The organism is Brachybacterium huguangmaarense, from assembly GCF_025725725.1.
In the GTDB taxonomy this organism is placed as follows: Bacteria; Actinomycetota; Actinomycetes; order Actinomycetales; family Dermabacteraceae; genus Brachybacterium; species Brachybacterium huguangmaarense.
Genome location: NZ_CP107020.1, coordinates 113,559 through 338,923 on the forward strand (window position 1 = coordinate 113,559; position 225,365 = coordinate 338,923).

The 225,365-nt window shown below is 72.6% G+C and carries 211 protein-coding genes, 2 tRNA genes and 1 riboswitch (2 of these 214 cut by a window edge); of the genes, 60 read left to right on the forward strand and 153 right to left on the reverse strand.

What is annotated here, in order from left to right:
- Positions 1–672 carry the final stretch of a phosphoribosylformylglycinamidine synthase subunit PurL gene (gene purL, locus BRM3_RS00555; RefSeq protein WP_263594178.1) on the forward strand. 1,680 nt of this gene lie to the left of the window's left edge, so 672 of the gene's 2,352 nt are visible here — the last part of the coding sequence; its start codon lies beyond the left edge, outside the window; it ends in the stop codon at positions 670–672.
- 317 nt (positions 673–989) lie between these two features.
- On the opposite strand, the gene BRM3_RS00560 is transcribed toward purL, so the two are convergent.
- The 38 genes from BRM3_RS00560 to ngcE all read right to left on the reverse strand — a co-directional run bounded on the left by BRM3_RS00560 (position 990) and on the right by ngcE (position 29,964).
- Positions 990–2,084: an S-layer homology domain-containing protein gene (locus BRM3_RS00560; RefSeq protein WP_263594179.1), complete on the reverse strand. Its 1,095-nt coding sequence runs from the start codon at positions 2,082–2,084 to the stop codon at positions 990–992.
- 123 nt (positions 2,085–2,207) lie between these two features.
- The gene (locus tag BRM3_RS00565) at positions 2,208–3,200 is read right to left on the reverse strand and encodes an S-layer homology domain-containing protein (protein ID WP_396126997.1); all 993 of its coding nucleotides are present in this window, start codon (positions 3,198–3,200) and stop codon (positions 2,208–2,210) included.
- Between the two features lie 3 nt (positions 3,201–3,203).
- Positions 3,204–5,582 (reverse strand): glycosyltransferase, encoded by a 2,379-nt coding sequence (locus tag BRM3_RS00570; protein ID WP_263594180.1) that lies wholly within the window; start codon positions 5,580–5,582, stop codon positions 3,204–3,206.
- 4 nt (positions 5,583–5,586) lie between these two features.
- A complete protein-coding gene (locus tag BRM3_RS00575; RefSeq protein ID WP_263594181.1) occupies positions 5,587–7,563 on the reverse strand; it encodes an S-layer homology domain-containing protein in 1,977 nt (658 codons plus the stop codon).
- A 171-nt stretch (positions 7,564–7,734) separates the two neighbouring features.
- Positions 7,735–8,211 carry a 50S ribosomal protein L17 gene (gene rplQ / locus BRM3_RS00580; RefSeq protein ID WP_263594182.1) on the reverse strand — a complete coding sequence of 159 codons (477 nt, stop codon included), beginning with the start codon at positions 8,209–8,211 and terminating at the stop codon, positions 7,735–7,737.
- A 25-nt stretch (positions 8,212–8,236) separates the two neighbouring features.
- Entirely contained in the window at positions 8,237–9,238 is a 1,002-nt protein-coding gene (locus BRM3_RS00585) for a DNA-directed RNA polymerase subunit alpha (protein ID WP_263594183.1), read from the reverse strand.
- Positions 9,239–9,363: 125 nt separating this feature from the next.
- Entirely contained in the window at positions 9,364–9,771 is a 408-nt protein-coding gene (gene rpsK / locus BRM3_RS00590) for a 30S ribosomal protein S11 (protein ID WP_263594184.1), read from the reverse strand.
- A gap of 100 nt (positions 9,772–9,871) precedes the next feature.
- A complete protein-coding gene (gene rpsM / locus BRM3_RS00595) occupies positions 9,872–10,246 on the reverse strand; it encodes a 30S ribosomal protein S13 (protein ID WP_263594185.1) in 375 nt (124 codons plus the stop codon).
- A gap of 208 nt (positions 10,247–10,454) precedes the next feature.
- On the reverse strand, positions 10,455–10,568 hold the full coding sequence (rpmJ, locus tag BRM3_RS00600) for a 50S ribosomal protein L36 (RefSeq protein WP_263594186.1): 114 nt from the start codon (positions 10,566–10,568) through the stop codon (positions 10,455–10,457).
- A 69-nt stretch (positions 10,569–10,637) separates the two neighbouring features.
- Positions 10,638–10,859, reverse strand: a complete 222-nt coding sequence (gene infA / locus BRM3_RS00605) for a translation initiation factor IF-1 (RefSeq protein ID WP_038371360.1) — start codon at positions 10,857–10,859, stop codon at positions 10,638–10,640.
- Between the two features lie 290 nt (positions 10,860–11,149).
- On the reverse strand, positions 11,150–11,947 hold the full coding sequence (map, locus tag BRM3_RS00610; RefSeq protein WP_263595481.1) for a type I methionyl aminopeptidase: 798 nt from the start codon (positions 11,945–11,947) through the stop codon (positions 11,150–11,152).
- Between the two features lie 56 nt (positions 11,948–12,003).
- Positions 12,004–12,594 carry an adenylate kinase gene (locus tag BRM3_RS00615; RefSeq protein ID WP_263594187.1) on the reverse strand — a complete coding sequence of 197 codons (591 nt, stop codon included), beginning with the start codon at positions 12,592–12,594 and terminating at the stop codon, positions 12,004–12,006.
- A complete protein-coding gene (gene secY / locus BRM3_RS00620; protein WP_263594188.1) occupies positions 12,591–13,898 on the reverse strand; it encodes a preprotein translocase subunit SecY in 1,308 nt (435 codons plus the stop codon). Before secY ends, BRM3_RS00615 begins: the two co-directional genes overlap by 4 nt.
- A 179-nt stretch (positions 13,899–14,077) precedes the next feature.
- Positions 14,078–14,545, reverse strand: a complete 468-nt coding sequence (rplO, locus tag BRM3_RS00625) for a 50S ribosomal protein L15 (protein ID WP_263594189.1) — start codon at positions 14,543–14,545, stop codon at positions 14,078–14,080.
- Between the two features lie 3 nt (positions 14,546–14,548).
- Positions 14,549–14,731 carry a 50S ribosomal protein L30 gene (rpmD, locus tag BRM3_RS00630; RefSeq protein WP_318152421.1) on the reverse strand — a complete coding sequence of 61 codons (183 nt, stop codon included), beginning with the start codon at positions 14,729–14,731 and terminating at the stop codon, positions 14,549–14,551.
- Entirely contained in the window at positions 14,728–15,411 is a 684-nt protein-coding gene (gene rpsE / locus BRM3_RS00635; protein ID WP_263594190.1) for a 30S ribosomal protein S5, read from the reverse strand. The genes rpmD and rpsE overlap by 4 nt, the downstream gene beginning before the upstream one ends.
- A 33-nt stretch (positions 15,412–15,444) precedes the next feature.
- The gene (rplR, locus tag BRM3_RS00640) at positions 15,445–15,831 is read right to left on the reverse strand and encodes a 50S ribosomal protein L18 (RefSeq protein ID WP_263594191.1); all 387 of its coding nucleotides are present in this window, start codon (positions 15,829–15,831) and stop codon (positions 15,445–15,447) included.
- 2 nt (positions 15,832–15,833) lie between these two features.
- Positions 15,834–16,376, reverse strand: coding sequence for a 50S ribosomal protein L6 (rplF, locus tag BRM3_RS00645; RefSeq protein ID WP_263594192.1), 543 nt, complete (start codon positions 16,374–16,376; stop codon positions 15,834–15,836).
- A gap of 19 nt (positions 16,377–16,395) precedes the next feature.
- Positions 16,396–16,794, reverse strand: a complete 399-nt coding sequence (rpsH, locus tag BRM3_RS00650) for a 30S ribosomal protein S8 (protein ID WP_263594193.1) — start codon at positions 16,792–16,794, stop codon at positions 16,396–16,398.
- Between the two features lie 63 nt (positions 16,795–16,857).
- Positions 16,858–17,043, reverse strand: coding sequence for a type Z 30S ribosomal protein S14 (locus BRM3_RS00655; protein WP_263594194.1), 186 nt, complete (start codon positions 17,041–17,043; stop codon positions 16,858–16,860).
- A 1-nt stretch (position 17,044) separates the two neighbouring features.
- Positions 17,045–17,614: a 50S ribosomal protein L5 gene (gene rplE / locus BRM3_RS00660; protein WP_318152422.1), complete on the reverse strand. Its 570-nt coding sequence runs from the start codon at positions 17,612–17,614 to the stop codon at positions 17,045–17,047.
- The gene (gene rplX, locus BRM3_RS00665) at positions 17,614–18,000 is read right to left on the reverse strand and encodes a 50S ribosomal protein L24 (protein WP_263594195.1); all 387 of its coding nucleotides are present in this window, start codon (positions 17,998–18,000) and stop codon (positions 17,614–17,616) included. Before rplX ends, rplE begins: the two co-directional genes overlap by 1 nt.
- A 1-nt stretch (position 18,001) precedes the next feature.
- Positions 18,002–18,370: a 50S ribosomal protein L14 gene (gene rplN / locus BRM3_RS00670; RefSeq protein ID WP_263594196.1), complete on the reverse strand. Its 369-nt coding sequence runs from the start codon at positions 18,368–18,370 to the stop codon at positions 18,002–18,004.
- Positions 18,371–18,757: 387 nt separating this feature from the next.
- Positions 18,758–20,386 carry an MFS transporter gene (locus BRM3_RS00675; RefSeq protein ID WP_263594197.1) on the reverse strand — a complete coding sequence of 543 codons (1,629 nt, stop codon included), beginning with the start codon at positions 20,384–20,386 and terminating at the stop codon, positions 18,758–18,760.
- Between the two features lie 403 nt (positions 20,387–20,789).
- Positions 20,790–21,104 (reverse strand): 30S ribosomal protein S17, encoded by a 315-nt coding sequence (rpsQ, locus tag BRM3_RS00680; protein ID WP_263594198.1) that lies wholly within the window; start codon positions 21,102–21,104, stop codon positions 20,790–20,792.
- A 25-nt stretch (positions 21,105–21,129) separates the two neighbouring features.
- Positions 21,130–21,363: a 50S ribosomal protein L29 gene (rpmC, locus tag BRM3_RS00685; RefSeq protein ID WP_263594199.1), complete on the reverse strand. Its 234-nt coding sequence runs from the start codon at positions 21,361–21,363 to the stop codon at positions 21,130–21,132.
- Positions 21,363–21,782, reverse strand: a complete 420-nt coding sequence (gene rplP, locus BRM3_RS00690) for a 50S ribosomal protein L16 (RefSeq protein ID WP_263594200.1) — start codon at positions 21,780–21,782, stop codon at positions 21,363–21,365. Before rplP ends, rpmC begins: the two co-directional genes overlap by 1 nt.
- A 2-nt stretch (positions 21,783–21,784) precedes the next feature.
- Positions 21,785–22,609: a 30S ribosomal protein S3 gene (gene rpsC / locus BRM3_RS00695; protein ID WP_263594201.1), complete on the reverse strand. Its 825-nt coding sequence runs from the start codon at positions 22,607–22,609 to the stop codon at positions 21,785–21,787.
- 11 nt (positions 22,610–22,620) lie between these two features.
- On the reverse strand, positions 22,621–22,974 hold the full coding sequence (gene rplV / locus BRM3_RS00700) for a 50S ribosomal protein L22 (RefSeq protein WP_263594202.1): 354 nt from the start codon (positions 22,972–22,974) through the stop codon (positions 22,621–22,623).
- A 52-nt stretch (positions 22,975–23,026) separates the two neighbouring features.
- Positions 23,027–23,308 carry a 30S ribosomal protein S19 gene (gene rpsS / locus BRM3_RS00705; protein ID WP_263594203.1) on the reverse strand — a complete coding sequence of 94 codons (282 nt, stop codon included), beginning with the start codon at positions 23,306–23,308 and terminating at the stop codon, positions 23,027–23,029.
- Between the two features lie 24 nt (positions 23,309–23,332).
- Complete coding sequence (rplB, locus tag BRM3_RS00710; RefSeq protein WP_263594204.1) at positions 23,333–24,169, reverse strand: 50S ribosomal protein L2; 837 nt, start codon at positions 24,167–24,169, stop codon at positions 23,333–23,335.
- Positions 24,170–24,217: 48 nt separating this feature from the next.
- Positions 24,218–24,520, reverse strand: coding sequence for a 50S ribosomal protein L23 (gene rplW / locus BRM3_RS00715; RefSeq protein ID WP_263594205.1), 303 nt, complete (start codon positions 24,518–24,520; stop codon positions 24,218–24,220).
- Positions 24,517–25,218 carry a 50S ribosomal protein L4 gene (gene rplD, locus BRM3_RS00720; protein WP_263594206.1) on the reverse strand — a complete coding sequence of 234 codons (702 nt, stop codon included), beginning with the start codon at positions 25,216–25,218 and terminating at the stop codon, positions 24,517–24,519. Before rplD ends, rplW begins: the two co-directional genes overlap by 4 nt.
- Before the next feature lie 5 nt (positions 25,219–25,223).
- The gene (rplC, locus tag BRM3_RS00725; RefSeq protein WP_263594207.1) at positions 25,224–25,904 is read right to left on the reverse strand and encodes a 50S ribosomal protein L3; all 681 of its coding nucleotides are present in this window, start codon (positions 25,902–25,904) and stop codon (positions 25,224–25,226) included.
- Between the two features lie 11 nt (positions 25,905–25,915).
- Complete coding sequence (rpsJ, locus tag BRM3_RS00730; RefSeq protein ID WP_006946210.1) at positions 25,916–26,224, reverse strand: 30S ribosomal protein S10; 309 nt, start codon at positions 26,222–26,224, stop codon at positions 25,916–25,918.
- Between the two features lie 424 nt (positions 26,225–26,648).
- Positions 26,649–27,539 (reverse strand): carbohydrate ABC transporter permease, encoded by an 891-nt coding sequence (locus BRM3_RS00735; protein ID WP_263594208.1) that lies wholly within the window; start codon positions 27,537–27,539, stop codon positions 26,649–26,651.
- On the reverse strand, positions 27,536–28,501 hold the full coding sequence (locus BRM3_RS00740; RefSeq protein WP_263594209.1) for a carbohydrate ABC transporter permease: 966 nt from the start codon (positions 28,499–28,501) through the stop codon (positions 27,536–27,538). The genes BRM3_RS00735 and BRM3_RS00740 overlap by 4 nt, the downstream gene beginning before the upstream one ends.
- The gene (gene ngcE, locus BRM3_RS00745) at positions 28,501–29,964 is read right to left on the reverse strand and encodes an N-acetylglucosamine/diacetylchitobiose ABC transporter substrate-binding protein (RefSeq protein ID WP_263594210.1); all 1,464 of its coding nucleotides are present in this window, start codon (positions 29,962–29,964) and stop codon (positions 28,501–28,503) included. The genes BRM3_RS00740 and ngcE overlap by 1 nt, the downstream gene beginning before the upstream one ends.
- 238 nt (positions 29,965–30,202) lie before the next feature.
- Here ngcE and BRM3_RS00750 point away from each other — a divergent pair, with 238 nt between their 5' ends.
- Positions 30,203–30,967, forward strand: coding sequence for a general stress protein (locus BRM3_RS00750; RefSeq protein ID WP_263594211.1), 765 nt, complete (start codon positions 30,203–30,205; stop codon positions 30,965–30,967).
- Positions 30,968–31,112: 145 nt separating this feature from the next.
- Here BRM3_RS00750 and tuf read toward each other — a convergent pair whose 3' ends face one another.
- From tuf to rplJ, 9 genes are all read right to left on the reverse strand, one after another.
- On the reverse strand, positions 31,113–32,300 hold the full coding sequence (gene tuf, locus BRM3_RS00755) for an elongation factor Tu (protein ID WP_263594212.1): 1,188 nt from the start codon (positions 32,298–32,300) through the stop codon (positions 31,113–31,115).
- A 130-nt stretch (positions 32,301–32,430) separates the two neighbouring features.
- On the reverse strand, positions 32,431–34,578 hold the full coding sequence (gene fusA / locus BRM3_RS00760; protein ID WP_263594213.1) for an elongation factor G: 2,148 nt from the start codon (positions 34,576–34,578) through the stop codon (positions 32,431–32,433).
- Positions 34,579–34,662: 84 nt separating this feature from the next.
- On the reverse strand, positions 34,663–35,133 hold the full coding sequence (rpsG, locus tag BRM3_RS00765; protein ID WP_263594214.1) for a 30S ribosomal protein S7: 471 nt from the start codon (positions 35,131–35,133) through the stop codon (positions 34,663–34,665).
- Positions 35,133–35,507, reverse strand: a complete 375-nt coding sequence (gene rpsL / locus BRM3_RS00770; protein WP_263594215.1) for a 30S ribosomal protein S12 — start codon at positions 35,505–35,507, stop codon at positions 35,133–35,135. The genes rpsG and rpsL overlap by 1 nt, the downstream gene beginning before the upstream one ends.
- 639 nt (positions 35,508–36,146) lie before the next feature.
- Positions 36,147–37,478 (reverse strand): septal ring lytic transglycosylase RlpA family protein, encoded by a 1,332-nt coding sequence (locus BRM3_RS15015; RefSeq protein WP_318152423.1) that lies wholly within the window; start codon positions 37,476–37,478, stop codon positions 36,147–36,149.
- A 385-nt stretch (positions 37,479–37,863) separates the two neighbouring features.
- Entirely contained in the window at positions 37,864–41,751 is a 3,888-nt protein-coding gene (locus tag BRM3_RS00785) for a DNA-directed RNA polymerase subunit beta' (protein ID WP_263594216.1), read from the reverse strand.
- A gap of 114 nt (positions 41,752–41,865) precedes the next feature.
- Positions 41,866–45,351, reverse strand: coding sequence for a DNA-directed RNA polymerase subunit beta (gene rpoB / locus BRM3_RS00790; RefSeq protein WP_263594217.1), 3,486 nt, complete (start codon positions 45,349–45,351; stop codon positions 41,866–41,868).
- A gap of 531 nt (positions 45,352–45,882) precedes the next feature.
- Positions 45,883–46,266: a 50S ribosomal protein L7/L12 gene (gene rplL, locus BRM3_RS00795; protein ID WP_263594218.1), complete on the reverse strand. Its 384-nt coding sequence runs from the start codon at positions 46,264–46,266 to the stop codon at positions 45,883–45,885.
- A gap of 159 nt (positions 46,267–46,425) precedes the next feature.
- Complete coding sequence (gene rplJ, locus BRM3_RS00800; protein ID WP_263594219.1) at positions 46,426–46,941, reverse strand: 50S ribosomal protein L10; 516 nt, start codon at positions 46,939–46,941, stop codon at positions 46,426–46,428.
- A 698-nt stretch (positions 46,942–47,639) separates the two neighbouring features.
- On the opposite strand from rplJ, the gene adhE reads away from it, so the two are divergent.
- The gene (gene adhE, locus BRM3_RS00805; RefSeq protein WP_263594220.1) at positions 47,640–50,468 is read left to right on the forward strand and encodes a bifunctional acetaldehyde-CoA/alcohol dehydrogenase; all 2,829 of its coding nucleotides are present in this window, start codon (positions 47,640–47,642) and stop codon (positions 50,466–50,468) included.
- A gap of 261 nt (positions 50,469–50,729) precedes the next feature.
- Here adhE and rplA read toward each other — a convergent pair whose 3' ends face one another.
- The 5 genes from rplA to BRM3_RS00830 all read right to left on the reverse strand — a co-directional run bounded on the left by rplA (position 50,730) and on the right by BRM3_RS00830 (position 53,497).
- The gene (rplA, locus tag BRM3_RS00810) at positions 50,730–51,449 is read right to left on the reverse strand and encodes a 50S ribosomal protein L1 (RefSeq protein ID WP_263594221.1); all 720 of its coding nucleotides are present in this window, start codon (positions 51,447–51,449) and stop codon (positions 50,730–50,732) included.
- Between the two features lie 5 nt (positions 51,450–51,454).
- Positions 51,455–51,886, reverse strand: coding sequence for a 50S ribosomal protein L11 (rplK, locus tag BRM3_RS00815; RefSeq protein ID WP_263594222.1), 432 nt, complete (start codon positions 51,884–51,886; stop codon positions 51,455–51,457).
- 171 nt (positions 51,887–52,057) lie between these two features.
- The gene (gene nusG, locus BRM3_RS00820; RefSeq protein WP_263594223.1) at positions 52,058–53,008 is read right to left on the reverse strand and encodes a transcription termination/antitermination protein NusG; all 951 of its coding nucleotides are present in this window, start codon (positions 53,006–53,008) and stop codon (positions 52,058–52,060) included.
- Positions 53,009–53,085: 77 nt separating this feature from the next.
- Positions 53,086–53,361 (reverse strand): preprotein translocase subunit SecE, encoded by a 276-nt coding sequence (gene secE, locus BRM3_RS00825; RefSeq protein WP_263594224.1) that lies wholly within the window; start codon positions 53,359–53,361, stop codon positions 53,086–53,088.
- 63 nt (positions 53,362–53,424) lie between these two features.
- Positions 53,425–53,497, reverse strand: a tRNA-Trp gene (locus BRM3_RS00830).
- Between the two features lie 175 nt (positions 53,498–53,672).
- Here BRM3_RS00830 and BRM3_RS00835 point away from each other — a divergent pair.
- Entirely contained in the window at positions 53,673–54,914 is a 1,242-nt protein-coding gene (locus tag BRM3_RS00835) for a pyridoxal phosphate-dependent aminotransferase (protein WP_263594225.1), read from the forward strand.
- 113 nt (positions 54,915–55,027) lie between these two features.
- Positions 55,028–55,999, forward strand: a complete 972-nt coding sequence (locus BRM3_RS00840) for an adenosine deaminase (RefSeq protein ID WP_263595484.1) — start codon at positions 55,028–55,030, stop codon at positions 55,997–55,999.
- A gap of 68 nt (positions 56,000–56,067) precedes the next feature.
- On the opposite strand, the gene galK is transcribed toward BRM3_RS00840, so the two are convergent.
- The 3 genes from galK to BRM3_RS00855 all read right to left on the reverse strand — a co-directional run bounded on the left by galK (position 56,068) and on the right by BRM3_RS00855 (position 59,861).
- Positions 56,068–57,303 carry a galactokinase gene (galK, locus tag BRM3_RS00845; protein WP_263594226.1) on the reverse strand — a complete coding sequence of 412 codons (1,236 nt, stop codon included), beginning with the start codon at positions 57,301–57,303 and terminating at the stop codon, positions 56,068–56,070.
- Between the two features lie 93 nt (positions 57,304–57,396).
- Positions 57,397–58,425 (reverse strand): lactonase family protein, encoded by a 1,029-nt coding sequence (locus BRM3_RS00850; RefSeq protein ID WP_263594227.1) that lies wholly within the window; start codon positions 58,423–58,425, stop codon positions 57,397–57,399.
- Positions 58,422–59,861, reverse strand: coding sequence for a threonine/serine exporter family protein (locus BRM3_RS00855; protein ID WP_263594228.1), 1,440 nt, complete (start codon positions 59,859–59,861; stop codon positions 58,422–58,424). Before BRM3_RS00855 ends, BRM3_RS00850 begins: the two co-directional genes overlap by 4 nt.
- Positions 59,862–59,915: 54 nt before the next feature.
- Here BRM3_RS00855 and BRM3_RS00860 point away from each other — a divergent pair, with 54 nt between their 5' ends.
- The gene (locus tag BRM3_RS00860; RefSeq protein ID WP_263594229.1) at positions 59,916–60,557 is read left to right on the forward strand and encodes a carbonic anhydrase; all 642 of its coding nucleotides are present in this window, start codon (positions 59,916–59,918) and stop codon (positions 60,555–60,557) included.
- A 54-nt stretch (positions 60,558–60,611) separates the two neighbouring features.
- On the opposite strand, the gene BRM3_RS00865 is transcribed toward BRM3_RS00860, so the two are convergent.
- Positions 60,612–60,902: a DUF3017 domain-containing protein gene (locus tag BRM3_RS00865; RefSeq protein ID WP_263594230.1), complete on the reverse strand. Its 291-nt coding sequence runs from the start codon at positions 60,900–60,902 to the stop codon at positions 60,612–60,614.
- 103 nt (positions 60,903–61,005) lie between these two features.
- Between BRM3_RS00865 and BRM3_RS00870 the strand changes: the two genes are divergently transcribed.
- Together BRM3_RS00870 and BRM3_RS00875 are read left to right on the forward strand one after the other, a co-directional pair.
- The gene (locus BRM3_RS00870; RefSeq protein WP_263594231.1) at positions 61,006–62,496 is read left to right on the forward strand and encodes an aspartate ammonia-lyase; all 1,491 of its coding nucleotides are present in this window, start codon (positions 61,006–61,008) and stop codon (positions 62,494–62,496) included.
- A gap of 165 nt (positions 62,497–62,661) precedes the next feature.
- Positions 62,662–64,416, forward strand: a complete 1,755-nt coding sequence (locus BRM3_RS00875) for a polysaccharide deacetylase family protein (protein ID WP_263594232.1) — start codon at positions 62,662–62,664, stop codon at positions 64,414–64,416.
- A gap of 105 nt (positions 64,417–64,521) precedes the next feature.
- Here BRM3_RS00875 and ppk2 read toward each other — a convergent pair whose 3' ends face one another.
- From ppk2 to purN, 3 genes are all read right to left on the reverse strand, one after another.
- A complete protein-coding gene (gene ppk2 / locus BRM3_RS00880) occupies positions 64,522–65,445 on the reverse strand; it encodes a polyphosphate kinase 2 (protein WP_263594233.1) in 924 nt (307 codons plus the stop codon).
- Between the two features lie 35 nt (positions 65,446–65,480).
- Complete coding sequence (gene purH, locus BRM3_RS00885) at positions 65,481–67,139, reverse strand: bifunctional phosphoribosylaminoimidazolecarboxamide formyltransferase/IMP cyclohydrolase (protein ID WP_263594234.1); 1,659 nt, start codon at positions 67,137–67,139, stop codon at positions 65,481–65,483.
- Positions 67,140–67,204: 65 nt separating this feature from the next.
- Positions 67,205–67,786: a phosphoribosylglycinamide formyltransferase gene (gene purN, locus BRM3_RS00890; RefSeq protein WP_263594235.1), complete on the reverse strand. Its 582-nt coding sequence runs from the start codon at positions 67,784–67,786 to the stop codon at positions 67,205–67,207.
- Positions 67,787–67,883: 97 nt separating this feature from the next.
- Here purN and BRM3_RS00895 point away from each other — a divergent pair, with 97 nt between their 5' ends.
- Positions 67,884–68,294 carry a hypothetical protein gene (locus BRM3_RS00895; RefSeq protein WP_263594236.1) on the forward strand — a complete coding sequence of 137 codons (411 nt, stop codon included), beginning with the start codon at positions 67,884–67,886 and terminating at the stop codon, positions 68,292–68,294.
- Here BRM3_RS00895 and BRM3_RS00900 read toward each other — a convergent pair.
- On the reverse strand, positions 68,260–69,828 hold the full coding sequence (locus tag BRM3_RS00900) for a cell division protein PerM (RefSeq protein ID WP_263594237.1): 1,569 nt from the start codon (positions 69,826–69,828) through the stop codon (positions 68,260–68,262). The genes BRM3_RS00895 and BRM3_RS00900 overlap by 35 nt on opposite strands.
- 137 nt (positions 69,829–69,965) lie before the next feature.
- Here BRM3_RS00900 and BRM3_RS00905 point away from each other — a divergent pair, with 137 nt between their 5' ends.
- Positions 69,966–71,291, forward strand: coding sequence for an isochorismate synthase (locus tag BRM3_RS00905; RefSeq protein ID WP_263594238.1), 1,326 nt, complete (start codon positions 69,966–69,968; stop codon positions 71,289–71,291).
- On the opposite strand, the gene BRM3_RS00910 is transcribed toward BRM3_RS00905, so the two are convergent.
- The 3 genes from BRM3_RS00910 to BRM3_RS00920 form a co-directional block, all read right to left on the reverse strand.
- Positions 71,275–72,462, reverse strand: a complete 1,188-nt coding sequence (locus BRM3_RS00910) for a S1C family serine protease (RefSeq protein ID WP_263594239.1) — start codon at positions 72,460–72,462, stop codon at positions 71,275–71,277. The two genes, BRM3_RS00905 and BRM3_RS00910, sit on opposite strands and share 17 nt — an antisense overlap.
- Before the next feature lie 526 nt (positions 72,463–72,988).
- Complete coding sequence (gene menD / locus BRM3_RS00915) at positions 72,989–74,671, reverse strand: 2-succinyl-5-enolpyruvyl-6-hydroxy-3-cyclohexene-1-carboxylic-acid synthase (protein WP_263594240.1); 1,683 nt, start codon at positions 74,669–74,671, stop codon at positions 72,989–72,991.
- A gap of 4 nt (positions 74,672–74,675) precedes the next feature.
- A complete protein-coding gene (locus tag BRM3_RS00920) occupies positions 74,676–75,674 on the reverse strand; it encodes an o-succinylbenzoate synthase (protein WP_263594241.1) in 999 nt (332 codons plus the stop codon).
- A gap of 150 nt (positions 75,675–75,824) precedes the next feature.
- Between BRM3_RS00920 and BRM3_RS00925 the strand changes: the two genes are divergently transcribed.
- The 4 genes from BRM3_RS00925 (at position 75,825) to BRM3_RS00940 (ending at position 79,731) form a co-directional block, all read left to right on the forward strand.
- Positions 75,825–76,397 carry a GNAT family N-acetyltransferase gene (locus BRM3_RS00925; protein ID WP_263594242.1) on the forward strand — a complete coding sequence of 191 codons (573 nt, stop codon included), beginning with the start codon at positions 75,825–75,827 and terminating at the stop codon, positions 76,395–76,397.
- A gap of 60 nt (positions 76,398–76,457) precedes the next feature.
- Positions 76,458–77,441, forward strand: coding sequence for a 1,4-dihydroxy-2-naphthoyl-CoA synthase (locus tag BRM3_RS00930; RefSeq protein ID WP_263594243.1), 984 nt, complete (start codon positions 76,458–76,460; stop codon positions 77,439–77,441).
- Entirely contained in the window at positions 77,438–78,760 is a 1,323-nt protein-coding gene (locus BRM3_RS00935) for an AMP-binding protein (protein ID WP_263594244.1), read from the forward strand. The genes BRM3_RS00930 and BRM3_RS00935 overlap by 4 nt, the downstream gene beginning before the upstream one ends.
- Before the next feature lie 74 nt (positions 78,761–78,834).
- Complete coding sequence (locus BRM3_RS00940) at positions 78,835–79,731, forward strand: 1,4-dihydroxy-2-naphthoate polyprenyltransferase (RefSeq protein WP_263594245.1); 897 nt, start codon at positions 78,835–78,837, stop codon at positions 79,729–79,731.
- Between the two features lie 70 nt (positions 79,732–79,801).
- Here BRM3_RS00940 and BRM3_RS00945 read toward each other — a convergent pair whose 3' ends face one another.
- Positions 79,802–80,167: a DUF4229 domain-containing protein gene (locus BRM3_RS00945; protein WP_263594246.1), complete on the reverse strand. Its 366-nt coding sequence runs from the start codon at positions 80,165–80,167 to the stop codon at positions 79,802–79,804.
- Between the two features lie 169 nt (positions 80,168–80,336).
- On the opposite strand from BRM3_RS00945, the gene BRM3_RS00950 reads away from it, so the two are divergent.
- The gene (locus tag BRM3_RS00950) at positions 80,337–80,705 is read left to right on the forward strand and encodes a PLD nuclease N-terminal domain-containing protein (RefSeq protein WP_263594247.1); all 369 of its coding nucleotides are present in this window, start codon (positions 80,337–80,339) and stop codon (positions 80,703–80,705) included.
- Between the two features lie 423 nt (positions 80,706–81,128).
- Here BRM3_RS00950 and ccsB read toward each other — a convergent pair whose 3' ends face one another.
- From ccsB to BRM3_RS00980, 6 genes are all read right to left on the reverse strand, one after another.
- On the reverse strand, positions 81,129–82,271 hold the full coding sequence (gene ccsB, locus BRM3_RS00955; RefSeq protein ID WP_263594248.1) for a c-type cytochrome biogenesis protein CcsB: 1,143 nt from the start codon (positions 82,269–82,271) through the stop codon (positions 81,129–81,131).
- A complete protein-coding gene (resB, locus tag BRM3_RS00960; protein ID WP_263594249.1) occupies positions 82,264–83,952 on the reverse strand; it encodes a cytochrome c biogenesis protein ResB in 1,689 nt (562 codons plus the stop codon). Before resB ends, ccsB begins: the two co-directional genes overlap by 8 nt.
- Positions 83,952–84,716: a cytochrome c biogenesis CcdA family protein gene (locus BRM3_RS00965; protein WP_263594250.1), complete on the reverse strand. Its 765-nt coding sequence runs from the start codon at positions 84,714–84,716 to the stop codon at positions 83,952–83,954. Before BRM3_RS00965 ends, resB begins: the two co-directional genes overlap by 1 nt.
- Entirely contained in the window at positions 84,713–85,291 is a 579-nt protein-coding gene (locus BRM3_RS00970; RefSeq protein ID WP_263594251.1) for a TlpA family protein disulfide reductase, read from the reverse strand. Before BRM3_RS00970 ends, BRM3_RS00965 begins: the two co-directional genes overlap by 4 nt.
- Positions 85,288–85,935, reverse strand: a complete 648-nt coding sequence (locus tag BRM3_RS00975) for a histidine phosphatase family protein (RefSeq protein WP_263594252.1) — start codon at positions 85,933–85,935, stop codon at positions 85,288–85,290. The genes BRM3_RS00970 and BRM3_RS00975 overlap by 4 nt, the downstream gene beginning before the upstream one ends.
- 61 nt (positions 85,936–85,996) lie before the next feature.
- The gene (locus BRM3_RS00980) at positions 85,997–86,536 is read right to left on the reverse strand and encodes a MarR family winged helix-turn-helix transcriptional regulator (RefSeq protein ID WP_263594253.1); all 540 of its coding nucleotides are present in this window, start codon (positions 86,534–86,536) and stop codon (positions 85,997–85,999) included.
- A 166-nt stretch (positions 86,537–86,702) separates the two neighbouring features.
- Between BRM3_RS00980 and BRM3_RS00985 the strand changes: the two genes are divergently transcribed.
- Together BRM3_RS00985 and BRM3_RS00990 are read left to right on the forward strand one after the other, a co-directional pair.
- Positions 86,703–87,245: a YceI family protein gene (locus BRM3_RS00985; RefSeq protein ID WP_263594254.1), complete on the forward strand. Its 543-nt coding sequence runs from the start codon at positions 86,703–86,705 to the stop codon at positions 87,243–87,245.
- Between the two features lie 197 nt (positions 87,246–87,442).
- A complete protein-coding gene (locus BRM3_RS00990) occupies positions 87,443–87,763 on the forward strand; it encodes a glutaredoxin family protein (protein WP_263594255.1) in 321 nt (106 codons plus the stop codon).
- Positions 87,764–87,897: 134 nt separating this feature from the next.
- On the opposite strand, the gene BRM3_RS00995 is transcribed toward BRM3_RS00990, so the two are convergent.
- The 4 genes from BRM3_RS00995 to BRM3_RS01010 all read right to left on the reverse strand — a co-directional run bounded on the left by BRM3_RS00995 (position 87,898) and on the right by BRM3_RS01010 (position 93,002).
- Positions 87,898–87,996, reverse strand: coding sequence for a 30S ribosomal protein bS22 (locus tag BRM3_RS00995; RefSeq protein WP_003792170.1), 99 nt, complete (start codon positions 87,994–87,996; stop codon positions 87,898–87,900).
- A gap of 141 nt (positions 87,997–88,137) precedes the next feature.
- Positions 88,138–89,835, reverse strand: coding sequence for a dynamin family protein (locus BRM3_RS01000; RefSeq protein WP_263594256.1), 1,698 nt, complete (start codon positions 89,833–89,835; stop codon positions 88,138–88,140).
- Positions 89,832–91,697, reverse strand: a complete 1,866-nt coding sequence (locus BRM3_RS01005; protein WP_263594257.1) for a dynamin family protein — start codon at positions 91,695–91,697, stop codon at positions 89,832–89,834. The genes BRM3_RS01000 and BRM3_RS01005 overlap by 4 nt, the downstream gene beginning before the upstream one ends.
- Positions 91,698–91,733: 36 nt before the next feature.
- Positions 91,734–93,002, reverse strand: coding sequence for an acetoin utilization protein AcuC (locus tag BRM3_RS01010; RefSeq protein ID WP_263594258.1), 1,269 nt, complete (start codon positions 93,000–93,002; stop codon positions 91,734–91,736).
- Between the two features lie 238 nt (positions 93,003–93,240).
- Here BRM3_RS01010 and BRM3_RS01015 point away from each other — a divergent pair, with 238 nt between their 5' ends.
- From BRM3_RS01015 to BRM3_RS01025, 3 genes are all read left to right on the forward strand, one after another.
- Positions 93,241–94,620 carry a TrkH family potassium uptake protein gene (locus BRM3_RS01015; protein WP_263595485.1) on the forward strand — a complete coding sequence of 460 codons (1,380 nt, stop codon included), beginning with the start codon at positions 93,241–93,243 and terminating at the stop codon, positions 94,618–94,620.
- A 95-nt stretch (positions 94,621–94,715) separates the two neighbouring features.
- A complete protein-coding gene (locus BRM3_RS01020) occupies positions 94,716–95,387 on the forward strand; it encodes a potassium channel family protein (protein WP_263594259.1) in 672 nt (223 codons plus the stop codon).
- The gene (locus tag BRM3_RS01025; RefSeq protein ID WP_263594260.1) at positions 95,384–96,658 is read left to right on the forward strand and encodes a hypothetical protein; all 1,275 of its coding nucleotides are present in this window, start codon (positions 95,384–95,386) and stop codon (positions 96,656–96,658) included. Before BRM3_RS01020 ends, BRM3_RS01025 begins: the two co-directional genes overlap by 4 nt.
- Here the strand turns inward: BRM3_RS01025 and BRM3_RS01030 are convergent.
- Positions 96,624–98,387 carry an HNH endonuclease signature motif containing protein gene (locus BRM3_RS01030; protein ID WP_263594261.1) on the reverse strand — a complete coding sequence of 588 codons (1,764 nt, stop codon included), beginning with the start codon at positions 98,385–98,387 and terminating at the stop codon, positions 96,624–96,626. The genes BRM3_RS01025 and BRM3_RS01030 overlap by 35 nt on opposite strands.
- Positions 98,388–98,673: 286 nt before the next feature.
- Between BRM3_RS01030 and BRM3_RS01035 the strand changes: the two genes are divergently transcribed.
- Positions 98,674–98,955: a hypothetical protein gene (locus BRM3_RS01035; protein WP_263594262.1), complete on the forward strand. Its 282-nt coding sequence runs from the start codon at positions 98,674–98,676 to the stop codon at positions 98,953–98,955.
- 3 nt (positions 98,956–98,958) lie between these two features.
- Here the strand turns inward: BRM3_RS01035 and proC are convergent, their stop codons facing one another.
- Positions 98,959–99,813 (reverse strand): pyrroline-5-carboxylate reductase, encoded by an 855-nt coding sequence (proC, locus tag BRM3_RS01040; RefSeq protein ID WP_263594263.1) that lies wholly within the window; start codon positions 99,811–99,813, stop codon positions 98,959–98,961.
- A 61-nt stretch (positions 99,814–99,874) separates the two neighbouring features.
- On the opposite strand from proC, the gene BRM3_RS01045 reads away from it, so the two are divergent.
- Positions 99,875–100,327, forward strand: a complete 453-nt coding sequence (locus BRM3_RS01045) for an NUDIX hydrolase (RefSeq protein WP_263594264.1) — start codon at positions 99,875–99,877, stop codon at positions 100,325–100,327.
- A 6-nt stretch (positions 100,328–100,333) separates the two neighbouring features.
- Here the strand turns inward: BRM3_RS01045 and BRM3_RS01050 are convergent, their stop codons facing one another.
- The 6 genes from BRM3_RS01050 to mobA all read right to left on the reverse strand — a co-directional run bounded on the left by BRM3_RS01050 (position 100,334) and on the right by mobA (position 108,339).
- The gene (locus BRM3_RS01050) at positions 100,334–100,609 is read right to left on the reverse strand and encodes a hypothetical protein (RefSeq protein ID WP_263594265.1); all 276 of its coding nucleotides are present in this window, start codon (positions 100,607–100,609) and stop codon (positions 100,334–100,336) included.
- A complete protein-coding gene (locus tag BRM3_RS01055; protein WP_263595486.1) occupies positions 100,606–105,291 on the reverse strand; it encodes a hypothetical protein in 4,686 nt (1,561 codons plus the stop codon). The genes BRM3_RS01050 and BRM3_RS01055 overlap by 4 nt, the downstream gene beginning before the upstream one ends.
- 95 nt (positions 105,292–105,386) lie before the next feature.
- Positions 105,387–106,190, reverse strand: a complete 804-nt coding sequence (locus BRM3_RS01060; RefSeq protein ID WP_263595487.1) for a DeoR/GlpR family DNA-binding transcription regulator — start codon at positions 106,188–106,190, stop codon at positions 105,387–105,389.
- 39 nt (positions 106,191–106,229) lie between these two features.
- A complete protein-coding gene (locus BRM3_RS01065) occupies positions 106,230–106,859 on the reverse strand; it encodes a copper resistance CopC family protein (protein WP_263594266.1) in 630 nt (209 codons plus the stop codon).
- Positions 106,860–106,897: 38 nt separating this feature from the next.
- Positions 106,898–107,683, reverse strand: a complete 786-nt coding sequence (locus BRM3_RS01070; protein ID WP_263594267.1) for a nitrilase-related carbon-nitrogen hydrolase — start codon at positions 107,681–107,683, stop codon at positions 106,898–106,900.
- The gene (gene mobA, locus BRM3_RS01075; RefSeq protein ID WP_263594268.1) at positions 107,680–108,339 is read right to left on the reverse strand and encodes a molybdenum cofactor guanylyltransferase; all 660 of its coding nucleotides are present in this window, start codon (positions 108,337–108,339) and stop codon (positions 107,680–107,682) included. Before mobA ends, BRM3_RS01070 begins: the two co-directional genes overlap by 4 nt.
- Before the next feature lie 103 nt (positions 108,340–108,442).
- On the opposite strand from mobA, the gene BRM3_RS01080 reads away from it, so the two are divergent.
- Positions 108,443–108,515: transfer RNA gene (locus BRM3_RS01080), tRNA-Arg, on the forward strand.
- A gap of 139 nt (positions 108,516–108,654) precedes the next feature.
- Here BRM3_RS01080 and BRM3_RS01085 read toward each other — a convergent pair.
- The 8 genes from BRM3_RS01085 to sucC form a co-directional block, all read right to left on the reverse strand.
- Positions 108,655–109,314, reverse strand: a complete 660-nt coding sequence (locus tag BRM3_RS01085) for an ATP-binding cassette domain-containing protein (RefSeq protein ID WP_263594269.1) — start codon at positions 109,312–109,314, stop codon at positions 108,655–108,657.
- Positions 109,311–110,081 carry an ATP-binding cassette domain-containing protein gene (locus BRM3_RS01090; RefSeq protein WP_263594270.1) on the reverse strand — a complete coding sequence of 257 codons (771 nt, stop codon included), beginning with the start codon at positions 110,079–110,081 and terminating at the stop codon, positions 109,311–109,313. The genes BRM3_RS01085 and BRM3_RS01090 overlap by 4 nt, the downstream gene beginning before the upstream one ends.
- Before the next feature lie 139 nt (positions 110,082–110,220).
- Positions 110,221–111,069, reverse strand: coding sequence for a hypothetical protein (locus tag BRM3_RS01095; RefSeq protein WP_263594271.1), 849 nt, complete (start codon positions 111,067–111,069; stop codon positions 110,221–110,223).
- A gap of 76 nt (positions 111,070–111,145) precedes the next feature.
- The gene (locus BRM3_RS01100) at positions 111,146–112,078 is read right to left on the reverse strand and encodes a C40 family peptidase (protein WP_263594272.1); all 933 of its coding nucleotides are present in this window, start codon (positions 112,076–112,078) and stop codon (positions 111,146–111,148) included.
- Between the two features lie 195 nt (positions 112,079–112,273).
- Positions 112,274–112,999 carry a metal-dependent transcriptional regulator gene (locus tag BRM3_RS01105; protein WP_318152424.1) on the reverse strand — a complete coding sequence of 242 codons (726 nt, stop codon included), beginning with the start codon at positions 112,997–112,999 and terminating at the stop codon, positions 112,274–112,276.
- Between the two features lie 119 nt (positions 113,000–113,118).
- Complete coding sequence (locus BRM3_RS01110) at positions 113,119–114,000, reverse strand: CPBP family intramembrane glutamic endopeptidase (protein WP_263594273.1); 882 nt, start codon at positions 113,998–114,000, stop codon at positions 113,119–113,121.
- Positions 114,001–114,117: 117 nt separating this feature from the next.
- The gene (gene sucD, locus BRM3_RS01115) at positions 114,118–115,008 is read right to left on the reverse strand and encodes a succinate--CoA ligase subunit alpha (RefSeq protein WP_263594274.1); all 891 of its coding nucleotides are present in this window, start codon (positions 115,006–115,008) and stop codon (positions 114,118–114,120) included.
- A gap of 12 nt (positions 115,009–115,020) precedes the next feature.
- Complete coding sequence (gene sucC, locus BRM3_RS01120; protein WP_263594275.1) at positions 115,021–116,190, reverse strand: ADP-forming succinate--CoA ligase subunit beta; 1,170 nt, start codon at positions 116,188–116,190, stop codon at positions 115,021–115,023.
- Positions 116,191–116,344: 154 nt separating this feature from the next.
- Between sucC and BRM3_RS01125 the strand changes: the two genes are divergently transcribed.
- The 3 genes from BRM3_RS01125 (at position 116,345) to BRM3_RS01135 (ending at position 120,170) form a co-directional block, all read left to right on the forward strand.
- Complete coding sequence (locus tag BRM3_RS01125; RefSeq protein ID WP_263594276.1) at positions 116,345–116,632, forward strand: hypothetical protein; 288 nt, start codon at positions 116,345–116,347, stop codon at positions 116,630–116,632.
- A 27-nt stretch (positions 116,633–116,659) separates the two neighbouring features.
- The gene (locus BRM3_RS01130; protein ID WP_263594277.1) at positions 116,660–117,256 is read left to right on the forward strand and encodes a hypothetical protein; all 597 of its coding nucleotides are present in this window, start codon (positions 116,660–116,662) and stop codon (positions 117,254–117,256) included.
- Between the two features lie 115 nt (positions 117,257–117,371).
- Positions 117,372–120,170: a multicopper oxidase domain-containing protein gene (locus BRM3_RS01135; RefSeq protein ID WP_263594278.1), complete on the forward strand. Its 2,799-nt coding sequence runs from the start codon at positions 117,372–117,374 to the stop codon at positions 120,168–120,170.
- A 93-nt stretch (positions 120,171–120,263) separates the two neighbouring features.
- On the opposite strand, the gene BRM3_RS01140 is transcribed toward BRM3_RS01135, so the two are convergent.
- The 4 genes from BRM3_RS01140 to BRM3_RS01155 all read right to left on the reverse strand — a co-directional run bounded on the left by BRM3_RS01140 (position 120,264) and on the right by BRM3_RS01155 (position 127,618).
- Positions 120,264–122,300 (reverse strand): HNH endonuclease, encoded by a 2,037-nt coding sequence (locus BRM3_RS01140; RefSeq protein ID WP_263594279.1) that lies wholly within the window; start codon positions 122,298–122,300, stop codon positions 120,264–120,266.
- Between the two features lie 385 nt (positions 122,301–122,685).
- On the reverse strand, positions 122,686–123,993 hold the full coding sequence (locus BRM3_RS01145) for an ISL3 family transposase (RefSeq protein WP_263594280.1): 1,308 nt from the start codon (positions 123,991–123,993) through the stop codon (positions 122,686–122,688).
- A gap of 490 nt (positions 123,994–124,483) precedes the next feature.
- Positions 124,484–127,186 carry a UvrD-helicase domain-containing protein gene (locus BRM3_RS01150; RefSeq protein ID WP_263594281.1) on the reverse strand — a complete coding sequence of 901 codons (2,703 nt, stop codon included), beginning with the start codon at positions 127,184–127,186 and terminating at the stop codon, positions 124,484–124,486.
- Positions 127,187–127,273: 87 nt separating this feature from the next.
- Positions 127,274–127,618 carry a hypothetical protein gene (locus tag BRM3_RS01155; protein ID WP_263594282.1) on the reverse strand — a complete coding sequence of 115 codons (345 nt, stop codon included), beginning with the start codon at positions 127,616–127,618 and terminating at the stop codon, positions 127,274–127,276.
- Between the two features lie 121 nt (positions 127,619–127,739).
- Here BRM3_RS01155 and BRM3_RS01160 point away from each other — a divergent pair, with 121 nt between their 5' ends.
- Positions 127,740–128,765: a flippase-like domain-containing protein gene (locus BRM3_RS01160; protein ID WP_263594283.1), complete on the forward strand. Its 1,026-nt coding sequence runs from the start codon at positions 127,740–127,742 to the stop codon at positions 128,763–128,765.
- Between the two features lie 6 nt (positions 128,766–128,771).
- On the opposite strand, the gene BRM3_RS01165 is transcribed toward BRM3_RS01160, so the two are convergent.
- The 3 genes from BRM3_RS01165 to BRM3_RS01175 are packed head-to-tail and all read right to left on the reverse strand — an operon-like array spanning position 128,772 to position 130,422.
- Positions 128,772–129,236 carry a hypothetical protein gene (locus BRM3_RS01165; RefSeq protein ID WP_263594284.1) on the reverse strand — a complete coding sequence of 155 codons (465 nt, stop codon included), beginning with the start codon at positions 129,234–129,236 and terminating at the stop codon, positions 128,772–128,774.
- Positions 129,233–130,192, reverse strand: a complete 960-nt coding sequence (locus BRM3_RS01170) for an alpha/beta hydrolase (protein WP_263594285.1) — start codon at positions 130,190–130,192, stop codon at positions 129,233–129,235. The genes BRM3_RS01165 and BRM3_RS01170 overlap by 4 nt, the downstream gene beginning before the upstream one ends.
- An 8-nt stretch (positions 130,193–130,200) precedes the next feature.
- The gene (locus BRM3_RS01175; protein ID WP_263595489.1) at positions 130,201–130,422 is read right to left on the reverse strand and encodes a BldC family transcriptional regulator; all 222 of its coding nucleotides are present in this window, start codon (positions 130,420–130,422) and stop codon (positions 130,201–130,203) included.
- A gap of 394 nt (positions 130,423–130,816) precedes the next feature.
- Here BRM3_RS01175 and BRM3_RS01180 point away from each other — a divergent pair, with 394 nt between their 5' ends.
- Positions 130,817–131,032: a DUF3073 domain-containing protein gene (locus tag BRM3_RS01180; RefSeq protein WP_263594286.1), complete on the forward strand. Its 216-nt coding sequence runs from the start codon at positions 130,817–130,819 to the stop codon at positions 131,030–131,032.
- A 132-nt stretch (positions 131,033–131,164) separates the two neighbouring features.
- On the opposite strand, the gene BRM3_RS01185 is transcribed toward BRM3_RS01180, so the two are convergent.
- The 8 genes from BRM3_RS01185 to BRM3_RS01220 all read right to left on the reverse strand — a co-directional run bounded on the left by BRM3_RS01185 (position 131,165) and on the right by BRM3_RS01220 (position 137,770).
- Positions 131,165–131,482 (reverse strand): hypothetical protein, encoded by a 318-nt coding sequence (locus BRM3_RS01185; RefSeq protein ID WP_263594287.1) that lies wholly within the window; start codon positions 131,480–131,482, stop codon positions 131,165–131,167.
- An 80-nt stretch (positions 131,483–131,562) separates the two neighbouring features.
- Positions 131,563–132,702, reverse strand: coding sequence for a phosphoribosylformylglycinamidine cyclo-ligase (purM, locus tag BRM3_RS01190; protein WP_263594288.1), 1,140 nt, complete (start codon positions 132,700–132,702; stop codon positions 131,563–131,565).
- Positions 132,699–134,276, reverse strand: a complete 1,578-nt coding sequence (gene purF / locus BRM3_RS01195) for an amidophosphoribosyltransferase (protein WP_263594289.1) — start codon at positions 134,274–134,276, stop codon at positions 132,699–132,701. Before purF ends, purM begins: the two co-directional genes overlap by 4 nt.
- A gap of 7 nt (positions 134,277–134,283) precedes the next feature.
- The gene (locus BRM3_RS01200; RefSeq protein WP_263594290.1) at positions 134,284–134,664 is read right to left on the reverse strand and encodes a hypothetical protein; all 381 of its coding nucleotides are present in this window, start codon (positions 134,662–134,664) and stop codon (positions 134,284–134,286) included.
- Positions 134,661–135,464, reverse strand: coding sequence for a copper homeostasis protein CutC (locus BRM3_RS01205; protein WP_263594291.1), 804 nt, complete (start codon positions 135,462–135,464; stop codon positions 134,661–134,663). Before BRM3_RS01205 ends, BRM3_RS01200 begins: the two co-directional genes overlap by 4 nt.
- Positions 135,461–135,865, reverse strand: a complete 405-nt coding sequence (locus tag BRM3_RS01210) for a sterol carrier family protein (RefSeq protein ID WP_263594292.1) — start codon at positions 135,863–135,865, stop codon at positions 135,461–135,463. The genes BRM3_RS01205 and BRM3_RS01210 overlap by 4 nt, the downstream gene beginning before the upstream one ends.
- 4 nt (positions 135,866–135,869) lie before the next feature.
- Positions 135,870–137,177, reverse strand: a complete 1,308-nt coding sequence (locus BRM3_RS01215) for an adenylosuccinate synthase (protein WP_263594293.1) — start codon at positions 137,175–137,177, stop codon at positions 135,870–135,872.
- A 137-nt stretch (positions 137,178–137,314) separates the two neighbouring features.
- Positions 137,315–137,770, reverse strand: coding sequence for a DUF3151 domain-containing protein (locus BRM3_RS01220; protein ID WP_263594294.1), 456 nt, complete (start codon positions 137,768–137,770; stop codon positions 137,315–137,317).
- A 97-nt stretch (positions 137,771–137,867) separates the two neighbouring features.
- Here BRM3_RS01220 and BRM3_RS01225 point away from each other — a divergent pair, with 97 nt between their 5' ends.
- Genes BRM3_RS01225 through BRM3_RS01235 form a run of 3 tightly spaced genes read left to right on the forward strand, consistent with a single transcriptional unit; the run spans position 137,868 to position 140,655 of the window.
- Positions 137,868–139,340 carry a phosphotransferase gene (locus BRM3_RS01225; protein WP_263594295.1) on the forward strand — a complete coding sequence of 491 codons (1,473 nt, stop codon included), beginning with the start codon at positions 137,868–137,870 and terminating at the stop codon, positions 139,338–139,340.
- The gene (gene dtd, locus BRM3_RS01230; protein WP_263594296.1) at positions 139,337–139,762 is read left to right on the forward strand and encodes a D-aminoacyl-tRNA deacylase; all 426 of its coding nucleotides are present in this window, start codon (positions 139,337–139,339) and stop codon (positions 139,760–139,762) included. Before BRM3_RS01225 ends, dtd begins: the two co-directional genes overlap by 4 nt.
- 47 nt (positions 139,763–139,809) lie before the next feature.
- Positions 139,810–140,655 (forward strand): DNA-formamidopyrimidine glycosylase family protein, encoded by an 846-nt coding sequence (locus tag BRM3_RS01235; RefSeq protein ID WP_263594297.1) that lies wholly within the window; start codon positions 139,810–139,812, stop codon positions 140,653–140,655.
- 29 nt (positions 140,656–140,684) lie between these two features.
- Here the strand turns inward: BRM3_RS01235 and BRM3_RS01240 are convergent, their stop codons facing one another.
- Positions 140,685–141,329, reverse strand: coding sequence for a TetR/AcrR family transcriptional regulator (locus BRM3_RS01240; RefSeq protein ID WP_263594298.1), 645 nt, complete (start codon positions 141,327–141,329; stop codon positions 140,685–140,687).
- A 248-nt stretch (positions 141,330–141,577) separates the two neighbouring features.
- Here BRM3_RS01240 and BRM3_RS01245 point away from each other — a divergent pair, with 248 nt between their 5' ends.
- The 5 genes from BRM3_RS01245 (at position 141,578) to BRM3_RS01265 (ending at position 146,518) form a co-directional block, all read left to right on the forward strand.
- On the forward strand, positions 141,578–143,854 hold the full coding sequence (locus BRM3_RS01245; RefSeq protein WP_263594299.1) for a catalase: 2,277 nt from the start codon (positions 141,578–141,580) through the stop codon (positions 143,852–143,854).
- A gap of 86 nt (positions 143,855–143,940) precedes the next feature.
- Positions 143,941–144,516 carry a hypothetical protein gene (locus BRM3_RS01250; protein WP_263594300.1) on the forward strand — a complete coding sequence of 192 codons (576 nt, stop codon included), beginning with the start codon at positions 143,941–143,943 and terminating at the stop codon, positions 144,514–144,516.
- Positions 144,471–144,647, forward strand: coding sequence for a response regulator transcription factor (locus BRM3_RS01255; RefSeq protein ID WP_263594301.1), 177 nt, complete (start codon positions 144,471–144,473; stop codon positions 144,645–144,647). The genes BRM3_RS01250 and BRM3_RS01255 overlap by 46 nt, the downstream gene beginning before the upstream one ends.
- 310 nt (positions 144,648–144,957) lie before the next feature.
- Complete coding sequence (locus BRM3_RS01260; RefSeq protein WP_263594302.1) at positions 144,958–145,740, forward strand: GAF and ANTAR domain-containing protein; 783 nt, start codon at positions 144,958–144,960, stop codon at positions 145,738–145,740.
- A gap of 31 nt (positions 145,741–145,771) precedes the next feature.
- A complete protein-coding gene (locus tag BRM3_RS01265) occupies positions 145,772–146,518 on the forward strand; it encodes a phosphoglyceromutase (RefSeq protein WP_263594303.1) in 747 nt (248 codons plus the stop codon).
- 74 nt (positions 146,519–146,592) lie between these two features.
- Here BRM3_RS01265 and BRM3_RS01270 read toward each other — a convergent pair whose 3' ends face one another.
- A complete protein-coding gene (locus BRM3_RS01270; RefSeq protein WP_263594304.1) occupies positions 146,593–147,507 on the reverse strand; it encodes an ATP-binding cassette domain-containing protein in 915 nt (304 codons plus the stop codon).
- A 212-nt stretch (positions 147,508–147,719) separates the two neighbouring features.
- Positions 147,720–149,363, reverse strand: a complete 1,644-nt coding sequence (locus BRM3_RS01275) for a DUF853 domain-containing protein (RefSeq protein ID WP_263594305.1) — start codon at positions 149,361–149,363, stop codon at positions 147,720–147,722.
- A 57-nt stretch (positions 149,364–149,420) separates the two neighbouring features.
- Here BRM3_RS01275 and BRM3_RS01280 point away from each other — a divergent pair, with 57 nt between their 5' ends.
- Positions 149,421–150,437: an acyltransferase domain-containing protein gene (locus BRM3_RS01280; protein ID WP_263594306.1), complete on the forward strand. Its 1,017-nt coding sequence runs from the start codon at positions 149,421–149,423 to the stop codon at positions 150,435–150,437.
- 12 nt (positions 150,438–150,449) lie between these two features.
- On the opposite strand, the gene BRM3_RS01285 is transcribed toward BRM3_RS01280, so the two are convergent.
- Entirely contained in the window at positions 150,450–151,103 is a 654-nt protein-coding gene (locus tag BRM3_RS01285) for a TetR/AcrR family transcriptional regulator (RefSeq protein WP_263594307.1), read from the reverse strand.
- A 277-nt stretch (positions 151,104–151,380) separates the two neighbouring features.
- Between BRM3_RS01285 and BRM3_RS01290 the strand changes: the two genes are divergently transcribed.
- Positions 151,381–153,162 carry an MDR family MFS transporter gene (locus BRM3_RS01290; RefSeq protein WP_263595490.1) on the forward strand — a complete coding sequence of 594 codons (1,782 nt, stop codon included), beginning with the start codon at positions 151,381–151,383 and terminating at the stop codon, positions 153,160–153,162.
- A 98-nt stretch (positions 153,163–153,260) separates the two neighbouring features.
- Entirely contained in the window at positions 153,261–154,331 is a 1,071-nt protein-coding gene (locus tag BRM3_RS01295) for a GNAT family N-acetyltransferase (RefSeq protein ID WP_263594308.1), read from the forward strand.
- Between the two features lie 13 nt (positions 154,332–154,344).
- Here BRM3_RS01295 and BRM3_RS01300 read toward each other — a convergent pair whose 3' ends face one another.
- Positions 154,345–154,983 (reverse strand): response regulator, encoded by a 639-nt coding sequence (locus tag BRM3_RS01300; protein WP_263594309.1) that lies wholly within the window; start codon positions 154,981–154,983, stop codon positions 154,345–154,347.
- Positions 154,980–156,236: a sensor histidine kinase gene (locus tag BRM3_RS01305; RefSeq protein ID WP_263594310.1), complete on the reverse strand. Its 1,257-nt coding sequence runs from the start codon at positions 156,234–156,236 to the stop codon at positions 154,980–154,982. Before BRM3_RS01305 ends, BRM3_RS01300 begins: the two co-directional genes overlap by 4 nt.
- 104 nt (positions 156,237–156,340) lie before the next feature.
- Here BRM3_RS01305 and BRM3_RS01310 point away from each other — a divergent pair, with 104 nt between their 5' ends.
- Together BRM3_RS01310 and BRM3_RS01315 are read left to right on the forward strand one after the other, a co-directional pair.
- A complete protein-coding gene (locus BRM3_RS01310; RefSeq protein WP_263594311.1) occupies positions 156,341–157,081 on the forward strand; it encodes a GAP family protein in 741 nt (246 codons plus the stop codon).
- Positions 157,082–157,167: 86 nt separating this feature from the next.
- Entirely contained in the window at positions 157,168–157,896 is a 729-nt protein-coding gene (locus BRM3_RS01315) for an OBAP family protein (RefSeq protein WP_263594312.1), read from the forward strand.
- A gap of 21 nt (positions 157,897–157,917) precedes the next feature.
- Here BRM3_RS01315 and guaA read toward each other — a convergent pair whose 3' ends face one another.
- From guaA to BRM3_RS01330, 3 genes are read right to left on the reverse strand one after another with little or no spacing between them, the layout of a single operon-like run.
- Complete coding sequence (gene guaA, locus BRM3_RS01320) at positions 157,918–159,531, reverse strand: glutamine-hydrolyzing GMP synthase (RefSeq protein ID WP_263594313.1); 1,614 nt, start codon at positions 159,529–159,531, stop codon at positions 157,918–157,920.
- 58 nt (positions 159,532–159,589) lie between these two features.
- Entirely contained in the window at positions 159,590–159,988 is a 399-nt protein-coding gene (locus tag BRM3_RS01325) for a DUF3817 domain-containing protein (protein ID WP_263594314.1), read from the reverse strand.
- Entirely contained in the window at positions 159,963–160,865 is a 903-nt protein-coding gene (locus tag BRM3_RS01330) for an SURF1 family protein (protein ID WP_263594315.1), read from the reverse strand. Before BRM3_RS01330 ends, BRM3_RS01325 begins: the two co-directional genes overlap by 26 nt.
- 132 nt (positions 160,866–160,997) lie before the next feature.
- On the opposite strand from BRM3_RS01330, the gene pta reads away from it, so the two are divergent.
- The 3 genes from pta to BRM3_RS01345 are packed head-to-tail and all read left to right on the forward strand — an operon-like array spanning position 160,998 to position 165,101.
- Positions 160,998–163,094, forward strand: a complete 2,097-nt coding sequence (gene pta, locus BRM3_RS01335; RefSeq protein ID WP_263594316.1) for a phosphate acetyltransferase — start codon at positions 160,998–161,000, stop codon at positions 163,092–163,094.
- Positions 163,091–164,368 (forward strand): acetate kinase, encoded by a 1,278-nt coding sequence (locus BRM3_RS01340; protein WP_263594317.1) that lies wholly within the window; start codon positions 163,091–163,093, stop codon positions 164,366–164,368. The genes pta and BRM3_RS01340 overlap by 4 nt, the downstream gene beginning before the upstream one ends.
- Positions 164,369–164,372: 4 nt before the next feature.
- Entirely contained in the window at positions 164,373–165,101 is a 729-nt protein-coding gene (locus BRM3_RS01345; RefSeq protein ID WP_263594318.1) for a hypothetical protein, read from the forward strand.
- Here BRM3_RS01345 and BRM3_RS01350 read toward each other — a convergent pair.
- The gene (locus BRM3_RS01350) at positions 165,083–166,126 is read right to left on the reverse strand and encodes a LacI family DNA-binding transcriptional regulator (RefSeq protein ID WP_263594319.1); all 1,044 of its coding nucleotides are present in this window, start codon (positions 166,124–166,126) and stop codon (positions 165,083–165,085) included. The genes BRM3_RS01345 and BRM3_RS01350 overlap by 19 nt on opposite strands.
- 224 nt (positions 166,127–166,350) lie before the next feature.
- Between BRM3_RS01350 and BRM3_RS01355 the strand changes: the two genes are divergently transcribed.
- Positions 166,351–167,826 carry a glycoside hydrolase family 32 protein gene (locus tag BRM3_RS01355; protein WP_263594320.1) on the forward strand — a complete coding sequence of 492 codons (1,476 nt, stop codon included), beginning with the start codon at positions 166,351–166,353 and terminating at the stop codon, positions 167,824–167,826.
- A 29-nt stretch (positions 167,827–167,855) separates the two neighbouring features.
- Here the strand turns inward: BRM3_RS01355 and BRM3_RS01360 are convergent, their stop codons facing one another.
- From BRM3_RS01360 to BRM3_RS01370, 3 genes are read right to left on the reverse strand one after another with little or no spacing between them, the layout of a single operon-like run.
- A complete protein-coding gene (locus BRM3_RS01360) occupies positions 167,856–168,428 on the reverse strand; it encodes a GNAT family N-acetyltransferase (protein ID WP_263594321.1) in 573 nt (190 codons plus the stop codon).
- A 36-nt stretch (positions 168,429–168,464) separates the two neighbouring features.
- On the reverse strand, positions 168,465–169,574 hold the full coding sequence (locus tag BRM3_RS01365; RefSeq protein WP_263594322.1) for a GuaB3 family IMP dehydrogenase-related protein: 1,110 nt from the start codon (positions 169,572–169,574) through the stop codon (positions 168,465–168,467).
- Positions 169,575–169,632: 58 nt separating this feature from the next.
- Complete coding sequence (locus BRM3_RS01370; RefSeq protein ID WP_263594323.1) at positions 169,633–170,409, reverse strand: exonuclease domain-containing protein; 777 nt, start codon at positions 170,407–170,409, stop codon at positions 169,633–169,635.
- A 137-nt stretch (positions 170,410–170,546) separates the two neighbouring features.
- Between BRM3_RS01370 and BRM3_RS01375 the strand changes: the two genes are divergently transcribed.
- Positions 170,547–171,314, forward strand: a complete 768-nt coding sequence (locus BRM3_RS01375; RefSeq protein WP_263594324.1) for a hypothetical protein — start codon at positions 170,547–170,549, stop codon at positions 171,312–171,314.
- Positions 171,315–171,405: 91 nt separating this feature from the next.
- On the opposite strand, the gene BRM3_RS01380 is transcribed toward BRM3_RS01375, so the two are convergent.
- The 7 genes from BRM3_RS01380 to BRM3_RS01410 all read right to left on the reverse strand — a co-directional run bounded on the left by BRM3_RS01380 (position 171,406) and on the right by BRM3_RS01410 (position 180,445).
- Entirely contained in the window at positions 171,406–172,005 is a 600-nt protein-coding gene (locus BRM3_RS01380) for a TetR/AcrR family transcriptional regulator (RefSeq protein WP_263594325.1), read from the reverse strand.
- Between the two features lie 56 nt (positions 172,006–172,061).
- Positions 172,062–174,398 (reverse strand): excinuclease ABC subunit UvrA, encoded by a 2,337-nt coding sequence (locus tag BRM3_RS01385; protein ID WP_263594326.1) that lies wholly within the window; start codon positions 174,396–174,398, stop codon positions 172,062–172,064.
- Entirely contained in the window at positions 174,398–175,897 is a 1,500-nt protein-coding gene (guaB, locus tag BRM3_RS01390; RefSeq protein ID WP_263594327.1) for an IMP dehydrogenase, read from the reverse strand. The genes BRM3_RS01385 and guaB overlap by 1 nt, the downstream gene beginning before the upstream one ends.
- Before the next feature lie 90 nt (positions 175,898–175,987).
- Entirely contained in the window at positions 175,988–177,082 is a 1,095-nt protein-coding gene (locus BRM3_RS01395; RefSeq protein ID WP_263594328.1) for a glycoside hydrolase family 172 protein, read from the reverse strand.
- An 89-nt stretch (positions 177,083–177,171) separates the two neighbouring features.
- Positions 177,172–178,062 (reverse strand): carbohydrate ABC transporter permease, encoded by an 891-nt coding sequence (locus BRM3_RS01400; protein ID WP_263594329.1) that lies wholly within the window; start codon positions 178,060–178,062, stop codon positions 177,172–177,174.
- Positions 178,059–178,919, reverse strand: coding sequence for a carbohydrate ABC transporter permease (locus BRM3_RS01405; protein WP_263594330.1), 861 nt, complete (start codon positions 178,917–178,919; stop codon positions 178,059–178,061). The genes BRM3_RS01400 and BRM3_RS01405 overlap by 4 nt, the downstream gene beginning before the upstream one ends.
- Positions 178,920–179,116: 197 nt before the next feature.
- Positions 179,117–180,445 (reverse strand): ABC transporter substrate-binding protein, encoded by a 1,329-nt coding sequence (locus tag BRM3_RS01410; protein WP_263594331.1) that lies wholly within the window; start codon positions 180,443–180,445, stop codon positions 179,117–179,119.
- A 542-nt stretch (positions 180,446–180,987) separates the two neighbouring features.
- On the opposite strand from BRM3_RS01410, the gene BRM3_RS01415 reads away from it, so the two are divergent.
- Positions 180,988–181,977, forward strand: coding sequence for a LacI family DNA-binding transcriptional regulator (locus tag BRM3_RS01415; protein ID WP_263594332.1), 990 nt, complete (start codon positions 180,988–180,990; stop codon positions 181,975–181,977).
- A gap of 93 nt (positions 181,978–182,070) precedes the next feature.
- On the opposite strand, the gene BRM3_RS01420 is transcribed toward BRM3_RS01415, so the two are convergent.
- The 6 genes from BRM3_RS01420 to groES all read right to left on the reverse strand — a co-directional run bounded on the left by BRM3_RS01420 (position 182,071) and on the right by groES (position 188,026).
- Positions 182,071–183,378, reverse strand: a complete 1,308-nt coding sequence (locus BRM3_RS01420; protein ID WP_263594333.1) for a threonine/serine exporter family protein — start codon at positions 183,376–183,378, stop codon at positions 182,071–182,073.
- Between the two features lie 9 nt (positions 183,379–183,387).
- Positions 183,388–184,176: a hypothetical protein gene (locus tag BRM3_RS01425; protein WP_263594334.1), complete on the reverse strand. Its 789-nt coding sequence runs from the start codon at positions 184,174–184,176 to the stop codon at positions 183,388–183,390.
- On the reverse strand, positions 184,173–185,201 hold the full coding sequence (locus BRM3_RS01430; protein WP_263594335.1) for a pseudouridine synthase: 1,029 nt from the start codon (positions 185,199–185,201) through the stop codon (positions 184,173–184,175). The genes BRM3_RS01425 and BRM3_RS01430 overlap by 4 nt, the downstream gene beginning before the upstream one ends.
- Positions 185,189–185,890 (reverse strand): hypothetical protein, encoded by a 702-nt coding sequence (locus BRM3_RS01435; RefSeq protein ID WP_263594336.1) that lies wholly within the window; start codon positions 185,888–185,890, stop codon positions 185,189–185,191. Before BRM3_RS01435 ends, BRM3_RS01430 begins: the two co-directional genes overlap by 13 nt.
- 240 nt (positions 185,891–186,130) lie before the next feature.
- Positions 186,131–187,717, reverse strand: a complete 1,587-nt coding sequence (gene groL, locus BRM3_RS01440; RefSeq protein WP_263594337.1) for a chaperonin GroEL — start codon at positions 187,715–187,717, stop codon at positions 186,131–186,133.
- A 12-nt stretch (positions 187,718–187,729) separates the two neighbouring features.
- Positions 187,730–188,026: a co-chaperone GroES gene (groES, locus tag BRM3_RS01445; RefSeq protein WP_263594338.1), complete on the reverse strand. Its 297-nt coding sequence runs from the start codon at positions 188,024–188,026 to the stop codon at positions 187,730–187,732.
- Between the two features lie 514 nt (positions 188,027–188,540).
- Between groES and BRM3_RS01450 the strand changes: the two genes are divergently transcribed.
- On the forward strand, positions 188,541–188,738 hold the full coding sequence (locus BRM3_RS01450) for a hypothetical protein (RefSeq protein WP_263594339.1): 198 nt from the start codon (positions 188,541–188,543) through the stop codon (positions 188,736–188,738).
- A gap of 82 nt (positions 188,739–188,820) precedes the next feature.
- Here BRM3_RS01450 and BRM3_RS01455 read toward each other — a convergent pair whose 3' ends face one another.
- From BRM3_RS01455 to BRM3_RS01475, 5 genes are all read right to left on the reverse strand, one after another.
- Positions 188,821–189,696, reverse strand: coding sequence for a metallophosphoesterase family protein (locus BRM3_RS01455; RefSeq protein WP_263594340.1), 876 nt, complete (start codon positions 189,694–189,696; stop codon positions 188,821–188,823).
- Positions 189,697–189,772: 76 nt separating this feature from the next.
- Positions 189,773–190,252: a molybdenum cofactor biosynthesis protein MoaE gene (locus tag BRM3_RS01460; RefSeq protein WP_396127010.1), complete on the reverse strand. Its 480-nt coding sequence runs from the start codon at positions 190,250–190,252 to the stop codon at positions 189,773–189,775.
- Positions 190,253–190,295: 43 nt separating this feature from the next.
- A complete protein-coding gene (locus tag BRM3_RS01465; protein ID WP_263594341.1) occupies positions 190,296–190,769 on the reverse strand; it encodes a MogA/MoaB family molybdenum cofactor biosynthesis protein in 474 nt (157 codons plus the stop codon).
- The gene (gene moaC, locus BRM3_RS01470; protein ID WP_263594342.1) at positions 190,766–191,329 is read right to left on the reverse strand and encodes a cyclic pyranopterin monophosphate synthase MoaC; all 564 of its coding nucleotides are present in this window, start codon (positions 191,327–191,329) and stop codon (positions 190,766–190,768) included. The genes BRM3_RS01465 and moaC overlap by 4 nt, the downstream gene beginning before the upstream one ends.
- Before the next feature lie 8 nt (positions 191,330–191,337).
- Positions 191,338–192,567: a molybdopterin molybdotransferase MoeA gene (locus BRM3_RS01475; protein WP_263594343.1), complete on the reverse strand. Its 1,230-nt coding sequence runs from the start codon at positions 192,565–192,567 to the stop codon at positions 191,338–191,340.
- A gap of 184 nt (positions 192,568–192,751) precedes the next feature.
- Between BRM3_RS01475 and moaA the strand changes: the two genes are divergently transcribed.
- Together moaA and BRM3_RS01485 are read left to right on the forward strand one after the other, a co-directional pair.
- Positions 192,752–193,864 (forward strand): GTP 3',8-cyclase MoaA, encoded by a 1,113-nt coding sequence (gene moaA / locus BRM3_RS01480; RefSeq protein ID WP_263594344.1) that lies wholly within the window; start codon positions 192,752–192,754, stop codon positions 193,862–193,864.
- Positions 193,865–193,868: 4 nt separating this feature from the next.
- A complete protein-coding gene (locus BRM3_RS01485) occupies positions 193,869–194,255 on the forward strand; it encodes a MoaD/ThiS family protein (RefSeq protein WP_263594345.1) in 387 nt (128 codons plus the stop codon).
- A 286-nt stretch (positions 194,256–194,541) separates the two neighbouring features.
- Here the strand turns inward: BRM3_RS01485 and BRM3_RS01490 are convergent, their stop codons facing one another.
- From BRM3_RS01490 to BRM3_RS01510, 5 genes are all read right to left on the reverse strand, one after another.
- Positions 194,542–195,786, reverse strand: coding sequence for a HesA/MoeB/ThiF family protein (locus BRM3_RS01490; RefSeq protein ID WP_263594346.1), 1,245 nt, complete (start codon positions 195,784–195,786; stop codon positions 194,542–194,544).
- A gap of 158 nt (positions 195,787–195,944) precedes the next feature.
- Positions 195,945–197,681: an ABC transporter family substrate-binding protein gene (locus BRM3_RS01495; protein ID WP_263594347.1), complete on the reverse strand. Its 1,737-nt coding sequence runs from the start codon at positions 197,679–197,681 to the stop codon at positions 195,945–195,947.
- Between the two features lie 104 nt (positions 197,682–197,785).
- On the reverse strand, positions 197,786–199,570 hold the full coding sequence (locus BRM3_RS01500) for an ABC transporter ATP-binding protein (protein ID WP_396127047.1): 1,785 nt from the start codon (positions 199,568–199,570) through the stop codon (positions 197,786–197,788).
- A gap of 40 nt (positions 199,571–199,610) precedes the next feature.
- On the reverse strand, positions 199,611–200,618 hold the full coding sequence (locus BRM3_RS01505) for an ABC transporter permease (RefSeq protein WP_263594349.1): 1,008 nt from the start codon (positions 200,616–200,618) through the stop codon (positions 199,611–199,613).
- 4 nt (positions 200,619–200,622) lie between these two features.
- Positions 200,623–201,615, reverse strand: a complete 993-nt coding sequence (locus BRM3_RS01510; protein ID WP_263594350.1) for an ABC transporter permease — start codon at positions 201,613–201,615, stop codon at positions 200,623–200,625.
- 220 nt (positions 201,616–201,835) lie between these two features.
- Here BRM3_RS01510 and BRM3_RS01515 point away from each other — a divergent pair, with 220 nt between their 5' ends.
- Entirely contained in the window at positions 201,836–202,156 is a 321-nt protein-coding gene (locus BRM3_RS01515; RefSeq protein WP_263594351.1) for a hypothetical protein, read from the forward strand.
- Positions 202,157–202,172: 16 nt separating this feature from the next.
- Here the strand turns inward: BRM3_RS01515 and BRM3_RS01520 are convergent, their stop codons facing one another.
- Together BRM3_RS01520 and BRM3_RS01525 are read right to left on the reverse strand one after the other, a co-directional pair.
- Entirely contained in the window at positions 202,173–202,454 is a 282-nt protein-coding gene (locus BRM3_RS01520; protein WP_263594352.1) for a DUF6457 domain-containing protein, read from the reverse strand.
- A 294-nt stretch (positions 202,455–202,748) separates the two neighbouring features.
- Positions 202,749–204,050 (reverse strand): molybdopterin molybdotransferase MoeA, encoded by a 1,302-nt coding sequence (locus tag BRM3_RS01525; protein ID WP_263594353.1) that lies wholly within the window; start codon positions 204,048–204,050, stop codon positions 202,749–202,751.
- A gap of 204 nt (positions 204,051–204,254) precedes the next feature.
- On the opposite strand from BRM3_RS01525, the gene BRM3_RS01530 reads away from it, so the two are divergent.
- The 7 genes from BRM3_RS01530 (at position 204,255) to BRM3_RS01560 (ending at position 212,020) form a co-directional block, all read left to right on the forward strand.
- Positions 204,255–205,508 carry a Dyp-type peroxidase gene (locus BRM3_RS01530; RefSeq protein ID WP_318152427.1) on the forward strand — a complete coding sequence of 418 codons (1,254 nt, stop codon included), beginning with the start codon at positions 204,255–204,257 and terminating at the stop codon, positions 205,506–205,508.
- Positions 205,505–206,311, forward strand: a complete 807-nt coding sequence (locus tag BRM3_RS01535) for a family 1 encapsulin nanocompartment shell protein (RefSeq protein ID WP_263594354.1) — start codon at positions 205,505–205,507, stop codon at positions 206,309–206,311. Before BRM3_RS01530 ends, BRM3_RS01535 begins: the two co-directional genes overlap by 4 nt.
- 3 nt (positions 206,312–206,314) lie before the next feature.
- The gene (locus BRM3_RS01540; RefSeq protein ID WP_263594355.1) at positions 206,315–207,337 is read left to right on the forward strand and encodes a quinone oxidoreductase family protein; all 1,023 of its coding nucleotides are present in this window, start codon (positions 206,315–206,317) and stop codon (positions 207,335–207,337) included.
- Positions 207,334–208,641: a class I SAM-dependent methyltransferase gene (locus BRM3_RS01545; protein WP_263594356.1), complete on the forward strand. Its 1,308-nt coding sequence runs from the start codon at positions 207,334–207,336 to the stop codon at positions 208,639–208,641. The genes BRM3_RS01540 and BRM3_RS01545 overlap by 4 nt, the downstream gene beginning before the upstream one ends.
- Positions 208,642–208,721: 80 nt before the next feature.
- On the forward strand, positions 208,722–209,417 hold the full coding sequence (gene msrA / locus BRM3_RS01550; protein ID WP_263594357.1) for a peptide-methionine (S)-S-oxide reductase MsrA: 696 nt from the start codon (positions 208,722–208,724) through the stop codon (positions 209,415–209,417).
- A gap of 398 nt (positions 209,418–209,815) precedes the next feature.
- Positions 209,816–210,511, forward strand: coding sequence for a DUF3349 domain-containing protein (locus BRM3_RS01555; RefSeq protein ID WP_263594358.1), 696 nt, complete (start codon positions 209,816–209,818; stop codon positions 210,509–210,511).
- Positions 210,512–210,589: 78 nt separating this feature from the next.
- Positions 210,590–212,020: a DUF2079 domain-containing protein gene (locus BRM3_RS01560; RefSeq protein WP_263594359.1), complete on the forward strand. Its 1,431-nt coding sequence runs from the start codon at positions 210,590–210,592 to the stop codon at positions 212,018–212,020.
- Positions 212,021–212,035: 15 nt separating this feature from the next.
- On the opposite strand, the gene BRM3_RS01565 is transcribed toward BRM3_RS01560, so the two are convergent.
- Entirely contained in the window at positions 212,036–213,427 is a 1,392-nt protein-coding gene (locus BRM3_RS01565; protein WP_263594360.1) for an alpha/beta fold hydrolase, read from the reverse strand.
- Complete coding sequence (locus BRM3_RS01570; RefSeq protein WP_263594361.1) at positions 213,424–215,592, reverse strand: prolyl oligopeptidase family serine peptidase; 2,169 nt, start codon at positions 215,590–215,592, stop codon at positions 213,424–213,426. Before BRM3_RS01570 ends, BRM3_RS01565 begins: the two co-directional genes overlap by 4 nt.
- Positions 215,593–215,773: 181 nt before the next feature.
- Here BRM3_RS01570 and BRM3_RS01575 point away from each other — a divergent pair, with 181 nt between their 5' ends.
- Positions 215,774–216,970 carry a glycoside hydrolase family 3 N-terminal domain-containing protein gene (locus tag BRM3_RS01575; RefSeq protein WP_263594362.1) on the forward strand — a complete coding sequence of 399 codons (1,197 nt, stop codon included), beginning with the start codon at positions 215,774–215,776 and terminating at the stop codon, positions 216,968–216,970.
- 210 nt (positions 216,971–217,180) lie between these two features.
- Here the strand turns inward: BRM3_RS01575 and BRM3_RS01580 are convergent, their stop codons facing one another.
- The 4 genes from BRM3_RS01580 to thiM form a co-directional block, all read right to left on the reverse strand.
- A complete protein-coding gene (locus BRM3_RS01580; protein WP_263594363.1) occupies positions 217,181–217,882 on the reverse strand; it encodes a thiaminase II/PqqC family protein in 702 nt (233 codons plus the stop codon).
- 11 nt (positions 217,883–217,893) lie between these two features.
- On the reverse strand, positions 217,894–218,772 hold the full coding sequence (gene thiD, locus BRM3_RS01585; protein ID WP_263594364.1) for a bifunctional hydroxymethylpyrimidine kinase/phosphomethylpyrimidine kinase: 879 nt from the start codon (positions 218,770–218,772) through the stop codon (positions 217,894–217,896).
- Between the two features lie 31 nt (positions 218,773–218,803).
- Positions 218,804–219,553 (reverse strand): thiamine phosphate synthase, encoded by a 750-nt coding sequence (locus tag BRM3_RS01590; RefSeq protein ID WP_263594365.1) that lies wholly within the window; start codon positions 219,551–219,553, stop codon positions 218,804–218,806.
- 1 nt (position 219,554) lies between these two features.
- The gene (gene thiM / locus BRM3_RS01595) at positions 219,555–220,406 is read right to left on the reverse strand and encodes a hydroxyethylthiazole kinase (RefSeq protein WP_263594366.1); all 852 of its coding nucleotides are present in this window, start codon (positions 220,404–220,406) and stop codon (positions 219,555–219,557) included.
- Positions 220,397–220,495, reverse strand: a riboswitch (TPP riboswitch). Its footprint overlaps the gene before it by 10 nt.
- Positions 220,496–220,571: 76 nt before the next feature.
- On the opposite strand from thiM, the gene BRM3_RS01600 reads away from it, so the two are divergent.
- Positions 220,572–221,456 (forward strand): hypothetical protein, encoded by an 885-nt coding sequence (locus tag BRM3_RS01600; RefSeq protein ID WP_263594367.1) that lies wholly within the window; start codon positions 220,572–220,574, stop codon positions 221,454–221,456.
- Between the two features lie 12 nt (positions 221,457–221,468).
- Here the strand turns inward: BRM3_RS01600 and cls are convergent, their stop codons facing one another.
- The 4 genes from cls to BRM3_RS01620 all read right to left on the reverse strand — a co-directional run.
- Positions 221,469–222,956 (reverse strand): cardiolipin synthase, encoded by a 1,488-nt coding sequence (cls, locus tag BRM3_RS01605; protein WP_263594368.1) that lies wholly within the window; start codon positions 222,954–222,956, stop codon positions 221,469–221,471.
- A 70-nt stretch (positions 222,957–223,026) separates the two neighbouring features.
- Positions 223,027–223,983 (reverse strand): Bax inhibitor-1/YccA family protein, encoded by a 957-nt coding sequence (locus BRM3_RS01610; RefSeq protein WP_263594369.1) that lies wholly within the window; start codon positions 223,981–223,983, stop codon positions 223,027–223,029.
- Between the two features lie 120 nt (positions 223,984–224,103).
- A complete protein-coding gene (locus tag BRM3_RS01615; protein ID WP_263594370.1) occupies positions 224,104–224,886 on the reverse strand; it encodes an amino acid ABC transporter ATP-binding protein in 783 nt (260 codons plus the stop codon).
- On the reverse strand, positions 224,870–225,365 hold the 3' portion of the coding sequence (locus tag BRM3_RS01620; protein WP_263594371.1) for an amino acid ABC transporter permease. It continues 173 nt past the right edge of the window; 496 of the gene's 669 nt are visible here — the last part of the coding sequence; its start codon lies beyond the right edge, outside the window; it ends in the stop codon at positions 224,870–224,872. The genes BRM3_RS01615 and BRM3_RS01620 overlap by 17 nt, the downstream gene beginning before the upstream one ends.

A 225,365-nucleotide genomic window follows, 5' to 3' on the forward strand; every position in this document is an offset into this window, starting at 1 on the left:
TGCCGGGAGCTCGGGGTGCCCGTGACCGGCGGCAACGTCTCGCTGTACAACTCGACGGGCGAGCCGGGGCGCATCGACTCCGCGATCCATCCCACCCCCGTCGTGGGGGTCCTGGGCGTGTTCGACGACGTCGCCCGGCGCACCCCCTCGGGCTGGCAGGGCGAGGGCCTCGCGATCTTCTGCCTCGGCACCACGCGCGAGGAGCTCTCGGGCAGCGCCTGGGCCGATGTCGTGCACGGGCACCTCGGCGGCCTGCCCCCGCGCGACGATCTCGAGGCCGAGCGCGTGCTCGGCGAGATCCTCGTGGCCGCGAGCCGCGACGGCATGGCCGACGCCGCCCACGACCTCTCCGAGGGCGGCCTCGTCCAGGCCCTCGTCGAGTCGTGCGTGCGCTTCGGGGTCGGGGCGCGCATCGTGCTCGACGACCTGTGCGACCGCGACGGCCTGGACCCGTTCACCGCGCTCTTCTCCGAGTCCTCCGCGCGCGCGATCGTGGCCGTGCCGCGCAGCGAGGAGGTGCGCTTCACGGACATGTGCACCGCGCGCGCCTTCCCGGCCCTGCGCATCGGGGTCACGACGGGGCGGTCCCTCGACATCCAGGGCGTCGGCTCCTTCGACGTCGAGGAGCTGCGCGCCCTGCGCGCGGCGACCCTGCCCTCCTACTTCGGCTGAGGCCCGGGCTCGGGCTCGGACCGGGCACACGTGGGCGCGGGCACGGACGGGGCTCGAGTACGGACGGGGCGCTCACTCCCCTCCCCGGTCGCCGAATGTCACCCCACGGCACCTATCAGGGCGGATAGGTGCCGTGGAGTGACACTCGCGGCGCCCGGGGCGGTCCGGGGTGCTGCGGCGGCCCCGGCGCGCGGGGCAGCCCGGAGCGCCGGGGCGGCCCGGAGCGCCGGGGTCGAGCAGCCAGACCGCAGCGAACCGCGGGCACGCCTCGGCTCAGCACACGGCACGCCTCGGTTCAGCGCACGGGACGCTTCGGCTCAGCGCACGACCTTGGTGGCCCCGCCGGGAGCCGAGTCGGGCCGTCCGGTGCCGCGCCGCGACCCGTCGCTCGGGGCGGCGCGCAGCGCCTGGACACCGCGGTCGGAGCGGGTCGTCGCGAAGCGGAGCACGTCCCAGGCCCGCGTGAAGGAGTAGTCGGCGGGCCCGGTGACCCACCGCTCGCTGTTCGAGCACGCCTCGAGCTCGTACTCCCCCTCGACGTACCGGCTGCCGGACGGCAGGGTCAGAGACGGCACCGTGAACTCGAGCTCGACCGTGAGCGTGCCCGCGAAGCCGCGCGTCGCCGTGATGTCGACCTTGCTGCCCAGGAGCGTCGCCGTGACGCCGGGGACGGGGCGCCCGCGGAAGTCGAAGGCCCTCGCGAGGCGCATCCGCTGGAAGTAGTCCTCGGCGCGGAGCTCGGCTCCTCTCGACGACGTCGCGTACAGGCCCAAGCGGACCGTGGTGGTGCCCTGGATCGCCCGGGCGACGGCATGCCCGTCGCTGTCGTCCGGACCGAGCGTGAGGGTGATCGAGTAGGTCTCCCCCGGCAGCACCGTGGTCGCCTCCGACTCCGGATCGCCGTTGGTCAGGGTCCACGCGTCCAGGGCGACGGTGGAGACCCGGGCCACCGTGTTCCCGTCGGCCGGGTAGGCGAGGAACGGGTTCACGCGCCGCATGAACGCGGCCATCGCGTCACGGTTGACCGAGGACAGCGGACGGAAGGTCCCGTCGGCGTATCCGCCCGCGACCCCGGCGTCGGAGAGCCAGCAGATCTCCTTGTAGAACTGCGTCGACGGGGTCACGTCGCGGAACGGCGACGTGCGGGGCGGGGTGTAGGGCTGCTGCCCGGCGAGCCGGTACAGGAAGGCGGCCATCGCGTCACGCGCGACGGGCAGCAGCGGCCGGTAGTAGCGGGCGCCGCCCTGGGTCCAGCCGGTCGACACGCCCTGCGCGGCGAGCCACTCGATCTCCTTCGAGAACTGCAGGGACGCCGGGACGTCGGCGAAGGTCGGAGGCGCTGCGAGGGCGGGCGCCGCGAGGGCTCCGCGCGCGCCGAGAATGCCAAGGGTCAGCGCACTGCGCCGCGTCATGCCGTGCTTGGGGGTCCTCGACGAAGGGGCGACCGACGGCCGCAGGTGAGGTGAACTGTATCCCGTCCCGGCCCGCCGCGAGGCCGTTGCGCCGAGATGGCCTCGATGCGGCGTCACCCCAGGTCAGCGTCGGAAGAGCGGGCGTCCCCAGGCGGCCCAGCGGGCGGTCGACGCCCCCGTGTCGGCGGCCGTCGCACGCAGGCGCGCGGTCGTGACGGCGGAGACGTCGGCGGCGATCTCGGCGGTCGTGCCGGGGGCGACGCGCGCGCTCGCAACGACGGCCCCGCTCGCGGCGTCGACGACCTCGAAGCGCACCGAGGCCGACGACGTCGCGGAGGCGTGCGCGACCGTCGCCGTGAGCCGCCGCGCTCCGATCGGCACCGGATGATCGCTGCTGCCCCGCGCATCGGCGCCGAAGAGCGTCACGGAGATCGCCGTCTCGAAGGTCGAGCCCGCGATCGTGTGGTGGTCCTCGCCGCGGATCGCGGCATAGGGGTGACCGAAGCCCACCGTGAGGTTCGCATCGGTCGCGTCGTCGAACAGGACGGCGGCGGTGCTCTCCCCCGACGGCATCGAGCGCAGGCGGTACATGAACGCCGCCATCGCGTCGCGGGCGACGGCCAGACCGGGACGGTACGTGCGGTCGGGCCATCCCGTCGAGATGCCGCGCGCGGACAGCCAGCAGATCTCGGTGTAGAAGAGCGAGGAGGTGGCGACGTCCGTGAAGGGAGAGCTCGTGGGGGCCGCGTACCAGGGGCTCCGGGCGAAGCGGTACATGAACGCGGCCATCGCCTCACGGGAGACGGGGGCGAGGGGACGGTAGGTCGCATCGGCGTAGCCCGTCGAGATGCCCTGGTCCGCGAGCCAGCAGATCTCGGCGTAGAACTGGGAGCCGCGCGGCACGTCCGTGAACGGCGAGACGAGCGGCGCCGGGTACGGCGGCGTGCCTGCGAGACGGTAGAGGAACGCCGCCATCGCGTCACGGTTGACGGGGTCGAGGGGGCGGTAGACCTTCTTCCCGCCCTGGTCGTAGCCGGTGCTGATGCCCGTCGAGGCCATCCACTCGATCTCACGGGCGAACTGGGCATCGGGGCCGACGTCGGCGAAGGTGCTCATGGGTCACGTCCTGCGCAGGGCGCCGGCGGCGCGGTAGAGGGCGCTGCGGGCGCTGCGGGCGCCGCGGCGGGCGAGCTGGACGGCGCTGCGCTCCTCGAGCCGGGCGCCGTGGTGGCGCGACTCGTCCTCGAGAGCGGCGAGGCGCGCACCGACCTCGGCGAGCTGGCCGGAGACGGCGTCGAGCCGTGCGAGCAGCTCGTCGTGGGTGCGTGCGAGGCCCTCGGTCGCGCGGTCGACCTGCTCGCCGACCGTGCGGGAGATGAACATCGGCAGCCCGATGCCGTGCTCTCCCACCCACTCCCGGAAGTACGCGTCGGCCAGGGTGAGGTCGACGTCGTGATGGGCGTCGTCCATCGCGAACATCGAGTTGGAGTCCGCGCCCGCGGCGCTCGGCCGCAGGTGCCACCGGGCCAGCGGCAGGTCGAGGAAGCCGACGGCGCCGTGCTGGAGCAGGCGCAGATGGAACTCGTAGTCGCCGACCGCGGGCAGGTCCTCGCGGAACAGCCCCAGCTCGTCGTGCACGCGGCGCCGGTGCACGACGGCGATGGGCGTCGTGCGGTTGACCGTCATGAAGTCGGCCAGCCGCATCGCGTGCAGGCGCGGCCACGAGAGGAAGCGCTCGTCCTCGACGAGCGTGGTCCCCTCCTGGTGCTCGTGCACGATCTCCGTGCGCACGACGACGGCGGACTCCTCGGGGTGCCTCCGCAGATGCTCGACGGTGCGCTGGAGGAAGGTGGGGTGCCACGTGTCGTCGTCGTCATGGATGCACAGCAGCTCGGACGCGGTGGCCGTGATGCCGGCATTGCTCGCCGCCTCCATGCCGGTGGACTCGGCACGGTGCAGCACGCCGATGCGGCCGAAGGACTCGTGGGCGTAGCGGGCGACCACGGCGTCGACGGCCTCGGCGTCGCCCGCGTCGTCGACGATGACGAGCTGCCAGTCCGCGCGGGTCTGGGAGAGCACGTCGCGCACGGCGCGATCGAGCATGACCGGGCGGTCCTTCGTGCGCATCACGACGGCGACGGTCGGCTCGTCGTGGCGGCCGGCCTGCTCCTGCGGGCTGAACGGGGCGAGCAGGGCCCGCAGAGGGGCGTCGAAGCGGGCGTCGGCCCCGAGGGCGGCGGCCCCGGGGTCCGGATCGGGCGCCTCCTCGCCCGTCACGGCGGCGGCGACCGCGTCCCACCAGCGCTCGGAGCATGCCAGGAGCTCGTCGCGCCGGGCCGTCAGACGGGCGTGCTCGGCGGGGCGGGCGGCGACGAGGGCGTCGAGGGCGGCGTCGAGCACGGCCGTGGCGCCGCCCGTGGCGGGGTCCCAGAGCGCGGCGAAGGGCACGCTGGCGTGGGTCATGCCGGCGTGGCGGAGGGCCCCGTCGAGACGGCTCGCGCCGTACCGGTCGAGCGGCACCGCGAGCACGGACGAGGCCGCGAGGGTCCCGAACACGACGGGGTGGAAGCGGGTCGAGACGATCCATCGGGACCGTGCCTGGCGGGCTGCGGCGCGATCGGCCCGCTCGAGGGGCGCCAGCGTGCTCGGGGTGCCCATGGCCGCCGCGACCCGCTCGTGCAGGCTCACGTCCGAGCCGCCGGTGTCGGGGTCGGCCATGTGGGGGACGAACTCGACCTCGGCCCCGGTCCGGTCGGCGAGGCCGTCGAGGGCCGCGGCCATGACCTGCACGTAGTCCTCGACCGGGAAGGGCCAGGGGTCCGAGCCCAGGGTCACCGAGACCCGGTCCTCGAGAGGCTCCGCCCAGGAGAGGGGGAGCCCCACGGCGTCGTCGACGGTCTCCACGAGCGCGGGATGGTCCGGCCTGATCGCCCGGGCGCGCGCGAGGCTGCCGGCGTCGCGGAGCCCGACGAGGCTGCAGAGGTCCAGGAGCTCGCCGAGCGCCTCGGCGTCGGTCACCGAGAGGTCCGGGCCGATGCTCTGGCCGCTCAGCACGACGCGCGCCCCCTGGGAGGCGGCGACCATCGCGGTCGCGGCCCGCTCGGCGAGCAGCCAGCCGTAGCGGGAGTTCAGGGCTCCTCCGCCGCCGATCACGAGCGCGTCGACGTCCCGGTACCGCTCGATGATCCCGAAGAGCTTGTCCTCGGGCGGCAGCGCGCCGGACTCGCCCGCGAGCACGCGGCAGATCTCGTCGAGATAGCGCTCGCGGTCGCGCTCGGGCCACGGGAACGTGAGCGCGGGGATGCAGCGCGCGGGCGGGGCGCCGTCGGGCCCGTACTTCTCCTGGCGCGAGACCATGACGACGTCGAGCCCGCGCCGACGCAGCCGGTCCGCTCCCGCGAGGCCGATCGCCTCGTCGCCGACGTGATAGACGGTCTGGTCGACGTCGCACAGCAGCGCCACGCGGACGGTCCGGGACGATCCCCTGGCACGTGTCATGGGGTCAGCGTCCCACGATCGCCAGCCAGCGCACCATGAAGGCGGCCATCGCGTCGCGCGCCGTCGGGTCCAGCGGGCGGAAGGTGCCGTCGGGCCACCCGGTGCTGATGCCCCGCGAGGCCATCCAGGCGATCTCGCGGTGGAACTCGCTCGTCGCGGGCACGTCGCGGAAGCCGGCGCTCCCGGACACCGAGGGCGAGCCCGCCGCGCGGTACAGGAAGGCGGCGACGGCCTGGCGCTGCACCGGGGCGATGGGGCGGAACGTCGAGTCGTCGAAGCCCTTGACGATGCCCTCGGCGCGCGCCCAGCAGATCTCCTTGTAGTACATCGTCGACGGGCTGATGTCGGTGAACGGCGACCGCGACGGGGCGGTGAAGGCGGGTGACCCCAGGGCGCGATAGACGAAGACGACCATGGCGTCCCGCGCGACGGCGTCGAGCGGACGATAGGTCCCGTCGGGCCAGCCCGTGACGATCCCGCTCGCCGCGAGCTCCTCGATCTCGTCGTGGAACTGCAGGGTGGGCGGCACGTCGACGAACCGCGAGGTCGAGAACGACACGCTGCCGCCGCGGCGCACCGCCGTCCCCTTCTCGAAGGTCTGCGACTCCGCGCCGCCGCCGCTCGTGACCTTCCCGGTCGGGCGCCCCCACGACGGCCGCCACGAGGAGCCGAAGGTCGTCGCGTACGCGACCGCGTCGCGATCGCCGTCGCTCAGGACGAGGCCCGCGGTCAGGACGGTGACGGTGTAGTCGCCGTCGTCGTGCGCGACCTGGGTGACGGTGCCCAGGGCCGCCTCTCCCCCGGCGGCCGTGAAGGCGTCCAGATGCAGGCGCCAGGCGCCGTCGAGCCGGGCCTGGATCGCGGAGCGGATGGCGTCGAGCTGGTTGAACAGCGCGGTGCCGGGGCAGTCGGTGACGTTGACGTCGCGGTGGCTGAACAGGCGCGGGAGGGACATGGTCGAGCCCACGGGGTAGCGCAGGCCGCTCACGGTGACGGGGAAGCCGCTCTTCTCGGACACCGTCGGGTGGAAGGCGGAGATGAGGCGCCAGGCCGCGACCTGGGCGATCGCCTCGCGGGCGGCGGCGGGGGCCTGGGTGCTCGTGTAGCTGCCCAGCAGCGAGATCCCGAAGGTGCGCGAGTTGACGCCGCGGGCATGGGCGCCCGTGACGTTGAGCAGGAGGCCGCCCTTGCGCCCCTCGAAGATCTGTCCGTACTTGTCGACGAAGGCGTTGTACCCGACGTCGGCCCAGCCGTTGGACTGGGTGTGGTACGTCAGGATCCCGCGGATGATCTGGGCGGACTGGGCGGCGGTGTAGCTGTTGGAACCCTCCGTGTGGTGCACGACGACGGCCTGGGTCCGGTCGTGCGTGCTGACGCCGCGGGTGAGGGACTCGTCGGCTCCCCAGCCCTCGCGGGTCACGAAGGCGGGGGCGTTGGGGCCGGGCACGGTGGTGCCCGCCGCCGCGGACGCCGCGAACGTGCGCGCGGAGCCGCCGTCCGCGGAGGCCGCCGAGGTGGTCACGACGTGCGCGGTGAGCTCGGTCGTGACGTCCTGGCCATCGCGCGTCGCCCTCACCTGCAGCCGGGTGACGGGTCCGAGCCAGGCGGGCTCGGTGCCGTCGATCGTCTCGCCCGTCATGGGGTCGAGCGCCTCGTGCAGCTCGTACCACGTGCCCCACGTGCCGTCGCCCGCGAGGCCGCGGACGGCGGTGCGGTCGGGGGCGGCGCCGGTCCAGGTGACGCCGAGCATCGTGCCGGGGCGGTCGATCGTGCGGACGCCGCCCGTGCCGGCGATCTCCTCGAGGTCGACGTCCCCGAGCGGGACGTCGACGACGCGGGTCGCGCCGCCGGTGACGTCCGGGTCGACGGGGTCCTCGGCGCGGGCCGCCGTCGGCACGAGCACGGCGGCGGGCACGGCAGCGGCGCCCGCGGCGAGCAGGAGGCGCCGGGACACGGAGAGGCGGGGGGACGGATCGGTCATGACGGGGCTCCCGGGGGGGGGGGGGAGGGTGCGGGGTTCAGGGGGGTCCTTCCATTGTGGGCCACCCCTCCCCCGGGGTTCGTCGACGGAAGGTCAACGCCGGGTCACGACATGGCAAGGGCCCCGATCCTCGCGGATCGGGGCCCTGGCGCCGGCGATGAGCGGGAGTGCTCAGGCCTCGTCGGTCGCGGCGTCCTCGACGGCGGGAGTCTCCTCCGGCGCCGCTTCGGTCTTCGCGGCGTTCTTGGTCGCGCCCTCGGCCTCCTTGACGACCGCCTGCTTGGGCGAGTACGCCTCGGTGACGAGCTCGATCACGGCCATGGGGGCGTTGTCGCCCTTGCGCGGCGCGATCTTCACGATGCGGGTGTAGCCGCCCGGACGCTCGGAGAAGGTCGGGGCGATCTCCTCGAAGAGCGAGTAGACGACGCCCTTGTCGCGGACCGTGCGCATGACGCGACGGCGCGAGGCGAGGTCGCCCTTCTTCGCCTGCGTCACGAGACGCTCGGCGAGGGGGCGCAGCCGCTTGGCGCGCGACTCGGTGGTGGTGATCGCCTTGTGGCGGAAGAGCTCGGTGGCGAGGTTCGCCAGGATCATCCGCTCGTGCGCGGGGGATCCGCCGAGACGAGCGCCCTTGGTGGGTGCAGGCATGATCGTTCTCCTAGATCAGATGAGGTCAGTACTGGTCGCCGAAGTCGTCGTCGCCGTAGGACTCGAGGGCGGCCGACGGATCGAACCCGGCCGGGGAGTCCTTGAGCGACAGGCCGAGCTCTGCGAGCTTCGCCTTGACCTCGTCGATGGACTTCTGCCCGAAGTTGCGGATGTCCAGAAGGTCGGCCTCGCTGCGGGCGACGAGCTCACCGACGGTGTGCACGCCCTCGCGCATGAGGCAGTTGTACGAGCGGACCGTGAGGTTCAGGTCGTTGATCGGCAGCGCCAGATCCGCGGCGAGGGCCTGGTCGGTCGGCGACGGGCCGATCTCGATGCCCTCGGCCTCCTCGTTCAGCTCGTGGGCCAGGCCGAAGAGCTCGACGAGCGTCTTGCCCGCCGACGCGACGGCGTCACGGGGCGAGATGGCCGGCTTGGTCTCGACGTCCACGATGAGACGGTCGAAGTCGGTGCGCTGCTCGACGCGGGTCGCCTCGACCTTGTAGGTCACCTTGAGCACGGGCGAGTAGATCGAGTCGACCGGGACCCGGCCGATCTCGCCGTCGAAGCCCTTGTTCTGGGCCGCGGAGACGTAGCCGCGGCCGCGCTCGACGATCAGCTCGATCTCCAGGCGTCCCGCGTCGTTCAGGGTCGCGATGTGCAGATCCGGGTTGTGGATCTCCACGCCGGCCGGCGGGGTGATCTCGGCGGCGGTCACCGCGCCCTCGCCCTCCTTGCGGAGGTACATCACGACGGGCTCGTCGTTCTCCGAGGAGACGACGAGGTTCTTGATGTTGAGGATGATCTCGGTGACGTCCTCCTTGACCCCGGGGATCGTGCTGAACTCGTGCAGCACGCCGTCGACGCGGATCGACGTGACCGCGGCACCGGGGATGGAGGACAGGAGGGTACGACGCAGCGAGTTGCCGAGGGTGTAGCCGAAGCCCGGCTCGAGCGGCTCGATGACGAACCGGGAGCGGTGCTCCGACACGACCTCTTCGGTCAGCGTGGGGCGCTGTGCAATGAGCACGTTGGGTCCTTTCTGCGAGCGTCCGCCATATGACGCTCTTTAAGGGGTGATGGCCTCAGAAGGGGTGGAGGGAATCTCGATGCGCCGAGCCCCTGCCGGTCCTGCCGGTAGGGACGGCGCCCGGATCAGACGCGCCGACGCTTGGGCGGACGGGTCCCGTTGTGGGGCTGGGGAGTGACGTCCTGGATCGAGCCGACCTCGAGGCCCGCCGCGGTGAGCGAGCGGATCGCGGTCTCGCGGCCGGAGCCGGGGCCCTTGACGAAGACGTCGACCTTCTTCAGACCGTGCTCCTGCGCCCGGCGCGCGGCGGCCTCGGCGGCCATCTGCGCGGCGTACGGGGTGGACTTGCGCGAGCCCTTGAAGCCGACCTGGCCGGCCGAGGCCCAGGAGATGACGGCGCCCGTCGGGTCGGTGATCGACACGATGGTGTTGTTGAAGGTGGACTTGATGTGGGCCTGGCCGTTGACGACGTTCTTCTTGTCCTTGCGGCGCGGCTTGCGCGCGCCGGAGGCCTGGCGGGTCTTGGGTGCCATGCGGCAGAACTCCTCGGGTGGGTTCAGGTGATCGATGTGCCGCTCGCGCCACGGGTCGTGGCGGCGGCGAAGAACTGCTGGACCGTGCGGGCCAGCGAGGTCAGCGGGCCTTCTTCTTGCCGGCGACCGTGCGCTTGGGGCCCTTGCGGGTGCGGGCGTTGGTCTTGGTGCGCTGACCGCGGACGGGCAGGCCACGACGGTGACGCAGGCCCTCGTACGAGCCGATCTCGACCTTGCGGCGGATGTCGGCGGCGACCTCGCGGCGGAGGTCGCCCTCGACCTGGTAGTTCGCGTCGATGTGGTCGCGCAGCGCGACGAGCTGCTCGTCGCTCAGCTCACGGACCCGGATGTCGCCCGAGACGCCGGTCGCGGCCAGGGTCTCGAGGGCGCGGGTGCGGCCCACGCCGTAGATGTACGTGAGGGCGACCTCGACGCGCTTGTCGCGCGGCAGGTCGACTCCCATAAGACGTGCCATGGTGCAGTTCTCCTACTTCTCCGGAGGCCTGATCCGTCACCTCGCATCGCCGACCTCGAGGGTCGTGCCCGATGCGCCGCAGCCTCCGTCTGCGAGTGGTCCCGCCGGGGCGGGATGGTGGCGGCTCTTGCGTTGTGTGGTGCCCCGAGGGGCGGGCGGCCCGAGGGCCTGGCCGCTCGTGCGGCCGGTGCGTCGACAGCGGCGGGGCTCAGCCCTGGCGCTGCTTGTGGCGCGGGTTCTTGCAGATGACCATGACCACGCTGTGGCGACGGATCACCTTGCAGTTGTCACAGATCGGCTTGACGCTCGGCTTGACTTTCATGGCTTCCTTCTTCGATCCGGGGCCGTCGGCAGACGGCCCCGCTCCGGACCGCGCGGATGCGCGGACAGGTCACTTGTAGCGGTAGACGATGCGGCCCTTGTCGAGGTCGTAGGGGCTGAGCTCGACGACCACGCGGTCCTCGGGGAGGATGCGGATGTAGTGCTGGCGCATCTTCCCGGAGATGTGTGCGAGGACCTTGTGCCCGTTGTCCAGCTCGACACGGAAACGCGCGTTGGCGAGCGCCTCCGTCACCGTGCCCTCGACCTCGATGACGCCGTCCTTCTTGGCCATTGATCCCCTATCTCCTGGTGCCCGTGCGGGCACAGGGTGTCGCGTCGTTTACGGTCCACGAGCAGGGAACGACCCGTGCAACCGCCCGGACGGCCGATCCCCTGGGGATCCGTGGTCGTCCGCTTCCGCAGATGAACGGGGCGCTCGAGTCGTCTCGTGCGCGGGTGCCTCCGAACGCGCGCGGAAAGCACCCGAGGATCGATCTTACACATGCCCGTCGGATCCGCCCAGACCGCCGAGGCGTCGGGTGGGTCACGTCTCGAGTCGACGCCCGCCCGGCCGCCGGCCGATCAGGCGGCGAGGGGGTCCGGTGCGGCCGTCACGCCGCGCGCGGCCAGCTCGGCCGCTCCGGCGTCGGAGGCGGTCAGCACGAGCAGGCCCTGGGCGGTGACCGCGACGGAGTGCTCCCAGTGCGCGGCACGGCCGCCGCCCGTGGCCACGACCGTCCAGTTGTCGTCGAGCATGACCCAGTCCCCCGGGCCCTGGATGAGCATGGGCTCGACGGCCAGGCACATGCCCACCTGGATCCGGGGGCCGCGGTCCCGCGTGCGGTAGTTCATGACGTCGGGCGGCTGGTGCATGGCGGTGCCGATGCCGTGGCCGCCGAAGCCCTCGAGGTGCGAGAGCCGGCCGCCCTCGGTGCGGGCGCACTGCTCGTCGACGTAGTCCTCGACGGCGGCGCCGATCTGGCCGACGCGCGTCGCGCCCGCGATCGCGGCGATGCCTGCCCACATCGCTCCCTCGGTCACGGCCACGAGGCGTTCGTCCTCGGCCGAGCGGGGGGTGCCGACCACGTGCGTGCGGGCGGCGTCGGAGTGCCAGCCGTCGACGATGCAGCCGCCGTCGATCGAGACGACGTCGCCGTCGCGCAGCTCCCGGGGCCCCGGGATGCCGTGGACCACCTCGTCGTTGACGCTGATGCAGACCGTCGCCGGGTAGCCCTGGTAGCCCAGGAAGTTGGGCGTCGCCCCGTGGTCGCGGATCATCTGCTCGGCGAGCGCGTCGAGCCGGCCGGTCGTGATCCCGGGCCGGAGCTCGGCGGCGAGCATGTCGTGAACGTCCGCGAGGAGGGCGCCCGAGCGACGCATCACGGCGATCTGCTCGGGGGTCTTGAGCTCGACCCGCTCGCGGCGCAGACGCGGGCTCACCGGGCCAGGGCCTCCATGATCGCGGCGTTGACCTCGTCGATCGAGGCCATGCCGTCGACCCGGCGGATCAGCCCGCGCTGCTCGTAGACGTCCACGAGGGGCGCGGTCTGCTCGGCGTAGACGTCGATCCGCCGCCGGATGGTGTCCTCGGCGTCGTCGGCGCGCCCCTGCTCCTTGCCGCGCTGGACGAGGCGAGCGACGACCTCGTCGAGGTCGACCTGGAGCAGGATCACGGCGTCGAGCGCGGTGCCGGCCGCGGTGAGCATGGCGTCGAGGGCGTCGACCTGGGCGAGGGTCCGGGGGTAGCCGTCGAGCAGGAAGCCGTCGGCCGCGTCGGCCTGCGAGAGGCGGTCGGCGACCATGTCGTTGGTGACCTCGTCGGGCACGTACTCGCCCTTGTCCATGTAGGAGGTGGCGAGCACGCCCAGCTCGGTCTTCCGGCTCACGTTGGCGCGGAAGATGTCGCCGGTCGAGATGGCGGGGATCGAGAGCGCCTCGGCGATGCGCGCGGCCTGCGTGCCCTTGCCGGCCCCGGGGGGCCCGACGATCAGCAGCCGGCGTGCGGGCGTGCGGTCAGGTGCGGTCATCGGAGGATCCCTTCGTAGTGGTGCTGCTGCAGCTTGGCGTCGATCTGCTTCACGGTGTCCAGGCCCACGCCGATGATGATGAGGATCGAGGCGCCGCCGAGCGGGAAGTTCTGCGAGGTCCCGAGGAACACGAGCGCGAGCATCGGGATCAGCGCGATGATCCCGAGGTAGAGGGCGCCCGGGGTCTGGATCCGGTTGATCACGTACTGCAGGTAGCGCTCGGTGGGCTTGCCCGCCCGCACGCCGGGGATGAACCCGCCGTACTTCTTCATGTTGTCGGCGATCTCCTCGGCGTTGAAGGTGATCGACGTGTAGAAGAAGGCGAAGAAGACGATGAGCGCGAGGTAGATCAGCGTGTAGAACCACGAGAAGCTCTGGCCCTGCACGAGATGGTTGTTGATCCACTGCACCCACCCGGCGGAGGGGTCCCCGAACTGGGAGATGAGCTGGGGGACGGTGAGGATCGAGGTCGCGAAGATGACCGGGATGACGCCGGCCTGGTTCACCTTGATGGGGATGTAGGTGGAGGTGCCGCCGTACATGCGACGCCCCACCATGCGCTTGGCGTACTGCACCGGCACCCGGCGCTGGGACTGCTCGACGAAGATGACGCCGATCATGACCACGAGCGCCACCAGGATCACGAGCGCGAAGGTGATCCAGCCCTGGAGCTGGAAGATCTGGCCGAGGGCCGAGGGGAAGGACGCGGCGATCGAGGTGAAGATGAGCAGCGACATGCCGTTGCCGACGCCGCGCTCGGTGATGAGCTCGCCCATCCACATGATCAGCACGGTGCCCACCGTCATGGTCAGCACCATCAGCAGGAGCGTGAGGATGGACTGGTCGGGGACCAGGGCCGCCGGGTCGCAGTTGGGGAAGAACTGGCCCGAGCGCACGAGCGTGATGATCGTGGTCGACTGCAGGACCGCGAGGCCGATGGTCAGGTAGCGCGTGTACTGCGTGAGCTTGGCCGTCCCGGACTGGCCCTCCTTGTGGAGGGCCTCGAAGCGGGGGATCACGACGCGCAGCAGCTGGATGATGATCGACGCGGTGATGTAGGGCATCACGCCGAGCGAGAACACCGACAGCTGCAGGAGGGCCCCGCCGGAGAACATGTTGACCATGCCGAGCACGCCGGCGCCGCCGCTCAGCGCCGCCGTCGCGCACGCGGTCACGTTCGTGTAGTCGAATCCCGGGGTGGGGACGAAGACGCCCAGCCGGTAGATCGCGAGCAGACCCAGGGTGAACAGGATCTTGGCTCGCAGGTCGGGGGTGCGGAACGCACGGATGAAGGCGTTCTTCACGTGTCCCTCCTCAGGGTCGCGGACGGACCGCGGGCCGGAAGGGCCCGGACGGTCCCGCGGGACGATGTGGGGCGCGCGGCACCGATTGGGCGCGCGGCCGCTCCGGATGCCGGGAACGTACGACGACGGGGCACCGCGGCACAGAATATTCTGCGCCGCGATGCCCCGTCAAAAGAGGATCACGCGGTCGTGACGGTCCCGCCCGCCGCCGTGATCTTCTGCTCCGCCGAGGCGGAGAACTTGTTCGCCGTGACGTTGAGCTTGACGCTCACGTCGCCGGTGCCGAGCACCTTGACCGGCTGGTTCTTGCGCACCGCGCCCTTGTCCACGAGGTCCGCGACGGTCACGTCGCCGCCCTCGGGGAACAGCTCCTGGAGCGCCGACAGGTTCACGACCTGGTACTCGACGCGGAACGGGTTGGTGAACCCGCGGAGCTTCGGGAGCCGCATGTGCAGCGGCATCTGGCCGCCCTCGAAGCCGGCAGGCACCTGGTAGCGGGCCTTCGTGCCCTTGGTGCCGCGACCGGCGGTCTTGCCCTTGGAGCCCTCACCACGGCCGACGCGGGTGCGCGCGGTCTTGGCACCGGGCGCGGGGCGCAGGTCGTGGAGCTTGAGGGGCGAGCTCTCGGTGTTGTTGTTCTCAGTCATGGATCAGTCCACCTCTTCGACCGTCACCAGGTGGGCGACGGCGCGGATCATGCCGCGGATCTCGGGGCGGTCCTCCTTCACCACCACGTCACCGATGCGCTTGAGGCCGAGGCCGCGCAGGGTGGCGCGCTGGGGCTGGGTGCCGCCGATGTCGGAACGGACCTGGGTCACCTTCAGCTGCATCACGCACCCACCTTCTCGGCGCGGGCAGCGGCGCGACCCTCGGCCTGCGCACGCAGGAGCTGCGCGGGCACGACGTCCTCGACGGGGAGCCCACGACGGGCCGCGACGGCCTCCGGCTCCTCGAGCTGCTTGAGCGCCGCGATGGTGGCCCGCACGATGTTGATCGCGTTGGTCGAGCCGAGCGACTTGGACAGCACGTCGTGCACGCCGGCGCACTCGAGCACCGCACGCACGGGGCCGCCGGCGATCACGCCGGTGCCCGGAGCGGCCGGACGCAGCAGGACGACGCCCGCCGCCGCCTCGCCCTGGACGGGGTGGACCACGGTGCCTTGGATGCGCGGGACGCGGAAGAAGTTCTTCTTCGCCTCCTCGACACCCTTGGAGATCGCCGCAGGGACCTCCTTGGCCTTGCCGTAGCCGACGCCCACGGTGCCGTCGCCGTCACCCACGACCACGAGGGCCGTGAAGGAGAACCGACGGCCGCCCTTGACGACCTTGGACACGCGGTTGATCGAGACGACGCGCTCGAGGAAGGCCGACTTGTCGGCGTCCTGGTTGCGGCCGCCGCGATCGCCCCGGCGCCCGCCCTGGCGGTCGCCGCGGCCCTGACCGCGATCGTTGCTGGTGTTGTCGTCCCGCCGACCGGAGGTCGCGGGACCGTTGTTCCGCTGCTGTGCAGCCATATCAGATCCTCTTCTCACTCGTCCGGGGGGCGATCACAGCGTTAGCCCGGCCTCGCGGGCGCCGTCGGCGACGGCGGCCACACGGCCGTGGTACTTGTTGCCGCCGCGGTCGAAGACGACCGCGTCGACGCCGGCGGCCCGGGCGCGCTCGGCGACCAGGGTCCCGACGGTGCGGGCCTTGTCCGACTTGGTGTCGCCCGAGGCGCGCAGGTCCTTCTCCATGGTCGAGGCCGACGCCAGGGTGACACCCCGGGTGTCGTCGACGACCTGGACGAAGACGTGACGCTGCGAACGGGTGACCACGAGGCGGGGGCGCTGCGCGGTGCCGACCACGCGGCGACGGACGCGCAGGTGGCGACGGCCGCGTGCGCGCAGCCGGGTGCCGCGGCCGCCGACGGAGTGCTTGCTTGCGTAACCCATGCTCACTTACCAGCCTTTCCGGCCTTGCGCAGGACGACCTCGTCGGCGTACCGCACGCCCTTGCCCTTGTAGGGCTCGGGCTTGCGGATCTTGCGGATGTTCGCCGAGACCTCGCCGACCTGCTGCTTGTCGATGCCGCTGACCGAGAACTTGGTCGGGGTCTCGACCGCGAAGGTGATGCCCTGGGGCGCCTTGACGACCACCGGGTGGGAGAACCCGAGCGCGAACTCGAGGTCGGTCCCCTTGGCGGTGACGCGGTAGCCGGTGCCGACGATCTCGAGCTTCTTGGTGAAGCCCTCGGTGACGCCGTGGACCATGTTGCTGATCAGGGTGCGCGTGAGGCCGTGCAGGGCCTTGGACTCGCGCTCGTCGTCCGGGCGGGCGACGACGATGGCGCCGTCCTCCGCTCGCGCGACGGTCAGGGGCGACGGCACGATGTGCTGCAGCTCGCCCTTGGGGCCGGAGACCGTGATGGTCTGGCCGTCGATGTTGACGTTCTGGACAGAGGCCGGCACTGCGACCGGCAGGCGTCCGATGCGGGACATTTCGCCTCTCCTCTTCAGCTCACCAGATGTAGGCGAGGACTTCCCCACCCACACCCTTCTTGGCTGCCTGCTTGTCGGTCAGGAGGCCGGAGGACGTGGACAGGATCGCCACGCCCAGGCCGCCGAGCACCTTGGGCAGGTTGGTGGACTTCGCGTACACACGCAGGCCGGGCTTGGAGATCCTGCGGATGCCGGAGATGGCGCGCTCACGGCTGGTGCCGTACTTGAGCTCGAGCACGAGGTTCTTGCCGACCTCGGCCTCCTCCTCATGCCAGCCGAGGATGTACCCCTCGGCCTTCAGGATGTCCGCGATGCGGGCCTTCAACTTCGAGTACGGCATGGACACGGTCTCGTGGTACGCCCCGGAGGCGTTCCTGATCCGGGTCAGCATGTCCGCGATCGGGTCGGTCATGGTCATGTCGTTTGCTTCTTCCTCACCGTGGTTTCCTGCGGCCAGCCGCAGGACCTGTGGCGATAGTCCTTACCAGCTGCTCTTGGTGACGCCGGGCAGCTCACCGCGGTGAGCCATCTCGCGCAGGCACACGCGGCACAGCCCGAACTTGCGGTACACGGAATGCGGACGGCCGCAGCGCTGGCACCGGGTGTAGGCGCGCACGCCGAACTTCGGCGCGCTCTCCTGCTTCTTGATCAGGGCGGTCTTTGCCATGTCAGTTCTCCTTGAAGGGGAAGCCGAGCAGCTTGAGCAGCGCGCGTCCCTCGTCGTCGGTGGTGGCGGTGGTGACGACCGTGATGTCCATGCCGCGGGTCCGGTCGATCTTGTCCTGGTCGATCTCGTGGAACATGACCTGCTCCGTGAGACCGAAGGTGTAGTTGCCGTTGCCGTCGAACTGCCGGGGCGAGAGGCCGCGGAAGTCACGGATGCGGGGCAGCGCGGTGGACAGCAGACGGTCCAGGAACTCCCACATGCGGTCGTTGCGCAGGGTCACGTGGGCGCCGATCGGCATGCCCTCGCGCAGCTTGAACTGTGCGATGGACTTGCGGGCCTGGGTCACCTGCGGCTTCTGGCCGGTGATGGCGGCGAGGTCGCGGATGGCGCCGTCGATGACCTTGGAGTCACGAGCGGCGTCGCCGACGCCCATGTTGACCACGATCTTGGTCAGGCCCGGGACGAGCATGACGTTGGTGTAGCCGAACTGGTCGGTCAGGGCGCCCTTGATCTCCTCGCGGTAGCGCTTCTTCAGGCGCGGCAGCTCGCGGGTCGCGGTGGTCTCGGTCATCAGATGTCCTTCCCGGAGCGCTTGGCGTACCGCACGCGCACCTGCTTGGAGCGGCCACCCTCGAGCTCGACGGTCTCGACGCGGAAGCCGACCTTGGTCGGCTTGTTGTCCTCGGGGTCGACGAGGGCGACGTTGGAGACGTGGATAGGCGCCTCGCGCTGCTCGATGCCGCCGCTGCCGCCCGCCGGGCTGGCCTTGAGGTGGTGGGTGCGGCGGTTGATGCCCTCGACGAGCACCTTCTGGGTCTCGGGGAAGACCTCGAGCACGCGGCCCTGCTTGCCCTTGTCGCCGGCGGCGAGGTCACGCTTGCCGGCCTTGTCGGAGTCGCTCGTGCGACCCGTGATGACCTGGACCAGGTCACCCTTCTTGATCTTCATCTTTGCCATGTCACAGCACCTCCGGTGCCAGCGAGATGATCTTCATGAAGCGCTTGTCGCGCAGTTCGCGACCGACGGGGCCGAAGATGCGCGTACCGCGCGGCTCGCCGTCACCCTTCAGGATCACCGCCGCGTTCTCGTCGAAGCGGATGTAGGAACCGTCCTGACGACGACGCTCCTTGGTGGTGCGCACGACGACCGCCTTGACGACGTCGCCCTTCTTGACGTTGCCACCGGGAATGGCGTCCTTGACGGTCGCCACGATGGTGTCGCCGATGCTTGCGTAACGACGACCGGAGCCACCGAGAACGCGGATGCAGAGGATCTCCTTGGCACCCGTGTTGTCGGCGACCTTCAGTCGCGACTCCTGCTGAATCACTCAGTACTCCTGTCGTCTCGTCGGTTCTCACCCGCGTGCGGGCCGAGCCTGACGGAACGGATGGTGGACCGTTGCGCGGGGATCGCTCCTCGCCGGGACGGCGGCGGGCATCAAAAAACCCTCCGGCGGACTCGGGCACACAGGACGCACGGGCCGGGGCCTGTGCTCATGCGGTGCGAGGTCTCCGTCGGGGGATGGACGCTGCCGTCCGCAGATCCGCGTCGACGCCGGACGAACCGGCGGCGTCGCGAGATCGCAACCCGTCCAGCATACGCGAGTGCGCGGCGCCCCGGAAGAGCGGGGCACCGCGCACGGTGTGTGCTTGGGCACGATGATCTCGTGCGGTCCCGGGTCGTGCGTGACGACGCCGGCGCCGCGGCGCCGGCGTCAGGCCCGGGCCATCTCCTCCTGCTCGAGCACGGCCTCGGCCTCCGCGACGATCGGCATCTCCGCGGTGTTGATGAGGGGGTTGGCGTCCTGGGTCGCGACGAGCTCGCGCGCCTCCTCCTCGCTCTCGACCGAGGGGAACGAGCCGATCAGGGGCCGGTTCGCGCTCTCGCGCATGCCCAGGCCGAGCACGGCGAGCCCGGAGAGCAGCGCGAACAGCATGATCCACAGCGCGGGCATGTAGCTGTTGCCGGTGAGGTGGATGAGCTCCTGCGAGATGAGCGGGGTGGTGCCGCCGAACAGGGACACGGACACGTTGTAGCACAGGCCCATCGCGCCGTAGCGCGCGGCGGTCGGGAACAGGGCGGGCAGGGAGCCCGCCGACGGCCCCGCGAAGAGGGCGACCGGGACGGCCATCAGGAACATGGCGAGCTGGATCAGCAGGAACGAGTCGGCGTGCATGAGCCAGAAGGCCGGGACGGTCAGCACGACGCCCGCGATCGCGGCGGCGCCGTAGACCCGGCGGCGGCCCACCCGGTCGGAGGCCCAGCCGACCACGGGGATCATCGCGCACAGCACGAGCAGGGCCGGGATGGTCGCGGCCGCGCTCGTCATCTCGTCATAGCCGAACTGGTCGCCGAGGTAGGTCGGCATGTAGCTCGTGAGCGCGTAGCCGGCGGTGTTGGTCGCGGCGACGAGCGCGATGCCGATCAGCAGCTCGCGCCAGTGGTGACGGATGATGCCGACGACGTTCTTGCGGCTGTGCACGCCTGCCGGGTCCGCGACGGCGGCGGTCCCGTCCTCGCGGGTCTGGTCGGTGGCCTCGAAGGCGGGCGTCTCCGGGATGTGCGCGCGGAACCAGATCGCGACCGCGCCGAGCGGGATCGCGAGCAGGAACGGGATGCGCCAGCCCCAGTTCTCCATCGCGTCGGGCCCCCACACCTGGGAGGTGATCAGGTGGGTCACGGCGACCGCGCCGGCGCCGAGGGCGAAGCCGAGGTAGGAGCCGACGTCGAGGAACGAGGCGAACAGGCCGCGCTTGCGGTCCGGCGCGAACTCGGCGACGTAGGTGGTCGCCCCCGCGTACTCGCCGCCGGTCGAGAAACCCTGGATGAGCTTGAGCGCGTACAGGCCGAAGGCCGCCCAGATGCCGATCTGGGACTGCGTGGGCAGCAGGCCGATGAGGGCGGTGGCGCTCGCCATCATCGCCATCGTGAAGAACAGGACCTTCTGGCGGCCGATCCGGTCCCCGAGCGGGCCGAGCACGAGGCCGCCGAAGGGGCGCACGATGAAGCTCACCGCGAAGCCGAGCAGGGCCAGGATGAGGTCGAGCTGCTCGTTGCCGGTCTGAAAGAACAGGTCGGCGAGCATGATCGCCATGTACCCGTAGACGCCGAAGTCGAACCACTCCATGATGTTGCCGACCACGGTCCCGCCGATCGCGGTGCGCATGCGCGGCCGGTCGACGACGTGGACGTCGTCGACGGCGAGGCGGGGATCGGGGGTGCGGGCGCGGCGGCGGGAGCGGCGACCGCCAGAGCCGGGGCCGTCCTCGGGGCCGCCCGGGGCGGGCGTCGGGCGCGGGTCGGCGGACGGGCAGAGGGGATGCGACGGGGTCGGGGAGTTCATCCAGGGCCTTCGATCGGCGGAGTGCACGAGGGGCCGCCGGAGCAGCGCTTCCTTCCTCGCGCCCCGTACCCGGAGCAGAGGCCGCGCCCCTCGGGAGACGGCGGCCGCCGCCCCGCGGGGCTGAGCACGGCGATATACCCAACCACCATTCGGGACGCTTGTCAGATCAGGTGCGCGCCCATGACCTCGGCAGATGCGCGCTGACCACCCGCATTATGCCCACAGCGAACACCTGGCGGAGGGCCCGATCGGGCCGCCACGGCGGCCTGGCAGGGCGGTGTCATGGCCCTCCGGCAGACCGGCGCCGGAGCTGGCTGCCGGGTGGGCGCTGAGGGCGGAGAGAGCGGAACGGGCCGGCCATCCCGTGAGGGATGACCGGCCCGTCTTGTGCGCGACCGTCAGGTCACTTGGCCTTCTCGATGACCTCCACCAGACGCCAGCGCTTGGACGCCGACAGCGGGCGGGTCTCCATGATGAGGACGCGGTCGCCGACACCGGCGACGTTCTCCTCGTCATGGGCCTTGAACTTGTTGGTCTTCTTCATGACCTTGCCGTACAGCGAGTGCTTCACGCGCTCCTCGACCTCGACGACGATGGTCTTGTCCATCTTGTCGCTGGTCACGTAGCCGCGCAGCACCTTGCGGTAGGGGCGCTCGTGGGAGGACGCCGGGGCGCCCTCCTTGTCGAGGTTCTCGACCTCAGCAGTGTTGTCGTTCATGACGTCTCAGTTCCTCGCTTCGCAGTCACTCGGCCGAGCTGGGGGCCTGACGGATCCCCAGCTCGCGCTCGCGCAGGATCGTGTAGATCCGTGCGATGTCCTTCTTGACCGACCGCAGTCGGCCATGGCTCTCGAGCTGACCGGTGGCGGACTGGAAGCGGAGCTTGAACAGCTCGTCCTTGGCCTTGGACAGCTCGTCGGCCAGCTTGACGTCGTCCAGCTTGTCGAGCTCCTCAGCGGTGAGCTTGGTCGCTGCCATCAGATGTCACCACCCTCTCGGCTCAGAATCCGGCACTTCATGGGGAGCTTGTGGATCGCGAGGCGCAGAGCCTCACGAGCCACATCCTCGGGGACGCCGGCGATCTCGAACATGACGCGGCCGGGCTTGATGTTGGCGATCCACCACTCGACCGCACCCTTGCCGGAGCCCATGCGGACCTCGGCGGGCTTCTTGGTCAGCGGACGGTCCGGGAAGATGTTGATGTACACCTTGCCGCCACGCTTCATGTAGCGCGTCATGGCGATACGAGCCGCCTCGATCTGACGGTTGGTGACGTACGCCGGCTCGAGAGCCTGGATGCCGTACTCGCCGAACGCCAGCTCGGTGCCGCCCTTGGCCATGCCACGACGGGTCGGGTGGTGCTGCTTGCGGTGCTTGGTCCTGCGCGGGATCAGCATGCTCAGGCCTCCGTTCCGGTCTCGGCGGGCGCCGACGCCGGCTGCTCGGCGGGAGCCTGCGGGGCGCTGCCCTGCTCCTCCCGGCGAGCGGCGGCGTTGCGCTCGTTGCGACGACCGCGCGGGCGCTCGGCACGCGGGCCGCGCCCGGAGCGGGGGGCCTGCGCCGCGGCCTGGGCCGCGAGCTCCTTGGCGGTGACGTCGCCGTTGTAGATCCACACCTTCACGCCGATGCGGCCGAAGGCGGTGCGCGCCTCGTAGAAGCCGTAGTCGATGTTCGCGCGAAGGGTGTGCAGCGGCACGCGACCCTCGCGGTAGAACTCGCTGCGGCTCATCTCGGCGCCGCCCAGACGGCCGGAGACCGCCACGCGGATGCCCTTGGCACCGGCGCGCTGCGCGGACTGCATGCCCTTGCGCATCGCGCGTCGGAACGACACGCGGCTCGCGAGCTGCTCGGCGATGTTCTGGGCGACCAGCTGCGCATCGGCCTCGGGGTTCTTGACCTCGAGGATGTTCAGCTGGATCTGCTTGCCGGTGAGCTTCTCGAGCTCACCGCGCAGACGCTCGGCCTCCGCACCACGGCGCCCGATGACGATGCCCGGGCGGGCGGTGTGGAGATCGACGCGGACACGATCACGGGTGCGCTCGATCTCGACCTTGGAGATGCCGGCACGCTCGAGCCCCTCGGACATGAGCTTGCGGATCGCGACGTCTTCCTTCACGTAGTCGCGGTAACGCTGCCCCTCCTTGGTGGAGTCGGCGAACCACCGGCTGGTGTGCTCCGTGGTGATCCCGAGGCGGAACCCGTTCGGATTGACCTTCTGGCCCACTGCGGGTCTCCTTACTTCTTCGCGGGAGCGACCACCACGGTGACGTGGCTGGTGCGCTTCTTGATCTGGAAGGCACGACCCTGAGCACGCGGCTGGAACCGCTTCATGGTCGGGCCCTCGTCGACGAACGCGGCGGAGACGACGAGCTCGCGCTCATCGAAGCGCTCCCCCGCCTGATCCGCCTTGACACGGGCGTTGGCGATCGCGGATTCCACGAGCTTGAGGACGGGCTCGCTGGCGGCCTGCGGTGCGAACCGCAGGGTGTCCAGCGCCTCGCCCGTGCTCTTGCCACGAATCAGGTCCACGACGCGCCGGGCCTTCATGGGCGACATGCGGAGATACCGCACCTGCGCCTTGGCTTCCATTGCTGTCCTGCTTTCTCTTCGATTCGAGAGGGCTGTCATCGTCCGACCGCGGTCAGCGACGACGCCCCTTCTTGTCGTCCTTCTCGTGGCCCTTGAAAGTCCGCGTGGGAGCGAACTCGCCGAGCTTGTGGCCGACCATCGACTCGGTGACGAACACCGTGACGTGCTTGCGGCCGTCGTGCACTGCGAAGGTGTGGCCGAGGAAGTCCGGGGTGATGACCGAACGACGCGACCAGGTCTTGATGACGTTCTTGGTGCCCTTCTCGTTGGCGACGTCCACCTTCTTCTGCAGGTGGTCGTCGACGAACGGGCCCTTGGCGATACTGCGAGGCATATCTGTTCTTCCCTCGGTTCCCTATCAGCGCTTCTTGCCGGTGCGACGACGGCGCACGATGAGCTTGTCGCTTTCCTTGTTGGGGCGACGCGTGCGACCCTCGGGCTTGCCCCACGGCGAGACCGGGTGACGGCCGCCGGAGGTACGGCCCTCGCCACCGCCGTGCGGGTGGTCGACGGGGTTCATGACGACGCCGCGGACGTGCGGACGCTTGCCCTTCCAGCGCATGCGCCCGGCCTTGCCCCAGTTGATGTTCGACTGCTCGGCGTTGCCGACCTCGCCGATCGTGGCGCGGCAGCGCAGATCGACGTTGCGGATCTCGCCGGAGGGCATGCGCAGCTGCGCGAAGCGGCCCTCCTTGGCGACCAGCTGCACCGAGGCGCCGGCCGAGCGGGCGATCTTGGCGCCGCCACCGGGACGCAGCTCGATGGCGTGGATGACCGTGCCCAGCGGGATGTTGCGCAGCGGCAGGTTGTTGCCGGGCTTGATGTCCGCGGTCGGGCCGTTCTCGATCCAGTCGCCCTGGCGAAGCTTCGCCGGCGCGAGGATGTAGCGCTTCTCGCCGTCCTCGTAGTGCAGCAGCGCGATGCGCGCGGTGCGGTTGGGGTCGTACTCGATGTGCGCGACCTTGGCCCGCAGGCCGTCCTTGTCATGACGACGGAAGTCGATCAGACGGTAGGCGCGCTTGTGGCCGCCGCCGCGGTGGCGGGACGTGACACGGCCGTTGTTGTTGCGGCCGCCCGACTTCGACAGGGGGCGGACCAGCGACTTCTCCGGCTCGCTGCGAGTGATCTCGACGAAGTCGGCGACGCTCGAGCCGCGACGGCCCGGCGTGGTCGGCTTGTGCTTGCGAATTCCCATGGTGGGTTTTCCTCAGACTCTCTAGACGGCTCTTCGATCCCGGGCGCCTCAGGCGACCGAGCCTCCGAAGATGTCGATGGTTCCGTCGACGAGGGTGATGATGGCGCGCTTGGTGTCCTTGCGCTTGCCCATCCCGAAGCGCGTGCGACGCGCCTTGCCCTGCCGGTTGATCGTGTTGACCGAGGCGACCTTGACGTCGAAGACCTTCTCGACGGCCACCTTGATCTCGGTCTTGTTGGCGCGCGCGTCCACGAGGAACGTGTACTTGCCCTCGTCCATCAGGCCGTAGCTCTTCTCGGAGACGACGGGGGCCAGCAGGATGTCGCGCGGGTCCTTGTTCAGCGTGGTCACTTGGACTCCTCCTCAGCGGCCGCAGCGCTCTTCGCCTGGGCGAAGGACGACGTGGGCACGGACAGGGTGGCCGAGGCGATGAAGTCCTCGAGCGCGCCGGAGGTGAACACGATGTCGTCGGAGAGCATGACGTCGTAGGTGTTCAGCTGATCGGCGTACAGGACGTGCGCGTTCGGCAGGTTCCGCGAGCTGAGCGCGCCGAGCTCGTCGTCGCGACGGAGCACCACGAGCACGTGGTTGCGGACCGAGGCGGCCGACAGGGTCTTCAGCGCGGCCTTGGTCGAGGGGGCCTCCCCCTCGAGCAGGGCGCTCACGACGTGGATGCGGCCGTTGCGGGCGCGATCCGAGAGGGCACCGCGCAGGGCGGCGGCCTTCATCTTCTTCGGGGTGCGCTGGCTGTAGTCGCGCGGGACCGGCCCGTGCACGACGCCGCCGCCGGCGAACTGGGGAGCGCGGATCGAGCCCTGACGGGCGCGGCCGGTGCCCTTCTGCTTGTACGGCTTCTTGCCGCCGCCGGCCACCTCGCCACGGGTCTTCGCCTTGTGGGTGCCCTGACGGGCAGCGGCCAGCTGGGCGGTGACGACCTGGTGGATGAGGGGCACGTTGGTCTGGACGTCGAAGATCGACGCGGGGAGCTCGGCCGTGCCGGACTTCGCACCGGTGGTGTCGAGCACGTCGACGGTCAGGTTCGCTGCCATCGGACTCAGGCCTCCTTCACGGGGCTCTTGGCGGCCGAGCGGATCAGCACGATCCCGCCCTTGGGGCCGGGAACGGCGCCCTTGACGAGCACGAGGCCCTTCTCGGCGTCGACCGCGTGGACGGTCAGATTCTGGACGCTGGCGCGCTCGTTGCCCATGCGGCCGGCCATGCGCAGGCCCTTGAACACGCGTCCGGGGGTGGAGGCGCCACCGATCGAGCCGGGCTTGCGGTGGTTGCGGTGCGCGCCGTGGGAGGCGCTCACACCGGCGAACCCGTGGCGCTTCATGACGCCCGCGGTGCCCTTGCCCTTGGTGGTGCCGACGACGTCGACCTTCTGGCCGGCGCCGAAGACGCTCGCGTCGATCTCCTGGCCGACGGAGTAGTCGCCGGCAGCGGCGGTGCGCAGCTCGACCAGGTGACGGCGCGGGGTCACGCCGGCCTTGTCGAAGTGGCCCTTGAGCGGCTTGGACACCTTGCGGGGGTCGATCTGCCCGTAGGCGATCTGCACGGCGTCGTAGCCGTCGGTCTCGACGGAGCGGACCTGCGTGACGACGCACGGACCGGCCTGGACGACCGTGACCGGGACGAGCTTTCCGTTCTCGTCCCAGACCTGGGTCATGCCGAGCTTGGTGCCGAGCACGCCGGTGAGGGCGCGCGCACGCTGCCCTGTCAGTTCGTTGCTCATGTCCGGTTACCTCAGAGCTTGATCTCGATGTTGACGTCCGCCGGCAGGTCGAGACGCATGAGCGAGTCCACGGCCTTGGGCGTGGGATCGACGATGTCGATCAGTCGCTTGTGCGTGCGCATCTCGAAGTGCTCGCGGGAGTCCTTGTACTTGTGGGGCGAACGGATCACGCAGAACACGTTCTTCTCGGTCGGAAGCGGCACCGGGCCCACGACCGTCGCACCCGCACGGGTGACGGTGTCGACGATCTTGCGCGCCGAGCTGTCGATGACCTCGTGGTCATACGACTTCAGCCGGATGCGGATTTTCTGTCCCGCCATAGCCTTGTTCGACTCTCTCTTCTACACACGTGCTGACATGACTGCTGGTCACTCCGGCCCCCGAGGACGGGCGTGTCGGCATTCCTCCGGAGCGCAAGAGCGCCCCGCCGGATCGCCTCCGGCCGTGACCAGCACGTCTGCGCCCGATCTCTCGGCTTCCCTCGAACGATGCGCGTTCAACGGCGTGTGCACGCTGTTCGCATCCTCGGGACGGACCACATCCGGTGATCATTCGCCGCCGCAGGACGTGTGACCCTGTGCGGAGAACGGAACCGGGCATGGCGGCCCGCGCAGACAACTCGAACAGTCTGCCAGGTCGGGCCCCGCCCTGCCAAGCGGGCCCGGCGGTGGAGCCGGTCACACGGGGCCGTGTCCGCCGCGGAGGGAGCGACGCGGCGTCCTGTCGACCCGCTCCCCTGCGACGTCACTTGTCGGTGCTCGGGCCCATGCCGCCCTGCAGCTGGCGCTGGAAGATCACGTACACGATCAGCACCGGCAGGATCGTGATGGTCACCGAGGCGAACATGCCCGACCAGTCCGTCTGGTAGCCCTGCTGCGCCTGCATCTTGTTCAGGCCCTGGGCGAGCACCGACTTGGACTCGTCGGTGTTGAGCACGACGGGCAGCAGGAACTGGTTCCACAGGCCCAGGAAGTTGAAGATCGTGACCGAGGTGAGCCCCGGCAGCGCCATCGGCACCATGATCTGGAAGAAGGTGCGGAAGTCCCCCGCCCCGTCGATCGCGGCGGCCTCGGCGATCTCCTCGGGCAGCTGCCGGAAGAACGCGTAGAGGAAGAACACCGTGAACGGGAGGGCGAAGCCCACGTACGTGAGGATCAGCCCCAGATAGCTGTTGGACAGCCCCAGGTTCTGGATCACGAAGAACAGCGGCACGACGGCGAGGAACAGCGGGAACGTGAGCCCGGCGATGAGGCCGTAGTAGACGAGGCGCCGGCCCGGGAAGGTGAAGCGCGCGAGCACGTACGAGCACATCGCGCCCAGGAGCATGACGAGCACGAGCGCGCCGCCCACCACGATCAGGGTGTTGACGAAGTACCGGCCGATGCCTGCCGTGTTCCACGCCCGCACGAAGTTGTCGACGTGCCAGACCTTGGGCAGCGCGAACGGCGTCGCGAGGATCTCCTGGGAGGTCTTGAACGAACTGATGACCGTCCACACCAGCGGGAGCACGACCATGAGCGCCCAGATGGTGAGGACCGTGTGGGCGACGACCGAGAAGGTCCGGTCCCCCGCGCTGCGGGGGCGATGCCGGCGCGGTGCGCCGGCGGCGACGGGGGCGGTCGAGGAGGTGCTCATGCGTCGTCCTTGGATCGGGTGGCGAACAGGACGATCACGGCCATCAGCATCGTGACCAGGGCCAGCACGACGCCCATCGCGGAGGCGAGGCCGAACTCGGAGCGGCTGAACGCGGTCTCGTAGAGGTAGCGGGACACGACCTCGGTGCTCTGGCCGGTGCCGCCGAGCGGGGTCATCACGCTCACGTACACGAACATGTCCAGCGCCATGATCCCCATGTAGACGACGGCCGTGGAGACGTTCTCCCGCACCATCGGCAGGATCACCTGAGCGGCCAGGCGCAGCCGGCCGCAGCCGTCGAGGCGCGCGGCCTCGACGATCTCGGCGGGCACCGCCTTGATGGCGGCCACGAACAGCACCATGTAGAAGCCCACGAGGGACCACACCACCGCGGCGACGATCGCGGCCAGGGCGAAGCGCGGGTCACCGAGCCAGCCGATCCCGCGGTCGAGCCCGACCAGGCCGAGCAGGCCGTTGAGCAGACCGCCGTTGGGCGAGTAGATGAAGGCGAACAGGATGCCGACGACCACGGCGGGGATCGCGTACGGGAAGAAGCTGATGACGCGATAGATGCTCGCGCCGCGGATGCCGCGGATCTCCCCGCGGCTGTCCCCGCCGACGGTCACCAGGATCGCGAGCGCGAAGGCGAGCGCGATCGTGATCGTGGGCAGCACGATCATGAGCACGAGATTGTGCAGGAGGGCCTTGCGGTAGTGCGGGTCCTCGAAGATCTGGATGTAGTTGTCCAGCCCGACCACGTGGGTCTCGGCCGACAGGCCGCGCCAGTCGGTGAGCGAGTAGTAGAAGGCCTGCAGGAAGGGCGAGACCACGAAGACGATGTAGATGAGCAGCGGCAGCCCCAGGCACACCGCGAAGAAGGCGATGCGCTCGGGGGTCAGCCGCGTGCGACGCCCCCGGCGGCGCGGGGCGGCCGGGGGCGCCGCCGTGGGGAGGGCGGCCATCACTGGACGTCGAACTTCTCGATGCTGTCGTCCTCGCGGATCGCGTCGATCAGCTTCTGGCTCTCCTCGCGGACCTGGTCGGCGTTCTTGTCGCCGTTGATGAACTCGGTCCACAGCGGCTTGAGGTCCGGGCCCATGCCGTACCAGTCGTTGAAGTTGAAGTGGAAGACGTTGTCGCCCGCGGCCGCGATCATCGAGTTGACCGAGGCGAGGGCGGTCGAGCCGAACGCGTCGTCGGGGATCGTGTCCTTGACGATGGTCGGCGAGGACGTGATCTTCGCGAAGTTCTCGCACTGCTCCTTGGACAGCATGACCCGCAGGAACTCGAGGCCGCCCGCGCCGTTCTTGGCCTGGGCGGGCACGAAGAAGGGCTCGCCCGCCGTGCCGTGGATGGCCTCGAAGGGCAGCTTGGCGTCGGAGGACAGGAGCGGCACTGGGCTGCCGGTCATCCGGTAGTCCTCGGGGGTCACGCCCCGCTGCTCGTTCTCGATCCACGAGCCGGACGGGTACATGACGGCCTTGCCGGTGACCCACTGCGTCTGCGCCTCGGTGTGCTTGATGCCGGCGCCGCCCGGGAGGAAGTACCCGGCCGTGATCGCGTCCTGCATCGCATTGTAGGCGTCGACGATGCTCTGCTGCTCGAAGGCCTTGGCGTCGAGCTTGTCGAGGTTCTTCTGGACCTCGACGCCGCCCTGCTTGATGGCGATCGACAGCGCGAGCTCCTGGAAGTAGTCGGCGGCGTTCTGGCCGCCCCACGCGAACAGCGCCTGGCCGGCACCCTTGGCGGTCTCTCCGAGCGCCATCAGCTCGTCCCACGTGGTGGGCGCGCTCCAGCCGCGCTCCTCGAACTCCTTGGCGGAATACCACAGGGCGAAGACCGTGTAGACGTAGTTGAGCGCGTAGAGCTTGCCCGAGTAGGTGCCGGGAGCGGTCGCGCCGGGCAGGAGCGAGTCCTCCACGGTGCCCCCGTCGATCGACTCCGCGCTCAGCAGCGCCTCGATCTGGGCGAGCTTCTTCTCGCTGATCAGGGCGCTCTGGTTCATGTTCTGAGCACCCGAGTTGTCGAACAGGTCCGGCGGGGTGCCGCCGATGAAGCGCGGCTGCAGCTCGGGCTGGATGTTGACGGTCGAGGAGACCTGGACGTCCGCGTCGGGGTGCAGCTTCTTGTAGCCCTCCCCGGCGTCCTTGGCGTACTGGTCGCCGTAGCCGCCGTTGAAGATGACGACGTCGACGGCGGCGTCGGGCTTCACGCCGAAGGGGTTGTCCTTGGTCTTCTCCGCGCCGCCGTCGGCGACATCGCCGCCGCCTGCATCGGAGCCGTCGGAACCGGAACTGGAGCCGCCGCCCGTGGCGCACGCGGCCAGCGCGGTCCCCGAGGCGCCTGCCCCCGCGAGGGCGAGGAAGCGGCGGCGCGAGGCGCCCAGACGGTCGGCGGGGGTCAGGGGCACGCTGGGGTCGTCCATGAAGGCCTTCTCTCATCATTGCGCGCGGCCCGCGGGCGCGAGGGCCGCGGGAGCCGGGATCCGGGGATCCCCGGCGGGTGGACGCCCGCCGACATCGGCTGGATCACAGCCTACGGCGGGACGCGCGCGGTGCCCGCCACTTGGACGATGCCACCGGTCACGAATGGGTAACGGGGGCGTGCGACCATGCGGGGCGGGCACCCGGGGAGCGCGCACCTGCCTGGTCTAGTCTTCGGCCATGACGTCTCCGCAGAACTCCCCGCTCGACAACCAGCTGTTCCGTCTGAAGTTCCCCCGGTCTCTCGGCGCCTACGGCACCTACGCCGAGGTCCAGGCGGTCGTCGACACCCTCGCCGACCACGAGTTCCCGGTCGAGAACACGATGATCGTCGGCACCGACCTCAAGCTCATCGAGCGCGTGACCGGGCGTCGCACGTGGGGTCGTGTGATCGGGGGCGGCGTGCTGAGCGGGCTCTGGATGGGCCTGTTCGTGGGGATCCTGTTCTCCCTGTTCACCGCGCAGGTGCTCACCACGGTGGTCATGTCGATGCTGATGGGCATCGTGTTCTTCACGATCTGGTCGGCCATCTCGTACGCCATGAGCGGCGGGCGGCGCGACTTCACGTCGATGACGGCCACGATCCCGATGCAGTACGAGCTCCTCGTCGAGCACAGCCACGCCGATCGGGCCCGCGAGATCCTCGGGGCGGCGGGCACCGGACCGGCCGCGTTCGCCGGCGGCGGCTACGCGGGCACCCCGGCACCGGCGCCGGTTCCCGACCACGGCGGCTACGGGCAGCCGGCGGCGCCCCAGGGCGACGGCCGCTACGGGCAGCCCGCGGCCGAGCCGGTCGCCTCGCCTGCACCCGGCGGCTACGGCTCCTCCCCCGCTCCCGAGGCGCCCGCGGGCTCCGACGGCGGCTACGGGCAGGTCGCGCCCGATCCCCGCGATCGTCCCGTGTACGGCCGGCCCGCCGGCGAGGACGAGCCGCGCGAGCGCTGACGGGCGGGCCCGTCGGCACGGCCGGCGGCCGCGCCGCGGGGGCGCCGGGCATGCAGAAGGGCCCCGGACCAGTGGTCCGGGGCCCTCGCCGTGTTCCCTCCGCGGAGGGGACCGGTCACCTCAGGCGGGCATCACGCCCGCGCGATCACTTGGTGATCTTGGTGACGCGGCCGGAGCCGACGGTGCGGCCACCCTCGCGGATGGCGAAGCCGAGGCCCTCCTCCATGGCGATCGGCTGGATGAGCTCGACCGACATCTCGGTGGAGTCGCCGGGCATGACCATCTCGGTGCCCTCGGGCAGCGTGATGACGCCGGTGACGTCCGTGGTGCGGAAGTAGAACTGCGGACGGTAGTTCGAGTAGAACGGGTTGTGACGGCCGCCCTCGTCCTTGGACAGGATGTAGACCTGCGCCTCGAAGTTGGTGTGCGGGGTGATCGAACCCGGCTTCACGACGACCTGGCCGCGCTCGACGTCATCGCGCTTGGTGCCGCGGAGCAGCAGGCCGCAGTTCTCGCCGGCCCACGCCTCGTCCATCTGCTTGTGGAACATCTCGATGCCGGTGACCGTGGTCTTCTGCGCCGGGCGGATGCCGACGATCTCGACCTCGGCGTTGATCGGCAGCTTGCCGCGCTCGACCTTGCCGGTGACGACGGTGCCACGACCGGTGATCGTGAAGACGTCCTCGATCGGCATCAGGAAGGGCTTGTCCATGTCGCGGACCGGGTCCGGGATGGACTCGTCGACGGCCTCCATGAGGTCCTCGACCGACTTGACCCACTGCGGGTCGCCCTCGAGCGCCTTGAGAGCGGAGACGCGGACGACGGGGGCGTCCTCGTCGAACTCCTGGCTGGCCAGCAGCTCGCGGACCTCCATCTCGACGAGCTCGAGGATCTCCTCGTCGTCGACCATGTCGGACTTGTTCAGCGCGACCAGCAGGTAGGGGACGCCCACCTGGCGGGCGAGCAGGACGTGCTCGCGGGTCTGGGCCATCGGGCCGTCGGTCGCCGCGACCACGAGGATCGCGCCGTCCATCTGGGCCGCACCGGTGATCATGTTCTTGATGTAGTCGGCGTGACCAGGGGCGTCGACGTGCGCGTAGTGGCGCTTCTCGGTCTGGTACTCGATGTGGGAGATGTTGATCGTGATACCGCGCTGCTTCTCCTCGGGCGCGTTATCGATCTGATCGAAGTCCCGCTTCTCGTTCAGGTCCGGGTACTTGTCGTACAGGACCTTCGAGATGGCAGCGGTGAGCGTGGTCTTGCCGTGGTCGACGTGACCGATGGTGCCGATGTTGACGTGCGGCTTGGTCCGCTCGAACTTGGCCTTGGCCATGGTGGTGTCCTCCTAGGACTTCTTATCTCTGGGTACTTCAGGTTCGGGATCCGGGGGGCGCCGCTCGGACGCCCCCGCTGGGAACCGGGGGAGGTCAGGCTGATCGATACTACCTGCCCTCCCCCGGCTCTCACTCGCCCCGGGTCTTCGCGACGATCTCGTCCGAAATGTTCTTCGGGACCTCCGCGTAGCTGTGGAACTGCATCGTGTACATCGCACGGCCCTGGGTCTTGGACCGCAGGTCGCCGACGTACCCGAACATCTCCGACAGCGGGACGAGAGCGCGGACGATCTTCACGCCGCTCGCGTCCTCCATCGACTGGACCTGCCCGCGACGCGAGTTGAGGTCGCCGATGACATCTCCCATGTACTCCTCGGGGGTGCGCACCTCGACATCCATGAGGGGCTCGAGCAGCACGGGGTTCGCCTTGCGCAGGGCCTCCTTGGTGGCCATGGACCCGGCGATCTTGAACGCCATCTCCGAGGAGTCGACGTCGTGGTAGGCACCGTCGAGCAGCGTCGCCTTGACGTTGACGACGGGGTAGCCGGCCAGCACGCCCGACTGCAGGGCGTCCTGGATGCCCGCGTCCACGCTCGGGATGTACTCGCGCGGCACGCGACCGCCGGTGACGGCGTTGTCGAACTCGTAGAACACGCCCTCCTCGGCACCCTCGAGGGGCTCGTAGCGGAGCTGGACCTTGGCGAACTGGCCGGAGCCGCCCGTCTGCTTCTTGTGGGTGAAGTCGAACTTGTCCACGGTGCGACGGATCGTCTCGCGGTAGGCCACCTGCGGCTTGCCGATGTTGGCCTCGACCTTGAACTCGCGGCGCATGCGGTCCACGAGGATGTCGAGGTGCAGCTCGCCCATGCCCTTGATGACGGTCTGACCGGTCTCCTCGTCGAGCTCGACCTGGAAGGTGGGATCCTCCTTGGCGAGCTTCTGGATGGCGACCGACAGCTTCTCCTGGTCGCCCTTGGTCTTGGGCTCGATGGCCACGGAGATCACGGGCTCGGGGAAGCTCATCGACTCGAGCATGACCGGGTTGGCCAGGTCGCTCAGGGTGTCACCGGTGTTGGTGTCCTTGAGGCCGATGAACGCGTAGATGTGGCCGGCGAAGGCCTCGTCCACGGGGTTCTCCTGGTTGGAGTGCATCTGGAACAGCTTGCCGATGCGCTCCTTGCGGCCGGTGGTCGAGTTGAGCACCTGGTCGCCGGACTTCACGTGGCCGGAGTAGACGCGCACGTAGGTCAGGGTGCCGAAGAACGGGTGCGTGGCGACCTTGAACGCGAGAGCCGAGAAGGGCTCCTCGGTCGAGGGCTTGCGGATGATCTCCTTCTCCTCGTCCTTGACGTCGTGGCCGACCATCGGCGGCACGTCGAGCGGGGACGGGAGGTAGTCGATCACGGCGTCGAGCATGGGCTGCACGCCCTTGTTCTTGAACGCCGAGCCCGCGAAGACCGGGTAGGCCTGCGAGGTGACGGTGAGCTCGCGGATGCCCTGCTTGAGCTGAGCGACCGTGAGGTCGCCCTCCTCGAGGTAGGCCTCCATGAGCTCCTCCGAGCTCTCGGCGACGTCCTCGACCAGCTGGGAGCGGTACTCGTCGACCGTGTCCTGGAGGTCGGCGGGGATCGGGATCTCGGTCTGGTACTGGCCGAGCGCCGCGTCGCCCTTCTTCTTGCCGAGCAGCGGGGCGTCCTCGGGGAACACCTCCGGCCACTCGTAGGCCTTCATCTCGACGAGGTCGACGACGCCGCGGAACTCGTTCTCCGCGCCGATCGGGACCTGCATGACGAGGGGCTTGGCGCCGAGGCGCTCGATGATCGTGCGGACGGTGAAGAAGAAGTCCGCGCCCAGCTTGTCCATCTTGTTGACGAAGCAGATGCGGGGGACGTCGTACTTGTCCGCCTGACGCCACACGGTCTCCGACTGGGGCTCCACGCCCTCCTTGCCGTCGAACACGGCGACGGCGCCGTCGAGGACGCGCAGCGAGCGCTCCACCTCGACGGTGAAGTCGACGTGACCGGGGGTGTCGATGATGTTGATCTGGTTGTCGTGCCAGTAGCAGGTCGTCGCGGCGGACGTGATGGTGATGCCGCGCTCCTTCTCCTGCTCCATCCAGTCCATCGTGCCGGCGCCGTCGTGGGTCTCGCCCATCTTGTAGTTGACACCGGTGTAGTACAGGATGCGCTCGGTCGTGGTGGTCTTGCCGGCATCGATGTGGGCCATGATGCCGATGTTGCGGACCTTCGTGAGGTCGCTGAGCACTGCGAGTGCCACGGGCTGCTGCCTTTCTGAGGGCTTGGAGGTCGACGTGAGTCGAGGTGGGGTGGGTCCCGCCGGGGGCGGGACCCACCCGGGAGATCACCAGCGGTAGTGCGCGAAGGCCTTGTTGGACTCGGCCATCTTGTGCGTGTCCTCGCGACGCTTGACGGCGGCGCCGAGACCGTTGGAGGCGTCGAGGATCTCGTTCATCAGACGCTCGGTCATGGTGTGCTCGCGACGGGCGCGCGAGTAGCCGACGAGCCAGCGCAGGGCCAGCGTGGTCGAGCGGCCCGGGCGGACCTCGACGGGGACCTGGTAGGTCGCGCCGCCGACACGGCGGGAGCGGACCTCGAGGCTCGGACGGATGTTGTCCAGGGCCTTCTTGAGGGTCGCGACGGGATCCTGGCCGTTCTTCTCGCGGCAGCCCTCGAGGGCGCCGTAGACGATCGACTCGGCGACGGTCTTCTTGCCGTCGAGGAGGATCTTGTTGATGAGCTGGGTGACCAGCGGCGAGCCGTAGACGGGGTCGACGACGAGCTGGCGCTTGGGAGCTGCTCCCTTACGAGGCATTACTTCTTCTCCTTCTTCGCGCCGTAGCGGCTGCGGGCCTGCTGGCGACCCTTGACAGCCTGGGTGTCCAGGGCGCCGCGGACGATCTTGTAGCGGACGCCGGGGAGGTCCTTCACACGGCCGCCGCGCACGAGCACGATCGAGTGCTCCTGCAGGTTGTGGCCGACGCCGGGGATGTACGCGGTGACCTCGATGCCGGTCGACAGACGCACGCGGGCGATCTTGCGCAGCGCCGAGTTCGGCTTCTTCGGGGTGGTCGTGTAGACGCGCGTGCAGACACCGCGGCGCTGGGGCGAACCCTTGAGCGCGGGCGTCTTGGACGAGGTCGTCTTGACCGTGCGTCCCTTCCGCACCAACTGCTGAATAGTGGGCACTTCGACTCTTCCTGTTCGGCCTCGGACCGTGTTGGGGTCCGGGCATCGACTTCTTGCAACCGCTCGCGCGGTCAGCGACCCGTGCCGCCGCTCCCCGGAACGGAGAGGTGGGCTGACGACCCGCTCGGGCGGCACCGGAGCCGTCCGTGCGCCCGGTACCGTGACCGCCCGGGACGGAGGGCCGAGGGCCGTCTCCGTCCGTCTGCGGGCACGCCGCGAGGATCCGCTCCTCGCGGGGGACCCTCACGCCCCGCGGCCGACGTGGTCGGCTCGAGGACGCTGGTCCCGATACGTGGTCCGAACGCACGATCGCACCGCGGGCGATCAGGCTGCGGACCCGAGGGTCCGTGGTCGATCCGATGCGGTGCGAGCGGGCTGCCAGAGGGCACTCCGGACGCAGGCTTCAGTCTACAAACGCCGTTCACACAGGGTCAAAGGTCCAGGGCTTGTCGGTCGCACATCACAGTCCGCAGGCCACGTGGGCCCGGCCGGCAGCGAGGTGGGACAGGCCCCGGCGCCGCCGCGACCCCGGGCCACCTCGACCCCTGACCGCCTCGACCCTGTCGAGCCGCGCACCCCTTGCAACGCGGACGGCGCCCCGGGTGTTCCCGGGGCGCCGTCCGCGTGGGGTGGTGGGGGTCAGCCGACCTTCTGGTACGTGACCGTCATGGTGCCCGCACCGGTGTCGCCGATCGCGTCGAAGGCGCCGGCCGAGAGGTCGAGGCAGCGGCCGCTCACGTACGGCCCGCGGTCGTTGATGCGCACGACGACGCTCTGGCCCGTGGCGGTGTTGGTGACCCGGATCCGGGTGCCGAGCGGCAGCGACTTGTGCGCGGCCGTCATCGCCTCGGAGTTGAAGGTCTCGCCGCTCGCGGTGGGGCCGCCGTCGGTGCCGTCGCCCCGACCGTAGAACGACGCCTTGCAGGTGGTCGTGTCGCCCGAGGCCGTGCCGCCCTGGTCGGTGCTCGACGAGGACGAGGACCGCGAGGACGAGCTCGAGGAGGACGAGCCGGAGCCCGTCGACGAGGACGACGAGTCCGAGCTCTTCGAGGAGGAGCCCGAGTCCTTCGAGGACGACGCCGAGGAGGAGTCCTGGGACTCCGAGGCGGCGGGCGCCGGCTCCGGGGCCTCCTTGGTGCCCTTGAGCACGACCTTGTCCTGCGGCTGCTTGGTGACGTTCTCGGAGACGACGGTCTCCTCGACGGGCTTGCCGTCGACCGTCTTGGTGCGCGTCACGACGTCCTTGGATCCCGCGACGCCTTCGGTCTTGGTGGTCGTGGTGCCCTTGTCGGCGTTCGCGTCGTCCTCGGTGACCGTCTTGTAGTCGATCTCCTGGGTCGAGGTGGCCTCGCTGAAGCGGACGCGCTCGATGCGCACCGACATCCCGGAGGTGACGGGGGTGTCGGCGGCGACCGGCTGGTCGGACGCGTCGTAGAAGGTGTCGCTCTCCTGGTAGTCGGTCAGGTGGGCGGCGGCCGCCTCTCCGAGCGTGGGCTCGGTGACGCGGAACGTGGCCGAGCCGTTCTGGCCCGAGACGGTGAGGTCCTTCCTGGTCGTGACCGTGATGGCGGTGCCCTGGGCCGAGAGCTCGGTGGTGGGCGCCGGCGAGACCGTGGCGGTGGAGGCGTCGAACTCGAAGTCCTGCAGGGCGTCGGCGACCGAGGTGCCGGAGGTCATGAAGGTGTGCTGGGTGCCGTCGATGGTGACGGTCACGGGGCGCTGCTGGACGACGGTGATGGCGGTGCTCTCGCCGACGGGGGTCGCGACGGAGGGGGTGACCTTGTCGGTGGGCTTGACGTCGACGCCCTGGGCCTCGAGCACGTCGCCTACGGTGCCCGAGAACGTGCGCACGGTCGAGGACTTGCCGTACACGTTCACGTCGACCTCGTGGGTCATGGCGTAGGCGCTGCTCGAGCCGCCGACCACGAGGGCCGCGGCGAGGCCGCTCACGATCAGGGGGGTCTTCTTCACCGGTGTCCACCTATTTCCGTCTGCGCGCCCTCGGCGCGTCGTCATCCGTCTGCTGCGCCCTCGGCGCCTCGTCGTCGTGCGGGGGCCTGCATCTCGTTCGGCGCACGGAGCGGGTGTCGTGCGCCCGCTGGGGAAGGAGTGCGTCTGCCTGCCCGCGTCCTCCATGGTGCCGGGGTGCCGGGGGCGCCCGGAAGGGGACCCCGGAGGGTTTGAGGCAAAGCCAGGGGGTCCTTTACCCATCCGTGACGGTCGGCGTCGGCCAGGTCACGCCGCGGTGGTGACGGCGGTCGCACGAACCACTGCACGCCGCAGGGCCGGCCCCCGGAACGGGGACCGGCCCTGCGGTCTCAACGAGGCGGCCAGGCGGCAGGCCCGGCTCCTCGACTCAGCGGAAGTCCGTGCGGAACGGATCCGAGAAGTCGAAGTCGTCGAGGTTGACCGACGGCTGCGGGCTGCCGAAGCCCGAGTAGTCCAGCTCGTCGTAGCCCGGCACCTGGTACATCTGCGCCTTGGCCTCATCGGTCGGCTCGACCTCGATGCGGCGGAACCGCGGCAGGCCGGTGCCCGCCGGGATCAGCTTGCCGATGATGACGTTCTCCTTGAGCCCCATGAGCTGATCGCTCTTGCGGTTCAGGGCGGCCTCGGTGAGCACGCGGGTCGTCTCCTGGAAGGAGGCGGCCGAGAGCCACGAGTCCGTCGCGAGCGACGCCTTCGTGATGCCCATCAGCTCGGGACGGCCCGAGGCGGGCTGCGCGCCCTCGGACATGATCCGACGGTTCTCCTTCTCGAAGACCACACGCTCGGTGAAGTCGCCCGGCAGGAGATCGGTGTCGCCCGACTCGATGATCGTCACGCGACGCAGCATCTGGCGCACGATGACCTCGATGTGCTTGGCGTGGATGTCCACGCCCTGCGAGATGTAGACCTTCTGGACCTCGTCCACCAGGTGCTGCTGCACCGCGCGGGGGCCGAGGATCCGGAGCACCTGCTTCGGGTCGACCGAGCCCTGGGTGAGCTGCTGGCCCACCTCGGCCCGCTCGCCGTCGCCGACCAGCAGCGTCACGCGGCGCGAGACGTTGTAGGAGATCGGGTCCGAGCCGTCGTCGGGCGTGATCGTGATCCGGCGCTGCTTGTCCGTCTCCTCGATCTCGACCCGACCGGCCACCTCGGTGATCGGCGCGAAGCCGGCCGGGGTGCGAGCCTCGAAGAGCTCCTGCACACGCGGCAGACCGTGCGTGATGTCGCCGTCGGCGCTCGCCACACCGCCGGTGTGGAAGGTGCGCATGGTCAGCTGCGTGCCGGGCTCGCCGATCGACTGGGCCGCGACGATGCCGACGGCCTCGCCGATGTCCACGAGCTGACCGGTCGCGAGCGAACGGCCGTAGCACTTGGCGCACACGCCCACCGCGGAGTCGCACGTCAGCACGGAGCGGACCTTGACCTCGGTGACGCCCGCCGCGATCAGCTGGGCGATGAGCTCGTCGCCGGCGTCGGCACCCGCCTCGGCGAGCACCGTGCCGTCGGCGGCCGTGACCGCGGTCGCGAGCGAGCGCCCGTACACCGTGGTCTCCACGTTGTCGGCCTCACGGACGACCCCGGCCTCCTCGACGCCGATCGGCAGGACGAGGCCCTTGGTGGTGCCGCAGTCCTCCTCGCGCACGATGACGTCCTGGGAGACGTCCACCAGACGACGCGTCAGGTATCCCGACTGCGCGGTCTTGAGCGCCGTGTCCGCGAGACCCTTGCGGGAGCCGTGCGAGGCGATGAAGTACTCGAGCACCGAGAGGCCCTCGCGGTAGTTCGAGAGGATCGGGCGCGGGATGATCTCGCCCTTCGGGTTGGTCACGAGGCCACGCATGCCGGCGATCTGGCGGATCTGCATCCAGTTGCCGCGGGCCCCCGAGTCCACCATCCGGTAGATGGTGTTGTCGCGGTCGAAGTTGGCGCGCATGGCCTGGTCGACCTCGTTGGTCGCCTCGGTCCAGATGTCGATGAGCTCGGAGTTGCGCTCCTGCTCGGACACCAGACCCAGGTCGCGGTTCTCCTGGACCTGCGCCGCCTTCTTCTCGTACTCGGCGATGATGTCCGCCTTGCTGGGCGGGGCCACGACGTCCGAGAACGCGAAGGTCACGCCCGAGCGGGTCGACCACGAGAAGCCGTAGGCCTTGAGCGCGTCGAGCGACGCGGAGACCTGGACCTTCGGGTAGCGCTCGGCCAGCTCGTTGACGATCTGGCCCAGGCGCTTCTTGCCCACCTGTCCCTCGACATACGGGAAGTCGACCGGCAGCGTCTCGTTGAAGTAGACGGTGCCGAGCGTGGTCGTCAGGGTGATCGGGTCGCCCTCGTTCCAGCCCTCCGGCGCCTCCCAGCCCGTGGGCGGCACGATGTCGTCGAAACGGATCCGGATCGGCGCGTTCAGGTCGAGCTGATGCGCGTCGTTGGCCATGATCGCCTCGGACACCGAGGAGAACGCGCGGCCGGCGCCCTCGGCCTCGTCCTTGACCGTCGTCAGGTGGTACAGGCCGATGACCATGTCCTGGGCGGGCATGGTGACCGGACGGCCGTCCGACGGCTTGAGGATGTTGTTGCTCGAGAGCATGAGGATGCGGGCCTCGGCCTGCGCCTCCGCCGACAGCGGGACGTGCACGGCCATCTGGTCGCCGTCGAAGTCCGCGTTGAACGCGGCGCACACGAGCGGGTGCAGGTGGATGGCCTTGCCCTCGACGAGCTGCGGCTCGAACGCCTGGATGCCCAGACGGTGCAGGGTGGGCGCGCGGTTGAGCAGCACGGGGTGCTCGGTGATGACTTCCTCGAGCACGTCCCAGACCTCGGGACGGGCGCGCTCGACCATGCGCTTGGCCGCCTTGACGTTCTGGGCGTGCGACAGGTCCACGAGGCGCTTCATCACGAAGGGCTTGAACAGCTCGAGCGCCATGCCCTTGGGCAGACCGCACTGGTGCAGGTGGAGCTGGGGGCCGTTGACGATGACGGAGCGGCCCGAGTAGTCCACGCGCTTGCCCAGCAGGTTCTGGCGGAAGCGGCCCTGCTTGCCCTTGAGCATGTCCGAGAGCGACTTGAGCGGGCGGTTGCCCGGTCCGGTCACGGGACGACCGCGGCGGCCGTTGTCGAACAGCGAGTCGACCGACTCCTGCAGCATGCGCTTCTCGTTGTTCACGATGATCTCGGGCGCGCCGAGGTCGAGCAGCCGCTTGAGGCGGTTGTTGCGGTTGATCACGCGGCGGTACAGGTCGTTGAGGTCGGAGGTCGCGAAGCGGCCGCCGTCCAGCTGCACCATCGGACGCAGGTCCGGGGGGATGACCGGGACGGCGTCCAGGACCATGCCCTCGGGCGAGTTGGTGGTCGAGCGGAACGCCGAGACCACCTTGAGGCGCTTGAGCGCGCGGGCCTTCTTCTGGCCCTTGCCGGTCGCGATGATCTCGCGCAGGGTCGCGGCCTCGGAGTCGAGGTCGAAGTCCTGGAGGCGCTTCTGGATCGCCTCGGCGCCCATGCCGCCGGAGAAGTAGGTGCCGTAGCGCAGCTTCATGGCGCGGTAGAGCTGCTCGTCGCCCTCGAGGTCGGCGACCTTGAGGTTCTTGAAGCGGTCCCACACGGCCGTGATGCGATCGATCTCGGCGTCGTACTTCTTGCGGATCTGGGCCTGCTCGCGCTCGGAGGAGTCGCGGACCTTGCGCTTGGCGTCGGCCTTGGCCCCCTCCTCCTCGAGCTTGGCGAGATCCTGCTCGGCGGAGACGGCGCGGTCGTTGATGGCCGCGTCGCGCTCCTTCTCGAGCTCCTTGACCTCGAGGTCGAAGCGGGCCTGCAGGTCCGGGAGATCCTCGTGGCGGGCATCGGCGTCGACCGACGTGATCATGTACGCGGCGAAGTAGATGACCTTCTCGAGGTCCTTCGGCGCGAGGTCCAGCAGGTAGCCGAGACGGCTCGGCACGCCCTTGAAGTACCAGATGTGGGTGACGGGGGCGGCGAGCTCCACGTGGCCCATGCGCTCACGGCGCACGTTGGACTTGGTGACCTCCACGCCGCAGCGCTCGCACACGATGCCCTTGAAGCGCACGCGCTTGTACTTGCCGCAGTAGCACTCCCAGTCCCGGGTGGGACCGAAGATGCGCTCGCAGAACAGGCCGTCCATCTCGGGCTTGAGGGTGCGGTAGTTGATGGTCTCCGGCTTCTTGACCTCGCCGTGGGACCAGGTGCGGATGTCATCGGCAGTGGCGAGGCCGATGCGCAGCTCGTCGAAGTTGTTGACGTCGAGCACAGATGTCCTTCTCTCGAATCGAAAATCTCGTAGGTCTGATGGATCTCAGGTCGGGGCGGGCGGGCCGGGGAGGCGCCTCGCGCGAGCGCTCGGCGTCTCCCCCACCCGGATCCGTCAGACCTCTTCGATGGAGCCGACGCCCTCGTGGGGTCGGCGGGACAGGTCGATGCCGAGCTCCTCGGCGGCGCGGAACACGTCCTCGTCGCTCTCGCGCATCTCCATGCTCTGACCGTCGGAGGACAGGACCTCGACGTTCAGGCACAGCGACTGCATCTCCTTGAGCAGCACGCGGAAGGACTCCGGGATGCCGGGCTCGGGCACGTTCTCGCCCTTGACGATGGCCTCGTAGACCTTCACGCGGCCGGAGATGTCGTCGGACTTGATGGTCAGCAGCTCCTGCAGGGCGTAGGCGGCGCCGTAGGCCTCGAGGGCCCACACCTCCATCTCGCCGAAGCGCTGGCCGCCGAACTGGGCCTTACCGCCCAGCGGCTGCTGCGTGATCATCGAGTACGGGCCGGTCGAGCGGGCGTGCAGCTTGTCGTCGACCAGGTGGTGGAGCTTGAGGATGTACATGTAGCCCACCGAGATCGGCTCGGGGAACGGCTCGCCGGAGCGGCCGTCGAACAGCCGCGCCTTGCCGTTGCCCTTGACCATGCGCTCGCCGTCCCGGTTGGGGGTGGTCGAGGAGATCAGGGAGTTGAGCTCGTCGCCCGTGAGGCCGTCGAACACCGGCACCGCGACAGGGGTGCCGGGCTCGCCCGTGAGCGCCGCCTCGGGCAGCTCCCCCGCGACCTCGGAGTCCGTCAGGTCCCAGCCGTTCTTGGCGACCCAGCCCAGGTGGGTCTCCATCACCTGGCCGATGTTCATGCGGCCGGGCACGCCCATCGGGTTGAGGATGATGTCGACCGGGGTGCCGTCCTCGAGGAACGGCATGTCCTCGACGGGGTTGATCTTGGCGATGACGCCCTTGTTGCCGTGGCGGCCGGCCAGCTTGTCGCCGTCGGTGATCTTGCGCTTCTGAGCGATGTAGACGCGCACCATCTCGTTGACGCCGGTGGGCAGGATGTCGCCCTCGTCGTCCTCGGTGAACACCTGGACGCCGATCACGGTGCCGGACTCGCCGTGCGGGACGCGCAGCGACGTGTCGCGCACCTCGCGGGCCTTCTCGCCGAAGATCGCGCGCAGCAGGCGCTCCTCCGGGGTCAGCTCGGTCTCGCCCTTCGGGGTGACCTTGCCGACCAGGATGTCGCCCGGCTCGACCTCGGCGCCGATGCGGATGATGCCGCGCTCGTCGAGGTCGGCGAGCACGTCGTCGCCGACGTTGGGGATGTCGCGGGTGATCTCCTCGCGGCCCAGCTTCGTGTCACGGGCGTCGACCTCGTGCTCCTCGATGTGGATCGAGGTGAGCACGTCGTCGGAGACCATGCGCGAGGACAGGATGATGCCGTCCTCGTAGTTGTGGCCCTCCCACGACATGAACGCGACGAGCAGGTTCTTGCCCAGGCTCAGCTCGCCCTCGTCGGTCGAGGGGCCGTCGGCCAGGATCGAGCCCGCCTCGACGCGGTCGCCCTCGTTCCACAGGACACGCTGGTTGTAGCAGTTGCCCGCGTTGGAGCGCTGGAACTTCCCGATCGGGTAGGTCTGGCGGGTGCCGTCGTCGGCCATCACCGAGATCAGGTCCGCGGACAGATCCTCGATGACGCCGGCCTTCTGCGAGACGATCACGTCGCCCGCGTCGACCGCCGCGCGACGCTCCATGCCGGTGCCGACGAGCGGCATCTCGGCGCGCAGGAGCGGCACGGCCTGGCGCTGCATGTTCGCGCCCATGAGCGCGCGGTTGGCGTCGTCGTGCTCGAGGAACGGGATCATCGCGGTCGCGACCGACACCATCTGGCGGGCGGAGACGTCCATGTAGTCCACGTCCGCGGCGTCGACGAGCTCGGGCTCGCCGCCGGGGAGGCGCACGAGCACCTGCTCCTCGGCGAAGCGGCCGTCGTCCTCGAGCGCGGCGTTGGCCTGCGCGATGATGTGGCGATCCTCGTCGTCGGCCGTCAGGTAGACGATCTCGTCGGTGACCTGGCCGCCCGTGACCTTGCGGTACGGGGTCTCGATGAAGCCGAAGGGGTTGATGCGCGCGAACGTCGCGAGCGAGCCGATCAGGCCGATGTTCGGGCCCTCAGGGGTCTCGATCGGGCACATGCGGCCGTAGTGGCTCGGGTGGACGTCGCGGACCTCCATGCCGGCGCGGTCGCGGGACAGACCGCCCGGGCCCAGCGCCGAGAGACGGCGCTTGTGGGTCAGGCCCGAGAGCGGGTTGTTCTGGTCCATGAACTGCGACAGCTGGCTGGTGCCGAAGAACTCCTTGATCGCGGCCGTCACGGGACGGATGTTGATCAGGGTCAGCGGCGTGATGGCCTCGACGTCCTGGGTCGTCATGCGCTCGCGCACGACGCGCTCCATGCGCGACAGGCCCGTGCGGACCTGGTTCTGGATGAGCTCGCCGACGGCGCGGATGCGACGGTTGCCGAAGTGGTCGATGTCGTCGGTCTCGACGCGGATGGCGCGGTCGCCCTCCCCCGCGTACTCGCTGAGGCCGTCGTGCAGGGCCACGATGTACTTCACGGTCGCGACGACGTCCTCGAGGGTCAGCGTCGACTGCGACAGCGGGTTGGTCAGACCGAGCTTCTTGTCGATCTTGTACCGGCCGACCTTGGCGAGGTCGTAGCGCTTGTCGTTGAAGTAGAGATTGTTGAGCATCGCCTCGCCCGCGTCGCGGCTCGGCGGCTCGCCCGGACGCTGCTTGCGGTAGATGTCCATGAGCGCCTCGTCCTGCGACGAGATGCGGTCCTTCTCGAGGGTCGAGCGCATGGACTCGAACTCGCCGAACTCCTCGAGGATGTCGCTGTGGGACATGCCGAGGGCCTGCAGCAGGGTCGTCACGGACTGCTTGCGCTTGCGGTCGATGCGCACGCCCACCTGGTCGCGCTTGTCGATCTCGAACTCGAGCCACGCGCCGCGCGAGGGGATCACCTTGGCGGAGTAGATGCGCTTGTCGCTCGTCTTGTCGATCGACTCCTCGAAGTACACGCCCGGGGAGCGGACCAGCTGGGAGACGACGACGCGCTCGGTGCCGTTGATGATGAAGGTGCCCTTGTCGGTCATGAGCGGGAAGTCGCCCATGAAGACCGTCTGGGTCTTGATCTCGCCGGTCTCGTTGTTCATGAACTCCGCGATGACGTACAGCGGAGCGGAGTAGGTGAGGTCCTTCTCCTTGCACTCGTCGACCGTGTACTTCGGGTCGTCGAAGGTGTGGTCGCGGAAGGACAGCGACATGTTGCCGGCGAAGTCCTCGATCGGGGAGATCTCCTCGAAGATGTCCGCGAGGCCCGAGGTCTGGGGCTCGTCCTCACGGCCCTCGGCGGCGGCCGCCTCGGCTCGCCCCTGCCAGCGCTCGTTGCCGAGCAGCCAGTCGAAGCTCTTGGTCTGCAGGGACAGGAGGTCCGGGACCTCGATGGGGTCGCCCAGCTTCGCGAACGTCACGCGGGGCGACGCGGTGCGGGCGGCGATGGTAGGGGTGAGATCGGTGCTCGAGGCAGCCAAAGGGGGGTCCTTCCACAGGCCGACGACAGTGGGGCGCGACCGGTCCGACACGTCGACGCGCCGAGAAGTCCTCACACGAGGTGAGAACGGCGGGCGAGCACGGCGACTTAGGGCACAGCGCAAAAGCTGAGCATAGCAACCAACACGGATGGACACAAGGGGTATAGCTCACACCCGGTCCATCCGCGTCGACCGCCATATGCCTGGCGCGGAAGGCGGAGCGTCCTGCCCTCTTATGGGATGCTCCGGGATCCCCGACATCGGCGGCGGGGGCGGGAGCTCGGCAGGACCTGCTCACGTTCGGGAACCAGGATGGGCGCAATCCGCCCGGCAGTCAAGCCGACCACGCCCATGGGCGCGCAGATCCTCGCGCGAGGGTCGGGCACGGCCCGAGGGCGCGGGCCGTGCGGCCCCGCCCCCCCTCGAGCCCGGCGACGGCGGCGGGCATGCGGAAGGGCCGCCCCGCGGTGCGGGACGGCCCTTCGTGAAGCAGAGCGCCGGGGCGGCGCTGTCGCCGCCCCTGCGCGCACGTCACTTGACGGTGACGGTGGCGCCGGCGCCCTCGAGCTGCTCCTTGGCCTTGTCGGCGGCAGCCTGGTCGACCTTCTCCAGGACGGCCTTGGGAGCGCCGTCGACGAGGTCCTTGGCCTCCTTCAGGCCGAGGCCCGTCAGAGCGCGCACCTCCTTGATGACGGCGATCTTGGCCGAGCCGACCGACTCGAGGACGACGTCGAACTCGGTCTGCTCCTCGGCGGCGGGGGCGTCGGCCGCGGCGCCACCGGCAGCGGCGACCGCGACGGGGGCGGCAGCGGTGACGTCGAAGACGTCCTCGAACTGCTTGACGAAATCGGAGAGCTCGATGAGGGACATCTCCTTGAAAGCCTCGATGAGCTCGTCGTTGCTGAGCTTCGCCATGATGGCGTTCCTTCCTGTTGGGGGGACCTCGTACGAGGTCCCGTCCGGGGTGGTGCGGCGCTGGTGCGCCTGGTCGGTCCCGGTCGTCCCCTGCGGGAGCGACCGGAGGTCAGCGCTGACGCGCTGGGATGTGCGCAGCAGGTCCGCGAGAGCCGAGGCTCAGGCGTCCTGCTTCGCACGCAGCGCGTCCACGGTGCGCGCGGCCTTCGACAGCGGCGCCTGGAACACGGCAGCGGCCTTGGACAGGGAGCCCTTCATGGCTCCCGCGGCCTTGGCCAGCAGGACCTCGCGGGACTCGAGGTCCGCGAGCTTCTTGACGTCGTCCTCCGAGAGGGCCTTGCCCTCGAAGTAGCCGGACTTGACGACGAGCTTGTCGTTCTCCTTGGCGAAGTCACGCAGAGCCTTCGCGGCCCCGACCGGCTCACCCTTGATGAAGGCGATGGCGGTCGGACCCGAGAGCTTGCCCTCGAACGCGTCGATGCCGGCCTCGCGGGCGGCGATCTCCGTGAGCGTGTTCTTCACCACGGCGTACTGCGCATCGGATCCCAGTGCGCGGCGCAGCTGCTTGAGCTGCTGCACGGAGAGTCCGCGGTATTCGGTGAGAACGGCGGCATCGGACTCACGGAACAGCTCCCTGAGCTCGGCGACGGCGTCCACCTTCTCGGGCTTCGCCATGGCCCTCCTTCCAGAGGTCTCGGACGCCGGCTGAAGGCCCGGAACGAGAAAAGCCTCGACGCGCAGGGCGTCGAGGCTCGGCCCGCACGACACCGCCGTCCGGGGACGGGATGATCATGCGGTCGTTCGATGCACCTGCGCAGGCCGTCCCGTACGGGAGTCCTTCGGTCGTCCTCGGGGTCGAGGGCGACGACCGGCGGTCTTCGGTGCGTCCAGGCTACCGGACGCCCCCGACCAGGGCGACACCGGGCCGCGCGTCGTCGGTCACACCCGCTGTGACCTCGGCCACGGCGCGGAAGCGGCGGCTGCGCCGGGGACGAATGTCCCGTCGCGTCGAACGTGCACGCGGCCCCGCCCCCGAGGCCCGGCCCGCCCGTCCTGCCGCCGCTTCTGCGCCCATGATCCATCCCACCACCGAACCCGCAGGCAGGACGGGGACGAGGGTCCCTGAGCACCTCATGTGGTGGGCGCCACATCCACCTCGTCGCCCGTCCCGGCCGCGCCGAGACCTGCGGCCCGGTTCGCCGACAGCTCTCGCCGATGTCCGTCCTGACCTGCGGGAACGGGCGGCCGCAGGCGGCGGCGACGTCGGGACCTCCTGGCCCTTGAGGGCCCCCTCCCCCTCCCCTAGCGTCAGGGGTGACGGACCCACCGGGGACCGTCGGAGCATCACCTACCAGGCAAGGACAGACAGTCACATGGCAGCCTCGGGAACGACGACCATCGACGCTTCGACCACGAAGACGACGACCCCTTCGCGGACCACGCCGACCGCCGCATCGAGCACGAAGACGACGAGCCCCTCCGAGATCGACACGCTCGCGGCGCGCGGTGCGGCCGCGCTCGCGGCCTTCGACTCCTACGACCAGGACACCATCAACGAGATCGTGCACGCGATGGCGCTCGCGGGCGTCGACCAGCACATGCCGCTGGCCCGCCTCGCCGTCGAGGAGACGGGCCGCGGTCTCTTCGAGGACAAGTGCGTCAAGAACCTGTTCGCGACCGAGTACATCTGGAACTCGATCAAGTACGACCGCACCGTGGGCGTGATCCACGAGGACAAGCAGACCGGCGTCACCGAGATCGCCGAGCCCGTGGGCGTCGTCGCCGGCGTCACCCCGGTCACCAACCCGACGTCGACCACGATGTTCAAGTGCATCATCGCGATCATGACGCGCAACCCGATCATCTTCGCGTTCCACCCGAGCGCCCAGCAGTGCTCGTCGGCCGCGGCGAAGGTCATGTACGACGCCGCCGTCGCAGCGGGCGCGCCCGAGCACTGCATCCAGTGGATCGAGCACCCGTCGATCGAGGCCACGACCGCTCTGCTCAACCACCCGACCGTCGCGCTCACGCTCGCCACGGGCGGCTCCGGCATGGTCAAGTCGGCGTACTCGACCGGCAAGCCCGCTCTCGGCGTCGGCCCGGGCAACGTGCCCGTGTACTTCCACAAGAGCGCGAAGATCGCCCGCAGCGTCAACGACCTGATCCTGTCCAAGACCTTCGACAACGGCATGATCTGCGCGTCCGAGCAGGCCGTGTTCATCGACCAGGAGATCGCCGACGAGGTCATCGCCGAGTTCGAGAAGTTCGGCACCCACGTCGTCACCCCCGCCGAGGCCGAGAAGCTCGAGGCCTTCATGATCACCGAGACCGGCTCGGTGGTCGCGTCCGTCGTCGGCCAGAGCGCCCAGGCGATCGCCGAGGGCGCCGGCATCGACGTGCCCGCGGGCACCAAACTGCTGCTGGCCCCGATCGACGGCGTCGGCGAGGACCACCCGTTCTCGCGCGAGAAGCTGTGCCCCGTGCTCGGCATGAAGGTCGTCTCGGGCCCCGAGGAGGGCCTGGACCTCTCCGCCCGGATGCTCGAGTTCGGCGGACTGGGCCACACGGCCGTGCTGCACGCGCGCGACGCTGAGCTCGAGCGCGAGTTCGGGCTGCGGATGAAGGCCTGCCGCATCATCGTCAACTCGCCCAGCGCGCTGGGCGGCATCGGCGACGTCTACAACGGGCTGATCCCCTCGATGACGCTCGGCTGCGGCTCGTACGGTCACAACTCCGTGTCGCGCAACGTCTCGGCCATCGACCTCATCAACGTCAAGCGGATCGCAGAACGGCGGAACAACATGCAGTGGTTCAAGGTGCCCCCGAAGACCTACTTCGAGCGCTACTCGGTCCAGTACCTGCAGAAGATGCCGGCCATCAACCGCGTGTTCATCGTGTCGGATCCCGGCATGGTCCAGTTCGGCTACGTGGACGTCCTGATCGACCACCTCAAGAAGCGCAAGGACGAGGTGGCCTGGACGATCTTCTCCGACGTCGAGCCCAACCCCACCTCGGAGACGGTGTTCAAGGGCGCCTCGCACATGCGCGACTTCGAGCCCGACTGCATCATCGCGCTCGGCGGCGGCTCCGCGATGGACGCGGCCAAGGGCATGTGGCTGTTCTACGAGGAGCCCGAGGCGTCCTACTTCGGCATGAAGCAGAAGTTCATGGACATCCGCAAGCGCACCTACCGCTTCCCCAAGCTGGGCAAGAAGGCGCAGTTCGTCGCGATCCCGACCACGTCGGGCACCGGCTCGGAGTGCACCCCGTTCGCGGTCATCACGGACTCCGAGACGCACGTGAAGTACCCGATCGCCGACTACGCGGTGACCCCGCACGTCGCGATCGTGGACGCCCAGTTCGTCGACACGGTGCCGCGGCGCACGGCCGCCGACTCCGGCATGGACGCGCTGACCCACTCGATCGAGTCCTACGTCTCGACGATGGCGAGCGACTACACCCGGGGCCTGTCCCTGCGGGCGGCGCAGCTGATCTTCGCCAACCTCCGGGCCGCGGTGCTCGACAACGACCTGGACGCCAAGGAGAAGATGCACAACGCGTCGGCCATGGCGGGCATGGCGTTCGCCAACGCGTTCCTGGGCATCGTGCACTCGCTGTCGCACAAGTGCGGCGCCGAGTTCAACATCGCCCACGGCCGCACCAACGCAATCTTCCTGCCGCACGTGATCCGGTACAACGCGACGCGTCCGTTCAAGCACGCGATCTTCCCCAAGTACGAGTCGTACCGGGCCGATCAGGACCTCGCGGAGTTCGCGCGGTTCATGGGCTTCCCGGCCTCGACCGTCGAGGAGGGCGTGCAGTCGCTCATCGACGAGGTCACCCGGCTGGGCGAGGATCTGGGCATCGAGCTCAGCCTCAAGGCCAACGGCGTGACGCGGGAGCACCTGGACGCGACCATCGACACGCTCGCCTACCGGGCGTTCGAGGACCAGTGCACCCCGGCCAACCCCAAGGAGCCGCTCGTCGCCGAGCTCAAGGAGCTCATCGCCGACGCCTACGAGGGCGAGGTCGGGTACACCGCGGCGCACGGCGCCTCGGTCGTGACCCCGGCGCACGCCCCGACCTCGGAGAGCATCGAGGCGGCCGAGCAGAAGGCGGAGGCTCCTGCGGGCGCCGACGACACCGCCGAGTTCGTCGACTCGATGGATCCCGAGCTCGAGCGGGAGCTCGGCAGGGCCTGATCCCGACCGGCACGACGGCGGCCGTCCCCTCGCGGGGGCGGTCGCCGTCGTCCGTGCGCTCGCGGGGACGCTCGACCGCCCAAGGACGCCCCCTGATCGAGATCGTCCTTCCGGCGGAGTTCTCGTGGGGTTCCGCCGAGAGAGGCGATCTCGAGGTGGGCTCGACGCGCGGGCTCGCGTCAGCCCGCACCGCTCCCCCGCACAGCACGACGCCCCGCCCACCGGGAGGTGGACGGGGCGTCGTCGCGGGAACCGGGAGGATCAGGCCTCGTCGGTGTCCTCGGTGAGGTTGCGGGTGCGGCTCACGTCGACCGGGATGCCCGGGCCCATGGTGGTGGACACGGTGATCTTCGTGATGTAGCGGCCCTTGGAGCTCGACGGCTTGAGGCGCAGGATCTCCTCGAGCGCCGCGACGTAGTTCTCCACGAGCTGCGCGTCGCTGAAGGAAGTCTTGCCGATCATGTAGTGCAGGTTCGCTGCACGATCGGTGCGGAACTCGATCTTCCCGCCCTTGATGTCGGACACGGCCTTGGCGGTGTCCATCGTGACGGTGCCCGTCTTGGGGTTCGGCATGAGGCCACGGGGGCCGAGCACGCGGCCCAGACGGCCTACCTTGCCCATGAGGTTCGGCGTGGCGACGGCCGCGTCGAAGTCGGTCCACCCGCCGGCGACCTTCTCGATGAGCTCGTCGTCGCCGACCTCGTCGGCGCCGGCCTCACGCGCGGCCTCGGCCTGCGGGCCGGACGCGAACACGATCACGCGAGCGGTCTTGCCGGTGCCGTGGGGCAGGTTGACCGTGCCGCGGACCATCTGGTCCGCCTTGCGGGGGTCGACGCCCAGTCGCATCGCGACCTCGACGGACGCGTCGAACTTGGTGGCGGAGGTCTTCTGTGCCAGACGCACGGCGTCGAGCGGAGCGTACAGACGCCCCTCCTCGATCTTGGCCGCGCCGTCCTTGTACGCCTTGCTGCGGAATGCCATCAGTCTCAGTCCTCCACCGTGATGCCCATGGACCGGGCGGTCCCCGCCACGATCTTTGCGGCCGCATCGATATCGTTCGCGTTCAGGTCGGGCATCTTGGTCTCCGCGATCTCGCGGACCTGTGCCATCGTCACCGAGCCCACCTTGTCGGTGTGCGGGGTGGCCGAGCCCTTCTGGAGGCCCGCGGCCTTCTTGATGAGCTCCGCCGCCGGCGGGGTCTTGGTGACGAACGTGAACGAACGGTCCTCGTACACGGTGATCTCGACGGGGATGATGTTCCCGCGCTGGTGCTCGGTCGCGGCGTTGTACGCCTTGACGAACTCCATCATGTTGACGCCGGCGGCACCGAGCGCCGGACCCACGGGCGGCGCAGGGGTGGCCGCGCCGGCCTGGATCTGGAGCTTGATGATGCTCGCGACCTTCTTCTTGGGAGGCATTGCTCTTCCTTACTTGTCGTGGTCCGGGCGGGGTCCCGAGGGGCCCCTCCCACTGCGGACCCCGGCGCGGGGCCGGGGTCGGACCGGTCGTGCGAGCACGACCGGCCACCGAACGATAGCCGGGCCCGTGCGGGCTCGGCTATCGATCAGGTCACACGGGAGCGGGGACGATCAGATCTTGGCGACCTGGTCGAAGCCCAGCTCCACCGGGGTCTCGCGTCCGAAGATGGACACGAGGACCCGGAGCTTCTGGTTGTGCTCGTCGATCTCGGCGATCGAGGCGGGCATGGTCTCGAACGGACCGTCCATGACGGTCACGGACTCGCCGACCTTGAAGTCGGGCATCTTCTGCGCGGCCTGGGACTTGGTCGACGAGGAGGACGAGGACGAGCGCTTCTTCTCCGGCAGGCCCACGGACGGGGCGAGCACGGAGAAGATCTCGTCGAAGCTGAGCGGCGTCGGATCGGTCGCGTTGCCCACGAAGCCGGTCACGCCGGGGGTGTCGCGCACGACGCGCCACGAGCCCTCGGTCATGTCCATGCGGACGTAGACGTAGCCGGGGATGCGCACGCGGCGCACGACCTTCTTCTGCCCGCCCTTGATCTCGGTCGCGTCCTCCATCGGGACCTCGACCTGGAAGATGTACTCCTCCATGTCCTGGGTCTCGATGCGCGTGGTGAGCTGGGTCTTCACGCGGTTCTCGTGACCGGAGTAGGAGTGGACGACGTACCACTCGCCGGGGGCGCTGCGCAGCTGGCGGCGCAGGACGGCGACCGGGTCCTCCTCGGCGGGGGCGGCCTCGCCCGCGGGGGCCTCCGCGCTCGGGGCCTCGTCCTCGGGGAGCTCGGCGACGGGGGTGCCGGCCGCGGCGCCGAGGGTCTCGTCGTCGCTGATCTCGAAGGAGGCCTCGGGGGCCGCGGGCTCGAGGGAGGTGCCCGCGGGCTCCTCGTCGGCGAGCCCGTCCGTGTCCTCGTCGCCGGCGAGCCCGTCCGCGACGGTCACGTCGGCGGTCTCCTCGACGGAGGCCGCGGCGTCCTCCTCCGGGCGTGCGGAGAAGGCGAGGGTGTCGTCGAAGGAGTCGGCGTCCGCCTCGGGGGTCTGGCTGCCCTGCTCGTCTGCCACCGTGAACCTGCTTTCTGTCCGGCTGTGGATCGGGATCTGCCGCCCGGCGGGCGGGATGGTCGGGCTGCGCCCGCCGGTCAGCTGCCGAGACCGCCGGTGGTGAAGGCGATCCGGGCGAGCCAGCCGAAGGCGACATCGAGCCCGAACACGATGAGGATCATCACGAAGACGAAGCCGAGCACCGTGACCGTGTAGGTCAGCAGCTCACCGCGCGTCGGGATGACGACCTTCTTGAGCTCGGCGACGACCTGGCGGACGAACAGCACGATCGCCGCAAAGGGGTTCCGGCTCGCCCGCGGCGCGTCGGGACCGTCCGAGGTCCGCGACGAGGTGGCCTGCTGGCTGGAACTCACGTCTGGTCCGTCCGATCTCATCGAGGTCATCGGCTCCCGCCCGGGCGGACCCGGGCGGATGAGCAGGGCAGACAGGACTCGAACCTGCAACCTGCGGTTTTGGAGACCGCTGCGCTACCAATTGCGCCACTGCCCTTCGTCCCGGCGCGACAGCGCACAGGACCGACGTACAGCATAGCCATGACGACCCACCGGTGCGAATCATCGTCCCGCATCGCGCGCCAGGTCACATCCGGCGCCCGCGCCGACCGCGGCGTCGGCGGGCCCGGAGATCCTGGCGGGGGCCCTGCGGCTCTGACACCATAGGCGGGGTGAACACGACAGGTCGCAGCCCCGAGTCCGCCTCCCCCTCCGCTCCTCACGCCCGGGTCTCGCGTCGCGTCGGCGCGATCGCCGAGTCGGCGACCCTCGCGGTCGACGCCAAGGCCAAGGCGCTCAAGGCCGCGGGGCACCCCGTGATCGGCTTCGGCGCCGGCGAGCCGGACTTCCCCACCCCCGCGCCCATCGTCGCCGCGGCCCAGGAGGCGGCCGCCGATTCCCGCAACCACCGCTACTCCCCCACGGCGGGCCTGCCCGAGCTCCGCCGGGCCATCGCGGACGCGACCGCCCGCACCGACGGCGTCGAGGTCGACCCGTCGCAGGTGCTCGTGACCAACGGCGGCAAGCAGTCCGTCTACCAGACGTTCGCGACGCTGCTGGACCCCGGTGACGAGGTGATCCTGCCCGCGCCGTACTGGACCACGTACCCCGAGGCGATCCGGCTGGCGGGTGCGCGCGAGGTCGAGGTCTTCGCGGGCGCCGACCAGGGGTACCTGCCCACGATCGACCAGCTCGAGGCCGCGCGCACCGAGCGCACGCGCGCGATCCTGCTGTGCTCGCCCTCCAACCCCACGGGCGCCGTCATGAGCCGCGAGCAGATCACCGCGCTCGGGCGGTGGGCGCTCGAGCACGGGATCTGGGTGGTCTCCGACGAGATCTACCAGCACCTGACCTACGACGGTGTCGAGTTCACCTCGGTGCTCGGCGCCGTGCCCGAGCTCGCCGACACGTGCGTCCTGCTCAACGGTGTCGCCAAGACCTTCGCGATGACGGGCTGGCGGGTCGGGTGGACGGTCGGGCCCCGCGACATCGTCGCCGCCGCCACGAACCTCCAGTCCCATCTCACGTCGAACGTCAACAACATCGCCCAGCGGGCCGCGATCGCCGCGCTCGAGGGGCCGCTCGACGAGGTCGAGGAGATGCGCACCGCCTTCGACCGCCGGCGCCGCGCGATCGTCGAGCGGCTGTCCGCGATCGACGGCTTCCGCGTCCCCGTGCCCGAGGGCGCGTTCTACGTGTTCCCCGACGTCACGGGCGTGCTGGGCCGGGAGATCGGGGGCGAGCGGATCGAGACCTCCGGGCAGCTCGCGGCGGCGATCCTCGAGCACGCCGAGGTCGCGGCGGTGCCGGGCGAGGCCTTCGGCGCCCCGGGCCACCTGCGCTTCTCCTATGCCCTGGCCGACGCCGACCTCGCCGAGGGCATCGACCGGGTGGCCGCGCTGCTGTCCCGGTGACGCCCGAGCCGTCCCCGGGCCCCGTCACGACGGGCCGCCGCCCGACGCCGCCCGGACGGCGCGACCTGCGCACGCTGCCCAAGGCGCACCTGCATCTGCACTTCACCGGCTCGATGCGGCCGAGCACGCTCATCGACATGGCGGCGGCACGGCGGGTCCGCCTGCCGCGCGGGCTCGCGGAGTCCGAGGCGCTCCAGGTCGAGCCCGACGCGCGCGGGTGGTTCCGCTTCCAGCGCCACTACGACGCGGCGCGCGTCGTCGTCGACTCGGAGGCGGCGATGCGGCGCATCGTGCGCGAGGCGGCCGAGGACGACGCCGCCGAGGGCTCGGTCCGCCTCGAGCTGCAGGTCGACCCCACGAGCTACGCCGTCTTCGTCGGCGGCATCACCCCGGCGCTCGAGATCGTGCTCGACGAGGCGCGCTCGGCCGAGACCGCGACCGGCGTGAGCATCGGGATCATCGTGGCCGCGTCCCGCACGCGCAGTCCCTTCGACGCGCGCGCCCTCGCACGTCTCGCGGCCCAGCACGCGGGCGTGGTGGTCGGCTTCGGCCTGTCCAACGACGAGCGCCGCGGGGACACGGCCGAGTTCGGCCCGGCCTTCCGGATCGCGCGGGAGGCGGGGCTCGCGAGCGTGCCCCACGGCGGGGAGCTGCTGGGGCCCTCCCACGTGCGCGACGTCGTCGAGTCCCTCCACCCCGATCGGCTGGGGCACGGGGTGCGCGCCGCCGAGGACCCGCGGCTGCTCGAGAGCATCGTCGAGCGCGGCATCGCCCTGGAGATCTGCCCCGCCTCGAACGCGGCCCTGGGGGTGCTCGAGACCGCGTCCGACGTACCGCTGCGTCGGCTCCTGTCGGCGGGCGCGACCGTCGCGCTCGGCGCCGACGACCCCCTGCTGTTCGGCTCGCGCCTGCTCGACCAGTACGAGACCGCGCGCGAGATCGGGCTGGACGACGCGGAGCTCGCCCATCTCGCGGCCTCCTCGATCCGGGCCTCCCGCGCGCCCGAGGGCGAGAAGCGGGGCATGCTGCGCCAGGTGGAGACGTGGCTCGCGAGCGAGCCCGTCGAGGGCGCAGGCGGGTCCTAGGAGACCGGACACCGCGCCACCTGCCGGACACGAGCGACGAGACGCGCGCCGGGCCCGTGGGCCCCTGCTCAGAGGTCCCGGCCGGACCCGTCCGAGGAAAGCGCGACGAACAGCTCCGGCGCGGTGAGCTGCTCGCGGTCGAAGGCCTGCGCGATCGCGGCGGCCACGGCCTCCGTCCGGTCGGCCTCGACGAGCGCGATGATGCTGCCGCCGAAGCCGCCGCCGGTCATGCGGGCGCCGTGGGCGCCCGCCTCGCGCGCCGCGTCCACGGCGATGTCGAGCGCGGGCACGGTCACCTCGTAGTCGTCGCGCAGGGAGTCGTGAGACGCGTTCAGCAGGGCGCCGAGCTCGTCGACGTGCTCGCGCACCGTGGACCCCTCGAGCAGGGCCGCGAAGTCCCGGACCCGCTGGATCTCGGTCACGACGTGGCGCGCGCGCCGGCGCACCACCTCGTCGTCGATCCGGGCGAGCGCCTCGTCGAGCCGATCGGAATCGACCTCGCGCAGGGTGCCGACGCCGATCAGCTCCGCCGCACGCTCGCTGTCGCGCCGCCGCGCGGTGTACTCCCCGTCGACGTGCGAGTGCTCGGCGCGGGTGTCGCAGATCAGCAGGGCGAGCCCCTGGGAGGCGAGGTCCCACGCCACCGGCTGGGTCGAGAAGTCCCGGCAGTCCAGCAGCAGGGCGTGCCCCGCGGTGCACAGCACGGACGCGGACTGATCGAGGCCGCCCGTCGAGGCCCCGGCGAACTCGGTCTCGGCGGTGATGGCCGCCCGGACCCGCTCGAGCCGGGTGGTGCCGAGCGCCAGGAGCGCGTCGAACGCCTCCGCAGCCGCGCACTCGAGGGACGCCGAGGACGACAGGCCCGAGCCGAGCGGCACGTGGCCGTCGATGAGGATGTCGAACCCGACGGACGGCACGCCGCCCTCGCGCTGCTCGCCCAGCGCCCACAGCACCCCGGCGATGTACGCGCCCCAGCTCCCCACGGACCCGGGGGCGAGGCCGTCCACGGGCGCCTCGATGCTCTCGTCGCTCTGCACCGAGCGCAGGCGCAGCGTGCCCGTCTCGTTGCGGGCGGCCGCCACGAAGCAGCGGTGCGAGATCGCCATCGGAAGGCACAGGCCGTCCTGGTAGTCGACGTGCTCGCCGATGATGTTGACGCGGCCGGGGGCCGACCACACGCCCTCGGGCTCGGTGCCGTAGGCGGACGCGAAGGCCTCGCGCACGGACGCCGCGGCGGCCGTCCGCTCGGGCGCCTCGGAGAGCGCGGGGGTCACGGCGTCGGCGGCGCGGTGCAGATCGGTCATCGCGGCAGAAGTCCTCTCACGGGAGTCAGGGTGGGCCCGGTCCGGCCGGATCAGGCCCTGCGGGACCGGGCCCGCGGGGCCGCGGCCCCGCGGTCAGGGACGGGGCACGATGCAGGATATCGAGGGCGCCGGGATGGGCTCTCCCGCGATCGAGAAGCCGTGGCCGTTCCATCGCACGAGGTCGATGCGGTCCCCGTCCTGCGCGGCCACGAGGATGAGGTCCTCGAGGCGCGTGAAGTGCCGCGGGCGTGCGCCGACGGGGACCTCGGCGACGAGCTCGGGCCGCATCATGCCGAGGTTGAAGGCCGCGAGCGTGTCGGGGCCGCGGTTGGCGACGAACAGATGGTTCTCGTGGCCGGAGATCTCGAGGTGCGAGACCTCGTTGGGCACTCCCGTGCCGCTCGCGGGCAGGGGGCGCCTCACCGTCCACGAGGGCTCCTCCCCGTCGCCGCCCGCAGCGCTCCGCACCGCGTCGGTGATCTCCCCCGTGAGCTCGCACGCGAGATACAGCACGAGGCTCTCGTGGTCGGCGGCGAGGTGGCGGGGCCCGCTGAAGCGGCCCGCCGTGATCTCCCCCGCGAGGTCGATCTCGCCGGAGGGCTGCTGGCGGTAGAGGTAGACGCGGTCGAGGCCCAGGTCGGTCACGCCCAGCAGCCCGGTGCCGGGCAGGATCGTGGCCTGGTGCGGGTGCGCCGTGCGCTGGGGCAGGTAGCCGGAGTGGTCGCACACATCGATCACCTGGGTCGGGGCCCCGTCGGCGTCGAGGCCGACGACCTCGACCGTGCCCGAGCCGTAGTCCGTCACGATCAGGGTGCTCGCGGCGATGCCGAAGGCGACGTGGCACCCGCCGGAGCCCGTCAGCTCGAGCGAGCCGGCGACCTCGGCGGAGGCGCCGGCGGCATCGACCCGCAGAGCGGTGACGACGGTCGGCGAGGTCTCGTGGACCGCGTACAGCATCGACCCGTCGGGGCTCCACAGCAGGAAGGTGGGATCGTCCAGCGCGACCTCGGCCAGGGTGCTCGCGGTCAGCTCCTCCCGGTCCAGGGACAGCAGCCGTATTCCCGGACCGCGGCCCTCACCCGTGGTGTAGGAACCCGTCGCGACGATGGTCTGGGTGCTCATGGGGTCTCCTCCCGCTCGACGGAGCGCTGGGATGGGGGTCCGGCCGGTGAGGACGGGGACAGCACTGTCCGCTCGCCCGTCATGGTAGCGCCGCCGCGACGGCCTGCGCGGGGACGTCCGGCCGCCACCTGCCTCCGGCGCCGCAGCGTCGTGAACGGGGCCGCGATCACGGGCGTGAACGACGAGACCGCCCGGCCCGTCATGCGCAGGATCCGCGCGGCCACGAGCTGGCCGAGCACGGCGCCCGCGGCGAGCGCGACGGCGATCTCGACGGCCTCGAACAGCCAGCCCGCGCCCTCGGCGAGGTCCGTGCCGATCGCGAGCAGCCCGCGATAGATGCGACTGCCGGGCACCATCGGGATCACCCCCGCCATGACGAAGGTGAGGGTGGGCGCCTTGACCTTCTCCGCGAGCACGGCGGCGAGGGCGCCGACGCCGGCCGCGGTCAGGCCGACCGCCCACACCCGGTCGAGGCCGATCGAGGTCACGAGGCTCGCCGTGACCGAGGCGAGCGCGGCGATCAGGGCGCACCACACGAGGGAGCGCGGCGGGGTCTGCACGCTGATCGCGTAGCCGAGCCCCAGGAAGAGACCCGAGACCACGAGGGCCAGCAGGCCCGCGAGGCTGACCGGCATCGAGGCGGACACGGAGATGTCGGCGCGGAACATCTCGGCGACCAGGATCCCGGCGCGCACCCCGATCACCAGCCCGATCGTGAGCATGAAGGTCTCGAGGATGCGCCCGGACGCCGTCACGTACCAGCCGGTGATCGCGTCCTGCATGGCGCCGAGCGAGGTGAGGCCCGCGAGCAGGATAATCAGGCAGGCCACGACGACGACCGAGGAGTTCTCGTCGGGGTCGATGAGATGCACGAGCACGGCCGCGATCGCGGCGACGAAGCCGCCCGCCACCTGGATGTAGAACAGGGGGATGCGCCGTGCGGTCAGGGTCTCGGTGAGGACCGCGAGCACGGCCGCCGTGACGGTCGCGGCGACCGTCGTGAGCACCCCGGCGCCGAGCCCGAAGGCCGCGGCGCCGCCCATGACGGCGAGCCCGGCCGTGACCAGCCAGGCCGGGTAGACCCGTTCGCGCGCGGGCACCGCGGCGACCTCGGCGGCGGCCGTCTCGAGGTCGATCGCGCCGCTGATGTAGTCCTCGGTGACCTGCTCGTACGCCTCGAGCCGGGTGAAGTCCTGGATGCGCGCGCCCGCGGCGCGAATCCTCGTGAAGGGCGCCGCCTCGCGGCCGGGCAGGTACGAGATCGAGACCTCGTCGAAGGTCACGGTGACCGACACGTTGCGGATGCCCGAGGCCGAGATCACGCGCAGGATGGTCGCGGTGACCTCGGAGGCCGGCGCCCCGTTGGAGAGCAGCCCCTCCCCGATGCGCATCGCGAGGTCGAACACGTCGTGCAGGCGCGCGAGATCCGTAGCCACCGCGTGATCGTGTCACACTGGGCCTCCGCCTCGCACACACCCTCGGAGACCTCGATGACCGTGCCCCCCGCCTCTGCCGCCCCGACCGCGTCCGACGGCGCCGACGCCACCCCGCAGGCCGCCCTCGAGCGCCTGCTCGCGGGCAACCGCCGCTTCGCCGCGGGCACGCCCTCCCACCCCCACCAGTCGGCGAACCATCGCCAGCTGCTCACGGGCGGGCAGAGCCCGTACGCGGTCGTGCTGGGCTGCTCGGACTCGCGCGCGAGCGTCGAGCTGCTGTTCGACCAGGGCTTCGGGGACGTGTTCGTCGTGCGCAACGCGGGCCAGGTGGTCGGGCGCGCCGGCTCGGCGCAGGCCTCGATCGAGTTCGCGGTCGCGGAGCTGGGCGTGCAGGTCGTGTTCGTGCTCGGCCACGAATCGTGCGGGGCGGTCGCGGCGACCGTCGCCCACCTCGCCGGGGGCGGCGACCTGCCGGGCGCCATGCCGATCCTCGTGGACCTCACCCGCGAGCACCTCGATCCCGAGGACCCGTCGCACGACGCGGTGCGCCGTCACGTCGCCGGCACCGTGCAGGACCTGCTCGCGGAGTCCACGATCGTCGCCGAGGCGGTCGCCGACGGGCGCGTCGTGGTCGCGGGCGGCGTCTACGGGCTCGAGGACGGTCTCGTCCGACCCGTCGAGGACGCCCGGGCCTGAGCAGGCGCCGACGACGGCGCGGCACCGGGCCCGGCGGGCGCGATCCCGTCGGGCTCAGAGGTTGGGCGCGCCCGCGAGGGCGAACAGGCCTGCCGCGAGCACGAGCATGACCGTCACGTCCACCGGGCGGGGCCGGATGGCGAGCGCCCCCACCGCCTGGGCCGACAGCAGCGCCCGCAGGAGCGCGAGGACCACGAGCTCGCCGCCCAGCAGCACCCCGGCGAGCGGGGCGCGGCCGGTCGCCCCGATCACGACGATCACGACGAGCACCACGAGCGCGCACACGAGGACCGCCTGCCGGCGCAGGGCAGCGCGCAGCGTGAAGGGAGAGCGGTCGCGAGGCACCCGCACATCGTACGGGCCGCCGGACGGCCTTCCCGGCGGGCACTAGGGTGGACGGGGCCCGGCAGAGCCGCCGGCCCCGACTCGTCAGGAGGACACCGCTGCCATGACCGAGATGCGCACCGAGCACGATCTGCTCGGCGACAGGGACGTTCCCGCCGACGCCTACTACGGCGTCCAGACGCTGCGCGCGCAGGAGAACTTCCGCATCACCGACGTCCCGCTCGCCCACTTCCCCCGCCTGATCGCGGCGCTCGCGCAGGTCAAGCGCGCAGCCGCGCGCGCGAACCGGGCGCTCGGCGCGCTCGACCACACGCGGGCCGACGCGATCGAGCAGGCGTGCGAGGAGATCGCGGACGGCGCGCTCCTCGACCAGTTCGTGGTCGACGTGATCCAGGGCGGGGCGGGCACCTCGACCAACATGAACGCCAACGAGGTGATCGCCAACCGCGCGCTCGAGATCATGGGCCACGCCAAGGGCGAGTACGAGCACCTGCACCCCAACAACCACGTGAACCTGGGCCAGTCCACCAACGACGTGTACCCGACGGCCGTGCGACTCGCGATCCTGCTGTCCTTCCCGGGCCTGGCCGCCGCGATGGACGAGCTCATCAACGCCCTGCGCGCCAAGGGTCGGGAGTTCGCCCAGCAGCTCAAGATGGGCCGCACCCAGATGCAGGACGCCGTGCCGATGACGCTCGGCCAGGAGTTCGACGGCTGGGCGACCACGGTCCACGAGGACGTCGAGCGCCTGACCCGCACCGCCCGTCTGTTCCAGGAGGTCAACCTGGGGGCCACCGCGATCGGCACCGGGATCACGGCGGACCCGCGCTACGCGGCGCGCGCGACCCACGAGCTGTCGGAGCTGACGGGGATCGACTTCGTCGTCGCCGCGGACCTCGTCGAGGCCACGAGCGACACCGGGGCGTTCGTCACCTTCTCGGGCGTGCTCAAGCGCATCGCGGTGAAGATCTCGAAGATCTGCAACGACCTGCGCCTGCTGTCCTCGGGACCCCGCGCGGGGCTCGGCGAGATCAACCTGCCCGCCGTCCAACCGGGTTCGTCGATCATGCCCGGCAAGGTCAACCCGGTGATCCCCGAGGTGGTCAACCAGGTCGCGTTCGAGGTGATCGGCAACGACCTGACGGTGACCTTCGCGGCCGAGGCCGGGCAGCTCCAGCTCAACGCGTTCGAGCCCGTGATCGCCTACAACGTGCTCGAGTCCATGCGCGTCATGACGCGGGCCATGCGCACCCTCACCCAGCACTGCATCGTCGGCATCACGGCGAACACCGACGTGCTCGACGGCTACGTGCGCTCCTCGATCGGGCTGGTCACGGCGCTCGTGCCGGTGCTCGGCTACGCCGCCTCGACCGAGATCGCCTCCGAGGCCCTGCGCACCGGCCGGCCCGTCGCCGACCTCGTCATCGAACGGGGGCTGCTGGACCGCGCCCATCTCGACCGCCTGCTGAGCCCGGCCATGATGACCGCGCCCCACCGCCCGACCGCGACCGGCACCATCCCGGTGCTCGACGGCAGCGCGACCGACTCGGGCGAGGTCTCCCAGCACCCCGTCCAGGACGACGCCGAGGGGTGACCGTTCGGCCCCCGGTCTCTCCGGGATGCCTCCGGGACACGGGCGGGGCCGGTCTCCCCGGGAACGTCGGGCCCGGGGGGTAGGGTCGTGCGCGGCGGCCGGGCACCGCGCCCATGAGCGCGCCCGATCACCGCACGCACGGGACACGAGAGACCAGGAGGACGCATGACGCCGTCAGGGGGACGCCACCAGCGCACGGAGAGCCCCGAGGGCTCCGAGGGCCGCGGCACGCCGCGTCGCGGCCTGCTGATCGGCGCCGGCGCCCTGGGCGTGCTCGCCGTGGGCGGCGGGGCCGCGGCCGTGTGGTCGGGGCTCGACCACGACGGCGGCGGAGGCTCCGACGGGGGCGGCGGCATCTTCGGCGGCTCCCCGACCGAGACCACGCCTCCGCCCGTCGTCTCGACGCTCACCGACCTCTCCGCGAACGTGCCGGACACCTCGGGCATCGACCTCTCGCAGCTGTCCGAGCCGCTGAGCGTGTCCTTCCCGCGCGTGGCCGGCGCCCGCGGACTGTCCGAGGCGGTCGACATGTCCGTCAACAAGATCCTGCGCGAGCACGTGTACTCCGGCGCCCCCGCGACCGACCTGTCCGTGGCGGGCACGATCTTCCTGGCCTCCGCCGACACGATCGGCGTGCTCCTGCGCCACAAGGACGCCTCCGGGGAGACGCCCTGCACCGTCTACTACCGCAGCGCCGGCGACCACCCGTTCACCTCGCCCGGCCTGATCGCCCCCGAGAAGTGGGCCGAGCTCGAGAAGGCGGCCGCGAGCGCCGCCGCCGACGTCGACGGCCTGGACGCCGGCTCGGTCGCCTCGGCCCTGCAGGAGCAGCCCCGCCCGTGGGGCAACGGCCCCGCGATGGTCTTCGCCGCCGACGGCTCCCTGCACCTGCTGTTCCCCGCCGCGACCGTGAACGGCACGCGGACCGGCGTCGAGCTCGAGATCGACGCCGCGACCGCGAAGCCGCTGCTGTCCGAGGACGGCGCCGCGGTGCTCGCGGCCTCGGCCTCCCCCGCGGCCTTCGACCCCTCGGCCGTGACCGTGCCCGGCGAGGGCACCACCAACGGCGACAAGGTGTACGTCCAGCCGGCCGAGGTGCCCGCCGCCGCCCGCGCGCGGGACAGCGACGGCGCGGGCCCCGTCTCGCAGCTCGCCCCCCTCTCGGGCGCCGGCGTGCGGCCCTCGAGCGTCGCCGCCCCCGATGCGACACGCCTCAAGGCCCTGGCCCTGACCTTCGACGACGGGCCCGACCCGGACAAGAACCAGACGCTGCGCGACGGCCTCAACGAGCATCACGCCGCCGCGACGTTCTTCATGATCGGGACGAGCGTGCAGGCCTACCCCGAGTGGTGCACGAGGACGGCGGCCAACGGCCTCGAGGTCGGCTCCCACTCGTGGTCGCACAAGCAGCTCTCGGCGCTGTCCGGCCAGAAGCTCACCGACCAGTGCGTCAAGCCGACCGAGGAGATCGCCAAGGCCACCGGACGCGCCCCCTTCGTGATGCGCCCGCCCTACGGCGCCCGCAACGACCGGGTCGACGAGGAGCTCGGCACGATCGGCCAGAGCGGCCAGATCTGGGACCTCGACACCCTGGACTGGAAGACCCGCAACGTCGCCAAGAACATCGCCGCCATCCAGGACGGCGCCCAGCGCGGCACCATCGCCCTCATGCACGAGATCCATCCGACGAGCGTCGAGTCGGTCCCGCAGATCCTGGACTGGCTCGGCGAGAACGACTTCACGCTGCTGACCTGCTCGGAGCTGGGGCAGAACCAGATGTGGGCCGGCAAGCACTACATGATGGGGCTCATCACCCACGAGATCGCGCCGCCCGCGCCGCCTGCGAGCGACGGCGGCGGCGAGGCCCCGAGCTCCTCGGCGAGCACGTCGCCGAGCGCCTCGTCCTCGGCCGGCGCCTGAGCGACGGGGGCGGTCCTCCGGCCTCGCCTGCACCGAGACGACGCCCCGCCCCTCCGATCGGAGGGGCGGGGCGTCGTCGGCGTGCGCGGCGTCAGGATCCGACGCTCACTCGTCGGCCTCCTCCTTCTTGCCGCGCATGACCAGCTTGGGGTCCGGGATGCCGACGACGTCCTCGTCCTTGCCGTCGTACTCGAACTGCGAGAGGAAGAACCGCATCGCGTTGACGCGCGCCCGCTTCTTGTCGTTCGAGCGGATGATCGTCCACGGCGCGTACTTCTTGTCGGTGCGCCGGAACATCTCCTCCTTGGCGACCGTGTAGTCCTCCCAGCGGCCGAGCGACTCGAGGTCCATCGGCGAGAGCTTCCAGCGGCGCACCGGGTCGAGCTGGCGGATCGCGAACCGGGTGCGCTGCTCCTTCTGCGACACCGAGAACCAGAACTTGGTGACGTGGATGCCGGACTCGACGAGCATGCGCTCGAACTGGGGGGCCTGGTTCATGAACGACTCGTACTGCTCGTCGGTGCAGAAGCCCATGACGCGCTCGACGCCCGCCCGGTTGTACCAGGAGCGGTCGAACAGCACGATCTCGCCGTCGGTGGGCAGGTGCTGGATGTAGCGCTGGAAGTACCACTGGCCCAGCTCGCGGTCGCTCGGCTTGTTGAGCGCGACGGTGCGCGCCGTGCGCGGGTTCAGGTGCTCGGTGAAGCGCTTGATGGTGCCGCCCTTGCCCGCCGCGTCGCGCCCCTCGAAGATGATGATCGCCTTCTTGCCGTTGTCCTCGAGCCAGTACTGGTACTTCAGCAGCTCGATCTGCAGGCGGTACTTCTCGATCTCGTAGGCGTCGCGGTCCATCCGCGTCTCGTACGGGTAGCCCTCCTGCCACGTGTACACGGGGTTGCCGCGCGGGTCGATGAGATCGGGGTCGGGCGTGTGCCCGTCGGCGACCGTGTAGCCCTCGTCCCGCAGCTGCTCGATGAACTCGCGCAGGCTCTGGTTGTCGGGGACGTCCGGCGTCTTCGATGGCGTCATGGGGTTCCTTCCTGGGATGGCCGCGGCGCGGCCGGTCAGTGGGCGAAGTGGCGGGTGCCGGTCAGGTACATCGTGACGCCGGCCTGCTCGCACGCGGCGACCACCTCGTCGTCGCGGATGGAGCCCCCGGGCTGCACGATCGCCCGCACCCCCGCGTCGATCAGGATCTGCGGCCCGTCGGCGAAGGGGAAGAACGCGTCCGAGGCCGCGACGGCCCCGCGGGCGCGCTGCGGGGCGCCCTCGCCCTCGGCGTGGGCACCGAGGCTGTCGGCGCGCTCGACCGCGAGGCGGCACGAGTCGAGGCGGTTGACCTGGCCCATGCCGATGCCGACCGCCGCGCCGTCGGCGGCCAGCAGGATCGCGTTGGACTTCACGGCGCGGATGGCGCGCCACGCGAACGCGAGATCGGCGAGGGTGTGCTCGTCGGCGGCGGGACCGGCCGCGAGGGTCCAGGCCTGCGGGTCGTCGCCGGGGGCGTCGATCGCGTCGGCGTCCTGCACGAGCGAGCCGCCCCAGATCTGGCGGATCTCGACGCCGCCGCGCGGCCGCTCGTCGATCCGCAGGATCCGCAGGTTCTTCTTGGTGCGCAGCAGGTCGAGGGCCTCGTCGTCGTAGCCGGGGGCGAGGATCACCTCGGTGAACACGGGCTTGACCTGTTGGGCCATGGCGAGGGTGACGGGCCGGTTGGCGGCGATCACGCCGCCGTAGGCCGAGACCGGGTCGGTCGCGTGGGCGCGCGCATGGGCCAGCGCGATGTCCTGGCCCTCCCCGACCTCGGCGATGCCGCACGGGTTGTTGTGCTTCATGACGACCACGCACGGCCGGTCGTGGTCGAAGGCGGCGCGCGCCGCGGCGTCGGCGTCGACGTAGTTGTTGTAGCTCATGGCCTTGCCGCCGAGCTGCTCGGCGCCGGCGAGCCCCGGGGCGTCGTCGTCGATCACGGCGACACGGGCGCGCTGATGGGGGTTCTCGCCGTAGCGCAGCGTGGTGAGCCCGGCCTCGGCGGCCTCGGCGTCGTCCATCTCGAGCAGGAAGGCGTCCGTGCCGCCCGCCTCGGCGGCGGCCGCGGCGTCGCGCTCGTCGCCCTGCTCGGCGTCCTCCTCGAGGCGCGCGAGCATCCAGTCGCTGATCGCGGCGTCGTACTCGGCGGTCCGCGTGAAGGCCACGGTCGCGAGCTCCTGGCGCTCGGCGAGCGTGAAGCCGCCGACCTTCGCGGCGCGGCCCGCCCGGGCGTAGTCCTCGGGGTCGACGACGACCGCGACCGACGCGAAGTTCTTGGCGGCGCCGCGCACCATCGAGGGACCGCCGATGTCGATCTTCTCGATGATCTCGTCGAACGTGCCGCCCGCGGCGACCGTCTCCTCGAAGGGGTAGAGGTTCACGACGACCAGGTCGAAGGGCGCGATGTCCTGGTCGGCGAGCTGCTCACGGTGCGAGGCGAGCCGGCGGTCGGCGAGGATGCCGGCGTGGATGCGCGGGTGGAGGGTCTTGACGCGGCCGTCGAGCATCTCCGGGAAGCCGGTGACCTCGGCGGCGTCGGTCACGGCGATGCCGCCGTCGCGGATGGTCGCGGCGGTCGACCCCGTCGAGACGATCTCGGTGCCGGCGTCGGCGAGGTCGCGGGCGAGGTCGAGCAGGCCCGACTTGTCGTAGACGGAGACGAGGGCTCGGCGGATGCTCTGGCGATCGGTCACGGTTCTCCTCGAGAGGTGGTGGGGGCGGAGCGGACGGGGCGGCGTGGGCGGCTCAGGGCGGAGGCTCACGGGGGCGAGGTCAGGGAGGTCACGACGTCGACGAGCATGACGCGCTCGACCTCCTTGATGCGCTCGTGCAGCGTCGCCTCGGTGTCGTCGTCGTGCACGGCGACGGCCTGCTGGGCGAGGATGCGCCCGGTGTCGACGCCCGCGTCGACCTCGATGACCGAGGCGCCCGTGACCTTCACGCCGTACGCGAGGGCGTCGCGCACCCCGTGCGCCCCCGGGAAGGAGGGCAGCAGGGCGGGGTGGGTGTTGATGATCGCGTGCGGGAAGGCCTCGAGCAGCGGGGCTCCGACGAGGCGCATGAACCCGGCGAGCACGACGAGGCGGGGGCGCACGGCGCGCACGGCGGCGGCGAGCGCCTCGTCCCACGCGGGCCGGTCGGAGAAGTCCGCGAGCGGGACGACGGCGGTCGGGACGCCCGCGCGGCGAGCGTGGTCGAGGCCGGGAGCCTCGGAGTCGGCGAGCACGCCGCACACGGCGAACGGGGCGCCGGGACGCGCCGCGGCGGCCAGCAGGGCGGCCAGGTTGGACCCCGTGCCGGAGATGAGCACGGCGACGGGGACCGGAGAGGCGTCTGTCACGTGCTCAGGGTACGGGAATCCACGCCCGGCGAGCGGGGTGTTCCACCCTGCCTCGACAGCGACGGGACACGGCGGCCCCGCACGGCACAATGGGGGCGTGACCATGCCAGCGCCCCGCCGTGACGACGACCGTCTGCGCACGTATCGCCGCGCCCTCGGACGCCTGGCGATCGCGATGCTCGTGGCGTGGGCGCTGCTGCTCGCGCCGCTGCCCTACGCGCTCGCGGCGGGGGCCGTGGGTCTCGTCGTGATCGTGCTGCTCGTGCAGGTCACGACGCGGGGATGGCGCGTCGGGCAGCGCGGGGCGGCGGTGTTCACCGCCCTCGTCGGGGTGCCCGCCTGCCTCGTCCTGCTGGGGTCGACCCTGCTGTCCGGGCTCTTCTACGGCCCGCTCCACGAGCTGCAGGAGTGTCAGCGCGACGCCCTGACCCAGGCCTCGCTCACGCAGTGCCGCGAGCAGGGCACGACGGCGATCACCGAGCGGATGAGCGCCCTGCTGGGTTCCTGACGCCCTCGCCGTGCTCGGACCCGGCGCCGCGTGCACGCCCGGCGGGCTCGGCGTCGTCCGAATCGCTCGCGGTCCCCGTCGTCCCGGTCGGCTCCGCGCCCGCCCGGGCGGTGGTCGCGGCGTCGCCGGTGCCTCCGGCTCCACCGCTCGTGTCCCGCTCTCCCCGGCCCTCGTGCGGGTCGGTCCCACCGCTCGACGCGGTGTGCGACCCGCCCTGCCGGTGCAGCTCCGCGGCATCCTCCGACACCGGCTCCGTGCCGCGCTCGCGCGCCTCGGCCCGCTCGACGCGCGTGCGCAGACCGCCGACGCCCGAGCGCACCCAGCCGATCACGGGCGAGTCGAGCACGAGGACGGCCAGTCCGAGCGTGCCGACGATCATGGCCAGCAGCGGGAGGGTCACCGAGGCGAGCGCCGGGCCGATCTCACGGAGCCGCTCGGTGCCGATGGCGCCGCCCGCGAGAGCCAGCAGCAGCAGCACCGCGACGAGCACGGCGACGGCGTAGGAGCCCCATGCGGCGGCGCGCACGCGCAGGGGGCTGCCGGCGACCTCGCGCACGACGGCGATCGCCCCCGCGGCGAGCGCCGCGATCGGGAGGAGCAGCAGGAGCCAGACGTAGCCGGGCGCGTGGCCGGGGCCGGGGAGCACCGCGAGCAGCGGCACGGCGGGCAGCACCCCGGGCTCGGACGCGCCGAGCGAGACCGCCGTGCCCACGCCCACGGTGAAGTGGCCGCCCAGGAGGGCTGCGAGCGCCCACAGCGAGAAGGTGGGCAGGAGCGCGAGCTGGAGGAGGAGCAGCACGATGCCGCCGACGATCCCCGGCTCGAGCTGCTCCCAGATCGCGCCGGCCCGCGAGAAGCCCAGCACGAGCGCCGCGACGACCGTGAGGGTCGAGACGGCCGCGAGCCCGAGCAGGGCGATCGCGGCTCCGCGGGCCGCGGCGTCGTACGGGGCGGGCAGCAGGTCCAGGATGCGCACGGCCGGGACTCCCGCGGCGGCGCGTCGGCGCAGGGACCACAGGATCCCGGCGATCGCGCCGACGACGGCCACCAGGGCGCAGCCGAGCACGGCGGTCGACACGACGGGGTGCACGCTCGGGCTGCGTCCGATCGAGGCGAGCACGCCGCCCCCGACGGCGTAGACGAGCACGAAGGCGGTCGCGGTGGCCGCGACGTCGCGCAGGGCACCGGCCCGCAGGGCGCCGTCGGTGCGCACGAGCGAGAGGGCGCGGCCCATGCGGCGCATCGACGCCGCGGCGCTCAGCACGAACAGCACGGTGAGCCCGAGGGGCGCGAGGTGCACGGTGCCCTCGATCGGACTGTCGGACAGCTGCAGGCTCCCGCCGTGGCCGAGCACGAAGGCGTCGATGCCGAGCAGCACGGCGCCGAGCGCGCCGAAGGAGGAGCGGGCGGCGACGAGCTCGGCGGCGAGGGCGGGGACCACGCCGAGCGCGCACGCGATCACGAGCGACGTCAGCGCCGCGATGGCACCCATCACGCAGGGCGAGGAGATGCGATCGGGGCTGTTGGCCGTCACGACGGGACCGTCCGTTCCTGGTGCTCGAGGGAAGGCGGGGCGCCCCGGGACGGGGTCGGCCGCTCGCACCCGTCCATGCTGGTCGCCGCTCCCGTCCAAGTCCAGCCGCAGAGGTGCGTGTCGCATAATGGCCGGTGATGAGCACGCCACAGCCCCCGCGCCCCGCCGTCTCGGCCGGGGCGCCTCTCGTTCACCCCGGCCCGGCCCCGACCGAGCCGGTGTACGTGCGGACCGAGCGGATCGACGACGACGTCGACCTGCTCGCGCACATCCCCGCCGAGTTCACGGCCGCCTGGATCCATCATCGCCAGGGGCTCGTCGGGCTCGGCGAGGCCGTGCGCCTGACCGCCGTCGGGCCCTCGCGCTTCGCCGACGCCTCCCGCGCGTTCCGCGAGCTCGCCGAGCGCGCCGTCGTCGAGGACGAGGTGCGGGTGCGCGGCACCGGCCTCGTGGCGCTCGGCTCGTTCTCCTACGCCGCGAGCTCGCCGCGCGAGTCCGTGCTCGTGATCCCGCGGGCGATCCTCGGGGTGAGCGAGGGCGAGGCATTCCTCACCGTCGTGGCCGTGGGCGCGCCGCCCCGCTCCCCCGCCGACTGGCGCGACCTGTTCGGCTCGACGCCCGTCGCGCCGGCCGCCCGGGTCGAGCTCGAGCCGGACCACACGCCACGGGAGTACCAGGGCCTGGTGGCGGCGGCGATCGACCGCATCCGCGCCGGCGAGGCCCAGAAGGTCGTGCTCTCCGAGACGAGCACCGTCACCCTGTCGGAGCCCGTCGAACGGGCCGCGCTCGTGCGGCGCCTGGCCGAGTCGTACGCCTCGACGTGGGTGTATGCGGCGAGCGACGTGCTCGGTGCGAGCCCCGAGATGCTCGCCCAGACGGAGCACGGGCGGGTGTTCAGCCGCGTGCTCGCCGGCACCCGGCCCGTCGCCGAGGGCGCGGAGCTCGCCGAGGAGGACCGTCGTGCGTTCCGCGCCGACGCCAAGGAGCGCGCCGAGCACGCCTTCTCCCTCGACTCGGTGACGAGCCGCCTCACCCAGGTCGCCCACGAGATCGAGGCCTCGCCCGAGCCCTTCGTGCTGCGCCTGCCCGGCCTCGAGCACCTGGCCTCCGACGTCTCCGCGCGGCTGCGCGAGGGCGTCACGAGCCTCGACGTGGCTGCGGCGCTGCATCCCTCGGCAGCGGTCAGCGGCATGCCGCGCGAGGACGCCGACGCGATCATCGCCGAGCTCGAGGCGCACGACCGCGGCGGCTACGCCGCCCCCGTGGGCTGGATGGACGCGAGCGGCGACGGGCAGTGGGCGATCGCCCTGCGCATGGCCCACGTGCTCGGCCGCGACACGGTGCGCCTGCAGGCCGGGGGCGGGATCGTCGAGGGCTCGGACCCCGTGCTCGAGCATGCCGAGGCCCTCGCCAAGACCCGTCCCGTGCTCTCGGCCCTGCGAGGCGTCAGCTCGCGCGCGTGAGGGTCACGGTCACGTCCTGCTGCGCCCCGTCGCGCAGCACCGTCACGGTGTGCTGCGAGCCGACGGCGAGCGAGCGCACGTAGCCGGTGAGCGCCGCGGCGCCGTCGGTCGGCACCCCGTCGACGTCGACGATGAGATCGCCCGCGCGGATGCCGCCCTGGGCCGCGGCCCCGCCGTCCACGGTCGAGCGCACCTGGGCGCCGCTGTAGGTCGCGCCGTCCTTCTCCTGCGTGCCGTCCGCGGCGGTGACGCCGAGCTGGGCGTGCTGGGCGGAGCCGTCGGCGAGGATCTGGTCGGTGATGAGCGTGACCGTGCTCGAGGGGATCGCGAAGCCGAGGCCGATGCTGCCGGACTGGGTCGCGGAGTCCGCGGTGGCCAGCCCCGCGATCGAGGACGTGACGCCGATGACCTGGCCCGCGGAGTCGACGAGGGGGCCTCCCGAGTTGCCGGGGTTGATGGCCGCGTCGGTCTGGAGCGCCGAGGTGTAGGCCGCGTCGGACTGGTCCTGGGCCTCGCCGAGCGTCGTGACGGGCCGGTGCACGGCCGAGATGATGCCGGTCGTGACCGTGTTCTCGAGGCCCAGCGGGGTGCCGACGGCCATCACGGGCGCGCCCACGGAGATGTCCGAGGAGTCGGCGAACGTGGCCGGGGTCAGCCCCGAGGGCGGGGAGTCGAGCCGGACCACGGCGAGATCGGTGCTCGGGTCGGTCCCGACCAGCTGCGCCGAGTAGGCGCGGCCGTCGGAGAGGGTGACGGTGATCGTGCTCGCGCCGGCCACGACGTGGTTGTTGGTGATGATGTCGCCCTTGTCGTCGCGGATGATGCCGGTGCCCTCGGCGGCTCCTCCGGCCGTCGCGACCTCGATCGCGACGGTGCTCTCCGACACCGACGCGGCCACCGACTCCCAGCCGTCGCCGCTCGCCGCGGCCGGCGCCGACGAGCCGGCGGAGGAACCGGTGTGCGTGCCCGTCGAGCTGCTCGAGGACGCGCTCGTGGCCCCGTCGCCCGTGAGGGCGTCGTAGCCGGCGACGGCGCCGAGGGTCCCCGCGGTGCTGAGCACGCAGCCGGCCGCGACGAGCGCGATGACCCCCGGCCAGGAGGGCCCGCGGCGCCGCGCCGGGGCACCGGGGGCCGGGGCCGCGCCGGCGGTCGCCGGCTGCCCGTACGGCATGGCGGATCCGGGGGCGGCAGGCTGTCCGTACGACGTGGAGGATGCTCCCGGGGCGGCGGGCGATCCGTAGGGCCCGGGCTGCCCGTACGATGCGGGCCGGCCGGAGGCCTCAGGCTGTCCGTACGGCGCCGGTCGCCCGTACGCCGCGGGGCCGGCCTCGGGCGTGCGTCCTCCCTCGGTCGCGGAGCCAGCCGACCAGCCGGGGCCGGACGGCGTCGGCCAGGCCGGGTAGACGTCCGTGGGCTGCTCGTCGGCGGGCGTGGGCTCCGACGCCGGGTCGCCTCCCGACGTCTGCGCACCGCCTGACGCCGGGGCGCCGTCCGCGGCCGGGCGCTCCGTGCCGGGCCGTGCCGCGTGGTCCCCGGCGGACGCGCGGTCGGCGCCGGACGGCTCGTGCACGGGCGGCCAGGGCGCCGGGCGCGAGGGATCGGGCTGCGGCGTCGAGGACGGATCGGTGGTCATGGCACGGCTCCTGTGATCGGACGAGGCGGGGATCCCCCGCGCCGCCACAGCAGACCACACGATGTCAAGGGGTTTCCGGGACTGCGCTGACAGATTCCTGGACCACGAGGTCCTGGACCACGAGCATCCGGCGCCCCGAGGCGGGCTCGGCGAGGGCGTCCGCCAGGCCGTCGGCGTCCACCGGACGGGCCGGCACCCCGAGCGCGGCCGCGGCCGCCGCGAGGTCGACGCCGTGCGGGGTCGTGAAGAAGCGGCGGAGCACCGCGGGCGGGGCGGCGACGTGCTCGAGTCCGGAGAAGATCCGGCCGCCGTCGTCGTCGAGGACCACGATGTCGAGCTCGGGCTCGACCTCGTCGGGGCCGATGAGCAGGCCGGTGAGGTCGTGCAGCGCGGTGAGGTCCCCGATGAGGGCGCGCACGCGCCCGGCGGGGCGGCGACGGGCGAGGGCGTAGCCCGACGCGGTCGAGATCAGGCCGTCGATCCCGGCGAGACCGCGGTTGGCGACGATCGTGGCGGCGGTCGCGGGGGCGTGCCGCTCGAGGTCGCGCACGGTGCTCGAGGAGCCCACGACGAGCACGTCGTCGGGGCCGCTCGCGGCCCACACGGCGAGCGCCGCGCGGGCCTGCCAGGTCGCAGGAGGGGCCGGCTCGTCCGAGGCGCGCCAGGCCGCGAGGTAGCGCTGCTGGCGCTCGGCGGCCTCCTCGGTCTCCTCGCCGACGGCGGCGGGCACCACGCGGCGGGCCCGCCGGGACGCGTCGGGCCAGGTGCCCGCCCGGTCGACGACGATCACGTCGACGTCGTCGGCGCCGAGCAGCCCGGAGACGACGGGCCGGGACAGGGTGGGATGGCCGAACACGACGGCGCGGTCGGGCCGCAGCGGGTGGTCGGCGCTCGCCATCACCTCGCCCAGCAGCTCGGGGTAGCCGACGATCATCGCGTCACCGGAGCGGGCGCCCGAGGAGGGCTCGGCCAGGAGCGGCAGGCGGTGGCGCTCCGCGAACGCGCGGGCGTCGGGTCCCGCGCCGTCGCCCGCGACCACGAGCGTGCGTCCCGTGAGCGGGATCGGAACCCCGGGCACCGCGGACGGCGCGACCCGCCGGGTGACGACGATGCTGGGGGACTCGGCGGCGGCGGGCGCGCTGCGGGGCGTGAGCGGGTCGCGCAGGCCGACGTTCAGGTGCACGGGCCCGGGCCGCTCCCCCGTCGCGGCGGCCACGGCGCGCGCGACGGCGTTCACAGCCGTGCGCAGCTCGGCGGGGGTCGCCCTCCCGGCGGCGGGGGCGGGCAGGTCGGAGGCCCACCGCACGGCGTCCCCGTAGAGCCCCGCCTGGTGCGTGGCCTGGTTGGCGCCCGTGTCGCGGAGCTCGGCGGGCCGGTCCGCGGTCAGGACGAGCAGGGGGACCCCGGCGTGGTGGGCCTCGAGCACGGCGGCGTGGAGGTGGGCGGTCGCGGTCCCGGAGGTGGTGACGACGGCGCCGGGATGCCGCGGGTCGGCGCGGGAGATGCCCAGGGCGGTGAAGGCGGCCGCGCGCTCGTCGATCCGCACGTGGGCGCGCACGAGCCCCGCCAGCTGCTCGTCCTGGAGGGCGTAGACGAAGGGGGCGCTGCGCGAGCCGGGGGCGATCACGAGGTCGCGCACGCCGAGGGCCGCGAGGGTCCGCAGGATCACCGTCGCCTCCTCGACCGCGCCGGAGCCGACCGGCCCGGGGGCGTCGATGCGGTCGGGGATCTCCTCGGGTGCGGTCATGGCGTCAGGGTAGCGGGAGGGCGTGGGCCGCACAGGCGTCGAGGCGGCGCTGCCAGCGGGCGGCGAGGTCCGCGTCGGCGCTCGCGGACGCGAGCAGCTCCTCGTCGGGGACCGGCCGGCACACGGGCAGGGAGCCGGCGGTGGCGCGCAGGGCGGGCCTGACCACGTCCGCCGTCAGGAGGGCGCCGGTGGCCAGGCCGCACGCGAAGGGCAGCTCCGGCAGGGCCGCCGCGGCGGCGACGCCTGCGGACAGGCCGATGCCGGTCTCGAGCGCGGAGGAGAGGACGACGGGCAGCCCGGCGGCCTCGGCGAGGGCCAGGCAGCGGCGGATGCCGCCGAGTGGCTGGACCTTCATCACGAGCAGGTCCGCGGCGCCCGCGCGGGCCACGCGCAGCGGGTCCTCGGCGCGGCGGACGAGCTCGTCGGCGGCGACCGGGACGTCGACCCCGCGGCGCACGGCCGCGAGGTCCTCGAGCGTCGCGACGGGCTGCTCGACGTATTCGAGGCCGCCCGCGGCACGGTCGAGGACCGGGATCGCGGCGAGCGCCTCGGAGCGGCTCCAGGCGGCGTTGGCGTCGATGCGGATGCGGGCCTGCGGCCCCATCGCCTCGCGCACGGCCGCGAGCCGGGCGGCGTCCTCGGCGAGCGACGAGCCGGGGTCGGCGACCTTGACCTTCGCGGTGCCCGCGCCTCCGACGAGCGCGATCTCCCGTGCCCGCTGCGGGGGGACGACGGGCACGGTGACGTTGACGGGGACGCGGTCGCGCCGGGGGGCGGGACGCTCGGTCGTGGCGTCCTCGACGGCCGCGGCGAGCCACGCCGCGGACTCGGGGACGTCGTAGTCCCAGAACGGCGAGAACTCGCTCCAGCCGGCCGGCCCGTCGAGCAGCACCCCGTCGCGCACCGTGATGCGCCGGAAGCGCGTCGTCATGGGCACGGCGTAGGCCACGGCCCGCTCGATGCCCCGCTCCCGCAGCGGCGCCGGGACGGCGAGCTCGCTCATGCCCAGGTCCGTGCGACGCGGCGGACGGGGCGGTGGGGACGCGGCACGGGGCCTCCTGGGCTGGACGACGGGGTCGGACGGGCGGGGCCGTCGGCAGGGCCCGCTGCCGGGCCCGCCTCCACTCTCGCACGACGATGGGAGGATCGGGACATGAGCACCGCCGCCGTTCCCCGTCCCTCGGGCCCCGCCCGCATCGCCCTGCGCCGCGTCCGCGCCGACGACGCCCCGGCCGTCCGTGCCGCCTTCGCCGCGAGCGCCGACATGGGCCGCCAGGGCGACGTGAGCGATCTCGACAGCGCCCGGCAGTACGTCGACTGGCTCCTGACCGGTGGTCGCGAGGCGGTCGCGATCACCGTCGCCGACGCGCTCGTCGGGCTCGTGGGGGTGAGCGTGGACGCGGGCAACCGCAGCGGCTGGGTCTTCTACTGGATGCACACGACCCACCGCGGGCGTTCCCTGACCTCGCGCGCCGTCGCCACGGTGTGCGATCGGGCGCTGGCCCCCGTGGCCGCCGGCGGGTGGGGCCTCGAACGCCTCGAGCTGGGGCATCGCGTCGACAACCCCGCCTCGGGGGCGGTGGCCCGCGCCGCGGGATTCCTCGTCGAGGGCCGCGAACGGGCGAAGTTCCTCATCGGCGGCGAGCGGGTCGACGTCCTGGCCTACGGGCGGCTGCGCAGCGACCCGGCGGCGGGCACCGCACCCCTCCCGTGGCAGGACGCCTGAGCGCCCTCCCGGTCTCCGGGACGAGCCGTACGCCGGGGCGGACGCGTCTACCCTGAACCCATGCCCGACACCACCCCCATCGGCGCCCCCGCGCTGCCCGCCCTCGTCTCGGAGACCTTCGACCCCACGCGCTGGCGCGACATCGGCGAGGCGGAGCTCGTGGGCCCCGCCTTCACCGACATCACCTACCACCGGGCCGTGGACCGCACCGGGGGCGCGCCGCGCGACCTGCCGTGCGTGCGGATCGCCTTCGACCGTCCCGAGGTCCGCAACGCGTTCCGCCCCCACACGGTCGACGAGCTGTACCGCGCCCTCGACCATGCCCGGCTGGACACCGGGGTGGGCGTGATCCTGCTGACCGGCAACGGCCCCTCGGAGCGCGACGGCGGCCGCGCCTTCTGCTCGGGGGGCGACCAGCGCATCCGCGGACGCTCGGGCTATCAGTACGCCGACGGCGAGGACTCCGCGACCGTGCGCGCCGGGCAGGCCGGGCGCCTGCACATCCTCGAGGTCCAGCGCCTGATCCGCACGATGGGCAAGGTCGTGATCGCCGTGGTCAACGGCTGGGCGGCCGGCGGCGGTCATTCGCTGCACGTCGTCGCGGACCTCTCGATCGCCTCGCGCGAGCACGCCCGCTTCAAGCAGACCGACGCGAACGTCGGCTCCTTCGACGGCGGCTACGGCAGCGCGTACCTCGCCAAGCAGGTCGGCCAGAAGCGCGCCCGCGAGATCTTCTTCCTCGCCGAGGAGTACTCGGCCCAGGACGCCTACGGCTTCGGCGGCGTCAACCGCGTGGTCGACCACGCCCGCCTCGAGGACGAGGCGCTCGCGATGGCGGCGACGATCGCGACCAAGTCCCCCCAGGCGATCCGCATGCTCAAGTTCGCCTTCAACCTCGCCGACGACGGGCTGATGGGCCAGCAGGTCTTCGCGGGCGAGGCCACCCGCCTGGCCTACATGACCGACGAGGCGGTCGAGGGGCGCGACGCGTTCCTCGAGCACCGCGCCCCCGACTGGTCCGCCTTCGGGCACCCCCAGGGATGAGCGGCGCGCTCCGGACATCGTGGCTGCGGCCGGCCCCGTTCCACGGCACGCCCGCCTCGCTCACCGAGCACGTCGAGGCCGTCGGGGCCATGATGCGCGGCGAGGGCCGCCTGTGGCTGGGTCCCTTCGCGCCGCCCGCCTCCCTGCCCGCCGAGCTCGAGCAGACGGCCCTGGTCGTGCCGACCTCCGGCTCGACCGGGGGCGCCAAGGCGGTCGCGCTGGCCCTGTCCGCGCTCGTGGCGAGCCAGGACGCGACGGCCCGTCGCCTCGGCGGCGACGCCGGCCCCGCCCGCGGGCACGGGCTGTGGCTGCCCCTGCTGCCGCCCACGCACATCGCGGGCATCCAGGTGATCGCCCGTGCCTGGCGGGCCGCCGAGCTGCGTGATCGTCCCGGGCCCCTCCTGCCCGGTGAGCTGCCCGCCCTCGCGACGCACTTCGACGCGGACGCGTTCACGGCCGCCGCCGAGCCCGCTCTCGCCGAGGCCGAGGCCCTCGGCGTCGCGGCCTTCACCTCCCTCGTCCCCACCCAGCTGGCCCGGCTGCTCGCGGATCGCTCGCGAGCCGGGGCGCGCGCGATCGAGCTGCTGGGACGCTTCGAGGCCGTGCTGCTGGGCGGCGCGGCCACGCCCCCTGCGCTGCTGGGCCGGTCCCGGGCGGCGGGGGTCGCCGCATGCACGACCTACGGCTCGAGCGAGACGGCGGGCGGCTGCGTGTACGACGGCGCACCGCTCGACGGCGTGCGCCTGCGCCTCGCCGACCCCGGCTCCTCCGGCGACGGCGGGGCGGCGGTGTCGACCCCGGACGGGACCGGCCGCCTCGTCATCGCCTCCCCCACCCTCGCCCTCGGCTACGTGCATGCGAACGGCACGGCCGAGGCCAGCACGTTCCGCACCTCCCCCGAGGGCCGCGAGTTCGTGACCTCCGATCTCGCCCGGATCGAGGACGGGCGCCTGGAGATCCTCGGCCGCGCGGACGACGTGATCGTGACGGGCGGGCGCAAGGTCCTCCCCCAGGACGTCGAGCGGGCGCTCGACGCGCATCCCGATCTCGAGGGGCGTCTCGCCGGGCGGGTCGTCGTCGGCGTGCCCGACCCCGAGTGGGGGGAGCGGCTCGTCGCCCTCGTGGCCCCGACCCCCGGGACGAGCGCGGCCGAGCGCACGATGCTCGCCGAGCTGGTCCCGACGGCGCTGCGCCACAGCCTGCTGCCCGCGCACGCCGTGCCCAAGACCACGCTGCTCGTCGAGGAGATCCCGCTGCTCGGCATCGGTAAGATCGATCGGTCCGCCGCCCGCCGGATCGCGAGCTCCCGCTGCCGCTGAGCGCCGGGCCGGCCATCGCCGCGTCACCGGCCGCTCCGATCCGCGGCGACCGTCACCGAACAGGAAGGCAGTCCGTGGCCACGTTCTTCCAGTGGGTCGAGGGCTCGCGCCCGCGCACCTGGCCCGCCGCCGTCGCCCCCGTGGCCGCCGGCACGGGCGCCGCGCTCCAGCAGATCGGGCACCTGGGCCTCGACGTCGGGGCGGGCACCGTCGTCGCACGTGCCCTGGTGGCCCTCGGGGTCGCCCTCGCGCTCCAGATCGGCGTCAACTACGCCAACGACTACTCCGACGGGGTGCGCGGCACCGACGACGACCGGGTCGGCCCGTTCCGGCTGACCGGCTCCCGCGCCGCCGCACCGGGGGCCGTCAAGCGCGCCGCCGTGCTCGCGCTCGGCATCGGCGGGGTCCTGGGCGTGGTCCTCACCGCGATGGCCGGCGCGTGGTGGATGCTCGTCGTCGGGGCGGCCGCCGTGCTCGCCGCGTGGTTCTACACGGGCGGCACACGGCCCTACGGCTACATGGGGCTCGGCGAGGTGTTCGTCTTCGTGTTCTTCGGGCTCGTGGCCGTGATGGGCACGGCCTACGCGATCACGCTGCGCTTCTCCTGGGTCGCGCTGCTCGCGGCCTGCGCGATCGGGCTGCTCGCGGTCGCCGTGCTCGTCACCAACAACCTGCGGGACATCCCCTCGGACACGGTGTCCGGCAAGCACACGCTCGCGGTGCGCCTGGGCGATCGCCGGACGCGGCTGCTGTTCGCGGCGTGCACGCTGCTCCCCTTCGTGCTCCTGATCCCGGTCATGGTCGTGCAGTGGCCGACGCTGCTCGTGCTGCTCGCCCTGCCCCTCGCGGTGGTGCCGGTGCGGCTCGTGCTGGCGGGCGCGGCGGGGCGCGCCCTGATCCCGGTGCTCGGGGGCACGGGGCGCCTCGAGCTCGTGTTCTCGCTCCTGCTGCTGATCGGCCTCGCCGTCTGAGCGCGGGCGCAGCGGTCAGCAGCACGCGTCATGGTCGGCGGGAGAGCGCGACCGGCAGGAGACTGCGAGGTCAGCGGGAGGCATCGCCCCGACGCCGCGTCGCCGAGGCGGTCTGCTCGTCGGCCTTCCCGGCCGTGTCCTCGTCGTCCGGCGCGGGCGTGCTCCCGACCTCGGCGTCCATGAGGGCGTCCTCCTCGTCCGCGTCCTCGTCGTGCTTCTCGCCCTTGCGCGCGCGGCGCCTCTCGTCGGCCCGCTGCCAGCGCTCGGCGGCCTGGTTCCGCGGCCGACGCAGCACCAGGATCGACAGAAGCAGCGCGATGAGCGCGGCCAGGATGCCCGAGAGGTAGAAGCCGAAGGACGTCAGGGTGTAGAGCAGCCACCAGACGCCGGCGAGGATCGCCAGGCGCAGCAGGGAGTAGACGAGCACATCGCGCATGGGGTTCAGGGTAGACGCGCGAGCCTGGGAGGCGCGGCGCCGGCGAGGTGGGCGTCGATCCGGGGCTGTCGCGAGGTGTCGTGGTGGATCGGTCGCGGCGCCGGACCGGGCGGTCGGACCTGCCACGGCGTCCCGGCGCACGTCCAGCGGCCCGACCTAGACTGGACTCATGCCCCGCGCCCTCCTGGCCGTCGCCTCCATCGCCCTCACGGTCTTCGCTCTCGCCGACTGCATCCAGACCGCGGACTCCCGGGTGCGCGGGATCCCGAAGTGGGCGTGGATCATCCTCGTGGTGCTGATCCCCTGGGTCGGCCCGATCACGTGGCTGCTCGTGGGCAAGGACCGGACGCCCGGTGCCGATGACCTGGGCGCACGCAACGGCTCCCGCGGCCGGCCTGCCCCCGGCCGTTCAGGCCCTCTCGCTCCCGACGAGGATCCCGATTTCCTGCGCCGGCTCGATGAGGAGATCCGCCGCGAGCGGCGCGAGCGCGAGCAGCGGGACCGTCACGGCGACGACGGACCGCCTTCCCCGGCCTGAGCTGCCCGCGACCTGAGGCCCGGACCGCCTTCGGCTCCCGTCGCCGGCACGAGCCCGCTCACGGACCGTGGCAGAGCGCCGACGGTCCGCTCCGGGGCACATCGCGGCCACAAGGGCCCAGCCGCGGCCGATCCGACGCTGCGCGGGTCTCGTCCGTCGCAGCCCGGCCACACCGCCCCACCGCTGGGCACCACAGCCTCGGCCGGTGGGCGCCGTCGGGTCCGAGACTGCGCGTGGGCCCTGCTGGCGTGACGCTCCCCTCGGGCATCTCGCGTGCTCGATCATCGAGATCGCCCTGTCCGGGGGGAATCGGCACGGCCGCGTACGACGAGATCGCCATATCGGGCGGAACTCTTCGCGAGTTCCGCCCGATATGGCGATCTCGAGGCGGCGTGTGCTCGGTCCGGCACACCCGGCTCAGACTCAGGTCAGGCCGGAGTAGGAGTGCAGGCCGTTGATGACCGTGTTGACGATCGTGAAGTTGAAGATGATGCACGCGAAGCCGACGAGGGCGAACCACGCGGCGCGGTTGCCGCGGAAGCCGACCGTCGCACGCGCGTGGAGGTAGGCCGCGTAGACCACCCAGACCACGAAGGTCCACACCTCCTTGGGGTCCCAGCCCCAGTAGCGGCCCCAGGCGTTGGACGCCCAGATGGCCCCGAAGATGAGGGTGAAGGTCCACAGCACGAAGCCGACGGCGTGGATGCGGAACGCGAAGGCCTCGAGCTCGCTCGAGGACGGGAGACGGTCCATCACCGCTCCGACCGCGTTGGAGAAGCGCCCCCCGCGACGCGAACCCGCGGTCGAGGCCTCGGTGCCGTCCGCAGCGCCGATCTCCGTCTCGTCGATCCCTGCCGCGTCGGTCGCCGTGCCCGCGACGCCCGCGCCGCCGACGGCTCCGGCCATCATGGCCGCCGCGTTCTTCTCGCGCCGGGCCTGGATCAGCTGCAGCACGGAGGCGACCGCACCGACGGTCAGCAGCGCGGTCGCGAGGATCGCGATGAGCACGTGGATCACGAGCCAGTGGGAGTTCTGCAGGCTCGGCGGGAGGGCCGCGGCCGGCAGGTACCAGAACAGCTGCGCGATCAGCATGAGGATCAGCATCGGCAGCACGATGAAGGTGCCCAGCACCCGCATGTCGCGACGGCGGGCGACGACCACGAGGAAGACGATCACGACCACGGCGCTGCCGGTCATCGCGAACTCGTACATGTTCGACCACGGCACGCGGTGGGTCGCGACCCCGCGCAGGATGACCGCGACCAGGTGCATCGCGGCGGCCGCCGCCGTCATCACGAGCGCGAAGGAGCCCGCGCTCATGCCGCCCGAGGTCGTAGGCGACGGCTCCTCGTCGGCGGGGGCCTCGTGCTCGAGCACGGCCACGCCGCTGCCCCCGGACGCGGCGACGCGCTCGCGCGCCCGCTCGCGACGCGCCAGGCGCGCGTCGGAGTGGCGCTGGGCGCTGCCGGCGAGGTCGGCGGCGAAGCCGATCATGGCCAGCACGTACACGGCGATCGCGACCACGAACAGCAGGTTCGAGACCTGGGCGGACAGCTGGTCACTCACGGGGGGTGCCTCCTGAGGGGTCTGGGTCCTCGCCGAGCCTGCGCACCAGGTCGGCGACGGCCACGTCCACCTGATGATCCTCGCTCCGTGCCAATCCCGCCACCTCGAGCACGGCGGGACCATCCTCCGGACGGGTCACGCGCACCCACAGGCGACGGCGCGGAACGAACAGCGACAGGGTCAGGCCGAGCACGGCGAGCAGGGCCATGACGAGCGTGAACGTCTGGAAAGGGTCGTGCTTGATGTCGAAGGCCGCGTAGCGCTTGACGCCGTCGAAGGACACGGTCGAGCCGTCGGGGAGCTTCGCGCTGTCCCCCGGGGACATGCGCAGCAGCACCTGGTCGCCGTCGCTCTCGGTCATGGGCGTGAGCGTGGAGACGTCGATCTCGTACGCGTTCTTGGGCACCCCGCCGTCGAGCCCCAGATCGCCTGTGTAGAACGACAGCGCGAGCTGCGGGTCGATCAGGTCGGGGAAGCGCGAGTGGGGGCCGCTCTCGTCGATCTCGGCGGTCGGCATGAAGATCCCGACGGCCGCGATCTGCTCGGGCTCGGCGTCGGGGGCCTTGAGCACCATCATCGAGGTGTACATCGAGTCGCGCGGGATGGTGATGACGGGCCCCTCGGCGACGACGTTGCCCTCGGGGTCGGTGATCGTGACCATCGGCGCGTAGCCGTTGCCGAGCAGGTACATGCTCGCTCCCGGCAGCTGGAGCGGCTGGTTGACGCGCACGGTCTGCGTGTAGGGCTTCTCGTCGGGCTCGGTGACCGCGACGTCGGCCTCGAACATGCGCGGCTGGCCGAACTCGTGCTCGCTCGGGTTCGTGTCGTAGCTGGCGCGGAAGTCGTCGAGCGTGAACTGGAAGTCCGGCAGGTCGGAGCGGTCGAACCAGGGACCCGACTGGAACGAGTCGTAGCGGGCCAGGGAGTTGGAGAACCCCTCCCCCTCGACCACCGTGATCTGGCCCCGGTACTGGGTGAGGTGGCCACCGGCGACGCCCACCAGGACCCCGAGCAGGGCCACGTGGAACAGCAGGTTGCCGGCCTCGCGGAGGTAGCCGCGCTCGGCGCCGATCGAGCCCCCGCGCTTCTCCCCGGCCCGCAGGGTGCGGTAGCGGCGGCGCCGGAGCGTGCGCTCCGCACGGTCCTGGACCTCGTCGGCGCGCTCGGGCTCGAGCTCGACGCGCGTGTAGCCGGCGAAGCGCTCGAGTCGGAGCGGGGTGCGCGGCGGGCGCGAGCGCAGCTGACGCACGAGCACGCCCAGTCGCGGCACGACGCAGCCGATGAGGGAGATGAACAGCAGCAGGTAGATCGCGGAGAACCACGGCGAGGAGAACACGTCGAAGAAGCCGAGCGTGTCGAGGAAGCGGGCCCAGCGCCCGTTCTCGGCGAGGTACTGCTCGGTGAGCGTCGAGTTCACGCTGCGCTGGGGGTACAGCGACCCGGGCACGGCCGCGATCGCGAGCAGCATGAGCAGCACGAGGGCGGTCTGCATGCTCGTCAGCTGGCGCCACAGGAACAGCAGGGTGCCGCGCAGCCCGAGCCGGGGAAGCGCGGCGCGCGGCGTGTCCGCACGGCGCCGCGGCGCGCGCGCCGCGCGTCCTCGCGTCGTCGGCGTCGGAGTCGGCTCGGTATCCGTGGTCGCATCCTCCATGTCGGTGGGGTCGTCGGTGCGGCGCGCCATCACACCACCGGCTCGAAGCCGGCGACGGCGCCCTGCAGCTGTCCCATCCAGGCGCTCCACTGGCCGGTCAGGAGCAGCACGCCGATGGCGATCAGGAGCGCGCCGGACAGCAGGGAGATGGTGCGGCGATGCCGGGACAGGAAGCGGCTCGCCCCGAGGGCCCGCTGGAACAGCAGGGCGAACAGGACGAACGGGATCCCGAGCCCGAGGGAGTAGGCGAGGGAGAGCGCGGCCCCGCGGCCGACCGACGCGCCGTCGAAGCTGAGGGCGACGACCGCGGCGTAGGTGGGGCCCATGCACGGGGTCCAGGACAGCCCGAAGATGATGCCCATGAGCGGCGCTCCCCACAGCCCCGCGTCGGGGCGCGAGGCGATCCGCTTCTCCCCCGACAGCGAGGGGAAGACGCCCAGGAACACGAGGCCCATCAGGATCACGATCGCCCCGGCCACCCGGTTGATCCACACCTGGTGGGCCTGCAGCAGGTGCCCGAGGGCGCCCACGAAGCCGCCGAGGGCCATGAACACGAGCGCGAAGCCGACCACGAACAGCAGGCTGCCCAGCAGCATGCGCCGGGTGCGGTCGGAGCGGTCGGCCTCCTGACCGGCGAGCCCCGACACGTAGCCGAGGTAGCCGGGCACGACGGGCAGCACGCACGGGGAGAGGAAGGCGACGACGCCCGCCGCGGCGGCGACCGCGATCGCGACCCACAGCGATCCCGAGAAGACGGCGGTCGAGAACTGATCGCCGATGCCCGCGAGGCTCATTCGGCGACCACCCGGTCGATCATCGCGCGCAGGGTCGACGGGTCCGCGGCCCCGGAGATGCGGGCGGCCACGCGCCCCTGCTTGTCGAGCACGAGCGTCGAGGGCACGGCGTTGGGGGCGACCTGGCCGCGCAGCGCGTACATGATGGTGGCGTCGAGGTCGGGCAGCGAGGGGTACGGGATCGCGAACTTCTTCTCGAAGGCCTGGGCCGGGCCCGCCTCGTCGCGCACGTTGACGCCGATGAAGGAGACGCCCTGGTCGGCGTAGTCCTCGGCGATCGCCTTGAGGTTCGGCGCCTCCTCCCGGCACGGGGCGCACGACGCGTACCAGACGTTGACCACGAGCACGGAGCCGAGGTGGTCGTGGGAGTCGAAGGCCTCGCCCTCGTAGGTGGTGCCCGAGAACTCGAGGGCCTCGCCGCGGTCGGCGGCGTCGATCTCCTGGGAGACGCCGTCGCCCGCGACATAGCCGGTGTCGTAGCGCGAGGACGTGTCGGTGCCGCAGGCCGCGAGCACGGTCGAGACGGCCGCGAGCGCACCCCCCGCGAGCACGCCGCGCCGGGTGGGGCGGGTCATGTGAGCTTGCCTCCGGTGGCGTCGACCGCGCCCGGGTAGAGGGCCGCGGCGGGCTCGGCGTAGGAGATGTCGGCGAGGTGGCCGTCCACGAAATGCAGACTCGTCACCGAGCACAGGCCGCACTGGCGACGCCGCGGGTCGTGCACGAGGGGACGGCGCTCGGCGGACAGTCGGGTGATCCAGATCGGGAGCTGGTGGGAGACGATGACCGCCTCGTGGCCCTCGGCGGCGATCCGCGCATCGCGCACCGCGGCGACCATGCGCGCCTCCTGGCTGCGGTACGCCTCCCCCCACGAGGGGCGCAGCGGGTTGACGAGGTAGGGCCAGTGGCGGGGATTGGCGAGACTGCCCTCGCCGTGGCCGACGCGCAGGCCCTCGAAGTGGTTGCCGGACTCGATGAGCCGCTGGTCGGTCTCGATCTCGAGCCCGTGCGCCTGCGCGATGGGCGCGGCCGTCTGCTGGGCGCGCAGGAGCGGGGAGGCGACGACATGCGTGACGTCCGCCGTGGCCAGATGATCGGCCGCGAGGCGGGCCATCCGGGTGCCCCGCTCGGACAGGCGGAAGCCGGGGAGCAGTCCGTAGAGGATCTTCCCGGGGTTGTGCACCTCGCCGTGGCGGACGAGATGGACCGTGGTGGTGCTCATGGGCGCGCGTGACCTCACCGTGTGATCGATGGCGTCACCGTAACAGGGGATCCTGCGAGGCTCAGCGACCGTGTGACGTGCTCGCGGGCAGGCACGGGACCTCGTGGCCGAGGGTGCGTCCGACGATCCGGCCGAGCTCGAGGAAGTCGTCGTGGCCGAGCGGGTCCAGCAGCACGTCGCGCACGGACTGCACATGGATGGGCGCTGCGCGCTCGAGCAGGGCCATGCCCTCGTCGGTGAGCGCGGCCTCACGGCCGCGCCCGTCGGCGACGCAGCGGACCCGTGCGAGCAGCCCGCGCTTCTCCATGCGCGAGACGGTGTGGGTCAGGCGCGACCGCGAGTGGACCACGCGATCGGCGAGGTCCGACATGCGCATGCGGTGGTGCTCGGACTCCGAGAGCCGCACCAGGATCTCGTACTCGCTCAACGTCAGGTCGATCCGCGGGTCGGACTCGAGCAGCTGGGACAGCCGGTCGAGGATCGAGGTCGCCCCGAAGATGAAGGTGCGCCACGCGATCTGCTCGCTCTCGCCCAGCCATTGCACGTCGTCCCGCGAGGGACGCGTGGTCGCGTCCGCGGGCTCGGTCGTCGTCTCGGTCACCTCTGCCGTCCTCCCGGTGGTCGTGTGATCCCGCTCGCGCGGATGGTTGCATTGTGCCGCATATTGGTTTAGCTTTCAAGTAATGCCGTGGGCGCGCCCCGCACCCGACGGCCCGGGATCGTCCGTCGGACGGCCCGCCCCCGACGTTCCTGTAAGGAGATCTCCCATGACCGCTCTTCCCGAAGGCCTCACCCAGGGCACCTGGAACCTCGACCCCGCCCACTCCGAGGTCGGCTTCACCGTGCGCCACGCCGGCATCTCCAAGGTGCGCGGCAGCTTCGGCGAGGTCAGCGCCACCCTCGAGGTCGGCGAGTCCCTCGAGGACCTGAAGTTCACCGCGACCGTCGCGATCGCCTCGGTCGACACGGGCAACGCGGACCGCGACAACCACCTGCGCTCGGGCGACTTCTTCGAGGCCGAGACCTACCCGGAGATGACCTTCACCACGACCTCGGTCGACTCGAAGGCGATCACGGGCGACCTCACCCTGCACGGCGTGACCCGGCAGGTCGAGCTCGACTACGACTTCGAGGGCGCCATCACCGACCCGTTCGGCGTGTACCGCGCGGGCTTCACCGGGTCCACCTCGATCTCCCGCAAGGACTTCGGGCTGACCTGGAACGCGGCCCTCGCGGCCGGCGGCGTGCTGGTCGGCGACGAGGTCAAGATCTCGATCGAGGCGGAGTTCGCGGCGCCCACCGCCGCCTGAGCCCCCTCGTGCCCCGGGCTGCCGGGACAGGGCGCCGTGCCCCTCAAGCGTCGGCGTCGGCTCGCGGGCCGTCCACCTCCGGGTGGGCGGCCCGCTCGTGCGTCGGCACGGCTTTCTGATTTGCTGGCGTGCTGGCTTGCTGGCTTGCCGGCTTGCCGGCTTGCCGGCTTGCTGGCTTGCTGGCCTACGCTCGCACCGTGGCCGACTCTCCGCTTGCTCCCGCGCCCCTGCCCGTCCCGTCCGAGCCGGACGCCCGCGTCATGCTGCTGGACCGGGACGGCTGCCATCTGTGCGACGCGGCGCGCCCCGTCGTGCTCGAGGAGGCCCGGCGGGCGGGCGCGACCGTCGAGCGCGTGGACGTCGACGCCGATCCCGCGGTGCGCGCGGCGTGGGGCGACCAGGTGCCGGTCGTCGCCGTCGACGGCCGGGTCGTCGCCCGCTATCGCGTCGACGCGACCTCGCTGCGGCGCGCCCTGCGGCCCGGGCCGCGCTGGCGCCGCCTGCTGCCGGGCGGGTGAGGAGCGGCGCCCGCGCGCCTCGCGGGCGCCGTGTCGCCAGGCCCGGCATGACGAAGGCCGCCCATCGGGACGGATCCCGGGGCGGCCTCGTGGTCGTGCGCGGCGGGGTGGTCACCCCCGCGGCGCACGGGCGCTCACTTCTTGTTGCGGCGCTGGTGGCGCGTCTTGCGCAGCAGCTTGCGGTGCTTCTTCTTGGCCATGCGCTTACGACGCTTCTTGATGACGGAACCCATAGGTGCCTCAGTTCTTCGCTCGGTTCGACGGACGCTCAGGTCTGGGGCCGCGCGGAGGGCTGCGGAGCCGGTCGTGATCGGTGAGGCGATCACCCGGCCACCCGTCGTGCGGCAGACAACGATCCATGGTACATGGCCGCCTCAGCGGCGGTCGCCCGCGGCGAGCGAGAGATCGGTCGCAGCATCGCGCCCGAGGTCCAGCACGTCCTCGACGGGCTCGACCACGAGGCGCTCGGCCACGGCGCGCACCCGCTCGCCGAGCAGCCGACGGACGCGCCGACGCTCGAGGCGGGAGGCGAGGGCAGCGATCGCGCCGCCGGCGAGGGCGAGCAGGATGCCCACCCCCAGGCCGAGGACGAGCAGCGCCGTGGGGAGCGGCACGGGAACCCCGAGGCCGTCGACGGTCGGCATCGGCGGGGCCGGGATCTGCAGGTAGCCGAGCACGGCGACGAGGGTGAGCCAGCCCAGCCCCACGACCGCCGTGGCGAGCGCGAGCCACTGGATCACGCCGAGCACACGCCACCACCACGAGCGGCGCTGCGCACGGAGGTCGGCGCCCGCGACCGCCTGGTCGAGGGCGTCGGGCAGCTCGTCCGCGTGCGCCCGGGCGGCGCGGCGCACGGCCGCGCGCCAGGCCTCCCCCGCTCCCGCGCTCGTGGCGTCGGCGAAGCCGCGCACGCCGCCCGAGGCCCGCGCGCTCGTCGCGGCGTCGGGGGCGGGCAGGGACGTGCGCGACAGCTCGCCGGGCACGGCGCCCTGGCCGATCCCGAGCCTGCGCAGGGGGTCCGGCCGCAGGCGCCGGATCCACCGCAGCGGCGGCCAGCCCAGCTCGCCGGCCGCACGATGGCGGTAGGACCGCGCCGCGGCCTCGGAGACGGCGTCGACCCGCGCGGCCGCGCCGAGATCCTCGACGAGGCGGCGCACGTCGGCACCCCGCACCTGGGCCGGGAGCTCGCCGACCGGGGCGGCCTCGCGCAGCGCGACGGCGGCACCCATGACGTCGGCGCGCAGCCGCGCCGCGGACGCCTCGCGTCCCGCCGCGAGCACGACGAGGCGCTCGCGGAGCTCCTCGACCCCCTCCCCCGTCTCGGCGGACGCCGCGAGCACGGGGGCCGAGCCCACCCCGTCGAGCCGGACGAGACGCTCGAGGGAGGCCAGGACGGCCGCGCGATCACCGGGGCGGACGCGGTCGACCTGGTTGAGCACCACGAGGGTGGTCGCGTCGTGCGCGGCGAAGGGGGCGACGAACTGGCGGTGCAGGACGTCGTCGGCGTACTTCTGCGGATCGGTGACCCACACGATCACGTCGACGAGCCCCGTCATGCGCTCGGCGGTCTCGCGGTTGGCGAGCTCGACCGAGTCGAGATCGGGAAGGTCCAGGAGGATCAGCCCGGGGCGTGCGCTCTCGTCCACGCCGCGGAGCCGACGCCCGTGCCGCCCGGTCGAGGCCTGCTCGACGGCGCGCACGAGAGGGGTCCCGGGGTCCTCGAGGACGTGGCGGTCGGCGACCTCGAGCCAGTCGAGCAGCGGCTCGCTGCCGCTCGCGCCGACGACCGCCGCGACGGGCGCCGAGGTCGTGGGCCGGCGCACGGCGGCTCGGGTGACAGCGGCTCCCACGATCGCGTTGACGAGCGAGGACTTGCCCGAGCCCGTCGCGCCGAAGACACCGACGACGGTGTGCTCGGCCGAGAGGGCCGAGCGTCCGCCCACGCGCTCGACGGTCTCGCGCGCCCGGGCGAGGGGGCCGTCCGGGGCGATCCCGTCGAGCATGTCTGCAGCGCGGCCCAGGGCCCCGGCACGCTCGGCGAGGCCGGGGCCGCCGCTGCGGGCGGCCCTCATGCCTCGGCCCGATCGGCGCCGGGATCGGGGCCGGAGCCGTGCGCGTCGGCGGCGCGGCCCGCTCCCGGCGTCTCGGCGCGGTCGCCCCGCACGGCGGCGGCGAGCTGCTCGAGGGCGCGGGCGTCCCCGAGCAGCTCGTCGGAGGTCACGGCGTCCTCGAGCACGTCCAGGCGGGCGCGGAACGGCTCGGCCCGCTCGGCGACGAGCTGGTCGAGCCGGGTCGCGAGGGCCGTCCGGGCCGTGCGCGCGAGGCGACGCACGGCCTCGTCGCCGAAGATCGTCTCGAGCAGCTTCTGGCCGATCACGGCGGTCGCCGCCCCCGTGCCGACCTCGAGGCCGGTCGGGATGAACGCGGTCGAGGCGAACACGACGACCATGAGGGCGACGCCGACGGCGTTGACGCCGAGGGAGAGCACGCGCGCCCGGGTGCGGCGGTCGGCGCCCTCGCTGCGCACGAGCTCGAGCACGTCGCCCTGCCACGCGCGCACGGCCTGGGCGACCTCGCCGCGGTAGGCGTCGGGGATGCGCGAGAGGTCGTCGCCGTCGATCAGGGCCCGGCCGCTCGGCGTGATCCGCCACGCCGTGTCGGTGCGCTCGGCGGCCCGGGCGGTCTCGTCGATCACGACGTGCACGAGGCCGGTCTCGAGCGCGTTCTCGGCGGCGACGGCCGGGGCGGGCTCGCCCCGCAGCACGCCGGCGAGGCGGTCGCGCACCCGTCCGAAGGCCGATTCGATGCCGCGGAACAGCTCCCCCGTGCCGACGACGTCCTGCCATCGCGCGAGCACCTCGCCGCGCAGCAGCGAGCCGTCGCCGAGCACCGCGTCGATCCTCTCCCGCGCGTCCGCGAAGGCCGCGTCGACCTCGGCGCCGAGCCGGGCCACCTCGTCCTCCTGCGCGTCCACGTGGGCCGCGACCGCGCGCGCCGAGCCGGCGAGCGCGGCCACCGCCCCGGCGAGGGTGCGGCGCGCGATGGCCCCGCGCTCGGCGGCGTCGGCGGCCAGGGCGCCGAAGAACGTGCCGATCTCCGCGACCGTGCCCGCCTCGAGCATGCCGCGGTCGTCGACCGGGGACTCGTCGATGAGGAACAGGCGGGCCGCACCCAGCCCGTCGCGCTCGAGGAGGGAGCGCAGGTCCGCGGAGAGCTCCTCGGCGACGCCCGGGCGCGGCGGGATCCGGTTCATGACCACCGCGACGGTCACGTCGCGCGCGGCGGCCGTGCGCAGCACCTCCCACGGCACGGCGTCGGCGTAGCGGTTGGCGGTGGTCACGAACAGCCACAGGTCGGCTGCGCGCAGCAGCTGGCGCGCGAGCTCGCGGTTGCCCGCGGACACCGAGTCGATGTCGGGGGCGTCGAGCAGGGCCAGCCCGCGGGGCACGGCGGGGTCGGCGGCGAGCACGAGGGAGGTCGCCGCCGCGTCGCCCTCGGCGGCGGGGGCGGGCGCGGCGGGGGCGGGCGCGGCCGCCGCGGTCGCCCCGTCGACGGGCCCGCCGCCGACGTCCACGCGGGCGAGGCCGGGCAGGATGCGGCTGCCCGCGAACCAGGCGGCGTCCTCGGGGTGGTGCAGCAGGATCGGCTGGCGCGTGGTGGGGCGGATCGCGCCGGCGCGGGTGACGGGCCTGCCCACGAGCGCGTTGACGATGGTGGACTTGCCCGCGCCGGTCGAGCCGCCGACGACCACGAGCAGCGGGGCGTCCAGGGAGTCCAGGCGCGGGGCGACGTGGTCGGCAAGCTGGGCGAGGGCGGCCGCGACGTCGCGGCGTCCCCGCTCGGCCCCCTCGACGGGCAGCGGCAGGTGCACCTGGCGCAGGTGCACGGCGAGCGCGTCGAGGACGCGGGTGCCGGCAGCGGACGGGGTGCTCATGGCCGCCATTGTGGCAGGGGGTCGGTCATCGAGGGGTCAGTCGTAGTAGGGATCGAGGCCCCATTCGGGGAAGGCGACGCGGCGCGCGGCCTGGATGCGGCGATCGAGATCGTCCCCAGGGTCGAAGCCGGCCGCCCAGGGCCGCAGCACCGGGGTGGACCCGTCGCCGTGGCGGACCAGATGATGCGGGAGCGCGAGCCCGTGGGCGCGAGCGAGCTCGCCGACCCGGGCGACGTACTCCGCGGGAAGCGGGCGGGACGGATCGATCGGCTCGCCGATCGCGGTCGCCACGAGGTTGGTCCACGAGCGCGGCACGACGTCCGTGACGGAGTACCCGCCGCCGCCGAGGGCGAGCCAGCGGCCGCCGCACACCTCCTCGGCGAGGTCCCGCATCATGGCCATCGCGGCCTGCTGCGCCTCGACGGTCACGGCGAGATCGGCGAGCGGGTCGTCGCGATGGGTGTCGGCGCCGTGCTGGGTCACGAGCAGGGTGGGCCGGATGGCGCGCACGAGCGCGGGCACGACCGCGTCGATCGCGCGAAGCCACCCCTCGGAGGTGGTGTGCGCGGGCAGCGGGACGTTCACGGCCGAGCCGGGCGCCCCGGGACCGCCGGTGTCCTGCACGAAGCCGGTCCAGGGGAAGAGGAGCTCGCCCGACTCGTGGAGGGAGACGGTGACGGCGCGCGGCTCGTCCCACAGGGCGCGCTCGACGCCGTCGCCGTGGTGGACGTCGAGGTCGACGTAGACGATGCGCTGCTCCCCGAGGGCGAGCGCGTGGAGGATCCCGATCGCGGCGTCGTTGTAGACGCAGAACCCGGCGGCCTGGGAGGCGCGCGCATGGTGCATGCCGCCGCTGAAGTTGACGGCGCGGCGCACGGCGCCGCTCTCGATCGCCTCGACCGCCTGCAGGGTGCCGCCCACGAGGCGCGCGCTCGCGTCATGGATGCCGGTGAACACGGGCGTGTCCTCGCTGCCGAGGCCGTACGGCGCGAGCTCGGTCTCGGCAGGGCGCGTCACGGGGTCGGAGGCGGCGCGCACGGCGGCGACGAACTCGTCGTCGTGCACGGCACGCAGCTGGTCGTCGGAGGCGACGGGGGCGGGCAGGAGGGACACGTCGTCACGGTCGAACAGGCCCGAGGCGCGGCACAGCTCCGCGGTCAGCTCCAGTCGGACCGGGGACATGGGATGCCCGGCCCCGAAGTCGTAGGCGGCGAGCGCGTCCTCCCACACGACGGCCGTGCGATCGGGGGCCGCCTCCCGCTGTGCGCGGGACGCGCCCGGACGAGGACTCTCCGGTGAGCTCATGGGCGCAGACTAGCCCGCGCCCGGCCGACCGAGCAGGGGCGCTCCCCCAGCACGACGCCCCCGGGCATGCACCGCGCCCGGTGGTCTCCTGCCACGTAGACTCCCCCTGCCGTCGTGAGCACGGCGGGCCCGAGGGGAGGAGGCGGACGTGAGCGACACCCGTCCGCGTCGTCCCGCGCGGGGCAGCAGCGGCGAGCAGGCCGCCCGCCGGAGCCTGGCCCGGCTCGCCCGCCAGGCCATGCTGCGCTCCCGTCGGGTCGGGCTGGGCGCCGCTCTGCGCGAGCTCGTCGCGGAGGCCGCGAAGGCCTCCCCCGCGCGGCTCGCGCTCACGGTCTTCTCGGGCATGATCCTGCTGGTCACGGTGATGCTCGAGCTGCCCATCGCGACCGTCGAGCGTGAGCGCACGCCGCTCGTCGACGCCCTCTTCACGGCCGTCTCCGCCGTGTGCGTCACGGGCCTGACCACGGTGGACACCCCCACCCACTGGTCCACCTTCGGGCTCGTGGTGCTCATGTTCGCGATGAAGATCGGCGGCCTGGGCGTGCTGACCCTGGCCTCGCTGCTGAGCCTGTCGGTCATGCGCCACATGGGCCTGGCCCAGCGCCTCATCACGGCCTCGGAGACCCGCAGCGAGCGACTGTCGGAGGTGGGCGGTGTGCTCGCGACGATCGTCATCACGTCGACGTCGTTCGAGCTGCTCACCTTCTTCGCGCTGACCCCGCACATGATCGCCAACCAGTACCCGCTGGGGACCTCGCTGTTCAACGGCGCCTTCTACGCGATCAGCGCGTTCAACAACGCCGGCTTCGTGCCCGAGGTGAGCGGGACCGCGCAGTACGTGGGCGATCCGTGGTTCTCGATCCCGATCGCGCTCGCCGTGTTCGTCGGCTCCCTCGGCTTCCCCGTCATCCTCGTGCTCGTGCGCTCGTGGCGCCGCCGGGCGCACTGGACCCTGCACGCCAAGCTCACGCTCTCGACGTCGGCCCTGCTGTTCGTGCTGGGCTGGATCGGGATCGCGCTCATGGAGTGGGGCAATCCCGACACCCTCGGCGGTCACGGCACCGGCACCAAGCTGCTCGCGAGCGCCTTCGCCTCCGTCATGCCCCGCTCGGGCGGCCTGTCGACGCTCGACGTGTCCCAGTTCGCGCCGGCGACGCGACTGTTCGTCGACATCCTCATGTTCATCGGCGGCGGCTCCGGCTCGACCGGCGGCGGCATCAAGGTCACGACGTTCGCGCTGCTCGTGCTGTCGATCATCGCGGAGGCCCGCGGCGACCGCGACGTCGAGGTCTTCAGCCGCCGGATACCGCACGAGACGATCCGCCAGGCGATCTCGGTGCTCGTCATGAGCGCGGCCGTCGTGCTCGTCGCGACGCTCGTCATGCTCGAGCTGACGGGACTGGACCTGGACCGCACCGTGTTCGAGGTGCTGTCGGCCTACGGCACTGTGGGGCTCTCGACGGGCATCACGCCCGATCTGCCCACCTCGGCGAAGTGCGTCATCATCGCCTGCATGTACATGGGCAGGATCGGGCCGATGACACTGGGGGCGGCGCTCGCCCTGCGCGAGCGCTCGCGCGTCGTGCGCCTCCCGGAGGAGCGCCCGATCGTCGGCTGATCCGGCCCGGGCCTGATCGCCCGCGCGGCGACCGGCTACGCTGAGCGCGGCCCGCACAGTCGCCGGGTCGCCACGGCCCGTCGGGAGGAGCAGGGGTGTCGGAGCGGAGTCGCCAGCGCGGCGGGGTGCTCGTCATCGGTCTCGGCCGGTTCGGCGCGTCGATCGCGGTGACGCTCGAGCAGCTGGGCACCGACGTGCTCGCGATGGACACCCGCTCCGAGCTGGTCCAGGAGTTCTCGGGGCATCTGACCCACGTGGTGCAGGCCGACGCGACCAACCTCGACGCCCTCCAGCAGATCGGTGCCGCCGACTTCTCCGTCGCGGTCGTCGGCGTCGGCACCTCGATCGAGTCGAGCGTGCTCATCACCGCCAACCTCGTCGACCTCGGCAAGCCCGTGATCTGGGCCAAGGCGATCTCGCAGGCGCACGGCAAGATCCTCGAGCGCATCGGCGCCCACCATGTCGTGTTCCCCGAGAAGGACGCCGGCCAGCGCGTCGCGCACCTCGTCAACGGCCGCCTCATCGACTACATCGAGTTCGACGACGGCTTCGCGATCGTGAAGATGCGACCGCCGCGCGAGACCGTCGGCTACACGCTCGCCCAGTCCGACATCCGCTCGAAGTACGGGGTGACGGTGGTCGGGGTGAAGTCCCCCGGTCGCGACTTCACCTACGCGACGCCCGAGACGATGGTCGCCCAGCACGACCTGCTCATCGTCTCCGGCCACACCGATCTGCTCGAGCGGTTCTCGAACCGGCCCGGATGACGGGTGCCACGACCGGGACGGCCGCTGGAGCCGAGCACGGCGCCGCGGGGACGGACAGCGCGGACGCTGCGGCCGGCGTAGGCGGCGCGGCGGCCCCGATGGGCGGGGCCGGCCCAGTTGGCGAGGCCGGCGCAGTCGGCGCCGCGGGCGTTCCCGCGGGGACGTCGCCGCGCACCCACGGCGCAGCGGGACCTGGAGAGCCGGACCGCACGTCGGTCTCGGCACGGCCGGCGACCGCCCAGGACGCCGAGGCCGCGAGCGAGGGCCTCCCGGACCTCCTGCCCGACCGGTGGCGGCCGGGGAACAACCGTCGCTCGTTCGTCGCGGAGTCGGGCGGGACGGTCCTGGGCCACTGTCGCGGGATCGACAACGACTTCCATCCGGCATCGCGCTCGCTCGTGCTCGAGACGGTGCCGGGGTTCGACGACGATCTCCGGTGCCGGGTCGAGGACGCTCTGCTGGGTGCGCAGATCGCGGTCTCCACGGTGCCCTTGCGCATGAAGGTCTACGCGTCGGACGCAGCCGGCCGCGCGCTCGCGGCGCGGCACCGCGCCGTGGCGATCCAGGCCTGCCCGCCGTGGCGCTACAGGGTGGGGCCCGAGCTGCGACAGTGGGCCGCAGCGCACCGGCACGCGGACGACGCGGAGTCCGGAGCGCTCGGGGCCGGTCGCGGGGGCGCCGCCGAGCCCGACGTGCCATGCCCTGTGCGCCCAGCCGACGTCGAGGAGCTGCGGGACCTCGAGGTCGCCCACTACACGGCCCAGCATGCGCGCTGGTCTCCTGCGGCCGCCCCCGAGGTCCTCCGGGACGAGCTCGGCGAGGCGTACAACGGTCCCGCGGGAACGCTCGGGCTCGACGTCGAGCGCAGCGTCGTGCTCCGCCGCGGCGGGCGACTCGTCGCGGCGGGCGTGGTCTGGCCGTCCGAGGAGCACGTGACAGGGCCCGGCGCCGAGGTCTCGCTGCTGAGCGACCCGGCCGAGGGCCCCACGGCACGGGCCGACAAGGAGGCCTGCCTCGCGGCGGTCCTCGATCGTTGCCAGGACGGGGACGTCCTGTGCCTCGACTCCCATCTCACCGAGCGCACCGAGATCGCGATGATGCGCGAGGTCCCCGGCCTCGATCCGGCCGCCGGTGACGGCTGGATGGTCATCCTCGACGTGCCCGTCGGCCGGGAGCGACGCCCGTGGACGCTGCCGGCAGCGCTCGTGCCCGACGAGGCCTCATGGATCCGCGAGTTCATCCCTGGGGCATCGGACTCCGGGTCCTCGTGAGCACCGAGGCCTCGCACAGGACGCCCACGCAGTCGCGCAGCGAGAACCCGTAGCCGCCGGTCGCCGGGAAGATCCGATCCGGCGCGGGGCCGCGCTCCGTGCCCAACACGGGGTCGAGATCGAGGTCGGCGTCGAGGTCGGCGGCGGCGTCGAGGTCGGCGTCCGAGTCCACCGGCACGGTCGCGATCGTCTCGAGCCCGTCCGGCCACCGCGCCTCGACAGGCACCCCGTCGACGTCGAGCACCGCGAACCGGCTCGCACCCGTCGGTCCGGCGGGCCGCCGGGCGAGCCGCAGGCCTCCCTCATGGACCATGACGTGATGGCGCCGGCACAGCAGTGCGAGGTTCTCCAGATCGGTGTCCCCTCCCTCGGCCCAGGGCACGAGGTGGTGCGCATCCAGGTTGCGTGTCTGCTCGCAGCCGGGGAACACGCACCGCCCGTCGCGCACGCCGAGAGCGCGGCGCTGGGCGCGCGAGGCGAGGCGCCGGCTCCTGCCGAGATGCAGGACCTCTCCCTGGGCGTCGGTGACGACGAGGGCGACACGTCCCGTGCAGGTCAGGCGCTCCGCCGTCGCGGCCTCGACGGGACCGAGCCCGGCGATACCGGCACGCTGCGGACCGTCGAGCACAGGTCGCGGGGGCCGGGACGACGGACGCGACCACCTCTTCCGCCCCACCCCACCGGCAGATCCCACCGCGGGCGCTCGAGGCGTTCCCGCGGGAACGCTTCTCGCCCGAGGGTCGAGGTGCCGACGACGCGTCCGACGCGCGCGCCCGGACGCCACCGCTCTGGTCCGAGGCGCCGCTTCGCCGGAGGACACGGCGAGCTCGACGTGCGCGGCGGCGAGCGCATCGGCCGTCACGTGCACGAGCACGAGGTGGCGATCATCGCCCGAGCGGTCGACGGGCGCCGCATCGAGGTAGGCGCGGGCCAGCTCGACCAGGGCGTCCACCTTGCGATGCACGAGCGGCGGAGGCTCCGTGCAGACCGCACCCCGTGCCGCGCCGTCACCCACCGTCGCACCCTCGTCCCCCGTCGCGCCGGGATCGAGCACGGGGTCACGGTCGATGCCGTCGCCGGCCACGGGGACCGTCCCGTCCCGATCCAGCGCGAGATCGAGCGCGGTGACCACCTCCGCCCCGGTCTCGGGCGGGAGCACCGCGCGGATCTCGACCATGCCGTCCTCGCGCACCCGCCAGGACGCCTCGCGGACGACCTCCTGGCCCAGCCGCGTGCCGGCCGCGGCGCGGAAGCCCGCGACGGTGCGCGCGAGCTGCGAGGCCGTCATGGCCCGGGCCAGGTCGAGCAGCGTCGACTCGTCGACCAGGCCGACCACGCGGCTCATCTCCCGCACCTTCGAGTACGAGAGCCGGCCCGCCCGGAACTCCTCGACGGTCGCGGGCAGGTGCGCGAGGGCGCGGGAGACCCGCACGTGCTCCCGGGCGGTGGCCAGGCTCATCGAGCATGCCCACGACAGCCAGTGCGCGACGGACTTCAGTCCTGTGAACCAGCGCAGCGCCTCTCCCCGCTCGAAGGCGGCGACGAGCAGGAGCAGCTCGCACGTCGACTCGGCGATGTGCGCCGCATGGGCCTGGATGCGTGAGCCGAGTAGCTCAGCGTCCTCGCGCGGCAGCAGGGTGGGCGCGCCCGGCGGTCCGGCGTCGTCCCCCGCACCGGCGCGTGCCGTCGCCCCCGTCGTGATCGCCCGCGTGCCCGTGTTCCCCGGCATCGCCTCGCCCCTTCCGCGCGTCCCTGCGTCGTGATGCCCATCCCATCGCAGGGGTGTGACAGACGGGGCGGCGCCGCTGCACGCGCGGCGGGAGCGTTCCCGCGGGAACGTCGCGGAGGTCCGGACGGACGGCGCGATCACGCGCCGCGCCCGGCCGAGGCGCCGCAGCGCCCCGTCGACACGCTCGCCCCCGCGTGCCAGGCTGGGCACTGAGGTGGAGCAGCCGGGTCGGCCGCCCCACCTCCGCATCGGCACATTCCCGCAGCCGCTCACGCCAGGAGGCGCCATGTCCTCACGTCATCGACGAGTCGCGTGCGAGACGTCCTTCCGGTCTCGCGGCTCCCTCGGGTCCTCCCTCGCGATCGGGTCGATCGGATCGTTCCTGTCCGTCGGATCGATCGGATCGGCGCTCTCGATCGGCTCGATCGGGTCCTTCGCCTCGATCGGCTCGGTCGGATCGTTCCTCTCGATCGGGTCGGTGGGCTCGTCGATGTCGATCTTCAGCACGGGAGGCCACGGCATGATCGGCGACCGGCCGTTCCTGCGATCCGGTCGCCGTCGCGCCTGAGGCTTACTCCCCCGACATCGCCCGCGACTTCGCGGCCGCCGCCTCCATCGCCGCGGCGATGCCCGCCCGCATGCCGTGGCGGTCCAGGGCGGCGACGCCCTCGGCCGTCGTGCCGCCGGGGCTCGAGACGCCGGCGCGCGCGATCGCGGGATGGTCGCCGGACTCGATGACGAGCTGGGCGGCGCCCTTGACGGTCTGCTCGACCATGCGGGTGGCGACGGCGCGGGTGAGGCCCTGGCGCACGGCCTCGTCGATCATCGCCTCCATGAGGTAGAAGACGAACGCCGGGGCGCTGCCGGCGGCGCCGATCACGGCGTGCACGGAGCCCTCGGAGATCTCCTCGACGATGCCCGAGGCGTGCAGCAGGTCGCGCGTGAGGGCGCGCTGCTCCTCGGGCACGGCGTCGGTGAACATGAGGGCGGTGACGCCCTCCCCCACGGCCATGGGGGTGTTCGGCATCGCGCGCACGAGACGCTCGTGGCCGCCGAGGTCGCGCGTGAGGCTCTGAAGGGTCGCACCCGCCGCGAGCGAGATGACGACGGTCTCGGGTCGGAGGTGCTCGATGAGCGGCGGCAGGGTCGCGCGCAGCTGGTAGGGCTTGACGCCGATCACGACCACGTCGGCATGGGCCACATCCTCGATGGAGCCGGCGGTCGCGCCCAGGCGGTCGGCCGCGCGGCGGGAGGACTCGTCCGAGGAGTTCACGACGCGGAGGTTCTGCGCGGTGACACCGGCCGCGAGGGCTGCGGTCGCGAACGCTCCTCCCATGGTGCCGGCGCCGACCACCACGAGGGTCGTGGTCGACAGGTCGGGGGTGGCGTCGGTCGTCGGGTCTGCGGCGTGCGCGGTGTCGTTCATGGCATGCACTCTACGGGCGCCGGAGCCGCGGGCGCCCAGCGGGCGCTCCTACACTGCGGCCATGTCCTCCCGCCTGCTGAGCCGCGTGCGCGGCAAGCTCGAATGGTGGGTCGTGCTCCTCACCCAGCCCCGTTTCCTGATCGGCGTGGTCGCGCTGCTCCGCTCCCCCGACGGCCGGATCCTGCTGGTCGAGAACCGCTTCTGGCGCGGCAACCGCTGGGGCTGCCCCTCGGGCTACATGAAGCACGGGGAGACGCCCGAGCGCGCTGCCGTGCGCGAGTGCCGCGAGGAGTGCGGTGTGCGGCCGCGCGACGTGCGCGTGACCCGGGTGGCCGGCGGCTCTCGGCGACGGCTCGAGATCTGGGTGACCGGCACGGTCGACATCGATGTCGCGCCGACCGCGCTCCAGCGCCTCGAGATCACGGATGCCGCGCTGCTCGAGCCCGACGAGGCTCTGCGGCGGATGCGCCGCCCGCAGGCGCACGAGGTGCGGTCGCTGCTCGCGCTCGGCTGAGCGGGCTCAGGCGCCCGTGCCCCAGTGCGGCGGGACGTCCCGGGCGATCCGCGCGTCGTTGCTCTCGTCGGCGCCCGGTTCGGGCCCCTCGTCGTGCAGACGGTCGGGCAGGACGGGCGCGTCGTCGGGACGGAGCCGCCGCGCGGCCTCCGGGTCGTCCCAGCTCATGGGCCGGCCCGTGATCGAGGAGACGACGACGCGGCGCGAGCCGGAGGCCCCGGCGCGCGTGCTCGGCGCGGGAGGCTCGGCGGGAGCCGGCTCGCCGCCCTCGGAGGGCCTCACAGCCGCTCCTGATAGCGGCGGATCGCGGACGCGATCGACACGTCGAGCAGGACCGAGCGCTTCTCGAAGCCGAGGAAGGCGCGAACCTCCGCCGCGAGCTGCTCCTCGAGGCGCGCGCGGCCGTCCGAGCAGATGTACTCGACCACCGCGTCGAAGTCCTCGGCCCCGTAGAACGCGTGGGGCTGGCCCGCGGGGATCTGGGGGTGCGGGAGCCGATGGCGCGGAGTGCCGATGCCGGGGGCGACGGCCGCGGCCGGGCCCTCCTGGGTGATCGCCACGAGCGCGCGCTCGACGGACTTGAGGATGCGCTCGGCCTCGCCCTCGGGGTCGATGAACAGGGCCCAGGACCAGACGCGCTCGGTGGCCCAGCCCGCGGCCTCGAGACGCTCGGCCCGCAGGCGGTCGCGCTCGCGCTGGCTCGCGGTGGCGACGTAGCGCTCCTCGTCGGTGTCGACGGCCACGAGATAGCGGCCGGGCAGGTCGGGGTGCCCGAGGGCGAGCTCGATACGGTCCTCGGTGAGCCCGTAGTCGGCCTCGACGACCAGACCCCGACGCCACAGGCGGTCGGCGAGGTCGGCCACGAGCGCACCCGCCGCGTCTGCATTGTGCTGGGGCGCAGGGATGTCATTGTGCTGGGGCGCATCGGGCGCGGGGGCATCGTCGTGCTGGGCGTCCTCGCGGTCGACGGCCGGGGCCTCGTCCTCCGTCGTCACGGCGTCGCCGGCCGCGGCCGGATCCACCGCGGTCTCGGGGGTCTCGCCGGTCTCGTCCCGGGTCTCCGCGGACTCGTGCGCCTCCGCACCCGCCTCGGCGGCCAGGGACGCATCGGCGTCCTCATCCGCACGAGCGCTCGACGGGTCGTCCTCGGCTCCCTCGGCCGTGGGCTCGGAATCCTCGAGCGCGGCTGCTGCGACGGCAGGATCATTGGCGGTCCCGTCCGCCTCCTGCTCGAGCGCATCGGCGGCCTCGTCGAGCTCGACCACGGCACTCTGCCCCGCCTCGCCGCCCTCGGTGGCGACCGTGGGAACCTCGGCCGTCGGTGGCGTCGGGGCTGCCGAGGCGGCGGGGACGGCCTCGCCGGGCTCCGGCTCGGCGGCGGCAGCGGCCTCGGCCGCCTGCTCGAGCGGATCCTCGCCGGTGTAGAGGTAGGTGAGCAGGTCGTGCAGGTCGCGGGCCCCCTGGGCACGCAGCCGGCTCGTGTCGAGGTCCTCGGTGCGCAGTCCCGAGACCACGGTGGTGCGGCCGCGCGAACGGGTCAGGGCCGAGACGATCGCCTTGCGGCCGCCCGCGCCCGACAGCGGGCCGAAGCGGTGGATGAGCCGCCCGTGCGGGGTCTTGCCGAAGCCGAGGGAGAGGATCACGTCGTCCCGGATCACGCTCGCGGCATGCTCGGCGGGCACGACCGTGAAGTACTCCGGGGAGTCGGGGTCGAAGAAGTCGCGCAACATCGGCACGACCCCGACGGTCTGCATCACGCGGTCGAGGACCGCGTGCGCGTGGGTGGGCGTGAGCGTGATGACGGCGAGCGACCGCTCGGGGCGGGTGCGGGCGTGCTCGATGACGAGGTCGGTCACGCGGCGCAGCTCGGCCTCGGTGCTCTCGACGTACTCGGCGCCGGGCATGACGGGGCCGCGGGCGCCGTCGACGAGCACGAGTCGGTCGGGCTCGCCGGCCTGGGGCGCGGGCACGGCGACCACGTCACCCGTGAGCGAGCGCCGCTGCGCGAAGGCCCGCAGGCCGCCGGTCGCGGGGTGCGGGTCGCGGCGCAGGGCGAACGAGGGGGCGACGTCGAGCACCTCGTCGAGCAGGGTCGGATCGTCCTCGCCCGCGTACTCGAGGGCGTCGCCGACGACGACGGTCTGGGCTCCGCGGGCGATCGCGGGCAGGGCGGCCCACGTGGGCAGGCGGCCGCCGTCGGCCACGATCACGACGTCGAAGTGGCGCCCGCGCGGCACGATCTGGGGCACGAGGAACGGCGAGGCGAGCCAGGTCGGGCGGGCCCGGTACAGGATGTCCTCGTACTTGGCGGCGAGGTCCCGCACCGAGGTGGTCGAGGAGCGGGACAGCTCCGCGATGGCCGCGCGGGAGGTGTCGGGGAAGCGCTTCATCGTCGCGACGAGCACGTCGTCGCTCGCGGCGCGGACCCGGTCGGACGAGCGCGAGATGCGCTCGGCGTCGAGGCGGCGGAAGCGCTCGGCGACCATCGACAGGGAGGTGCCGTCGTAGCGAGAGATGGTGGGCTCGGCGCCCGCGATGAGCTCCAGCACGCTGCGCCACCACGCGAGCTCGAGCTCGGCGGCCACCTGGTCCTCGCCGACCCGGCGGGCGCGCAGGTCCTCGACGAGCTCGCCGAGGCCGTCGAACGTGAGGCGCCGCAGGATGGTGGTGTGCCGGGGGATGGTCTCGAGCGAGTCGGCGTCCTCGTGCAGCCGGTCGAGCCGCGGGGCGAGCTCGTCGAAGGCGACGGAGGACAGCTCGCCGCCCTCCGGGGTGCCGGCGAGGAGCACGGCGAGCTCGTCGCACACGCCCTGGGCGCGGCGGGCCACGGTGGTCGCCTGGTCGAGGTCGGCGGGCACCCGGTGGGCGCGAGCCGTGGTCGCGCCGGGATCGGCGACCGCAGCCCAGGCCGAGCGCACGCGGCGCGCGTCGAGCAGCTCGGCGTGCACGTCGACGCCGCTGTCGGGCGATCGCAGCATCTCCTCGGCCTGGCGCACGAGGCGCCGGCGGGTGCCCCAGCCCATGTCGACGTGGTGGTCGACGCGCCACTGCTTGGTGGCGGTGGCCGCGATGAGGTCCGGGAGCGGGGCGGTGAAGACCGACGCGTGGAACACCGAGAGCACGCCGCAGACCCGCTCGAGCAGGGTCAGGCGCTCGTGGAAGGCGGTGAGGCAGGTGACGGGCGTGAGGCCCAGGTCCTCGCCGAGGGCGCGGGAGCGCTCGACGAGGCGCGGCAGGATGCCCTCGCGCAGCTCGTCGACGAGCTCGAGGGCGCGCGTGGCCTGGGTGTCGGTCGTGATCGTCGCGCCGAACCACGCGGTGTCCTCGGCGGTCGTGGACAGGGCGCCGGAGGCGGCGGCCTCGCGCAGGCCGTCGGCGAAGCGCTCGCGGTCCTCCCCGATCATGCGGGCGGCGACGTCGGCGGGCAGCCGCACGGTGGTGCGCGGCGAGGGGCGCAAGCGGGTCAGGCCCGCGAGCGCGGAGATCGCGGCGTGCGCGGAGACATCCCACGGGCGCTGGACGCGGTGCATCGCCTCGACGTGGCCCGAGAGGATCGAACGGGCCTCGCGCAGGGCGTCGGACTCCTCGAGCGGCGAGGAGGGGCGGAACGAGCCGGCCCGTCGCAGCGACATGAGCAGCGACTCGGAGGCGTTGCGCTGGAGCGCCGGATCGGGAGAGAGGTCGAACAGGAGGTCGCCGAGCTCGCGATCCTGGACGGACTGGGCGATGCGGGCGAGGCTGCGGCGCCGCTGGGAGACGACGAGCACGCTCTTGCCGCGCGCGTTGAGCTCGGCCAGGAGGTCCACCACGAGGTCGATCGAGTCGGTGCCCGGGGGCGTGGTCAGGGCGAGGTGGCCGCCGTCGAGGACGCGGGCGAGCGCCTCCTCGTGCTCGGGGTCGATCGCGGCCACGAGCTCCTGCTCGTCGATCGCGGTGGAGGTGCCGCGGCCGGCGACGGCGAGCTCCTCCCGGGCCTCCTCGTCGCCCGCGAGCGCGGCGACGAGGTCGCTCGCGACCCAGTCGGGCCGGTCGGTCGCGAGGTCGTCGGCGAGCGGTCCGGCGGTGTCCATGAGGTTGCCGACGACGAGGGCGTGGCTGACGCGGAAGCCGGGCAGCGGCTCGCCGAGCGCACGGAAGGCGTCGAGCACGGGGTTGGGGTCGAAGCCGTAGGGCCCGTCGGTCGTCGCGAGCAGGGCGCGGGCGTCGACCGCGACGCCGGCCTCGCGCAGGGCCCGCAGCAGCACCGGGTTCACGTCGACCGTGGCGTCGATCTCGAGGTCCACGTCCTCGCGGGCGTTGCCGCGCAGGCGCAACGTGAGGGGCCGCACGAGCACGGGGGCGTGCGGCGGCTCGCTCCCGTCGGCGGGCATCCAGGTGGCCTCGCCGATGCCGAGGTGGCACGTGGTCAGGCCGACCTCCTCGGCCTGACGCTCGGCGGTCTCGCGGATGGCTCGGGCGTGGGTGCGGGCGTCGGCGAGCGCCCCGACCTCGCGCACGAGCGAGGACAGGCGCGTCGCGCCCCGGCCGGCGAGGAGCTGGGCGAGGCCCGACGGATGGGAGTGGGTGAGGTCGAGGACATGGTCGCCCGCGCGCATCTGGGTGAGGAAGGACGGGCCGTCGACGCTCGAGGTGACGGTGCTCGTCCAGCGGTCGAGGGCCTCCCCCACCCGGTCGGCCCGGCTGAGCGGACGGTCGTCGAGCACCGGGCGGGGCAGGCCGTCCTCGGTCTGCTCCGGCGCGATGTCCGCCCGGGTGGACCCGTTCGTGCTGCGCACGGCGATGTCGATCCCCCCGGTCGGGTGCGCGTCCGGGGCGGCAGCGGTGCGCGACGCCCTCGGGCGGTCGGCGGCGTCGCCGAGGGAGGCGCCGTCGGAGGAGCCGGCGGGCGCGGGGGGACGCACGCGATCGGCACTCGGCACGGCGTCGGCGGGGGGACGGCGCTTGGACCGGGAGAACTTCCACATCACGCGCCTACGTTACCGGGCGCCCGCACCCGCGGGCCGCAGGCGTGCCGCGGTCCGGACGGGGCCGTGGTCACAGCCCGCGCGGCCGATCGCGGTCAGGCCTCGTGCAGGCGCACTTCGCGGTCGCGCAGATGCTCGCGGATCGCCGGCGGGACCTCCCCGGCGACGACGAGGTCGGTGAGGGCACCGAGCGGGCAGATCCCGGCCATCGCCCGCTGCCCGAACTTGTCGGCCGTGGCGAGCCCGACCACGCGTCGGGAGTGGCCGATCATGGTGCGCGTGACCGAGGCCTCGGCGTCGGAGTGGCAGGTGAGGCCGGCCTCGACGTCGAGACCGATCATGCCGACGAACATGACGTCGAGCCACAGGTCGCGCATCGTCGCGGTCGCGAGCGGGCCGGTCAGCTCGAAGGAGTGGGGCTCGGCGACGCCGCCGAGCACGACGGTGCGCACGCTCGGGCGCAGCACGGCCTCGATCGCGATGTTGAGGGCGGCGCACACGACGGTCAGGCCGGGGGCGCCCTCGTGACCGGCGATGTCGGGGCGGGCGAGGATCCGGCGCGCCGTGGTGGAGGTGGTGCGCCCACCGTTGAAGCCGACGATCTGCCCCTCGGTGACGAGCGTGGACGCGGCGGCGGCGACGGTCTCGCGGGCCGAGCCCTCGAGGTCGGCGGCGCGCGGCCCGGCGGCAAGGGAGTAGGCGACGTCGATCGCGACGATGCCGCCGTGGGTGCGGCGTGCGAGCTGGGCCTTCTCCATCTCCACGAAGTCGCGGCGGACCGTGGACTCGCTGATGTCGAGCTGGCGGGCGACGTCGGCGACCAGGAGGCGGCGGTCGCGCGCCAGGAGGGACAGGATGTGGTCCCAGCGGCTGGACTTGTCGTGCGGCGGCGTCGGCATGCTCACGCGCTCATTATGCGCATCGGCCCCGGGCGAGGCTCAGTCGCGGCGACGGCGGCCGCGGACGACGACCACGATCCCGATCACGACGATGACGACGATCACGGCGAGGATCGCGACGAGGACGCCGGCGCTCATGCCGCTCGTCGTCTCCTGCGAGGAGGTGCTCGACGTCTCGGCGGACGGGGACGGCGCGGCGGTCGCGGAGCTGGGGGCGGCGGTCGTGGGCTCGGCGCTCGCGGACGCGCTGTCCGTGGGGGCCGGCGCCTGCGCGACCTGGAAGCTGAACGTGCCCTCGATGGGGTGCCCGTCCTCGGAGACCACGCGCCAGTCGACGGTGGTCGTGCCCGCCGGCAGGGCCGAGGGCAACGTCACGGTCGCGGTGTGGTCGCCGATCGTGGGCGCGCCCTCGAAGACCACCGTGCCGTCTTCGGCGGTGACACGGGCCATCGGCTCGACGTCGAGCGGCGTCGCCGAGAACGTGAGGGTGATGGTCTGGGGCGAGGTCTCGAGCTGGGCGCCGTCGGCCGGGTCCGAGGAGAGCAGGCGGTCGTGGGCGAGCGCGGCGCTCGGGGCGCCGAGCACGAGCAGACCCACGAGGAGCGCGAGGAGGGTGGGCAGCAGGCGGGAGCGGCCCGGGGCGGCAGGAGCGGTGATCGGTGCGGACACGGCGCACAGCCTAGTAGCGCAGCGCCGTCCGTCCCACGTCAGGGAGCCAGCGGCACCCGGTGGCGCAGGACGGGCAGGGACGCGCGCGCCCGGTCCACGTCGTCGCGCTCGAGGTCGACGACGAGCATGCCCTCGCCGCGGTCGAGCTCGTCGAGCACGACGCCGAGCGGGGAGACGACGGCGCTGTGGCCGACGCCGCGCGTGGCGGGCGCCGGGTCCGGCGGCGGGGCCTGGTCGGCTGCGAGCACGAAGACGGTGGCGTCGAGGGCGCGCGCCCGGAGCAGGAGGTGCCACTGCTCGAGCTTGCCGGCCCCGTCGGCCCAGGCCGCGGGGAGGACCACGGCGTGCGCGCCGCGGTCGGCGAGGGCCTGGAACTGCTCGGGGAAGCGCACGTCGTAGCAGGTCGCGAGGCCCAGGCGCCATCCGTCGACGTCGACCGTGCGCAGGGCCTCCCCCGGTGCGATGGTGTCGGACTCGCGCGTGCCGAACGCGTCGTACAGGTGGATCTTGTCGTAGTCGGCGTGCAGGTCCCGTCCGCGCACGATGACGGTGTTGTGCACGCGTCCGTCGCCGGCCTCGGTGAAGCTGCCGGCGATCGCGACCACGTCGGCCTGCTCGGCGGCGCCGGTGACGGCGGCGTCGAGGGCGCGCGCGTGCTCGCGTGCCGCGGCCCGCAGGTCGGTGCCGAACGGCGCGAGGGTCGCCTCGGGCAGCACGACGACCCGCGCGCCCCGAGCGGCGGCGCGGGCGATGGCGTCCTGGGCGCGGGCGGGGTTCTCGGCGGCGTCCTCGGAGACCGTGAGCTGGACCAGGGCGATCCTCATCGTGTCCTCCGTGCGGGAACGGGCGGCGGGGCGTCGGGCGGGGCCAGACGGGAGCGGGCCCGCGCGAGGTCCTCGGGGGTGTCGATGTCCTCGACGTCGCCGGGGTCGAGGTCGAGACTCTCGATCTCGTCGGGACCGAGGGTCGTATACAGGACGCGCATGCTCACCGCGTCGGCGCCGTCGACTGTGGCGACATTCAGGCCCGACACCAGGCGCGGGTAGGGCCACACGGCGCACAGGAACTGCAGGTGACCGGTCGCGTCGACGGTGGTGCGCACGCGCGTGGGGTCTCCCGCGCGCAGGGCGGCGAGCGTGCGCGGGCGCAGGTGGGGCATGTCGCCGCCGAGCACCGCCACCTCTCCCCCGTCGGCGGGGAGCAGCCGCTGCGTGTCGATCTCCTGGACGGCCCGGGCCAGAGCCGCGACGGGGCCGCCGAAGGGCGGGTCCTCGCGCACCACGAGCGTGCGGGAGCCGGTCTGCACGTCGTCGTCGGGACCCACCACGATGCGCACGGCGCCCTCGCACGCGGCGAGCACCCGGTCGAGCGCGGAGGGGCCCGCGAGCGGCACGCGGGTCTTGGCGATGCCGCCCAGGCGGCGCGCACGGCCGCCCGCGAGGATCACGGCCACGAGGGGGCCGGGCGCATCGGGGTGCATGCCGTCATCGTGCCACGGACCCTCGCCCCGGCACCGAGGCGCGGCTCGCGGGGGTCCCGATGGCGTGCCGTACGATGGTCCGGGCCGTGATCGCGGCCCATGGGCCCCCGTAGCTCAGGGGATAGAGCACTTCTCTCCTAAAGAAGGTGTCGCGCGTTCGAATCGCGCCGGGGGCACGCATTTGACGTGCATCTTTGCGTGCCGTCGGGCGCCCATTCGTGGACGATCCGATCCTTCATCCATTTCGCGCGAAAAGCGCGCTAGACGGCCGTGCCCATATATACCATTTCATCGCGACTCACTGGGCGCATCGCATCACCACGACCCTCCTGCAGGGATCAGGTCTCCTCCTTCATCAGGCTTCGCTTTCTGCAGATAAGGTCGTTCCGCCAATCCCGCCACCCCGGTAAGCCAGTATTCAACTCCGTCGACGCCGGCCTGATTCGCAGTAGTGAGGACGTCGAATCGATTTGCCGGAAATCGCTTCGTACGCAATTTCGACGCGACCCGCTGGGCCTGGCCGCCCGAGATCTCGGCGCGCCGCCGGTGGAGGAACTCCGAGGTAAGGTGCACGCGCTCGAGCGCCTCGAGAGCCAGGCGACGGTGGTCTCCGGGCAGCTGGAGACGGCGCAGCGGATCCGTCACGAGCTGCTCGATCGTCATGCGCGGATCGAGGCTGCCCGCGGGGTCCTGCGGGACGTACTGCACGAGTCGCCGGTACCAGCGCAGGCGGGAGACCCGGCCGGGCTGCACCGGGCGGCTGTCGCAGCGCACCGTCCCGGCGGTGGGGCGCTCGAGGGCGAGCAGGATGCGCAGCAGGGTGGTCTTGCCCGATCCCGAGCAGCCGATGAGCGCGAGGCGCTCCCCGGGGGCGAGGCGCACGTCCACGCCGCGTAGGGCCGCGACCACGTCCCGGCCACCTCGGGAGGGGAAGGTCCGGGCGAGGGCGGTGCCCTCGAGCAGGGGGGTGCTCATCCGGCGAGCACCTCCGCCCGCGCCCCGGCCTCGACCACGAGCGCGCGCGTGACGGCGTGGTGCGGGGCGGCGAGCAGGTCGGCGCACGGGCGGTCCTCGACGATGCGGCCGCGGTCGATGACGACCACGCGGTCGCGCAGCGCGGCGGCGACCGCGAGGTCGTGGGTGATGAACAGGATCGCGGCCTCGCGCAGGGCAGGGGAGCGCAGGGCGCGCAGCACGGCGGCCTGGCTCACGACGTCGAGCGCCGTGGTGGGCTCGTCGGCGATCACGAGACGGGAGCGGCACGCGAGTGCGAGGGCGATGCACACGCGCTGACGCTGGCCGCCGGACAGCTCGGCGGGGAAGGAGGCGAGGATGCGCGCGGGGTCCTCGAGCCCGGCCTCGGCGAGCAGGCGGTGCGCCTCGGTGCGGGCGCGCTCGGCGGTGAGCGTGCGGCGCAGCGGCATCTGGAGCTGGGCTCCGACGCGATGGAGGGGGTTGAGGGCGTCGGCGCTGTCCTGCTGGACGAGGGCGACGCCGGTGGTGCCGGGGCGGCATCCGCGCACGGAGCGGCCGTGGACCTCGACGGTGCCGTGCATCGTGAGCGCCGGTGAGACGGTGCCCGCGATGACGGAGGTCAGGAGGGACTTGCCGGAGCCGGAGCGGCCGATCAGGGCGACCCGTTCGCCCGGGGCGATGTCGAGATCGACGCCGGCCAGGAGGTCGCCGGCATCACGGGAGGTCAGCCGGAGGCCCTCCACGTGGACGAGGGGGGTGACGGTCATGGGCTGTCCTGCGCTTCCTGGGGTACCGGACGTGGGGCGGGGCGGTGCCGTGATCGAAGCTAACCGACATGAGAATCAGTACCAAATAGGGAGCGCAGAGAGGCCCCCAGGAGAGACCGGGGTCACCTCGCGGTCTGCGTCAGCGGGTCGTGGTGTCGCGTCGGCGGCTGCTCGCGACGCCGACCGCGACCGCGGAGACCACGATCACGAGCGCCCCGGCGCCGATCTGCGCGATGGCCGGCACGAACATGTCCACGGCGAGACGCTTCTCGAAGGCGCCGACGAGCGTGCCGAGGATCCGGGCGTTCTCGATCGAGTCGGGCACGAGCGCCGAGACGCCCTGCGTCGCGAGCATCAGCACGGCGCCCGCGAGCAGGGTCGCGACGCCCAGCACGATGCCGATCGTCCCGCGACGCGAGGCGAGCACGAGACCGAGCGCCGCGGCGCCGAGCGAGGCCCAGCCGATCCAGGACGACAGTCCCCCGAAGGCCGTGATCCGGCCGGGCCACGCGGAGGCGGGGATGGTGATGATCGTCAGGTGCAGCACGTCGGCGTCGGGGATGTCGATGTCCACGCCGATGGTCTCCCCGATCGGTGCCGCGAGCTCGTCGACGTAGGGGTTCAGATCGGCGACCACGGTGCCGCCGTCGGGGTCCATGAGCGTCGCGTGCAGGTCGTCCATCGAGTCGGCCCAGATGGTCGCGAACGCCGTGGACTGGGTGAGCTTCTGCGCCTGGCCCTCGATCGCGGTCTCGAGCGGGGAGCGGAGGAAGCGGGGCACGTCCACCTGGTCGAGCACGCCCTCGACCGCGGCGTCGGCGACGTCCTGCTGGAACTGCTCGTTGCCGCCGAGCGGCTCGGCGACCGCGAGGAACCCGTCGCGGTCCACGATCGTCGACTGGGTCCAGGCGGACGGCGCCCACAGGGCGAGGCCGACGGCGCCGAGCACGACGAGGACGGCGGCGAGCAGATCACGGGCGAGACTCATGGGGATCACCCTAGCCAGAGGACGCCGAAAGGCCCGCCCCGAAGGGCGGGCCTCTCGATCAGGCGTGAGGCGAGGCTCAGCCGATGCGGACGTAGGTCCAGCTCGCGGACCACATCTTGCGCTCGGACGTGTCCTTCTTGGAGTTGCCGGCGTCGATGATCGTGCCGTTGCCGGCGTAGATGCCGACGTGGCCGGGGGTGTAGACGAGGTCGCCGGGGCGTGCCTCGGACTTCGAGATCACGGTGCCCTTGGCCTTCTGCGCCGACGCCGAGTGGGGCAGCGAGATGCCGTGCTGGGCGTAGACCCACGAGGTGAAGCCCGAGCAGTCCCAGCCGGAGCGGGTCGAGCCGCCGTAGACGTAGGGGGTGCCGATGCCGCTGCGGGCGGTGTCGACGATCGAGCTGCCGGAGGCGGCGGAGGCCGGGGCCTCGTCCGAGGACTCCTGGGCGGCGGCCTTCGTGCTGGACTTCTTCGAGCTCGAGCTCGAGGTCGACTCGGAGTCGTCCGAGGAGGACGAGTTGGAGCTGGACTTCTCGGAGTCCGACGACGACGTGGTGGAGGACTTCTTCGAGCTGGACGACGTCGAGCTCGGCGACGCGTCGTCATCGTCTTGCGCGGCGGAGCGCGAGGTGCCGCGGCTCGCCGAGGCGGTGTCGTCGTCCTGGGTGTCGGCGGCCTTCTCGGTCTTCTCGACCGGCTTGGGCTTCTCGACCGGCTTGGCCTTGATGGACAGGCTCGCGGCGGCGGACTCGATGCCCGCGCCGTACGCGGTGGGCGAGGCGGTGGCGCTCGCGGAGGGGATCGCGACGGCGGGAGCCGTCTGCGGGGCGGCGGTCACACCGGTCGACTCGGCGCCCGCCGGGGCCTGGCCGTCGGCGAGGGCCACGCTGCTGCCGCCGACCAGGAGGCCGGCGGTGATCGCGGCGCCCGCGGCGTTGCGTCCGATGCGCACGGCCGGGGTCACGGGGCGCATGGCGCGACGGTGGGTGTTGATGCTGCGGTTCGACACGTCTGAATCTCCTGACCCGGGGCGAAGCCCCCTCCCGCCCCAAGCTCGCTGGCGTTCCCTCGCCCTCGACCCGGGTGCGGGATGGGATCCCGGGGAGGACGACCGCATCTCATGCGGCACGGCTAGAACTCTAAGAGCGGGCGCCGGCGGTTCCGAGGGCGCAGAACGGCTCTGGGAAAGACTTTGACGGTCCCTTTACTCCGGGGTCGCGGGGGCGACGGTGAGCTGACCTGCGACGTCGCGCGGCACGATGAGCGCCTCGTGGCCGTCCGCGGCGAGACCCAGCTCACCGCCGATGCGCTCGGCCGTCATCCGGGCTCCGGCGACGATGCCGTGACGTGCGAGATCGCGCAGGAGGTCGACGTCGCTCTGGGCGCGCTCCCCGATCCGGTCCAGGCGGATGGTGATCGAGCCGTCGCCGGTCTCCAGCTCCGTCAAGGTGACGAGATCCTTGACCCCGCCTTTACCCTCGGGTGTGGCCGGGGTCTCCTGGAGCCGGACGCCCAGCTCGTCGAGGCCCGGGATCGGGTTGCCGTAGGGATCGAGGTACGGCGGCGCCACGAGCTCGGCGATCCGCTTCTCGACGTCCTGGCTCATGACGTGCTCCCAGCGGCACGCCTCCTCGTGCACGAGGGCGTAGTCCAGCCCGATGGTGTCGAGGAGGTGGCGCTCGGCCAGGCGGTGCTTGCGCATCACGTCCTTGGCGATCGCCGAGCCCTTGGGGGTCAGGTGGATGTGGCGGTCCTCGTCGAGGTGCAGGAGGTCGTCGCGCTCCATGCGGGCGACCGTCTGGGAGACCGTGGGACCCGAGTGGCCCAGCCGCTCGGCGATGCGTGCGCGCATCGGGACGATGCCCGCCTCCTCGAGCTCGAACACCGTCTTGAGGTACATCTCGGTGGTGTCGATGAGGTCGCCGCTCACGGGTGCTCCTGTGGTGGAAGGTCCAGGGCCGGGCACGCCGCCCCACGATCACGACACGGCGTCGGATCCCGCCCCAGTCTATCCATGTCAGGGCTCTCCCCGCCCGTGTCCAGGAGGGCTCAGACGACGAGGCCGACGAGGTGGACGAGGACGGCGAAGCCGTTGAGCAGCACGTGCCCCAGCACGCACGCCTCGAGGCGACGCCATCGCCTCCAGATGAGCCCGAGGGCGAGCCCCGTCGTGCCCTGGAGCGTGATCGCCTGGAGCGCGTCGGCCCACAGGGGGCCGTCGCCGTGCGAGGTCGCATGCATGAGCCCGAACAGGAGGGAGGCCCACAGCAGTCCCGCCGTCGGCCCGCACCACGCCTCGAGCCGGGTCTGCAGGAGCCGGCGGTAGAGCAGCTCCTCCCCGAAGCCCGCCGTGAGGGCGGTCGCGACCGCCGCGACCAGGAGCGGGGCGAGCGGGGGCCACGCGGGCGGGGCGCCCTGCGAGAGGGGGCCGACGGTCGAGGTGACGCCCAGCAGCACGGCGGGCAGCAGCGGCACCCACCACCGCGGCGACGGCTGTTCGATCGTGAGGCTCGGCCCTCCCCGCCGCGCGAGCAGGCCGAGGGCGGTCAGCGGGACGAGGATGAACAGCACCGCCTTGACGAGCACGTAGTCCTCGGGGAGCGGCAGGAACGGCACGAGCGCCGGGAAGCCGAGGGCGACGAGCAGCAGGCCCGCCGTCTCCGCCCGCAGCCGCCGCGGGCGCCGGGGCACGACCCGGGAGGCGCCGGCTCCTCGCGGCAGCGCGAGCGTCAGCCCGACGGCCAGGACGCTCGGGATCAGGAGCAGCAGGACCGGTCGGGGCGCGTAGCCGGGATCGGAGGAGACGACGACGCCGTCGGGGTGGCGGACGAGCGTCGTCACGATCGCGACGGCGAACAGCGCCGCGGGCACGGCGACGAGCAGGCGGGTCCGCGGTCGTCGCCCCGCCGCGGCGTCAGGTTCGGGGATCATCCGTCCATCGTGCGGGGCGGCGCGGGGCGGCGCCTCCTCCGGAGGGACGAGATCCGACACGACGGGCCCCGGCACGTCGTGCGTGCCGGGGCCCGTGGCGGGTGCTCGAGCGGGTGCTCAGCCCTTGTTCTTGATGATCTCGCGCATCAGGTCGGCGGCCTCGGTGGGGGTCTTGCCCACCTTGACGCCGGCGGCCTCGAGGGCCTCCTTCTTGGCCTGGGCGGTGCCCGCGGAGCCCGAGACGATCGCGCCCGCGTGGCCCATCGTCTTGCCCTCGGGGGCGGTGAAGCCCGCGACGTAGCCGACGACCGGCTTGGTCATGTGCTCGGAGATGTACGCGGCCGCGCGCTCCTCGGCGTCGCCGCCGATCTCGCCGATCATGACGACGGCCTCGGTCTCCGGGTCCGCCTCGAAGGCCTCGAGGGCGTCGATGTGGGTGGTGCCGATGACGGGGTCGCCGCCGATGCCGATGCACGTCGTGAAGCCGATGTCGGACAGCTCGTACATCATCTGGTAGGTCAGGGTGCCCGACTTCGAGACGAGGCCCAGCTTTCCGGCGCCCGTGATGTTGGCGGGGATGATGCCGGCGTTGGACTGCCCGGGGCTGATGATGCCCGGGCAGTTGGGGCCGATGATCCGGGTGGTGCCGGAGGCCAGGGCGGCGTTGACGAACTCCGCGGAGTCCTTGACCGGGATGCCCTCGGTGATGACGATGAGCAGCCCGATGCCGGCCTCGATGGCCTCCATCGCGGCGCCCTTGGCGAACTTCGGCGGGACGAAGACGACGGAGACGTCGGCGCCCGTCTTCTCCATCGCCTCGGCGACGGAGCCGAACACGGGGACGGAGTGGCCGCCCTCGAAGTCGACGCTCGTGCCGGCCTTGCGGGGGTTCACGCCGCCGACGACGGCGGTGCCCGAGTCGAGCATGCGCTGGGAGTGCTTCATGCCCTCCGAGCCGGTCATGCCCTGGACGATGACCTTGCTGGTGCTGTCAAGGAAGATCGACATGGTGGGTGGGGCTCACTTTCCGTTCGCGGCCAGCTCGGCGACCTTGGCGGCGCCGCCGTCCATGGTGTCCGCGAGCGTGACGAGGGGATGGTTGGCGTCGGCGAGGATCTGGCGACCCTCCTCGACCTTGTTGCCGTCCAGGCGCACGACGAGCGGCTTGGTGGCGGTGTCGCCGAGCTTGTCGAGCGCTCCCACGATGCCGTTGGCGACCGCGTCGCACGCGGTGATGCCGCCGAAGACGTTGACGAACACGGCGCGCACCTGGTCGTCGCCCAGGATCACGTCGAGACCGTTGGCCATGACCTCCGCGGAGGCGCCGCCGCCGATGTCGAGGAAGTTCGCGGGCTTCACGCCGTGCGCCTCACCGGCGTAGGCGACCACGTCGAGGGTGGACATGACCAGGCCCGCGCCGTTGCCGATGATGCCGACCTCGCCGTCGAGCTTGACGTAGTTGAGGTCGAGCGCCTTGGCCTTGGCCTCGAGCGGGTCCTCGGCCCGGGCGTCGACGAGCGCGGCGTGGTCCTCGTGGCGGAAGGAGGCGTTGTCGTCGAGGGTGACCTTGCCGTCGAGGGCGACGATGTCGCCCGCGCCGGTCTTGACGAGGGGGTTGACCTCGACGAGGGTCGCGTCCTCGCCCTGATACACGTCCCACAGCCTCTCGAGCACGGGCGCGATCTTGCCGCCGGTCTCGGCGTCGAAGCCCGCGGCCTCGACGATCCGGGCGGCGGTGGCCTCGTCGATCCCGACGTTGGGGTCGACGGCGACGCGCGCGAGGGCCTCGGGGCGCTCGACGGCGAGCTGCTCGATCTCCATGCCCCCCTCCTTGGAGCACATGGCGAGGTAGTTGCGGTTGGCGCGGTCGAGCAGGAGGGAGAAGTAGTACTCCTCGGCGATGTCGGCGCCCGCGGCGATCATGACGCGGTGGACCGTGTGGCCCTTGATGTCCATGCCGAGGATCTCGGCGGCCTTCTGCTCGGCCTCCTCGGGCGACTTCGCGACCTTGACGCCGCCGGCCTTGCCGCGGCCGCCGGTCTTGACCTGGGCCTTGACGACGACCACCGGGGTGCCGAGCTGCTGGGCGGCCGCCTTGGCGGCCGCGGGATCCTCCGCGACGACTCCTCCGAGCACGGGCACGCCGTGCTTCTCGAAGAGGTCGCGGGCCTGGTATTCGAACAGGTCCACGGGTGATTGTTCCTCTCGATGTCGACAGGGGGCGGCCGATCGCCGTGCGACCGGGGGACCGTCCCTGGTAGAGCAAGCAGGGCAAGCCTAACGTCACGGCGTGCCCGGAGGGCTCGCCCAGGGAGCGGGGTGGCCGCGCGGCTACGATGGGGCGGTGGCTCCCCGATCCCGGTCCTTCACCGGACGGATCCGCGATCAGCTCCTCTTCAGCGTGGTCGCGGTCGTCGTCCTCTTCATCGCGCTGCGCCTGCTGGGCGTGCGGTCCACCGTCCCGAGCCTCTTCCTGTCGGTGCTGCTGACGCTCGCGCTGAACGTCGGACTCTCGTACTGGGGTGAGGCGCGGGCCCGCAGCGCGCGGCGCCGATCCGCGACCCGGCCGGCCCGCGGCACGACCCGCCATACCGGCGGCGGGGACATCCGCTGGCGCGACGAGGACCGCTGAGGGCGCCGGAGAGCGTGAGGAGCTGAGATGGCCGACTGGAAGACGTACGCGAAGGCGGCGGGCAACACCGCCCGCAAGCAGGGCGCGGCGGCGCGATCGAGCGCCTCGGTCTACACGCGCGCTGCGCGCAGCACCGCCCAGCGCCAGGCGCCCGAGGCGCAGCGCGCGATCCGGCGCTCGCGCGACGGGGCGCGGCGCACCGCGGCCGCCTACACCGTCGTCGCCGGGCGGCGTGCGCGCCGGGCCCGGCTCGGGCAGCGGCTCAAGAACGCGTTCCGCGATGCCGTGCTGGTCGGCGCCTCGCTCGGCGCGATCTGGTTCATCGTCACGCGCACGGGCGCGCAGATCCCCTTCGCCGCGGTCGCCGCGGTGATCCTCGTGCTCATGGTGGTGCGCTTCGGCTATGCGCTGTTCGCCCGCACGGACACGACCGTCGACGAGGACAACGACCTGGCCGGCGGCTTCGGCGAGCGGTGGGACAGCGCGGACGACGACGAGCGGGAGTTCGACCCGCGCGAGGCCGCGGAGCACGAGGCCCGCGCACGTGAGGCCCGGGCACGCGAGACCGCGGCGGTCGAGGCCGAGGAGCCGGCGCCGCGGTCGAGGAGCCGGCGCCGCCGCTGATCGCGCCCCTCCCCGCAGGGGTTCTCGGGCGGGCCCTCCAGGGGTGACCGCGCGGGGTGACCGGGCGGGGACCTTCATCGGCCGCGGGCACGCCGGCCGCTCCTACGGTGGGAGCATGCCGCCCCTGTCCCCCGCGCCGTCCCCGGATCCCCTGTCCCGCGGCGCGTGGCACCGACGCGCGTCCCGTCCGGTGCTCGCGTGGATGCTCGCCCTCGTCGTGCTCGCGCTCGTGCACCGCTGGGTGCCGCAGGCGCGCTGGCTGCTCGTGCACATGGCGACCCTGGGGCTGCTGACGACGTCGGTCATGATCTGGGCCCAGCATTTCGCCGACGCGCTCCTGCGGACGCGTGCCGACGAGGCCGCACGGCGCCGGCAGGTGCGGCGGATCCGCGCGCTGACCCTCTCGATCCTCGTGACCTGCGCTGGCATGCTGCTCGCCGTGCCCGTGGTCACGACCGTCGGAGCGGCGGGCGTCGCGGGGACGATGATCTGGTTCGCCGCGAGCCTCGCGCGGCAGCTGCGCGCCGCTCTGGCCGCCCGTTTCTCGCGCGTGGTCACGGGGTATGCGGTCGCGGCGTCGATGCTCGGGATCGGCGCGGGCTTCGGGGCGGCGCTCGCGTTCAGCCCGCCGCCCCGGTGGCAGGGCCGGCTGCTGCTCGCGCACCAGGCGGCGAACCTGCTCGGCTTCATCGGCACGACCGCCCTGCTCACCCTCGTCACCCTCGGGCCGACGGTGATGCGCGTGCGCATGCCGCCGTCGCTCGAGCGGTCAGTGCGCCGCACCGTCGTCGGCGCGCCGTGCGCGACGGCGGTGACGATCGCGGGCGCGCTCCTGGGATGGCCCCTTCTCGCCGCGGTGGGCGTGGCCGCCTACACGGCCCTCGTCGTCGTGGTGCTCGTCGGCCTGATCCGTGCGGCCCGCGCGGCCCGCTGGGGCTCGCTGCCGCTGTTCCCGCCGTTGTCCATGGGCGCGGCGCTCATGTGGCTGACGGGGACCCTCGTCGTCACCGTGGTCCTGCTCGTGCGCGCGCGGGTGGGGCCGTGGGGTCCGTGGGGCGCGGTCGGGGTGGGCGGGGAGCTCGGCGAGGCCGATCTGCAGGCGCTCACGGTGCCGTTCATCGGGGGCTTCGGGCTCCAGCTGCTGCTCGGGGCGATGAGCTTCCTCATGCCCACCGTGATGGGTGGCGGGCCGCGCGCGGTGCGAGCCGGCCTCGCCGAGCTCTCGCGCGGGGCGACCGGGCGCGTCGTGCTCTACAACCTGGCGCTCGTCGTCTACCTGCTCGCGGACGGCTCGTGGACCCGGGTGCTCGCCTCGATCGCCGCGGCGGCGGTGCTCGTCGCGTTCGTGCCGCTCATGGTGCGGGCCGTCGTCATGAGCCTGCGGGTCCGCAGGGATGAGGAGACGCGTGGGGATGCGCCGAGGCGTGAGGTCACGCCGACGGACACGGTCGCGCCGACACGTGCGGCGACGGGCGACGCGGCCCGCGGCGGAGAGGCGCGCACCGCACGGCGCGATGCTCCGGCCGATCGTGAGGGAGCCGGCGGGGTCGGCCGCCGCAGCGTCGGCGCGGGGGCGGCGCTCGGTCTGGCCGGCGCGCTCGGCGTGCTGGCCGGCGGGCAGGCGCTCGATCACCGTGGGACGGGCGGGGGAAGAGCGGCGGCCACCGGGACGCCGGGCACCGATGCAGCCGCTCCGTCGGGGCGCACCGTGCGCGCCTCGCTCTCGGCGCACGACATGCGGTTCACCCCTGACCGCGTGACGGCGCGCCGCGGGGACCGAGTGGTCCTGACGGTGACCAACGACGATCCGACGATGCCGCACGACCTCCTGCTCGCGACCGGGGAGACCACGGGGCGGATCGCGCCGGGAGCGAGCGCGGACCTCGTCGTCGAGGTCGCCGACGGGAGCGTCGACGGCTGGTGCACGATCGTGGGTCATCGCGGCATGGGCATGGTCTTCTCCCTCGACGTCCAAGGGGCCGAGGCGGGCTCGGGCTCCTCCGAGGCGGGACGAGGAGGGGCGACGGAGACCGGCTCGACCGTCGTCTCCGTCGATCTGGCGCAGCCGCCCTCGGCGTCGTTCGTGACGCGGGACCCTGTCGTGCCGCGCGAGCCGACGGGCGAGATCACGTTCACGGTCCGGGAGGCCGTGCAGGAGGTCGCGCCGGGTCACTCGATCCGTGCGATGACCTACAACGGCCGGGTGATGGGGCCGGTGCTGCGCGGCGAGCTCGGGCGGGGGCTCACGGTGCATCTCGAGAACGCCGGCACGATGGGGCACTCGCTCGACCTGCATGCGGGAACGGTGTCGCCCGATGCGGTGATGCGCACGATCGCTCCTGGCGAGTCCCTCGACTACGCGATCACGACCGACCATGCGGGCATGTGGCTCTACCACTGCTCGACGATGCCGATGTCCGTGCACCTGGCCTCGGGCATGTTCGGGGCCGTCATCGTGCCGCCGGCCGGGCGCGCGCCGGTGGATCACGAGTGGGTGCTGGTCCAGTCGGAGGGGTACCTGGGGACGGACGGCGAGGAGGTCGATGCCGACAAGATCGCGGCCGAGCGCCCCGATGTGATCCTGTGGAACGGGCATGCGAACCAGTACGTGCACGATCCGCTGCGGGCGCGGCGGGGTGAGCGGGCGAGGATCTGGGTGATGTCGGCCGGGCCCAGTCGCTCGATGAGCTTCCACGTGGTGGGTGGTGTCTTCGACACCGTCTTCGCGGAGGGCGCGTATCTGCTGCGCGCCGAGGACGCGACCGGCGGCGGTTCGCAGGCCTTGCACCTGGGACCTGCCCAGGGCGGTTTCGTCGAGCTCACGTTCTCCGCGAGCGGGACCTACACGGCCGTGAGCCATGCCGTCGTCGACATGGAGCGTGGTGCCCGGGCGCTCATCGTCGTCGAGGAGTGAGCTGCGGGGATCAGGGACCGGCGTCGTTCCGGGTCCGCGTTTCAAGCCAGGTCGCTCCTCCCCTGCAGCCCGGGACGTCGGGGCGCGGAGGTTCTACGGGTCGGGCGACGGGGTGGCCTCGGCGCCGGGGGCGTCATCGGTGTCGCTCTCCGGAGTGGATGGGCCTGTCGGAAGGTCATCGATGCCGAGGTCGTCGTCTGCGTGCAGTGAGCTGGTGGCTGTGGAGTCCGGTGGACGGTCGGCGGTGCCACCCGTGGTGCTGGTCCTGTGGGCTTCGGGGCTCCCGGCCTCGACATTCGAGGGATCGACGGTGTTCTCGCGGGGTCCGACGGGTCCGAGGGGCGTGAGGCGGCAGGTGGTAGTCGCGCCGCCGGGACTCGCCCACGTCACCGTCGGCGCGCCGTCACCGGTGCGGGTGGGGGTGACGATCCAGCCCGCGTGGTCCTTGAGCAGATTGCAGCGGACGCAGAGTCCCTGAGCGTTCTTGTAGGACGTGGCCCCACCGTCAGCGTGTGGGGTGACGTGGTCGATGTGCCGGACGGTCGCGTTGCACCACGGACTCGCACACGTCGACTCCCTCCACCGCACCAGCTGCTCCAACGGCGCAGGGAACGCCCGGGCACGAGAGTCCATCGCCACCAGCTCACCCGTTCTGGGGTGCGTGTACAGCCGTCTCATGGTCGCGTTCATCGTGGCGTCGGGGTGCTCATCCCACCCCGGCTTGTTCTTGTACCCCGGTGGGCTCCCACGAAGAGTGTCGGTGATGATGTGGGCCGGGATGGGGCCGTAGCCCTCGAGGTGGGCGAGTTCCCCGCCACCGTCCGGGGCCAGGAGTGCACGGTCGGTGATGACCACGCCGATGGTGATGCGCCGGTGCCGGTAGCGATCCGTCGAACGGTGGTTGTGGTCTGAGGTGTCGGACTCGCGTTCCTGGTCTAGGCCTGGAACGTCATGATCGCGCGTGTCATCGAGCATCTCGCCGCGCCCGTCCGTATCGAGCACCGTCGTTCCACCGGGCAGCGGTACGCCCTCGAACTGAGCATCAGGCAGCGACTCGCCCGAGACAAACGGGTCCCATGCCCGATCACCGCCGGTGATCGCGTCGACCAGAGCATCAGCCTCGAGCGCCCGGACCCCGTCGATCGACCCCTGGGCACGGCGGGCTTCGGCCTCGGCGCGGAGGGCTTTGATCACCGCGCTGGCATCCACGGCCCGCACGGTCGCGGTCACCGCGACCATGTGGTCCTCCAGCAGGCGCGTCCGCACACACCGTCCCCGCGCAGCTCGTGCGGCCCGGCGCCGGGCATCATCTGGGTCCTTCGCGTCCCGCTGAGCACGGACTTCTGCCCCCAGACGGCGTGTGCCCACACCCACCAGGCGCGCGGGATCCGCGGTCAAGACCTCATCAATGGACTCAGCGATGTCAGGGTCCACGTCATCCAGGGCAACCGCAATGGCCCGGGCCTGCTGCTCCGTGACCCGCCCCGAGGTGAGCAGGGCGAACGTGCCGGGAAGCTGGGTGACCAGGCGCTGTGACGCAGCCAGAGACATCGACGACGCCGACGGTGAGACCCGGCGTGCCAGGCTGAGTTCCTGCGCGGCCGCACGCCCTTGCTCCGCCGCAGGAACCCCCCGTGCGGCGTCGGCGTCGGTGATCCGGGTCGCGGCCATGACCTGCCAGGTCGCATCGAGAGCGGCGAGGGTGGAGCGGAGCTGATCGATCACCCCGACCACACCGAGAGCCTCCGCGGCAGAGCCCGGTTCGGTGTCGGTCAGGGCATCACGCATCGCCAAGGGAGCCTCCACCGCCGCGAGAGCACCCGCGATGATCGACGCCACGACCTCCCGCGCGGCACCGGCGCGGCTGAGATTCTTCGCCTGAGCGAGAACGTCCGTCAGCGCATCGCCAGCGAGGGCGGCCGGTCCGCTGCCGGCACCCGCAGAAGCAGACGGGAAGGAAACAGGCACCGCAGACCCATCGGGCAGGGGCACTGCGCCGTCGCGCTCGGGGCCAGGGGACGCACCACGCCCAGAGCCCGCCGGCAGCGCAGAACCATCCGCACCCAGCGCCCGGGCGCGCTCATCGCGCTCCGGACCCTCGGCCCTCGAATCATCCCGCATCGTCGTCATGCTCCCTATTCTTCCGAGGGGGTCTGACAAACGGACCCCACCCCGGAGCCCTTTTCGAGAATGTGGACAACTCTGCATGGGGAGGGAATGCGGGGGAAAAAACAGCGTGGCATCCGCGGTCGACGTCGGCGGTATATGCGCGGCGCGAGGGCGCGGGGGCGCGACGAGCACCGCCTGATCGCAAGCAGAACCCTGGCGACACAGCCCGGCCACAGCACCGGCACCAGCACCAGCACCAGCACCAGCACCAGCACCAACACCGTTCACTCAACGCGACAGGCCCGTGCCGGAGAACTCGCCATCGACGGACCAGATGGCGACTCCACGCGCAACGTTGGCGAGGAGCGATTCATCGAGATCGCCGTGCCGAGCGTTCTCGGGCTCTTCACAATTCGGGGTGTAGGTGTGGTCTGAATCCGCCGGCTTCGAGGAGTGCGCGGGCGATGTAGTTGGTGAGGTTGCGGAAGCCGAGGGCCAGGCCACGCAGGTGCTCGAGGCGACCGTTCACGGCTTCGGTAGGTCCGTTGCTCGTGCGCGGCCGGTCGAAGTAGGCCAGGACGTCGCAGGCGCGTCTGGTCAGGGTGCGGCCCAGCTTGCGCAGTTCTACCAACGCCTCAGGCACACTGTCGGCGAGGGCACCGATCACGGAGTTCATCTCGACGCGGCCGGCTGCCCGGTCGGGGTGACGGTAGGCGGAGATCATGCGCTGGTAGATCCCCCAGGTGCACTCGACGTGCACGTGCCGGTCCCCAGCGAAGAGCTTGTCAAGGCGCTCGTGCTGGCGGTCGGTGAGCAGGTCAGCCCCGGTGTGCAGGGTCCGCCGCGCGGTGTAGAGCGGGTCGCCCTTGCGTCCGCGGTGTCCGTGCAGTTCCTGCTGGACTCGGCGGCGGCACTCATCGAGAGCGTCCCCGGCCAACCGGATGACGTGGAAGGGATCCATAACCGTGACGGCGTCCGCCAGCTCCTCGGTGGTGGCGGTCTTGAAGCCCGCGAACCCATCCATGGCCACGACCTCGATCCCATCGCGCCAAGCCTGGTCCCGCTCGGCCAGCCAGTCCTTGAACGCCTTCTTCGACCGACCTTCGACCACGTCCAGCAGGCGTGAGGGCCCGGTGCCGTCCCGGACCGGGGTGAGGTCGATGATCACGGTGACGTACTTGTCACCGCGCCGGGTGTGCCGCCACACGTGCTCATCGACCCCGACGACCTTGACACCGTCCAGGCGGGTCGGGTCCTCGATGAGCAGACGCCGGCCCTCAGCCAGGACCGCGTCGTTGGCGGTGTTCCACGCCACGCCCAGTCCTTCGGCAACTCCGGCCATCGACAGGTGGCCGACGACGATCCCGACCAGACCCCACCGCAGGCCGGCGCGGGAGATCTTGGCCCGCGGCGGCGCCGCAGCGGTGGTGTCCTGACGCCACACGTGCGAGCACTCCTTGCAGCGGTAGCGGCGCACGGTGAGCACCAGCGTGGTAGGGCGCCACCCGAACGGCTCGTGCGCCAACTCCCTGCTCACCGTGTCACGGGGCACGCCCTGGCAGCCGCACCGCCTGCACCAGTCGTCCGGCTTCACGACCCGGCACGCCAGCACGGACCGGTCAGGCTCGAGCAGCTGGCCGGTGACCTCCAGACCGAGGCCGTCGAGGCGGGTGAAGGTAGTCAGGTCAGGGCGCGTGAAGGTAGCGTCAGGCACGTCGAGGTCTTCCGGACGGGTTGTGTGAGAACTCCCATCATCGGAAGACCTCGACCCTCACCCCGACACCGACGCGCCGCCCTAGGTCGCACCACAGCTACACCCTCATCTGTGAAGAGCCCGTTCTCGACGCCGCACGACGCATCGAGATCGCACTTTCCGGCGGAATTCTCGGAGAATTCCGCCGGAAAGTGCGATCTCGTCGATGCCACGGCGCGACGACCCGGTCGACCTGCTCACTCGACGCCCGTCATGGCGCCGACAGCCGACGGCCGACAGGCGACAGCCAGCGCCTCTGCGCCCCGCCCGGTCCCGCGCCCCCGGCCGGCGCAGCACCACCTGCCACGCGCTCCGACCCACCTCCGGCGGTCGCGCACGACCCACCTCCGGCGGCAGCGCTCGACCCACCTCCGGCAGCGTTCGACCCACCCTCGGCGACCTCGTTCCGGCCCCGTCCGACCGGCCGGCCCCGCCCCGGCGGGGCCGGCCCTCACAACTTCGTGAGGGGGGCGTAGCGCAGCAGGAGGCGCTTGCGGCCGTGGGGCTCCTTGAACTGGACCTCGACCTGCGTCTTGTCGCCCGTGCCGCTGACCTCGGTCACCGTGCCCATCCCGAAGGAGTCGTGGGTGACGCGATCGCCCACCGCGAGGGAGGGCAACTCGGCCCCGCTGCGAGCCTTGCGACCCGAGGAGAACGACGGGCGCGAGATGTCCCGGCGGTTCGCGCCGCCGACGCCCACCCCGGTCACCGAGGGCCCGCGCGAGAAGCCGCCGCGCCCTCCCCCGTAGCCGCCGCCGAACCCGCTGCCGCTCAGGCTCGACCCGGCGCGCGCGACGTCGAGCACCCGCTCGGGCACCTCGTCGAGGAACCGGCTCGCCGGGAAGTACTGGGGCGCGCCCCACGCGGCCCGCATCTGCGAGCGCGTCAGGTAGAGCTTCTCGCGCGCGCGGGTGATGCCGACGTAGGCCAGGCGCCGCTCCTCCTCGAGCTGCTCGGGGTCGGACATCGAGCGCTGGTGGGGGAACGTGCCGTCCTCGAGCCCGGTCAGGAACACGACCGGGAACTCGAGGCCCTTGGCGGTGTGCAGCGTCATGAGGGTGACGAACTGATCCTCGCCGCCCGGCAGCTGGTCGGCGTCGGCCACGAGCGCGACCTTCTCGAGGAACTGGTCGACGAGCGACGCGTCGGGGTCGTCGGCCGCCTCGAGCGCCGCCTGAGGATCGATGTCCTCGCCGGGAGCCTGGCGGAGGTCCACGGCCGACTCCTCGGCGTCCGCGGCACGCTCCTGCTCCGAGGCGCCGCCGGCGGTCGTGCTGGGGTCGGGCTCGTCCTCGAACTCGCTCGCGGCCGCCTCGCCCGCCTCGACCTGGGCCTCGAACTCCGCCGCGACCGAGATGAGCTCGGCGAGATTCTCGAGCCGCGACTCGTCCTGCGGGTCGTCGCTGCCGCGCAGCTCGGCGTCGTAGCCGGAGCGGGTGAGGATCGCCTCGAGCACCGCGGCCGGGCCCTCCCCCGCCTCGACCATCGCCCGCAGGTCGTCGAGCATCGAGACGAAGGTGCGGATCGCGCCGAGCGAGCGGGTGGCGATGCCGGGCGCGTCGTCGGCCCGCCGCAGCGCCTCGGCGAAGCCGATGCGGTCCTGCTCCGCGAGGAGCGCGACGGCGGCCTCGGCACGGTCCCCGATGCCGCGCTTGGGCACGTTGAGGATGCGGCGCAGGTTGATCTCGTCGTCGGGGTTGGCGAGCACCCGCAGGTAGGCCATCGCGTCCTTGATCTCGCGGCGCTCGTAGAACCGGGTGCCGCCGACCACGCGGTACGGGAGGCCCACGCGGATCAGCTGGTCCTCGAGCGCACGGGACTGGGCGTTGGCGCGGTAGAAGATCGCGATGTCGCCCGCGCGGCGCCCGTCGTCGACGAGGGCGTCGATCTGCCGGCCGATGTAGCGGGCCTCGGCCTGCTCGTCGTCGGCGACGTAGAGCGTGATCTTCTCGCCGTCGCCCTCGGCGGTCCACAGGTTCTTCTTGCGACGGCCCTCGTTCTCCTCGATCACGGCGTTGGCGGCCGCGAGGATGTTCTGGGTCGAGCGGTAGTTCTGCTCGAGCACGATCGTGCGGGCCGACGGGAAGTCCTGCTCGAACTCGACGATGTTGCGGATGGTCGCGCCGCGGAAGGCGTAGATCGACTGGTCGGAGTCGCCGACCACGGTGAGGTCGGCGCGCGGGTCCTCCCCCGCGAGCTCGCGCACGAGGGCGTACTGCGCGGGGTTGGTGTCCTGGTACTCGTCGACGAGCACGTGCCGGAAGCGCCGCCGGTAGCTCTCGCGGATCGCGGGGTTCTCGCGCAGCAGCACCACGGTGAGGCCGATGAGGTCGTCGAAGTCGACGGCGTTGGCCTGGCGCAGCCGCTCGGTGTACGCCGTGTAGATCTGCGCGACCGAGCGCTCCCACGGATCCTTCGCGGCCTCGGCATGGTCGGCGACGTCCAGCGGGTCCATGAGCTCGTTCTTGAGGGTCGAGATGCGCCGGGCGATGCCGCGCGGCGGGTTCTTCTTGGTGTCGAGCCCGAGGTCCTTGGCGATGTTCGTGATCAGGCGCAGCGAGTCCGCCGAGTCGTAGATCGAGAACGAGCTCTTGAGGCCCGCGGCGGCGTGCTCGCGGCGCAGGATCCGCACGCACGCGGAGTGGAAGGTCGAGACCCACATGGAACGGGCGACGGGGCCGACGAGGTCCTCGACCCGCTCCTTCATCTCCGCGGCGGCCTTGTTGGTGAAGGTGATCGCGAGGATCTCGCCGGGCAGGGCCTCGCCCGAGCGCAGCAGATGGGCGATGCGGCGCGTGAGCACGCGGGTCTTGCCGGAGCCGGCGCCCGCGACGATGAGCAAAGGGCTGCCGCGGTGCTCGACGGCCTCGCGCTGGGGCGGGTTCAGCCCGTCGGTCAGCTCGGCGAGGGCCGAGGCGTCGGCGCCTCCCCAGGCGGGGCGGGCGGCCTCGCGACCGGCGAAGGGGTCCTCCTCGGGCTGGGGCGGGCCGTCGGGTGGCAGCTCGTCCTCCTCCGGCGGCGGCTCCTCGTCCCAGGGGGCGTCGTCCGAGGAGGGCGAGGGGCCGCCCGCAGGGTGCGCAGCGGGCCCGACCTGGACGCCGTCGAGGCGGCGGAAGGCGTCGGGCAGGGAGAGGTCGTCGAACAGTGAGCTCATGGCCCGTCCAGGATAGGCGGACGCCCCGACACCCGGGACCCGCGCAGGCGGGACGGGGCGGGGCGCACGAGGCCGGAGGCGTGCGCGTCAGCCGCCGATGTGGAAGACGCCGATCACGATGTTGACGAGCACGCTCACGGGGATCGCGTACCAGACGACGGCGCTCGTCTCCTTGCCGCGGCTCGCGGCGATCCACGAGCAGGCCATCGCGACGATCGCGAAGACGAGCTTGAGGGTGTAGAAGAGGTGGCCTCCGGGGTACTGTGCCATCGCGATGATCATGGCGACGAGGCCGAAGACGACGGCGCCGCTCGCGGCGTGCGCCATGCCCTTGGCGGGCTCGCGGGTGCGGGCGGCGGCGGCCCAGATGCCGAGGGCGACGGCCCAGCACACGATGTGCAGGACCACGACGATGCCGAGCAGGATGTTCATGCCTCCACCCTAGGATCGCGCGACGGCCCGGTCCGGGAGGCCGTCGCGTGGCATGTGCCACCCTCCGTCGCAGGTCAGGACGCCGAGCCGGCGCCGGGGCGGCCATGCCAGACTGTCGGCCATGAGCGGCCCGGAGCATCCCGAGACCTCGCGGATCTCCGCACGCACCGTCGTGCTCACCGCGGCCTCGGTGGTCCTCGCGCTCGTCCTGCTCGGCTGGGGCCTGCCCGCCGTCACGGGCACTTCCTGGAGGCGCATCGCCGAGGTGGTCGCGGCCGCGCCGGCGGGTGCGCTCGCCCTGCTCCCGGTCCTCGCCCTCGTCGCGCTCGGCGCCGGGGCGCTCGGGCTGTCCGCGGCGGTCGCGGGCCTTTCGCGGCGCGATGCTGTCCCCCTGTCGGCCCTCAGCACGGCCGTCTCGGTGACCGTGCCGGGCGGCTCGACCCTCGCCCTCGGCCTGCTGTACGCGGCGGGCCGCCGACGGGGCGTGGGCGCCGCGGCGCTCGTCGTCGGGGTGGCGCTCATCACGGCCGCGGACCTCGGCGCGGGCCTGCTCCTCGCACCCGCGGGCGCCCTCGGGTACGCGCTGAGCGGGTCCGGGGCCCTCGGCGGGGGCGCGGTCGCCGCCGTCTGGGTGCTCGCGGCCCTGAGCGCCGCGGCGCTCGTCGCCGGTGTCCTGCTCGTGCGGCGCCGCACGCTCGCCGCGCTCCTCACGGGCGTGCTCGACGGCCTCGGAGCGCTCCTGGGCGCGCGAGGCTCCTCGTGGTCCTCCGCCACCGTCCTGGCCCGGCGCGACGAGGCGGCCCTGCGGCTGCGGGCCCACACGCCCGGCATCCTGCTGCCGCCGCTCGTCGTGCGCGCGTGCCAGTTCGCGGCGCTCGTCGTGGCCCTCGACGCCGTGGGCCTCGAGGTGCCGCTGCCGCTCGCTGTCGCCGTGTTCGCGCTCGGGCGTCTGCTCGCGCTGATCCCGCTGACCCCGGGCGGCACGGGCATCGCGGAGACGGGCTCGGCGGCGGCGCTCATCGCGCTCGGCTTCGACGCCGGGGCGGCGGCCTCGGCCGCGGTGCTCGTCTCGGTCACGACGCTGCTGACCCCCGTGCTGCTGGGGCTGCTCGCCCTCGCGCTGCGGCCGCTCGCGCGCGGCCGCTGAGCCCGGCTACTCCTCGTCGCGCGGCTCGGGCGTGGGCAGGCCGAGCCGGTGCGAGGCGACCCGCCCGGGCAGGACGGGGGCGCCGAGCCCGGCGGCCAGCCCCTCCAGGACCTCGCCGGTCCCGGGCCGCTCCCGGGGTTGCCGAGCGGAGGCGCGGAGGCGCCGGAACGCCTCGTCGCCCGAGCCCAGGTACCCCGCTCCCCCGTAGCCGCCCAGGCGTGAGCCGTGCGTGCGCTCGATCGCCTCGGCGGCGTCCAGGAGCGCGCGCGAGGCGCCACGCAGCCGGCCCGCGAGCTCGCCGAGCCGCGGCGCGTGCTCGGGGCTCCATCGCCCGAGCGGCTCCGCCGCCTCGGCCGCATCCGTCGGGCCCGCGAGGCGGTGGGCGAGGCGCAGGCGCAGCAGCACGAGGCGGTCGGCCGCGCGGCGGAACGTCTGCGCGAGCTCCCGCATGGCCCGGGGGTCGCCCGTCATGCGGGATCGGCCGTCCGGAGCCGGTCGAGCCACGCGTCGAGCGCGTGCAGCGCGCGCTCGCGGGCGTCGGGCTCGGAGAGGAACACGTCATGGCGGGCCCCGTCGATCACGGCCACCTCGACGCGCGGCCCGAGCCGGCGCGCGGCCGCGTCCATGCCGGTCACGTCGAGCACGACGTCGCTGCGTCGCATGTCCTCGTCGAAGCGCCGGCGGAAGCGGGACCTGCCCGCGTGCAGCACGAGCACGGGCTCGAGCACGCGGCCCTCGTGCAGGCGTCCCTGCCCCTCGAGCACGGCCGCCATCGTCGAGGCGGGGAAGGCGTGGCCGCCGGGCGGCTTCCACTCGAGGTCGAAGGCGAACTCGCCGCCGAAGTCCTCGTGGAGGGAGCGGGCGTAGTGGTCGGGGCCGGGCGGCAGGACCGGGCGGTGGGGGTGGCGGCGCGCGAGGCGGCGCACGACGGGCAGCGTGAGGCGTCGGCCCGCGGCGCGCAGGTGAAACTCGAGCCACGGCGAGTTCAGGACGAGCCCCGTGAGCTCGCCGGGATGGCGCATCGCCCACAGCGCCGCGACGAGGCCCCCGCTCGAGTGCGCGAGCACGAGCGGCCGACGATCGCGGCCGATCGCGTCGAGGGCCGCCCCGATCTCCGCGTCGTAGTCCTCGAGCGAGGCGACGTCGGTCGCCGTCTGCCACGGGCGCAGGCTGCGGCCGTGCTTGCGCAGGTCCAGGGCCCACACGTCGAGGCCGCGGGCGGCGAGGTACTCGAGCAGCTCACGCTGGAACACGTAGTCGGACCAGCCGTGCAGGACGAGCACGGGCAGGCGGTCCGGCGCGACCGGGCGGTCGGGCTCGCGGTGCAGGACCGTGGCGAGGATCGCACCCTCGTCGTCCTCCCCGAGGGGAATCTCGCACTGGACGTAGCCGGCTCCGAGGACCGGGTCGGGCGTCCAGGCGGGCATGGGGCGGCTCAGCTGGCCGTGCGGGCCGCCTGGCTCCGCTCGAGGAGGCTCATGACCTCGTCGTGCCGATAGCGGCGATGGCCGCCGAGCGTGCGGATCGAGGACAGCTTCCCCGCCTGGGCCCAGCGGGTGACGGTCTTCGGGTCCACCCGGAAGAGCTTCGCGACCTCGGCCGGGGTCAGCAGGGCCTCCGGGGTCTCCTCGGGCGCGTCGCGTCGCTGCGGGTCGATGGGCACTTCTGCCTCCTGTGGAGAGGATCGTCGCGAGGCCCGTCGGGCCTCGCGGAGACAAGTTCGGGCCCCGGTGCTGGAGCCATGGCCTCCGCGCATCGGCGCCGACCCGTCCGTCCCGGGTCTCCGTTCGCCGTCGAGGAGGGTCCCCGTCCGGCGTCGCGCCGTCGAGGACCGCGCCCCGGCGGAGGTCCGCATGAGGCGCAGGTCTGTCATGTTACTTCCTGGTAGGCGATTGTCCATCCCGCCCCCTGCATACTCTCGCACTCGGTCGGGGTGCGTGGTACCGACGGTTTCCGGTGCACGCGCGTCACGATGTACCCTTGGACTTCGAACAACGCCATTGAACGCGCTCTTGCGCGTCCGGACAGACGACGCACAGGGGGTCAGATCCATGGGTCGTGGCCGACAGAAAGCCAAGCAGACCAAGGTGGCGCGGGACCTGAAGTACTACAGCCCGCCCACCGATCTCTCGGCTCTCCAGCGCGAGCTGCAGTCCTCCTCCGCCAACGACGAGTACGACGACGCCGAGGACTTCGACGACGAGGTCGAGGAATCCGACGACGACACGGACGACTGGGCTCCGTCACCGGCATCACGCCGCCGCTGAGGCGCGCGGCCCTCGGGCCGCCGGCGCTCACGGGCGAGACCACACATGACGGAGGGGCGACCGCGAGGTCGCCCCTCCGTCATGTGCGTGCGTCCGGGCCCGCCGGGGGCCGTCGCCGTGACGACCGCCCCGTCACCGGGCCGGACCACCCCGCTGCGCGAGCTTGTCCCTGATCCCCTGCAGGGCGCGGCCGATGCCGGTGGGCTCCTCCTCGTCCTCGGCGGGAAGCTCCACGTGGTCGACGATCGCGCGCATGGTCGCCACGTCGATGCTGGGCATGCCGCCCTCGAGCAGCACGCCGATGCGCTGGCCGACGAGCGCCTCCAGGCCGTCGGCCGGTGCGTCCCCGCGCGACCCGCGGGCCTCCTCGAGGCGCTCGCGCAGCATCCTCTCGGCCGCCGCGGAGACGGGCACCGGCTCCGGACGGCCGGCGATCGAGATGTGTTCCACGGTTGTCTCCTCTGGGGACGCCGGGGCCCTTCTGTTCCGGGCCCGTGTGGTGGCTAGGCGAGGGCCTCGCGCTCTGCCGCTCAGCCCCGGCCGGGGTGGACCCCGGACATGAGCACCGCTCCCCCGTCGACGCCCTTGGCGCCGCGCGTGAGCACGTCGTCCCCCGCGGCGGCGGGGAGCTCGTCATCCGCGAGCATCTCGCCGATCGCGCGGGCGCCGAGGCCTCGGGCGCCCAGGTGCGCGATCGTCGCGTCGGCCTCGTCCTCGGCGACCACGGCGACCATGCCGATGCCCATGTTCAGGGTGGCCTCGAGGTCCGCGAGCGGCACCGAGCCCCACGCGCCCAGGCGCGAGAAGATCGCGCCGGGCGTCCAGGTGCCGCGGTCGATGCGGGCACCGAGCCCCGCCGGGATCACCCGGGCGAGGTTCGCGGCGAGTCCGCCGCCGGTCACGTGGCTGAGGGCGTGCAGGCCGGCTCCCGCGGGCGAGCCCAGCAGGTCCAGGAGGTCCGCGGTGTAGATGCGGGTGGGCTCGAGGGCCTCCTCGCCGAGCGTGCGGCCCAGCTCGTCGTCGTGGCGCTCCCAGCCGTAGCCGCGCGCGGCGAGCACGGCCCGCACGAGCGAGTAGCCGTTGGAGTGCAGGCCCGAGGAGTCCATGCCGATCACGACGTCGCCCGCGCGCACGCGCTCGGGGCCGAGCACGGCGTCGGCCTCGACGACGCCCACGGCGGCGCCCGCGACGTCGTAGTCGTCGGGCCCCATGAGCCCGGGGTGCTCGGCGGTCTCGCCGCCCACGAGCGCGCAGCCGGCGATCCGGCAGCCCTCGGCGATGCCGCGCACGATGTCGGCGATCCGCTCGGGCACGACCCGTCCGCACGCGATGTAGTCGGTCATGGCCAGGGGCCGCGCCCCGACCACGATGATGTCGTCGACGACCATCGCCACGAGGTCCTGGCCGATCGTGTCGTGCACGTCGAGGGCCCGGGCGACCGCGATCTTGGTGCCGACGCCGTCGGTCGACGAGGCGAGCAGCGGGCGGCGGTAGTCCTTGAGCGCCGAGACGTCGAGCAGGCCGGCGAAGGCGCCGACCCCGCCGAGCACCTCGGGCCCGTGCGTCGCCGCGACGGCCTCCTTCATCAGCTCGACGGCGCGGTCGCCGGCGCGGGTGTCGACGCCGGCGCCGGCATAGGTGATCGCGCCGGTCGGGGCGGGTGTCGTCATCGGGCGGGCTCCTCGGTGCGGTCGGCGGCGCGGGGCGAGGTTCTCGGGGCCTCGGAGGCGGCGCCGACCGGGTGCAGCTCGGCCTCGCGCGCGGCCGCCTCGGCGCCGCCCCGCTTGAGCTCGAGCACGCTCTTGCCCAGGAGCGACGGATCGGGCAGCCGCACCGGGTAGGTGCCGGTGAAGCAGGCGGTGCACAGGTGCTCCGGCTCCTGGCGGGTCGCGGCGATCATGCCGTCCTCGGAGATGAAGCCGAGGGAGTCCGCCCCGATCGAGCGGGCGATCTCGTCGGCGTCGAGGCCGTTGGCGATCAGCTCGGCGCGGCTCGCGAAGTCGATCCCGTAGTAGCAGGGCCAGCGGACGGGCGGCGAGGAGATCCGCACGTGGACCTCGGCCGCGCCGGCCTCGCGCAGCATGCGCACGACGGCGCGCTGGGTGTTGCCGCGCACGATCGAGTCGTCGATGACGACGAGGCGCTTGCCCGCGATGACCTCGCGCAGAGGGTTGAGCTTGAGCCGGATCCCGAGCTGGCGGATGGTCTGGCTGGGCTGGATGAAGGTGCGCCCGACGTAGGCGTTCTTGACCATGCCCTGGCCGTACGGGATGCCGGACTCCTGGGCGTAGCCGATCGCGGCCGGGGTGCCCGACTCCGGCGTCGGGATCACGAGGTCCGCCTCGACGGCGTGCTCGCGGGCGAGCTGGCGGCCCATCTCGATGCGCGACTCGTTGACGCTGCGCCCCGCGATGCGGGTGTCGGGGCGGGCGAGGTAGACGTACTCGAACACGCAGCCCTTGGGCTGGGGCTCGATCACCTGCTCGCTGCGCAGGCCCTGCTCGTCGATCGTGATCATCTCGCCGGGCGCGATCTCGCGCACGAAGCTCGCGCCGCAGATGTCCAGGGCGGCGGTCTCGGACGCCACGACCCAGCCGCGCTCGAGGCGCCCGAGCACGAGAGGCCGGATGCCCTGGGGGTCCCGCGCGGCGTAGAGCGACGTCTCGTCCATGAGCACGAAGCAGTAGGCGCCGCGCAGGTGGGGCATGAGGTCGCGCAGCGAGTCCGAGAGCTCGCCGGGCGTGTTGAGCAGCGCGGTCACGAGCGCGGTGTCGGTCGTGTTGCCGCGCGCGATCTCGCCCGCGCGGCGGGCGGTGCCCCCCGTGCGCTCGGCGAGAAGGTCGACGAGCTCGTGGGTGTTGACGAGGTTGCCGTTGTGGGCGAGGGCGACGGTGCCGTCGCGACGCGGCCCCAGGGTCGGCTGGGCGTTGGACCAGACGGAGCCGCCGGTCGTCGAGTAGCGGGCGTGCCCGATCGCGATGTGCCCCGTCAGGGAGTTGAGGGCGGCCTCGTCGAACACCTGGGAGACCAGTCCCATGTCCTTGTAGACGAGGATCTGCGAGCCGTTGGAGGCGGCGATGCCGGCCGACTCCTGCCCACGGTGCTGCAGCGCGTACAGCCCGTAATAGGTGAGCTTGGCGACCTCCTCGCCGGGGGCGAAGACGCCGAAGACGCCGCAGGAGTCCTGCGGCCCCTTCTCACCGGGGAGGAGGTCATGAGTCAGGAGTCCGTCGCCTCGTGCCACGACCCCATCATCCCACAGGGGGCTCGCCGGGCCCATGTGCCGTCCGTCGCCGTCGGCGTTCGAGCACCGCGTCGACGACGGCCGCGACGAGCGCGAGGGGGAACCCGATCAGGAGCGCGGCGGTCACGCCGAAGTAGAGCATGCCCGTGAGGGTCCGGACGTCGACCACCCAGGCCACGACCATGCCGGCGAGGAAGGGGATCACGAGGACGAGGGCCACCCAGAACCCCAGGGCGGGCACGCGGCGGCGGCGCACCAGGAGCACCTGGCCATCCTCGGGGCGGGGCTCCCCGGACGCGTCGGGCTCGCGATCGTCGGGCGCGTCGGGCTCGCGGTCCTCGGGCGCGTCGGGCTCGGCGGGGCTGTCGAGGGGGCGGGGGTCGGTCACAGTGCTCCTGCGGCGTCGACGGCGGCCGTGCAGACCGCCGGATCGGTGAGGGTGTCGGGGTTCTCGTCCGCGGGGCCCGAGGGCAGGCGCCCGGACAGGTGGATGTCGGCGACGCCGGTCGCGCGGACGAGAGGGGCGATGTCGGCGGGGCGGATGCCGCCGCCCGCGCACACGTCGACGAGGCCGTCGGCGGCCTCGACCATCGCGGCGATGTCGGCGGTCCCGTCGATCGCGCGGACCGCGCCGCCCGAGGTGAGGGCCCGGTGGAAGCCGAGCGGGACGAGGGCCTCGACGGCCGCGACGCGGGCCGCCGCGTCGGGCAGGGCGTCGAGCGCCCGATGGCATGTCAGCTGCACCGAGCGCACGGCGCGGGAGGCGGCGTGGAGGGCGGCGTCGCGGAGGGCCTCGAGGGCTGCCAGGTCGAGCGCCCAGGTGCCGTGCTCGTCGCGCGCGAGGGCGCCGAGGACGACGCCCGCGGCGCCGGCCTCGACCGCCGCGGCCGCCTGGGCGGCCATCTGCTCGACCTGCTCGGCCGTGCAGGAGAACTGCTCGGGGTGCTCGTGGACCTGCGCCGTGCCGCCGGGCGGCCGGATCAGCACGTGCACCTCGAAGGAGGCGACGGCGTCGCGCGACGCGACGAGGGCGGCGGCGCGTGCGACGCAGAGGCGCACGAGCTCCGGGGGCGGGGTGGTCCCGCCCGAGGCCAGGTCGGTGCACAGCTCGACCCGGGAGGCCCCGGCGTGGGCGGCGACGACGAGCCCCGCCTCATCCTCGACGGCGATCTCGACCGCGACGCTCATGCGCGCTCCCCCGTCTCGAGGTCGCGCACGTCGCGACGCGGGCCGGGCAGGGGCAGCATCTCGGTGAGGTCGCTGCGCTCCCCGCTCGCGCTGATGCGGCCCGCGGCACGGGCCGCGGACCAGGTCAGGCTCCCGGTGACGAGCTCGAGCCAGGTCGCGGCGTCGGTCTCGACCACGGCGGGAGGGGTGCCGCGGTGGTGGTGCATGCCCGCGACCGCCTGCACGGCCCCGTACGGGGGCACGCGCAGCTCGACGCTCCCGCCGGGGAACTCCTCGGCGAACAGCTCGAGCGTGTGGCGCACGGCGGGACCGAGCACGGCCCGTCGGGCGGCCGCGGGCTCGGCGGCCCAGGCGCGCAGGGCCGCGCGGCCCTCCTCCGGATCGGTGCGACGGCGGATCACCACGTCAGCGGATCTCCCGGGCGCCGTGGGGCAGCAGGTCGTGCACCGCGATCGTGTCCTCGCGGTCCGGGCCCACCCCGATCGCGCTGATCCGGCAGCCCGCGAGCTCCTCGAGGCGCTCGACGTAGGCGCGGGCGTTCGCGGGCAGGTCCTCGACCGTGCGGCACGCCGAGAGGTCCTCGGTCCACCCGGGCAGCGTCTCGTAGACGGGCACGGCGTGGTGGAACTCGGTCTGCGTCATGGGCATCTCGTGGTGCAGCACGCCGTCGACGTCGTAGGCCACGCAGATCGGCACCTCCTCGATGCCGGTGAGCACGTCGAGCTTGGTCAGCACGATGTCGGTGAAGCCGTTGATGCGCTGGGCATGACGGATCATGAGCGCGTCGTACCAGCCGCAGCGGCGGGGACGACCGGTGTTGACGCCCACCTCGCCGCCCGTCGTCTGGAGGTACTCGCCCCACGTGTCCTCGAGCTCGGTCGGGAAGGGGCCCGCGCCCACGCGCGTCGTGTACGCCTTGACGATGCCGATCACGCGGTCGATCCGGGTGGGCCCCACGCCGCTTCCCGTGCACGCGCCGCCCGCGGTCGGGTTGGAGCTGGTCACGAACGGGTAGGTGCCGTGGTCGACGTCGAGATAGGTGGCCTGGCCGCCCTCCATGAGCACGACCTCGTCGCGGTCGAGGGCGGCGTTGAGCAGCTCGACCGTGTCGACCACCATCGGGCGCAGACGGTCGGCGTAGGACAGCAGGGCCTCGGTGATCTCGTCGACGTCGATCGCGCGCCGGTTGTAGAGCTTGACGAGCAGCTCGTTCTTCTGGCGCAGCGCGCCCTCGACCTTCTGGCGCAGGATCGAGGCGTCGAACAGGTCCTGGACGCGGATGCCGAGGCGCCCGACCTTGTCCATGTAGGCGGGGCCGATGCCGCGCCCCGTGGTGCCGATCGCGCGCTTGCCCAGGAAGCGCTCGCTGACCTTGTCGAGGGTCTGGTGGTACGGGGCGACGACGTGGGCGTCCGCGCTCACCCGCAGGCGCGTGGTGTCGACGCCGCGGGCCTCGAGCACGCCGATCTCCTCGAACAGGGCCTCGAGGTTGACCACGACGCCGTTGCCGATGACCGGCGTGACCTGCGGCGACAGGATGCCGGCGGGGAGCAGCTTGAGCTCGAACTTCTCCCCGTGCACGACGACGGTGTGGCCCGCGTTGTTGCCGCCGTTGGGCTTGACGACGTAGTCGACGCGCTCGCCGAGGAGGTCCGTGGCCTTGCCCTTGCCCTCGTCCCCCCACTGGGCCCCGACGATCACGACTGCGGGCATGGCGACTCCAATACGACGGGGACTCTCGGTGGCGGACTCCGGGGCGCGCGACGGCGGGTCCGGGGGCGCCGGAGGACCGGGCCAGCCTAGCAACGGGCGTCCCGGCGTCCCCTGGGCGTCCGCCGGGGCGGCGGCGGTCAGTCGAGCAGGCTCGGGTCCGCGTCGCGCAGGAGGTCCTCGATGCGGGCCGCCTCGTCGTCCTCGCCGATGCGTCGCGCGGCCTCGCCCAGCACCGCGAGGGCGCGCAGGAAGCCGCGGTTGGGGGCGTGGGAGGCGGGGATCGGGCCCTGGCCGCGCCAGCCGGCCCGGCGCAGGGCGTCGAGGCCGCGGTGGTAGCCGGTCCGGGCGTACGCGTAGGCGGCGACGACCTCGTTCTCGGCGAGCGCCTCCTGGCCCAGGAGCGCCCAGGCCAGGCTCGAGGCGGGATGCAGGGCGGCCTGCTCGCTCGGGTCGGCGCCCTCGGCGATGGCGGCCGCGACCTCCATGTCGGGGTGATCCTCGGGCAGCAGGGTCGGGGCGATGCCCAGCAGGTTCTGCGGGGGCTTCGGCGCGGACTGGGGATCGGGCGTGGATGTGGTCTCGGAATCGGACATGACCACATGGTAGGTGGGGAGCGCGGGAGCAGGGGAACCGCTCCGCGGTGAGCGCGGCCGTTGGGTGCCGGGACCGCCCGCCTGGTAGAAACGACCCATGTCGCAATCCCTCGACGGCTCGGAGCTGCTCACGGGTCCGGAGGCGGGCGGGCTCCTGGTCTCGGCCGTGTCCAACGCCGGCGGTGTGCTCCAGTCCTGGGAGCTCGACCATGTCGACCACCGTCCCGGCCGGTCCACCAAGGCGCTGTACCGCACGCTCGTGTCCTGGCCCGAGCTCGACGGGCCCCACGCCGCGCCGCGCGAGGAGCTGTTCGGCGCGAGCGCCCACATCGGCGAGCCGGAGAAGGACCTCCGCAACGCCGAGCAGTCCCTGCTCATGACGGACGGCGACATCACGGTGCGCGTGTGGCGCTACCCCAACGACCCGTGGCTGCCGATGCTCGCGCGCGTGTGCTACCCGGACGTGGTCGGCGCGACCCTCGAGGAGCTCGGGGTCGCGACGGGTGCGGCACCGGGGACCCCGCTCCCCCTCGACGTCGTCTCGTACCGCCCCGGGCGCCGCGCCGTGCTGCGCGTGCAGCTCGCGGGGGCGGCCGTGTACCTCAAGGTGATGCAGCCCCACCGCAGCGGCGAGATCGTCGAGCGCCATCAGCACCTGGCGTCGGCGGGCGTGCCGGTGCCCGCCGTGCTCGCCCATCACGAGGGCCTCGTCGTGCTCGCGGAGCTGCCGGGCCGTCCGCTCGCGCGGGCCGTGCTCGAGGAGGGCACGGCCGCGTGCCGCGCCGAGGACCTCGTGGCGCTGCTCGACCGCCTGCCCGCCTCGCTCTACACGGCGCCCCTGCGCGCCCCGTGGACCGACTCGGCCGCGTTCTACGCGGGCATCGTCGGCTCCTCCGTGCCGGCGCTCGGGTCCCGGCTCGACGCGCTCGTGGGCGCGATCCGGGCGGGGCTCGCCGACGTCGACCGGCGCATCGGGCTGCGCCCGCACGACGTCGTGCACGGCGACTTCTACGAGGCCCAGGTGTTCGTCGACGGCGGGCGCGTGGTGGGCCTGCTGGACATCGACACGGTCGGGCCGGGGCGGCGCGCCGATGACCTCGCGTGCCTCCTCGCGCACCTGAGCGTGCTCGCCGACTACGGCGCGACGGGCCGCATCGCGCCCGAGGTCCACGCCCGGGTCGAGCAGGCGATCACGGCGTGGGGGGCGACCTTCGCCGAGCGCGTCGACCCGCAGGAGCTCTCGCTGCGCGCCGCCGGGGTGGTGCTGAGCCTGGCCACGGGCCCGCATCGCCAGCAGGAGGCCGCGTGGGAGGCCGCGACCGAGGCGATCGTGCGCGTCGCCGAGCGCTGGGCGGCGCACGCCCGGGCGCTCGCGGCGAGCGGACGGTCCGAACGGCATGTGCCGCCCGTCCGGAGCGACGCGAGCTTCCCCCCGATGCCCCAGGCCCCGTCCTCCCGGATCGCGGCGCGTCCGCCCGCCCACAGCGGTCCGGTGCCGGACCCGTCGTCCGATCGGGACGCCCCGACGCAGGAGCGGCGCCTCCGGTCGCTCGACGGGGGCCGGCCGTGAGGGCCGTGCTCCAGCGGGTGGACTCCGCGAGCGTCGAGGTCGACGGCGAGGTCGTCGGCGCGGTCGAGGGCGAGGGGCTGCTCGTGCTGCTCGGCGTCACGCACGGCGACGGGGCCGAGCAGGTCGCCACGATCGCCCGCAAGATCTGCGAGCTGAGGATCCTCGAGGGCGAGCGCTCGGTGTCCGAGGCGGGCGCGGCCGTGCTCGTGGTCTCGCAGTTCACGCTCTACGGCCAGACCCGCAAGGGACGGCGCCCCTCCTGGACGCAGGCCGCGCCCGGACCGGTCGCCGAGCCGCTCGTGGACGCGGTCGTGGCGGCCGTGCGCGAGCGCGGGGTCGAGGCGGCGACCGGTCGCTTCGGCGCCCACATGCGCGTCTCGCTCGTCAACGACGGCCCCTTCACGGTTCTCGTCGAGGCCTGACCTCGTCGAGCCCTGACCTCCGCACCCGGCGGGCGCATACTGGGGCGATGCCGGAGCTGCCCGAGGTCGACGCTCTCGTGGGCTTCCTGCGCACGCGGGCCGTCGGCGAGCGCGTCGAGCGCGCCGACCTCGCCGAGCTGAGCCTCCTGAAGACCTATGACCCGCCGCTGACCGCCCTGGTCGGCCGCACGGTCGACGACGTCTCCCGAGTGGGCAAGGCGCTCATCCTGACCCTGGGCGACCTCGAGCTGGTGTGCCGCCTCGCGCGCGCCGGCTGGCTCGCCTGGCACGACCGCGTGCCGGCCACGGCGGTGCGCATGGGCCGGGGCCCGCTCGGGCTGCGCGTGTCCTTCACCTCGGGCGCGGGCTTCGACCTGCGCGAGGCGGGGACCACCAAGAACGCCTCCGTCGCCCTCGTGCACGACCGTCACGAGGTGCCGGCCGTCGCGCAGGCCGGGCCGGACGCCGGCTCGATCGACGCCGAGACCTTCGCGGCCGCGCTCGGCGGCACGCGGGCGCGCATCAAGAACGCGCTCGTGGATCAGAGGCTGCTCGCGGGCATCGGCAACGCGTACTCCGACGAGATCCTGCACGTCGCCCGCCTGTCCCCCTTCGCCCCCGCGCACGGGGTCGACCCGGACCACGTGCTCGAGGCGATGCGCGGCGTGCTGGGCACGGCGCGCGAGGCGCTCGAGGGCCTGCCGCCCGCGCAGATCAAGGCCGCCAAGAAGCGCGGTCTGCGGGTGCACGGCCGCGCGGGCGAGCCGTGCCCGGTGTGCGGGACCACGATCGCGGAGGTCTCGTACGCCGACACCTCGCTGCAGTACTGCCCCACGTGCCAGACGGGCGGCCGGCGGCTGAGCGACCGTCGGATGGACCGGCTGCTCCGGTAGGGCGGGTGCGCCCCGATGGCTCCGTGCCGCTAAGCCCGCAGCATGGCGAGCAGCGTCGCGCAGTCCGGCGCGGTCGTTCCGGCGGTGGCCGGCTGGATGTCCCCGATCGTCGCTTCGCGGGTGGCATGCCCGAGTGAGGTGGACACGAGCACGCGCGCGGCCCACTCGATGTCGACGCGCGGGTCGACCACACCGTCCTCGGCGCACAGGCGCAGCGCGTGCTCGGCGAGACGCTCGTAGACGCGCCGCAGCCGAGCGATGCGCAGCCGCAAGGGGTGGTCGTGCCCGATCGCCTCGGTGCACAGGACCGCCACCAGCTGACGGTGCTCGGGATCGTCGACGAGCCCCTGCCGGATGAGCTCCTCCGCCACGCCCCGGTCGCCCTCGAGCAGCCGGTCGATCGCGCTCTGGGCGCGCTGCTCGATCTCGCCCACGACGGCGGCGAGCAGGGCGTCCTTCGGGGCGAAGTAGTGCAGCAGGCCGGGATGGGAGATCCCGACGTCGGCCGAGATCTCACGGAGGCTCGTGCCGCGGTAGCCGCGCTCGGCGAACATGCGGCTGGCGGCCTCGACGACCGCGCGCCGGCGGTTGGTGGAGCCCGACGGGGGCCGCATGCCGGCGCGCTGGTCCGCGCCGGGCGGACCAGCCAGGGCAGGTCGCGAGGGTGCGACCATGGGGTCCTGCTCCCCCCGGCCAAGGAGGGCCGTCCTCCGCTCCGCGTCTCCGACGACTGCGTTCTCCGTGCTCCTCGTGCCGGTCATGGTCACTCCCGTGTCGCACCGGGCGCTGCTTGCCCGGTTCCCCGATCGTGCCCGACCGACCGGGCGGTCGCAACACCCCTAAGGGTGGTGCGCGCAGGCGATGTCCGTGGTCACCATGGGATGGCATCCGACCTTCGCCCCCTTCGATGTCAGGAGCGTCCATGTCCTCCCACGATGAGTCCACCCCTCCGGTCGACGCCGCGGACGGCTCCGGCCCGACGCCTCCGTCCGTGACTCCCGCGCCCGGTCGGCCCGGCGCACGGCCGCCGCAGTTCGATGAGCCGACGACCCCGACCGACGCTCCCCTCACCTCCCCGGACCAGGCCGCCGCCGAGCCGCGGACCCCGACGGGAGCCGTGCCGAGCGCCGACGACGCGACCACCGCGCAGCAGGGAGAGCGCCTGACCACGTCCCAGGGCGCGCGCCTGCGGGACACCGACCACTCGCTGCGCGCGGGAGCACGCGGCCCCGTCCTCCTCCAGGACCACCATCTGCGCGAGAAGATCACCCACTTCGATCACGAGCGCATCCCGGAGCGTGTGGTCCACGCGCGCGGCGCGGCGGCGCACGGCGTCTTCGAGAGCTTCGGGACCGCGGCGTCGGTGACCTGCGCCGACTTCCTCGCCCCGGGGCGGCGCACCGAGGTCTTCACCCGCTTCTCGACCGTCGTGGGATCGCGCGGGTCCATGGACACGGCGCGCGACACCCGCGGGTTCGCCACCAAGTTCTACACGGACGAGGGCACGTTCGACCTCGTCGGCAACAACATCCCCGTCTTCTTCATCCAGGACGCGATCAAGTTCCCCGACGTCATCCATGCCGCCAAGCCACATCCCGACCGCGAGATCCCCCAGGCCCAGAGCGCGCACGACACCTTCTGGGACTTCGTCTCGCTGCACACCGAGGCGCAGCACCACACCATCTGGTTCATGGCCGACCGCGGCATCCCGCGCTCCTTCCGCATGATGGAGGGTTTCGGCATCCACACGTTCCGCCTCACCAACGCCGACGGCGAGACCTCGCTCGTGAAGTTCCACTGGAAGCCGCTGCTCGGCGTGCACTCCCTCACGTGGGAGGAGGCCCAGATGATCGGCGGCACCGATCCGGACTTCCACCGGCGCGACCTCGCAGACGCGATCGAGGCGGGCGCATACCCGCAGTGGGAGCTCGGCCTCCAGGTCCTGCCCGATGACCCTGAGCAGATGTTCGACGGGATCGACCTGCTGGACCCGACGAAGATCATCCCCGAGGAGCTCGTGCCCGTGCAGCGCGTCGGGCGCCTCACGCTCGATCACAACCCGCGCAACTACTTCGCGGAGACCGAGCAGGTGGCCTTCCACCCCGGCAATCTCGTGCCCGGCATCGACGTCACCGACGACCCGCTGCTGCAGGGCCGTCTGTTCTCCTACCTCGACACCCAGATCACGCGACTGGGCGGCCCCAACTTCGCCCAGCTGCCGATCAACCGTGCGCACGCCCCGGTCAACGACATGCTGCGCGACGGCTACGGGCAGCAGGCCGACCATGCCGGCGTCGCGCCGTACCGCCCGAACTCCCTCGACGGCGGATGCCCGTTCACCGCCGGCGCCGACGAGCACGCCTTCGAGGACCTGCCGGTGCGCGTGGCCGAGTCGGTCCGGGAGCGGCGCAACCCGGAGTCCTTCTCCGACCACTTCACCCAGCCCCGCATGTTCTGGGCGAGCATGACGGACGTCGAGAAGGCGCACATCGTTTCGGCGTACGCGTTCGAGCTCGGGCGCTGCTACGAGACGACGATCCGCGAGCGTCAGCTGGCGTGCCTCGCGCAGATCGACCCCGAGCTGTGCCGCGGCGTCGCCGAGGCGCTCGGGCTCCCCGCTCCGAAGTCGCCGGACCTCCCGGACGTCACGCCGAGCCCGGCGCTGTCGCAGGTGGGCGGCACGTGGCCCGTGGCCGGACGCACCGTGGGCATCGTCGTCGACCCGGAGGCACCGGACGCGGACCTCGCGGCCCTGCACGAGGCCGTCGTCGCCGTCTCGATGACGCCGCTCGTCATCGCGCCTGTCGGCGGCACGGTCGGCGGGGTCCCGGTGGGGCGCACGTTCGCGACCGGTCGCTCCGTGGAGCTCGACGCGGTGCTGCTCGCGGGCGCACCCGCGCCGGGTGCGGACGCCGTGCCGGCCCTGGATGTCAAGGCGGGCGCGCCCGGCGCGCCCGGCACGGACCCGCGCCTCACGCTCCTGCTCGAGGAGTGCTGGCGTCACGCCAAGCCGATCGGGGCATGGGGCGCGGGACGGGACGCCGCCACGACCGCCGGGCTCACCGAGGGCATGCCCGGCGTCCACCTGGGCGAGGACGCGTTCTCGGTGCTCGAGGCCGTCGCCGAGCAGCTCGCACAGCACCGTGTCTGGGAGCGCTTCGAGGCGCCGTCGTTCTCCGCGGGAGGTGCCGACCGCTGACCGTCCGCGGTCGCCGCTCGCGGGAACGTGCCGTACGCTGAGCGAACCGGCTCGAGCCCGCGGCTGGTCGACCCTGGGGAGCGCTCGTGCCTGCCGACGCCCTGGTCCGCCCGCTGTGCCGTGCCGGCCTCCCGTCCTCCGCCACTCTCCGGGTGGGGCTCGTGGACGACTGCGAGATCACGATCCTGGGAGTGCGCGAGGCGATCGCCGGAGGCGATCGGGCGATCGAGGTGATGCCGATGGCGGTCTCGGGGCCCTCGACCGGCCACGTCGACATCGCCCTGTACGACCCGCACCTCGCCGCCGTCGGATCGCGCTGGGACGTCATGGAGAGGCTGTGCGCGAACCCGCGGATCGATGCCGTGGTCCTCTACACCTCTGTGCTCGGCGAGGTGTGGGTCGATGCCGCCCTCTCGCTCGGTGCCGCCGCCGCGGTCTCCAAGAGACTGGGCGGTGACGAGCTGGCCGCCGCTCTACGCCGGATCGCAGGAGGTCGGGCCGGAGCACGCGTGCTCACCACAGCTCTCTCCCCACCCTCCCTGCGGCACCGTCGCGCGAGCCGGCGCCCGGCGCCCTCGCCCTATCGCCGCGCGAGACGGATGTCGTCCGCCTGGTCGTGCACGGACGCTCGAACGAGGAAATCTGCGAACGCCTCCACCTGAGCATCAACACGGTCAAGACCTACATCCGCGCCGCCTACGCGAAGATGTCCGTCACCACGCGCAGCCAGGCCGTGCGCTGGGGCCTCGAGCACGGGCTGGGCGGGACGGCGACCACGGAGGGGCGCGGCTGAGATCCGCGGAGCAGGACCGACCCGTCAGCGAGCGGCCCCCGAGCCCGTGGTCTCGAGCACCGGGAGCCTCGCGACACGCTCGCCCCGGGCCGAGCACCCCGCGTCCGACCAGGCCACCACACGCTCCGTCGGATGCACCACCCCCGGGCGGCAGTTTTCGCAGGATGCCTGGCTGCGCGCGGCTCCCCGCCTCGACCGTACGGTTGGTACCCTCGCACCGGACGCGGTGCCGCTGACCGCCGGTGCCCCGCGGAGAACCCGGCCGCGGTGTTGCGATCATCGGCGAGATCCCGTCCGTCTGGAGAGCCCCATGTCCAATCACCCCTCAGAGCCCTCGCCGTCCGATCCGCTCGCCGCTCCCGACGTCGCTCAGGCCTTCGCGCGACTGCACGCGGTCATGACCTCCGGCACGAGCGCCGTCGACGCCACCAAGCTCCTGCGGACGTGCGTGAGCCTCGTCCCGAACGTCGAGCACGCGAGCATCACCCTCGTGCGCAGATCGCGGCCGCCGCGCAGCGTCGCCGCCACGAGCGATGTGCCGGGACTGATCGATGCGCTCCAGTACGAGGTCGGCGAGGGGCCCTGCCTCGAGGCCGCGACCGAGGACACCGTGGTGCTGAGCGAGGATCTCGCGGCCGATGTGCGGTGGCCCCGCTTCTCGGCCCGGTGCGTGCACGCCACGAGCATCAGCAGCATGCTCTGCGCGCGCCTCCTGCTCGCCGACGGGGACAGCGGGGCCCTCAACCTGTATGCGACGCGTCCCCATGCCTTCGCCGACGCCGACGTCACGATCACGAGCGTGCTCGCGACCTTCGCCGCGCTCGCGCTCGCCCATGAGCTGCACGAGAGCGACGTCGCCGGGCTCAACACCGCGCTCAGCTCGAACCGGCAGATCGCGACTGCGATCGGGATCCTCATGTCCCGTCACCAGCTCACGCGCGACGCCGCTTTCGACCGCCTGCGGACGGCCAGCAACCATCTCAACCGCAAGCTCGCCGAGCTCGCCGCGACCGTCGAGTACACGGGCGATCTCCCCTCCAGCCCCCGGCCCCGGTCGGCTCGATCGGACGACCCCGGTGCGGACGTCCCGTGACCGGGCCCTGCGCCCCGCGTACCCTGGCCCCATGACCTACACACTCGTGCTGCTCCGCCATGGCGAGAGCGATTGGAACGCCAAGAACCTCTTCACCGGCTGGGTCGACGTGCCGCTCTCCGAGAAGGGCAAGGACGAGGCCGCCAACGGTGGCGAGCTGCTGAAGAAGGAGGGCGTCCTTCCCGACGTCGTCCACACCTCGCTGCTGCGCCGCGCGATCACGACCGCGAACCTCGCGCTCGACGTCGCCGACCGCCACTGGATCCCCGTCAAGCGCGACTGGCGCCTGAACGAACGTCACTACGGCGCGCTGCAGGGCATGAACAAGACCGAGATCCGCGAGAAGTACGGCGAGGACCAGTTCATGCAGTGGCGCCGGTCCTACGACGTGCCGCCGCCGGACATCGAGTTCGGGACCGAGTTCAGCCAGGACCAGGACCCGCGCTACGCCGGTCTGGGCGACGAGCTGCCCAAGGCCGAGTGCCTCAAGGACGTCGTCACCCGCTTCCTGCCGTACTGGGAGGAGGGCATCAAGCCCGACCTCGCGGCCGGCAAGACCGTGCTGATCGCCGCGCACGGCAACTCCCTGCGCGCGCTCGTGAAGTTCCTCGACGGCATCTCCGACGACGACATCGCGGGCCTCAACATCCCGACCGGTCAGCCCCTCGTCTACGAGCTGGACGAGAACTTCGCGCCGGTCACCCCGGGCGGCCGCTACCTCGACGAGGTCGCGGCGAAGGCCGCCGCCGAGGCCGTCGCCAACCAGGGCAAGAAGTGAGCTGAGCGATCTCCCGCTCGTGACGGGGCCCTTCCGGATGCGTCCGGGAGGGCCCCGTCGGGGGTCGTCGCCGCTCAGGCGCCGGGTGCCGCGGCGCCGACGGGAGGCAGGAGTCGCTCCGGCCGCCCGTCCTCGACGCGCCAGACCTCGTCCCCGTCCTCGACGCCGAGATCCTTGTGGGTGATCACGACGACGAAGCGGTCGGCGCCCGTCTCGCGCAGCAGCGCCACGAAGTCGGCGTCGCCGGCCACGTCGATCGCGCTCGTGGGCTCGTCGAGCACCCACATCGGCCGGTCCTGGAGCAGCAGGCGGGCCAGGCACAGGCGCTGGAACTGACCGCCCGAGAACGCCGCCCCCTGCGTGTAGCTCTCCCCGACCCGTCGGTCCAGGAGGTCGGGGACCGTGTCGATCAGGGCGCCGAGCCCCGTCCGGCGCAGCGCCGCCAGGATCTCCGGGTCCGAGGCCTCGACCCCCATGCGCACGAAGTCGCGCACCGGCAGCGGCAGCAGCGCCTCGTCCTGGTGCAGGACGCTCACCTCCTGCCAGTGCGGCTCCCCGCAGCTGCCGTCGCCGCGCCGCCAGCGGACCGTGCCCGCATCGGGCTGCAGCGCCCCGGCGACGAGCTTGGCGAGCGTGCTCTTGCCGGCGCCGTTCGGCCCGGTCAGGACGATCATCCCGGTCCCGGCGAAGCGACCGCTCGCATGGTCCACGGCCGGCGCGGTCCGGCCGCGGTAGGTGAAGGTCGCGGACTCGACCTCGACGGCCTCGATCCGCGTCGGGGACGTGCTCCGCGGCGCCTCGGCGGAGGACGGCACGAGCGGGGCGTCGAGGTCGCCGACGAACTGCGCGATCTGGGCGACGCCCGAGCCCCAGACCACCAGCTGGGCGAGGGTGCCGAGCGCGGTCACCGAGCTCGCGACGATCGCCATGTCCCCCACGGACACGCCCTGCCCACGCAGCAGCACGAGCAGCGCGGCGACGACGAACATCGTGGTCAGCAGCGCTGTCGCGAGGCCCAGCAGGGCCTCGTTCCGCTGCGCGCCGAGCAGCAGGGCGCGGACCGCGCTCCAGCATGTCGATGGTCTGCTCCGCGCTCGGCGTCGGCCGTACGGCGTCGCTGCCGGGACGGATCCACCGAATCATCCTATGTTTCTGCGGGCGGCGTCCAGTCGCTGTCCGCGCCGCGGTGTCGGCGTCTCGCTCAGCGCCGGCGGCGGGTGCCGAACAGGGACCGCGTGATCTCGCGGCCGAGCACCGTGCCGGCCGAGCGCAGGAAGGACGTCACGGCGGGATTGTCGAGCAGCCCGCCCTCGTCCTTCCTGCTCGCGCGCGGACGCTCGGCTCGGGGGCGCGACGAGGCGCGCCCGGGATCGCTGGCGGGCACGTCGTAGGGGTTGCCGCCCTGCTCCGGGCGGGCCGGCGCGGGCGCGGCGGGCTGGGCGGCGGCGCGATCGCGCGCGGCGAGGATCTCGTACGCGCTCTCGCGGTCGATCATCTCGCCGTACCGGGCCTGCAGCGGCGAGGCCTGGATGAGGGCCGTCATGGTCTCGGCGGGGCAGGGCGCCATCGACGACTCGGGCGCGCGCACCGCGGTCACGGCCACGGGCGTGGGCGCGCCCTCCTCGCTCATCACGGTCACCACGGCCGCGCCGGTGGGCAGGGAGGTCAGCACCGACTCGAGGTCGTAGGCGCTCGTCGGGAAGGTGCGGGCGGTCGCGCGCAGCGCCTTCGCGTCGTCGGGGGTGTACGCGCGCAGCGCGTGCTGCACGCGGTTGCCCAGCTGGGCGAGCACGTCGGCCGGCACGTCCTTGGGGGTCTGCGTGACGAAGACGATGCCGACGCCCTTGGAGCGGATGAGCCGCACGGTCTGCGTGACCTGCTCGAGGAAGGCCTTGGAGGCGTCCGCGAACAGCAGGTGCGCCTCGTCGAAGAAGAACACGAGCTTGGGGCGATCGGTGTCGCCCACCTCGGGGAGGTCCTGGTAGAGGTCCGCGAGCAGCCACATCATGAACGTCGAGAAGAGGGCCGGCCGGGTCGCCACCGCCGGCAGCTCGAGGCACGAGACGATGCCGGTGCCGTCGGGAGCGGTGCGCAGCAGATCGGCGGTGTCGAAGGCGGGCTCGCCGAAGAAGACGTCGGCGCCGGAGGCCTCGAAGGCGGTCAGCTCGCGCAGGATGACGCCGGCCGTCGCGCTCGAGACGCCGCCGAGGGCCTTGAGCTCCTTCTTGCCCTCGTCGTCGGCGGTGAGGAACTGGATGAGCGCGCGCAGGTCCTTGAGGTCCAGCAGGCCCAGGCCGTGCGTGTCCGCGTAGTGCACGATCAGGCCGAGCGAGGACTCCTGCGTCGCGTTCAGGCCGAGCACCTTGGACAGCAGCACGGGCCCGAAGTCGCTCACCGTGGTGCGGATCGGGACGCCCGGCCCCTGGCCGCCCAGGCTGTAGAACTCGGTGGTCCCGGCGCGCGGCTGCCACTGCTGGCCGCGTGCCGCGGCGCGCTCGCGGATCGCGGGGGTGTCCTCCCCCGGCACCGCGATGCCCGAGAGGTCGCCCTTCATGTCGGCGACGAACACGGGCGTACCGGCGGCCGCGACCTGCTCCGCGACGACCTGGAGGGTCCGCGTCTTGCCCGTGCCGGTGGCCCCGGCGATCAGGCCGTGCCGGTTGAGCATGGGCAGCGAGAGATGCACGGGCACGGCCGGGTTCGGCTCGTTCGCGGCGAGATCCTCGATGAGGGCGCCCAGGTGGATGCGCGCCCCGTCGAAGGCGTAGGCGTCCCGCACCGATCGCGCGGTCTCCGAGAGCTCCGGCGCCCCCTCCGGGGCGGTGGTGGGCGTGTCGTCGGCCATGTGCGCTCCTCGGATCTCACGGTGATCGGGTCCCGCGCACGACAGTACAGTGGCGGGATGCTCCCCACCGGTCACCGCGACGATCAGGACCGCGCCGCCGAGGTGATCGGCACGCCCCCGCACACCGTGCGCCCCGCGTTCACGCTCGAGCCGGAGGCCGTGCACCTCATGCTGACCGCCCCCGCGGCGGCCGCGACGATGGATCTGCTCGGGATCTCCGAGCCGGATCGCTCCGAGCTGCTGGCCCTGATCCCGCGCGCGGTGGCCGACGACGAGATCCTCGCGGCGATCACGCAGGTCGCGAACCTGCTGCGCGCGGAGGCGGGGCTGACCGCCGCGCCCGCCCAGCTCGGAGCGCGCAAGGAGGCCGACGACGCCCTGCAGGCGCGCCTCGTGCCCGGGCAGGGGCTCGTCGCGATCCTCGGCCATCTGGTCGGCACCGACACCGTGCGGGCCTGGCATGCGGCGCGCGGACTGTCCTCCGAGCAGTCCTGGGGCGTGCTCGCCGACCTCGGCCAGCAGATGCGGGTGCACCGGGCCACGTTCGGCGAGCTGGGCCATCACACGCTCGCCTGGACGGCGATGAACTGGGCGGGGCGGCTGTTCTGGCTGGGGCGCCTGCAGTTCGACCTGCACCGGCGCCGCGACCGCGACGGCGAGCGCTGGGCCCTCGGCGTGCACATCCCGGCCACGGGACCGCTCTCCCCGGCCGCGGTCGAGGCCTCCCTCGACGCGGCGACCGCGTTCTTCACGGCGCGCTTCGCCGACCTCGGCGCGGACCGCTCCCCCGCGACTCCGCCGTTCGGCCGCGAGTTCGAGTGCACCTCGTGGCTCGTGAGCGCCGAGCTCCCCCGCCTGCTCGGCCCCGACTCGAACCTCGGCGCCTTCGCGCGCCGCTGGCAGATCGAGGACACGTACGACGCGGCGGGCGACGCGGCCTTCTTCGTCTTCCATCGGCGACCACCCGTGGTCCCCGAGCAGCTTGTCGCCCGCACCCGGCTCGAGCGGGCGGTGCAGGAGCGCCTCGTCGCGGGCGAGGGCTGGCGCGGCGGGATCGGCCGCCTCGTGCGCTGAGGCGCGGCGGCCTCAGGGGCAGACGGTGCCCTCGTCGATGTAGCCGTAGACGCGGTCGAACTCGTCGAGCAGCGGGGAGCCGTGGGCCATCGAGAGCGAGAACGCGCTGCGGGAGGCGGCGAAGGCGAGCTGGACGTGCACGAGGGCACGGTCGTGGGCGTCGGGGGCGTCGATCCGCTCGGCGAGCACGTCGATGAGCTCGGTCTGGAGGGAGGCCATGACGCGGCCCGACAGCTGCTGCAGCACGGGCTCGCGGTCCATGGCCGCGCGCTTGGCCTTGCGCAGGGCGGGCTCGTCGGGCAGGCTCCGGGCGATCTCGACCATGACCGCGCGCAGCGCCTCGCGCGGGGACTCGGCGGCCGGGCGCTCCCGCAGGAGCTCGATCGCCCGGTGGTCGCGGTCCGGGGACAGGCCCAGCATGGCCGACTCCTTGGAGGGCCAGTAGTTGAAGAAGGTGCGGGTGGACACCCCGGCGCGCTCGGCGATCATCTCGACGGTCACGTGCGCGGCGCCGTGCTCGCCCAGGAGCTCGACGGCGGCGCGGTGCATGGCCTCCCGGGTGCGGAGCTTCTTGGCCTCGCGCAGGCCGGGCGCGGACCTGTCGGTCCCGCCGGTCGAGGGGGTGCGGTGATCCGCCACCGTGGCGGGTGCGGAGGTCTCGGTCATGGCTGGGATCGTAGTCGTCATCACACGCTTTTTGCAGTCAATGCAATTGTGCAGTGACTGCATTCACCGTAACATCGATCGGTCGGCGCTCGCCGCTGCGCCTCTTCCCCGCGCACCCCGCTCTCGGGCAGCGCCCCACGCCCACTCGACCCAAGGAGCACATTTCGTGACCACTCCCTCCACCGCACAGTCCGGCGCCCCCGCCGGCGCTGCTCCCGGGGGCGACACCGAGTTCACCGGCCTGGGCCGTGACGGCCGCCGTGTGTTCGTCGGCCTCATGCTCGGCATGTTCGTCGCCTCCCTGTCCCAGACCATCGTCGGCCCCGCCATGCCGCGCATCGTCGCCGAGCTCGGCGGCATGGACCACTACAGCTGGATCGCCACCGCCGCGATGCTCGTCTCGGCCGTGGCCGTGCCGATCGTCGGCAAGCTGTCCGACATCTTCGGGCGCCGCTGGTTCTACCTGGGCGGCCTCGCCGTGTTCATGGTCGGCTCGATCCTCGCGGGTCTCTCGACCAACTTCTGGTTCCTCGTGTTCGCCCGCGCCGTGCAGGGCCTGGGCATGGGCACCCTGATGCCGCTGTCCCAGACGATCATCGGCGACATCATCCCGCCGCGTCAGCGCGGCAAGTACCAGGGCATCATGGGCGCCGTGTTCGGCGTGACCTCGGTCGCCGGGCCGCTCATCGGCGGCGTCATCACCGACAGCTTCGGCTGGCGCTGGCTGTTCTACCTCACGCTGCCGCTCGGCATCATCGCGTTCTTCGTGATCTTCAAGTTCCTGCACCTGGGCCACACCCCGCGCAAGGTCAAGCTCGACTGGCTGGGCATGCTCACCCTCGCGCCTGGCCTCGTCATCGGCCTGCTCGCCACGAGCTGGGGCGGCACCTCGTACGCCTGGAGCTCGCCGACGATCATCATCATGTACGTCGTCGCGGCGGTGCTGCTGACCGCGTTCGTCTTCATCGAGCTGCGCGCCGAGGAGCCGCTGCTGCCGATCGGCCTGCTGGGCCGGCCCATCATCGGCCTGTCGATCCTCGCGGCCTTCGCGATCTCCGTCGCGATGTTCGGCGCGATCATCTACATCCCCGTCTACGCGCAGGGCGTGATGGGCGTGAACGCGACCAACTCGGGCGCGATCCTGATCCCGCTGAGCCTGGCGATGATCGTGCTGTCGATCATCTCCGGCCTCCTCATCAGCCGCTTCGGGCGCTACAAGGAGATCATGCTGACCGGCCTGGTCGTCCTGGTGGTCGGGTACTGGCTGCTCACGCGCGTCTCCTACGGCGACAGCCAGTGGCACCTGACCCTCGCCATGGTCGTCATCGGCATCGGCCTGGGCCTCGCGATGCAGGTCTACACGCTCGTCGTGCAGAACGCCGTCAAGCAGACCGAGCTGGGCATCGCGACCGCCGCCGTGCAGTTCTTCCGCAACGTCGGCTCGACCGTGGGCATCGCGGTGCTCGGCACCGTCATGTCCTCGCACATGGCCGACGACATCGCCGCCCAGATGAAGACGCTCGACCCGAAGACCCTCGCCGGCGTCCAGCAGCAGATGCAGGGATCGGGTTCCGCGAGCCTCGAGTCGAGCGTGCTCGACCCGGCCGCGCTCTCGAAGCTGCCGGCCCCGGTGGCCGACGCGATCCGCGCCGGCATGGGCGACGCGATGCACAGCGTGTTCCTGACGGCGCTCCCCTTCGTGATCGCGGCGCTCGTGCTGTCGCTGTTCATCAAGCAGCTCCCGCTGCGCTCGACGATCCAGGCCCGCGAGGCCGCGACCACGACGGGCTCGATCCCGGCGTTCGTGGACGACGGCCACTACATCGAGCCCACGGACGCCGAGGCGCTCGCGGGCACGACGGAGCAGGCCCGGGCCGCCGACGCCGAGAGCACCGAGGGCACCGCCCCGCGCGCCGGCCGGCATCGCGGCACGCCCGTCGACGGCACTGCCGAGGAGGCGACGGACGCAGGTCGCTCGCACCGCACCGGTGACGAGCACACCCCCAGCCATCGCGCCGACGTGTCGGGCGACGGCGGCGAGGACTCCTCGCAGCGCTGACGCGCCCCGTCCGGACGGCCCGGCCCCCTGCACGGGGGCCGGGCCGTTCGTCGTCCGCGCGCTTCCGGCCGCCTCGGGCCCTGTGGAACCATGGGGCGGTGATCCTCACCGACCCGTTCCCGCCCGTCCTGCCCGCCCGCTGGACCTCGCGCCTCCCGCTCGAGGCGGACGTCCCGGACGTCGCCGCGCTGCTGCTGGCCGACGCCCGCACCTACGATCCCGAGGCGAGCGTCGAGACGGACCAGATCGCCTCGCGCCTCGTGGGGCTCCGCTCGTGGAGCCGGCGCCAGGTGGTGATCGTGCCCGACGACGACGCGCCGCTCGCCGAGCGTCGGCCCGTCGCCTGGGTCGGCCTCGAGGACCGCGCCCGCGGGCGCACCAACGTGCAGTGGGTCGTCGGCCAGGACGTGCCCGACCGCGAGGCCCTCGCCGCGGCCCTGCTGGACTGGGCCGACGAGGTGGGTGGCTCCTTCGCGCGGCACCGCGGGCTCGACGGCACCCAGCTCGACGCGACCGCGGAGTCCGGGGACGCGTGGCGGATGCGCATGCTCGAGGCCCACGGCTACACCCGGGTGCGCACATGGCTGCACATGGAGCGCCCGGTGACGCCCGAGGAGGCCGCCACGACGCCCGCCCCGCGGGAGGGCGTGCGCGTGCGCCGCGTCGACACGCACTCCTCGGGACTGCCCGTCGCCCAGGACGTGCGCACGGTCCATCGCATGCTCGAGGAGTCCTTCGCCGATCACTTCAACTCCTACCGCGAGTCCTTCGCGGAGTTCGCCTCGCGCCTCGTCGAGGGCCCCGAGGCCCGCTGGGACCACTGGTTCATCGCGGAGGTCCAGCAGGAGGACGGCAGCTGGCTGCCCGGCGGCGGTCTCGTCGCCGACCCGATGCCCGCCACCCCGAGCGCCGGGGAGGGCACCTACCTGGAGTACCTGGGCGTGCACCGCAGCGCGCGCGGGCGCGGGGTCGCCAAGGCGCTGCTGAACGCGGCGATCCGCGACGCCGCCGAGCGCGGGCGCACGCGCGTGGGCCTCGAGGTCGACGCGGACTCCCCCACGGGCGCCGACGGCCTGTACCGCTCGATGGGCTGGGAGACGACCAGCCGGACCGTGTCCTTCCACGCGCACGCGACCGCGCGGGCCTCGCGGCTCGACGACGAGGGCTGACGCCGATCCGGCCTCAGCCCCGATGCCGCTGCCACCACAGGGCGGCCTGCACCCGCGAGTCGAGGCCCAGCTTCGCGAGCGCGTGCGAGAGATGGGACTTCACGGTCGTGACCTCGACGAACAGCTCGCGGGCGATCTGCTGGTTGGAGAGCCCGCGCGCGACGAGCGCGAGCACCTCCTCCTCGCGCCGCGTGAAGTCGGGTGCCGGCGCCGCCGCCGGCTCGGGGCGGGTGCGCAGCGCCGCCACCACCGTGCGCGTCGCGGACGCGGACAGCACCGCGTCCCCGCGGTGCACGGCCCGGACGGCGGCGAGGATGCGCTCGGGCTCCTCGGACTTCACGAGGTAGCCGTCGGCGCCGGCGGCGAGCGCCCCGAGCACGTGGTCGTCGAGGTCGAACCCCGAGATCACGAGCACGCTCGCGCCGAGCGCGCGGAGTGACGGGGTGATGTCGATGCCGGTCGCACGCGGCATCCGGACGTCGGTGAGGACGACGTCGGGCCGATGCGCGCGCGCCGCCTCGAGGGCTGCCGGCCCGTCGGCCGCCTCCGCGACCACGACGATGTCGGCAGCGGAGTCGAGCAGGGTCACGAGGCCCGCCCGCACGGCCGCGTGGTCCTCGGCGACGAGCACCCGGATCGGCGCGGCGGTCATGCGGGGTGCTCCGTCGCCGCGGCCGGGTCGGGCCGCTCGATCCCAGGACGCACCGGCTCAGGGCGCAGGGGGCGCGCCGGCAGCTGCGCCTGCACCGTCCACGTCTCGCCGTCCGGGCCGGGACCCGAGCGTGCGCGGCCGCCCACGGCCGTGGCGCGGTGCGCGATCGCCTCGAGGCCCAGCCCGGTGCCGGGAGCGGAGGACTCCGCACGCCGGTTGACGAGGTCCAGCCCGATCGTCCCGGCGTCCAGGCGCACGGTCAGGGCGAGCGGGGCGCGCCCGTGCTCGACGGCGTTGGTGACGGCCTCGGCGGCGATGCGCAGCAGGGCGGTCCGCACCGCCGGCTCCACGGCCGCCGGGTCCTCGAGAGCGTGGTCGATCGCGATGTCCGCCTGAGGGTCGTGCGCGAGCACGCGGTCGGCGAGGGAGCCCCAGTCGAGGGTCGCGCTCGGCAGCGTGCCCGCCTCGTCGGTCGCGAGCACGGCGATCATCGACCGCAGGTCGCGCAGGGCGGCCGTGGCGCTGTCGCGGGCCGTGCGCAGGGAGCGGTCGCGGGCCTGCACGTCCTCGATGCTCGAGGCGAGGCTCGTGTGCAGGGCGACGGCGCTCAGGTGGCCGGCGACGACGTCGTGCAGGTCCCGGGCGATCTCGCGACGCTCGGTCTCGACGGCGCGGGCCGCCCGGGTGCTCGCGAGCTCGCGCTCGGTCCGGGCGAGCGTCTCCGCGGTGGCGCGGGCGTCGCGATGATGGCGCACCTCCCACGCCCACAGCAGGGGCGTGGCGACGACGAGGGACGCGACGAGGACGGCCCCGAGCAGGGCGGGGCCGATCCCCGCGAGCACCGCGACGAGCACGAGCGCGAAGGCCGTGAGACCGGTCGCGAGGCCCGTGGTGACACGGGCGAGACGCCGGCTGCCGTGCATGACGGGCTCGAACAGCGCCTCGAACAGCAGCAGGTAGGCGGAGAGCTGACCGCCGCCGACGAGCTCGAGCACGGACAGGGGCCCGGCCACGACGAGCGGCACGACGGGCCGGCTCCGACGCCAGGCGATGCTCGCCGCGGCGAGGAGCAGGAGCACGACCGACACGGCGGGCGGCCAGAGAGGCCGATCCCCCACGAGGCCGCCGTTGTGCAGACCCGAGGCGGCGAGCACGCCCACGAGCGCGGCGTAGACCCCGGCGGCCGCGAGGTCGCGACGACCGGGGCGCGGGCGCGCGGCACCGCGCGCCGCGGGCAGCGGAAAGGGGTCCATGGGCTCCAGGCTAGGCGGGCCCTGCGGGCGACCGGGAGACCGTCCCCGGGATCGGCACCTTCGGAGGAGGACGTCGCCGGGGGCGAGCCGGAAGGCTGGAGGTCATGGATGCCCTGCTCGTCGCCGCCGGTCCGCTGGGCCTCGTCCTGCTCGCGCTCCTCGACTCGACCTCGGTGGGCACGCTCGTGGTCCCCGTGATCCTGCTCGTGACCGGCCGCGAGGGCGCACGCCGGGTCGCGGGGCGCACCCTCGTCTACCTCGCGACCATCGGCCTGTTCTACCTCGCGCTGGGGATCGGGCTCCTGGCCGGGCAGCTGCCGCTGATCGACCGGGCCGGCCCCCTGCTCGCGGCACCGGGCACCGCGGTCGTGATCGCGCTGGTCGGGGTGGCGCTCGTGGTGTGGTCCCATCGCACCGACCCCGCGACGATCCGCAAGCGCGGCGGGGACCCCGAGGCCTCCGCGCGCCGCTGGACCGACCGGGTCCGCTCGACCGCCGGCCGGCCGGGGGCGCTCGTCGCGCTGGCCCTGCTCGCAGGCCTCGTCGAGGCGGTCTCGATGGTCCCCTACCTCGCCGCCATGGGCATCATCGCCGGCATGGGGATCGGGCTCGGGCACGGCGCGCTCGTCCTCGTCGGCTACTGCCTCGTGATGATCGCGCCTGCCGCGGTGCTGTGCGCCCTGCGCGCGCTCCTCGGCAGCCGCGCCGACAGCGCCCTCGAGCGCGCGCACGACTGGGCCGTCAAGCACGCCGCGAGCGCGTTCTCGTGGGCGGTCGGCATCATCGGCGTGCTCCTCCTGGTGCGTTCGGTCGGCCCTGCACTGGGTGTGCTCACAGGTGGGTGACGACACTCTGCGGGCCTCTGCCCCTCGGGGCGTACCGTGGAGCTGCATCCGTGAGAGGACCGCTGACGATCGTCAGGAGGACGACCATGACCCCGCACATCCCGCACCGACCCCCGCCGCTCACCCCGGAGGGCTGCGGCACGGGAGCCCGCTTCACGGCCCTGAAGCTGGGGGCCAAGCTGCTCCAGTCGACGCCGCCGCTGCGCGGGTTCGACGCCTACCTGGTGGGTTTCCACCCTGCCAAGGACGACCCGTCCATGCAGATGGAGGCGCATCACTACTGCAAGGTCGTCGGCGACGACCTGATCGAGTGCGTCCTGTTCGACGGCAACACCCCCGAGGCGAACCTGATCGGGGTCGAGTACATCATCTCCGGCGCGCTCTTCGAGAGCCTCCCGGAGGAGGAGAAGGACTACTGGCATCCGCACAATTTCGAGATCTTCTCCGGACAGCTCGTCGCGGTGGGGCTTCCCGAGCCGGCGGAGCAGGAGCTCATGCGCCAGCTCGTGAACTCCTACGGCAAGACATGGCACACGTGGCACACCGGCCGGCACGATCTGGGCGGCGGTGACCCCCTGCCGTACGGGGACCCGCACCTGATGTGGTCCTTCAACCGCGACGGCGAGTCCGACCCCCGGCTGCAGGAGTCCCGGGCCCAGGCGATGGGGATCGACGACGACGCGATCCGCGAGCGTCGTCAGTCCTTCCTCGATCTCGCCCGTCCGCAGCGCGGCGTCGACGCGCTCAAGGACCGCTTCACCGGCACGAACCCGATCCCCGGGGTCGAGGACGACGGGACCACGCCGCGGGAGTGAGTGACCGGCGAGGCCGGTCCCTCACTCCCACTCGATCGTGCCCGGCGGCTTGCTCGTGACGTCGAGGACCACGCGGTTGATCTCCGGCACCTGGTTGGTGATGCGGGTCGAGATCCGGCCCAGCACCTCGTAGGGCACCTGGGCCCAGTCGGCCGTCATCGCGTCGTCGCTCGTCACGGGGCGCAGCACGATCGGGTGGCCGTAGGTGCGGCCGTCGCCCTGGACGCCCACCGAGCGCACGTCGGCGAGCAGCACGACGGGGCACTGCCAGATGTCGCGGTCGAGGCCCGCGGCGGTCAGCTCCTCGCGGGCGATCGCGTCGGCGCGACGCAGGACGTCCAGGCGGTCCTTGGTGACCTCGCCGATGATGCGGATGCCCAGGCCGGGTCCGGGGAAGGGCTGGCGCCACACGATCTCGTCGGGCAGGCCGAGCTCGGAGCCCACGGCCCGCACCTCGTCCTTGAACAAGGTGCGCAGCGGCTCGACCAGCTCGAAGGAGAGGTCCTCGGGCAGGCCGCCCACGTTGTGGTGGCTCTTGATGTTGGCGGCGCCCTCGCCGCCGCCCGACTCGACCACGTCGGGGTACAGCGTGCCCTGGACCAGGAACGCCGTGGCGTCGTTCTCGGTGGTCTCGAGGCTCCCGTCGCCCTCGGCCTCGAGCACGCCCTGCTCGCGCAGGATGTCCGCCTGGGCCTTCTCGAAGACGCGGATGAACTCGCGGCCGATGATCTTGCGCTTGGTCTCGGGGTCGGTCACGCCCGCGAGCGCGTCGAGGAACTGCTGCTCGGCGTCGACCACCACGAGCCGGGCGCCGCCCGTGGACTCGCCGAAGGCCTTCTCGATCTGCACGGACTCGTCCTGGCGCATGAGGCCGTGGTCGACGTACACGCACGTGAGGCGGTCGCCGATGGCGCGCTGGACGAGCGCGGCCGCCACGGCGGAGTCGACCCCGCCGGACAGCGCGCAGATCGCGGTGCCCTCCCCGATCTGCTCGCGCACCCGGGCGACCTGCTCGTCGATCACGTTGCCGGTGGTCCAGGTCGGGTCGATGCCCGCGCCCCGGCGCAGGAAGTTCTCGAGCACCTCCTGGCCGCGGTCGGAGTGGCCCACCTCGGGGTGCCACTGCACGCCGTACAGGTGCCGGTCGGGGTTCTCGAAGGCGGCGACGGGGCTGCCCGACGACGTCGCGATGACCTCGAAGCCGCGCGGAGCTGCGGTCACGGAGTCCCCGTGGCTCATCCACACGTTCTGGTCGAGATCCTGGGTGTGGAGCAGGTCGGACGAGCCGTCGATCGCCTCGAGCCGGGTCGCGCCGTACTCGCGCACGCCGGTCGGCGCGACGGTGCCGTCGAGCGCGGCGGCCATCGCCTGGAAGCCGTAGCACAGGCCGAGCACGGGCACGCCGGCCTCGAGCAGGGCGGGGTCCAGCCGCGGGGCTCCGTCGGCGTACACCGAGCTGGGGCCGCCGGAGAGGATGATCGCGAGGGGGTCCTTGGCGAGCACGTCGGCGGTGCTCATCGAATGCGGGACGATCTCGGAGTAGACGTGGGCCTCGCGCACGCGCCGGGCGATGAGCTGGGCGTACTGGGCGCCGAAGTCGACGACGAGGACGGGGCGCTGATCGGTGTCTGTCACGGGGGAAGTCTACGGGCGCGCGCCCCGTGGCCGGGAAGCGCCGTGGCCTCGGCCACCCTCAGGCCTCGGCGCGCTCCTCGTCCTGCAGGGTGGGGCGCGAGGCGAGGTCGCGCTCGACCTGGCCGTGGGTCCAGCGCTCGCCGAAGAACGACAGCACGGGGATCACGCCGAAGAACATGAGCAGCAGCATGCGCGGGAGCTTCCAGCGCATCTTGTTCCACAGGTCGAAGCCGAGGACCACGTAGATCATGTAGATGAGCCCGTGGATCGGGGACCAGCGGCTCGAGATCGTACCCCACAGCTCGTGCTGCTCGCCCGGCTCGCCGAAGACGAGATAGCGCATCACCATGATCGCGACGAGGATCAGCAGGGCGATGCCCTCCACGATCGAGGCCACGCGGAAGCGGGCGAACGAGGTCCGGGCCTGGACCTCATCGAGCGGCCGTGTCGTCGGCACTGCTGTCCTCCTTCGCGTCCGCGGACGCTGTCGATGTCGCCTCGAGAGGCCGGGCGGCGGTCCCGTCGCCGGGCGTCTCGCCGCCCCCAGTGTGCGCCTTCGCGGCGCTCAGGCGCGAACGGACGAGCTCCTCGGCCTCGGCGCGCTCGTCCAGGTAGCGGGTGCGGACCGAGCGCCACCACAGGTACAGGAAGAACACGCCGAACACGACCCACTGGAGCGCGTAGCCGATGTTCTGCCAGTTCAGGCCGCGCGAGAAGGCCGACGTCGCGACCGGCATCGGGCGCAGCCCCTCGGCGGCGGAGGTCTCGGCGACGTAGCCCGCGTACATGGGCGAGCCCCACACGTTGACGAGCAGCGGGGTTGCGATCTCCTGGATCGTGCCGTCGGCGCCCACGCCGGACTGCGCCGCCTCGCTCGCCTCGAGCCGGCCGGTCACGGTGACCGTGCCCGTGGGCGCGGTCGGGACGGCCGCGGGGTCGAGCGCGCCGTCGGCACCGGCGGCGTCGGCCGCGGGCATCCAGCCGCGCGCGACGGGCAGGCGCGCGTCGCTGCCGTCGGCCTGCTGGACGTGCAGGGCGGTCACGACGATCACGGCGTCGGTCCCGTCGATGCGGCGCCCGGGCACGAGCACCTGCTCGGCCGGGTCGTAGGTGCCGCTCACGCGCACGGCGCGGCCGGAGTCCTCGTTGGTCACGGGATCACCCACCGCGGCGATGTCGGCGAGGGCGACGACCTCGCTGCTCGGGGGCGCGATCTCGAGGGCGCGGTGGGCGCGATGCCACTGCCACGTGGCCAGCAGCCCGCACACGAGGGTCGCCGCGATCATGAGCGCCAGCAGCCCCAGGAAACGGGGACGGAGGGCGACGCGCAGCATGGTCGCATCGTACGGGGGCACGCTGGACGGGACCTGCCCGCGCGCGGGCGCCCGCGCGCGGGCACGCCCCGCCGTATCAGGATCGGGACGTTCCGGTACCGCGCGCCCATCGGGCCACCTATTGTGGGCCTCGTGTCCCACAGCGTGTACATCGCCTCGCCCGAGGGCAGGACCGGGAAGTCCACCGTGGCTCTCGGCGTGCTCGAAGCCCTAGCCGCCCGGTCGGACCGGGTGGGCGTGTTCCGCCCGGTGTACAAACCCGAGCCACGCGACTACGCGGTCGACCTGCTCATCAGCCTCCCGGCGGTCGAGCAGTCCTACGAGGACGCGATGGGCGTGGACTACACGACCATGCACCGGGACCCGGAGCGCGCGCACGCGGAGATCCTGCGCCGCTACCAGGAGCTGCGCGAGCAGTACTCGGCGCTCGTCATCCTCGGCTCGGACTTCGTCGACGTGGCCAACCCCAACGAGGTCGCCTTCAACGCCGAGGTCGCCGCCAACATCGGGGCCCCCGTCGTCATGGTGGTCTCGGGCCTGGACCGCACGCCCGACCAGATCGCGACGCTCGCGGCGGTCTCCTGCTCGGAGTTCGAGAGCCATCACGCCGCTCCGCTCGCGCTCGTCGTCAACCGCTACGACGGGCCGGACGTCGAGGCCGTGCGCACCGCCGTGACCGAGCGCCTGGGCGAGCACACCCTGGTCGCGGTGATCCCGGAGAACCCGGTCATCCAGGCGCCCACGGTGAAGAACCTCAAGGACGCCGTCGCCGGCCGCCTGGTCCAGGGCAACCCCGAGTGGCTCGGCCGCGTGTCGCTGGGCACCGTGGTGGCGGCGATGAGCCTGCCCAACGTGCTCGAGCGCATCAGCGACAACTACACCGTGATCGCCCCGGGCGACCGCTACGACCTGCTCCCGGCCCTCTACCTCGCCCAGCAGTCCGGCACCTTCCCGACCCTCGCCTCGATCGTCCTGACCGGCGGCTACGGCCCCGCCCCCGCCGTCACCCGACTGCTCGAGGGCGTCCAGCAGGACCTGCCGGTGCTCGTCACCGACGACTCGACGTTCGACGCGGCGCTCAGCATCGCACGCACCACCGGGCGCCTGACCGCCGACAGCCCGCAGAAGATCGACGCGGCCCGCCGCGCGGTCGCCGAGAACCTCGCGACGGAGCGTCTGCTCGGGGCGATCGATGTGGCCCGCAGCGAGGTCGTCACGCCCATGATGTTCGAGTTCGAGCTGCTCGCCCGGGCCCGGGGCGCCAAGAAGCGCATCGTCCTGCCCGAGGGCGACGAGCCGCGCATCCTGGCGGCCGCCGAGGTGCTCCTGGCCCGCGGCGTCGCGGACCTGATCCTGCTCGGCGACGAGACCGCGATCCGCTCGCGCGCCTCGCAGCTGGGCCACGACATCTCCGAGGCCCGCATCGTGTCCCCGCAGGATCCCGAGCTGCTCGAGAAGTACGCGGCCGAGTACGCCCGGCTGCGCGCCAAGAAGGGCGTGACGCTCGAGCAGGCGCGCGAGCGGATCCAGGACGTCTCGTACTTCGGCACCATGATGGTGCAGATGGGCGAGGCCGACGGCATGGTCTCGGGGGCCGTCCACTCGACCGCCCACACCATCCGCCCGAGCTTCGAGATCATCAAGACCAAGCCCGACGCGAAGATCGTCTCCTCGGTGTTCCTGATGGCGCTCGAGGACCGCGTGCTCGTCTACGGCGACTGCGCCGTCAACCCCGATCCGACCGCCGAGCAGCTCGCCGACATCGCGGTGCAGTCCGCGACCACGGCCGCCCAGTTCGGCGTCGAGCCGCGCGTGGCGATGCTCTCCTACTCCACGGGCACGAGCGGCAGCGGCGCCGACGTCGACAAGGTGCGCGAGGCGACGGAGCTCGTGCGCGCGAGCAACCCCGGCCTCGACGTCGAGGGCCCGATCCAGTACGACGCCGCCGTCGACGCCTCGGTCGCCAAGACCAAGCTGCCCGATTCGGCCGTCGCGGGGCGGGCGACCGTGTTCGTCTTCCCCGACCTCAACACGGGCAACAACACCTACAAGGCGGTCCAGCGCTCCGCGGGCGCGGTCGCCATCGGCCCCGTCCTGCAGGGCCTCAACAAGCCCGTCAACGACCTGTCGCGCGGCGCCCTCGTCGACGACATCATCAACACCGTCGTGATCACCGCGATCCAGGCGCAGGCCGCCGACACCGCCACGAGAGCAGGAGAGACCGCATGACCGAGCCCGACCGCACCGAAGCCCCCGTCGCCGGGACCGCCGACTCCGCCGAGCTGGCCCCCGCGGTCCCCTCCGCGGACGCGCCGACCGTCCTGGTCATCAACTCGGGCTCGTCGTCGCTCAAGTTCCAGCTCGTCGAGCCGACGGGCGGCGAGGTGTTCGCCTCGGGCATCGTCGAGCGCGTCGGGCTCGAGGAGGGCAGCGCCCGCATCAGCGCGGGCGAGTCCTACGCCCCCTGGTCGGGTCCCGTGCCCGATCACACCGAGGCGATGCGCGTCGTGCGCCACCTGTTCGACGAGGTCGGGATCGCGCTCGACGACGCCAACATCGCGGCCGTGGGCCATCGTGTGGTCCAGGGCGGCGCCCGGTTCTCCGATCCCCAGATCGTCGATCAGTGGGTGCGCGACCAGGTGCACGCGCTCGGCTCGCTCGCCCCCCTGCACAACTACGCGGCGGTGGCCGGGATCGACGGCGCGCGCGAGCTGCTGCCCGACATCCCCCACGTGGTCGTGTTCGACACGGCGTTCTTCTCGGCGCTCCCGGCGGCCTCGCGCACCTACGCGCTCAACAAGCAGGTGGCCGACGAGTACCGGATCCGCCGCTACGGCGCGCACGGCACGAGCCACCAGTACATCGCCGAGCAGGTCCCCGGGATCCTGGGCCGGGACGCGGCCGACCTCCGCCAGATCGTCCTGCACCTGGGCAACGGCGCCTCGGCGAGCGCCGTCCGCGACGGCGCTCCCGTGGACACCTCGATGGGGCTGACCCCGCTCGAGGGCCTCGTGATGGGCACCCGCACGGGCGACATCGACCCCTCGGTGTACGTGCACCTGCACCGCCAGGCGGGCATGTCGCCCGAGGACGTCGACACCCTGCTCAACAAGCAGTCCGGCATGCAGGGCCTGTGCGGCATGAGCGACTTCCGCGACATCGAGGCCGCGATCGGCAACGGCGACGAGGACGCGGCGCTCGCGATGGACGTCTACATCCACCGCCTGCGCAAGTACATCGGCTCGTACGCCTTCGCGCTCGGGCGTCTCGACGCGATCACCTTCACCGCCGGGATCGGCGAGAACGTGGCGCTCGTGCGGCGTCGCGCCCTCGAGGGCCTCGAGGGCTTCGGGATCCGCCTCGACGAGGAGAGGAACGCGGCGCGCTCCCGCGAGGCGCGCGTCATCTCGGCCGACGACTCCGCCGTGGCCGTGCTCGTGGTGCCCACCAACGAGGAGCTCGCGATCGCGCGTCAGGCGCTGGGGCTCGTCCAGGCCCGCTGACGGCGTGGCCGAGAGCTCGTCGATCGGTGCCCGGCTGCAGAGGTTCCTGACCGACCGCACCGCCTTCGCCGCGGTGCTGTTCACGGTCGTGCTCGCCTTCGTGCACCTGATGTCACTGAGCGCGTGGGACCCGCTGACCGCCAAGGCGATCCTCGACCACGTCGACGTCCCGGGGTTCCTCGTGAACCTCGCGGTCGTCTGCCTGCCCGAGCTCACGGCGGTCGCGCTGCTGTCCCTGCTGCTCGCGAGCACCGCCGACGGGCACGGCGAGCAGCCGGGGTTCAGCCGCACCCAGGGCATCGTGTTCGGCGCGGTCCTCGCCGTCGTCTACGTCGTGCTCGTGCCGCTGTCCACGGTCGCGCTGAGCGTCGTGGCCGGCCTCGTGGTCGTGGGCGTGGTCCTCGTGCGGCGTCGCCGGGGCGACCTGACGGGGCGCAGCGTCGCGGCGCTCGCCCTGCTGCTGTCGGCCGGGGCGACGCTCGTGGCCGCGGCGGTCGTCACGAGCCCCTGGCTGCCCTCGGAGACGATCACCTCCCACGAGGAGGACGCCGTCTACACCGCGTACGTGGTCGCGGAGGAGCGGCGCGAGTTCGTGCTGCTCCACGACCGCCCGCGCGTGGTCTCGATGGTCCAGATCGACGAGACCTCCCGGCAGCTGTGCACCCAGCCGAGCCCGTGGAGCCGGTCGGCCCTGCAGCTGCTCGTACCGCCGCGCTATCCGGCGTGCACGTGAGGTGACGGCGCGGCCACCGAGTCGCGCACGACGACCGGCATGGGGACCAGCTCGTCGGCGCGCGGACGGTCGCCGAGCAGCATCTCGACGCCGCGGCGCGCCATCTCCTCGTACGGCAGGTGCACCGTGGTGAGGCCCGGGCGCTGCAGGCTCGCGAGCACCTCGTTGTCGAACGACGCCACGGACATGTCCGCGGGGATGCGCAGCCCGCGCTCCGACAGCGCCTGGTAGACGCCGAACGCGACGCTGTCGTTGGCGGCGAGGATCGCGGTGACCTCGGGATGGGTGTCGATGAGGGCGTCGGTCCGCTCGAAGCCGTTCTCGGCGTCCCACGCCGAGGTCTCGACCAGCAGCTCCTCGACGCCCCGCTCCGCGAAGACCTCGTGGATCCCGGCGAAGCGATCGGGGATGGTGACCGAGTAGGTCGGGTCGTCCATGGCCGCCGCGAGCGGGCCGATCACGCCGACCCGGCGGTGGCCGGCGTCCAGGAGCAGCTCGGCGACGGCCCGTCCCGCGGCGTGCTCGTCGGGCAGCACCGAGGCGTGGCCGCTCGTGGTGCGCCCGTTGACGATCACGAGCGGCACCTCGACCCGGGAGGTGTCGGGGTCGATCAGGCGGGCGCTCATGAGGCCCAGCAGGATGCCGTCGACGCGCCGGTCGACCATCTGCTCGATCGCCTCGTTGAGCTGGGCGGGGTCGCCGCCGGCCTCGGCCATCAGCACGGTGTGCTCATGGCCGCGGGCGGTGTCGAGGGTCCCGCGGATCATGTCCGAGGCGTGCCGCGTGAGGGTCACCTCGTCCGAGACGAAGCCGATCGTGCGGGTGGTCCCCAGGCGCAGGCTGCGGGCGGCGGGATTGGGGCGGTAGCCCATCTCCTCGGCCACGCTGCGCACGCGTCGGGCGGCCTCCTCCGAGAGTCGGGAGCCGGGCCGGTCGTTGAGGATCATGCTGACCGCGGCCTTGGACATGCCCGCCCGGTCCGCGACGTCCGCGAGCGTCGGAGCCCGACTCCTCCGCTTGCCCATCGCGTCTCCTCACGCCGTCCGACCGGACCACCCTATCGGTCGTTGCTGAATTGTTTCAGCAGACCTCTTGTCGGGGGTCGCGGCCGGGGTTAGCATGAACGCGCTAAATGCATTTAGCATCCAGGACCGAGGCTCGCCGCTCCGCGAGGGCCTGACCGCGGGCGCCGGGAAGTGACGTCCCCGGCATGACCGCACCGACCGCCACGTCCGCCGGAGAGGATGGCATGCACTTCCGGACCCGCCGCAACTGGTTGAGCGACCCCAACGGGCTCGTCGTCCACCGCGGTCGCCACCACCTGTTCTTCCAGCACAACCCCGACGGGGTCGAGCACCGCGAGATGAGCTGGGGCCATGCCTCGAGCGCCGATCTCGTGCACTGGGAGGAGCATCCGGTGGCGATCCGGGCGACCCCGCAGATCCAGATCTACTCCGGATCCGCCGTCGTCGACCACGCCAATGCGAGCGGGCTCGGGACCGCCGACTCTCCGGCGCTCGTGGCGGTCTTCACCGCCTCGGCCCGGGACCGGGCCCACCAGGCGCAGGCCCTCGCCTACAGCACCGCCGAGGGCCTGACCTGGCGCCTGTACGAGGGCAACCCCGTGCTCGACCGCGGCTCGAGCGACTTCCGCGACCCCAAGGTGTTCCGCTACGAGGGCCCCGCCGGCTCGTACTGGGTCATGGTCGCGGTCGAGGCGCACGAGCGCAGGGTCGTGCTCTACCGCTCCGACGACCTCCTGGCATGGAGCTACCTGTCCTCGTACGGCCCTCGCGGCGCCGTGGGCGGGGTCTGGGAGTGCCCCGACCTGTTCCCGCTCGCTGTCGACGGCGCGGCCGACGACGTGCGCTGGGTGCTGCTCATCAGCCTGTGCCCCGGCGGCATCGCGGGCGGCTCGGGCACGCAGTACGTGGTCGGCGACTTCGACGGCGTGACCTTCACGCCCGACGATCCCCCGCCCGTGGGCGACCCGCGGCTCGCGCCCTCGCGCGAGCAGCTCGAGCGCCTCGACTGGCTCGACCACGGCCCCGACTGCTACGCGGGCGTCACGTTCTGGGGTCTCGCGGACGCGGACCGCACGCTCATCGCCTGGATGAGCAAATGGGACTACGCGCGGGAGCTCCCCGTCTCCGAGGCGGCCCCCCAGCGCGGCCGCATGACGCTGCCGCGCCGTCTCGCGCTCACGCGGCACGCGGGCCGGCCCGTCCTGCGCCAGGAGGTCGCGGCGCCGCCCACGAGCCCCGTCGCACGCCATCGGGTGCGCGACCTCACGGCCCCCGGGACCGTCACGACGGACCTCCCGGCGAGCGCCAGGCTCGACGTGCGTCTCGAGCTCGAGGCCGGCACGTCGTGCTCCCTCGTGCTCGGCGCCGACGGATCCGACGGGGCCGACGGGATCGTCCTGACCTACGACGCGGCGGCCTCGCGCGTGCGCATCGAGCGGCCGCTGCCCGCGCCGCCGGCCGCCGGCGGCGAGATCCCCGCCTCGTTCGCCGGGGCGTGGACGATGCCGCTGGACGGCGGCCCTGCCCAGAGCTGGACGCTGTGGCTCGACGACGGCACGCTCGAGCTGTTCGCCGACGACGGGACGCGTGTGCTGACGTGCCTGACCGGGCACGAGGCCGCGAGCTCGCTGCGGTGCGAGCCCGGCCCGGGCGCCGTCGTGTCCCTCGAGGCGGTCGTGAGCACCCTCGCCGAGCTCTGAGGGCTCGAGCCCGAGGTCCGGGATCCCCCTCAGGCGGCGAGGGCGGCGAGACGCGCCTCGAGGCCCTCGCGCACCGCGGGCCACTCCTCGGCGATCACCGAGAAGTAGTCGACGTCGGCGACCGTGCCGTCGGCCGCGGGCCGGAAGCGCCGCAGGGTCCCCTCGAAGGTCGCGCCGAGGCGCGCGATCGCGCGGTGCGAGCGCGTGTTGCGATGGTCGCAGCGCAGGGCGACGCGTCCCACGCCGAGCTCGCCGAAGGCGTGCTCCAGGAGCAGCAGCTTGCAGGCGGGGTTCACGTCGGTGGCCCAGACCTGGCGCGCGTAGATCGTGGAGCCGATCTCGGCACGCAGCTGCGGCACGATCCCGTACAGGGTCGTGCGGCCCACGAAGCGGCCGTCCTTCTCGACGGCGAAGGCGAGCACGTCGGGGGCGGCGATGAGGGCGCCGAGCACGTCGGCCATGCCCTCGTCGCTCGTGGGCAGCGGCTCGGCGTTGCCCCGCCACATCGCCTCGTCGGACAGCGCGCGCAGGGCGGCCCCGTCGGCCCGCTCGAGCGGGCGCACGGTGACGGCGCCGCACGTGCGGCGGATGGTGTGCTGCATCGTCTCCTCGGTTCCCTCCGCGGACGCGGCCGTGCCTCAGACGGTCGTGATGACCTCGACCCGCTGGAACTCCTTGAGGTCGGTGTAGCCGGTGGTCGCCATGGCGTGCCGCAGCGCGCCCACCAGGTTGGTGGTGCCGTCGGCGGAGATGCCCGGCCCGAACAGGATCTGCTCGAGGGGCGCGACCGTGCCGACCTCGACGCGGTGTCCGCGCGGGAGGGCCGGGTGGTGGGCCTCGGAGCCCCAGTGGTAGCCCTGGCCGGGGGCGTCGGTGCTGCGCGCGAGCGCGGCGCCCACCATGAGGCCGTCGGCGCCGCAGCCGATCGCCTTGACGAGGTCGCCCGAGCGGCCCAGACCGCCGTCGGCGATCACGTGCACGTAGCGTCCGCCGGACTCGTCCATGTAGTCGCGCCGCGCGGCGGCGACGTCGGCGACGGCCGTCGCGAGCGGCACGGAGATGCCGAGGGTCTCGCGCGTGGTCTGCGAGGCTCCCCCGCCGAAGCCGACGAGCACGCCCGCGGCGCCCGTGCGCATGAGGTGCAGGGCGGCCGTGTAGGTCGCGCAGCCGCCGACGATGACCGGCACGTCGAGCTCGTAGATGAAGCGCTTGAGGTTCAACGGCTCGCGGTTGCCCGAGACGTGCTCGGCCGAGACCGTGGTGCCGCGGATGAAGAAGAGGTCCACCCCGGCGTCGACGACGGTCTTCCACAGCTCCTGGGTGCGCTGGGGCGAGAGGGAGCCGGCGGCGGTCACGCCCGCGTCGCGCAGCTGACGGATCCTCGCGGTGATGAGCTCGGGCTTGATCGGCTCGGAGTACACGTCGCGGAGGGTCTCGATGACGTCCTCGCCCGAGGCCTCGGCGATGCGGCGCAGCTGCACGTCGGCGTCCTCGTAGCGCGTCCACACGCCCTCGAGGTCCAGCACGCCCAGCCCGCCCAGGCGGCCCAGCTCGATCGCCGTCTCGGGCGACATGAGGGAGTCCATGGGGGCGGCGAAGATCGGGATGTCGAAGTGGTAGGCGTCGACCTGCCACTGGGTCGACACGTCCTCCGGGTCTCGCGTGCGCCGCGAGGGCACCACGGCCACGTCGTCGAGGCCGTAGCCGCGACGGCCTCCCTTGTTGCGTCCGATCTCGATCTCGCTCATCACCCGGGCAGTCTATCGACGCCCTCGACGCCCGCCGCCCGGCTGATCACGGGCTGGCTCACAGCGGCCACACCGTGACCACGTCCCCCGGCTTGCCCTTGCGGCGCAGGAACTCGTTGAAGTTCTCCGCCCAGTCGCGATGGAGCGCGATCTGGCGCTGGTGCACCTCGGCGAGCTCGGCGGCGGCGAGGTCCGGGTTGCGCCCGATGATGCCGCGCAGCACGTCGAGGGTCGCGGAGACGTCGACGTCGGCGGTGTGGAGGCGGCCGTCCTGGACCACGCCGTACACATCGCACAGGTCGGTCAGGGTGCGCTTGCCCTTGCGGAACCGGTCGAGCCCGCGATCGAGCACGAGCGGGTCCACGACGGGCGCGATGTCGTGGCCCAGCCGCTCGGCGAGCAGGGGCAGGCCCAGGCGGGCCAGCTCGGCCTCGAGGATCTGCAGGTCGAAGCTCGCGTTGAAGGCGACCACGGGGATGCCGCGGCCGAGCGCGTCGGCGAGCGCGTCCGCGACCTCGTCGAGCGCCTCGCGCGGGGCCATGCCGTAGGTGCGGGCGTGCTCGGTCGAGATCCCGTGCACGGCGCTCGCGGCGGGCGGGATGTCGATGCCGGGGTCGATGAGCCACGTCGCGACCGTCTCCGCGGCGCGGCCGGGACCGGCGGAGTGCACGAGCGCCGCCGTCACGATGCGGTCCTCGCGCACGTTCGTGCCCGTCGTCTCGGTGTCGAAGCCCAGCAGCGGGGCGCTCGTCCATCCGACCGGGAAGCCGACAGGGGCGACCGCCGCGACCGGGGCGGAGGCGTCGGGTCGTGCGGCCTGATCGGTGCTCGTCATGCAGGCCACCCTAGAGCGCCCCTCCGACGGACGGGCGCCTCGCGCCTCGCGACGGCTGGGGCGCGGGGCCGTGCTCCTGACATGATGGACCCGACACACCACTGCGCTCGCGGGAGCGCCGAGCACGAGGAGGAGCCATGTCTCAGCCGTACCAGGGCAACGACGGGACGCAGGGCGGCGGCTGGCAGCCCGCCCCGCCGCAGGGGGAGCCGTCGTACGGCCAGAGCTCGCCGTCCTACGGGCAGGGATCGCCCTCCAACGGGCAGAGCAGCGCGCCGTCCTACGGATCGCCGAACGCCGGGGGCGAGTACGGCCAGCAGGCCGGCGGCTACTCCTCCCCCGCGCCCGGCGGCTACGGCCAGTACCAGGCGCCCGTCAAGCGCAAGGGCCTCAAGCGCATCATCTTCGGCATCATCGCGATGGTGCTCGGCGGCATCGGCGTGATCGTGGGCGCGATCCTCGGCGCCGTGTTCGGGCTGCTGTTCTCGCTCTCCTCGATCGGGGACAGCGCGACGGCCCTCGGCAACGGCGGCGAGGTGTCCGTGACGTCGGGCTCGTACGTGGTCGCGGTGCCCTCCTCGGACAGCGGCGCCACGTGCACCACGACGGGCGACCCCGCCTCCTCGATCTCCACGAGCCCGCAGAGCGGCGACCTCACCTTCACCTCCGGCGGCGACGAGTACGCGGTCGTCGACATGGTCACCGCCTCGGGCGACGCGCACGTGTCGGTCACCTGCACGGGCTCCGAGAACGTCGTGATCGCCCCGCTCTCGGCGGGCGGCATGATCGGCGGCTTCTTCGTCGGCGTCGGCCTGCCGGCCCTGCTCGGCATCGTCGGCCTGATCCTGCTGATCTGGGGCATCGTCGCCCGCGTCCGCTCCGGTCGCGCGGCGCGCGGCGCCTGAGCCGAACGCCCCGGTCCACGACCGCCCCCGTGCCCTCCGGCGCGGGGGCGGTCGCATGTCCGGGCGGAGCGAGCCGCCCCGCGCAGGGCCCTCAGCGGAGCGGCGCGTCGGGATCCAGCAGAGCGCCCACGGACTCGACGAAGGCGTCGACGTCGCGACGGCCCGTGAGCGAGGCGCGCACCAGGAACCCCTGGGTCAGCGCCGTGAGCGCGGGTGCCGCGCGGCGTGCGCTCTCGGCGGGATCCTCACGCCCGATCTGGATGAACCAGGCGCGCAGATACGCGCCCACGCGCTCGTCGAGGGTCGAGAACACCACGAGCACGGCGTCGCGCATGCCCTCGTGCTGGACCGCCGCGGCCCAGACCTGGAGCAGGATCCCTCCCTCGAGGGCCTCCTGGGGCACCTCGCCCAGGAGGGCGCGGAGGATCTGGGAGGGCGGAGGGACCGGGCGGCGCCGGCTCAGCTCGGCGACCGCCTCGCTGTGGCTCTCGAGGGCGCGCATCGCGACGGCCAGGAGCAGCTCGTCCTTGCCCGCGAAGTACCCGTAGATCGCGCCCGCGGACAGGCCGGACTCCTCGCTCACATCGGCCATCGAGGTCTTCGCGAGCCCCTGGCGCCGCATGCACGTGATCATCGCGTCGACGATGCGCTGACGCTGCTGTGCGCGGCGGCTCTCGGTGATCCGGGGCATGCCGAGCATCATAGCGAACGCTCATTCTGCTTGACAGGCGGGCCGGGCGCCTCCGATCAGGCCGAGACCCACTCCCGCAGGGCCCGCGCGGTCAGGGTGTCGACGCCGCCGTCCTCGACCATCTCGCGCGGGGATCCCGTGAACACGATGCGGCCGCCGTCGTGCCCGGCACCCGGCCCGACGTCGATCAGATGATCGGCCTGGGTCATGACCGCGAGGGAGTGCTCGACGACGATCACGGTCGCGCCGCCGTCGACGAGGGTGTGCAGCATCGCCACGAGGGTGTCGATGTCCTGCAGATGCAGACCGGTGGTCGGCTCGTCGAGCACGTACACGTCGGCTCCCGTGCCCATGCGCGCGGCGAGCTTGAGCCGCTGGCGCTCGCCGCCCGAGAGCGTCGTGAGCGGCTGGCCGAGCCGCAGGTAGCCGAGCCCGACGTCCTGCAGGCGCGAGAGGATCCGCGCCTCCTTGGCGCCCGTGAAGCGCTCGGCCGCCTCGGCGACCGACAGGTCGAGCACGTCGGCGATCGAGAGGCCGTCGAGCGTGTAGCCGAGCACGGTGGCCTGGTAGCGGCGGCCCCCGCACACCTCGCACGGGATCGCGGTCCCGGCCATCAGGCCGAGATCGGTGTAGACGACGCCGGCGCCCTTGCACTCGGGGCACGCGCCCTCGGAGTTGAAGGAGAACAGGGCGGGCTTGACCCCGTTCGCCTTGGCGAAGGCGCTGCGGATCGGCTCCAGCAGCCCGGTGTACGTCGCGGGGTTGGATCGGCGGGAGCCGGAGATCGGGCCCTGGTCGACGAGGCACACGCCGTCGCGCCCGGCGAGGGAGCCCTCGATCAGCGTGGACTTGCCGCTCCCGGCCACCCCCGTCACGACGGTGAGCACGCCGCGGGGGATGTCGACGTCGACGTCGCGCAGGTTGTGCGCCCGGGCGCCGCGGATCTCGATCGCCGGCCCGGACGGCGTGCGCAGGGTCTCGCGCAGGGTCAGGCGGTGCTCGAGCGAGCGCGCGGTCGCGGTGTCGGTCGCGCGCAGCCCCTCGAGGTCGCCGACGTACTGGATGGTGCCGCCGTCCTCCCCCGCGCCGGGGCCGAGGTCGACGAGCTGGTCGGCGATCGCCATCACCTCGGCCTTGTGCTCGACCACGAGCACGGTGTTGCCCTTGTCGCGCAACTGCAGCAGGAGGTCGTTCATGCGTGAGATGTCATGGGGGTGCAGGCCCGCGGTGGGCTCGTCGAAGACGTACGTGACGTCGGTCAGGGCGCTGCCGAGGTGGCGCACCATCTTGATCCGCTGGGCCTCGCCGCCCGAGAGGGTGTCGGACTCGCGGTCGAGCGAGAGGTAGCCGAGCCCGATGTCGATGATCGCGCGGAGCATGCCGGCGAGGTTGGCCAGGAGCGGGGCGACGCTCGGCTCGTCGAGGGCCTCGACCCACGCGAGCAGGTCGGTGACCTGCAGGGCCGTGAGCTCCCAGATCCTCCTGCCGGCGACGGTGGCCTCGCGGGGTCCCGCGGCCAGGCGCGTGCCGTGGCAGTCGGGGCACGGCCCGAAGGTCGCGACCCGGGCGGCGAACTCCTGGATGTGCTTCTGCTTGGGCGGCCGGGCGGGGTCGAGGTAGGAGCGGCGCACCCGGCTCGCGAGCCCCTGGTAGGTGTAGTTGATGCCCGAGAAGACGATCTTGGTGGGCTCCTGCTCGTACAGCCACTGCCATTCGGCGTCGCTGTAGTCGCCCACCCGCTTGTCGGGATCGAGCTTGCCGGTCTCGGCGTAGGCGCGCCACATCCACGAGCCGACGGGGTGGCCCGGCAGCAGGATCGCGCCCCCCCGGAGCGACTTCGTCCGATCGACGATGACGTCGACGTCGAGGGCCGAGGAGCGCCCGGTGCCCTCGCACGTCGAGCACATGCCGCCGATGACCTCGAAGGACTTCTTCTCGGCCCGGCCGTCGGCGGTACGCAGCACGCCCGCGCCGCTCGCGGAGGCGACCGTGAAGGCGAAGGCCTGCGAGCTGCCGATGTGCGGCGTCGAGCAGCGCGAGAACAGCGTGCGCAGGAGGGAGTAGGCGTCGGTCGCGGTCCCCACCGTCGAGCGCCCGCTCGCGCCCATCGGGTTCTGGTCGACGACGATCGCCGTGGTCAGGTTCGCGAGCTCGTCGACCTCGGGGCGCGGGGCCGAGGGCATGAAGGTCTGCACGAAGGTCGAGTAGGTCTCGTTGATGAGGCGCTGGGACTCGGCCGCGACGGTGCCGAAGACGAGCGAGGACTTGCCCGAGCCGGAGACGCCCGTGACCACGGTCAGGCGCCGCTTGGGCAGGTCGACGTCGACCCCGCGGAGGTTGTGGACGCGCGCGCCGCGGACCCGGATGACGTCGTGGGCGCCGTCGGCGGTCATCAGCGGATCGAGTAGTTGGGCGCCTCGGCGATGGCCGCGACGTCGTGCGGGTGGGACTCCTTGAGGCCCGCGGGCGTGATGCGCACGAACTGCCCTTTCTCCTTGAGCTCGGGCACGGTGTGCGCGCCGACGTAGAACATGCTCTGGTGCAGGCCGCCCACGAGCTGGTGCGCGACGGCGCCGAGCGGTCCGCGGTACAGGACCTTGCCCTCGATGCCCTCGGGCACGATCTTGTCGTCGGACTCGACGTCGGCCTGGAAGTAGCGGTCCTTGGAGAAGGACTTCTTGCCGCGCGAGGCCATCGCGCCGAGCGATCCCATGCCGCGGTACGCCTTGTACTGCTTGCCGGCGATGAACACGAGGTCGCCCGGGGTCTCCTCGCAGCCTGCGAACAGCGAGCCGATCATGACGGTGTCGGCGCCCGCGACGAGGGCCTTGGCGATGTCGCCCGAGTACTGCAGGCCGCCGTCGCCGATGAGCGGGACCCCCGCGGGGCCGCACGCCTTCGAGGCCTCGTGGATCGCGGTGATCTGGGGGACGCCGACGCCCGCGACGACCCGCGTGGTGCAGATCGAGCCCGGCCCCACGCCCACCTTGACGGCGTCGGCCCCCGCGTCCACGAGCGCCTGGGCGCCCGCGCGGGTCGCGACGTTGCCGCCGATCACCTGGACGCCGGCGAACGACGGGTCCTGCTTGAGAGTGCGGATCATGTCGAGGGCGAGCCGCGCGTGACCGTTGGCCGTGTCGACCACGAGCACGTCGGCGCCCGCGTCGCGCAGGGCGCCCGCGCGCTCGAGGGAGTCGCCGAAGAAGCCGACGCCCGCGCCGACGAGCAGGCGGCCCTGGCCGTCCTTCGAGGCGTGGGGGAACTGCTCGGACTTCACGAAGTCCTTGACGGTGATGAGGCCCGTGAGACGCCCGTCGGCGTCGACGAGCGGGAGCCGCTCGCGCTTGTTGCGGCGCAGCAGCGCGGTGGCCTCGCTCGCGGAGACGTCCGAGGGGGCCGTGAACAGCTCGGTCGTCATGACGTCGCGCACCTTGGTGGTGCCCCACTCGGCGACGGGGATGAAGCGCAGGTCGCGGTTGGTGCAGATCCCGCGCAGGCGGCGGTCGGCGTCGACGACGGGCAGGCCGGAGACCCGGTACTGACCGCACAGCTCGTCGAAGTCCTCGAGGGTGGCGTCGGGGCCGATCGTGACGGGGTTGGTGATGCGACCGGTCTGGGTGCGCTTGACGAGGTCGACCTGGTGAGCCTGGTCCTCGATCGAGAGGTTGCGGTGCAGGATGCCGATGCCGCCGTGGCGGGCCATGGCGATCGCCATCCGCGACTCGGTCACGGTGTCCATCGCGGCCGAGGCCAGCGGCATGCGCAGGGTGATCTCGCGGGTCAGGCGCGAGGAGGTGTCCACCTCGGAGGGGATCACATCCGTCTCACCGGGCAGGAGCAGCACGTCGTCGTAGGTGAGGCCGACAAAACCGAAGGGATCCGCAGTCGTCATGCACCGATGCTAGCCGCCGCGGGACAGCGGACGGGGCGCCGGTGCCGTGGCCCTGGCCACGGCACCGGCGCCCCGTCGGGCGCGGCCGCGTCAGCGCGGACGGCGCAGCGTCGCCTCGGGCAGGTCGGGCAGCGGACGGGTGCGTCCGGCCTGGTACCAGTACGCGACCGTGGCGATGTCGTCCTGGCGCTCGAAGTGCCCGTTCCTCTCGCCGATCTGCTGCAGGGTCACCCGCAGCCCGTCATGGAAGTAGATCGGGTCCGGGAGATGGAAGCGGTACATGCCATGACACGGGGGCATGTCGGTCGCGAAGTCCGACATCTTGGAGGAGTCCTTGACCAGGCGCTGGGAGTAGCCCACGAACGGGGCCGAGAACGTCTCGGCGACGGGCGCGGGCTCGGCGCCCAGGTGGTCCTGGAACGCCCAGGCCCCGCCCACGTAGTCCTCGAGGCCGGTGCCGCAGATGGTCGGGAAGTCGGTGTCGCCGTCGAGGAAGAACTTCATCTCCCCCTCGCCCCACCAGAACCGCTCGAGCGCCGTGAGCTGGATGAAGGAGCCGACGTAGCTCCCGCGGCTGCCGGCGGGCAGGTCGAGCAGGGTGTGGTCCGTCCCCAGCGGGGCCCGTCCGTCGCACCGCCGCCACAGGGCGTGGAAGCGGCCCTGGTCCTCGGGATGCTGGTCGCCGAGCGTGTAGTCGATCTGGTAGAAGACCCCGCTGACGTGCTGGGGATGCTCGCTGACCAGCTCGATCCGTGCGCCCGTGGCGAAGGGCATCGGGAAGAAGCAGTTGAACCCGCCCTTGGGGGCCACGGTGATCGGGAGGGACTGCACCCGGGCGGGCTCGCCGAAGCCGGAGCAGAAGAAGTCGCCGAGCGGGACCTCGACCGAGGGCGAGGTCTCCCCGTCCCAGAACATGCGCAGCACCAGGTTGCGGTAGACGTACGGGGCGTTCTCCGTGTGCGGGGTGATGGTCATCCAGATGTGCCGGATGGTGCCCGAGCCCTCGATGTCGGCGAGGACGATGGTCTCCCCCGCCTCGATCTCGGTGCACGGAGCGCCCTTGCGGGTGGGCCCGAGATTGCTGGCCGCCTGGCCACCGACCCCGCGCTCGCCGCGGGGGTTCTCCGCCGTGATGGCCCGGGACTCCAGGGAGGAGGCGCGGGTGAAGCTCATGCCGTCGAACATCGACGATCCTTTCTCGTGGGGGGGGTGTTGCACTTCGGTCTCGGTGGTGCCGGCGGGAGGGCGCCCGAGCCGCCGGCACCGCTCGGGCTCTACTTGACCGCCCCCGCCGTCACGCCCTTGGCCAAGGTCCTCTGGAAGATGAGGAAGAAGAGCAGGGTGGGGATGAGGGACATCATGGAGCCCGCGATGAGCTGGTCGATCGGCGTCGCGTTCTGCCCCTTGAGGGTCATGATCGCGATCGGCACGGTCTGGTTCGTCGGATCCGACAGCATGACCAGCGGGATCAGCAGCTCGTTCCAGGTCCAGATGAAGAAGAAGACGAGCAGCACGGACATCGTCGGACGCATGATCGGCACCACGACGGACAGGAAGATCCTGAACTTGCCGGCGCCGTCGATCTGCGCGGCCTCCAGCAGCTCCCGCGGGAAGGTGCCGAGGACGCTCGAGAGCAGATACGTCCCGAACGCCGCCTGGATGACCGAGAAGATGATGACCACGGCGGCGATGGTGTTCGTCAGCCCCAGCGCGTCCGCTCCGTAGAACAGCGGATAGATGAGAGCCTCCTGCGGGATCATCGTAGCGAACAGGAACATGCCCGTGAAGAACGCGTTCCCCTTGATCCGGCCGATGCCCAGGGCGTACGCGGTGAGCATCGCGATGGCCACCCCGAGGACGGCCACCAGGCCGGAGCTGATGATCGAGTTCAGGAGCGCCCGCGGGTAGTTGACGGCATCGCTGTAGGTGAGCCACGAGTCGAACGAGATGTGCTCGGGCCAGGACAGCGCGCCGTTGGTCGCGTAGTCCGTCGGGTCCTTCACGGAGTTGATCGCGAGCAGGAGCAGCGGCGAGACGAAGACGATCGCCACCAGCACCGCCAGGATCAGGAGGACCAGGTCGCGCGCGCTGCGGCGCGGACGGGTCCGGGGAACGACGGGGGTGGCTCCCCCGGGACCGGCGAGGCCCAGGTCGTCGATGGTCATGCCACGCCTCCGCTCCGGCGCGCGGATCTCCGCTGCCACCACATCATGAATACGGTCACGATCAGGATCACCACGGACATGACGGTCGCGATCGCGGCGCCGTAGCCCACCTTCGACACCTCGAAGAAGTTGCGGTACGAGTAGTAGGACGGCACGTAGGTCGAGTTCTCCGGGCCGCCGGAGGTGAGGATCCAGACGGGGCCGAAGACCTTGAGCGCCGCCACCGTCGCGGTCAGGACCACGACGAACACCTCGGGCCTGATCTGCGGGATGGTGATCGCCCGGAAGCGCCGGAACCACCCTGCTCCGTCGATCTCGGCGGCCTCGTACAGCTCGGGGTCGACCCGCTGGAGCGCGGCCATGAAGATGACCACGGGGTAGCCGATCTGGATCCAGATCAGCACCAGCACGATCGAGTAGATCGCGATCGACGGGTCTCCCAGCCAGTCCGGGGTGTTCTCGATCCCGACCGTGGAGAGCACGGAGTTGAGGGCACCGGTGTTGGCGTCGAGGATCCAGGCCCAGACCACGCCCGCGACGGCGATGGGCAGGATCTGGGGGAGATAGAAGGTCGCCCGCAGGAAGCTCGCGGCCCGCGCACCGAACTTCTTCCCGATGTAGTCGAACAGGAAGGCCGACAGGAAGAGCCCGATGATCGTCGGCACGATCACCATGCCGAGGATCATGAACAGCGAGTTCTGGAAGGACTTCCAGAACAGTTCGTCGCTGAGCAGACGGGCGTAGTTGTCCAGGCCCGCCCATCTCATGGGAGCGCGCCCGCCCCTCCAGGAGAAGGCGCTGATGTAGACGTTCGCGACGAAGGGCGCGGCGACGACGGCGAGGAAGCCGATCGCCATGGGGAGCATGTACAGCCAATACGAGCCCTCTGCGCCTCGTTTCCTGGCGGAGCGGCGCTTCTCAGCGGCCGTCGGCACCGACACACCTCCCGGTGGTCGGACAGAGGATGTGGTCATGATGCGACTCCAGATTCGTGGGAAGGACAGGATGGGGACCGGGCGCGGCGTTCACCGTCACCGCGCCCGGGAGACGCCGGTCAGCCGCCCAGCACCGTCTCCTTGCCGTCGTCGTAGAAGGTCTGCATGTCGGCCAGGAAGTCCTCCGCCGACGTGGTGCCGTTGGCGATCCCCTGCATGCCCGCCTGGATCGTCGGGATGAACCCGGGCACCGGATAGTCGGCGTAGTAGGACATCTTGTCCTCCTTCAGGGAGTCGAACGTCTCCGTGAAGGCACGCAGCTTCTCGTCCTCGATCACCGAGGGGTCCCCGGCCAGCGGCAGGCCGCCGAGCTTTCCGATCTCGTTCTGGACCTCCTCGCTGAGGGTGATGTCGATCCACTCGTAGGCGAGGTCGGGGTTCGGGGCGTCCGCCGGGACCGCCCAGAGGTGGCCGGACGATCCCATGATGTTCTGCGCCTCGGGGAGGATGAAGGAGTCCCACGCGAAGTCGGCCTGGTCGGCGATCGTCGAGTAGGCCCCGGAGTTGGTCAGGAGCATCGGGAACTTCTTGCCGATGAACGCCACCTGCGCCTGGTCCGAGTTCACGCCGGCGATCTTGCTGCCCAGGTAGCCGGCGCCGACCCACTGCGCGAACAGGTCCGTGCCCCGCTTCCAGGGATCCGCCGAGAAGTCCACGGAGCCCCGCAGGAACATGTAGTCGTCCATCTGCTCCCGGCTGCCGAACGCCGAGACGAGCGAGTACCAGGTCCACATCGCGCCCCAGCCGCCGTTGGTGTTGGCGCTGCTGGACAACGGGGCCTGCCCCTTGCCGATGAAGACGTCCATGATCTCCTGGAAGGCCGCCAGGGAGTCCGGCGGCCCCTGGATGCCCGCCTCGGCGAACATGTCCGCGTTGTAGTAGACCTGCACGTACTCGCCGATGTTCGGGACGCCGAACCATGCACCGGATCCCGCGTTCCCCTCAGGGGTGTACTGCGCCAGCGCGGCCATGGTCCCGACGACCTTCTTGTCCCAACCCTTGGAGGTCACCTGCTCGGAGAGGTCGATGAGCAGACCCTGTGCCGACAGCTGGCCCGCGTCCGCGTTGCCCTTGTTGACCTCGACGACATCAGGGACGTCCCGGCCCGAGAGGATGATCTTGGCGTTCTTTTGCATGTTGTCGAAGCTGGTCTGGACCAGCTTGACGTCCAGGTCGGGGTGCTTCCCCTTGAAGATCTCGAGAGCCTTCTCCCAGCCCTTGTACTGAGCCGAGGCCTTCGACTCGTACTGCTGGATCGTGAAGGTCGTGGAGTCGCCGCCTCCCCCTCCGCACGCCGAGAGGGTGGGGGCCAGGACACCGCCGAGGGCTGCGGCGGACGCACCGGTCAGCAGTCGGCGGCGCGAAAGACCGTGGGTCACGTTGGACATCGTTGTCTCCTTCGAGATGACGGGAGATGCGGCGGCAGGGAGGTCGCGCCGCATGGGGACGGTCGAGGTGGAGGGACGATCCGTGCGGCCTGCGGACAGCATGGCTGCGGACCTGGGCGATCCGATGCCGCCGCACGGGCGTCGTGGGGGCGAGGAGGCCCGTGGTTGCGCGGACTCCTCGTCGAACTTCGCGGAGCAGCCCGTCGACCATGGCGGACCATCTGCGCGGTAACGTTATCTTTCGTGGTGCGGTAACGCTACCACATGGCTCCCGTCTGTGAACGGTCCGCCCGGGGCGGCGGGAGCGCGACGCGTCCACGGCGCCATACTGGGCTCCAGTCCCGCTCCGACGTCGCTGCGCCGGATCATCGGGACCGACGACAGCACGAGCTCTGCGGAAGGAGCGACATGGACCGGAACGGCCGGCGGTGCTCGACGAGGTCCCCGGAGGCGGCGACGTGAGCACGTCCTCGGGCCGTTCTCGCGGGCATGGCCATCGACCGACCATCAAGGACGTCGCCGCGGCCGCGGGGGTCAGTCCGATGACCGCGTCCCGCGTGGTCAACGGCGCGGGCAACGTCGAGCCGGGTCGTCGCCGTGCGGTGGAGCAGGCGATCATCGATCTCGGGTACCGCCGCAACCCGGCCGCCCACGCGCTTCGCAGCCACGGCGCCCCGTCCTGGATAATCGGCTTCATCGTCGACGACATCAAGGACTCCTTCTTCTCGCAGCTCGCGCGATCGGTCGAGGACGCCCTGGCGGAACGGGGGTCGATGCTCCTCGTCGCGAGCAGCGACGCACGTGCGGACCGGGCGGAGGAGCTGGTCCGCGATCTGGTCGCCCACAACGTCGATGCCCTGATCATCGCGCCGCCGCCCGGGGACCAGAGCTACCTCTCCCCGACGGTGACGCTCGGTCGACCCGTCCTCTGCGTGGACCGTCCTCCCGCCTCCGCCGGTGTGCCGGCGATCGTGTCGGACAACCGGGGCGGCGCCCGCGCCGCGATCGACCACCTGGTCGCCCGAGGGCATCGGGACATCGCGTACATCGGCGACGACCTTGGCTACACGATGCGCCATCGCCTCGACGGCTACCGGGAGGCGCTGCAGGCCCACGGTCTCGCCAAACGGCCGGAGCTCGTCCGCATGGACGCCTACACGGCGTCGTCCGTCCCCGCGATCGTGAGCGAGCTGCTGACCCTCGACGAACCGCCCACCGCGCTGTTCACCGCCCGCAATGTGACCTCGCTCGGTGCCTTGGTCGGTCTCCATCAGCTGGGACGGCAGCGGGAGATCGCACAGATCGGCTTCGACGACCTGGACCTGGGCACGGTCGTCGATCCCGCCTTGAGCGTCGTGGCTCAGCGCCTCGACGACATCGGACGACAGATCGTCGAGAATTTGGTGAGCCGACTGCAGGGGCATCCGACGGCCGAGACCGTCACGACCGTCCCCGTCGACCTCGTCCGACGTGGCAGCTCGGAGATCCCCGGCCCCCGAAGGAGCGGGACGGTCGCGAGGGCGCGCTGCTGAAGGACGTCGACATCCAGCTCACCGGGCCCCGCGGAGTGGTCGGCGACCAGTGGAGCGACAGTTCTCAACGGCCGCACTCGGCAGGTGCCGCCCTCAGTGCGGGTGCGCGACGCGGCGCCAGCTGGGCGAGGTCGCGAGGTGGGCGAGCGCGAGCCCGAAGCCGGCGGCGAGGATCACCTGCACCGCCTCCTGGAGCAGCATGAGGGAGCCCGTGACGTCGCCCGTATTCATGAGCGAGAACGCCGTGTAGAGGGTGAAGCCGGGGATCATGATGACGACGGCGGGCACCGAGATGCTCGTGCGCGGGATGTGCCAGATGCGTGCGGCCGTGTAGGCGAGCACGCCCACCAGGGTGGTCGCGGCGAGCGTCGCGAGCTGGGGCGGGACCTCGCCGGTCGTCATCACGAAGCGCAGGGTGTTGGCCACGAGCGAGACCAGGGCGGCGCCCAGCGCGATCCGCCACGGCGAGTTGAAGATGACCGCGAAGCCGAGCACGCCCACGAAGGTCGCGAGCGCGCGCAGCGGCAGCTCGGCGGCGAGCGGCAGGGTCAGCAGGTTGGTGGAGTCCGGGCCCATCCCCACGGCGATGCCGACGGCCCACACGCTCGCGGCGGCCGCGAGGATGATCATCATCGAGTAGGTCAGGCGCGCGACCCCGGCGCTGAAGTCGGACCGCACGATGTCCAGGATCCCGGTGATGAGCGGGAAGCCGGGCACGAGGAAGAGCACCGCGGCCAGATAGCCGCCGCGGTGCCCGGGCTCGATCACCCCGAGCAGGGTCGGCACCCCCACCGCGAGCGCGTACACGCCGCTCGTGAGGGCCGCGGCGATCACCGTGACGAGCAGGTGGTTCCAGTGCCGCCGTTGCATCGTCCGGCGCACGGCCTGGCCCGCGATCGCGGCGATCAGCACCGCGAGCATCTCGATGGGACCGCCGCCGTTGAGGAAGGAGAACGCCGCGCACGCGAGGCCCGCGGCGAGCGCGTTGACGAGAGCCCCGTACAGCGGCGGCCGGGCCGCGATGCGCGCGAGCTGCTCGAAGATCTCGGCGGCGCTCACGCGCGCGGGCAGCTGCTCGACCATGCGGTGGATGCGGGCGAGGTGATCCACGTCCACGCCCACGTGGTCCGGCTGGGTGATCCGAGTGCGATAGCGGCCGCCGAGGGTCGCGGTCGCCGTGATGTCCGTGAACGTGACGATCGAGCTGAACGAGTCCAGGCCGAGGGCGCGCGCGGTGAGCGCCATCGCGGCCTTGACCCGGTAGGAGGCCATGCCGCCCGACAGCAGGGCGCTGCCGACCGCCGCGGCCGCCTCGGAGCGCACCGTCAGCGAGTCGACGGCGCCGAGGGGGCTCGTGGTGGTGGGGAGCGGGGCCGGTCGCGGCTGCGCATCGGGGTCCATGCTCCGAGGCTATCCCCGAGTCCCCGGCCGCCCCGGGTCCGACGGCGGCGGGTCCTCGGGGCGAGTGCTCTCCTTGCCGCCGAGCACCCGGCGCACGTGGTCGAGCTCACGCTCGAACTCCGCGGGGTCCTCGTACTCGGGGCGCCAGGGGATGTCGTAGCGCTCGGCGAGCACGCGATGCGCCGCGGTGCGCCGTCGGCGTCGTGCGGCAGCTGCGAGCACGGGGCGCGGCGGGGACACGGAGAGCCCGGCCGCCTCCTGGAGGGCGCGCAGCCCGTCGAACGAGGCGTCGTCCCAGCCGATGTGCGGGATGACCCACTGCTCCGCCTCGCGGTCGTCGCCGGGATGTGCCCCGCCCGGCAGCAGGCCGATCAGGGCGACGGCGTCCCGGTCGGCCTCGCCGACGGCCCACACGACGTCGGCCACGGGGCGGTCGGGCAGGCGGCGCAGGCCGCGGCGGCGGGAGAGGGTGCCGTGCTCGGGGTCGAGCAGGACCAGGCGCCGCGAGAGCACGATCGGGAGCAGCGCCCACAGGGCGAGCAGGGCCCACAGCAGGACGAACGCGACGAGCAGCTGGACGCCGAGGGTGTCGGCGGCGTGCACGGCGCCGCCGAGGCGCACCCGCACGGCGGGCCGGAGCACCCACTGCTGGACGGCGGCGGCGCCGAGGGGGGACAGCACGAGGCTCACGATCGGGAGGCCCACGAGGGCGGCGGGGAGGTACCGCGCGCCGAGCGAGGCGCCCACCAGGAGCTGGCCGCGCCGCGTGCGGCGCGGAGCCGGCGCGCCCGCGCTCATCGGCCGGGCTCCCGCGGGCTCGGGTCCAGGGTGCGCCGCGAGGTGAAGACGTGCTCGTGTCCCGTGATCGGGTCGGCGAAGGCGAGGCGCCGGGCGAGCAGCTGGAGGTCGCCGCACGCGGCCTCGGGCCGCTCGACGGGGTACAGGTCGTCGCCGAGGATCGGGGTGCCGAGCGCCGCGAGCTGCACGCGCAGCTGATGGGTGCGGCCGGTGGCCGGCCACAGGCCGACGAGCGCCTCCCCCACGCCGGTCGAGAGCACCTCGAGCTCGGTGCGCGCGTTGGGCTCGCCGTCCACGACGCGGGTGCGGCGCCACCCGCGCTCGCGCGCGAGCCGATGGACCAGGAGGCGGCGCTCCCCCGCCCTCGGTCGCCAGCTCGCGTCACGGCTCGTGTCGAGCCGGGCGAGGTAGTGCTTGCGGACGAGTCCGCGCGCGAACAGCTGCTGATAGTCGCCGCGCTCCTCGGGTCGGATGCCGAAGGCCAGCACACCCGCGGTGCGCCGATCGAGGCGGTGCAGGGGCACGAGGTCGACGAGGCCGGTGGCCCGACGCAGGCGCACGAGGGCGCTCGCGAGCACGTGCGTGCCGCGCGGGGTGCTCGCCATGCCGTGCGGCTTGTCGAGCACGAGCAGGTGCTCGTCGCGGTGGAGCACGACGAGCTCGGCCTCGGGCACGTGCTCGGGCGCGAGCTCGCGGTGGAACCACAGCTCGTCGCCGGGTCGCACGACGTCGTGGGCACGCCAGGGCGTGCCGTCGGCATGCACCACGTCGCCCCGGGCGAAGCGGAGCGCGAGATCGGTGGCCCCGGCAGACAGCAGCGGCGGGAAGCGCGCGGCGAGCACCTCGGCGGCGGTCCGCACGGCCGGCGTCGGGCCGGGATCCGCCGGCAGGCTCACCCCGTCGGCGCGGGCGACGAGGCGCACGGGGTCCAGCCCCTCGCGCTGGGCCAGCGGCGCCGCGGCCTCGCGCTCGCGGCGGCGGGCATGACGGCGCGCGGACCGGCCGGGAGCGATCAGAGCCCCCACACGATGAAGGTCAGGATGTTGTGCGCGGCGTAGAAGGCGACGACCGCGAGCAGCACGAGCCCGGGATGGAGGTCCGCGACCGGGATCGACCGCGGCACGCGCGTGCGCAGCTCCCGCGGCGCGAGCTGGTCGACCTCCTCGACCTCGGTCCCCGCGGCACGCGCCTGGTCGATCACGGCGTGCTGGGCGCGGGCGCCGAAGAGGCGTCCGGAGAAGGTCGCGAGGCGGCGTCCGTTGGTGCCGACCACGTAGACCCCGTCGTAGGGGTCCTCGGGCGCGGGCACCCGTTCGGTCGGCAGCGGCACGCGCGTCACGTCGCGCACCGCGACGAGCCGGGCCACGTCCGACCACTCGTGGGAGACGGCGCGCCGGAACAGGCCGTGCGTCGCGAAGCCCTGCTCGCCGACGGTGAGCCAGGAGGTGATGGTGCGCAGGCAGATCACGACGGCGGCGACGAGGATCAGCAACCACAGCACGAGCGGGAGGGTGAACAGCACCTCGTGGAAGAGGGCGTCGTCGTTCCAGAGGCGCTGTCCGATGAAGCTCGTGAGCACGAGGAACTCGAGCACGACCACGAAGGTGATGGCGCCGACGAGAGCGGCCATCACGGCCGAGCGCATCGGGCCGAACACGTGCGAGGGCTCGCCGTGGTCGCGCGGGACCGCGGTGGTCTCGTGGGGCGTGTGCACGTTCACTCCTCCAGCACCTGCGGGTGCGACGCGTCGAGGCCGTCGCCGCGCCCGCGAGGGGATCGGACGCCGATGCCGGAACAGGTCCCATCCTAGGTGGGGGCACCGACGGATCACGGGCCCGACGGTCCGTGGACACGCCGGGTCCCGTCGTGGTCGCGCCCGGACGCGACGATGCCCCGGCCGCGCAGGGCGGCCGGGGCATCGGACGGGACGATCAGGCGATCACGCCTCGGCGTCTCAGTCCTCGTCCTCGTCCTTCTTGTCCACCACGAGGGTCTCGGTGGTGAGCACGAGGGTCGCGATCGAGGCGGCGTTGCGCAGGGCGCTGCGCGTCACCTTGACGGGGTCGATGATGCCCGCGTCGACGAGGTCGACGTACTCGCCGGTCGCGGCGTCGAGGCCGTTGCCGGTCTTCTCGGCCTTGACCTTCTCGACGACGACGTAGCCCTCGAGGCCTGCGTTCTCGGCGATCCAGCGCAGCGGCTCGGCGACGGCCTTGGCCACGGCGCGCACGCCGACGGCCTCGTCACCGGACTTGCCGAGATCGTCGGAGAGCACGGAGGCCGCCTGGACGATGGCGCTGCCGCCACCGGCCACGATGCCCTCCTCGATGGCCGCACGAGTCGCGGAGACCGCGTCCTCGATGCGCATCTTCTTCTCCTTGAGCTCGACCTCCGTGTGCGCGCCGACCTTGATCACGGACACGCCGCCGGACAGCTTCGCGAGGCGCTCCTGGAGCTTCTCGCGATCCCAGTCGGAGTCGGTGTTCGCGATCTCGGAGCGGATCTGCGCGACGCGGTCGGCCACGGCCTCGTCATCGCCGGCGCCGCCGACGATGGTCGTCGAGTCCTTCGTGATGACGACGCGGTGGGCGGTGCCGAGCACCTCAAGGCCCACGGTCTTGAGGTCCAGGCCCAGATCGGGCGTGACCACCTGGGCGCCGGTGAGCACCGCGATGTCCTGCAGCATCGCCTTGCGGCGATCGCCGAAGGCGGGGGCCTTGACCGCGGCGCCCTTGAAGTTGCCGCGGATCTTGTTGACCACGAGCGTGGACAGGGCCTCGCCGTCGACGTCCTCGGCCAGGATCAGCAGGGGCTTGCTGCCCTCGATGACCTTCTCGAGGATCGGCAGGAGGTCCGCCACGGCGGAGATCTTGCCCTGGTTGAGCAGGATGTACGCGTCCTCGAGGACGGCCTCCTGGCGGTCCGCGTCGGTCACGAAGTACGGGGAGATGTAGCCCTTGTCGAACTGCATGCCCTCGGTGAAGTCGAGCTCCATCGCGGTGGTCGAGGACTCCTCGACCGTGATGACGCCGTCCTTGCCGACCTTGTCGAACGCCTCGGCGAGCAGCTCGCCGATCTCGCGGTCCTGGCTCGAGACGGCCGCGACGTTGGCGATCTGCTCCTTGGAGTCGACGTCGATCGCGATCTCGCCGAGCTTCTCGGAGAGCGCCTCGACGGCCGACTCCATGCCGCGCTTGAGCGCGGACGGCGCCGCCCCGGAGGCCACGTTGCGCATGCCCTCGTGGACGAGCGCCTGGGCCAGCACGGTCGCGGTCGTGGTGCCGTCGCCGGCGACGTCGTTGGTCTTGGTCGCGACCTCCTTGGCGAGCTGGGCGCCGAGGTTCTCGTAGGAGTCCTCGAGCTCGATCTCGCGGGCGATGGTCACGCCGTCGTTGGTGATCGTGGGGGCGCCCCACTTCTTGTCGAGGACGACGTTGCGGCCCTTGGGGCCGAGCGTCACCTTGACGGTGTCGGCGAGCTTGTCGACACCGCGCTCGAGGGCGCGGCGCGCGTCCTCGTCGTAGATGATCTCCTTAGCCATGCGGTATCAGCCTCAGTTCTCGATGACGGCGAGGATGTCGCGCGAGCCCAGGATCAGGAACTCGTCGCCGCCGTACTTGAGCTCGGTGCCGCCGTACTTGGAGAAGACGACCTTGTCGCCGACCTTCACGTCGAGCGGGATCCGCTGGCCCTTGTCGTCGAAGCGGCCCTCGCCGACGGCGACAACCTCGCCCTCCTGGGGCTTCTCCTTCGCGGTGTCCGGGATGACCAGGCCGGAGGCGGTGGTCTGCTCGGCCTCGGTCGGCTTGATGACGACGCGATCCTCGAGGGGCTTGATGGAGACCGACATGCGGCTCACTCCTTCATGTTCAGTGGACTTCGATGAGTTCGTGGATGGTCTGACCGGCTGCCGATCGTCGTCGCGGTGCCGAGCGGCGTGGTCCTCGCGACAGCACCTGGCACTCGGGCCCTGTGACTGCCAACACGGCTCACTCTAGAACCCGTCTGGCACTCGTGCAACGTGAGTGCTAACCGTGGCGGGCTGCGTTCACCGTGAGCGGAGAGCCCGGCTCGCCGGCGGGCCGGCCGAGCGGAGCCACGGCGGCGCGGACGGGTCCTGACGGGACCGGCGGAGCAGGACTCCATGGCCTGCGTCACGCCGCCTGCCGGTCACCCGTGACGCGCGGAAGGCGCAGGTCACGGGTGCTTTGTGAGACGGGCGACCCTCGGCGCCGCTGCGCGTGCACAACCGCGCCGGACGCGGCAGAATATCGAGTGTTGACACGCGCTTGACACGACGATCCACGAGAGCTAGCCGTCGTGCGGCGCGTCACCCCATCACCCTGAGACGGAGGACCCTTCCCATGACCACGACCGTGGACACCGACCGCCGAGGCTCCCGCATGGACGCCTTCCTGCGCACCGCCGCTCGTCGCAGCGCCGTGCTGCGCGGTGCGGGGCAGGACGGCGCGCACGGCGCCGCGACGCCCGACGGCGAGCTGTCCGAGCTCAGCCGCGTGCGCACCACGCAGGGGCTGAGCCCCCAGCAGCTCGTGCGCTGATCCGGCGCGCCCTCGCGGCGCCCGCCCGCCGACCGCGCCCGGCCCCGCAGGGGGACCGGGCGTTCGTGCGTCCGGGGGTCGGTCAGACCGCGCCGGGACGACCCGCGGCCGCGACGATCGCATCGATCTCGGCCGGTCCGAAGCCGTACACGGGCCGAGCGGGATCGGCGAGCTCGTCCCCGGCGCTCGCCCAGACGGCGGTGCTGACCTGCGGTGCCGAGCCCGGCTCGCCCGTGAGCTCGACGAGGCTCGCCCCCGAGAGGGCGAGGGCCCGGGCCCGGTCGCGCGGCCCGAGCGGGTCCACGACATCGGCGATGCCGGGCACGACGTGCACGGGGATGCCCGCGATGCTCCCGGACATCTCGTGGTGGTAGTGCCCGGAGACGACGAGGCGCACGTCGGTGCCGGTGAGCACGTCCGCGAGGCTCTCCAGGTCGTCGAGGTCGAGGGCGGCCATGAGGCGCGTCGCCGCCGGCAGCGGCGGATGGTGCACGGCCAGGACCGTCCCGGCGGCGGCCGGCTCGGCGAGCACCGTGCGCAGCCACTCCAGCTGCGGGGCGTCGAGGTGGCCGTAGCCCGCGCGCGGGACCGAGGAGTCGAGCGCGACGATCCGCAGTCCGCCCGGCGTGGTGAGCACGCGGTCCTGCCACGGCTCGCCGTGGTCGCCCGGGCCGACGACGGTGGCGTAGGCCACGGGCACGTCGTGGTTGCCCATGGCCACCGCGAGCACGGCGCCGTGGGCCCGGGCGAACGGGTCGAGCTGGTCGTGCAGGGCGCGGTAGCTCGCGACGCTGCCGTCCTCCGAGGCGTCGCCGGTGTGGATCACCGCCTCGAGCGGGCCGACGTCGGCGAGGCGGTCGAGCACGCCCGCCAGCGCCGCGGCGGTGTCGATGCGGTCGTACTGGCGAGGGGCGGGGTCGCCGAACAGGTGGGTGTCGCTCAGCTGGAGGATGCGCATGGCCCCACGCTACGGCGCTCCGCGGCCGGTGCGGGCGCCGGCCGGGAGGTTCGGACGGGCGGGTCGGACGGGCGGGTCAGCCGAGCGCGCCGACCCACTCGTCGGAGCCGTCGGTGAACTCCTGGCGCTTCCAGATCGGCAGGCGTCGCTTGACCGTGTCCACGAGGTCGTCGCACGCGGCGAAGGCGAGCTTGCGATGGGGCGCGGAGACCGCGCACGCCAGCGCCGTCTCCCCCACCATGAGGGGGCCGTACCGGTGGGCGACGGCGACGAGCACGTCCGCGTAGCGGCCGGCGATCTCGACGGCGACCTGCTCGATCACGTCCTGCGCGCTCGGGTGGGCCGAATAGTCCAGGCGCAGCACGCCCTTGCCGTCGTCGTGGTCGCGCACGACGCCGTCGAAGGTGACGACGGCGCCGCAGCGCGGATCGGTCACGAGGGAGGCCATCCGCATGGTCGTGACCTCGTCGGTGGTCACGGCGGCGTAGGCGACGCGCTCGGCGGCGTGGCCCATCGCGGGGTCGCCGGGCACGCGCAGGGACTCGGGGTCGGTCATGGTCTCCTCGGAGGGTCGGTGGGGCCGGTGTCGGGGCGCGCGGTCATGGGTGCCCGCCGCCGTCGCGCTGGGTGAGCAGGTGGTCCAGGAGCGGTTCGAGCACGGCGATGCCGTCCCGCACGCCGCCCGGCGAGCCGGGCAGGTTCACGACGATGCTGCGTCGTGCGACGCCCGCGAGGCCGCGGCTGAGCACAGCGAGCGGGGTCGCCGTCTCGCCGCGCCGGCGGATCGCCTCGGCGATGCCCGGCAGCTCGCGATCCAGGAGCGGCGCGGTCTGCTCGGGGGTGGTGTCCGAGGGGCTGATGCCGGTGCCGCCCGAGCTGATGACGAGGTCGACGCCCGCGCCGATCGCGTCGGCCAGGGCGGCGCCCACGGCCGGTCCGTCGGGGACGACGACGGGGGCGGGCACGTCGTGGCCGCGGCCCGTGAGCCAGTCGTGCAGCACGGGGCCTGTGCGGTCGGTGTAGTCGCCCGCCGCGGCCCGGGTCGAGGCGATCACGATGCGGGCGGTCGTCATCGCTCCTCCTGCGTCGCGGCGCCCTTGGCGCCGCCGGCGCGCTCGCGGTCCCAGTCGCCGCTCTTGCCGCCGGACTTCGCGAGCACCTGGACCGCCTCGATCGTCGCGAGATGGTCGACGGCCTTGATCATGTCGAACAGCGTGAGCGCGGCGACCGTGACGGCGGTCAGCGCCTCCATCTCGACGCCCGTCACGCCTCGCGTGCGCACCCGGGCCAGGATCTCGACGACGTCGTCGTGGGCGTCGAGATCGACCTCGACGCCCGTCAGGGGCAGGGGATGGCACAGGGGCACGAGATCGCTCGTGCGCTTGGCGCCCATGATCCCGGCCAGGCGCGCGACGGACAGGGCCTCCCCCTTGGGCAGGTCGCCGTCGACGATGCGGGCGACCACGTCGGGGCGGGTGCGCAGCACGGCGCGGGCCGCGGCCGAGCGCGAGGTGGTCGTCTTGCCGGTCACGTCGACCATGTGGGCGCTGCCGTCGGCGCGCACATGGGTGAGGTCGTCGGCCAGGTCCGCCTCGGCCGGACGGCCGGCGGGGGACGGCGCGGGGTCGCTCATCGTTCTCCTCAGGTCAGCAGGATGGTCTCGAGCACGTCGCCGTCCTCGAGGCGGTCGGTGCCGACGGGCACGACCACGAGGGCGGTCGCGGTCGCGAGGGCGCCCAGCAGATGCGAGGACGGCCCGCCCGCGAGGCGCACGGCGCCCGAGGCGAGGACGTAGGCCCGACGGTACTGCTCGAGCGCGGGCGGGGAGGACTCGGGATGCTCGAGCCGCACGGGCAGCCGCAGCCGCGGGCGGGCGGGGGCGTGCAGGGCCGGGCGCGCGAACAGCTCGCAGCTCAGGAGGGCCGAGACGGGGTTGCCGGGGAAGGCGAGCCACGCGAGCCGGTGGCCGTCGAGGGTCACGGTCCCCAGCCCCTGCGGACCGCCGGGCTGCATCGCGACCTTGCAGAAGGTGAGGTCGACGCCGGGGCGCGAGGCGGCGAGCTTGACCACCTCGTACGCGCCCTCGGAGACGCCGCCGCTCGTGACCACGAGCTGGGCTCCGGACCGGGCGTACGCGGCGAGGAGGTCGAGCAGGGCGTCGGGATCGTCCGGCACGCGGTCGGTGCTCAGGACGTCGGCTCCCGCCGCGGTGAGCGCGGCCGCGAGGCCGGGTCCGTTGGCGTCGTAGGCGTCGCCAGCCGGGAGCGGGCCGGCGGGGTCGGCGACCTCGCTCCCGGTGGACAGCACGACCGTGGCCACGGGTTCGACGAGGTCCACGTCCCCGATGCCGACCGAGGCGAGCTGGGCGATGCGGGCGGGGGTCAGCTCGTCGCCGGCCCGGAGCACGGTGTCCCCCGCCCGGCAGTCCGAGCCGCGGGCGCGCACGTATCGGCCGGGGGTGACGTCGAGGGGGCGCAGGGTCACGCGCGGTGCGTCGAAGCCGCCGTCGACGGCCTCCTCGATCGGGATCACGAGGTCGGCTCCGGCGGGCAGGGGGGCGCCGGTCATGATCGGGCGGGCCGTGCCCGCCTCGAGGGCCGACGGCGCAGCGCCGGCCGGGATCGGGGCGCCGACGGGCAGCGCGAACTCCTCCCCCGCCGCGGGACAGTCGGTCGAGGCGACCGCGAAGCCGTCCATCTGGGAGTTGTCGGCCGAGGGCACGTCGACGCGGGCGCGACGCTCGGCGGCGGCGACCCGCCCCACCAGACCGGCCTCCAGCCGGTGACGCTCGGTGCGCAGGAGCGGGGCGAGCAGGGCCTCCACATCGGCGCGGTGCTCGACGAGCGGCACACGGGGGGCAGACGCGGACATGGCGACCTCGCGGGATCGGGGACGGGGGACGGCGGTCGTCCGGGTGGCAGGGGCCGTCGGACGACGGGATCCCTCCAGTATGGTGCGCGGCGGCGGCCGAGCGTGACGCGGGTCCCGCACCCCTTCGGCTGTCGGCCGCCTAGACTTGCCGGACGGGTCGCACGGCAACGGGAGGAGGCGGGCCATGGGTACGCATCGCACGTCGCGTCGGGTCTCCCTGGGCATGCCCGTGCCGCGTCGCACGGATCCGACCGCGCTCGATCTCCCGGACACCTCGGACCGGCCCGCCTCGCGCGGCCTCATCGACCGCTTCGGGCGGGCCGCGACCGATCTGCGCGTCTCGCTCACCGACTTCTGCAACCTGCGCTGCACCTACTGCATGCCGGCCTCCGGCCTCACCTTCCTCCGCACCGAGCAGCTGCTCACGGTCGAGGAGATCGTGCGCCTCGTGCGCATCGGCGTCGAGCAGTTCGGGGTCGACCAGGTGCGCTTCACGGGCGGCGAGCCGCTCACACGCGCCGACCTGCCCGAGATCATCGCGGGCGTCGCGGCGCTCGAGCCGCGGCCCAACATCTCCCTGACCACCAATGCGATCGGCCTCGAGGTGCGCGCCGCCGGGCTGCGGGACGCGGGGCTCGACCGCATCAACGTCTCGCTGGACACAGTGGTCTCCGAGACCTTCGAGCGGATGAGCCGGCGCCCGCTCCTGCATCGCGTGCTCGAGGGCATCGACGGGGCGCGCGCCGCCGGGCTCGACCCCATCAAGGTCAACGCGGTGCTGCTGCCCGGTGTCAACGACCACGAGCTGCCGGACCTGCTCGCCTGGTGCCTCGCGCGCGACCTGCAGCTGCGGGTCATCGAGCAGATGCCGCTCGACGCCGACCACATCTGGGACCGCACCAGCATGATCACGGCCGCGCAGATGCGCGAGGCCCTCGCGGACCGGTACATGCTGAGCCCGGCCGCCGTCGACCGGGCGGGAGCCCCGGCCGAGCTCTTCGACGTCGCCGACCGGACGACGGGCGAGCACCTGGGCCGGGTGGGCACGATCGCGTCGGTCACCGAGCCGTTCTGCGAGGACTGCCGGCGGACCCGCCTCACCGCCGAGGGCCGGGTGCGCACGTGCCTGTTCGCCCACGAGGAGACGGACCTGCGCGGGGCCCTGCGCGCCGGCGCCTCCGACGACGAGATCGCCGACATCTGGCGTGCCGCCCACTGGGGCAAGGCGGCGGGGCACGGCATGAACCGTGCCGGCTTCCATCAGCCCGAGCGCCCCATGAGCGCTATCGGAGGGTGACCGCATGGCTGACACCGAACCCCTGGAGCAGGCCGACCCCTCGGAGCACGACGAGCCCGCGGAGGACGCGACGCCCGAGGCCGCCGCATCCGAGCCCACGCCACCCACGCCCGCGGACGGCGGCACCGACGACGAGCCGCATCCGGTCCCGTTGATCGAGGTGCGCCTGTTCGCGGCCGCCGCGGCGGCGCTCGGCACGGACCTCGCCGAGGCCCCCGGCCGCACGGTCGCCGAGGTGATCGCCGCGCTGTCCGCACGCACGGACGCCGAGGGGGCGCGCGTGCTCGGCCGGTCGAGCGTGCTTGTCAACGCGGTCGCGTGCCGCGATCACGACCGCCGGGTCTTCCCGGGCGATCGTCTGGACGTGCTGCCGCCCTTCGCCGGCGGCTGAGGCCCGGCTCCCCACCGGCCCCGCCGTGTGGTGGGCGGGTCGAGGCCGACAGCACGGGGCCGGAGACGTCCCCGTGCGGACCGTGCGCGCGACGGGGTGGTCCGCACGCGGGCACCCGGCGAAGAGTCGGCCCCCATCGGGGCGCGACCGGGCGCGACGCGCGTTCGAGGAGCGGGCGACGCCCTGAACCCGGCACTCGCGCTCAGCGCCCGGACTCGACAGCCGGGTTGAACGGCCACGCTCAGCGCCCCGGACCGTGGCGCGAGGCGCGCGCCCGGCACGGCGATCAGCGCTCGGGGAGGACCACCGGCATCTGCGCCGCACGCGCCGCCGCGAAGCCGCCGTCGAGGGAGAGCACCTCGATGCCACGCGCACGCAGCGCGGCCTGCGCCGCCTCCGAGCGCCTGCCCGCCGCGCAGTAGAGCACGGCGCCGCTCAGCTCTCCGGCACCCCGCCCCGCGCCCAGCAGCGTTCCCGCGGGAACGTGCTCGGCCCCGGCGAGCATGCCGTCGGCCACCTCGTGGTCCTCCCGGATGTCCAGCAGGCGACGTCCTGCCGCCAGCAGAGCCGGGAGCTCGGCGGCCTCGACATGGCCCGCCTCCCGCGCCAGCGTCGCCGCGCCCCGCGCCGTGACGTCCGTGGCCGTGCCCTCGGATCCGACAGAGCCCGCCCCGGTATGGCCCGACTCCCCAGAACCGCTCGGACGCGGCTCGACGGGCGGCGCGGGGGCGGGCAGGCGTGCGCCGGGCAGGCCGCATGTGAGGGTGAGGTCCTCGAGAGCGGTGACGGGGGCGCGGTCGGGATCACGCGCGACGGGGAGCTCGGTCCAGCGCATGGTGAGCGCGTCGAACAGGGCGATGCGGCCCACGAGCGGCTCGCCGAGGCCCGCGAGCACCTTGACGGCCTCGAGCGCCATCGTCGAGCCGATCACCCCGCACAGCATGCCGAGCACGCCCGCCTCGGCACAGTCCGGCACCTCGCCGGGCCCCGGCGGTACGGGATGCACGTCGCGGTAGGTCACCCCGCGGCCGCCGTCGGCGGCGAACACGGACACCTGCCCCGCGTAGGCGAGGATCGAGCCCCACACGAGCGGCAGGTCGAGCAGCTCGCACGCGTCCGAGGCGAGGTAGCGGGTGGGGAAGTTGTCGGTGCCGTCGAGCACGAGGTCGTGGCCGGTCAGGAGGTCGAGCGCGGTGTCGACCGCGAGCACGCCGACGTGGGGGCGCACCTCGATCTCGGGGTTGACGGCCCGCATGCGCCCCGCGGCGCTCTCGGCCTTCGCGGTGCCCACGGCCGCGGTCGTGTGGATCACCTGGCGGTGGAGGTTCGAGGTGTCCACGACGTCGGGATCGATCACGGTGATCCAGCCCCCGTCCTCCCGGCGGCCGACGCCCGCCGCGGCGAGGTACTCGAGCACCGGGGAGCCGAGGCCGCCCGCCCCGAGGACCGCGACGCGGGCGGCGCCCAGGCGCCGCTGCTGCTCCGAGCCGAAGCCGGGCAGTCGCAGCTGGCGGGCGTAGCGGTCGGACACGGCGGGAGGCCTCCTGCTGGACGGGCGATGACGGGGGCGCGATCACGGCGAGGCGACCGTCGCGGGCGCCCCGGGACGCGGAACGGGGCGGGAGTCTCCTCCCGCCCCGTTCACTCTAGGCCGCCGTGCTCTCCCGGCGGGCGGCCAGGTGTCCCGGATCAGCCCTTGAGCTTGTCCGAGTCCTTGACATAGCCGACCTTGGTCCAGTCGACGATGCTCGCGAAGCCGGGGGCGCCGAAGTTCGCGATGTCGTCGTTCTGGATGTAGAAGTCGTAGGACTGCCACAGCGGCAGGGTGCCCGCGAGCTCCCACAGCTTGGCGTCGTACTCGTTGATCTCGTCGATCCGCTTGTCCTCGTCGGCCTCGACCGAGGCGGCGTCGACGAGCTTGTCGACGTCGGCATCGCCGACCTTGCCGAAGTTCTGCTCGCCGTCGGACTTCCAGATCGCATCGCTCGAGGACAGGAACGGGTTGCCGCTCCAGCCGAACAGGGTCAGGTCGAACTCGCCGGGGATCACGTACTTGGAGAACAGGTCGGTCGGCGGCACCTTCTGGACCTTCATGGTGATGCCGATGGCCTTGAGGTTCTCCTGGACCACGGGCACGACGGCCTCGTTGGTCTTCGAGCCGTCGTTGTAGACGTAGGTGATCTCGAGCGGCTTGCCGTCCTTGGTGGCCGTGTCGCCGTCGATCGTGTAGCCCGCGTCCTGCAGCAGCTTCTTGGCGGCGTCGGCGTCGTACGTGCCGAAGTCGCCCGAGTTGTCCTTGTACCCCTCCTGGTTGGTCATGAGCACGTGGTTGTTCAGCTGCTCCATGTCCTTGGGGTAGGGCATCGCCTTGTTGACGGCCAGGAACGTATCCTCGCGGTTGATCGCGCGGAACACCGCCTGGCGCACCTTCTGATCGGCGAGCGGGCGGCCCTCGGTGCCGTTCAGGGTGATGTGGGTCCAGTCGGGACCGGCGGCCTTCCGCAGGGAGACGCCGTTGCCGACCATGTCCTTGAGCACCGAGTAGGTGGCCGGAACGGTGGTCTCGATCGAGTCGAGCTGACCGCCCTGGAACGAGGTGGCCGCAGCCGCCGGGTCCTCGATCGTGGTCCAGATGACCTGCTTGAGGAAGGGCTTGTCGCCCCACCAGTTCTCGTCGGGCACGACCGAGACCGTCTTGTTGGTGGCATCGAGCTTGTCGACCTTGTACGGGCCGGCCGTGACCTGGGGGGCGTCGACCCAGCCCGTGTTGAAGGCGTCGGCCGAGGCGACGAGGGAGTCGGGGGCGATGGTGGCGAGGCCCATCCAGTCCGCGTACTTCTCCTTGAAGGTGATCTTCGCGGTCAGGTTGTTCGCGCCCGGCTCGATCTTCTCGACCTTGTCGTAGCCCTCCGAGGAGGCGATCTGGTAGTCCGGCTTGGAGCCGTTCATGGTGTTGAAGACGTTCTCGATGGACTTGTAGTCGATCGCCGTGCCGTCCGACCACTTCATGCCGTCGACGAGCTCGATCTCCACGACCTGCGGGTCCTCGGAGGTGAGCTCGATGCGCTTGGCCAGCTGCTCGTTGACCTTCACCTCGCCCGCGGCCGTGTAGTAGTACAGGCCGGGCGAGAGCGCCTCCGAGATCCGCACTGTGTTGACCTCGTTGCCGTCGGTGTGGAGCGTGTTCCAGTTGGCCGGGTAGGCGTTGTTCATGAGGCGGAGCACGCCGCCCTCGCCCAGCTCGTCGCGGTCCTTGGGGTTGACGTCGTTCTGGTCGGAGGCGATGGCGCTGTTGTCGTCGCCGCCGTCCGATCCGTTGCTGCCGCCGCCGCTGCCCGAGCCCTGCTGGCTGCACGCCGCCAGAGCGAGGGCGGAGACGGCCGAGGCCGCCGAGGCGCCGAGGACGGTGCGTCGCGTGATCCGCATGAGTGTTCTCCTTCAGTGGTGGTGCCGTCGGGGTCGCCGTCGACACTTTTCAGGGGTGCCGCCCCGTCGCCCGAGGGGCGGCGAGAGGACGCTTACAGGTCGGATCAGGCCGACTCGCCGAGCGAGGCCAGAGAGCTCTGATCCAGGATGATCCGGCGGCGCGATCGCTCGACCTTCGGATCGGGGATGGGGACGGCGGACAGCAGCGCCTGCGTGTACGGGTGCTGCGGGTTCGAGAACACGGTGGCCGTGTCCCCGGTCTCGACGATCTTGCCCTTGTGCATCACGCAGATCCGGTCGGAGATGTGGCGCACCACCGACAGGTCGTGGGAGACGAACAGGTAGCTCACGCCGAGGCGTTCCTTGAGGTCGGCCAGCAGCGTGAGCACACCGGCCTGGATCGTCACGTCGAGCGCCGAGGTGGGCTCATCGAGCACGATCAGCTTGGGGTCGCACGCGAGCGCCCGCGCCACGCCCACGCGCTGGCGCTGGCCGCCGGAGAACTCCGTCGGGTAGCGCATGGCGTGCTCGGGCAGCAGGCCCACCGTCTCGAGCAGCCAGTCCACCCGCTGCTCCATGCGCTCGCGCGAGTACCCCTGGACCTTCATGGGCTCGCGCAGGATGTCGCCGATGGGCATGCGCGGATCGAGCGAGGCCATCGGGTCCTGGAACACGATCGTCACGTCCGAGCGCATCGTCGAGCGCTCGGCGCGGCTGAGGCGCGCGGTGTCCTTGCCGTTGACGCGGATGGTGCCGCCCTGTGGCTTGCGCAGCTGCATGACCTCCATGAGCGTCGTCGTCTTGCCGCAGCCCGACTCGCCGACGAGCGCGACGCACTCGCCCTCGTGGATCGTGAGCGAGAGGCCGTCGACGGCGCGCTGCTCCCCCACCTTGCGGCGCACCACGGCGCCCTTGATGATCGGGTAGATGCGCTGCAGGTTCTCGATCTCGAGCACCTTGGGGCGCTCGTCGACGGGCGCGGCGAGCACCTCCTCGGCGCCGAGGGCGGAGTCCGCGGGCGGCTCGGGGATCTCCGAGCGCTCCTCCGCGAGGTCCTCGGGCGGTCGGGACGGCGCGTCGATGCGGGGCACGGCCGCGAGCAGACGCTGCGTGTAGGCCTCGCGCGGCCGGTAGAAGATGTCGTCGACCGTGCCGTTCTCGACCTCGAGCGAGTTCTGCATGACGAGCACCCGGTCGGCGAAGCCCGCGACCACGCCGAGGTCGTGGGTGATGAGGATCGTCGCCGCCGAGAGCATCTCCTGGGCGGTCTTGAGCAGCTCCATCACCTGCGCCTGGATCGTCACGTCGAGGGCGGTCGTCGGCTCGTCGGCGATGATGAGCTCGGGCTCGTTGGCGATCGCCATCGCGATCATCGCACGCTGGCGCATGCCGCCCGAGAACTCGTGCGGGTACTGCTTGGCGCGGCGCTGGGGCTCGGGGATGCCGACGGCCTCGAGCAGCTCGATCGCCCGTGCCTCCGAGCGCGAGGTCGAGGTCTCGGGGTGGTGGATCCGGATCACCTCGGCGACCTGGTCGCCCACGGTGTACACGGGGGTCAGGGCCGACAGGGGGTCCTGGAAGATCATCGAGATCTTCTCGCCGCGCAGCCGCGACAGCTCCTTGTCGGACCGGTGGAGCATGTCCTGGTCCTGGAAGGTGATGTCGCCCGTGATCGTCGCGTTGCGGGGCAGCAGGCCCATCACCGCGAGCGAGCTCACCGACTTGCCGGAGCCGGACTCGCCGACGATCGCGAGGGCCTCGCCCGGGTGCACGTCGTAGGACAGGTGCTGGACGGCGCGGACCAGGCCGGCCTCGGACGGGAAGGTGACGGACAGGTCGCGCACCGACAGCAGCGGGCTGCGGTCCGCGGCGGGCGCGGAGCTCGGCATGTCGGCGGCGGGAACGGAGGCGTGGGACATCGGAGGCACCTCAGACACGGCTCGAGCCGCTGGTCGGGTCGAGGGCGTCGCGCAGCGCTTCGCCCATCAGGTTGATCGAGATGACGAGCAGGGCCAGGATCGTCGCGGCGGGCGCCCAGGTCCACGGGTTGTCGAGCTCGTAGCTCTGCAGCACGGTGCCGAGCGACACCTGCGGCATCTGGATGCCGAAGCCGATGAACGACAGGCCGGTCTCGGCGAGGACCGCGGCGCCGACGCCGAGCGTCGTGTCGATGATGATCCAGCTCGCGACGTTGGGGATCACGTGGCGCACGACGTTGACGACGGGGTTGACGCCCATGAACTTCGCGGCCTCGACGTACTCGGTGCGCACGAGCTGCTGGGTCATGGCGCGCAGCACGCGGGCGGTGAGCATCCACGCGAACCCGGCCAGCAGCGGGATCATCCATAGCCAGCTCGCGTTCTGCAGCTTGGGCCCGAACAGCATGAGCAGCAGCAGCGACGGCACCACGAGGAACAGGTTGATGAGGTTCACCAGGCCGCTGTCGACGAAGTTGCCGAGGCGCCCCTTGCCGGACACGTAGCCGGCGACCGTGCCGACCAGGACCGCGATGATCGAGGTGAGGATCGCGGTGCCGATGCCGATCACGAGCGAGATCCGCAGGCCGTGCATGCAGCGCGAGAAGGTGTCCCAGCCGTTGTCGGTGAGCCCGAACCAGTGGTCGGCGGTCGGCGTGTTCACATCGGCCCGCAGGTCCAGCTCGAAGGGCCCGTGCGTGTAGACCATGGGCGCGAAGATCGCCATCAGCACGAGCACCGCGAAGATGATCATGCCGGTCCAGGCGAGCGGGTTGCGCAGGAAGCGGCGGCGCAGCAGCTCGCCGCGGCCCATCGACTTGATGCGCTCGACGGGATCGCCCTCGCGGCCCACGACGTCGTCGACGTGCTCGTCGGGCAGCGGCTCGGCGCCGTGCGTCAGGTAGCCGGTGTCGACGCGGGTCGCGTCCTCGGTCGTGCGGATGTCTCCGGGGTTCGTCATCGGGTCACCGGATCCTGGGGTCGAGAACGCCCTGCAGGATGTCGGCGAACGTGGCCGAGAGCAGGGTGAGGATGGCCGAGTAGAGGACGACGCCGGCGGTGCCGTTGACGTCGGCGTGCTGGAGGGCCTGGACGGCGAACTTGCCGATGCCATGCCAGTTGAACATGAGCTCCACGAAGAGGGAGCCGGTGAACGCGGCGCCGACGGCGAAGGCGAAGTACTGGCCCATCGGGATGAGCGCCATGCGCAGGCCGTGGCGGCGCATAGCGCGCCCGCGGGTGAGGCCCTTGGCGCGCGCGGTGCGCAGGTAGTCGCTGCCGAGCACGTCGAGCGTGGTGACCTTCATGTACCGCGAGTAGGACGCCATCCCGAACAGCGCGAGCACGATCGTGGGCATCACGAGCGCCTGGATCTGGTAGCTGATCGAGGCCCACGACCCCTCGGCCGCCGTCGGGTCCACGGCGCCGATCGCGGGCAGTCCGTACCCCGTCGTGTTGATCACGAGCTGGTTGACCTGCTGGACCAGCAGGATCACGACGACCGTCGGCAGGGACAGCAGCACGAAGGAGAACACCGTCGCGGCCACGTCGCCGATCGAGTTGCGGCGCACCGCGCTGATCATGCCGAGCAGGATGCCGAGCACGACGCCGAGGATGGTGCCGATCACCACGAGGCGCAGGCTGATCGGGACGCGGTCCTCGAGCACCCCGAGGACGGGGACCATCGACTTGTCGGTGCCCGTCGTCACGCCGAGGTCCCCGTGCAGGAGCCCTCCCAGCCACGTCGCGTAGCGCTGGAAGAGCGGGGTGTCGGGGTTGACGTTGCGGACGTCGAGGTACGCCTGGGCCGTGGCCGCCGGGACCGGCTTGGTCGCGATCGGCGGGAACAGCACCTCTTCCGGGTGCATGAGCGACGCGGCGAGGAGATACGTGATGCTCGTGGCGACGAACGCCAGGACGAGGTAGTTCAGCACGCGGAGGATGGTGAACCTAACCACGGCAGCTCCAGTACGTCATGTGTCCTGTTCCTTCCGGTCCGTCCGGGTGGGCACCGGGCGGACGCGCCCTCGTGAGGCGGGATCGCCAGCCGGATGGGTCTATCCGTGCTGGTCGGGAGATGTTCCGGGGCTTCCTCGTCCCGAATGACCGCCACGATAGCCCGTGCCGGACAATGACGCGGGTCACGAAGCGGCCCGCGGCCGCAGATAACATCAAATCGTGACCTTCGTGCATCTGGGCCTGCTGCTCCTCGGCATCGTCGCGGCCGTCGCCGCAAGCGACGTGCTGGGGCATCGCGGCGTGGGGCGGTGGCCGGTCGCGCTCGGCGCCCTCGTGCTCGTCCTCGTGGGCGGCTACACCTACAGCGCTCCCGTGTCGGCCTTCGCGCTCGGCGCCGCGATCGGGGTGGCCGTCATGTTCGGCGCCGAGCGGGTGCGGAGCTTCTCGCGCACGCGCCGCCGGTACCGCGAGGCGTCCGCCGCGCGTCGGGAGCACGATGCGCGGATCGAGCGCGCGGCGCGCGGCCGCGAGGACCGCTGAGAGCCTGACCGGCCGGTCAGGCGGGCCGCTCGACCTCGACGGTGCGCAGGGCCTCCCCCACCATCGCCGCGGCCTCCTCGAGCGAGTCGGCGCGCCCGCTGCCGTAGAGCCATCCCGCGAACAGCGCGGAGAAGGGCGCGGCCGGACGCACGATCTCGTTCGCCGCGGCGCCCGTGAGCGCGAGGTACATCTCGGTGACGTCCTCGTCGACCTCCTGCGGCATCCCGAGCTGTGCCCCCATCGCACGGTTGAAGGAACGGAGGGTCGCGAGCATCCGGGGATCGTCCTTGGTGGGCATGTCCCCAGGCTAGCGGCGGCGGCGCGTGGCGGGTCGGCGGCAGGCTGGGTGGCAGGACTGCTGGTCGACGGGGCCGCAGGGCTGCTGGTCGGCTGCCTAGCAGGGCTGCTGGTCGGCTGCCTAGCAGGGCTGCTGGTCGGCGGGGCAGGCAGCAGACATGTGACGCTGAGAGCCGCAGCCCTCCGAAAACGCAGGGCTGCGGCTCTCAGCGTCACGTTCGTGCGGGGTCGGACCGCCGAGGAGCCGCCCCGGCCGTGCAAGACGGGTGGACAGCGAGGCCGACCGGCGTGCAGGTCAGAGCGGGAGGACGGGCACGCCCTGGCCGGGCGCGGGCATCGCGTCGTCGGCGAGCACGAGGGCGTCGGCCCGGCCGTAGGGCGCCAGGCGCCTGCCGTCCAGCACGTCCACCACGAGCGAGCCGTCGTCGGCACGGCCCAGGCGGCCCGGCAGCACGAACATGCCGGGCCGGCGTGCCGCGGCGCGCGGTCGCTCGGGGCCCGGGCGCGGCTCCGGCGCCCGCCCGACGAGGGCGCGCACGGGCCGTGCCGCGGCGCCCGGGGCCAGGAGCGGCCGGACGAACAGGTGGAAGCCGACGAGCGCCCCGACCGGCGTGCCGGGCAGGTGCACGACGGGCGTCCACGCCTCCTGTCCGTCGGGGCCGACGACGCGCACGCGCCCGACGCCCTGGGGCCCGCCCGGCCGCAGCCGCAGATGCGCGAAGGTCGAGCTGCCACGCCCCGTCGGGCCGAGCGCGGCCTTGACCACGTCGTACGCCCCGTGCCCGATGCCGCCGCTGGTCAGCACCAGGTCCGAGCGGGCGGCGGCCGCGTCGAGCTCCGCGGTCAGAGCCGCGACGTCGTCGGGACAGCGGATCACGTCGACCCCCGCGCCGAGCAGGGTCAGGGCCGCCGCGAGCATCGCCCCGTTGGACTCCCGGACGGCGCCGGGGGCATCCGCCTCGGGGTCGTCGGGGGCCACGAGCTCGTCGCCCGTCACGAGGACCGTGACATGGGGAGGCTCGGCGACGGGCAGCGCGGGGATGCCGAGCGTCGCCGCGAGCGCGACGAGAGCCGGTCCGACGCGGTCCCCGGGCCGGGCGAGCACGGTGCCCGCGGCGACCTCCTCGCCGGGCCGGCGGATGTGGCGTCCGGGGCGGAGGCCCTCGCCTGCGGCGATCGTGACGGTCGTGGGCGCCTCGGCGTGGGGATCGGCATCCGTGCGCTCGACCTCGACGACAACGTCGGCGCCCCCGGGGACCGGCGCGCCGGTCATGATGCGGGCGGCGCTGCCCGGCGCGAGGGGTGCGACCCCGCCGCGCGAGGCCGGGATGTCGGCGACGACGGGAAGGGTCACGGCGGTCCGGCCGGCGGGCCCCGTCGCGGCCTCGAGGTCGGCGAGGTGGACCGCGAAGCCGTCCATCGCGCTGAGCGGCACGGCCGGCAGATCGCGCGGAGAGACGACGTCGTCGCGCAAGGTGGCGCCGAGCGCGAGCCGCGGCGACACCTCGGCGGCCCGCGGCACGAGCACCGCGGTGCGACGGACGAGGTCGCTCCAGTCGGCGACGGTGGGATGGTCGTGCAGGTCCGGGCCGGTCATGCGTCCATCCTCCCCCACCGCGGGCGGGACCCGCGGGGACGGGTGGCGGGCCCTGCGGCCCGTCCACCCCTCGACGCTCACCCGCTGGTTCGCCGACGCCCTCGGCTGACCCCCTCCGGGGCTACGCTGGCAGAGAGCCGCCGCCCGGCACGCCACGGCGGCGGCCCACGTCCCTGCCGCTCGAGCCCAGGAGAGTGACCACCGGTGCCCACCCAGGTCATCGTCGCCCCGCCGGCGCGCGCCGCCATGTTCCTCACGCTCACCGTGCCCGCGGGATCCGAGCGCGCCGTGCGCGGGGTGCTGGCCGGCGTCTCCGATCTCGCGAAGTCGGTGTCCTTCCGCAACCCGGCCGCCGAGCTGCACGTCGTCATCGGCCTCGGCTCGGACCTGTGGGACCGCATGGTCGCCGGCGTGCCCCGCCCCAAGGACCTCCGGGTGTTCCCAGGCGTCGCCGGCGCCCGGCACGTCGCGCCGTCCACGCCGGGGGACGTGCTCGTGCATCTGCGGGCGGGCCACCTCGACCAGTGCTTCGAGTTCGCGCGGCTGCTCGCGCTGCAGCTCGGGGACGACGCGCGCGTCGTGGACGAGGTGCACGGCTTCAAGTACTTCGACAACCGCGACCTGCTGGGCTTCGTCGACGGCACCGCGAACCCCCAGGAGGAGGAGGCCTATTCCTCGGCCCTGGTCTCCGAGGAGCTCGATGCGGCGTATGTCGGCTCGAGCTACGTGGTGGTGCAGAAGTACGTGCACGACCTCACGGCGTGGGAGTCCCTGAGCGTCGAGGAGCAGGAGCGCGTGATCGGGCGCTACAAGCTCAACGACGTCGAGATCCCCGACGACAAGAAGGCGACCGACTCCCACGTCTTCCTCACCACGATCACGGACGAGGAGGGCGTCGAGCACGACATCCTGCGCGACAACATGCCCTTCGGCGAGATCGGCGCCGGCGAGTTCGGCACCTACTTCATCGGGTACGCGGGCAACCCGCTCGTGATCGAGCAGATGCTGCGCAACATGTTCGTGGGGCGCCCGGAGGGCAACTACGACCGCATCCTCGACTTCTCGACCGCGATGACCGGCAACCTGTTCTTCGTGCCGACCGCGGAGCTCCTCGACGGGATCGACGACCTCGATCTGCCCGGGTCCGCCGCGGCCGAGCCCGATCCCGGCGACGAGCCGCCCGCCACGGGCCATGCCGAAGGGGCCACGGTCCTGGGCGCGCCCTCACGCCTCGGGGCCGACGACGACACGACGCCCGACCCCGCCCTCGGCCTGGACCTGCTGGGCACGCGCCGCGCGGCGCCGAGCCCGCTCGACGCCGCGGGCGCGGGCGACCACGACGAGGCGCCCGAGCCCGATCAGGACCCGGGCGACCACGGCCCGGCACCGCACGACACCCCGCACGACCTCGGCATCGGCAGCCTCCGACCCCGACGAAAGGACACCGACGCGCCATGAGCACCAATCTCCACCGCGGCCTCGCCCCCCTCTCGACCGCCGCCTGGGCGGATCTCGAGGACGAGGTCCGCCGCACCTTCGAACGCTCCGTCGCCGGCCGCCGTGTCGTCGACATGCCCGACGCGCGCGGCGCCGGGTTCTCCTCGCTGTCCACCGGCCGTCAGCTCGCCATCGGCGGCGACGTCGAGGGGGTCCGCGCCCGCCGTCGCGAGGTCCTCCCCGTCCTCGAGCTGCGTGCTCCCTTCACGGTTCGCCGCGAGGAGGTGGACGCCGTGCTGCGCGGCGCGGTCGACGCCGACTGGCAGCAGGCCAAGGAGGCCGCGGCGCGGATCGCGCGCGCCGAGGACCGCGTCCTGTTCTACGGCAGCGCGGACGCGGGCCTCGACGGCATCGTGCCGGCCTCGACCAACCCGCCGGTCGTGATGCCGGCCGACATCCGCGAGTTCGCCGACGCCGTCGCCCAGGCGACGAGCGCGCTGCGCCTGGTGGGCGTCGACGGCCCCTACGTGCTGTTCCTGCCGCCGGCCGTCTACACCCAGATCAACGAGACCGTCGACCACGGCTACCCGATCCGCGACCACATCCAGCGGATCCTGCGCACCGAGGGCCGGATCGTCTGGGCCCCCGCCCTGGACCGCCCCGTGCTCATCTCCGACCGCGGCGAGGACTACGAGCTGTGCCTCGGCCAGGACCTCGCCATCGGCTATCTGCGCCACGACGACGAGACCGTCGACCTCTACCTCGAGGAGACCCTCACGGTGCGCGTGGCCACCGCCGAGGCCTCCGTCGTGATCGGAGACTGAGAGATGACCGCCCCCGAGACCTCCCGGCCCGTCGTCCCCGCGAGCGTGCGCGCCGCCCGCGTCCATGCCTTCGGCGGGCCCGAGCAGCTGCGGGTCGAGGAGATCGACACGCCGCGGCCCGGGCCCGGCGAGGTGCTCGTGCGCGTCGCCTTCGCGGGGCTGAACCCGCTGGACTACAAGCAGCGCGACGGCTCGTCGCCGAGCGCGCGCGCCCTCACGCTGCCCGCCGCGCTCGGGCGCGAGCTGGCCGGCACCGTGCTCGACGCCGGCGAGGGCGTCGACCTCGACGCGCTCGGCCTGTCCCCGGGCACGACCGTGTACGGGGTGCGCCCGATGACCGACCCGCGCGGCTGCTACGCCGAGGCGGTCGTGATCGCGGCCGGCGACCTCGCCCCCGTTCCGGCGGGGCCCGACGGCGCGGTGCCGACCGGCGAGGCGCTCGCCCCCTACGGCGGGCTCGCCCTGGCGGGGACGACCGCGCTCACCGCCGTGCGGCAGGCCCACCTCGCCCCGGGCGAGACCGTGCTCGTCCACGGCGGCAGCGGCGGCGTCGGCCAGCTGCTTCTCCCCCTGCTCGTGCAGGCGGGAGCGGGGCGCATCTGGGCCACGGGGAAGGCCGAGAACGCCGTGCGCATCGCCGAGCTGGGCGCGACCCCGATCCCCTACGACGAGGCCGACTGGCAGGAGGTGATCCGCGAGGCCACGGGAGGATCCGGCGTCGACGTCGTCATCGACACCCACTACTTCTCGACGTTCGAGCCGAGCCTCGAGCACCTGGCCCCCGGTGGCCGCATCGTGGTCCTGCCCACGCTCGCCGACCTGACCCCGGCCACCGAGCGCGGCATCGAGGCACACATCCCGCGCATCGAGCCCACCCGTGAGGACCTCGACGCCCTCGCGGCCGACCATGCGCGGGGCACCCTGCCGCTCGAGGTCAGCGAGATCCTCCCCCTCGCGGACGTCGCACGCGGCCACGAGCAGCTGCAGAGCGGGCACACGCGCGGCAAGATCGTGCTCGCCCTGTGAGCCCGGCCGCGACCACCGCGTCCGACCCCGCCGAGGAGGCCTTCGCGGCGGGGCTCGCCCGGGTGCTCGACCCCGCCGGCTGGGACCTCCTGCAGACCCTGCCGCCGTACACCGAGGCCGACGCCCTCGCGCTCGGCGCGACCCTGCGCCGCGCCGGCCACGACCCCGAGCTGGTCGCGGCGGTCCTCACCCAGGCGCGGCTGCGCGCCAAGGGCGCCGAGAAGTTCGGGGAGTTCGCCCACTCGATGCTGTTCACCCCGCGCGGCCTCGAGCAGGCCACGAGACTGCCCGTCGCCGCCCTGCACGCCCGTCGCTTCCTCGACGCGGGCGTCAGCTCGCTCGCGGACCTCGGCTGCGGGATCGGCGGCGACGCGATGGCGGCGTCGGCGCTCGGACTCGCCGTGACAGCGGTCGACCGGGACCCGGTCACCGTGGCCGTCGCGACCGTCAACCTCCAGCCCTTCCCCTCCTCCCGCGCCGTGCTCGGCGAGGCCGAGCAGGCCGACCTCTCCGGCATCGACGGCATCTGGATGGATCCCGCGCGGCGCACCGTGCGGGGTCCGGCCCGGCGCCTGCACGACCCCGAGCAGTACTCGCCTCCCCTGTCGGCCGTGACCGCGCTCGCGCGGCGCCTCGGCGGCGGCGAGCAGGACGGCCCCCTCGGCGTGAAGCTCGGCCCCGGCATCGACCGCGACGCGCTCCCCCCGGACACCGAGACCCAGTGGATCTCGTGGCACGGGCACGTGCTCGAGGCCGACTGCTGGTTCGGACCCGTGCGCACCCCCGGGGTCGCGCACAGCGCCCTCGTGATCGGCTCCGGCGGCGCCGCACTGCTGCGCGACGTCGAGGAGTCGGATCCGACGGGCCCCGCCCCGAGTCCGGTGCCCGATCCCGTGCCGGGCCCCCTCGGCGCGCACCTCTACGAGCCCGACGGGGCGGTGATCCGGGCGGGGCTGATCGGCCGGCTCGCGCGCGACCTCGACGCCCACACGATCGATCCGACGATCGCCTACCTGACCTCGGACGCCGCCGTGTCCACCCCCTTCGCCCACGGCTACGCGGTGCGGCACGTGATGCCGTTCTCGATCAAGCGCCTGACCGCCTACCTGCGCGAGCACCGCCTGGGTCGGCTCGAGATCAAGAAGCGCGGCACGGCCCTCGAGCCCGAGGAGCTGCGGCGCCGTCTGCGTCCCCGCCGCTTCGGCGACGAGGCGGCGACCCTGGTCCTCACCCGGATCGCGGGCGAGCAGAGCGTGATCGTCGCCGATCCCCATGCGCGCGAGGGCGGGCCGTCCGCCGCCTGACCGTGCGGGCGCGCCCCCGCGTCCAGGACCGCCCAGGCACGCCCAGGGGACCTGGCGCCGCGAGGAGTAGGGTCCGGCCCATGTGGCAGATCATGGACATGCTCAACGGGTACAAGAAGGAGATGGTGTCGGCGGCCGACGCCCTGCCCGGCCGCGACCGGTATCCCTACCCGCTCGCGCGCGAGCACGCCGTGCTGCACACCGACATGCTGGGCCCCGACGCCCCCGTCGACCCGCGCCCGTGGCCCGACGCCTCCGAGGAGATCATTCTGGCGGGCGGCTGCTTCTGGGGCATCGAGCGGATCGCCTGGGAGATCCCGGGCGTGCACACCACGTCGGCGGGATACGCGGGCGGTCACACGCCCCACCCCACCTACGAGGAGGTCTTCTCCGCCAAGACGGGCCACGCCGAGGCCGTGCGCGTGATCTACACGGGCGGCGAGCAGACCCTGCGGGCCGTCCTCGAGCAGTTCTGGTCCCAGCACGATCCGACCACCGCGATGCGCCAGGGCAACGACGTGGGCACGGAGTACCGCTCGGCGGTCTACTGGACCACTCCCGGACAGGGCGAGCTGGTGCGCCGGAGCGCGGACCGCTACCAGGAGGCGCTCGACGAGGCCGGGCGCGGGCGCATCACGACCGAGCTGCTGCCGCTCGCCGAGGCGGGCGACGGCGTGTACTACACGGCCGAGCCCGAGCATCAGCAGTACCTCGCCAAGAACCCCTACGGCTACTGCAACCACGGCTTCAACGGCGTCGCCTGCGCCCTGCGCTGAGCGCCCCGGCGCGCAGCCGGCCCCCGGCGGCGGATCCTAAGCTCGCCCCCGCCCGGGGGCAGGAGCTGCCGGCGACCGGCGCTCGGAGGGCTCGCGACCGCCTGCATTGGCGCGTGCGCCCTCGGGCGCGGGGGCTCGGCGGCCGACCGCCCGGTCAGCGGCGTGGCCGCCAGATGAACGCTCGAGGAACAGCGGGCCCAGGCCCTGGCGCACGGCGCTGTCGACGGGCGATCCTGAGTTGTCGGCCTTCGCCTGCCCGCCCCCGGCCAGCCGCCGCCGGCCCCCGCCCGTCTCCTGCCCGCCTCGTACCTCCCGGAACGCCGCCGCCTGAGGCATGCTGGTCCCTCACCCCTCCGGCTCCCCCCGTCCCGGTTCGATCCGAAAGGTTCGCTGTGCCGATGAACAACCCCCTCAGCTCGGTCCTCGGATGGCTGCACGAGGGCTACCCGGACGGCGTGCCGCCCAAGGACTTCTACCCCCTCCTGGCCCTGCTCGCGCGCACCCTGAGCGATGAGGAGGTCGACGAGATCGTCTCGACCCTCCTGAACGAGAACCACGGCAGCGAGATCCGCGAGCGGGCCGTGCACGAGGCGATCGAGCAGGTCAAGCAGGCTCCGCCCAATCAGGCCGACGTGCGCGACGTCGCAGCTCGGCTCGCCGCGGCGGGCTGGCCGCTCGGCGACCCGGAGACCGCGCCGGCACGCCTGGGCGAGCGCAGCCCCGCGCGCGCGGGCGCCTACGGTCGCTCCGAGGCCCCCGCCGAGCCGGAGGCCGCGACCCCGTCCGCCGAGGTCGTCGACGACGGGCGCCCGGGCGTGGTCCAGCGCATGATCGAATGGCTCGACTTCGGCTACCCCAACGGCATCCCCTCGACCGACCGGGTGCCGATCCTCGCGCTCCTGCGACGCCGGCTCACCGACGACGAGGTGGACCAGATCGCCCGGGCCCTCGCCGACGAGGCGACGGGCGAGACCGTGGCGACCTCGGCGGCCGAGGCGATGATCGCGAACGTCACGCAGGAGGAGCCCACGCAGCACGAGCTCGACCGGGTGGCCTCACGCCTCGCCGCGAAGGGCTGGCCGCTCGAGTCCTGAGCATCGGCGCTCCGCCCCCGGACCGCGGCGCCCGGACCGCCCCGGCCGGGGCGGAGGCGCACGCTATACCCTTCCCCCGTGAGCTCCTCCGAGAACGGTTCCGCCGCTCCCGCCGCGGACGCCCCCGCGAGCCCGCGCGAGCCCACCCATCGTCGGCGCGGCGCCCGCGCGCGCCTGATCGCCCCCGTCGCCCTCGCCGTGCTCGCGGTCCTGCTGTACGGGACCCTGTCGACCCTGCAGTGGCGCAACCTCGTCACGCCCAGCTGGGACCTCGGCATCTTCTCCGAGCTCGCCAAGGACTACGCCCACCTCCAGGCGCCCGTCGTGCCCATCAAGGGCGACGGCGTCAACCTGCTCGGCGATCACTTCCATCCGATCCTCGTGCTGCTCGCCCCCGTGTGGTGGATATGGCCCTCGGGTCTCGCGCTGCTGTGGGCCCAGGCGCTCCTGTTCGGCATCTCTGCGATCCCGCTCACGCGCCTCGCGATGGAGCGCCTGGGCTCCGTGCTCGGCACGATCGCCGGGGCCGCCTACGTGTTCTCCTTCGGCCTGCAGGCCGCGCAGGACGTCCAGTTCCACGAGATCGCGTTCGCGGTGCCGATCATGGCGTTCGCCCTGACCCGGTTCCTGCGCGGCCGGGTCCTCGCGGCCTGCCTGTGGGCGGCGGCGCTCGTGTTCGTCAAGGAGGACCTGGGCCTCACGGTCGCCGTGTTCGGCGTGCTCGTGGCCGTGCGCGCCCGCGGCTACCGGCTCGAGGGGATCGGGCTGGCCTGCTGGGGGGCCGGCTGGTTCGTGCTGTCCACGTTCGTCCTGCTGCCGCTGCTCAACACCCAGGGGCAGTACGACTACACCGGCAACCTCGGCTCGCTGTGGGAGGTGTTCGTCCCGGGCACCAAGTGGATCACGGTGCTCATGCTGATGCTCGCGGCCGGGGTGATCGGCCTGCGCTCGGGGCTCATCGCGCTCATGCTGCCCACCCTCGCCTGGCGCTTCACCGGCACGGTGGACTTCTACTGGACCTGGTACTGGCACTACAACGCGATCCTGATGCCGATCGCGCTCGCCGCGCTGCTCGACGTCGCCCCGCGTCTCCGCCGTCCCACCCGCATGATCGCGGTCGGCGCGAGCGCGGCGGTCACGCTCGTGCTCGCGGGCTCGATGCCGCTCGCGGCCCTCGCCAAGCCCTCCTCGTGGGAGACGACGTGGCGGGCGGCACCGGCGGCCGGGGCGATCGAGGCCGTGCCCGAGGGAGCGGTCGTCGCCGCCGACATCCCCCTGCTCGCGCCGCTCGTCCCCGACCACGACGTGCAGTGGGTCCACGGCCCCAACGCGCGCGTGCCCCGGTGCGTCGTGGTGGACGCGTACGCCTTCTCGTGGAGCCCGGGGCCACCCGCCGACCCGGCGCAGTGGGCCGACGAGCACTACGGCCAGGCGGCCGGCACCTTCGTCGTCACGTACGACGACGGCGGGTTCACGGTCGCGTGCCGCTCCCCCGACAGCGGGGGCTGACGGCGTCGCGACGCCTCACAGGGCGCGCGAGCGGCGGGCGCGGCGCCCCTGCGGGTCGACGTCCGCCTCGAGGCGGCGGAAGCGGGCCGAGGCGAGGCGCAGCCCCCACGGCGACAGCCGCTCGGCGCGCAGGGCGAGGCGCAGGCCCTCCCCCACCACGCGGTTGAGCGAGGCCCGCGGTAGGGCCGCGAGCTCGGGGCCGCGGTCGGCCAGCAGGTCGGCGCAGCCGGCCGCGGACCACCAGGCGGCGATGATGGCGACCGACGGGTGTGCGTCGAGGATCGAGTGCCGCAGCCCGGGCAGGCGCAGCAGACGGGCGCCGTCGATGCGCGCCGCGAGGGCCTCGGCGAGGGCGGGCGGCGTGACCAGGTCGGTGGATCCCGACAGCACGAGCGTGGGCGCCGTGATGCCCCGGGAGAGCTCGGGCAGATCGTAGGGCTGGCCCGTGAAGGGTTCGGGGTCCGGTGGGTGCTGGGCCGTCAGCTGCAGGGGGTCGAGGTCTCCCCCGTCGGCATGGGAGCCCAGGCCGAGCTCGGTGCGCGAGATGCGGGAGACCAGGTCGTTCTCCTGCACGTACGGGGTGGTCCGCAGCCACTCCTGCGCGAGCACCTCCCGCACGGACGTCCAGGTGAGGCTGCCCCGGCCCTGGGCGAGCAGGTCGACGAGGTCGCGCACGGCGTCGGGACCGCCGTACTCGTGGACCGCGAGCAGCACCGGTCCCGCCCGTCGGCCGTCGAGCACCCCCTCGTGCACGAGACGGCGCACGACGCGCGCGATCGAGTCGGTCCGCTCGTCGGCCCCGTCCCAGTACAGGGCCCGGAACCGCCGCTGGCTCGCGACCTCGTCGTCGGGACCGGTCAGGGGCGAGTCGAGCACGAGGGAGTGCACGCGCTGCGGGTGCAGCGCGGCGAGCAGCTGCGCGAGGTAGCCGCCGTACCCGACGCCGTAGACGACGGCGCGATCGACCTGGGCATGGTCCAGCACGGCGAGCAGGTCGCCGAGCACGTTCTCGAGGCGCATCGACGCGCGCGGCAGATCGCGCCCCTCCGCGTCGAGGCGGGAGAGGCCCACGCCGCGGTGCTCGACCATGATGACGTCGAGGCCGCGCTGGGTCATCATGCGCCGCAGCACGTCGTAGGGCAGCACGGAGGCGAGGGCGGGCCCGTCGGGGATGATGAGAATCGGCGGCAGCTCGGCCTCGGCGTCCTCGATGCGCCGCCCGTGCCTGCCCTGCTCGATGGCCCCGGCGCGGGCGTAGCGCAGGGGGAACAGCCGGTCGTCGTCCTCGTCGATCCGCCGGTAGACCGTCATCAGGTCGTTGCGGATCTGCAGCAGGTCGTCCTGTCCGGCCCGGTCCGCGATGTCGGCCAGGGGCGGTCGGACGCCCGGGCGCGCCGAGCTCGTCATCGCACGCCGCTCCCCACGGTGTGCCACAGGAAGGCGTAGATGAGCGCGTTCATGCGAGCGGCCTGCTCATTGCTCGCGGCGCCGCCGTGGCCGCCCTCGATGTTCTCCCATGACCGCACGTCCGCACCGAGGGACTCCATCGCAGCGGTGAACTTGCGGGCGTGGCCGGGGTGGACGCGGTCGTCGCGGGTCGAGGTGAGCACGAACGTCGGCGGGTAGTCCACGCCCTCGCGCAACAGGTGGTACGGGCTGAAGGTGCGGATGAAGTCCCAGTCGTCGGTGTCGGGGTCGCCGTACTCGGCCATCCAGCTGGCCCCCGCCAGCAGGTGCGAGTAGCGCTTCATGTCGAGCAGGGGGACCTGCACGATCACGGCGCCGAACAGCTCCGGGTACTGCGTGACCATGTTGCCGGTGAGCAGGCCGCCGTTCGAGCCGCCGCGCACGGCGAGACGCTGCGGCGTCGTGACGCCGCGCTCGACGAGGTCCCGGGCCACCGAGGAGAAGTCCTCGTACGCGCGGTGCCGGTTCTCGGTCAGGGCCGCCTGGTGCCACGCGGGCCCGTACTCCCCGCCGCCGCGGATGTTGGCGACGACGTACGTGCCGCCGCGTTCGAGCCACGCCTTGCCGACCGCGCCGAGGTAGGAGGGGGTCTGGGAGATCTCGAAGCCGCCGTAGCCGTACAGCAGGGTGGGCGACTGCTCGGCCGGGCGCGCGTCGACCGGACCGATCTGGAAGTACGGGATGCGGGTGCCGTCGTCGCTCGTCGCGAAGTGCTGGGTGACCTCGAGCCTCTCGGCGGCGAAGCGCGCCGGCGCGGTCTTGATCGTCTCGAGCTCCCCGGCGCCCTCCCCGCGGACGATGCCCGCGAGGTCGCCCAGGCGCAGCGCGGTCGGCTCGAGGAAGCCGGTCGACGTCACCCACACCTCGTCGGACTCGTCGGCGTCGACCGCCGCGACGGCGAGGGAGCCCGGCAGGTCCGGGTAGAGGTCCTCGCGGACCCACTGGCCGTCGGCGTCGCGGTGGTGGGCCTCGAGCCGGTGCACGACGTCCTCGAGGATCGTGAGCACGAGGACGTTGCGGGTGACGGTGAGACCTGCGAGCGAGGTCGAGGCGGTCGGCTCGAACAGCACGGTCAGGCGACGCTCGCCCCGCAGGTACTCCTCGAGGTCGCCGACGACGAGCGAGCCGGCCGGGTAGACGGCGTCCTCGACTGCCCAGTCGCTGCGCGGCAGGAAGTACACGAGGTCGCGGTGGGCGGTCGTCTCGAGGTCCCGCGGGACGTCGAGCGGCACGAGCTCGAGGGCGTCGGCGTGCTCGCCGGCCTCGCCCTCGGCCGGGGTCCCCGTGCGGGGACGGGCGAGAATCTCCTCGGAGTCGTAGAAGGCGCGCATCCGGATGATCCAGTCGCGCTCCCAGCCGGGGGTGGAGTCGTGGTGGGCGGCGGCGAGCATGTCGGTCCCGTCGGCCTCGAAGACGAGCTCGGCGTCGGCGAGCGCCTGGCCGCGGCGCCAGCGGCGCACCTGGCGCGCATACCCGGAGGTGGTCAGCGTGCCGTCGCCGAAGTCGGTCGACACCCACACGGTGTCCTCGTCGATCCAGGACATCGAGCCCTTGGCCTCGGGCCGCTCGAACGCGTGCTCGGAGGCGGGCACGAAGTCCTTGGCCTCGAGGTCGAACTCGCGCGTGACGTCGGCGTCGGAGCCGCCGTGGGAGAGGTTCACGAGGGCCCGGCGGTAGGGCTCGCCCTCGGCGGGGCGCAGGAGCTGGGCGCCGTGCCACACCCAGTCCTCGCCCTCGGTCTCGTTGAGGGCGTCGACGTCGAGCAGCACCTCCCAGACGGGGTCGTCGGTGCGGTAGGACTCGACGGTGGTCCGCCGCCACAGACCGCGCTCGTGCTCGGCGTCGGTCCAGACGTTGTAGAGGTGCTCGCCGCGCTTGACGACGGCGGGGATCCGGTCGGTCGCGTCGAGGATCGCGAGGATCTCGTCGCGCAGGGTCGCCGAGAGCCCGTCGGCGTCGATCTCGGCCTCGGCCCGGGCGTTGCGCTCGCGCACCCATGCCAGGGCGTCCTCACCCGTGACGTCCTCGAGCCACTGCCAGGGGTCGCTCGAGCCGTCGGGAGCGGGGAGCCCGGCGGGCGGGACGGGGGCGTTGTGCTCGGTCATCGGTCCAGGAGCTCCTTGTCGTGTCCAGCCGGGCCGCCGTGGGGCCCGTCGATCGCGGCGAGCCCCGCGGGCGCACCCGACGAGACCGCGTCCGTCTCCGGCGGCGGTGACGTCATGAGCCACCCTAGCGGGGGCGCCCGACAGCCCGCGGCGGGATTCCCGCCCGTGCCAGACTGGACGGATGCGTCGTCGAACCCTGCTGTCCGCGCTGGCCGCCGTCCCGACCGCGGCGGCGGCCGCCTCGTGCTCCGCCGGCTCCTCCGGCACCGCCTCGTCGTCGGCGTCCGCTGCGGGCTCCGCCTCGGACGGCGGGGGCGCTACGGCGAGCGCGAGCCCGACGCCCGATCGCCTCGCCGAGCTGGTCTCGTCGTTCGACGCCCGACAGCTCGCCGGTCAGCTCCTGTGGGTCGGCGTGCGGGCGGGCGACTCCCTCCCCGACGCGGCGTTCTCCGAGGCCCGTGCGGGCGGCATGTTCCTGCTCGGCACGTGGGAGTCGGCCGACGCGGTGCGTCATGTGCTCGACGGGGCACGGACCGCGGCCTCCGAGGCGGAGGCGGGCGTCGGCCCGCTCCTGGCCGTCGACCAGGAAGGCGGCAAGATCCGGATGCTGCGCGGCGACGCGGCGCGCCGCACGGCCTCGGCCGAGGACCTCGGCACGCAGGGCGTCGACGCCGTGCGCACGGCGTACGGGTCGATCGGCGAGGATCTCAGGACCCTCGGGATCGGGGTCGACCTGGCCCCCGTGGCCGACGTGGTGGACCCCGAGGTGGGCGAGGACAACGCTCCCATCGGTGCGCTCGGCCGCGGCTTCGGCACCGATCCCGCCGAGGTCGCCGCGTGCGTCGAGGCCGCCGTGGCCGCCCTGACGGGCGCCGGGGTGCAGGCCACGCTCAAGCACTTCCCGGGCCTGGGCCGCGTCACCGGCAACACCGACGTCTCGACCTCCGGGATCACCGACCGCGAGACCGACGCCGACTCGACGTCGCTCGAGGGCTTCCGCAGCGGCATCGCCGCCGGAGCCGGGATCGTCATGCTCTCGAGCGCCCGCTACCCGCGTCTCGACGCCGAGGCGCCCGCGATGTTCTCGCGCGCCATCGTCACCGACCTGCTGCGCAGCGACCTCGGCTTCTCGGGGCTCGCGGTCACCGACGACATCGGGGCCGCGGCCGCGGTCCAGGACGTGCCGGTCGGCGAGCGCGCGACGCGCTTCCTCGAGGCGGGCGGTGACGTCGTGCTGACGGCCGACCCCGGCCTCGCGAAAACGCTGGCCGACGCGATCGTGGCCTGGGCCCAGGCCGACGAGGCCCACGCCGAGCGGGTGCGCGAGTCGGTCACGCGGGTCCTCGCCGTCAAGGACGCGCTCGGCCTCCTGCCCTGACGGATTCGGGCCGGGCGGCGGGGGTTCTGCTGACAGCGGGCGTCTGTGGCTGGGCGAGCCCCTGCGGGCCCCGTCCGCCGTCCCGTTCAGCGTCTCCGAGGGATCCGCTGAGGCCGTGCTGCGGGAAAAGGTAGGCATATGGTCAGCCGACCCCTGTGGGGGCCTCGCCCGACCATATGGCTACCTTTTCCCGCAGGCGCGCGCCGGACCTCAGCGCGACCAGCTCTCTCCCGCAGCCGCCGAGGCCCAGAACAGCTCCTCGAACCGCGTCGCGTCGGCGAAGGCGCGCTCGACGCGGGCCAGCAGCGGCGCGTCGCATCCGGCGCCGACCCGCTCGAGCTCGGCGACGGCGCGGCGGGCGACGTCGACGAACGCGGGATCGCCGTACGCCGCGGCCCACGTCGCATAGGGATGGGCTCCGACGCCCGCGGCCTGTGCGGCCAGGCGCGTCCCCACCTCGGCGTACACCCAGTAGCAGGGCAGCACCGCGGCCACCCCCACCGGGTAGGGCTCGTAGGCGGCGGCCGCGAGCAGGGACGAGGCGTAGGCACGCGTCACGAGGGAGGCCTCGGGCTCGGTCTCGACGTGGGGCGCGAGGCGCTCGTCGGCGAGCAGGGCGGCGTGCAGGACGCCCTCCTCGGCGACGGCCTCCGCGACGCTCGCCGCCCACAGCCCGCTCGCGGCCGGGTCGTCGGCACGTGCCGCGAGCATCGCGAGGGCGCGCCGGTAGTCGGCGAGGTACAGGGTGTCCTGCTGGAGGTAGCGCACGAACGCCTCGGGGGCGAGGGTGCCGCTCGCGAGGGTGCGCAGGAACTCCAGCTCGTCGATGCGGGCGCGGGTCGCGGCGGTGGCGTCCCACAGCCGCCGGGTCACGGGGCCGACGGGCTCGATCGTGTCGAGGGCGTCGTCCATCGGGGGCTCCCTCAGTCCTCGGCGAGCGTGATGAGGTGGTTGACGGGCCCGTGGCCGGTCTCGGGGTGGCGCGAGAGCTCCCAGTCCACGGCGTTGTCGAGCGCGCTCGCGAGGAACTCACGGGCCGAGGCGATGACGGTGAGGTCGTCGTCCTGGGCGCCGCGGTCGCCGATCTCCCCGAGCTCGCCCGCGCGCGAGAACTCGGCGATGCGCGCGTACTGCGCCGCGATCGCGGAGGACAGGGTGCAGCCGGTCCCGTGAGTGTTGCGGGTGGGCACGCGGCGGCCGCGCAGCAGGTCGGTGCCGCCGGGGTGCACGACGACGTCGACCACCTCGTCGCCGCCGAGGTGGCCCCCCTTGAGGATCACGACGGGCACGCCGAGGGCATGCAGCCGCAGCGCCTGGGCACGCATCTCCTCGACGTCGGCGGCGACGGCCTCGCCGAGCAGATGCGCCGCCTCGGGCAGGTTCGGGGTGAGCACGTGGGCGAGCGGGAGCAGTCGTTCGCGCAGCGCCTGGGCCCCCTCCGCGGACAGCAGCGGGTCGCCGCTGCTCGCGACCATCACGGGATCGAGCACGATCGTGCCGAGGTCGGCGCCGCGGGCGCCGACGATGTCGGCGACCGCCTCCACGACGGCAGCGGTGCCGAGCATCCCGATCTTGGTCGCGTCGATGACGATGTCGTCGATGACGCTGTCCACCTGGGTGCGGACGAAGGCGGCGTCGACGTCGCGCACCTCCTGCACGCCCTGGGTGTTCTGGGCGACGAGCGCGGTGATTGCGCTCGTGCCGTACACCCCGAGCGCCGTGAAGGTCTTGAGGTCGGCCTGGATGCCGGCGCCGCCGCTGGGGTCGGTGCCGGCGATCGAGAGGGCTGTGGGCGGTCGCATGCGCGGATCCTTCGGTCGGTGAGGCGTGGCCTCAGCGGGTGGGGGCCGTCGGGTCCGACGGCTCGGGGAGGTGGTCATCCGGGCGACTGTCGCGCCCGGACCTCAGGGCCTCTCCCAGGGTGCGGGCGGCATCGGCCGGGGACGGGGCGACGGCGATCGCGGAGACGACGCAGATCCCGTCGATGCCGGTGGGGCCGAGGGCGTGCGCGAGCTCGACGTCGATGCCGCCGATGGCGACGGCGGCCGGGCGCGCCGCGGCCGCCTCGAGGGCTCGCACGCACGCGGCGACGCCGGCCACGCTGAGCGGGGCGGCCGCATCGGGCTTGGTGTCGGTGGCGCGGACCGGGCCGATGCCGAGCACGTCGGCGAGACCGGCGGTCACGGCCGCGGCCGCCTGCGCGGGCGTCGAGACCGAGAGCCCGAGCAGGAGGTCGTCGCCGAGCGCGCGGCGGGCCTCGACGGGGTCGGCGTCGTCCTGCCCGATGTGGAGGTGGCAGCCCTCGCCGACGGCGACGTCGACCCGGTCGTTGACGAACAGCCGGACCCTGCCCGCGGCCTCGGTCCCGACCGCGTCCGCGATCGCGGCGCGGCAGGCGCGGACGAGGCGCGCGATCTCGATCTCACCCGCGCGCTTGTCCCGCACCTGGATCGCGCCGGCGCCGCCCCGCACGGCCGCGGCCGCGATCGCGGGCACCCGGTCGGGGCCGCCCGAGAGGGCGGTGTCGGTCACGTGGTAGACGGTCCAGTCGGTGCGACGGGCCAGCTCGAGGGCCCCGCGCACCTCAGGACTCCTCGACGAGGACCGCGGCGACCACGTCGTCGGGCGCGAGGGCGCCGAGGGCGTCGAGCCAGGCCACGGCGAACGAGCCCGGCCCGGTCGCGCCGTGAGCGCCGCGGGACCCGGCCGCGGCCACGAGGGCGTGCGCGGCGACCACGGCGTCGTGCGGGTCCGCCGCCGGGCATGCGCCGAGCACCGCGGCGGTGATCGCGCCCAGCGCGCAGCCGGTGCCCGTCACGCGCGTCAGGAGAGGGTCGCCGCCCGTGATCCAGGTGGTGCGCCCCGCCGAGACGACGAGATCGCGCTCCCCCGACACGGCGACCACGCCACCGGTGTCCCGGGCGAGGGCGCGGGCGGCGTCGAGGGCGACGTCAGGCGTGGCGGTCGAGTCGGGCCCGCGGCCGCCGTCGCCGACGCCGCCGAGGGCGAGCACCTCCGAGGCGTTCGCCCGGATCGCGGTGGGGCCGATCGCGGTCAGGGTGTGCGCAAGGCGGGTGCGGACGGGCAGGCCGCCCACGGCGACGGGGTCGAGCACCCAGGGCGTCGCGCTCTCGGCCGCGGCGCGCGCGGCGCGCGGCATCGCCTCGACCTGATGCGGCGAGACGGTGCCGAGGTTGACGAGCACCCCGCTCGCGGCGGCCGCGAACAGCGGCGCCTCCTCGGGATGGTCGACCATGGCCGGCGAGGCGCCCGCCGCGAGCAGGGCGTTCGCCGTGATCTGCTGGACCACGGTGTTGGTGAGGCAGTGGACGAGCGGCGCGGCCTCGCGCACGCGGCCCAGGCAGGCGATCCATGGCGCCCCGGAGGACGGCGCGCCGGCGGACGGCAGGAGTGAGGCGGCGGACGATGCGTTCATCGTGACGATCCCTTCGCAGGTGCTGACCAGATCAGGTTCGACGGGTGTGCTCTCAGCCGTCCGGCGGGACGGCACCCCGTGTCACGTCCATGACCCTAGCAAGCGGGCGGGGGCTCAGGCGGCCTGTGCGAGAATCGGCGCCGGACACCGAGGAGGGGGCGCGACATGGCGGATCCGGAGCGGCACGACGAGCCGTCGGACCCCGGCCTGCCCGACTTCGCGACCCCGCCGCCTCGCACGCCCGCCCAGGCGCCCGTGCCCGACGAGCGTTCGCGCTCGCGGTCCCGCGCCATGATCCTCACCGTGATCGGCGCGAGCGTCGCGATCATCGCGATCGTCGCCCTGGTCCTGTCCCAGACCCTCTTCCGCGACGCCTTCGGCGACGACACCGACTACGCCGAGCCCGCGACGGGCACCGCGAGCGGCCAGTCGGAGTACGTCCCGGACCCCAACGACCCCGATCTCGCGCCGCCGCCGCCGATCTTCACGCAGGCGCCGACGTCGGACTGCACGGTGCTGCCGCAGCAGTCCACCTCCGCCCAGCCCGCCGGCAAGGTGCGCGGCGGGGGCCTGGAGTACACGCGCCCCTCGACGTGGACCTTCAACTGGGGCAGCGGGGACCTCGCCTACATGACCGACGCGGCCGGGTACGCGCGCAACGTCGAGGGCAGCTGGTACTCGGTCGTGAACGTGGGCCGCGTGACCTGGCCGCAGGCCGAGGGCGACTACCCCGGGGCCGAGCAGGCGGCCGTCACGATCTTCCAGTGCTACGTGACGTCGGCGGGCCTGATCGACTACTTCGGGGACACCCCCACCGTCACGGACTACCGCACCGAGGCCACCACGGTCGACGGCACGCCGGGGTGGATCGTGCAGGCCACCTACCACTTCGACGCCGGGCTCAAGACGACCGACGAGTCGCGCGTGACCTCGATCGTGGTCGACACCCCGGGCGGCCCGAGCGCCGTGGTCTCGGACGTCGCGGCCGACCACCCCGACCACATGCAGGAGCTCCAGGACATCCTGGACTCCCTGCAGGTCGTCGGCTGAGCCCCGCAGCGCTCACACGATCGAGGAGGCCATCCGGCAGATGTCGTCGAGCGAGCGCGCGAGGAACGGCCGGCGTCGCCAGGTCTCGAGGTCGAGCCGGGTGCTGCGCTCGCGGTAGACGGCCTCGACGTCGCGCATCTGCTGCATGAAGTCGCTGCCGCCGATCATGAGCGAGGACTCCATGTCGAGCAGGAACGAGCGGATGTCCATGTTGGACGAGCCGATCACGGTCACGAAGTCGTCGATCGTGACGTGCTTGGCGTGCAGGATGTAGGGCTCCTCGTAGAGCTGGATGCGCACGCCCGCGACGAGGAGCTCCTCGTAGTACGAGCGCTGGGCGTGGCCCACGAGGAACTGGTCGGCGGTCGAGGAGACGATCAGCTCGACGTCGACGCCGCGCCCGGCCGCGGTGATGAGCGCGTACAGCATCGACTCCGAGGGCACGAAGTACGGCGAGACCACGACGATCCGCTCGGCGGCGGAGTAGAAGAGCTGGTCGAACAGCAGCAGGTTGTTCTCGAGCACGAAGCCGGGACCCGAGGGCACGATCTGGCACTCGAGCTCGCCGGCCGTGTCGGGCTGCGGATGGACGAGCTCGGCCTCGGCGAGGATCTCGTCGGACTCGAAGTACCAGTCGGTCGCGAACAGCAGGTTCATCTCCGAGACGATGGGCCCGGTGATGCGGGCCATCGTCTCCTGCCACCGGAGGCCGCGACGGATGTTGGAGCGCTTGTCGTAGTCGCGCGAGATGACGTTCTGGCTGCCCAGCCATCCCACCTTCCCGTCGATCACGAGGATCTTGCGGTGGTTGCGCAGATCCGGGCGCTGGAAGGCGCCGTCGGCGAACGGCTTGATGGGCATCGCCGGGTAGTGCTCGATGCCGTGCTGGTCGAGGAAGCGCTGCATCGCCTTGTAGGGGCGACGGTGGCCCGCCGAGCCCCAGTAGTCGTAGAGCAGGCGGACCGTCACTCCGCGGTCCGCGGCCTCGCCGATGGCGCGGAAGAAGTCGGCGGTGACCGCGTCGAGGCCCATCGTGTAGAAGACCGCGTTGACGCTGCGTTCGGCCGTGCGGATGTCCCGCGCCATCTCCTCGATCGTCAGGTCGTAGTCGATGTGCAGGTCCACGGAGTTGTTGCCCGTGAGCGGGAAGGCGCCCAGGTTCCGGTTGAGGGCGACCGCGGACTGGAGCCAGCTGGGGCTGCCCTGATCGAGGTCGGAGTCGGGGATCTCCTCGGCACGCTCGTGCATGAGGCGGTTGACGAGCCGCTGCTTCTCACGGCGCTTGCGGGGCAGCTGCGCCTTGCCCAGCATGAGGTAGAGCGGGAAGCCGACGAGCGGGAAGACCATGATCGCGAGCAGCCAGGCGATCGCGGAGCCGGGGCGCCGATTGCGGGGCACCACGAAGACCGCGAGGACGCGCAGGGCCACGTCGATGACGAGCAGGATCGAGCTGGCCAGCGTGACCCCGTGCGCAGAGATCCAGTGCCAGGCGGCGTCCATCCCTGTCTCTCTCGTGCGGGAACGGGCCCGGTGCCTCGCGGCGCTCGGACCCGTTCCGGTGGATCTGATGTCAGTTGTTGCGGAGGATCGCGAGGATGCGCAGGATCTCCAGGTACATCCACACCAGGGTGACGGCCACACCGAAGGCGCAGCGCCAGGCCATGCGGCGCGGGACGCCGTTCTTCACGCCGTGGGTGATGTCCTCGAAGTCCATCACGAGCGAGTACGACGCGAGGACCACGGCGATCGCGCCGATCGCGAGGCCCAGCAGCCCGTCGCGCAGGCTCGTGCCGGTCGCGATCATGACCCCGATGTTGACGACGCCGAACACGAGGTAGCCGATCATCGCGATCATGAAGATCTTGGTCAGGCGCGGCGAGGTGCGCAGCACCCCGGCGCGGAACAGGACGAGCACCGTGCCGGCGACCGCGAGGGTGCCGCCGACGGCCTGCAGGGCGACGCTCGGGCCCGAGTAGGAGTAGTCGATGACGCCGGAGATGCCGCCGAGGAGCAGGCCCTCGAAGGCGGCGTAGGCGATCACGAGCGCGGGCGACGGGTTCTTCTTGAAGATGTTGACGAGGGCCAGGACCGTGCCGCCGAGGAGACCGATGAACATGGCGGTCGAGGCCAGGCCCACGCCCGCCACCTCGCCCTCGGAGCCGGCGACCGCGCCGAGCACGACCGGCAGCAGGGCGACCGCGAAGCCGACCACGATGATCGTGCCGAGCGTGGCCGTGATCGCGTTGAGGGCGTCGCGCATGGTCATGCGCCCGGTGTCGTAGCCGGTCGCGGCGGGACGGGCGTACAGCGCCTCGAGGTCGTCGCGGGAGGCGGGCGCCTGCTGCCCGTGGCCCGGCTGCGCCGGGTAGGGCTGTCCGTAGCCTCGCTGGGCGGGCGCCTGCTGGCCGTAGCCGGCCTGGCCGTAGCCGCCCTGCGACCGGTCGTCGACCTGGGAGCCGGAGAAGCCCGCATAGCCGCTGGATGTGAATGCTCGGTCTTTGCCGAACACGATGTTGTGGCGAGCCAAGGCTCCTCCTTAGGGGCCGGGACGTCAGGGAGCGCGTGCGGAGCGGCGGTCGTGCGACCGCGCCCCGGGCGTCTCCATCGTATCGGGAGGGCCTGATCCGTGCCTGGAGGGCGTGGGCGCTCAGACCGAGGCGACGACCTCGCGGAAGCGGCGCAGCCGCTCGTCGCTGCTCTCGAAGAAGTCGGCGGGGCCGCCGTCGAGCAGCACCTGCCCGTCCTCGAGGAACACGACCTTGTCGGCCACGCGGCGGGCGAAGGCGAGCGAGTGGGTGACGACCACGAGCGTGCGGTCCTCCTGGGCGAGGTCCGCGAGCACCTCGACCACCTCGGCGGCGAGCTCGGGGTCGAGCGCGGAGGTGGGCTCGTCGAACAGGAGCACGTCGGGCTCCATCGCGAGCGCCCGGGCGATCGCGACCCGCTGCTGCTGACCGCCCGAGAGGCGGTCCGGGTAGGCGTCGGCCTTGGCGGCGAGCCCGACCTTGGCCAGGAGCGTCCGTCCCAGCTCCTCCGCCTCGGCCCGCGGCAGGCCGCGCGTGCTGACCGGGGCGAGGGTCACGTTGCCGAGCGCCGTGAGGTGGGGGAACAGGTTGAACTGCTGGAAGACCATGGTCGAGCGGCCGCGCACGGCCCGCACGGTGCGCCCGGTCAGCCGTCCGCCGAGCGTCACGGCGCCGTCGCCGAAGTCGAGGGTGCCCGCATCGGGGCGTTCGAGCAGGTTGATCGAGCGCAGCAGCGTCGACTTGCCCGACCCGGACGGCCCGAGCAGCACGGTGGTCCTGCCGCGCGGGATCTCGAGGGACACGTCGTCGAGTGCCACGAGCGGCCCGAAGGTCTTGCGGATGCCGCGCAGCACGAGCGGCGGGCGCGCCCCGGCCGCGCCGGGGCTCTCAGGTCGTGCGGACATGGCGGGACACCCTCTTCTCGAGCCAGCCCTGCAGGATGCTCAGCAGGGACACGATGACCAGGTAGATCGCCGCGACCTCGACGTAGAGGATGAGCGGCTCGAAGGTCGAGGCGGCGATCTGCCGACCCACCTGGAACACGTCGACGATGGTGATGGCGAACACGAGCGACGTGCCCTTGACCAGGTCGATGAAGTCGTTGGTGAGCGGCGGCAGGGCGATCCGGAACCCCTGCGGCGCGACCACCCGGAAGAACGTCGCGCGGCGGGACAGGTTCAGGGTCTGGGCCGCCTCGAACTGACCGCGCGGGATCGACAGGATCGCGGCGCGGATCGCCTCGGAGGCGTAGGCGCCGGTGTTGAGCGCGAGCGTCACCACCGCGGCCGCGAAGGCCGGCAGCACGACGCCCACGTTGGGGAGGCCGAAGAACACGATGAACAGCTGCACCACGAGCGGGGTCCCGCGGAAGATCCACACGTAC

Coding starts and splice junctions, on each gene's coding strand:
- BRM3_RS01520 (WP_263594352.1), bottom strand. CDS start 202,454: ATGCCCACCAAGGACGATCCCCGGATGCTCGCGACCCTCCGTTCCTTC.
- BRM3_RS00945 (WP_263594246.1), bottom strand. CDS start 80,167: ATGCGCGATGTGCTCGTCTACTCCCTGCTGCGCCTGGCGATCCTCGCC.
- BRM3_RS01500 (WP_396127047.1), bottom strand. CDS start 199,570: ATGCCGAGCTCCGCGCCCGCCGCGGACCGCAGCCCGCTGCTGTCGGTG.
- BRM3_RS00840 (WP_263595484.1), top strand. CDS start 55,028: ATGCGGCCGAGCACGCTCATCGACATGGCGGCGGCACGGCGGGTCCGC.
- rpsM (WP_263594185.1), bottom strand. CDS start 10,246: ATGGCACGTCTTATGGGAGTCGACCTGCCGCGCGACAAGCGCGTCGAG.
- BRM3_RS00970 (WP_263594251.1), bottom strand. CDS start 85,291: ATGACCCGCCCCACCCGGCGCGGCGTGCTCGCGGGGGGTGCGCTCGCG.
- BRM3_RS01420 (WP_263594333.1), bottom strand. CDS start 183,378: ATGGACCCCGATGCGCAGCCGCGACCGGCCCCGCTCCCCACCACCACG.
- rplC (WP_263594207.1), bottom strand. CDS start 25,904: ATGAGCAACGAACTGACAGGGCAGCGTGCGCGCGCCCTCACCGGCGTG.
- BRM3_RS01565 (WP_263594360.1), bottom strand. CDS start 213,427: ATGACGAGCTCGGCGCGCCCGGGCGTCCGACCGCCCCTGGCCGACATC.
- adhE (WP_263594220.1), top strand. CDS start 47,640: ATGGCAGCCTCGGGAACGACGACCATCGACGCTTCGACCACGAAGACG.
- BRM3_RS01410 (WP_263594331.1), bottom strand. CDS start 180,445: ATGTCCAACGTGACCCACGGTCTTTCGCGCCGCCGACTGCTGACCGGT.
- rplX (WP_263594195.1), bottom strand. CDS start 18,000: ATGGCAAAGATGAAGATCAAGAAGGGTGACCTGGTCCAGGTCATCACG.
- rplJ (WP_263594219.1), bottom strand. CDS start 46,941: ATGGCGAAGCCCGAGAAGGTGGACGCCGTCGCCGAGCTCAGGGAGCTG.
- rpsQ (WP_263594198.1), bottom strand. CDS start 21,104: ATGAACGACAACACTGCTGAGGTCGAGAACCTCGACAAGGAGGGCGCC.
- BRM3_RS01110 (WP_263594273.1), bottom strand. CDS start 114,000: ATGATCCCCGAACCTGACGCCGCGGCGGGGCGACGACCGCGGACCCGC.
- BRM3_RS00925 (WP_263594242.1), top strand. CDS start 75,825: ATGAGCACCGCCGCCGTTCCCCGTCCCTCGGGCCCCGCCCGCATCGCC.
- BRM3_RS01425 (WP_263594334.1), bottom strand. CDS start 184,176: ATGAGCGCGGGCGCGCCGGCTCCGCGCCGCACGCGGCGCGGCCAGCTC.
- rpsH (WP_263594193.1), bottom strand. CDS start 16,794: ATGACCATGACCGACCCGATCGCGGACATGCTGACCCGGATCAGGAAC.
- BRM3_RS01315 (WP_263594312.1), top strand. CDS start 157,168: ATGACCCCGCACATCCCGCACCGACCCCCGCCGCTCACCCCGGAGGGC.
- BRM3_RS01140 (WP_263594279.1), bottom strand. CDS start 122,300: ATGACGACGATGCGGGATGATTCGAGGGCCGAGGGTCCGGAGCGCGAT.
- BRM3_RS01405 (WP_263594330.1), bottom strand. CDS start 178,919: ATGGCGATCGGCTTCCTCGCCGTCGTCGCCGCGCCCTTCGTCGCGAAC.
- rplQ (WP_263594182.1), bottom strand. CDS start 8,211: ATGCCTGCACCCACCAAGGGCGCTCGTCTCGGCGGATCCCCCGCGCAC.
- BRM3_RS01540 (WP_263594355.1), top strand. CDS start 206,315: ATGACCGCCCCCGAGACCTCCCGGCCCGTCGTCCCCGCGAGCGTGCGC.
- msrA (WP_263594357.1), top strand. CDS start 208,722: ATGTGGCAGATCATGGACATGCTCAACGGGTACAAGAAGGAGATGGTG.
- BRM3_RS00905 (WP_263594238.1), top strand. CDS start 69,966: ATGAGCACGCCACAGCCCCCGCGCCCCGCCGTCTCGGCCGGGGCGCCT.
- tuf (WP_263594212.1), bottom strand. CDS start 32,300: ATGGCCAAGGCCAAGTTCGAGCGGACCAAGCCGCACGTCAACATCGGC.
- resB (WP_263594249.1), bottom strand. CDS start 83,952: ATGGCGCGCCGCACCGACGACCCCACCGACATGGAGGATGCGACCACG.
- BRM3_RS01415 (WP_263594332.1), top strand. CDS start 180,988: ATGACCGCGTCCCGCGTGGTCAACGGCGCGGGCAACGTCGAGCCGGGT.
- BRM3_RS01240 (WP_263594298.1), bottom strand. CDS start 141,329: ATGGTCGCACCCTCGCGACCTGCCCTGGCTGGTCCGCCCGGCGCGGAC.
- BRM3_RS01170 (WP_263594285.1), bottom strand. CDS start 130,192: ATGCCCGCCTGGACGCCCGACCCGGTCCTCGGAGCCGGCTACGTCCAG.
- BRM3_RS00565 (WP_396126997.1), bottom strand. CDS start 3,200: ATGAGCACCTTCGCCGACGTCGGCCCCGATGCCCAGTTCGCCCGTGAG.
- BRM3_RS00750 (WP_263594211.1), top strand. CDS start 30,203: ATGACGTCTCCGCAGAACTCCCCGCTCGACAACCAGCTGTTCCGTCTG.
- guaB (WP_263594327.1), bottom strand. CDS start 175,897: ATGACGACTGCGGATCCCTTCGGTTTTGTCGGCCTCACCTACGACGAC.
- cls (WP_263594368.1), bottom strand. CDS start 222,956: ATGGACGCCGCCTGGCACTGGATCTCTGCGCACGGGGTCACGCTGGCC.
- BRM3_RS00930 (WP_263594243.1), top strand. CDS start 76,458: ATGCCCGACACCACCCCCATCGGCGCCCCCGCGCTGCCCGCCCTCGTC.
- BRM3_RS01455 (WP_263594340.1), bottom strand. CDS start 189,696: ATGCGCATCCTCCAGCTGAGCGACACCCACCTGTTCGGCGACCCCGCC.
- BRM3_RS01600 (WP_263594367.1), top strand. CDS start 220,572: ATGGCGGATCCGGAGCGGCACGACGAGCCGTCGGACCCCGGCCTGCCC.
- BRM3_RS00675 (WP_263594197.1), bottom strand. CDS start 20,386: ATGAACTCCCCGACCCCGTCGCATCCCCTCTGCCCGTCCGCCGACCCG.
- BRM3_RS01375 (WP_263594324.1), top strand. CDS start 170,547: ATGTCTCAGCCGTACCAGGGCAACGACGGGACGCAGGGCGGCGGCTGG.
- rplR (WP_263594191.1), bottom strand. CDS start 15,831: ATGGGTTACGCAAGCAAGCACTCCGTCGGCGGCCGCGGCACCCGGCTG.
- BRM3_RS01285 (WP_263594307.1), bottom strand. CDS start 151,103: ATGACCGAGACCTCCGCACCCGCCACGGTGGCGGATCACCGCACCCCC.
- BRM3_RS01450 (WP_263594339.1), top strand. CDS start 188,541: ATGACCACGACCGTGGACACCGACCGCCGAGGCTCCCGCATGGACGCC.
- BRM3_RS00735 (WP_263594208.1), bottom strand. CDS start 27,539: ATGAGCACCTCCTCGACCGCCCCCGTCGCCGCCGGCGCACCGCGCCGG.
- BRM3_RS01580 (WP_263594363.1), bottom strand. CDS start 217,882: ATGGACGACGCCCTCGACACGATCGAGCCCGTCGGCCCCGTGACCCGG.
- rpmJ (WP_263594186.1), bottom strand. CDS start 10,568: ATGAAAGTCAAGCCGAGCGTCAAGCCGATCTGTGACAACTGCAAGGTG.
- BRM3_RS00935 (WP_263594244.1), top strand. CDS start 77,438: ATGAGCGGCGCGCTCCGGACATCGTGGCTGCGGCCGGCCCCGTTCCAC.
- sucD (WP_263594274.1), bottom strand. CDS start 115,008: ATGTCGATCTTCCTTGACAGCACCAGCAAGGTCATCGTCCAGGGCATG.
- BRM3_RS01615 (WP_263594370.1), bottom strand. CDS start 224,886: ATGTCCGCACGACCTGAGAGCCCCGGCGCGGCCGGGGCGCGCCCGCCG.
- BRM3_RS00560 (WP_263594179.1), bottom strand. CDS start 2,084: ATGACGCGGCGCAGTGCGCTGACCCTTGGCATTCTCGGCGCGCGCGGA.
- ngcE (WP_263594210.1), bottom strand. CDS start 29,964: ATGGACGACCCCAGCGTGCCCCTGACCCCCGCCGACCGTCTGGGCGCC.
- BRM3_RS01245 (WP_263594299.1), top strand. CDS start 141,578: ATGTCCTCCCACGATGAGTCCACCCCTCCGGTCGACGCCGCGGACGGC.
- groL (WP_263594337.1), bottom strand. CDS start 187,717: ATGGCTAAGGAGATCATCTACGACGAGGACGCGCGCCGCGCCCTCGAG.
- BRM3_RS01215 (WP_263594293.1), bottom strand. CDS start 137,177: ATGCCCGCAGTCGTGATCGTCGGGGCCCAGTGGGGGGACGAGGGCAAG.
- BRM3_RS01495 (WP_263594347.1), bottom strand. CDS start 197,681: ATGCGGATCACGCGACGCACCGTCCTCGGCGCCTCGGCGGCCTCGGCC.
- BRM3_RS01010 (WP_263594258.1), bottom strand. CDS start 93,002: ATGAGCTCACCGGAGAGTCCTCGTCCGGGCGCGTCCCGCGCACAGCGG.
- BRM3_RS01180 (WP_263594286.1), top strand. CDS start 130,817: ATGGGTCGTGGCCGACAGAAAGCCAAGCAGACCAAGGTGGCGCGGGAC.
- BRM3_RS00985 (WP_263594254.1), top strand. CDS start 86,703: ATGACCGCTCTTCCCGAAGGCCTCACCCAGGGCACCTGGAACCTCGAC.
- BRM3_RS00910 (WP_263594239.1), bottom strand. CDS start 72,462: ATGCCGTACGGGCAGCCGGCGACCGCCGGCGCGGCCCCGGCCCCCGGT.
- BRM3_RS01360 (WP_263594321.1), bottom strand. CDS start 168,428: ATGCAGCACACCATCCGCCGCACGTGCGGCGCCGTCACCGTGCGCCCG.
- ppk2 (WP_263594233.1), bottom strand. CDS start 65,445: ATGACGCCATCGAAGACGCCGGACGTCCCCGACAACCAGAGCCTGCGC.
- rplL (WP_263594218.1), bottom strand. CDS start 46,266: ATGGCGAAGCTCAGCAACGACGAGCTCATCGAGGCTTTCAAGGAGATG.
- BRM3_RS00850 (WP_263594227.1), bottom strand. CDS start 58,425: ATGAGCACCCAGACCATCGTCGCGACGGGTTCCTACACCACGGGTGAG.
- BRM3_RS01535 (WP_263594354.1), top strand. CDS start 205,505: ATGAGCACCAATCTCCACCGCGGCCTCGCCCCCCTCTCGACCGCCGCC.
- BRM3_RS01460 (WP_396127010.1), bottom strand. CDS start 190,252: ATGACCGACCCCGAGTCCCTGCGCGTGCCCGGCGACCCCGCGATGGGC.
- BRM3_RS01085 (WP_263594269.1), bottom strand. CDS start 109,314: ATGAGCACCCCCCTGCTCGAGGGCACCGCCCTCGCCCGGACCTTCCCC.
- rplK (WP_263594222.1), bottom strand. CDS start 51,886: ATGCCTCCCAAGAAGAAGGTCGCGAGCATCATCAAGCTCCAGATCCAG.
- BRM3_RS01275 (WP_263594305.1), bottom strand. CDS start 149,363: ATGGCCGACGACACGCCCACCACCGCCCCGGAGGGGGCGCCGGAGCTC.
- rplO (WP_263594189.1), bottom strand. CDS start 14,545: ATGACTGAGAACAACAACACCGAGAGCTCGCCCCTCAAGCTCCACGAC.
- BRM3_RS01025 (WP_263594260.1), top strand. CDS start 95,384: ATGACGGGTGCCACGACCGGGACGGCCGCTGGAGCCGAGCACGGCGCC.
- BRM3_RS01380 (WP_263594325.1), bottom strand. CDS start 172,005: ATGCCCCGGATCACCGAGAGCCGCCGCGCACAGCAGCGTCAGCGCATC.
- BRM3_RS01385 (WP_263594326.1), bottom strand. CDS start 174,398: ATGACCGCCGACGGCGCCCACGACGTCATCCGGGTCCGCGGCGCGCGC.
- BRM3_RS01030 (WP_263594261.1), bottom strand. CDS start 98,387: ATGCCGGGGAACACGGGCACGCGGGCGATCACGACGGGGGCGACGGCA.
- BRM3_RS01005 (WP_263594257.1), bottom strand. CDS start 91,697: ATGAGCACCCCGTCCGCTGCCGGCACCCGCGTCCTCGACGCGCTCGCC.
- BRM3_RS01395 (WP_263594328.1), bottom strand. CDS start 177,082: ATGTTCGACGGCATGAGCTTCACCCGCGCCTCCTCCCTGGAGTCCCGG.
- BRM3_RS00870 (WP_263594231.1), top strand. CDS start 61,006: ATGACCGAGATGCGCACCGAGCACGATCTGCTCGGCGACAGGGACGTT.
- BRM3_RS01260 (WP_263594302.1), top strand. CDS start 144,958: ATGTCCAATCACCCCTCAGAGCCCTCGCCGTCCGATCCGCTCGCCGCT.
- rplB (WP_263594204.1), bottom strand. CDS start 24,169: ATGGGAATTCGCAAGCACAAGCCGACCACGCCGGGCCGTCGCGGCTCG.
- BRM3_RS01475 (WP_263594343.1), bottom strand. CDS start 192,567: ATGTCCGCGTCTGCCCCCCGTGTGCCGCTCGTCGAGCACCGCGCCGAT.
- rpsG (WP_263594214.1), bottom strand. CDS start 35,133: ATGCCTCGTAAGGGAGCAGCTCCCAAGCGCCAGCTCGTCGTCGACCCC.
- BRM3_RS00995 (WP_003792170.1), bottom strand. CDS start 87,996: ATGGGTTCCGTCATCAAGAAGCGTCGTAAGCGCATGGCCAAGAAGAAG.
- BRM3_RS01060 (WP_263595487.1), bottom strand. CDS start 106,190: ATGCCGACGCCGCCGCACGACAAGTCCAGCCGCTGGGACCACATCCTG.
- BRM3_RS01045 (WP_263594264.1), top strand. CDS start 99,875: ATGTCCTCCCGCCTGCTGAGCCGCGTGCGCGGCAAGCTCGAATGGTGG.
- BRM3_RS01015 (WP_263595485.1), top strand. CDS start 93,241: ATGCTGCGCTCCCGTCGGGTCGGGCTGGGCGCCGCTCTGCGCGAGCTC.
- BRM3_RS01000 (WP_263594256.1), bottom strand. CDS start 89,835: ATGAGGGCCGCCCGCAGCGGCGGCCCCGGCCTCGCCGAGCGTGCCGGG.
- proC (WP_263594263.1), bottom strand. CDS start 99,813: ATGAACGACACCGCGCACGCCGCAGACCCGACGACCGACGCCACCCCC.
- BRM3_RS00575 (WP_263594181.1), bottom strand. CDS start 7,563: ATGACCGATCCGTCCCCCCGCCTCTCCGTGTCCCGGCGCCTCCTGCTC.
- map (WP_263595481.1), bottom strand. CDS start 11,947: ATGCGTCGCTCGGGCGCCCTCCTCGCGGACGTTCACGACATGCTCGCC.
- BRM3_RS01155 (WP_263594282.1), bottom strand. CDS start 127,618: ATGAACATCCTGCTCGGCATCGTCGTGGTCCTGCACATCGTGTGCTGG.
- BRM3_RS01370 (WP_263594323.1), bottom strand. CDS start 170,409: ATGACGAGCACCGATCAGGCCGCACGACCCGACGCCTCCGCCCCGGTC.
- BRM3_RS01290 (WP_263595490.1), top strand. CDS start 151,381: ATGCTCGGCATGTTCGTCGCCTCCCTGTCCCAGACCATCGTCGGCCCC.
- BRM3_RS01035 (WP_263594262.1), top strand. CDS start 98,674: ATGTCCTCACGTCATCGACGAGTCGCGTGCGAGACGTCCTTCCGGTCT.
- BRM3_RS01235 (WP_263594297.1), top strand. CDS start 139,810: ATGCCGGAGCTGCCCGAGGTCGACGCTCTCGTGGGCTTCCTGCGCACG.
- BRM3_RS01070 (WP_263594267.1), bottom strand. CDS start 107,683: ATGAGGATCGCCCTGGTCCAGCTCACGGTCTCCGAGGACGCCGCCGAG.
- mobA (WP_263594268.1), bottom strand. CDS start 108,339: ATGCACCCCGATGCGCCCGGCCCCCTCGTGGCCGTGATCCTCGCGGGC.
- galK (WP_263594226.1), bottom strand. CDS start 57,303: ATGACCGATCTGCACCGCGCCGCCGACGCCGTGACCCCCGCGCTCTCC.
- BRM3_RS00975 (WP_263594252.1), bottom strand. CDS start 85,935: ATGAGCACCACCACGGTCCATCTCGTCCGCCACGGCGAGGTGCACAAC.
- rpmC (WP_263594199.1), bottom strand. CDS start 21,363: ATGGCAGCGACCAAGCTCACCGCTGAGGAGCTCGACAAGCTGGACGAC.
- BRM3_RS01525 (WP_263594353.1), bottom strand. CDS start 204,050: ATGACCGGCCCGGACCTGCACGACCATCCCACCGTCGCCGACTGGAGC.
- BRM3_RS01575 (WP_263594362.1), top strand. CDS start 215,774: ATGCGTCGTCGAACCCTGCTGTCCGCGCTGGCCGCCGTCCCGACCGCG.
- BRM3_RS01300 (WP_263594309.1), bottom strand. CDS start 154,983: ATGACCGCCGCGCCGATCCGGGTGCTCGTCGCCGAGGACCACGCGGCC.
- rplA (WP_263594221.1), bottom strand. CDS start 51,449: ATGGCATTCCGCAGCAAGGCGTACAAGGACGGCGCGGCCAAGATCGAG.
- thiD (WP_263594364.1), bottom strand. CDS start 218,772: ATGCGACCGCCCACAGCCCTCTCGATCGCCGGCACCGACCCCAGCGGC.
- BRM3_RS01355 (WP_263594320.1), top strand. CDS start 166,351: ATGCACTTCCGGACCCGCCGCAACTGGTTGAGCGACCCCAACGGGCTC.
- BRM3_RS01265 (WP_263594303.1), top strand. CDS start 145,772: ATGACCTACACACTCGTGCTGCTCCGCCATGGCGAGAGCGATTGGAAC.
- BRM3_RS01225 (WP_263594295.1), top strand. CDS start 137,868: ATGTCGCAATCCCTCGACGGCTCGGAGCTGCTCACGGGTCCGGAGGCG.
- BRM3_RS01055 (WP_263595486.1), bottom strand. CDS start 105,291: ATGTGGAAGTTCTCCCGGTCCAAGCGCCGTCCCCCCGCCGACGCCGTG.
- BRM3_RS01165 (WP_263594284.1), bottom strand. CDS start 129,236: ATGACGGGCGACCCCCGGGCCATGCGGGAGCTCGCGCAGACGTTCCGC.
- BRM3_RS01340 (WP_263594317.1), top strand. CDS start 163,091: ATGACCGAGCCCGACCGCACCGAAGCCCCCGTCGCCGGGACCGCCGAC.
- BRM3_RS01465 (WP_263594341.1), bottom strand. CDS start 190,769: ATGACGACCGCCCGCATCGTGATCGCCTCGACCCGGGCCGCGGCGGGC.
- BRM3_RS01485 (WP_263594345.1), top strand. CDS start 193,869: ATGGCTGACACCGAACCCCTGGAGCAGGCCGACCCCTCGGAGCACGAC.
- BRM3_RS01205 (WP_263594291.1), bottom strand. CDS start 135,464: ATGAGCGTCGCGGTCGAGATCGCCGTCGAGGATGAGGCGGGGCTCGTC.
- moaA (WP_263594344.1), top strand. CDS start 192,752: ATGGGTACGCATCGCACGTCGCGTCGGGTCTCCCTGGGCATGCCCGTG.
- BRM3_RS01220 (WP_263594294.1), bottom strand. CDS start 137,770: ATGTCCGATTCCGAGACCACATCCACGCCCGATCCCCAGTCCGCGCCG.
- BRM3_RS01090 (WP_263594270.1), bottom strand. CDS start 110,081: ATGACCGTCACCCCCCTCGTCCACGTGGAGGGCCTCCGGCTGACCTCC.
- BRM3_RS01555 (WP_263594358.1), top strand. CDS start 209,816: ATGAACAACCCCCTCAGCTCGGTCCTCGGATGGCTGCACGAGGGCTAC.
- purM (WP_263594288.1), bottom strand. CDS start 132,702: ATGACGACACCCGCCCCGACCGGCGCGATCACCTATGCCGGCGCCGGC.
- rpsE (WP_263594190.1), bottom strand. CDS start 15,411: ATGGCTGCACAGCAGCGGAACAACGGTCCCGCGACCTCCGGTCGGCGG.
- rpsJ (WP_006946210.1), bottom strand. CDS start 26,224: ATGGCGGGACAGAAAATCCGCATCCGGCTGAAGTCGTATGACCACGAG.
- BRM3_RS01365 (WP_263594322.1), bottom strand. CDS start 169,574: ATGAGCGAGATCGAGATCGGACGCAACAAGGGAGGCCGTCGCGGCTAC.
- thiM (WP_263594366.1), bottom strand. CDS start 220,406: ATGAACGCATCGTCCGCCGCCTCACTCCTGCCGTCCGCCGGCGCGCCG.
- rpsS (WP_263594203.1), bottom strand. CDS start 23,308: ATGCCTCGCAGTATCGCCAAGGGCCCGTTCGTCGACGACCACCTGCAG.
- BRM3_RS01350 (WP_263594319.1), bottom strand. CDS start 166,126: ATGGGCAAGCGGAGGAGTCGGGCTCCGACGCTCGCGGACGTCGCGGAC.
- BRM3_RS00920 (WP_263594241.1), bottom strand. CDS start 75,674: ATGAGCGAGCTCGCCGTCCCGGCGCCGCTGCGGGAGCGGGGCATCGAG.
- BRM3_RS00875 (WP_263594232.1), top strand. CDS start 62,662: ATGACGCCGTCAGGGGGACGCCACCAGCGCACGGAGAGCCCCGAGGGC.
- rplD (WP_263594206.1), bottom strand. CDS start 25,218: ATGGCAGCGAACCTGACCGTCGACGTGCTCGACACCACCGGTGCGAAG.
- BRM3_RS00950 (WP_263594247.1), top strand. CDS start 80,337: ATGCCCCGCGCCCTCCTGGCCGTCGCCTCCATCGCCCTCACGGTCTTC.
- BRM3_RS01135 (WP_263594278.1), top strand. CDS start 117,372: ATGCCGCCCCTGTCCCCCGCGCCGTCCCCGGATCCCCTGTCCCGCGGC.
- rplF (WP_263594192.1), bottom strand. CDS start 16,376: ATGTCCCGCATCGGACGCCTGCCGGTCGCAGTGCCGGCCTCTGTCCAG.
- BRM3_RS01310 (WP_263594311.1), top strand. CDS start 156,341: ATGGATGCCCTGCTCGTCGCCGCCGGTCCGCTGGGCCTCGTCCTGCTC.
- BRM3_RS00615 (WP_263594187.1), bottom strand. CDS start 12,594: ATGACCGCACCTGACCGCACGCCCGCACGCCGGCTGCTGATCGTCGGG.
- rpsK (WP_263594184.1), bottom strand. CDS start 9,771: ATGGCACCCAAGACCCGCCAGGCCTCCGGCGCGCGCAAGCCGCGCCGC.
- groES (WP_263594338.1), bottom strand. CDS start 188,026: ATGTCGGTCTCCATCAAGCCCCTCGAGGATCGCGTCGTCATCAAGCCG.
- BRM3_RS01330 (WP_263594315.1), bottom strand. CDS start 160,865: ATGCTGCGCGTCGCCCTCCGTCCCCGTTTCCTGGGGCTGCTGGCGCTC.
- menD (WP_263594240.1), bottom strand. CDS start 74,671: ATGACCGCACCCGAGGAGATCCCCGACCGCATCGACGCCCCCGGGCCG.
- BRM3_RS01160 (WP_263594283.1), top strand. CDS start 127,740: ATGAGCGGCCCGGAGCATCCCGAGACCTCGCGGATCTCCGCACGCACC.
- BRM3_RS00860 (WP_263594229.1), top strand. CDS start 59,916: ATGACCGTGCCCCCCGCCTCTGCCGCCCCGACCGCGTCCGACGGCGCC.
- BRM3_RS01130 (WP_263594277.1), top strand. CDS start 116,660: ATGGCCGACTGGAAGACGTACGCGAAGGCGGCGGGCAACACCGCCCGC.
- BRM3_RS01280 (WP_263594306.1), top strand. CDS start 149,421: ATGCTCCCCACCGGTCACCGCGACGATCAGGACCGCGCCGCCGAGGTG.
- BRM3_RS01400 (WP_263594329.1), bottom strand. CDS start 178,062: ATGACCATCGACGACCTGGGCCTCGCCGGTCCCGGGGGAGCCACCCCC.
- BRM3_RS01150 (WP_263594281.1), bottom strand. CDS start 127,186: ATGAGCTCACTGTTCGACGACCTCTCCCTGCCCGACGCCTTCCGCCGC.
- rplV (WP_263594202.1), bottom strand. CDS start 22,974: ATGGAAGCCAAGGCGCAGGTGCGGTATCTCCGCATGTCGCCCATGAAG.
- infA (WP_038371360.1), bottom strand. CDS start 10,859: ATGGCCAAGAAGGACGGCGTCATCGAGGTCGAGGGCACGGTGACGGAG.
- BRM3_RS01505 (WP_263594349.1), bottom strand. CDS start 200,618: ATGACGAACCCCGGAGACATCCGCACGACCGAGGACGCGACCCGCGTC.
- moaC (WP_263594342.1), bottom strand. CDS start 191,329: ATGAGCGACCCCGCGCCGTCCCCCGCCGGCCGTCCGGCCGAGGCGGAC.
- BRM3_RS00740 (WP_263594209.1), bottom strand. CDS start 28,501: ATGGCCGCCCTCCCCACGGCGGCGCCCCCGGCCGCCCCGCGCCGCCGG.
- BRM3_RS01270 (WP_263594304.1), bottom strand. CDS start 147,507: ATGTTCGTCGTCGCCGCGCTGCTCGTGCTGCTGCGTGGGCAGGGCGTG.
- rplE (WP_318152422.1), bottom strand. CDS start 17,614: ATGACCGAGACCACCGCGACCCGCGAGCTGCCGCGCCTGAAGAAGCGC.
- BRM3_RS01570 (WP_263594361.1), bottom strand. CDS start 215,592: ATGACCGAGCACAACGCCCCCGTCCCGCCCGCCGGGCTCCCCGCTCCC.
- BRM3_RS00965 (WP_263594250.1), bottom strand. CDS start 84,716: ATGAGCCTCGCGGGCATCGGCGATCAGTTCTCGACCGCCGTCTTCTCG.
- BRM3_RS01305 (WP_263594310.1), bottom strand. CDS start 156,236: ATGGACCCCTTTCCGCTGCCCGCGGCGCGCGGTGCCGCGCGCCCGCGC.
- rplP (WP_263594200.1), bottom strand. CDS start 21,782: ATGCTGATCCCGCGCAGGACCAAGCACCGCAAGCAGCACCACCCGACC.
- BRM3_RS00655 (WP_263594194.1), bottom strand. CDS start 17,043: ATGGCAAAGACCGCCCTGATCAAGAAGCAGGAGAGCGCGCCGAAGTTC.
- BRM3_RS00570 (WP_263594180.1), bottom strand. CDS start 5,582: ATGACACGTGCCAGGGGATCGTCCCGGACCGTCCGCGTGGCGCTGCTG.
- BRM3_RS01095 (WP_263594271.1), bottom strand. CDS start 111,069: ATGAGTCTCGCCCGTGATCTGCTCGCCGCCGTCCTCGTCGTGCTCGGC.